The sequence below is a fragment of the Fluctibacter corallii genome (assembly GCF_025751585.1).
Lineage (GTDB): Bacteria > Pseudomonadota > Gammaproteobacteria > Enterobacterales > Alteromonadaceae > Fluctibacter_A > Fluctibacter_A corallii.
On the sequence record NZ_JAOWKX010000001.1, the window covers coordinates 230,944 to 461,629 of the forward strand.

Genomic DNA, 230,686 nt, shown 5'->3' on the forward strand with positions numbered 1-230,686 from the left:
CATACCATTGATGGCAAGGTCAAAGCGCATTCTCGGGCTATAACCGTAAATCGTAGATTGGCGAATGACCGTTACAACAAAGTTATCACCTGATAATGGCAAAACGGCATTTTCGGCCTCGTAGTTTGCCACTGCATAACGAGTTAGCGGATTGACACTGGCCGTTTCATCAACGATGCTGTCCTGAAAACCGTAAATACTGCAAGATGAAGGTAAAATATAGCGTTTAACACCATGGCTTTTGGCCAGTTCAGCGGTTCGTTTTCGGCTTTCAAAGTTGATTTCAGTGGTGGCTTGCGCAAAGGCATCGCCAGATGGATCATTAGAAATCGCTACCAAATCAATGACCGCATCAACCTCTTTAAACAATGCTGGATCAATACAGCGTGAATCCATTTGAATTTTGGTTAGGTGTGAAGACTCCAAAAGGCAATCACCGAAAAAGAAACGATCAATCGCAATCACTTCGTGAGACGCCTCTAGCAATAAAGGCACGAGAACGGAGCCAATGTATCCAGAGGCACCAGTAACGAGTACTTTCATACAGTAATATTCCTTTGAGTTATCAGACTCAACGCAAATAAAAATGGACTATTGCACAGTTATCTGTGCAATTTAAAAAAAGGGTGTAAATGATACACGAAATCAACGCTAAGCGCACTAAAACTGTCGCTTACGTCCTGACTTCATCGGTAATACGAGCACGTTCAACCTCAAATTTCTTTTTCCAGCGCATAATGGGCTTTTCAAAGAAATGGTAAGACAGTGGCACAATCACCATTAAGAGCAAAATGCCAACGACGGGATGAGGAGGCCATAACTGCCCTTCACCTCGTTCAGGTGTTGTTGATAATAACAACCCCTGATAAATATATACGCCATAAGACACCTTACCGATATAAGCAAGAGGCTGGAATTCGAGGCACCGAGTCAACATACTTGACTGACTAAGCACTATCCAGCCAACAAGCATGGCAATGCCTGCTCCGCGAATATAACTACTCTCTAGGGATAAGTTCTCTGGTATCACAATACTATTGGCAAAAAGTAAGATGCCTATCACGAGGCCCGTGTAAGAGCCTATAAACTGGTTAAACCGCGAAGGCGCATCTGAGTACATAAGCAATGCTAGCAAACATCCCCACGCAATATTACTGCCTGCAACCCATGTCCACCTGTCAACAAAATAGGCTTGATTTACTGACGTATAATGCATGAGGTAATTTGCACTGAGATAAGAGGCCGCAATAAAACCCACTACAAAAATAGGCAGGAAACGTCGCTTTACACCATATAACAACGAAAAGAAAAGAGGCCATACAAGGTAAAAATGTTCTTCTACCGCTAAAGACCATGTATGCCCCACTAAGTTGACATACTCATTTCGGGGAACAAAATTATACGCATACAACCACGCCCAGGTCATGCTACCTAAAGCTTGCTGATTCCCTGCCGCGATGAAGAGTAATGTGAGTAACACGAGCAACAAAAAGTACAATGGAAAAATACGTAATGCTCTACGCACAAAGAAATCTTTATAAGAAATACGCTGATTAATTTGCCACTCTTTACACAGTAGCATAGTAATTAGGAATCCAGAGAGTACAAAAAACAACTGTACCCCTGTTGTGCCTTTAACCATTTCAAACATGCCAAATGAAATCCATCCATCATTTAGCAAGTTTTTAAATATATGCAAATGTGTCAGTACGACTGAAATAACCGCAATGGCTCTCAGCCCATCTAACCCCTTAATCTTTGTCATGACTGTGGATATCCAAACTTCGCGCAATGCTCAGCAGTAATCTCGTTGATCATCGCCAAATTCTCTTCTTTGAAAAATGCATTCCATGTAAGAGAGTTATCTCCTTTTGGCTGCTTTTGAACGTTGACTTGTTGATCGATATTTTTCACTGTAGGCATACCCAACTCGTCAAGCAATGCGTAAATTGTTTGCGCCTTATTCTCGCGAAAATCCTCATAACGCACCAAGTGCATCTGCCCTTGGTGCTTTAAATACTGTTCATTTAAATAACACCATCTATGGGCAAGTGATTCAATCATGGTTTTCGTAGGCTGCCCTGTTAGCCAGTCAGAGTCTAAAATACGTTGCCATGCAGGCGCGTTCAACACAGCATTATCGGCAATATTTTTATCTCTTGAGTCTCCTGCTATCTTCACACGATTCAGTATGCTTCTTATATTGTCGCGTGGATCCCTTACAATATAGAGATAGTTAGCATCGGGAAATCGCGCCACCAGATCATCATTGAACATGGAGAGGGACGGTTCTTTGATGATGTCTTTACTAAATTCGTACCGATACGTATTCACCCATGTATCAAATGGCAGTTCTCTGTTACGTAACGCTAGCTGCCAATCTGGTTTGGCGATGCTACGGGTGATATCAAGGGTTAACGATTTATTGGCTGCATTTGCCAGTAGCCAACAAATAGCAGAAGTACCTGACTTTTGGTTTCCTAACACAAACAATGGCGTTTCATTAACGCGGTGACATTGATAATACACATCTCGCACTTTATGTTTTAAAGGGCGAAGTAACGATCTAAGCATGTGAACGACGAACTCTGTTAAAATGGCGCTTAACATACAGGGCAACGGCCCCAAATACCAGCCCCCATATAGCAATATGGGCAACCAATTGTTGCTCTGGCGGCAACGCAAGCAGCGCAACCCCAGTGTATATGCTGGCGCATAGTCCAGCAAACACAACCAGCAAAGCGAACTGAATAAACACAACACGGAAGGGGTTAAGTTTTGCTATCCCCCCTAGCATTAACCACGTGTGCGCAAATAAAATGGTACCTTGCAAAGCAAACATACTATACACCAGTTCAACAAGTGTATGTTGCGCGGCAACAATATAAACGATAGCGCTAATGGGCAATAACGTCAGGTTCCACCAAAAAGACGCTTTTACGGCGGCTCGGCTCATGATCACCTGCCCACCTACATTCACCAGCATCCGCAGAGCAAACACACCACAGAGTATTTGCAACAACATACTGGCTGAACGATAAGACTCACCAAAAAGTAACACACACACGAGTTCGGCATTAGAGCCGATAACAGCAAATAGGGGTAACACCAGCGCAGCCACGCTACATAGCATGATGATGTACAAACGCTGTAGTGGCTCGCGTTGCTTTTGTTTACTCAATAACGGCAAGCAAATACGCGATGTTAATCCAGATACAAATACCGATACCCGCATCATTAGCGCTTTTGCCGCGCCATATAGCGCCAGCGCTTCTGCCCCTAAAAAACGGCCAATAATAAAGACATCAAGGTGGCTGGCCAACTGATTAACAAACATAGCACCCGTACGAAACGCTCCAAAATAGGCCAAGTATTTAATAGTGCGAGGTGTAATATGCCAGCTTGGAAAAAGTATTGCGCCATGATAGTGGTAAACATATCGATACAGCACCCATAAACGTGCAGTATGCCCTACTGCCATGCCAATCAGCACACCTGTTAAGGAAGGCGAATACGCCAAGGCTACACCAATTGCACTAAAGGTAATACTGCTCCAAAGCAGTTCAGACACCGCGATGTCTTTCCACTTAAGGTCGCGTTGTAACTGTGAAAAGGGCACGTGGGCGAGTGTCATTAACAGTAACAATATAACAGAAAGCACGAAATGCACCCCCGAAAGCTGCGCCGAGAAATACCCAAACACAGATTGACCGACAAGTAGCAATAGCAGACCAATCAGCGTGGCCACAATCAATTGTAACGCCACTATATTACGCAGCAATGTGGCAGAGCGGCGTTGACGCACCACAATCAGCGTGCCTAACCCAAACTCGGTAGGGACAGAAGCAATAATAAAAAAAGACTGCAACACGACAAAGGCAGCGAATATCGTATTGTCGAGTAGCTGGGTTAACAGCATCAATTGAATTAGTTGTATAATGGCGCGAATTATAGAAACTGAGGCTGTCCAGCTAATACCACGGGTTAATCCAGCCCGCATGAATGTTCTCCTAACGTGAAAGCGTGGGGTCTATTTATAAAAAAAGCGAGCCAAACGGCTCGCTTTATATAATCACTATAAACTATTAATTAATAAATTATAGTTCAGTAGTTTGGATAACTGCACGGCTACCAGACGTTTTGTTAACGTACTGTGCAGAGATGTCGATTGCTTTAGCTGTACCTTCGAATACCAAGTCAAAGCCGAACGTTGCACCAGCATTGTTTGCTGCTGCTGCCGCAGCGATAGCAGAAGCAAAGTTCATGCTGCCGTTACCCGCTAGTGTACCGATGCTACCAACGTTAACTGCTGTACCATTTACATAAAGTACTAGCTCAACCTTAGCATCAATAGAGCTACGGTTGTTGGCTACTACTGCAGAAGCGTGCTTGCTGTCGAATACCATGAATGGTACGTGGAATGTAGTGCCATTGTTCACCCAAGAGCCAAGCTCACCAGAAAGGGCTGGTGCTTCAACTGTACCATCAAAACCAACCACTGTACCAGTGAACGATTGCTCAGGGATAACGTAATCAGCTGTACCATCTACAGTGAAAGTGAGGGTTACCTCAGAATCAAGCTCTGTATCTACAACTTGAGTTACTTTTACAGTGTTCTTCTCTACATCAACTGAAAGATTTAGAGTATCTGCGTTTACGCCTCCAGATACACTTCCAGACAACAAGTTTGGAACCTCTGCGCCAGAAATTTTACCATCAGAGTTTGCGTCAAACGCTAGAGCGAATGACAAGTCAGAGAACTGAACAGTGTGCTCAACTTTGTCAATAACCAGATCATAAATATCTGCAGTTGCATCACCAAGCTCCAATACCAACTTATCAGATGTAATGTTTGCATTACTCTCGATAAATTGAGTACGGCTAGTACCCACATCAATAACACCGTCTAGGCTTGAATCAGCTTTTACGTTTGCAGAAAAATCTTGAACAAATGTTGCTACAGTAACTGCAGGAGCTGCATCGTATTCGCCATCGTCATAAATGGCCTTAGACTGAATAGTGATTTTATGATCTTTTGCTGTTGAAGTAGGTAGAAGGTGAAGATCTGAAATCGTAATTGTTGCTGGACCAGACACAGGAAGATCTGCTGTTGCACGAACTACGATTTGATTGCCCGTCGCAGAAAGAAGCGATACACCGTTAGCCACAGAAGATTGAACATCAACCGCCTGAGTTGAATCAATTGTTGCACCACTGATAGTGAAAACGATTCTATCATTTTGAACGATTGTTGTTCCAACTGTTAAAACGATATCGTCAGCAGCATTAGTAGCGGTAGCAGTATCAACGATAATCTTTTGGTTTGCACTAGTTTGTGCAGCGTAACCTTGAGTAGATACATCCACATTGGTTACTGCGATAGAACCAGCAGATGCCGCGCCAGCAACACCAGCCATTGCAAGAGCAAGAAGTGTCTTCTTAAACATAGTTATTTTCCTTTAAGTTTCATGAAACTATGGAGCAAGAGGCAACGTTTGATTGTCTTGTTCCAGTAGTTGAGTTTATCTGTTTACGCACATTAAGGAATACTTAAACAGAAACATGCGCAAGTGTATTCCGTTCGCTTTACTGGTGTCAACCTTACAACCACACCAAAATCCTAACTGAGTCAGTATTTTAGCACAGATGTTTACATTTTCACCAAAAACGAAAACTCTTTATCAAGAAAAAGAATTCACTTGTCTAAAATATTACCCGATACAACATATATTCTTGTTCGTATGCTGGATATTATCCATTGTTGTTATCGGCTGCTTTTGCTATTTCAAAAGCCTGCATTATTTTTAAATGAAATTACTCATAATTTCAAGGTATAAAGTGTTAAAAAGTGTAGCTAAATAATACCTAATTACCTTAATTTATACCTGATTGCGCATTAAAACGACAATTGCTGCATCGAGTTTTTAAACTGGGATTTTATGTCTTCCCATTGTTCGCGTTCTTCAATAATTCGTGGGGTAACAATGACTACCAATTCAGTGCGATCTTTCACATCTGATTTACTCGAAAATAAATTCCCCAGTACAGGAATATCCCCCAGTACAGGCACCTTAGAATGGGTATTATTGACGTTTTCACTAATTAACCCGCCTAATACAATGGTTTGCCCCGAACTTGCCACCACTTCGGTGGTCATTGAACGCTCAAAAATGGAGGGCGTATCACCTACAGAAATACCATCAGACAAGGTATTACTGATTTTCTGGGATATTTCCATGATCACCACGCCTTGGCTATTCACTGTAGGCCTTACCTCAAGGGTTAGCCCTGTCTCGCGAAATTGTACGGTGTCAAGAATGGTGCCGCTATCTGGCACGATGGTCGCACTAGCGATAGGAATATCGGTTTTGATTTCCATGGTGGCGCTTACGCCATCTCGTACCACCAGCGAGGGGCGCGATACCACATTCACCAGGGTATCTTTGGCATTTAAGTTAGCATTTACGTCCCAATCATTGCTGCCAGTTAACACATAACTTAGCCCACCGATTTTATCCAGCCCCATCGTACCTTTGTTACCTAGGGTGTAATTGTTTTCCTTTAAAAAGAAATCTACACCAAACTTAAATTCATCACGTAATGATATTTCTGCAATAACCACTTCTAACATGACTTGACGCGGCAACACATCTAGGCGCTTCATAAGGGGTAAAAGTTGTTGGTATTTCTCACCTGAAGCAAACACGATCAATGCATTGCTGCGTTCGTCTACCACAATTTGCATGTCGCTGTTGCTGGCGCTTGTTACGGCAGGCGCATTATTATTGCGATTACCGCGACGATTATTACCTTGATCATTACTTTGCTGCGCGCTGGGTGTTGGGGCGCTGTTACCTGCGCTGCGACCGTTTTGCCCTGGATTAATTAATGGTGCAAGGCTAGCAATCAAGTCGGTTGCACGTGCAAGCTTTGGTTGATAAATAAAATATTGACTGCCGCCGCCCTTGGTGGGTTTGTCTAGTTGATTGATCCAATAATCTACGCGGTCTAGCACTGCCTGCGACGATGCAAATATTGCCACAGAGCCAATATGGTCAAGAGGGATTAGCACTACGCTTTTTCCAACTGCTTGCCCCTCTGATACGGAAATGCCTTCATTTTGCAACAGCTTTTGAATGTCTTGCATAAACTGCTCTGGCGACATAAATACCAATTCAGCCATACCCATATGCTTGCTTTGATAGAACGGCGTATCAATAATATTTAAAAACTCTAGCGCTTTCACCACGTCTTCACGTTTGCCACGGATGTAATAAATTCCCTGTTCAAAGTCGATGGTATATTTGGCGTTAGTTAAGTTTTGTAGTAAGGCGTTGTAATTATTTCTGACGCCATATTCAAGCGGTACAATTTGAAACACTTCCCGACTGGTTTGAGGCACGTTTTCTGGCGACTTGCCAAACCCATACATAACATCACGGCCGGCGTTGTCGCTTTGCTGTTGCGTAATGTAAAAAATATCATTATCAAAATGGATATGGTAGCCACGCTGACCAAGTAGCTCTTCGCTTAGTAAAAACAGGCGCTTTTTCGAAATATTGTCAGATATGGCGAGGGTAACCGGCTCGGCATCGCTTTTTGCTTTGGTATCGAGCACATAGTTAATTTGCAAAATGTCGCCCAAAACGTAGTGCAGCCAATCGTTTAAAGCAAGCGCTTCGGTCTGCAAACTCACCGTTTTCTCGTCGGGGAAGCGGTTGGCCAAATCGGTGCGCCTTGGCATGTTAAAGCCTTGGGCTTGCTCGTTGGTTAAACGCGTCAATTTCCCTCGTTGTTGCTCATTACTCTCTTTCTGTGTAGGTAACGCTTCAGCATTAACTACGTCAGCGTCTGATTCTAGGTATGACGGCGTAATATAACCGGCTTTTTGATCGCCAGACAATGACGCGCACCCCGACAAAACGAACGCACAACAAAATGATACTAACTGAATTCTTTTCATACTTTCTTTCTTATGCCTTATCGTGATTTTGACGCACGCAGCTGTAGCTGAATGGCTCTGTCTGCGTCAGAAACGCTTATTAAATTAATGAATCCGCGCTTTACGTCTGTTAGTACATATCCGAGAATTTCTTCATTGAGTTTTAGTGATACAACCTCGCCGGGTGTTATCGGCTCGCGCGAAGGTGTCTGTTTATTCACTTCGGCGTCAGTCACATTGACTCGCTCTATCAGCACGCGAGGCTCTGCACCTTGTTGCACCACAATGGCACGTAGGGTGAGAATTGACTCCCCTGCATAAATTTTATCAAGCTCGCCCCGTTGCTTACGCTGCTCGTCTTCGCTCATACCCAGCGTTTTTGGCGCAATTTGCGTGTCGCTGGTAATATCTGGAAATGTATCAAAACGCGCAATCACGGCGTTTGATTGGCGCGCAGATAGGCGATGCACACCCGCAGTATTTTGACTAACCTGCACAGTAGCATCTAGTGCTGCCTGACTGCCAGTGATAACAATGCGTTGAGTAAAATCATACGCTAGCAATCCGCATATCACTAAGGCAATATACCATTTACCCATTGTTGCTGACTCCTTGATTGCCCTGCTCACTCGCCTCGCCAGAGAGCTGAAATACCATCGCCTCTATTGTGCCTCTTGCGGTACCTAAACGCCCTGACGTTTGCTTTTGCACCATATAAGTAAAGCGACTCAGATCAATAATTTTTTCTCCAGATTCTAGAGCAAGGTGAAATTGCAACAAATCGTAGGTTTTTCCTGAAAACTGAAATGACATGACATGGCGACTGATGTTTGTATCTGGTACTTCTCCCGAATACCCCCACCCAAAATTACTCATTGTAATGTTATGCTCAGACGCAAGCTGCTCTACCGTTTTTTGAATCTTTAGCTTTAACGCTGCGTTGTCACCTGATGGGTAAAATTGCGCTTGCAAAGACGAAACGTCGTTTTGAAGCTTCTTTAATAACGATGCAGTTTGTGCCTGATTTGCAATGGCGGCTTCCCCTTTTGCAACCCGCTTTTGTTGATACACGATGCGTTCGGCATATTCTTGCTGCCAGGATAATATCGGCACAACCGCAAACTTTGCAAGAAGCAAAATACCTAACAACGGCATTAACACTGGATAGCGATGTATTACATCCATTACTGCAATGCCTCTTGATTCTGCTCAGAAGGGGTATCTGGCATAAGTTCGAACCCTAAAATGAAGTTATCTTTATTTCCACGCCGCGTGACAGTGCCTTCAAACCTTGCATCTTTTACGCCTGGCATTTTTACCACACTGGTTAGCAGGTCGGTGGCTTTTTGCGCTTTTCCGTAAATTACGTAACGCTGATTCTCACGTTTAATCTGCGTTACATCTGCCTGCTCGAATATACTGGCAAATATCAGCCACGCATGAGAGGTAACAGCATAGTCTGCCAATGCCACGCGTAATGCTTGCTTTTGCTGGCTAAGCGCACTCACTGCATCGAGCGTATCAAACGCATCACCCAACGTCGCTTTTTGCGCTTCGTATGCGTGCGAGACCTGACTGTGCTGATAATATAAATAACCCGATGACAATCCTAAGTACGCAAAGAACACCACCAAGCTAGTGCCAGCCAACTTCATTAAACTCGCTTTATCAATGCTATGGCTTTGCACACGAAAAAACGGTAGCCATTGAGCTAGTGGTAACGCCAACATGCCTTGTATTAGGCTATCTGCATCGGCATTACGGGTGTATTCAGCCGTATTGGGCGAGTAAGAGCCCGTAGAATCATTCGATACCGCGTTGTGGCTTGTCGCGTCTAACGCAAGACCTGTAGCCTGCACGAAACGAGAAAGTGAAGAAACAATTGAATTTTTCACCGCTGAGTGCAAACCAAGCTGGTTCTTTCCGATATATAACACGGCGCTACGATGGTCTTTCCATTGCCTTTGAATCGCCACCGCATTCGGTGGCATCATATCGGCAGACAGCACAACCGTTTCAGGAATACGCACCTTGGCTCTGGGTACATCATTTTTAAAAACCCAACTATTCACCCAAGACTCTGTTGCCGTTGTATGCGTGATTAACGCATGGTCAATCTGTTCAAGTTTGAGCAAACCTTTAAGTTCTTTTGGCGCAGCAACTGGGTAACGTCGACACGATTCGGCAACATATTCTTTTGCGACGATCATCACATCAATCACTGAATCTAACGAGGTTTCTGTCATCTGCCACGTATTTTCGCTACGCGCTATGCGAAACAAGCGACCATCGAAATAACCTATACGAAGCCGTTTTAGTGCCGCTTGTTTCACGTTATCCACTATCATCTTACTACCATTTTACTTCGAAGTAATTTAGAGGAGAATGACGACCGGTTGCATACGGATTTACATCCACAATCATCTCCTTACTCACATTCACTTTGTCTACATTAACATCTATTCGAATCGTCATCGTTGTACTCGGTGCGAATACGGTATCAATAGTTTCTTGCATGCCTGTTAAACTTTCAAAGCTCACTTTGTCTAACCCACCATTCGCTCTGGCACTTACCACCTCGCGTGCGATATTGTCTCCAACATAAGATGCCAGCACAAATTGAGGTGCAGTAGTCGGGTTAAAATGTTTCTTTGGATACACCGTTACAACGTTTGCTAGCAAATCGTAAACGCTATTATCAATACCCTGTACTAACGCTAATTCTTCGCGTAGGTAGATGTTGCCATTTCTCGGTCCGACAACGTAATCTTGCGCTTCAGCGCCCTGCAAGCGCGCGAGTGTATCAGTATCTTGCCAATCCAACAAACTCTGCTCAATCACAATTCCACGCTCATTCGAATACCCCAGTGCGCGTAATAGTGGTTGAAAATGGGAAGACGCCAACTCTTTTACATGCAACAGTCCCGCATGATCTTGAATGCGAATAGCGATATTTTCGTCAATATAAAAAGGTTGACCAAAAAAGTTCCAATTGCGTACATACACATTCGTATGCTCATGCACAACACGTTTTTCTTGTGTGAGCAACGCAAATAACAGCTCACTTTCAACCGACTTAAGTGTCAAAAACCCCTTGGCGTTATCTTGAGACAGCAAAGCAACGGAAACATCACTCTTCACTTTTGCTGTAACGTACATACCAAATATGCTCAAAACGGCAACAATTAATAGCACTTGAATTAACGCAATACCGTTATTAAGTCGGACCATTATCATTTAACCTTAACGCTAAAACACACTATCGTAGGTATCCAATAGCTTCTCCGTTTCTATCGGCAATGCCACATTAATGTTTACTTCTCCTTCGGGTGTTTGAATATGCAATAGCATCAGTTCGGGAAGAAGTTGAGATCGAACACTGTTATACGCATTAAACCACTGTTTCTGAGGCGAACGTGATGCCGTTGAGTCAAGACCATTTTTTGCTAGGAGACTTTCCCAACCGTAATACGAAAAAGCAACAGCGTCTAACGAGAGCTGAAATCGATGTACATTCTCAAACTCTATACTTTTTTGCTCAGCAAACAGAGGGCTTGCAGAAAATCGTACTTCTCTGTAAACAAGTTCTGCATTCTGACTCGTACGGTCAACAAATAGTTCAAAAATAACGGGTTCGTCGTCATGGAAAAGCCCATTTCGAGTAACGCTAATCAATCGCTCTTGTTGCCCTTCTAAATACAGACCAGAAATATCGTCGGAATAAAACCCTAAAGACACAATACCGCTCAACACCTGATGAATCCGACGTATTTCAAGTGCTTGATTTTGCACCATGTTGTCGCGCTGCGATTGACGTTCCCAACTAGAGGAAAACAATTTATAGGCGTAGCTACCGGTTAGCATTACCATCATCAAAATTGCGACAGTGATAAGCATTTCAACTAACGTAAATCCGTTAGACCTCATCAGTATGTTACCTCTTTGTAACGATACTCTTGCTCTACTCCCTGACTCTTTATACGCAACGTAACATCCCATAATGCAAAGCGTGCCGGATTAAATTCAACACCTTGGGTCAAATCTAGTCCAGATTCGGGCGCGGCAGCTCTGGCAATTTCCGTTGCCTGCCAGCTGGCCGTGACCCCCATTATTTTCTCTTCACCACGTAACAAAGATGCTGACTCGCTATGCTGGTGCCTTAACTTTATTTTGATGTTATCGATAAAAATAGGAAGATAAGCGTTTTGTTCAAACGTACTATTCGCTTTTTGTCCTGACAAGTATGCAGTCTTAAATATCAGCGAGGTCAAGGATATCGCTGCAAAAAGAATAACAGCGGCAACCATCACTTCGAGTAACGTAAAACCTTGTTGTCGCTTACACTCACCCATTATTATTTCTCAATGTGCCCTAATTGGAGTGAGTAATTCTTATTGCCAACCTGGTAATCAAGGGAAACGTTTGGCGTAAGCCCTTTACGGCTATAAGTGATATCAGCTGGCTTAAAAAAGAGATATGAAAATGACTTTTCAGATAATATTTGCGTACCTGTTTTGACTGCTACCTGTTTTCCATTAAACGACAACGATAAAGGCGAACCCAGCATAATAGCTTGTTTAGGAAGACCGGCTAGCCAACTGTTTAGCTCTAGCACTTCAACGCGAACACGCGTTTTTTCAACCTGATTTAAAACAAGGGGACCAACCAAAGACATTAACAGTGTCACAATAGACATGACAACCAGTAGCTCTATTAGTGAGAAACCTGTTGAATCAGTTCGGTTAAAACGCGACATCGTTAACAGATACCATGCTCAGCAGCATCGTGACAACCACACCGCCGATAAAGGTTGCCATAAACAAGATGAGTAACGGCTCAATGAGCGTTGTCATACGCTGGGTTAGGCTTTCAAATTCATCTCTGGAGCGCTCTGTGATTTCGTCAAATACACGCTCTAAATTACCCGACTGCTCACCGATCTCCATCAAAGACACATAAAAATCGGGAAACAATGACACTTGGCTTAGCGAGTTGGTTAACCCATCACCTTGCTTTACTTTACGGTTGGCAATCTCTACTTCTCTTTGCAGTACATGATTTTTAACATTGCCCACAGCCATACTTAACGCGTTGTCGACATTTACGCCCGATTTGATCATCATGGCTACGCTGCTACAAAAGCGAATTCTCTCAGCCAGAGACACCATCGTTTTGACACCAGGAATACGTAACGCAAGTTCTGACCACTTCCTCTTTACTTCTGGCCGCCTAAAAGAATAGGTTGTAAACCCAATCGCAATCGCAACCGCTGCAATAAGTAACCATTGATATTGAACCATCCAATTACTGGTTAAAATCATTGCGCGTGTGTACCAAGGCACAGCGTCTAGATCAGTAAACATGGATGACATTTGCGGAATAATAAAATTAAAAATAAAAAATATGCTGGCAACACAAACGAACAAAATGACCGCTGGATATACCATTGAACTTACGATTTTACGTTGCAACTCTTGCTTGAATTTCAAGTCTTTTGCCAATTCAGTAAATACTTCAGGTAGATTACCCGCTGCCTCACCGATTTGAACTAAGTTACAATAGAGAGGTTCAAACACCTTCGGATGAGATTTTAGTGCATCCGTTAAACTCGCGCCTTTTTTCAACTGATGACTTATATCAGTAATCAACATTGCAAGTGCGGGATTCGCTTTGGTTTTGGCAATGATGTCTAAGCCTTTATCGACTCGTACACCCGAGGTTAGCAAAAGTGCTAGCTCGGCGGTGAAAAACTCAATGTCTTTCATTGCAACTTTATTCTGGGCAAATAACCCAGTGCCTGCACTCGCTTTCACTTCGCTAATATCTGATGTAAGAAGGCCTTGCTTTTTCAAAGCGGCCAGTGCCTCAGTTTTGTTTACCGCCTCTAGCTGCCCTTCCAGTTTAGCGCCGGCACTGTCATAGGCTCGATATCGAAATAGCGCCATTAGCCAGCAACCCTCAATACTTCATCGATGGTCGTTTGTCCTAAAACAGCTTTGTATAACCCGTCTTCAATCAAGGTACGTCGGTTCAATTTAGCATTGTGTGCTTTGGCTCTATTTACGAACTCAGCATCTTTGGGCATTGCTTTGATGTCGTCATCGCAACGTAAGTATTCCGTAATCGCAAGACGCCCTTTGTAACCAGAATTTGCGCACTTTTCACACCCAGTTGACTGCTTAAGATTTATCTCAGTCATACCGAATCGATCGGCGAACGTACGTAAATGGTACTTTTCGATAAGCGCATCTTTCTCTGGGTGCGACACTGCACAGTGCGTGCAGACTTTTCGCGCCAAACGTTGTGCCACTACCGATACCAAGGCAGCATTGAGTAAAAATTCTTCCACACCAAGATCAAGCAAACGCGTATATGCGCCAGCTGCGTCGTTGGTGTGCACAGTTGAGAATACCAAGTGACCGGTTAACGCTGACTGAAGCGCGATTTGTGCAGTTTCATTATCACGAATTTCACCCAACATGATTATGTCTGGGTCTTGTCGAACAATACTTCTCAATCCTTTTGCAAAGGTAAAACCAATGTCACTGTTTACTTGCACCTGATTTACCCCTTCAAGCTGGTACTCAACGGGATCTTCAAGTGTAATGATTTTTACGCCGTCATTATTTAGCGCATTCAAAAATGTATATAAGGTTGTTGTTTTACCTGAACCGGTTGGGCCTGTAAGTAAAACCACCCCTGAGGTGCGTTTGATATCTTCTTCAATTAATCCTCGGATGTCATCTGACAACCCCAAAACAGACATGTCGTAGCGCACGCTGTCTTTGCGGAGAAAACGCATTACCATCGATTCGCCCTCGTTCAGAGGTAGTGACGAGACACGAATATCCAGCTCTTGATTAGCGATTCGCATTTCAATCTTGCCATCTTGTGGACGACGACGTTCCGCGATATCCATGCCCGACAGTATTTTTAGTCGCGTAACAATGGGAAGCTGCATCCTCGGCGCTAATACTTCGGCTTCATGCAGTACACCGTCAACACGAAAGCGCGCTCTGTAGCGTCCTTCAAATGGTTCTAAATGCATATCAGATGCGCCTTGGCGCAGCGCTCGCGTTATCAAGGAGTTAAGAAGGTTAACGGTTGGCGCTTCGGAGGCCATTTCTCGGAGCTTGTCTTCTTCTGCATCAAAATCAAAGGTATCATCATCAGTGGTATTTGCTTCAAACCTTGACGATAACGTGAGTATCTCAGATTCAGTACCAATAAAAATCTGCGTTTCAGAATCTTGTGATGCTAAAAATTCGTTAAAACTTAAATCAAGCGGGTCTTTGCAGACCACTGTCATTGAGCCATTATCGCTCGCTAAGGGAACCCAACCTTGATCCAACATCAACGTTAGCATATTGGAATTGATATCGGGTGCGGGCGTATCGGCCCACTCCCCCATATCTACACGAGGCAGGTTTAAATATTGAGAATAAATTTCTGGAATTTGATCATCGGGCAAGCTTCCCATATTTACAAGAATTTGCTCTAGACGACCACCAAACCGACGTTGATATTCCTCAGCTTTTTTCATGTCTGTTGCAGACACATGAAACTGCGTAACAAGAAGCTCTGATAGATTCATTAGAACGAATACACAATGTCTGCGTTGTCGTCTTCGCCGCCAGGCTTGCCATCCGCACCCAACGAAGCCAAATAATAAGGATTTCCGTCTTCTCCTGGCTTTTTGTACGAATAAGGGTTATCCCATGGGTCTAACGGTACAGATTTGGGTAGATAAGGGCCGTCCCAGCGAGACTTATCACTGCTGCGCAGCTCTTCTAAATTATCAGGATAGCTGCCGATATCCAGTCGATAAGTATCTAGCGCTGTACTAAACATCTCTAATTGCGCTGCGGCGGCTTTCTTCTGAGTGGTATTCACTTTGCCCATCATTTCTGGCGCAACGAGTGACACTAACAGCCCCATAATCGTAATAACGATTATTAGCTCGATCAGCGAGAAACCTTGTTGTTTTCTACGTTGTAATTGATTCATAACTTTCTCTAAACCTTTACACTAACTTACAAACTGCCGATTGCAGCAACAGCAACCGCCAACTGATAAACAATTTGCGTAGCATTTGCCCACAACGACATATTGTCTACGTTATCTGAGTCAAATGGCACGACGATTGTATCGCCAGGGCGTATTTCTCCCGCGGCACTATCGCCAGAAAACCAAAAGCCGCCATCTCTATCTGGAATATCAACTTGTCCATTGGCACGAATAATATAGGTGTTACCTTCATCGGCAAGCGATCTAAAACCGCCACTTCTGGCGATATAATCTTCATAATTTAAACCAGCGGTGTAAAGATGTGACGTAGGCACATACACTTCACCGATTACATTCACCGATTGCGTTTCTCCTGGTACGTATAGCACATCTCCGTTTTCAAGCGCCACATCTGCTGATTCGTTGCCCTTAATCACTGATTCAAAATCAATAACCAAACGACCTACCGCTTCTGTTTTGGTCAGATCATTCAAAAGCTTTTTGGCTTCATCATAACTCACCATGGCACCAGCACCCGACTTACGACGCAAGCTCTCTGACGCAATTTGCTTTCTTAGCTCTTCAGCCAAACTGCGTAGGTTCTTGCGCTCTTGCTCTTTTAACGACTCACGCGTAAATACCGCTGCATTTGGATTTCCATATGACGTTAATCCTCCTGCTCGTGCAACTAAGTCTGAAAGAGTTTCACCGCGGCGAATAGTGTATTCACCAGGAAATTCCACTTCCCCCATAATTTTGACTTTCAGCTCCTCTTGCCAAGAAGGCACGGAAAAAAGGTTTACGCGATCTTTGCTCTTTAGTTCAATAACTTGCTCGCCAGCAACCACTTTGCCGGGGCTAAAGCCAATATGTGCAACTTCGGCAACACCATCGTTTGAAATAACAGTACGAGTAATTTCCGATTTCAATGGATAGGTAGATTCTGTTAATCCGCCAGCGGCTTTAATCAATGCATTAACATCAGCATTCTCTGTTAATGGATATAAGCCAGGGTTTTTGACTTCTCCAGCCACCTCTACGATTTGTAATGGTTCGCCAAATCTAGCTTGCTCTTTCAACTTCGCAATAACAGGTGACAGCATACGCTTGCGTGAGAAATAGGTTGCATCTTTATATTGTAAAACACGGTTACGCTCATCTACCGAAAGTTCTACTGACGTCTTATCTTGCAGTTGAGTAAGCGTGCTGACTTCTTCTACTTCTGATATTTCTTTCGGGTTTAAACCCACGCTTTCCCAGAACTGTTTGTCTTCAATGTGTTTTTCCCACAGCTTTTTCTGACGCTCTTCGATCTCTTCTTCGATGTAAGCCAACTCTTGAAGGTTCACATCACCTAATAACTCGCTTTCCACACGTGAAAAGACCAAAATCGTGTCATTCATTTGAAGCGGCAAGTTAGCCTCTTCAACTCCTTCAACTACGTCAGTTAAATCGGTTTGAAGCGCACGAATGTCTCTATTTCGGTTATACTCACGCAAAATAAGCACATAAGACAAATCGGCATCTTCCAATACATCTCTATGCAGGTTACCCAATAGGTCACCAATTCGCAGGCCGTTTTTCCACTCATACTTGCCTGGGCGCGCCACCGCACCAATCAACGATACAGACTGGGATACATAAGGTGTTACTTTGGGCACGCGAATTTCATCCCCACTTCGCACTGTCGATGCAGAATCAGTCAAATCAGCCGTGACTTGAAGTTGTACACCATTAATGAAGCGCTTGATACTAATCGCTTCACCATAGCCTTCGGGTAACTTCCCTCCCGCCAATGCAATGGCTTCGTTAAGGGTTTTTTCACCCTTTAATTCGTATATTGCAGGACGACGCACCTGACCATCAATCGTTACCGTATCTTTCACCGGCGGAATAAATACCACGTCCCCTGCTTGCAGCTGAACATCGTCGCTAGAATCACCATGATTGAGTAGATCATATAAATCAAATGTGGTCACAAGTTTGCCATTACGCTTAAGCTGAATATTACGTAACGATGCAATCTCGCTAACACCGCCACTGGCGAACAGCGCATGGGTGATAGTCGACAACGAACTGACATTGTATGCGCCAGGCTTATACGCCTCGCCCATTACATATACACGCATTGTGCGTAAGTTCCCGAGAGAAACACTGACTTCAACACCAATAATTTGCTGTTGCATTTTGTTTTTGATTAGCGCTTGTACATCTTCAAACGTTTGTGATGCAACAGAGATGGGCCCTAACTTCGGAACAACAATTTTACCGTCACGGTTCACCACTAGCTCATATTCAGCATTTTCTTTACCAAATAATTGCACCATCAACTGATCTCCGGGACCAATACGATAATCGAGTGGTACGGGTAAATCGTCGATGGGTGTGAATGTCATCGGTTCGTGAGCAAAAAGGTCAATACCGTATAGCGATAACTCGCCTTCCTTTTCCTCTTTATTTAGCTCGTTTGGCTCTACTGGATTGCCAAACTCATCAAAACTGGTGCCACGAGGATACGTTATGCTCTCCTGAGTTAGCTGGGCGTCTTGCGACATTCCACCGAGGCTGTTGATGCTATCCAAATCAATACCAAACTGTCGAGCGATTTGCTGTTGCTGCGCTCTTGGAAGCTTTTTAAATTGCTCTATTTGCTGAGGTGTTGGAGTTTGTGCAAAACTGCTGGCACTGATAGTCATGAGTGTGACTGCAACAAACGAAATAAATCGACTCATAAAATTCGACATTTAGCATCCCTGAAGCGTTAACTAGCTTAAAAATACGGTGTTATAAAAATGGTCGCGTATATTAACGCATTTATCTGTCTGTGAAAACGGTTGAAAAGTTCCCATTTCTACGAAAAAAAGCCATTCATCGCAATGGGTTTTAACCCTATGTATTTGTTGATTTATTTACCTATTATTTGCATAAACACCCATCCTACCAGATTAACATCTTGACGCATTTCCTTGTTTTAAGGCGCTAGCTTTAGTATAAAATCGGCAAATTACGTCCGCACGCGGGTGAAATTAGCAACGCAACACTAAGGAAAAATGCGCAATTTTATGCGATTTTTGCAGTGTATTAACCACGATTTTGACGACAAACGCCTCCATATCCATTAGAGAGGCGCGAAAGGCTTAATAATGACAGAAGCAACAAAAACGAAAGATTTCCTCGGGCATCCGGGTGGACTCTCAACCCTATTTTTTACCGAAATGTGGGAGCGAATGAGCTACTACGGCATGCGTGCACTTCTTGTGCTGTTCATGACGGCGAGCATGCAAGAAGGCGGTATGGCAATTACTGTCGCCTCTGCTGCGGCGATTTATGGTTTATATACCGGAGCTGTATATTTCATGGGCTTGCCTGGAGGTTGGATTGCTGACCGTTTAATCGGTGGCCAACGTGCTGTTATGTATGGCGGTATAATCATCATGGCGGGTCATATTGTTTTGGCCATCCCAAGTGACGCGACCTTTTTTATCGGCTTAATTCTCGTCGTATTGGGAACGGGTTTATTGAAACCCAATATCGGCGCAATGGTTGGTCAGTTATATGCCAAAGAAGACCAGCGTCGTGACGCGGGTTACACCATTTATTATATGGGTATAAACATCGGCTCAATGATTGGCTACTTTGTATGCGGTTGGTTACAGGTTGAAAAAGGGTATCACTGGGCATTTGGAGCCGCTGCGATTGGTATGGGTTTAGGTTTAATTCAATATAAACTGACCTTGAACAAGCTTGAGGGTGCTGGCTCTGAGCCAACGGTAAAATTGTCTTCTGGCGCAACCAAAAAAGCGTGGACAGCAATCGCCGCGTTTTTGGTTGGCCTTGCTGCTATTACTACCATGATGATGACAGGTGTAATTACGATTGATCCGGTCACAGTGGCTAAATATGTCGCCGCTGCTATCACTGTTGTATTTCTAGCTTACTATGCTGGTATTTACTTTTTCGGTAATTTAACCCCAGATGAAAAGAAACAGTTGGGTGCACTCTTTTTGGTTTGTTTGGCATCGATTTTCTTCTGGGCGGGATTTGAACAAGCGGGCTCATCGCTAAACTTGTTTGGCCGCGATTATACAGACAGAATGATTGGCACATTTGAAATTCCAACAGCTTGGTTCCAATCAGCCAACTCGATTTTCATTATCATTTTGTCGCCATTTTTCGCTGCACTGTGGATGAATTTGGGCAAACGCATGATCACTCCGTCATACGGCATTAAGTGCGCTATCGGCTTAATCATCATGGCTTCAGGCTTCATCGTCATGTTCTTCGCTGCGCAAATTGCAGCAGCAGGCCTTAAAGCCGCGCCATTTTTCTTGGTTGCAACGTACTTCTTGCACACGGTGGGCGAGCTTTGTCTGAGCCCAGTAGCATTGAGTGCGGTAAGCAAGTTGTCTCCGAAGCGCTTTGCGGGTCAAATGATGGGCGTTTTCGTTCTCACTTATTCAATTGGTAACGTAGTCGCTGGCTTACTTGCTGGTAGTTTCGATCCAGAAAATGTTGAGCAAATGCCTGGCCTATACATGCAAATTGCATTGTTCAGTATCGCGATCGGTATCGTGATTGCGCTACTAACAGTCAAAACAAAAGTATGGGAAAAGCTAGCTGAGAAAAAAGACTGCAACCAGAATGTAGAGGGCGCAGCCGCGTAAAAACGGTTTAAACCCCAAACAATTTACTCTAATATTATGCCCAACGTTAGGCGAATAGCCCGTTGGGCATTTTTATATCTACATGAAATTTTATTTTACTACCCGTCATATTCCCGAACTTCAAGGGCTATCAATGGCAGAGCGAATGGAAAAGCTCAAACGCGCCGAAGGCAAACTAACACCACCTGAAAAGCTGCTATTAAATATATGCAAACTGCTTGTGATTGTGCCCGTGTTTGTGTTTATTCTTAAGTCTAGCGAAAACTGGCTTGCACTGCTTTGGGCTGGATTGTTTATTCTAGCGTACCCGTTTTTGTTGAAGCCGTTTCAATACAGTATGTGCGCAAAGTACCTCTCTTCTCCGTCCCCCCAAAATAAGAGTAGCGAAGAATGAAAACAGTCTTAGTCACAGGTGGTGCAGGGTATATTGGTAGTCACACAACGCTGCAATTGCTTGAAAATGGTTACAACGTCGTTGTGCTAGACAACCTGAGCAACGCATCAGAAGAATCACTTCGCAGAGTCGAGTCGTTAGCCAAAAGATCGTTATCTTTCATACAAGGCGATATTCGCGACAAGTCCACGCTAGAGCGGGTATTTACAGAACACAACATCAATGCGGTTATCCATTTTGCAGGGCTAAAAGCAGTAGGCGAGTCTGTAGAAAAGCCGATGTTATATTACCAAAACAATGTATCTGGTACGCTAACATTGTGTGAAGTAATGGCAGCACACAATGTTAAACATATCGTATTTAGTTCCTCAGCAACGGTGTATGGCGACCCAGTTTCACTTCCATTACGCGAAGATATGCCAACCGGCGTGCCTACTAACCCATATGGCCAATCTAAATTGATGGTTGAGCATATACTCAAAGATATCGCCAAGGCCGATGCTAATTGGAATATTGCCCTGTTACGTTATTTTAACCCAGTTGGCGCGCATATTTCTGGTGACTTGGGTGAAGATCCGCAAGGTATTCCAAATAATCTAATGCCGTTTATTGCTCAGGTTGCCACAGGAAGACGAGACTCTCTCGCAGTGTTTGGTGACGACTACGACACCGCAGATGGAACAGGCGTAAGAGACTACATCCATGTTGAAGACCTAGCTAACGGGCATCTTAAAGCACTTGAAAAACTTGAATCGGATGTTGGGTGCGTGACCTACAACTTGGGCACTGGGCAAGGCTACAGTGTTCTAGACATGGTCAATGCCTTTGAAAAGGCCAGCGGCAAACCCGTTAATTATCATATTGCTCCGCGCCGAAGTGGTGATGTAGCGGCCTGTTATGCAGATGCGAGTCTAGCTTGGAAAGAACTAAACTGGAAAGCGTCTAAAAGCCTTAAAGAGATGTGTGAAGACACGTGGCGCTGGCAATCTAAAAACCCGATGGGATATAAATAATGTAAAAATCCCGCATAAAAAGCGGGATTTCATATCGCGTTAGACAAGGTGAGTGAATGTTGTTGCCTGTCTCTATTGATGAGCCAAGGCACAAAATTCAACAGCGCTAAAGCTCATCAAGAAGCGCGTCTATCTCCTCAAGCTCTTCTTCACTTTCGTTTGGTGCCATCTCTGGCACTTCATCTTCGCCCGCTTGACCATCAGTCACTTTAAACGTCAAATTCTGAAAATACGCATTCTTTACAAAAGTATAAGGGTCGAGGGATTGTTCGAGCATCTGCTCCTGCTCTATGAGCGCGGCGCGTGTCTCAATGGCTTTAATCCCTGCTCGCATAAATGACAAATAGAAGTTCAAGTCTGCTAAAGGGAAGTATGCGCTGTCGACAATATCCCCAGCACCAGATCGCACATCGTTCGGTCCTAATGCTGGGATCATCAAATATGGTCCAGTCTCAACGCCATATACACCAAGTACTTCTCCAAAGTCTTCGTCTTTAACCTCAAGGCCAATTTCAGTCGCGACATCGAAAGCGCCTAGTATTCCCACCGTAGAGTTAAGCACAAAACGCCCTATACTCACCAATGAGTCATCGACTTTGCCTTGCAATAAGTTGTTTACCGTATTAGCAGGTTCCTCAAGGTTTTCGGCCATATTTAGCAGCCCTGTTCGAGCAAAACCTGGCATATAGTCAACGTAGGCGACAGTCACAGGGCGTAACACATGCTTGTCTAATACGTCGTAGTTAAAATCCCATAGCTCGCGGTTGACGCTTTCGAATGGGTCTTTCGGATCCGCGTGTTGCTCAGCCTGTTCCTGCACAGATGAGTTTGAGGCACACCCTGTTAATACCAACAAAAACATCAACGCCGTAATGCGCAATACTGATTTCAAAATAACTCCTTATCTATGATACGTTGCGCACTGAGTGCGATTTATGACTCTGTTCCGACAAAGCATGCTGAAACACCGACCAACATGCTTAAAACAATACAACAATCGGCAGAAAATTAGGTTAAGCGTTAGTAACCCGCACTCGTCGCATTGGGATTAACATGTTTAATCCCTTTCATTTTCTCTGCCAATTCAGCTGGCATATATTCTTCATCGTGCTTCGCTAACACTTCTTCTGCGACGATCACGTTGCTTCCTTCTAGTCTGCCTGTCGCAACGATTCCCTGCCCTTCACGGAATAAATCGGGTAGTAGCCCTTCATATACAACCGTGACTTTAGGGCCGGTATCGACCAAATCAAACCGCACAGCAAGTGAGTTTTCATCTCTTACTACGCTGCCGGGTACAACCATTCCCCCAATGCGCAAACGCTGACCTACAGCGGGTGTATGCCCTTCTTTACCTTCAATTATCTCTGATGGCGTATAAAAAAGATCAATATTCTGATTCAGTGCATACAACATGGTTGCAACAGCAGCACCGAAAATAAGAATAACTGCAGAAAATGATAGTAGACGCTTTTGACGACGTGTGATCATGTCGGACAATCCTTATAAATGTAAAATTCAGTGTGTCATGGCCAAGTTTCAACGGATTATGCTTCTTGCTCACTCCGTTGTTTGTCTTTCATTGCTGCAATGCGTGCTTTACGCTTAACTTCATCGTGAACGTAGTGCTTTAGCGATTTGCGCTGATATAGGCTTTCACCAATAATCATCAGCATGGCGACAATACTCACGCCGAATGCCAACCAGACAAAAAAACCATAACCGCCCATCGCGATGAAATCTGAAAAACTTGAAAAATGCACGGGCCTACTCCTTATCTTCACGCATTAACGCAATTACCCACGGGCGATGTGCCTCACGTCGAATAATTTCATTTTGAAGACGTAGCAACGTAACGTAACCAATGTACATTGCCATACCAAATAAACTGATTAGCAAAGGCCATAGCATCTCTGTTGCAATCGAAGGCTTTGCAAATTTACTGATTGTGGCACCTTGATGCAGGGTGTTCCACCACTCCACAGAAAAATGAATAATAGGTAAATTGACCACGCCAACGATAGCCATTACACCAGCAGCTTTACCCGCTTGTTGTTTATCATCGAAAGACTTATACAGCGCAATCACGCCTAAGTACAAGAACAATAAAATGAGTTCAGACGTTAAGCGGGCATCCCATACCCACCACGTCCCCCACATAGGCTTACCCCATGCAGCGCCAGTAAACAGCGCCACGAACGTGACCACCGCGCCGACGGGCGCAATAGCAATCATGGTCATAAATGCAGGGCGAATTTGCCAAACCAGACCAATAAACGCCGCGATAGCCATAGCGCTGTATGCGCCCATAGACATTAATGCACTGGGTACATGAATATAGATGATTCGAAATGAATCTCCTTGCTGGTAATCAGCAGGGGCAAACAAAAGCCCCCAAGCAAAACCTGCCACAAGTGCAATGAGAGCTGAAATTCCAAACCAAGGTAATAGTGTTTGACTTAACTTATACGCTTCTTCTGTTTTTGCGTAAGGATGTAACCACTTCCACATTTAATTTTGACTCACTCGTAAAGCAAAAGCTGTTGCCGCCGGCGACAGTGCCAACGCCAATAAAAACAACGCCGCTATAATACCCAGTTGACCATTGTAAGGTAAAGATAAAGCGGCAGCATCCACGGCTGATGTTGCGAATATTAATAATGGAATAAATATAGGCAACAAAAGCAATGATAACAGTACGCCGCCCCGCTGAAGCCCCACGGTTAAAGCAACGGCAATTGCGCCGATTAAGCTTAAAATGGGGGTGCCTAACAAAAGCGTCGCTATTAGAGAAACGTACATGGCTTCTGTAAGGTTCAAAAACAAGGCGAGAATAGGAGATAGAATAAGTAAAGGTAACGTTGTACTTAGCCAATGGGCAGCAACTTTTACCAACACAACCCACGATAACGATGCACCGCTTAACATCAACTGTTCGAGTGAGCCATCTTGAAAATCTTCTCTGAATAGCCGGTCCATTCCCAACAAAGACGATAACAACGCAGCCACCCATATTACTCCAGGCCCCACCTTTTGCAGGGTTTCTGGACCAGGACCGATACCCAATGGAAATAGCGTAATGACCAAAAGGAAAAACATGATCGGCTGCAACAACTCTGCGCGCTGCTTATAAGCCAGAGCCAAATCACGTTGAAACAATGAAATCAAAGGGTGTGTCATATGCGGTACTCCAGCGCTAATTCCCGTACCGGAATTGATAACGCTAAATCTTGGTGTGACGTCATTATCACTCCGCCACCTTTTGCAGTATGCTCGACTAAACGCGCTTTTAAAAGTGCTATGCCTTGCACATCAAGCGCCGTAAAAGGTTCATCAAGCACCCACATATCTGCATGATTTTTTAGCCACAGGCGTGCAAGTGCAACGCGGCGCTGCTGGCCGGCAGATAAACTTGAAACAGGCAAGGTTTCTAAGCCCACCAATCCCAGTTCGTCTAGCACGCTAACGATATGATCGTCTCTGACAGATATCTGATGTTGTTTGCACCAATGACGCAAATTCTCCAGCGGACTGAAATGCGTATTCAAGCCAAGCTTGTGACCAAAGTAAACCAAATGATGGTGAAATACATCGTAATGGCTACGAATACAGTTGTCTCGGTAGGTAACCGAACCAGTATCAGGTGTAGAGAGCCCCACTAAAATTCGGATAAGCGACGTCTTTCCCGCCCCGTTAGGACCTCGAATGTATAGAACATCAGACGGTTCAACAGCCAGCGAAATATCATCAAATAGTAGACGATCCCGTTTACTGCAACTTAAGTGATGGCCAGATAGTAAAGACAAACGACCTATTAACCCCGTAAATTAGGATGAAAAAACGGCGCGGATCTTAGCACATGAGTCAAACCCAGTCTTATAAAAAAGCGTGAAATATCATGCAAAAATATGTAAAAAAATATATTGCATTGATGTAGTTCAAACAGACGTAAAGGTTTATGCTAAGAAAATGCCATTAACATTATTTTATTTGTGGGTATAGCATGTCCACACCGACCCCCTCTATAACTCAGCAGTTGTCCCAGTCATTGAGCCAGCTCACTAAGGCTGCATCCACTACGCAGGCTGCAAAATCGGGTGTAGACGTGACTGTGCAACAAGGCGTAGGGAATCAGATTATTTTAACAGATACTCGTCGCCAGAACGTGACAATCCCAACCCCTCGGAGTCCCAGCGCGATAGGGTTAGCGGCAAATGGTCAATATCGAATTAACGTGACGCAACATCAAGGGCAACACGCACTTCTTTTTAAGCCACTAGATTCCGCCTCACCCTCCTCGTTTTCAACTTTACAACAGACGACCACAGCACTTGCTGGCAACGCGGTGAACACGCAAGACGTGTCCCGACTACTGCAAGGCATCACGACCGACAAAATGCTCAATATTGTGCGAAATCTGGCAGCACATCCGTTGCCTTCATCGCCAAATTCATCGTTTCAGATTATTAACGCTCGTGTGCTAGCAGCGGCAGGGCAACAGGTTACACTGCAACTCTCATCTAGCGGCGTCAATCATCCTGTAACAGTAACACTGCCAGAAGGACAAACGCCGCCCAAGGTTGGGCAACAAGTAAACGTAGCACTAACACTCAAAAATCAATCTGTAATTGCAAACATACTTGCGCCTTCACAGACCACAAAGGGTGAGAACAAACGAGAATTTAGTACGCTAGCAAACGGCCAACTACAAGGGAATCTGGCCAACATACTCCCAAAGTTGGGACAAGCCATTAGCTTAACCGTCGACAAGCAGCAATTAATTCGCGTTCTATTTGAGGTATCGCCGAGCCAAACAAAAGGGCAAATTTCAAATAGCTTGGCGACAATTCAAGGTGCTAGCGTTCCTATTTCGCTTAGCCAAACTGCTAAAGGCTTTTCGTTAGACATCTCTGGCATGGGTCAATCTGGAAAAGGCGAACACCCTTTCGCCAATGCAGCTAAACCTGCATCGTTGTCGCTGCCCATTGACAGCAAAACGTTGCAAACACTTCTCGATACCTTCCCCAAATTTAAAGGCAATATAAAAGAAGTAAGCGCAAACATACAAAACCCAATTCATTCACCAACGCCAGCAAGTTTAACGGCTCAAATACAGTCAGCAGTGCAGCAAATGGTGCGTCAGGCTATGCCACTCGCCGACAGTCCTTCAATTGGGTTAATGCAAATTACTCAAGCGTTGAGCGACACACAAAATAAAAGCCCCGAAACCAAAGCGCTATTGCAACAACTGCAACAGGCATTGAAGGTCGATAAGGTCGCAGGTGATTTACCTGACACACAGCAGCTAAAAACATTGTTAACTGCACCTTCGGCTCCCATTACGCCAGTAACCTTGACACAACCTATTAACCAACAGGGGATGATGGCTGGCTTAACAGCAATATTACAGGCGACATTATCATCAAGGCTTGCTAAAACACAGCGCGGCGCAGCGGATACTCTTATGACCAACGTGCTGACATTTCTGACTACAACGACGGGCAAGCGCCCCAATACGGTATCACCGCGAACACAGCAAGATTTGTCGCTTATCGACAGTAAACACAGTTTATTAAAAGGATTAGGTAAGATTTTCGCGACGCATCAACAAAGCAAAGCCCGTTCAGCTGAGCAAGCGATGCAAGGGCAAGATGTACTGTATTATGTACTGCCTCAACAGCAAGGTCAGCCACCAAAAGATATAGAGCTACTGATTCGTCGAGAGCAAGATGCTGAAAACGGAGAAAACAAGCAAACAGATAAACAGCAACGCTGGTTATTAACCATGAAGTTGTCGGCTGGCGCTTTAGGGGATGTACTGGCGAAAGCGGCGTTAACCAGTGAGTCAATAAATATCGACTTTTACACCTCTTCAGACTCCCTTACTGACTTGATACATCGCTATTTGCCCCTGCTTACAAAACGGCTGGAAGACGCAGGTATTCTTGTCGCGAAAAGTAGCTGCCAACGGGGTCACATCCCCGATACACTAAATAGCCGCCCTTACTCTATTGTAGAAACCCATGCCTGACAAACGTAACCGAAAACGCGCTGTAGGATTAAAATACACGCAAGGGGATAAGAAAGACGCGCCCAAAGTTGTCGCCAAAGGATTCGGTGATCTTGCAGATGAGATCATTGCTGCTGCGAAAGCCCACGGCATATTAATTCACGAGGACCCTCACCTCATTGATGTGCTGGCACGACTCGACTTAGGGCAAGAGATTCCTGAAAAGCTCTATACCGTTATTGCAGAACTTATAGCATTTTCGTATGTTCTTCAGGGTAAATTCCCTGATAGCTGGGCCAAAACCCACAATAAAGTGTCTAAAAAGGTGTAGCACCATTCACACTCCTACAATTTTAAGTTGCGATGCAATTTTGAACTGGTATATTTATTTACCTGAGAAAGATTGATGTATAAAGAGAACAACATGAGACCCAACTTCGATGACCTCAAATATTTTTTAGAGGTAGCGAATACAAGGAATTTGTCACGGGCAGCAGAGCGACAAGGAATTACCCAGCCCAGTATCAGCGCAGCCATGAAGCGTCTGGAAAGCAGCCTAAACACAACGATACTGCTACGTAACAGCAATGGTGTGCAATTAACAAAAGCAGGCGAAACGTTGCGACTGCAATGTCAGAAATTTTTGTCTGACTGGGAGAACATCAAATTACAGGTAAATCGCGCAGATACAGAACTAATGGGTAGCTTTACGTTAGGATGTCACCCATCTGTTGCGCTATACACATTGCCTAAATTGCTTCCGCATTTACGTGAGACCTTACCTCACATATCATTTAATTTTAAACATGATCTATCACGCAAGATTACTGAACAAATCGTAAGTTTTGAACTGGACTTTGGACTAGTTATTAATCCTACGCGTCATCCAGATCTGGTCATACGTCCTATTCTAAAAGATCGTGTTTGCTTATGGCGCAGCAAGCATACTAAAACAGACAAAGCCGAACGTGGTGAGTCACAGAATAGGCAAACGTTGATCTACGATCCTAATTTAAAGCAAAGCCAAGAAATCATTAGACAGCTAAAATCGCATTCATTTCATTTTATGCATTCAAACAATTTAGAAGTGATCGCGGCATTAATTGAATCAGGCGAGGGAATCGGCATTTTACCATCGCGCGTTGCACAATGTTACTCAGACACGTTGGTTGAAGTAACAGACTGTCATTATCAGCCTATTCGTGATGAATTATGTTTGGTGTATCGAGCTGATTTTCAAAACCTAACCATTTCAAGCCATTTAGGCAATGAAATCAAACACGTGTTAACTGAGACAGAGACTGAAGCTGAACTGTCGCAACATGTGGCGTGAGTTACCACTTAATAAACAATAGCGCTTAGCGAGCATGATGTTGTCATGCTCGCGTGAAGCTTACCTCTTACTCAAATTCATCACAATCAATTGCTGTCACAATAGCATGTGCGTCTTGAAAACGAGATAGAGAAGACAACACATCACCGAAGGTCTTTCCATTTTTTGCATTAATAAGCACGTTAGTGCCATAGTAAAGCTCATCAAAGTTAAATTTATACATAATTCCTTCGTGCGTGATTTTCTCAGGTGTCATCGGGTAATCTTTTCCTCTCACACTCACGTTTAACTCACTCGCAATGGTTGCATAGTTTGACGAGAAACTGTTGTTTCTATCAAGTGCAATTGCGACTCCGCAGTTACCCTCTCGAAGTTGAGGGTAAACGACGAATAGGTGCGCTTCAGACTTTGCGTCTTTTAGCGTTATAAAATCGGCGTCAGTTTTGAACCAGCTGGCTAAATCAGCTGATGCTGTAAAAGATAAACAAGACGCAAACAGTGTCAAAAGTGATAACTTAGCGATGGTGTTCGCTGGTTGTTTTCTTGGTGTCATGTGAATACTCCTCGTGGTTTAGGTTAAATATACGGTCAATTATTTAACCTAAACCAGTGTCGCAGACTTGAAAAAGTGAATGTGACTCTCGCTGTAATAGCCTAAACGCATTCACCACAGGACACTTGGGTGCGTTAACCGGCTATCGGTGAGGTTCGTCTTTTGACGTTGCCGGCATCAGCGATTAATATTTGAGCTGACATGAGAGGAGTTAACGGGCTATGACACAATTATCAGGCTCATGCTTATGCACAGCGATCAGCTACATCGCAAACGGTACGTTTGACGATTTTTATCTTTGCCATTGCAAGCACTGCCAAAAAGACACGGGATCGGCACACGCCGCCAATCTGTTTTCGTCTAATGCTACACTCCAATGGCAATCAGGCGAAGACATGATCAGAAGATTTCACCTTCCTGAAACCCAACACATTAAAAGTTTCTGTTCAAAATGCGGCTCTGCTATGCCCAGTTGGCAAATGGATAACCAGCTGCTCGTCATTCCAGCTGGAAGCCTAGACCATGTGATTTCAACACGCCCAACTGCACATATTTTTACGTCCAGTCAAACGTGGTGGGCAGAGAGCCTAGATGCGATTCCTCGGTATGACTCCCTTCCAACAACATGATCGAATTCCATCTGCAATGTGATAAGTGCAACGCAGACACTCGGTTTATCGACCTTCTTTGCCAATAGTTTGAAGCAAACTCACCTCAATGTTCTGATGCCACTACCCTTGCTTTCTTCGCAGCTGCGACCATGTGGCGCAAATTCACTTTAACTTCATCCCACCCCCGTGTTTTTAAACCGCAATCTGGATTCACCCATAATTGATCTGCTGGAATGCGCGAACAAGCGTGATTAAGCCTGTCGAGCATATCGTGCGTCTCTACCTTATTAGGAGAATGGATATCGTATACCCCAGGGCCTATGTCATTGGGGTAAGCATAAGTATCAAACACGTCAAGTAACGTCATATTTGAGCGTGCCGTTTCGATCGTAATGACATCGGCATCCATACGAGCAACATCTTCCATAATTTCACCGAAAGAGGAATAGCACATATGAGTATGAATTTGAGTTTCATCTTTTACCCCGCTGCTGGCAAGTAAGAAGCAGTCTACAGCCCACTGCATATAGTAACGCTGCTCATGCTTTTTTAACGGTAGTCTCTCTCGTAGCGCCGCCTCATCAATTTGAATAATTCTGATATTAGCCGCTTCTAAATCGTTAACTTCCTCTCGAATCGCCAAAGCGATTTGTTCACAAACCTTATTTCTCGGTAAGTCATCTCGCACGAAAGACCAATTCAAAATGGTAACCGGCCCAGTTAGCATGCCTTTAACAGGTTTGGCGGTGAGGGATTGTGCGTACTGGCTCCAAGCAACAGTGATAGGTTTTGGGCGGTGAACATCGGCATAGATAATCGGCGGCTTAACACACCGAGAACCATAAGACTGCACCCACGCAAACTGGCTCACGGCGATACCTTCTAAATGTTCCCCAAAATACTCCACCATGTCGTTGCGCTCAGGTTCACCATGTACCAACACATCAAGGCCAAGTTGCTCTTGCACATCAATGACATGTGCGATTTCATCTTGCATCCTTAAAATATATTCATGCTCACTTATTTCATTGCGTTTAAACTTTGCTCTTGTAAGGCGGATATCCGAGGTTTGTGGGTACGAGCCAATGGTGGTCGTAGGAAACAGGGGCAAGGATAACGCCGATGCCTGCGTCAATTTTCGTTGACTAAACGTAGACTGCCTCTTGAATAAACTGGAATGAAGCGATGAATCTCGCAATTGAGTTGCGTGGTTCGATTGCGCTTTTTCATAACCTTGAGAAGCACTGTTTTGGCCTAACTCGGTCGAAATACTGTCGCGCCCTTCATTTAATGCGTTTTTCAAGTAAACCAATTCTTGCAACTTTTGCTTAGCAAAAGACAGTCTGTCTTTTAATCCACTTGGAATATGGGTTTCAAGTTCAACGTCAATCGGTACATGCAACAACGAACACGACGGTGCCAGCCACAACCTATCTCCTAATTGCTGATGCAGCGGTATCAATTGTTCTAAACACTGATTCAGCCTTGCTTTCCAGATATTTCGACCATCAATTACACCAACAGACAGCACTTGGCTCGCCTTTAATGTACTTGCTATGGCGTTTACCTCATGCCAGCTATCTATAACAGGCACATGAATCCCCGCAACAGGAAGGGCTGATACGATAGAAAGGTTTGCACCATAGTCCGAAAAATAACTGGTTAGCAGTAGCTTGATGTTCGATGTCGAGAGATAATCGTAAGCATACTGCAACGCAGTTTGCCATTCGCGATTTAAATCTAACGCTAATACGGGCTCATCGACTTGAACCCACTCGACGCCATGCCTGTAAAAGTTAGCCAGCAGCTGAGCGTAAATAGGCAAAAGCTTAGGAAGTAAAGTCAACTTCGTGGTGTCGTCAGCCCCTTTTGCTAAATACAAATAGGTGACCGGCCCGAGGATCACCGGCTTTACTTCTGCTCCCACGCTTCTTGCCTCATTGATGTCTCGGTTTATGCGCGACGGGTTTAGCGCAAACGACGTATCAGCATCCACCTGAGGCACAATGTAATGATAGTTTGTGTCAAACCACTTCGTCATTTCACCCGCTTGTGTCTGGCATCCACATTCAGCATGCGCAGTTTGTCCTCTGGCCGCAAGAAAATACGCATCCAACGCCGTTAAGGCATATTCACTTGCCACTTTTTCCACTGACGTTGGGATATTTCCTAACATAAATGAGGTGTCCAACACATGGTCATAGAGAGAAAAGTCGCCAACAGGCACCCAATCCAGGGCAGACTGAATCTCTAGATTACCTTGGCGAATCTCTCGTGCCGTTGCGTGTAGATGTCGCTGAGACGTTTCACTGTCACCATGTTGCCAATAGTGTTCAAGCGCAAATTTTAGCTCGCGGTTAGCCCCGATACGCGGGAACCCTAAATTATGTATTTTAGCCATCTATCCGTCCATTTTGAGTGAATAGACGTAGGTTGCCTGATGCCTTTTATTAAATATATTGGTATATTTTCATAAAACCATGAATTTTAATCATATATGATTGAACGACACCATCTACGTATAATCAGCGCGGTACAGGAATTCGGCACGTTAACCGAAGCTGCGATGGCGCTTCATCTCACACAATCAGCACTTAGCCACGCCATTAGAAAATTGGAAAACCAGTTAGGCACGCCAATATGGCAAAAAGACGGCAGAAACTTAAGGCTCACCGCTTCAGGAGAGCTATTACTCAATCTCGGCCAAAGGGTGCTGCCTCAATTTGAACATGCAGAAGCGGTCGCGTCATTGATAGCAAATGGGCAACAAGGGTTACTGAGAATAGGCATGGAATGCCACCCGTGTTACAAATGGCTTCTTAAAGTCGTCGCGCCCTTTATCGAGCAGCACCCTCATGTTGAAGTAGACGTTAAACAGGCTTTTCAGTTTGGTGGAATGAAAGCATTGTTGGGGTACGAAATTGACGTACTTGTCACTCCCGATCCGTTGTACATGCCGTCTGTTGATTATTTACCCATTATGGATTATGAGCATGTGCTTGTCGTATCTCCCCAGCATTCTCTGGCCAAAGCTGCTTTTGTTACCCCAGAGCAATTAGCTCAAGAAACATTACTAACCTACCCAGTTGAACCATCACGACTTGATATTTTTTCACGATTTCTCACCCCCGCAGGAGTCAACGTTGGTAAGCATAAAATCATAGAGGCTACCGAGATTATGCTTGCACTTATTCATGCAAATCGAGGAATTAGCGCACTGCCGCGCTGGCTGGTAGAAGAGTATCAGTCAGATTATTCACTCAGCGCGATTCAACTTGGGCAAACAGCGATGAGAAAAACCATGTATTTAGGCACGCGAACAAATGAAGCCTCGCCTAATTACATTGAAGCATTCAAACACGTTGCGGTGAAAGTTGCAAAGCATGCATTTTCACAAACTGTTTCATAATAAAAACGCCAGCGTATTAGATACGCCTACATCAATACAAACTATTACAGAAATAGATAAATGCAATATCCAATCCCTCACGCCTAATTACCGCCTTACACAGTAAAAATATAATTTACCAAACTTCCAATTTTACCTGACACTTATCGTTCTGTTCTATAGACTATGCCCTTAGCAAAAGTATGTGATAACCGCCTACCTAAAGAAGGAAATATATAACGGCATACCTTCATTAGGTAACCCTCGTTCATGTTATTAAGGAAGTACACCAATGAACCTAACAACACCAATATCAGTGCTCTTTATTTGCTTCATACTCAACGCTAGTCAGGCCTTAGCCACCATTTCGGCAAAGTCTTACCTCTACGCAGATCAGGAAACCTGCCCAGCAGGCTATACTCTGGCCCCCGTGCCTAAAACTCAAGCGCAACGTGAAGCAATTTGTGATGTTCATATGAATGACTGGGATATCGCACGCCTGTCAGACAATCACTCAATCAGTGGCTCAGGATATCAGTGTGAAGTGGTAGAAAATGACTCACGCACATTAGGTCATGCGATTTGTGAACCAGCTCACGAAATCGCACTTGAGGGAGACATGTGTCCAAGTGGTTACGAGCACATAACTAAAGCAGAGGTCTCAGCTAACCCCAGTAAATATTGTGCAATGCTACCTGCCACAGGTCACGCGCTGTTAGCTGATGCGTTTTCACTGAGTGGTACGGCTGGTCATTGCGACATTAATCCTATTGATGACGGTGTTAACCAAGTTGTCGATGGCGAAACATATACCGCGCCCATGTCGTTATGTGCGCCAAGTAATAGAGTCAAGAAAGTAGCGGATTGCCCGGTAGGCACCGAGCTTTTAATTGGCAGTAACACAACAAATTTCTGTATCAATGAAGGCTCGAATACGGCGTTCGACCATTATGGTGTTGATATGTGCGCTGCTTCAGGCAAAGGTGATTTCTTAGCTATAAAACGCGTTTATACCGACCCGCTTCAAGCAGCACCTACCCCAACACTTATCTGTGAAGAGCGTACCCTACCGGTTTATTCTGCATTAGGCACGATTGAAGCTTGCCCGTTAGGTTCTGAGCGAGTAAAAGGCCAAAGCGCCCCCGACCATTGTGCTTATATATGGGGTGAACTTGGAAAAGACGTGATGGGCAATGACGTGTGTGACGGGTTTGGCGAATTTAAAGAATATATTCAGCGTATTCCACGTCGTCCTGGCCCACTGTCATTTAAAAGGGCTAAAGCGCCCGCTTCGGTGTCACCTGAAATCGAAGGCGCATACGTGTATTCTCGGGGTGAACGCGTTGCTCTGTGCACCAACGAACTGCAACCTAAGCGCAATGATTTAGGTGAAATCACTGAATGCCCACCTTACGCTGAGCTTATAGTAAGCCCAAGTGTAGGCAATCACTGCGCACTAAAAGGCGGGGATCCAGGGTTTGATATCGCTAACGATAAAGATGTGTGTGAAAAAGCCGGAGAAGGAAGGTTTGAACGTTACCTTACCCACGCATCAGGCGCAAAACTCCTCGTTTGTTCAGACGAAAAACAAGCTATTCCAGAGGCAACCAAGCTCGTTCAAACAAAATTATGCGGTACTAACGAAGAGTTTATTAAGTCTGCTTTATTCCAGCCCAGTGTGTACGACCACTGTGCACCGTTAAATGGTACACCAGGGTTTGACGTCAACGGCAAGGATGTATGTAAAGAGTCGGGACTATTAGGGTTCCAACACTATAGCTTTCCAGCCGGCGTTAAAACATTAATTTGTGAATGTCCGAGCGGCTCAAAAGGGTGTGATGATAGTGGAGAAGGTCCGCGAGCGGTTACATCGGGAGGCAATCAGCCCGCCAATTTAAAACTTAGAGCTGATTAAACAAGCACACAGGTAGTTCTTTTTTGCGCGCAGTGTTGCAAGTAATTTTACTTACAGTTTTAGCGGTCGCCAGCCTATTAATAAAGGTGACTGCTATGCCTGCACACCCGCACTTTAGCCGTGTCAGTGTGGCAAATGGGTTGTCTCAAAATACCATTAATGCGGTTATGCAAGACAAACAGGGATACCTTTGGATTGGCACAAATGACGGCCTTAACCGATTTAACGGCTACGACATTGAGCAGTTTCATCACCAACCCAAACAGCCTGACTCGTTGGCTAGTAATACGATTCACGCCTTATATGTAGATCATGACAACATGGTGTGGATTGGCACACAGACTGGGCTATCTTATTACGACTTTCATACGCAGCAGATACACACCTTGCTTGAAACCCGCCAATATAACGTTGTGTCATTGGCGCAATGGACACAGCAAACCGTATTGGTCACAACAAGAATGCAAGGTCTTTACCTCCTTAATTTGCGCGATAAAACGTTAGTCCCATTTTTATCGACGCAAGGCAACTCTCCCACACAGCCATTAAGCGATATTAGACGGGTAAGGAAAGACGCTATCGGTAATATTTGGCTTGCTACGTCCAAGGGGCTATTTAAGCTGAACGAACACACCCGCTCACTCAACCGCGTCTTCTATACGGTGCATGATTCTCTGTCTAATATTATTAACGACATCGCATACGTTGGCGACGATAAGTTGCTAATCGGAACAGCAAATGGGTTATATTTGCTTTCGCGCTCGGGGAAAATCATAAAAACCTATTTTCATCGCAATGGTGACCCATACAGCCTGCCATCTAATACGGTTAATGCGCTCCAGCTTGATAGCACTGGGAGATTGTGGATCGGAACAAGCCGAGGGCTCAGCCAGCTCGATTTGCAAACAGAGACCTTCACTACGTTTACCCACAGCAATTCCGCACCGAATTCATTAAGCAGTGATGACGTTACCACCGTGTTTGAAGACGATAACGACAACTTATGGATTGGCACATCGAATGAAGGAGTCAACACACTATCGCTTAATAGCTTGGCGTTTGGGCTTCGGTACGCCACCCCTGCAATGTCTCATTGCTTAAGCAATAATCAACTTTATAACGTGCTTGTTGCATCAACAGACACGCTGTGGATTGCCGCATATGGTGCTGGCTTACACGCGATATCAATGAATAGCCATAACTGCAAACAATTTACCCACGATCCTGACGATAGTAGCAGTATCAGCAGCCACTTAATTGCCCCAACGTCGTTATACGAGGACAGCCAAGGCTACATATGGTTTGGCACTGTTCGTGATGCATTGAATCGGCTGGATCCAACCACAGGCAAAACACAGCGATTCTACCCTGATCCCAACGGCATACAGCAAACAGGGGCGATTAGTACCAGTGCAACACGTGCCATGGTTGAAACACAAGACGGGAAGTTTTGGCTCGCGACAGATGGCGCAGGGCTCAGCTTTTACGATCCTGACACCGCATTATTTACAAACTACCTTCACACCCCAAATGATACCAACAGTGTTAGCAGTCAGTACGTTCTCGACTTAGCACTTGATAGCGAATATCTATGGATAGCCACCGAAACAGCAGGACTAGATCGCCTACATTTAGCCTCGTTGCAGTTCGAAAACTTTGGAACACGCTCTCGGGGTAACAAAGGCACACCAAACAAAATATTTTCAATTAAAGACGACAACAACGGCGTGTTATGGATGGGCACAAAGGGCGAAGGGCTCGTTAAATTTAACAAGGCCACCTACGCAGTCACCACGTTTACCACCGCCGATGGCTTACCCAACAATACTGTGTACGCGGTAGAAATTGATAAACGCGGCGACCTGTGGCTTGCCACCAATAGGGGACTTGCTCGCTTTAATCCTAATACGCTTGAAGTCGAGCGATATGCTGAAGAAGATGGCCTTCAAGCCAACGAATTTAACGTAGGAAGTGACTACTCATCTCATTCTGACACCCTATATTTTGTCGGCTCACATGGGTTCAATGCATTTTCGCCAAAAGATATTCAGCCCAATACCGTCAAGCCAGACATTGTGGTGGAGGAGTTCTTGCTGTTTAACCAGCCTGCGCCGTCCTTATATCACAGACAATCAAACGCAATTACGCTCCAACACGCACAAAATGTGATTGGTTTCGAATTTGCCGCGATGGATTTTAATGCCCCCGACAAACTCCAGTATCACTACATGATGCACGGATTTGACGATGATTGGCGCACTACCACGGCAAAACATCGCTTTGCCACCTACACCAACTTAGATGCAGGTGAATACCAGTTCAAAGTAAAAGCAAGCAATCGCCATGGTGTATGGAGCGACGAACAGACGATACATATTACGGTACATCCACCACTGTGGCTTACATGGTGGGCCATCACCCTCTACGCCGTTGTAATTATTACCCTTGGCTACGGGTGGTATGCACTTCGAATACGCAGCCTACGTGCACGCAATGTCCAGTTGGAGCAAAGCGTTGCCCAGCGCACACAAGAAGTGGTAGAACAAAAATTTCAAGTAGAGCAGCTGTTAAAAGACAAAACCAAAGAATTTGACAATATTTCTCACGAATTCAGAACGCCCTTGGCAGTCATACTTGGAAGAGCCAGAGATCGGTTAAATAAAAGCCAAACAGACAGAGATAAAGTCGCCTTTGAGGCGATAGAAAGCGTAGCCAAACGCCTTGCCATTATGGTTGACGATGTGATTGAAATGGGGCGCGCCGTCGGTGGGGTTCAAGCTGCCGAAAAATCAACTATCTGCTTTTCGCACCTGTGCAAAGACATTTGCGAAAATTTAAATGAATATGCCAAGCTGAAAAAACAAACCCTGAGCACGCAGATCACATCGGGGATGTACCTGCATTGCCTGCCAAAAGCAATTGAAAAAATGCTCACCAACCTGATCAACAATGCCATTAAATACACCCCTGAAAACGGGCAAATAGCAGTATCGCTGAGTCAGATTTCGCCTAGACAGTGTCAGCTTACAGTCACAGACAACGGCCCTGGTATTCATCCATCCCATCATGCAAAAATTTTTGAACGTTTTTATCGGGTAGACGACATGGCCGAGCAGCCGGGCTCAGGGATTGGATTGTCGTTAGTGAGCGACGTTGTCAAAGCCCACAACGGGACTGTAGACGTAAAAAGCGAACAAGGTAAAGGAACGTGTTTTACGGTTACATTTCCAATTGCCTGTGGATTTACCCCGATACACCAACCCGATACTGTGTCGCCACAGGCTTCAGATACAGCACACCCTAGCTTACTGGGCGAAGATGCGCAGGCAGATCAGTTGTCGTCTCAGCGACCTACTCGTTTACCGTCTATGGATAATCCAGCATCGTCAACAGCCCGTGATTTACCCGCAAATTCCTCCTCAGACAAGCCAACACTGCTTCTTGTGGAAGATAACGCCGAACTACAAGCTTTGCTGTTCGAGCAACTTTCGCCGTATTACCAAGTAAGCACCGCTGACAATGGGTTAATCGGTATGAAGCAAGCACAATTAGAGGTGCCAGCCATTATCGTGTCAGACATTAATATGCCGCATATGGATGGCTTTCAACTGCTCGATAGCATTAAAAACCATTCTGCCACCAGCCACATTCCCGTTATTTTGCTAACAGCTAAATCTGATGCAGCCTCGCGTATTCAAGGCTTTCACTATCAAGCAGATGGCTATATTGCTAAACCCTATCACCTTGAAGAGTTATTGGCGGTAATTGCAGCCTCATTAAATCACCAACAGCGTGTACGTTCGCATTACCAAGCGTTACCTAGCGCCGCGTCTTCTGAGCTATCCGAGCAACATGAAAGCGCAGACATATACTCGGTCAAAGCCATTGAAAATTGCCGTAATGCTCTAGAAAAGCGATATCAGGATCCGGAATTTGGCGTCCAAGATTTAGTGGAGGCTGCGCATCTAAGCGAACGCCAACTCGCCAGAAAATTTCAAGCTATTTTGGGCATATCCCCGTCGGAGTTTATTAACGAACACCGTTTAGCCAAAGGCAAAGCGTTGCTGCAACAAGGCCATCGCGTCAATCAAGTCGCCGATGACGTAGGATTTGGCTCTGCAAATTATTTTGCGCGCCAATACAAAAAGAAATATGGCATTACGCCATCTCAAGAAAAAAAGTCAGACACCCGTTAAGCACAGTATATTCATAGCAACGGCATCTCTCATGGTTAGTTAAGGCGACGAATAATAATCTGGCCCTCGGCGTAAAAACGTGGGCACATCCAGCTCTTTTTCGCTCAGTGATTCAAGTACCCGTGCTGTATCAGACATACTGTTGCTGGCGGGCGCAGACTCCGATGAATTCAGTGGGTTTGCGCGCTCGTCGCTATGTTCCAGCGTTGCGGTATCTGTTGGCGACAATGCTTGCGCCTGTACCGACGAAGACACCGAATCGGGTGTGCTTCGAACAATAGCAGGCGATACGTGCGTAAATTGTGCATCAAACCGATGCGCACCCCGTGTTTTGTCATCACCTAACCCAGTTGCCACTAAGGTCACGCGAATTTCATCTGACAAATTGGTATCAATTACCGTGCCGACCACAATCATGGCGGCATCAGAGGCAAACTGCTCAACGGCACTGCCAACATCAGAAAACTCCCCCAAACTAAAATCTAACCCCGCGGTAATGTTCACTAAAATACTCTTTGCACCATGAAAATCAGCGTCTTCCATCAGCGGGCTACGAATAGCGCGTTCGGTGGCCTCTTTCGCGCGATTTTCCCCTTGCGCACTGGCAGTGCCCATTATCGCGATACCGCGGTTGGCCATAACGGTGCGCACATCAGCAAAGTCTACGTTGATAATACCAGGGCATGTAATTAGATCGGCAATGCCTTTTACTGCGCCCAATAACACATCGTTCGCCGCTTTAAATGCATCTAATAACGAGGTTGATTTACCTAGTACCGCCAGCAGCTTGTCGTTGGGAATCACAATTAATGAGTCTACCTGCTTCTGCAAGGCTTGAATGCCCTGCTCTGCAATAGCCAACCGTTTGTGGCCTTCAAAGGGAAACGGACGTGTTACCACCGCAACGGTTAAAATTCCCATTTCGCGGGCTATTTCAGCCACCACTGGCGATGCGCCCGTTCCTGTACCGCCGCCCATGCCCGCCATAATAAACACCAAATCGGTGTCTACCAGCAAACTTCTTAGGGTTTCGCGATCTTCAATCGCGGCTTGGCGTCCAACCTCTGGGTTTGCCCCTGCACCTAGCCCTCGGGTGAGCTGGCCACCCAATTGAATCGTGTGATGTGCCAATACATCGGCCAATGCTTGGGCGTCGGTATTCAGGCCAATAAATTCAATACCATCAACATGATGATTTACCATATGGTTCACGGCGTTACCGCCACAACCGCCAATGCCAAAAACTTTTATGATGGCACCGTGTTTCGCGCGATCAGCCACCGCGTGACTGTGGGAGTCGGCGTCAAATTGCATAGTGGTTACCTTTTTCGTGTGTAATGGGTGTGTAATCCGATCTTGTCAGCGTTTTATTTTCTGTTGCAAAAACAGGCTACCAAGATGATTGCATAACGTGTTATTTCGTGGTGCGTGGTCGTGTGTATTGCCGCCGTCAAGCCAACCATTGCATATCTTTTTCAGGCTGGGGGTCGCGTATCGACACAAATTCTTTTTTCACCCAGCCCGTTTCTTGAACTTGCACTTTGTACCAGCCGGCTTCTTCTTCCAGCACAACCAGCTTTTGACCATGCTGTAAGGGGCCTCGGCGTTCTTTGCCATTTATGCTGTCACGTATATTAAGCTGTGAGGCAATCACTTCGCCGTCTTTTTCTTGCTCACAGGTGTCTTCGTGGTCAGCGGTGTGGCGGTCTATGTGTAGCACCTGACGTCGCAATGCATTGAGCGGAAACGCAGGGCCAGGATCGCACTTTCTGCCCGGTGAAATGTCATCGTGTCCCACAATTTGCTGTATCGGGTAATGGTTTTTCAGCAATAAAATCAGCCGTGTTAACGCGGTAATTTGTGCTTCGGTGTATGCACACCAATAGCCGGTTTCGCTGGCATGTTGATGCTTAGCCCGCACCACGCGGCTTTTGGGGTATGCCTTACCAAACCACGCACAGTATTGCTCGCCGACGCGCGTCAATTTGCCCGGATTAACCAATTCAATACCAATAGAAAAACGATTAAAATTGCTGCGACCTTGAAACTGGCTTTTTCCTGCATGCCAAGCAACATGGTTAAATGGCACTAATTGCACCAACTCACCCTGCTCACCAATTACAACGTGTGCTGAGGCACGCGCTTGGGGATCGCACAACCAATTGACCGTGCCGCTGAGCGACTCGTTGCCCGTATAATGAATCACCACCGCCGACGGGCTTGCTTGCATAACACCGCCTACATTAGGCGAGGCATGAAACGGAATATCTAGCAATTTATGGGCGCTGATCATCCCACTACCTCCGACGATTTTTTCCCTGTTACCAGCCGCGTCACTTTGTTGGTCGCGCCGATTTTTTCTGCCGAACGGCCAATGCACCATGTTGCCACAATGCCCGACCACCCCGCCCAAAACTCCATGGGTAGTGATGGTAGCGGCGTAGAACTAACATCCAGAAAACGCGATAAAATCGGAAAGACCATGTAGTTGGTAGCAATCATTAACAAACCAAAATACACCAACATTGGGCGAGCGCGCTTAGTAAATTTGTCATCTTGGTTTAGCTCAGCGCTGAGTATCGCTTGTTTCGCCCGTTGCTCAGACCGCAAGGTTTGTTCAATTTCCGACTCGCGCTTTTGAATAAGCGCAGCCATTTGAACCTTAAAAGCGTTTCGCTCTTCGTCGGTAGTAATAAATTGATCGGCCACTTTCGCCACGCTTGAAATCAAGCTAGACGTTCCGGTACTAAAAATATCAGTCAGTAATCCCATAATATGTTTGTCCTACATAAGTGTGCGTTGGGTTTGCACGGCTTAAACAAAACGGCGCATAACCACGAAAAAGTGAGTAAGTCATTGAGGGTGTAAATGGCGGTAGCAGTCGAGTATCCGTTAATGGATGGTGCTCAACCCCGCCGCCTAGGGTCATTACAGCGACAAGCCCCATTGCCAAAGAGCACCTGCAAAGGCACTTAATTCAGGCCAACGCGCAAAGGTTATGGCAGACAATGCCCCAGCAATGACGGCCCCCAACACGATGTTTCGGTATACCTGATATTTCGCCACGTACGGAAAGCTACCGCGATTGCCCTTCGCGTATTCTTCGTACGCGGTATAAAAGGCCGTTTGCAATTGTCGCTGTGCATCATCTTGAATTAGCTTGCCGTTTACGGGGTCAAAGCCGCCCATATATTCGCAGTACTGCTGCCACAGATATGCCTGATCGGCACCTTGGTATTGGGTTTTCTCCATCAACGCCACCAATTCACGAAATTGCGGCGGGGAAGTATGTCGGGCATGGTGCGACCAACGTCCCCACCAGCGATTCAAATAGCCCATGTGCAATTGGCGATTTTCAAGGCGGGTTTTATCGGGTTTATACCAATGTGCCATTAATGCTTTGGCTTCGTCGGGCGTTAATCGGTGGCGAATAAGGGCTTTTTCAAGTAACGTCCAGTAGGGCGCAATGCGTGTACCTACATCAAACGCCAATACCATCGCAGCCGCCGCTGGGTTATGGTATTCCAGCACGTCACTGTCGATGTAGATCACAATGCTTAACTGCTTTGCCCAGCCAGACATCAGCAGGGTACGCATGGCCTTGCGGTCTTGCTTCGCACCCAGCGCTAACCAAGGCGCTTGGCTATTTCCCGTGTCGGCACGCAACAACACTTGCACGTAAGGCGGCGATACGGTCTCTCCCTCTGAGTTATTATGCTCAGTACTTTGAGCCGCGCTGGTAGCCGTCGGCATACGTTGCGCTGGCGCATCGGGCGTGTGGCTATTGGGCGCAAGAGAATTTTCCGGTGCACCCGCTTCTAAATTTCGCCTATTTACCGCTTGCAAACGAATGGCTTGGTAAGGCAAGTCACAAATCCATCCTAGTGGGCGGCTATTGCGCATGGCCTGCATAAACTTTTGCAACACCAATTCGGTTTTTTTGGCGGTCACCTGTGCAAAGTAGGTTTGCAAATCATGAATTGGGGCATGCTCGGCACTCGAGCGTGCCGATGGGGTAAGCATTTCCATGCTATGAACGTCCTTGTTAGTATTATTGCGGCAAGCCTCGGCCTGCGCTGCTATTGGCTTAAGCCGATGGCTTTGTTTAGCGCCACTGAGCGTGTCAGCGCTGAAATTATCCATACTGGGCGTGTTTGCGTCACGCGCAGTCGTTAGTTCCCCGCGCGGGGAGCCGGGCGTACTAAGAGGTAAGTCTTTTGGCACTTTCCAGTCTTTTAACGCCGTGACAGAAGACAGCGCAGCAGGCTGCGCCGTTGTTGGGGTAGTTTTCGACATAATAAGATACCTTTAAAAAAGGGATTTACGTGTACGTAGGTCTCGGGGTTTTGCGGGCGTGTAATATCCCCACAGAGTCGCTACTACTCGTCGCACTGCCTTATTCGGGCCGCACATAATGAGCATGGAAACGTTTTTTTATGTTGTTTAAAATGCACCAACACTGGGCGCTAACACACCCAACGCTCCTTGCGTGCATCAGGCAATAAGTGTTGTATTATGCGTTGTTAATGGGTGTGTTAAACGCCGTATTGTGAGGGGTGCTACGTGCTGTGCAGATGGTGATTCTGCATGAAAGCGGTGTCATCTTCACGGGCTTGCGCCCTTATCGCCGCATTTAAATGCGCTAAGTGCCGACGAGATATCGACTTGCGTCGCAACCACCGCACACGGGTTAAGGTTGATAACGTTCGGTTTTTCATTGTTGACCTGTTCTAAAACCAAATTTAATCGGACTCACAGCCTGAAAGTATGCAACATATAATTGACGATTGTTATCTAACATGTTGGCTTTCAGCCAAAGCCGAAAGAGCTTCTAAACTATGGTAAGACAATTGACTCAGAACGTATGCCGTTAGCATACTTAAAAAAGAATCTTCATGTCTGTCAGCTTCGTCAACTGGCAACTCCTTAAGCGACTGCATAAACAGATCCCTCATTTTTTTAACCCGAGTATCAAGTACCAAAGATTTTTCCCTTTGTTCTTCCGTCTCTGGGAATTCATAAATTACCCCCCCCGCAGCGGGCTGATGGAATAAATTCCTCATAAATATTGAAGACAATGGTTCATTCTTACCTCTTATTAAAGTACCTATACTTTGCTGGACGGCCAATACCTTATCAGACGGCATGTTGAATTTATGTGCTAAATTATTTATTTCAGTATGACTAACCGACGCAGACTGTAAAGAAATAGAGCGAGCATCGACTAGATCTCCAAATCCTATTTGTAAATTAGTTGCGATAACAGAAGCCTGTTGCCCTCCTTTACTATGCCCAGTTGATAACCAGCTAATTTTTTTTCCACCACTTTCGTCAATGAGCGAGCCAAGCAGCGCTTCTGTATGGTTAGTAAGGTTATTGGTTTGATCGCCAACTTTTATATTAAACATACTAGGGATATTTACACTACCCCAATCCCATGCAGCGTCGCGACTGATTTCCGCTAAAGATCCTCTAACTGAGCTAATCACTTTAATACCGTCGGGCTCGTCTTTAACAAGAGCAAACCATCGCTCTCCTCTTGATCCATAAACTGCGCCTGTTTCAAAGTCGACTCTCTCGATGCCGGGTTCATTCGCGAGCTGCTTAAGCGCGTCTTCTGAAGGAGGATGATACCCTTCATCTCTAAGCTTCTTGTAGTCTTCAGACTTACTTAAATCACCGTCGATACTATAGGCTGCGTTAGAAGCAAATGTACTGAGGCGCTCTTCTGGCGTCATGTGCGTGCGACTTATAACTTCTGGCTGTTGAAATTCAGATATTTTAAAACGTTCATATTGGTCTTTTAACCCAACTCCTACTGCGCCTACTGCTAAGCCTCTACCAAATAGGCGCCGCGCTGTTCTCCATCCATTCCCCTTTTGATTTTCACCGGAGCCACCAGAACCTTCTCCGCCACCTGAGTTATGGTTACGATTACCATCATGGTTTTGAGAGTAACCCCCTTCTCCTTGATAGGGTCGCGACTCACTTATGCGTGCATCTAGTCCTAGGGGACGCCCTTCTTGTTGAATGTATGAAAATGGGGCGTGTGGCTTTCCTCTCATCAATCTACTTGTTGCACGTATTAATTGTTTTGGGTTAGACATAATGAAACTCCTGTTTGATATATTTAAGATGTATAAAGGATGTTATTTAGAAAGCTCTAAATTGGTCACTCGTGAGGACCGATTTCTATCGAATTGACCTGTTCTAATATTTGGTTCGTTAGGTTGATTACTTCGTGTTTGATTTTGCGATGTGACTTGCGTCAAACCCTGCTGTGTGCTTGATTCAGTGTCCTCTCCTACTCCGTTTAAGTTTGTCTGAGACGAATTCTCATTTAAGGTACTGTCTAGTAAAGAGCGACTATCCCCCTCACTGCCATTTTCCTCATTTGGCAACTGTTGTACCGGTTCTTGGGTTGGTTCGGGTGAAAGCTCGGGTGAAAGCTCGGGCGAAAGCTCGGCTGAAGGCTCGCTGTTTGTTTCAGGCGCGTCGGTATCGGCCTCTACCTGAGTTTCTGGTGCCTGTGCGTCTGGTGTTTGTGAATCTAATACTTGTTCACCAGATTGCGGCTTATTGCGGGCTGCCTCATGCTGTTTTTCAGCTTCGTCGATGGCGTCTTGCGTGTCGTTGTCTACTCTTTCACGATCTTCTTTGGCCTGCCGTTCAATTCTTTCTTTCTCAGCTTTTTCCCATTTATCGATATCTTCCTTTTCTTTTTTGGCCTGCTCGTTTAAGCGGTGCTTTTCTACTGCCAAGTCGTAAATGCCTTCAAGCTTTTTATTGGTATCGTCGTTAGCAGGAAATGCAGCGTCTACCGCCTTTAAGGTCACGAAATCGCCGCTGAGTCGCTCTGGTTCCGTTGCGTCGGTAAAGTCGGGAAGAAACGTGGTGTTACCTTGTTCATCGGTAACGGGATACAGAAACCGGCTGTTTTCTGCGTCAAACTCAGGGTCGGTGTCGCTATCAATGGTTTTATTATTCCCCTTCGAGTGAGTTGCCGCATACGCCTTTACTTCGCCCGGCCCCAATTCATTGTAGCCTTTGCCGTTGTATGGGTCTTTTGGGTTAAAACGTCCTTTGGCAAACATGCCACTTTCGAGAATGGCGCGGTCTTGTTCGTTACTTGGGTCAAGCTGATCCCGTGTGGGCAGATAACGCAGTTTGCCATCTACCAACACAGGCCCTCTAATTTCATTTTTGCCAAACAGGTTGAGCTTCAGTTTTTGACCGGGTTTAAGCCCTAGCTTTTTTTCTAGCCCAGTCGGTTTGCGTTCTTGTTCACGCTGGTTCTCGTTTTTACTGGCCTCGGCTGCGATACGGGCGGCTGCGCCGCCAAGTGCTGGAGCTGATGTTTCCGATGTGCCCGACTCGCTAGGCGATGTGTCAGACTGTGCCTCTGACGAGGCCGACGTAGGCTCTGCCGATTGCATGTTGTTGGTTTGTGCGTTTGCTTGTTGCCCACTGTTGCTCGCGTCACTGCCATTGTCGCTATTGCCATTGTCGCTATTGCCATTCGATTCTGCACTGTCGGTAATTGTAGTAGAGGCTGCTGGTGAGTTTTGTGTGTCAGTGTCATTGGTTTCTGATGCACGCGTGCTAGTTACGCCCGTAGTAGCGCTGCTGCTCGCTTGCGACGAGGCCGTTGTATTGTGGGTTGTGTCGTCAGTTGACGCTAAGGCATCAGATGGTGGGCGCTTGGCCTCTACCACACTGGCGCGTCGCTGCCGAGACTGGCCAGCAGACGACCCCATTGAACGGTGTCGAGTTTGTTGTCGTTGTTTGTTTTTCATGATGATACTTGCCATGTATAGATACAAAAAAAGCCCTGTTAACGGGGTGTGTTACCAGCACTCGCCCCAGCACATGCGACACTGAGGAAAAACGAGATAACACGCCCCACAGGGCTTGCTTACAAAGGAAAGGAAGATTTTGCCAAATTAAGTTTTGGCGTTATATAGCAATATCATTTCTACATTTTTCAGTTTTTGCTTGTCTCCTTTTGTTGTGAATGTCCATTGGCTGCCGTCTCTGGCAATTGTCATGTTGCTGATTTCTACAAATCGTTCGTTTGGCAGTTTGTGTTCATCATTAAGAATCAGGCTAACTCCTTGCTCGCCTTCCACTTCATAGCGGGTGTAAATCCCCTGAATTTGCCCGCCACTCATGTTCGGGAACAGGCTTCGTGGTACGGTCACCGTCATTGATTGGCTGTCGCTTTGCATAAATGCTTGCCATGCATCTGGGAAGCTATACGCCAAATCTAAAAATGCCGATGTGGTGTAGGGTTTGAGTGCCCCGCGCACAGCAGAGGCGAAAGCCTCGCCGCCCTGCTCTGCGGTGTAGCGCAGCTTAATGGTGACGTCGAGCAGTTCGTTCGGGTTGTAGCTTCCTGCTTTGCCATTGATGTCTAGCTTCCATAACGACACCGCGCCCGTTCCCTCGAACGGCAAGTAGCGTTCGTTGTCGTAACGCAGCTCAAACATGCCGTTGTTTTCTGTGTACTGATCAACATGCGACAAGGCAATTTGCTGGTTAGCGCGCCAGTCTGAGCGAATGCTCATAGGTGGCTGCCCCTTGCTTTCAAGCAAATGTTTCACGCCGTTAATGTCAGGCGACATAAGCACGCGGTTGTTTAACTGGGTTAACGTGGCGTTAATATGCTTGCCCTCACCAATATCAAAGGCCAGCGATATGGTTTTAACCTGACGGTTATAGTGCCCTGGGAAGTCGTGATCAAACAGTTCTTCACTTAAGCGGAATACACAGCTGCCTTTGGTTTTTAACTCCATGTAAGCCAACGGATCGTGGGCCAATAATGAAATACTCTTTGTGATCTCAAGGGCCCGTGAGTCTTGCTCCATATAGGCCTTTTCCATCATGGCAAGGTCGTGGCCCAACTTCGAGCCCGACATCAGCCCTTTACGACGGCTGTCCCAGTAACTGCCCCCAATATAGTTCACCTCTTTTTCAGGTGTGGCAGTTTCAAACTGGAAGGCTTTTTGGGCTTGCATGGCAATGTCGTGTGCCATTTTATAGCTTTGGTAATACAACCCAGACAATTGGCTACTCATCCACTGATACAAGTGTTGGTTGCTGAATTTGTTTTTCATGAAGGTCGCAATCGAGCGGTTATGTTTAATATCTTGCTCGTGAATCTGCTTTTCTCGCATTGCAATCGCATGTTGCATTTTCGCTGAAATCAGCTGTTGTTCGGTTTGTTCAACTTCATATTCAGCCAGTTCCTTTTCCAACTCCCAATCTTCTTTACTACGATTGAACTGCGCGTAAATGGCGGCTATTTCACCTCCAGTACTCAGTGCATCACCGCTGGTTTCCAGCGCATCTGAACTTTTATCAAGGAAGTCGCCAACATTACGCCCCCCCGTACTCACCCCAACAATGAACGGGCCTGCATACGCTTCTGGTAACGCATAAGCAACCGCACCAGATATTTTCATTAAGGCGCCAACGCCCATTAATGCGGTGCTGGCAATGTTCAAATCTACCTGCGTTTCTTCTTCACCAATCAGGCCCTTTTCAATACGTGTTTCGTAGGTAGTTACTTTATGCTTGGCACTTTGCAGGCTTTTTTCCAAATTACGGATGTTGGCCTCAGCGTCCGTGATCTGGTCATCTTTGATTTGGCGGTTAAGCTGCAAAATCGTGGCTTCTTGCTGGTTATGTAACATTTCCAGCTCTTCAGCTTCGTGTTTTTCAATGGTTCCCAGTAGTTCACCACCAAATTGCGATAGCTTATCGGTGTAAGCCTTGGCTTTATCGAGCATATAGCTAAAGCGGTAGTGGGGAACTTCGGTGTTCAGCATGGCAAGCGCCTCGCCAATACTGCCGCCCGCAGCCACTGCATTAACCAGCGCCATGGGATCAATTGGCGGTTGGAATAATGGCAGTGGCTGCTTCTTGCCCTCAATGTTGAGACTGTTACGTATTTTATGTAATCGGTCTTCAACGCGTGTCCAGTAGTCACTAAATAGGCGGTTTTCTGGCACGTAAAAATACGGGTTAGTAATAGAGTCATGCACCGTGCCGTCAGATTTTAAGCTGTCGTAGCGGCTGTTTATAGTTGACGAATTTTCTAAATCAATAAGAAAATCGTAGTCTTGTATTGTGTCGCTGGTAAAGTGATTAAGGTCATTAAAGGCCTTGTCGTCAGACAACACAACTTTGCCCATATTGTCTGGCTTTTTACCCAGTAAATCGTACGCCAGCACATACAGCATACGTGCTTCGTTAATGCTCTCTCGCGTGTACTGCCTAAACAGCATATCGCCCCAATCAAGCACGTTGTCGATGTAATTCATAACAATGGCTTTTTGGTAAGCAATAGGACGAAGCCCAGCAATGGCGTGCGGGTCAAACGGATCGTGCAGGTATTTGTCTAGCTGTTGCACGCTTGCACGTTGCAAGTCTGCGTTATCAAGATGCCCTTCAATCACCGCTAGCGCATCAATCACTGGGGTGATGGCACCAGAGAGCGCGTTGCCCGCTGACAAGGTTTTTGTTACCTCGCTGAACATGGCATTGTACTCGTCATTAAACCGATTGCGGAAGTTGGCAAAATCTTCCCCATTTAGCCCCAATACCGCAAAATTTGAGAGGTTCTGTGAATAATTCGATACCATTCCCATACTGCGAAGCGCATTAAGTGAACTTAACAAGATTGACGGGTTATACAGCCATTTAACCAATTGAAATAGCGCATGAAACTGGTTTGCTGCGGGAGTATCGATGCGCTGAACCACCACGTCTAATTTCGCCAGCGCATTCCCATCTAACGGCGCAATATCGGTGTTACCAGCGTAAGTTTGCTCGATGTAATGCTTTAAGCCAGCAAAGCTATCTCGATACTCTTTAGCGAGTTGGGGTTTAAACGTATCAAAGCGTGCTTGCATGGTATCTAGCACATTGTCGGAATTCAGTATGATGCCAAATTCTTCATTCAGATCAGCATGAAAAAGCCTCACAACTTCCTTATGAGGTTCTAACTTCAGCTGATCTTCGGCTGCTTTGGCAATGTCTCCCACGCGCTTATTCGCCGTCTCAAGCTCATGGCTGAGTTTTCGGTAACGTAAATGGTTTACAACAATCAATGCATCGTTACGCTTGCTGCCAGTGAATGTATTTGCCTCGGTTTGCAGCCCGGTAAGCACAGACAGAGACGATACAATCATTACACTGTCATCAGCGCTAGCGCCGCTGTCGCGAATTGCAACCAAGGCATCCTTCCACGCTTCCTCCGTTGTTCCGCCACTCGATAGATCTGGCCATGTTGCCTCTATTTTGGCTTTTATTTCTGCCCGCGTTACATTCACGTACACATGCTCAGGCGAGAGAGCGTTCAGTTGTGCTTGAAATTCGCTTGCGTCGTTGCTCAAGAAGTTTTCGATTGAGTTGCTACCAAACTGGGCGTTATATGCATTTACTGCGGCAGTAGCCTGACTCACCAAACCTTCGGTGTTGCCGTCAATGAACGGCAAAAACTTCCAATGTTTTGCGCCTCGGGTTGGATCATAAATGTGCTCATACCACTGTTTGGCCATTTCAAACTTTTGTTCTGCGTTCAAACGCTGGGCAATATAAAACGGAGCATGGAAGAAAATCTCCCAATAATACATGCCATTGGCACTGTCAAAGTCCAAATAGTTGTTTTCTGGCAGCACTTTTACGCTGTTGTTGACTTGGATATTGGTGGCACTTGACACCCCTCGACTAAACGATGGGGTTTCGTCAATTGACTGCGTGGCCAGTTGCAGCAGGCCTTTCATGCCTTTTGCGAACAACCGTTTATTCAGTTCTTTTGCGGTAGAACTGGTTAGCCGTACAATTTCGTAGTCGATATCCTCTTGGGTATAAGGCATGGCCGTATCGTCGCTGTAGCGAACATAATGCCCGTTCGTTTGCCCGTTCATCTGACTCAACAAATACAGCACGTCTTTTCCGTCCTCTTGGGTGTTAAGCGCAGCCGTAATGTTATTTTGGAACGTAGCCGGTATGTTACTAATGTTGCCCTTAATAGGCTTAGGGCTTTGTACTAAGTGCGGCGACAACCCAGATGGGTATCGATAATAATGATCGCCACACACAACATAAGCGGCACGCTCGCCGTTGGCATCTTTAAGGGTAAAGGCCGCACTCACCTTATGTCGCATTGCGCTGGGCAATGACTGAGGGTATCCCTCTTTCGGTGTTGTGCTAACTTTTCCATCTGCGATGGCAAAACAATGAACTTGGGTATCGTTGAGCAAATACAGCTGATTATCTAGCACGTAAGTGGCGCGAATCGCGTTAGCATCAAACTGACTTTCTGCTTTTTCTTTTAGCCATGTGGTGTTGATGTTTTTTTTGTTAGACCAGCGAGCCACTGCGTTAACTATTTCAGTCACGTTTGCAGGAGCAAATGCTATGTATTCCCCTTGGCTAAACAAGTACAACACACCATTAACATATAACGCCGCATGAATCGTTTTACTTATTCTCTTTCGTCCAACTTGGATATTTGAGTCTGTCTCAGGCTTCCAAAAAATTTCATTACGATCAAAACCTATTTTTCCATCTTTTACACCACTGAAAGACGTGTTGATTGCCGCATACCATCGCCCGTTCTGTTCTGGTATAAATTGATATGCTTCAACCTCTTTAGTGACAGTGTTCACTCTCACCGAGTGACTTTTTGAGTTTTCTCTATCAAGCAAATACGCCACAACACCGTCACGTTCTCCGTAAGCCGCCACTATTCGATACTCTGTCGGGTCTATTGACTCCTCATCAATCTTCAACGTCGCATTAGCGTTGTCAAATCCCAATAAACTTAACAACCCCGCCAGCGTATTTTCCCCTGACGCCTCGATTTTCAGCTTTTCATTTGCGTTACCAAAGTTGGCGTATTTCACACACACATCATCGTCGAGTAAAAAGACCTTGCCACCTAACTCGAAAGCCGCCTGTACACGATTAAAAAACGTGTCGCTGCCTGTTACGGCAAACCGTTGGGTAGACTGAGGCGCGCTAAGCGTCTCACCTGACTGGGTGTAGTAGTGACTCCCTGATATGTAGTAGGGTGTGTTATCTACGCTAAATGCTGCATCTACGTTTATATTACTTGGCAGATTGTGAGCATTGTTTTCGATTACCAGAGGGCTATTTGCATCGCCTAACGCCTTGGTTCTAGGCTTACATAAAAAACCGCCGCCTTTGTGGTCATAACAGATCCAAGGGGCGTCGGTTGTACCCGCGCCGGTGTTCAGCGACACAACATTTTTCTCTTCAATGTCGCCTTCATCAAATAAGCGCCTAAACAACGCTTTACCATTTTGATTAGAGATAGCCGAAGGCGTTAATTCCGTCTCTTCAACACTGTACAACTCAGGCGTTAAGCCAAAGGCTTTCACGAACGGAGTGGCATCCCGTCTGTTCGACGTAAACTGCGCATCATCCAAATATTGGCACACTACACGAATATGCTCGTGCTCTTTGTTATTCAGCAGCGATGCCAGTTCAACCGACAGTTTGACGTCGTTAATTCCCTTATTCGATAGCAACACGTCGGTGAGCGCGCCACCCCAGTCGTCTCGTTCAAAAACAGTTATTAGCTTTTGTGGCTGAATCCACTCTTTATTAAGATTGTAATAGGAGTAATAAATACTCACAGTTTGGGTTACGCTATTACTTTCATTTTCATAGGTTTTTTTGCCGTCCTCTTCGCTTTCAGAAAACGTAGCTCGATTGGAGTTAGGTGGAACCACATCCACCTTGGCCCAAAATACAAACACGCGATTAAACGCATAGACTGGATAAACACGCTCGGCTTCAATGGGAATATTTACCGGAAGCCAGGATTCCCAACTGTCATTTTGGGTCTCGCCAGCCAAAAAGTTACCAAAGCGGTAGTAGTAACGAACCGGATCTGACTTGGTATGCCCAAATAAGACCAACTTTTTATTCACGGCTTGGCTTTCAAGCGCGTCTTCTTCGTACAAATAGCCGCCACCGATTTTTAACCGTGACACTTCGGTATATTCATCAAGGTAGGTTTTAAACACCTTCTGCATGTTGTCATCGTTGATTTCACCTTGGTTAACGTCTTGTTCGAGCGTCACAAAGGGCGGTGTTTTGGTATCGCGAAGCTCTGGGCGAATGTAGTTTTCTGGGTACAAGAACACCTTACGATTCGCTTCCCACACACGATAATTTTGCATCCATTCCCATTTATCTTTCAGGCTGTCAACTCGCTCTGCTTTGTTGGCTGGCGTTTCACCTGACAGCGAGACAGACTCCAGCTGCATAAAGTAACGATGGAAAAACAATTGCAATGCCATTGTTGCTTCTTTTATACGAGACGTGCTGGCTTCGTTTTCCATTTGCACATCAATCAACAATGCTTCGTACAAATCTCGTGCATCGTCGATGCCGTCTAATTGACTAATCGCATAAGGCACTAACGCATCGCGCTTGATGGTATTAAGCTCTCGCACGAGCTGATCTTTTAGCGCAGCGAAGTTGTCGTCACAGCCTTGTCCAAACAACCACTGGTTGAACACCTTAGCCACCTTCCGACGCGTCGCATAGCTCGGCTGAGCATTCCCCCCATAGAGTGGATACCAAGCATCTGAGTAAGCGCGTTGTGCCCCCACATCAATAGATTGCAAGGTAGATAGAATGTGATAAATACGAATAATCAATTCAACATCAAAGCGTCGTTCAACATCATTCGTGGGTGACTGTAAAAAGGCATGTTTTTCCTTGAGCCAGCGAATATCCTCTTTCTCAAAACCGAACATATCGCTCAGTGCCCAATAAGGTTCGTCGTGCTGGTGATGGCGCGACACCAATTGCGCTAAGCTGACATCTCCCCCGCTGTATTGTTTATTCAATTTTGCAAATTGACTGATGAGTTTAATGTCACGCAGTAAATAATCAGACGCGCGGGCAAAGCGTTCGGTAAACAGCAATGGCGTGTTGAACCGATGACAGTCGTGGCTTCCCAGAGGGTTGTGCACATACTGTTTATCTCGAACAAAGAAGATACGATTTTCAAATCTGAATACACTGCTAAGGCCATCTGTTGGGGTAATAGGTGGTGTTTCAGTATTAACGTCTGAGCTCTCGCCGTCTTCGTTATTGACGCTTTGCATATACAGCCCGCGGGGAACATGCGCCTCGTGCTCGTCTATCGACTTAGGATAGCCATCGTCAAAATAGCGCGGCGCATCATCGTCGTCAGTAAACAGTGTTGCGGTATCGGTATATCGCACATATTGGTCGTGTTTGAACACGTATAGCCTGCCGTAGCCGTCGGTATATGCGCCATCAATTGAATGGTCCGCTATTTCGCCTGCGTTTCGCGCCTCTTTAAAGCGATTTTTGACTTTGCCCCACGCAATCTGCTGCCTACCAGATACAGTTCCCCAGCTTTCACCCTGTTTGTATAACCATAACTCGTCGCGATACACAAACGCGGCTTCAATGTCGTCGTGGAATTGTTCTGGCAGAGCTTGCAGTACGCCTTCTGTATCCGAAAACTCACTGATAGATTTAGGGTAACCCGCATCTACATAGTTGTAATGCCCCTCGCTATAGCGCACGTATTGGTCGCCAGAAAACAAATAGGTTGTTCCTTTATCTGACGGCGACATAGCAGGCAGGGTTACCGCTGCATCCACCATACCCGTTTGAGAAAAGTGGTTGTCTGTTTCGCCAATAGCGGCCACAGCCAAGCTATACGTATGCGCGTTGGCACCAACGAACAGCTGATCATTCACTAGCACATAGGTATTACGGGGATTGGTGTGGGCTGCGCGAATACGCACGTTGCCATGAGACGCTGCCAGCGTATCCAGTGCATATTGAAACGCCTTACCCATCCCTTTAAACGGTATTTCTTTGGTTAAATCAATATGGATACGTTTTGGGTAGCCTTCATCGACCGTGCGATAGTCTGCGCTGGAGTAACGCACATAGTGATCTTTCGAAAATAAATACGTAACGCCTTCATGCACCAAGGTGGCATCTACACCGTCACTAAGTGGGTTGTCAAGCAATCCCCAGTACTGATTTACAGGGTAAATCTCAGCGTCGCCTGTGTTGGTTTTTTCCCATTTTTGGAAGCAGGCATGCGAGATAAAATACATCTCGCTTTCAGGCCCTTGAATGATGTTGCTCACGCCTTTGAACGTCGTTTTGTTAAACGTTAGCGTCGGGAACAGCAAGGTCAAATCTTTCGGGTAAGACCAATTATTCTCGTCTATATGATAACGAACAAACTGTTTATCTTTGACGAAAATGGCGTTTTCGCCCTGAATAAACATGCAGTCATAATCAGCGAATCCGAGTTGTTTCTGGGCATCGCCCATTTCCCACAAGCAAGGGTGTTGGCTATGTTTTAACTGCGGCGTTTCATGTTGATAATCATCTGTTTCAAACACCAAATAACGGGCATGTCCAAAGGCATCCGCATGCTCGAACAAATAGGTTTTTTTCTCCCATACAAATGCCGCAGCGACACTTCGCAGTGGCCCCCAGAATTCGGCTATCGGCATAGGAGGTTCATCTAGCTTCGCTTGCATCTCCATCAGCCCATTCAACGACGAATAGGCATAGCACATGTCGTCGGCAAACACATACGTAACCCCATCTCTGCCAACAAAACCCGTATCAAGATGCCCCGTGGATTTAATCGGGTTGTTAGCGCGCCCCCATTCTTTGTCAATGTCGTAATGGGTGTTCAGCAAATGGTTGTAGCATGTTGTTTTATCAAAGAAATACGTATTGCCGTCAGTCCCTTGAAGCACCGCAGACAAGGTGTTCAATGCCGTTTTGGGCATAGTGTCAGGCGCATCGTCGAAAATATCAGGCGTGGCTGGTATAGCGACTACCTCTTTACCTTCTACCGCAGATAAGGCGTGCCACCCATTGCCTGCTGCTTGCTCGTCTGATTTATAGTTAACGTACACACGTCCGTTTTCAAGTAGCGATGCAGTAATGTGCTTAAATGCCTCTTTGTTATAGTCAGCTTCACTCTCTTCTGAGACGATATGGCATAGCTTATCTTTGAACAGATAAACGTTACGTTCATCGGCGAACACCGCATCTATGCCTTGCTCCATACCAGAACCAAGGTACATAAATCGCGGCTCATCGTTGAGCATCGTTAACGGTTTTGGATAACCAGATTCAACCTGCGCGTAAGACTTTCCTTCATAGCGGAAAATTTGCCCTCCAGACAGTAAATACGTATGGCGCGTGGGTGTTTCTTCTTGATCAACACTAGCGTCTTCGTCAATTTCACGCGAGGTAAGAATAAAGGCAGCATCAATTTTGTGCCCTTGCGCAATAGCATTGTCAGTGTTTTTCCAGAACGCGGAAATCGGAGACGGTGCGCTATCAACTAAATGGCAAAGTTCAGGATCGGCAAAGCATACAAATTTGTCGCCGCTGATAAGGTAGGTTTTGCCATCTTTACCCGCAAATGCTGCATCAACGTGGTTAAACGGAAGATCTGGCCAACGGCTAGACAAAGTGTATGGCTCTGACCACCAGCGCGACATTTGCTCCTGATCAAACTCAACGACGCGATCATCTTTAAACAGCAGGGTTTTGCCTGACAAAGTATTAAGCACAGCATCGACGCTATCGAAGCCTTGTGCGGTCAAACTGTCTGGTAAACTCCAGAACTGATCATCTTGCTCACGCGGAAACGTATCTACCTCGACGACATCAAAGATATTGCCGACCGGTTTAACGAGGGAGTCATTGTTGTCATCAATGTGGTCTACCTGGGTGTAATCAGACGTAGAGTAGCGCAAATAAACCGCCTGTTCGTCGCCTTCACCGCTATCTTTCATACCAAATAAGTAGGTTTTTCCATCTAATGCAAATGCAGCGTCAATACTGACTAACCCATGCCAGTCGTCACTGATTTTTCTTGGATAACCGCTGTCTGGCTTCGTGTAGTCTCCCTTTGAATATCGGAAATAATGATCGCTGGCAAACACATAGGTTGCCCCATCTAACGCAGTTAATGCCGCAGTAATGCCCTTACCATTGCGCCCTTTATTCGACATGTGCTGCGGTAGCTTACCCCAAACGTCTGACGTGCGAGAGCGCGTCACTTTCTCACCTATTATCTCAACGCAATATTCATCCTTAAACAGGTGAAGTGCCCCGTCATCGTCTTTAAACGCTGCGTCTATGCCGTCATTAAAGTCGTCCGGTAAATCGGCAATGTGATCTGCAATCGTTTTGGGAAACCCATCAAGAATGCGAATGCCTTGATGCTCCAGACAGTCCATGTAAGCATAGACTTTGTTGCCCGAAAACAAGATGTTGCGACCTTCATCAGAATACGCGGCGTCAATATTGCCTATTTGAGATAAGTCGTGCTCTACCCGTCCCCAATGGCGGCTGATGTCTTTCACTACTGTGTCTTGTGAACTAATAAACGCGTGATCTTTAAAGAAATACGCGTGACCATCAACCCCATGAAAAGCCGCATCTAAGGTGTGACCGAAGGCCTCTGGCCAAGCCACATCGACACCTTCGTTATGCCAGTGCGATGCAATTGATTTTGGATAGCCTTTATCAACGTATTGATAGGCAGCTGGGTTGCCCTCTCCCTGCTCCTGCTCCGCCGACATTGCGCCGTATCTGACGTATCGCCCTTGTGAAAATAAGAAAAGCTGGCCTTTTTCATCGGTATAGGCCGCATCGATTGGCGGCAAATCGTCAAATTCGTTGCGCCCGTGACCGAATCCATTTTCGCGCTGTAACCAAGTATCAGATCCACTCATCAGCACATAATAATGGTTACCACTCACAAGGTAATGGTTATCGAATCGGTCTGCAAACGCGGCATCTACTTTTAGATTATGAACAGTATTATTTCCACTACCGTGCTGTTTGAACAAGGCCCGAATTGGATCGTCACGTAACACCGCGCGCAAGGCATTGCCATTTTCGGGATCAAGCTGTGCCAATTCTACCGTCTTGGCGTCGTTAGCACTCAAATTGCTGCCGTCAACCAGCGCGTAATCGGGGTATTGGTAAATCCAGTAATTGCCACCAGAAAATAAGTACAGAAACTGTTGAGTCTCAAGCACTGCGTCAATGGTACTTACCTGTTCAGGCAGTACCAAATTTTCTGGAAATTTAGCCACCAAATCCTGGTCATGAAAGGCAATATCGACTTCTTCATGCGACAGCTGAAGCTTGTCTGCTAACATGCCAAATTGTGAAATGCGTTTCATGGCACTGATAAACGCGGGGTCGTCAGGTAATTCAGTAATGGCATCGAAGATATCTGCTGTGGCAAACAGCGGTAGCATCCACGCTTTCACCACGGCTAATTGCTCACCAAACATCGCTTTGGTGATTGTTGTCATACTTGTGCTGTCTAAGCCAAATATGCCTTTAAGGTGATTAAACAACGTTTGGTGCTGTTTATTTGCAAGTGCTTTTTCAATCGAAATAATCTCATCAATTGTTGATTTAGTTCGCTTTGCAATGCCTTGCAACAAGAAGAATATGTCTTTGTTAAAGTCTTCAAAACCTGCAATGTTAAAGCCAACCACATTGTTAGAATCTAACAGGTATTCAAGTTTGTTTACCGGAATATGGCGTGTTTCTGTGAGTAGGTTTTTCTCTATTAAGCGAGACATCAACTCAGCAACTTCGTCAGCAAAAAACTTTTTCTCAAGCAGTGGGCGATCAGTAAGCTGGTATGCTTGTGCGTGTTTCACAATCTGCTTCATGCGCATGAAAACAGCACGCGTCGCCTGTGGATCAAAGTAATAACCCAACACCAAATTGGTGTGATTTTCCTCTTTCTCGAAAAACGTCACGGCATCGACGGTCAAGTAGTGGTTATCTAAAAACTGATGCTGCAAATCTTCAAAGGCCCAATGCGCCACCAGCCTCTCAGCCAGCAATGACATATCGTTGTTATCTACAGTAAGATATTGGCGCTGATGACCCACTACTTTGTGCTGCAAAATGGCATGGATACGCGCTTGGTGTGCAAAAAACGGTAGCGCGAGTTTAAACTCATCTGCCGTTGTATTCAGTAATGCCACCTTATTGATCAGCCGCTGAGATGCGTCTAAATACCCGTTAAACTGAAGATTCTCAATCAGATCATCAAGATCCTTTTCGTTTAATTGCAACTCATCGAATACGCTTTTTGCGACAGGAAGCGCGGCCAACTCAAACTTCAACACCTGCTGATGCAACATCGTAAACACATCATACGTTAGCGCATTGATGTGTGTGTTGGTATCGAAGTTTTGGTAATTGTCATGCAGACTGAAAAACGCACTGTCTTTTATTTGCCCATCTTCACTGATGTAATGGTTAAACATCAGATTGTCATACAGTTCCTCATACTCGGCATCGGTCAGTGGTGCAGACAACTCAAGCTGGCGCAAGTCTGATGGGTATACATGAATAATGACGTTTTCAACGTCTTCTGCCTGGCTTGCTCCTTCTTGATAAAGTGCATGTATTTTTTGGAACAGCGGATAAGCCAACGCGCTGAAATCGGTTTCTAGATAAAATTCATCTTCTTTTTCAGGCAAATTTTGAATCAATATGCTGCCGTTACCGTCAACAAGGCCTCTAAAAACCAAATTACGATGAATTTTGTCTTTGACACTTTGCTCAACACCCAATCCCATGAAATCTTCATATTCAACATGGGCCATCGCGTGAATCGCGCGCTGCGCTAAAGCGGTTGATTGGGCCTTATCATCATCCGCCAAATACAATAAATGGGGGTGAGCAGTATTACGCTGGTGCACAAGGTTTCGAAAAATCACGCCTGCGGCGCGAGCATCGAATTCACCTTTTTGAAACGTTTTCTCATCAATACGAAGGGGTTTGAAAGCTGCGTGTAGCGCATGTAATTGGCTAATCAGTTGTTTATCTGCATCTTCAGATTCCGCCGAATGATGATGGTCACCTGAGGCGATTTTCCATAACTCTTGCGCAGAAAAATCATGAGCGCGCATCCACGTTGTTAACGCAATAAGCGTTTGTAAAAGCCATATTTTATCGTTCAGGTTGTCACCTTGAAATAGTGTCAACGCGTGATTTGATGAGGGCTTAAATGTGACAAAACAGTCATGCTGAACAAACGTATCTAAACTATAGTCTTGCTCGATTAGATCAAACAGGATGAATAAATCGTCGTAGCTGATATCTAACGCTGAAGACAAGCGTGTAAAGCGGTATAAAAGGTTTAATAGCGCAACTTTATTGCCGGTATTCTCCCAAAGGGCTTCATCTTGATCTCTTGCTTTCAGTGCTTGCAAAATAGTGGCTACGCCATTTTTGGGGAGTTTTAGTGCATGCTCAACCCGTTTGCGGAACGCTTCACTCGATTGTGTTAAAATGCCACTGGAATAGGTAAGTTCTTCATACTCGGCTGACAGATACTGATGCGGAACAACATGGTTACCTTTAATATAGCTCCCTTCTTGTTTTACGCAGCGATTGTTAAACGTGGTGTTAAATAAATCTTGCGGAAGTTCACTGTCGCCATGTCCGACTTCATTCATGTTCGTAAGTAACGCCATGACCTCTTCAAACGTCACGCTGAGCTTCTGCTTAAGTTCTTTTATCGCAGCAAAGATGCGGAAGGATTGCGTTGTTTTAACCTCTTCGGATTCGCCATTCAGTTTACCCAATGGCGCTTTATATGCTAAATGGCGCAGCACCCTATCTACGTCTGTGAACGTTGTACCGATTTTTTTGGCTAAACGAACACTTCGATGCACTCGCGCTAACCATTTTTCTGTGAGTGATGTTTGAGTTGTATTTTTTAAAAGCAACGTGGTTTCGGTATTATTTAATCCCACGTACGTATCTATGTTTCCCGAATGCTGGTTAATATAGAACAAAGCTCTGGCATGCGCTTCAGACTCATGCGTATTCTGATCTAACAACTCTCTGAGCTCGGCGGGCGTCAATCCGGTTTTACTTAAAAATGTTGGCACATTGGCAATTTTCTGCGAAAAATCATTGTTATCTAAACCTTCATCAAATCCATACCGAGGTTTTATTTCATTGATATCGAAATCTTGGGCAAGCTCTGTCCACTCTGAGTCAGATAACCCCAACGACTCTCTCACTATCACATCTTCATTCCATTCGGTTGCGAATAGTTTATGGAATTGTTCTGCTGATACGCCCAGATACTTAAGGTGTAGCTTAAGCTCCTCATTGGATAAATCGAATGGGGTATGCGTTGGATAATTCGCGTTTAATAGCTGATGTGAAAATACCCCTTCTTTAATCGTTTCACCGCCTTCATTGGTGGTTTCTTTGTCAAGTTTTGTTTCAAGCACTTCATTAACAATGGTTAAGTACGGCACTAAGGTATAGGTATTTTCTTCGTTGAGTAAGCGCGCTCGAATGTCTTGCCTACGATTATCGATAATCGCCATACTCTTAGAGTCTGGACTATCTTCAGCAGTAGAGTCTGTTTCCTTTACTGTGGCGAATTCATCATCCATAAGTTGCAGAAGGTCGGCCATATAGGCCGCGGGAGAATAGACAGACCGAGAGTCATCCCCCTCTTTAAAATCGAGATCACCAAAAATATCCTGATAGTCATAAAGATTGTCGTTGCGCATAACATTGTTCACTTAGTAGTTTACTTCTTTGCCCTATTCTTAAAAAAGGCTAAAAATTTAATAATTCGCTTGAATAGCCAAAACGTTTTAATATTTAATTTAATGTACTTTCAGCTGCTTAATATGAAGTTCATTCTTTTGAATTGAATTAATATAGTTTAAAAGGATCTGACTTCTTATCGCCTTTGCTTTTTTAAACACCTTAAGTGCGTAACCGTCATCCTTATTTTTAAAAGCAGACTTACACTTCTCTAGAAAAACGTCTTTTGACATAGCCGCCACTTGAATAGATGAATGAACATTGACTAACAGTAAGGATTTAGCTACCTCTAAATCTTCTTCACCTAACATTCTTACAATACGTTGATAGGCCTTTACTAACTTAATAGCCTCATTAGAATCGATTTCGCCAAAATCAACCAATTCACGCGTGGATTTTTTTCCTAGATCAATCGTCGACCAATCCACACTTGGGTTACTCTCTATAATAGATTCAAGACCAGCTACATTAATATTCTCTTCAATACCCATAAGACACCCATAAAAAAACCCAGCGAATGCTGGGTTAAAGATAAAAAAGCAGCCAGTAAAAGTGATTATTTGTAATTTTAAAATGTTAATATGAAGTAAATTAACAGGAGAAAATAAAATTACCTGGCTGCTTGAAACCAATTATTTCTTATTACGCAAATGCTCTATTATCACTGTCACTGCCTTCAGATAGTCGACGCAATAGGTCGTCAGGCAATGTTTTCCCTATTGTGGTTAGCATTTGGTTCTCACTAAAACCCGCACCCTGAGGGACCTCTTGGCTAGCTTCGTAGTGAGGCTGCGCCTCTACAACGTCGTCGTCGCTTTCAATAAACTCAACAGGTCTTTCTTCATCGATCATCATGTTACTTTTTTCAGTTTGAAGCTGTTCGTTAATCTTCCCAACTAGCTCGAAAACATCTACAAATGGGCGTTTAATAATGGCAGAAAGTGCTTTTTCTGATTGTTCCTTCGTTAATTTAACAGTAAAGAAATCAATAGCATCGCTTTGTTCAACCTGCTTCTTCAATTTATCAATTGTAAAATAAACATCTTTATAAACCATTTCAGACATTGCAGAAATAAGCAGTTCAGCTTCTCTACCGTTTATTTTCACATTTAAATCAATTTCACTCATAAATACATCCTTAAATTTTAATTTTATTTCGACACACAATTCTTAGCATGGGTTTATTTAATTAAATTTTGACTCAGGAAACAAACGATTCTGGAAATTAAATAATTTTTTTTCAAAAAATTATGGATATTTTACACACCAATCAAAAAAAGAAATAGGTAGAGATAGGGATACTGGTAAAGATAGAAATAAATTACGTGTAGGGATAGTAAGAAGACATCTGCCTCGCAACATAATGATGCGAGGCGGGAACATCAGTTAAATTGACGTTTAAGGTGGGTGTGAAGCTGATCTTCTAATTCATAGATGTGTTGCAATAAAAAGTCTAGGCGAGATTTCCAATGCCGCTCCCAACTACTTGGAGATATTTCAGCGATTGACGCACGTTGACGACCACTCAATACCATCGCGCCAGTCCCTCTGCACCTGCCGCATTCTTCAGTGGAAAAAGCATAGTTACGTGAGGTAATCACACTGCCTACACCTTTGCACTTTTTACAGGTAACGCCGTACACTCCCTCCAGCATCATGAGTTGCGCCAGACCGTTGGCACTCTTTAGGCCTTGCGACCAATTTTCTCGGCTTGCGCAATGCTCAATATAGCTTTCAAGATATTCAGTGAGCTTTGATGCTGCCGCATTATCATCACAGTACTTTGCCAAACCGAAGTACGACGCAGGTTTTGATAACCCTTTGAATCCTAATGCAGCAGCGACATCACTTCGCGTAATCTGTTGTCTTCCTGCACCGACAGAGTCTAAACTGACTCCGTGTGGAACCAGTTTGTTAAGTAGTGACGTACTCATGCGGCACCTACAATTTTTCGCACCATATCAGGCAGTAAGAAAAATTGCTCAGCGAGCATTTTGTGATTGATACCTCTCACTTTATTTAATTTTTTGATTGTAGAAATTTCAGCATCAGTTAACAGAGCTTCATTTCTATTCAAAAAAACCTTAATGTACGTTGAGCGGTTGGGCTCATTGTTCTCTTCTTTTCTGTAGCGATATCGCTCGCCGTACTCTACATAGTTAAAAAATCGTGTGCAGGCCAACTTTTCCTGCTTGCACTTTTTTTCAAAGGCACACGTTTCACAGGGACTAGGCTCTGAGTTAAACGCACTTGCTAGCCAGTCAAAACGTCTTTTTGCATTCTCTTGAAGTCGTTGAGCTAATACATTCATTGTCTTCCCTCTATACATATTCTAGTTTTGTTCGAGTCGATATCTGTTAGTCGAGCCTTAAGAGTGGAAGATATTTTTACCAATTAAAACAAAGGGATAGATAGTTGTCTGATATGTGCTAGTTAGTGTCTGATATGTACTATCACGACGATGGGGTGTCTGATATGTGCTATTTGAAAATCATCACTTCGTAGGGGGAAGGAGAGATACATGGACGGCGGTACTTTTACAATTTTAGGGGTTAAAACAGGCTAATATCGTCGACCAGAAGAGCCGTATTTCAACTCCCCATCTACATGGCTTAAGTGGGTTAAACCATGTAAAAAATAACGTTTCGAACATGCGAAAGTGTATAGGACTACCCACTTTTCAGTAATTCTTAGTGGCTTTATGGGATTGTTAACGCAACAAAAGTTGACCTAAATAGTATAATTAACCTTCTAGACAGCGATTGGCGTTTAACCACTTTTTCGCTTTTCGGCTCACCTGCTTGGTATAGTTATTATTCAAACTCCTCAAATTGGCGCGTAATAACAAAGCTTCAGCTCGAAAGCAAAGCACCTTTGCCTAACACCGCCTTATATAATCTAAACCTTGAAGACTATTTATCAATTACGGATTACAAACTTATACTAATCGTTTCAACGCACTTTAATTTAATGATGCCACAAGCATGTCATCCTGAAACTGTTAGCTCACAGACAGTTGAATACACATAATGCAAAGATCGACAATAACGCTTTTCCTGACTACCTTACCAAAAAGTGCAAGCATCACTTGCACCTATTATCGTTACACATACAAAGAGCGCCCTGATAGGGCGCTCTCATTTGAGTTTTCATGATGAGTTAAATCAAGACGTCAAGCCACCGCTTATTCGCTTGGTGCTTCTTCTAGCACACCATCTTCCGGTTGAACCGTTTTAGATAGCAGCAATTCTGCACGTAATTTAGTTTCGATATCAGCGGCCATTTCAGGGTTCTCTTTAAGATAGCGAACAACATTCGCTTTACCCTGACCAATTCGGTTACCGTTGTAGCTGTACCACGCACCGGCTTTTTCCACCAGTTTTTGTTTCACGCCCAAATCAATAAGCTCCGCTTCTTTAGAGATGCCTTCGCCATACATAATCTGGAACTCGGCTTGCTTAAATGGTGGTGCAACTTTGTTTTTCACCACCTTCACGCGGGTTTCGTTACCTACGACTTCATCACCTTCTTTAATAGCACCAATACGACGAATATCTAAACGTACAGACGCATAGAACTTAAGTGCATTACCGCCAGTAGTGGTTTCAGGGTTACCAAACATAACACCAATCTTCATACGAATTTGGTTGATGAATATACACAGCGTATTTGAACGCTTAATATTCGCAGTCAATTTACGCAAGGCTTGCGACATTAGACGTGCTTGTAAACCCACGTGCGAGTCACCCATTTCACCTTCAATTTCAGCTTTAGGTGTAAGAGCCGCCACCGAGTCAACAATAACAACATCAACAGCACCAGAGCGAACCAACATGTCGCAGATTTCTAGCGCTTGCTCACCAGTGTCAGGCTGCGAAACCAATAGCTCATCAATGTTCACGCCAAGTTTTTCTGCATAAACAGGATCAAGAGCATGCTCAGCATCTACGAACGCACACGTTTTACCTTGCTTTTGAGCTTGTGCGATGACTTGTAACGTTAACGTCGTTTTACCCGATGATTCCGGACCGTAAATTTCAACAATACGCCCCGTTGGTAAACCACCTATACCTAGCGCAATATCAATGCTCAGCGAGCCGGTAGAAATAGCTTCAATATCCATTGCTTGGTTATCACCAAGGCGCATAATTGAACCTTTACCAAATTGCTTTTCAATTTGACCTAATGCGGCAGATAACGCACGTGATTTATTATCATCCATCGGTGTACCTTCAAATAAAACGAGTTAAAACGTATGAATATGACATTCACTAACCAGTGGTTCATTAATACTCATGTAGAAATACAACATGTGAAACACTGGGTACTTAAGAATATGTAGTGTCATTCATTTAATGTGGAAGAGTATACTGTATAACCATACAGTTACAAGTACTGTTTCGATCTTTTTCTAACGATCGTGCTAGTCAGGCATATTATCTAAGATCTCTATCAAGCTCGTCAAAGCAAATTCTACCGCCTGATTACGAACAGCTTGTCGATTTCCAGAAAAAACCCTGTGTGATGCACTAAGCTGACCATTTACGTAAAAACCGAACCACACTGTGCCGACGGGTTTTCCTGATGTTGCCCCTCCTGGGCCAGCTATTCCGCTCACAGAAACGGCACACTTTGCTTTTGCACTACATGCAGCACCTTTTGCCATTTCTAATACCGTTTGTTCCGACACGGCCCCGTGTTCCGATAGGGTGTTATCAGACACGCCAAGTGCCTGTATTTTTGCCTCATTACTGTATGTAATAAACCCTTGTTCAAACCACGCAGAACTTCCAGCAGTATCAGTAATGGCAGCGCCGATGCCACCTCCCGTGCAGGATTCGGCAGTAGTGACTGTCCATTCTCTCGTAAGCAAAACCTGCCCTAGGCGTTCAGAAAGCATTTCAAGCTGCGTCATTCTCTCTCGTCCTTACTCAGTTGTGGAAAACGGAAAAACCAATCATCTGCGATGAATTAACGGCCTCTAGGTTACCTTGGCTTAGGAAAAAATGGCAGTCGAGTTTTCTCGGTATCTTTTCCCGATCGTTTATTTATTTTTCCCTATTCGCTCACATTAAAATTTACGTTAAAATCGCTGGCTTTCGTGTAGCGCCTCCAGAAATATGCGTTGTGTCTGGGGTAATAGCGCGCTCACCCCTCTTCCATTTAACGAAATAAGAGAAAGTAACGTTAACATGAGTACCCTACCGACTGATGTCCAAAACCACACGCCTATGATGCAGCAATACCTTAAAATCAAGGCAGAGCACCCAGACATTCTCTTGTTTTATCGTATGGGAGATTTCTACGAATTATTCTTTGATGACGCCAAAAAAGCCGCTTCATTACTTGATATCTCACTCACGGCACGAGGAAAATCTGGCGGGAATGCCATTCCCATGGCGGGCGTACCCTATCATGCCGTAGAGGGATATTTAGCACGTCTGGTTAAAATGGGAGAATCAGTTGCCATTTGCGAGCAAGTTGGCGATCCCGCCACCAGCAAAGGCCCCGTTGAACGAGCCGTTCAGCGAATTGTTACTCCCGGCACGGTTACCGATGAAGCGCTACTTGAAGATAAACGCGATAATTTACTGGCCGCAGTTTATTCACAAGATGAAAAGTTTGGGTTTGCAACCATCGACATTAGTAGCGGCCGTTTCGCTATTTGCGAGCTAGCCGATCACGCAGCCTTAAACGCCGAACTACAACGCACTCGTCCCGCAGAATTACTCTACCCAGAAGATTTTGCGGCGATGCAGGTTATTGAACCATACAAGGGGTTACGCCGCCGCCCTATTTGGGAGTTCGATTTTCAAACGGCCACACAGCAACTCAACCAGCAATTTGGTACAAAAGAATTGAATGGATTTGGTGTGCAAGATGCTCACCTTGGGTTATGTGCAGCAGGCTGCGTTATTCAGTATGTTAAAGACACGCAACGTGGTGCCCTTCCCCACATTCGCAGTATTCAGTTAGAAAATAACCAAGATAGTGTGTTAATGGACGCCGCAACGCGCAAAAACCTTGAGCTCACGCAAAATTTGTCAGGCGGCCACGAGCACACGTTAAGTGCCGTATTAGACAATACCTCTACCGCCATGGGCAGCCGTTTATTACAACGTTGGATTCATCGGCCACTCACAAACACCGCGATGCTAATAGGACGACAAGATACGATTGAATGCATTCAAGAACAAGACTATACAGCGCTTCAATCTTTATTAAAGCACGTCGGCGATATAGAGCGTGTGCTTGCCAGGCTGGCATTAAGAAGTGCAAGACCTAGGGATTTCTCACGGTTGCGCCAGGCTTTTCAACAATTGCCCGATATTCAGTCGTTTATTTCTGAGACATTGAGCGTAGTAAACTCATCGGACTCACATCCGCTAACAATGCTTAGCCAAGATATCTCCGACTTTCCTGCTTTGCGTGAATTACTCGAAAAAGCGATTATTGAAAATCCTCCCGTATTAATCCGAGACGGCGGCGTTATCGCCTCAGGTTATGACGCAGAACTTGATGAATTACGGGCGCTGTCGAAAGGCGCAACCGATTACCTTGAAGCGCTGGAGCTGCGAGAAAAAGAACGCACAGGTATTCCTACTTTGAAAGTCGCCTATAACAAAGTGCATGGCTATTACATTGAGGTAAGCCGCAGTTATTCTGATCAGGTTCCCGCCGATTATGTCAGGCGTCAAACCCTTAAAAATAATGAGCGCTACATTATTCCCGAACTGAAAGAACACGAAGATAATGTGCTTACGAGCCAAAGTCGCGCGCTGGCACTTGAAAAGCGCCTATACGATGCACTGTTTGACGAAATACTCCCACATTTGTCAGCACTGATGCAAAGCGCCCATGCCTTGGCGGAGCTTGACGTGTTAACTAACTTAGCCGAACGGGCTGAAACCCTAAATTACTCCCGCCCTGAGTTAACCCAGTCTGTCGGTATTCAATACGAACATGGCAGACACCCTGTGGTAGAAGTCGTGTCTGATTCGCCGTTTATTGCCAACCCCCTAACGATGGACCAACATCGCCGCATGCTTATCATTACTGGTCCCAATATGGGCGGTAAATCGACTTATATGCGACAAACCGCACTGATCGTATTGATGGCTTGCATTGGCAGCTTTGTACCTGCCGACCATGCTCAAATTGGTCCTATAGACAGAATATTTACGCGTATTGGTGCGTCAGACGATCTTGCCTCAGGCCGCTCCACGTTTATGGTAGAAATGACAGAAACGGCCAATATATTAAACAATGCAACGGCAAACAGTTTAGTACTGATGGATGAAATCGGTCGTGGAACCAGTACCTACGATGGCTTGTCTCTAGCGTGGGCAAGCGCGGAATACCTAACCACTAAACTCAGTGCCTTCACCTTGTTTGCAACCCACTATTTCGAACTGACTCAACTCACCGAGCAGTACCCTCAACTTGCCAATGTGCATTTAGACGCCGTTGAGCATAATGACAGCATTCGCTTTATGCATGCCGTTCAAGAGGGTGCAGCTGACCGAAGTTATGGACTGCAAGTCGCACAACTCGCGGGCGTGCCTAAGCCTGTTATCAATGCAGCAAAACGCAAGCTAATGGAATTAGAGGCCCACAATATTGTGAATGCATCCGATTCAGCAACTCAAAACAATCAAGCCGCGGAAAACGTACAACCCTCTTTACTTCCCATAGAGTCGGAAGTAGAGCACACATTGGCAAACATCGACCCAGACTCTCTATCTCCCAGAGAGGCTCTCGATGCACTGTATCAACTGAAAGCATTACTTAACTGACGCGATTACAACCTGCCATGAAGCTAAATACCCGTGGCAGGTTACTTCAATTAACGTCCATACTCTCAGCACACCTGCACATTCTCAACACGTAAAGTGATCCGAAACGCCGTTTAATTGCCTACTATATTTAGGAGCTCAATGTCATCTGTTTACGACATATAAAACACCAATAAGCCGCTCCGAGAATGCACTAAACTCGCTATAAAGGTTATCAGCTAAAGTGCAAACAAAAGCGATAGGGTAATGTTAAGAACAACATTATGGTAAAACAATATCAGTCTTATCTGTGTAAGAGGTTTCTTCGCTCAACATATTCACGACGGATGGCGAGCCGTTTATTATTGGTGTGTTCATTGACGTTCATTGCTGGCGTATTTGCATTCTATTCTTTATTTGAGATTCGTAAAGAAACCTTGTCCAACCAAGTACAGCGCGCCGCTAACGAATTTACCGCCGATTTAAACCGACAGATTGGCGCGAATACGGATTTTACTCAGCAACTTTACTCAGAAATATCCTACTACAACCTAATTCGAAAAGGAGAGCAGTTTGATGGCGAAGAGCTGGCTAACGTCTTTGCAAATCATCTGGCACGCAATCCCACCCTTTACCAACTTAGATGGCTTGATGAAGCGGGCAACGAAAAGTTAAAAGTTATCAAGGAAACCTCTGGAAAAATTACCCGTTTAGCAAACGATGCACTTGTCAATAAAGGGCACAGAGATTACATGCAAGCAGCAAAAAAACTGAACGAGGGAGAAGTCTATCACTCTGCGATTGACTTGAATGTGGAATACGGAAAAATTGAACGTCCACATAGGGTGACTATGCGAGGGGTCATTTATACTGGTCACCACGGCTTACTTCCTGGCTACTTAGTGGCTAATTTCCAACTCAACAATATAATGCGAAAAGCCTACAGTACGAGCGCATTACTTTATTTAACGGCCCGTGATGGTTATTGGCTAAAGCACCCTGATAAGTCAAAAGAATGGGGGAGTCAACTCAGCGAAACAGATGCTAACGCTATCCGAGACGTGCCTGACCTGTGGCAGTTTGTCAACACAAAACACTCTGGAAGTATCGTCCAAGCATATGGAAAACTCTGGCAAATATTGTCTCTTAAAACCGAACTCAACAATATCAATGGCGAGCTTGAACAAAATTTGTTTGTACTTTCTTCAACCACAGAAGAACAATTAGCCTCACTCTTTAAAAATACGTTTTTATTGGTTGCCTTTCCAACCATGCTTGTATTGGTTTATGGCATCTGGTCACAACATAAGTTGGTGAAAGAAGAAATTCGGCAATTGGCGCTAAATGAAGAACTACGCGATGAAAAACGCCAATTGGTAAAAAGTAACCGTGAACTAGAGAAAACCCTCAAGCATCAACGCTCTCTTCAAGATGAATTGGTAGAAACTCGTAAGCTGTCCTCGTTAGGAATGATGGTGGCTGGCATTGCGCATGAATTAAATACGCCAATTGGAAGCGCTATGATGAGCGTGTCTACATTGCAGGACAGGTATGACAGCTTAGCTGAACGTCTAAAAAAAGGTGTTACCAAAAGCGCACTGGACGATTTCCTCTCGCTCAGTGAAGATGCACTAGACTCAACCATGCGTAATCTATACAAAAGCGCAGATATGATTCAAAGTTTTAAACGTTTGGCACTTGATCGTACCTCCATGACGTTGGAGGACATTCACATCCATACTATTATCAATGACTTGATCGTTATGATGTATCCTCATTTTGAATTAAATAGCGTAAAAATAGCAATTCAATGCGATGAAGCCACCACTCTGAAAACGTACCCAGGCATTTTATCTCAGATACTACAGAACTTAGTAGAAAATGCGCTGCATCACGCTTTCCCAGATGGCCAAAAAGGCAAGCTCCAGATAGCGGCTAAAAAAGAGCGGGGGCTTGTACATATTACCGTGTCTGACGATGGTGTAGGTATCTCACAAGACATAAAAGAAAACATCTTTGACCCCTTCGTTACCACAAAGCGTGGCGAAGGAAACACGGGACTTGGCATGCATCTGGTACACCAATGGACCACACAAATTCTTAAAGGCCGTATTTATGTTGAACCCATGATTCAAGGCGCGCGTTTCGTGTTAATACTGCCCTCATTAAAAGAGGAAGACGTAAACGGTACCACCGCTTAGCCACATTTTTTACATTCTTTATGAGTGACATTGGCGACGCTTTCACTTATACTGATCTCCCATCTTGATATCATAAAACGCATTTCAAAACGCGTTTTTTCCGACAACTTCTACGCCTTAGGTTACGCATGACAAATTATATTTTCGTCACAGGTGGTGTTGTTTCATCACTTGGAAAAGGTATTGCTGCGGCCTCTCTCGCTGCCATTTTGGAAGCACGAGGTCTTAACGTTACCATGTTGAAGCTCGACCCTTACATTAACGTTGATCCGGGAACGATGAGCCCGATTCAACACGGGGAAGTATTTGTAACAGACGACGGCGCTGAAACCGATCTTGACTTAGGTCACTACGAGCGATTTATTCGCACTCGTATGACAAAGCGCAATAACTTCACAACCGGACGCGTATACGAAGAAGTATTACGACGTGAACGCCGAGGAGATTACCTTGGTGCAACCATTCAGGTGATCCCGCATATCACCAACGAAATCAAGCGTCGTGTTATTGATGGTGCAGAAGGGGCTGATGTCGCCATAGTAGAAATTGGTGGAACCGTAGGTGACATTGAGTCGCAACCGTTCTTAGAAGCCATTCGACAACTGGGCACAGAGCTAGGTCGTGACCGCTCCATGTTTATGCACCTTACCTTAGTGCCTTACATGGCGGCATCTGGCGAAGTTAAAACCAAGCCCACTCAGCACTCAGTAAAAGAGCTGCGTTCTATCGGCATTCAGCCAGACATTCTGGTCTGCCGTTCAGAAAGTGCATTGCCGTCGAATGAGCGTTCGAAAATTGCATTGTTTACTAATGTTCCAGACAAAGCGGTTATTGGTCTAAAAGATGTAGATAGCATTTATCGCATTCCTGCCGCCTTAAAAGCACAAGGCCTTGATGAGCTGGTAGTCAACCGATTCAGACTAGAATGTCCTGAAGCTGACTTAACCGAGTGGGAACAAGTGCTTTACGCAGAATCGAACCCAACGGGCGAAGTCACTATTGGGATGGTGGGCAAATACGTTGAATTGCCTGACGCGTACAAATCGGTTAATGAAGCCCTCAAACATGCGGGACTGAAAAATCGCTTAACCGTAAATATTCGCTATGTTGACTCACAAGACATCGAAAGCAAGGGAGAAACCGTACTTCACGGGCTTGACGCCATTCTTGTTCCGGGTGGATTTGGCGAGCGTGGCGTAGAAGGTAAAGTAGCAGCAGCAAAATACGCGCGTGAAAATAACGTGCCTTATCTTGGCATTTGCTTAGGCATGCAAGTAGCGTTGATTGAGTTTGCGCGAAATGTTGCCGGTATGGAAAATGCTAACAGCACAGAATTTGATGCAGATACCCCCTACCCCGTTGTTGGCTTAATCACAGAATGGCTAGACGCGGCAGGCTCTACAGAGGTCAGAGATGAAAGCTCTGATTTAGGTGGTACTATGCGCTTAGGCAGCCAGCTTTGTCACCTTATTCCGGGAAGTAAAGTGCATGCGCTTTATGGCTCTGACGAAATTTATGAACGTCATCGCCACCGTTACGAAGTGAACAACAACCTGCGAGAACAAATCGAAAATGCAGGATTGATTGTGTCTGGCTTGTCTACAGATAAACGACTAGTTGAAGTGATTGAGCTGAAAGATCACCCTTGGTTTATTGCCGGGCAATTTCACCCTGAATTTAACTCTACACCACGCGATGGTCACCCATTATTTGAAGGCTTTGTTAAAGCTGCGGGTGATTATCACAAAGAAAATAATTAATTGGAATGTTGGCTCATTCGCGGGCCAACTTTACGGAAGAACGATTTACTTTTAAGGCAACAAATATGGCAAAAATCAGCAAGATCATTGGCCGTGAGGTCATGGATTCGCGTGGGAACCCCACGGTAGAAGCAGACGTATATTTAGAGTCAGGTGCATGGGGACGTGCATGTGCGCCTTCAGGTGCGTCAACCGGTTCTCGTGAAGCCTTGGAACTGCGCGATGGTGACAAAGCACGTTATCTTGGTAAAGGCGTTTTAAAAGCGGTGTCTGCAGTCAATCAAGACATTCAGCAAGCGCTAAAAGGGCAAGATGCCACTAACCAGCAAGCAATCGATAGCATTATGCTAGAACTTGATGGAACAGAAAACAAAGAAAAACTGGGGGCTAACGCGATTTTGGCTGTGTCTTTGGCAACAGCAAAAGCGGCCGCAATGGAAAAAGGCATTCCGCTTTACAAGCACATTGCTGAGCTGAATGGCACTGCAGGTGAATTCTCTATGCCGCTGCCCATGATGAACATCCTTAACGGGGGTGAACACGCTGACAACAACGTTGATATTCAAGAGTTTATGATTCAACCCGTAGGCGCACCAAGCTTCAAAGAAGCGCTGCGCATGGGCGCTGAAATCTTCCACCAGCTTAAAAAAGTGCTAAGTGCCAAAGGCCTAAACACCGCAGTGGGTGACGAAGGCGGATTTGCGCCGAATCTGAGTTCTAACGAAGAAGCGCTTACCGTGATTGTCGAAGCGGTTGAAAAAGCAGGCTACGAAATGAATAAAGACATCACACTGGCGCTTGATTGTGCGGCATCTGAATTTTATGAAGACGGACAATACAATCTGAAAGGCGAAGGCAAAGTCTTCAATTCAGAGGGCTTCAGTGACTACCTAAAAACGCTGTCTGAAAAATACCCGATTATTTCTATCGAAGATGGATTAGATGAAAGTGACTGGGAAGGTTGGTCTTATCTTACAAAGATTGCTGGCGACAAAGTTCAATTAGTAGGTGACGATTTGTTTGTCACCAACACTAAAATATTAAAGCGCGGGATTGAGCAAGGCGTTGGAAACTCCATTCTTATCAAGTTCAACCAAATCGGTTCACTAACTGAAACGTTGGACGCGATAAAAATGGCAAAAGATGCAGGCTACACGGCCGTTATTTCTCACCGTAGTGGTGAAACGGAAGATGCGACTATTGCTGATTTAGCAGTGGGTACAGCCGCAGGCCAAATTAAAACGGGTTCACTTTGTCGCTCTGATCGCGTTGCTAAGTACAACCAGTTACTTCGTATCGAAGAAGAACTACAACAAGTTGCATTTAATGGCCGCAAGGAAGTAAAAGGTCAGTAATCTGGCTTAAAAACGCTAAAATAACGGGAGACAGCATTGGTGATCCTTGGTTACCATAGTGTTTCCCGTTTTTATTTGGTGGGCCATCAACGTGGCAAAGAGCAGTGATTCAAAACAAATTGATATCTTCTCTCAAGACAAGCAACAGCTGGCGTATTCACAGTTGTGTAACGCTCTGTATGAACGAGAGTTGCTTGCCCTTGCACACCTTTCTGAATCGCAAGTACCTACACTTCAACACAAACTGACAAACTTGTCTAAGCATGTAAAACGCACCGCAGATCATCTTCTCAACGCAAACGCCCCCATTAACGTTGATATTCACAATGCCAGCTGGCAAGCCAAACAAGTAGCTAAATGCCCCGCCTCTGATTGGGATGCCGCTAAAACAGAGAGCTGGTTTATTAAACACGCCAGTATGGGTATCGCTGTGCCGGTGTATGTTAATAACAATGGCGTAGAGCACATTGAGTTAGACTCTATAGACAGAATTGATCAGCATCAAAGCCGCTTGCATTGCAATAAATTTCGCTGGTTCCATTTCAATGGGCAACCTGCAAATGAATCCGCGTCTACACTCAAGCGTGTGTTGCACCCAACTAAATCTACTATGGTCGCTGCATGTTGTGGTCATGTATGGAATCACAAAGGGCGTGCACAACCTCGTCCCCTCACACTGCGTGAATTGTTATTGTCTAGCACCATCAATTGGAAGACATTTCGTTGACGATTTTAGGACATAAGTAATGATTGCCTTGTACTTTTGCTTGTGCTGTAATCATGAAAATTAAAACAGTTAAAACAAATAGTTAATTTGCATTGTTAGAATAAAAATATCTAAAAACACCACATGCAAACAGGAGGTCGTATGCGTTATGTGAACCTGCTTATTTTGGGTTTAATATCTGCTGTAACGCTTTATGGATGCGGAAGTGGCAATTCAACCGATTCCTCTCGTTCTCAGCAAACTTCGCCTACTACACCGCCTTCAGACAACATTGCTTCCGCAGAACCAATAGACAAAGATGTGGCATTATTAATGATTGGAAATAGCCACACTACCGCAAATGGATTGCCTTTGATGGTAGGGAAGCTGATGAAACAAGCACTCCCAGACAAACGCATCTTAGTTGACTACGCGCCTACCATTGCATTTCTCTATCAACATTTAGATGAATCTACGACGCTTCGAAAATTTGAGTCTCGCCAATGGACTCACGTTACGCTGCAAGCACAGCGCTACTCTCAAAGTCAATCAGTTGATTACCCGACAGACGCTGCCAAAGCATGGGTGGACAAAATCACCGAACAAGGTGGAATGGCGGTATTCTTTCCAGAATGGCGACAATGGGGACGCGGATGGGAAGGCGAATATTTACATCAACTCTACAGTAGTATTGCGGATCAAGCTCCGGCTTGTGTTTCACCTGTTGGCATGGCATGGGATATCGCCTCATCTATACGCCCTGATTTAACGCTTCATGCGCCTGATGGCAACCATGCAAATCTTACGGGATCTTTGCTCGCAGCATTGGTTATCACTGAAACTATCAGTCAATATCCAGCAGACCTGCTAACGCCAGATGAAACCATAGATGTGAGTCCAGACGTTCAAGATTTTTTAGGCCAGGTAGCATCACAAGCGCTAAAAGAATACCCCGCTTGTGAAAGGCTAAACAACTAACGTCTGGTGCTAGGTGCATTGCTGATTAGCAATTGAATATAAAAAAGATAAGCGTAAATCAAACGTGTCACTTGAGTAAAAAAAGTATAAGCATATACCGATTAACTATTAAAAAACTTGTTAACTTTTATTGACGTTTAAAAGTAAATCGCGCTTTAATGAATGCAGAAGAACATTTTATGCACTGAATGAGTTACCAAGCGCGACAAACTAAAAGCAGCAAACACAGATACGTTATATTGATATGAACATGAAGTCGTTACTCCTTATTACCCTACTCCTCATGGCAGCAAGACTGCACGGGTAGGTTGTAAATAAAAAACGACCACATTCAGCAAAAACCCGTGCAAAAGCACGGGTTTTTTCGTTTTAGGCCAACGGCAACGTCACATTGAAGGACAACACTATGAGCAATCAGGTTAAGATTTTCGACACCACATTACGTGATGGTGAGCAGGCACTCCCTGCCAGTTTAACAGCGAAAGAAAAACTCCAGATTGCTTTAGCGCTGGAACGGTTAGGGGTAGACATTATCGAAGCCGGTTTTCCGGTCTCATCGCCTGGTGATTTCCAATCAGTCCAGAGTATCGCCCAAAACGTAAAAACGGCCACCGTAGCAGGTCTCGCAAGAGCTTTACCCCAAGACATTGACGCCTGCGGAGAAGCGCTAAAGGTAGCCGAACGATTTCGAATCCATACATTCATTGCCACGTCCGATATCCACGTTGATGCAAAATTACGTAAATCTCATGACGAAGTGGTTGAAATGGCTGTTAAGGCAGTAAAGCACGCGCGGAGGTACACTGATGATGTTGAGTTTTCATGTGAAGACGCAGGCAGAACACACATAGATTATTTATGCCGAATGGTAGAAGCCGCGATTCGCGCTGGCGCAACAACCGTCAATATTCCTGATACGGTGGGTTACACCACCCCCACAGAGTTCGGAGGCATCATTCAGCAGTTATTCAACCGCGTCCCAAATATTGATAATGCGGTGATTTCAGTTCATTGCCACAATGATTTAGGACTCGCTGTAGCCAATTCACTGGCCGCTGTAGAACAGGGAGCACGTCAGGTAGAGTGTACCATTAACGGTATTGGTGAGCGCGCAGGCAACTGCTCATTAGAAGAAATCGCGATGATATTACAAACCCGTCAACACATGTTGGGTTTACAAACCCGCATTCGCTCGCAAGAAATTCATCGCACGTCTAAATTGGTTAGCCAACTTTGCAATATGCCTGTGCAGGCCAACAAAGCCATTGTCGGCGCCAATGCATTTAGCCACTCATCAGGTATTCATCAGGATGGCGTTTTAAAAGCCCAGAACACATACGAAATCATGACACCTGAAAGTGTCGGCATCAACAAAAACAACCTGAACCTCACCTCACGTTCAGGCCGCCATGTCATTAAGCATCGTTTACACGAACTAGGTTATCAGGAGCATGATTTTGATTTAGAAGCCGTTTACGATGCATTTTTAAAACTGGCGGACAAAAAAGGGCAAGTATTCGATTATGATTTAGAAGCCTTGTTATTTTTTGACCAACAGAAACATCAACAAGCACACTACCAACTCATGTACCTGCACGCCAATTCAGGACGCGAGATCATTCCCAGCGCTACCGTAAAAATGCGCGTAGGTGAACACGAAGTTACGGAATCTTCTGTCGGTAACGGCCCAGTAGATGCCGCCTTCAACGCCATTATCAAAGTGCTAGGGCACGATGATCTACAGATCGTCGATTTTAAATTAGATTCAAAAGGTGAAGGTGCAGATGCACTCGCTCAAGTGAGTGTCGTCGCAGAGTACAAAACACGTCGATTCAACGGAATCGGCTTGGCCACCGACATTGTTGAGGCTGGCGTGAAAGCGCTTGTTTACGTACTTAACAATACATATACCGCCGATCAGATCGATCAACAAAAACGTCAACAGCAGCATGTTGCTGGTGTGTAAAAAATAAAAAGGAAGGAATAACCATTATGCGCCAACACGCTATCGCTGTATTAGCCGGAGACGGCATCGGCCCAGAAGTTATGCATGAAGCCCTAAACGTGTTAGAGGCAATCAGTCAAAAATCAGGTTTTTCAATTACCCTCAATCAATTTGATGTCGGCGGGTGCGCGATAGACAAACACGGTCATGCGCTTCCGCAAGCGACGCTCAAAGGGTGCGAACAAGCCGATGCCATTTTATTTGGCTCCATAGGCGGGCCCAAATGGGACTCTTTGCCGTTGGAGCAACGCCCTGAAAGAGCGGCATTACTTGCATTACGAAGCCACTTTGACTTGTTCAATAACCTTCGCCCAGCCAAGATTTATCCGGGGCTTGAGCATCTGTCTCCTCTTCGCGCTGACATCGCCGCATCAGGCTTTGATGTTTTGGTTATGCGTGAACTCACCAGCGGGATCTACTTTGGTCAACCCAAAGGTATCGATGGCGAAGGCGAATCGCAGGTTGCCTATGACACCATGCGATACAGCTATGGCGAGATTGAGCGAATCGCAACCCAAGCGTTTGAAGCTGCAAGACTACGAGACAAAAAAGTGACGTCAGTCGATAAAGCCAACGTACTGATGTGCAGCCGATTATGGCGAGAGGTCGTAGAAAAAGTCGCACTGCGCTACCCCGACGTTACGCTAGAGCATATGTATATCGACAACGCCACAATGCAACTATTGAAAGTACCACAGGCATTCGATGTCATGCTTTGCTCAAATATGTTTGGTGACATCATCTCCGACGAGTGCGCCATGATCACAGGCTCTATGGGGCTCCTACCTTCAGCCAGTTTGAACGCAGCAGGGTTTGGTCTTTACGAGCCCGCAGGGGGGTCGGCCCCCGACATCGCGGGCAAAGGTATTGCTAACCCTATCGCACAAATATTATCGGCAAGCATGATGCTTCGATATAGCCTTCAAGAACATGAAGCAGCAGATGCCATTGACGATGCCGTAAGTGCGGCACTGAACGAAGGCATATTGACCGCCGAACTACTGCCATTTGAACAGCGCCATCTTGCTCACTCTACTCAAGATGTAGGTAACTTTATCGTAAACGCCATTATGAGTAAGGAATAACCACCATGGCTCAAACCTTATATGACAAAATCTGGGCATCGCATATTGTCGATCAAATCGGTGAAGACAGCCTTTTGTATATTGATCGTCACTTAATACATGAAGTGACTTCCCCCCAAGCCTTTGCAGGATTAGACGACAAACAGCGTAATGTAAGGCGTCCCGACAAAACCTTTGCCACCATGGATCACAGTATTTCGACGCGATCTTTGGCGATTGACGCATGCGGACCAGATAATAAACGACAACTGCAAACCCTGATGAATAACTGTGAAAAACATGGCATTGCTTTGTTTCCCGTTGGTCACAGTAAACAAGGCATTGTTCACGTCATCGGTCCTGAACTTGGCCTAATTTTACCTGGCATGACGGTTGTATGCGGCGACTCTCATACAGCAACCCATGGTGCGTTTGGGGCCTTGGCGTTCGGCATCGGTACCTCTCAGGTAGAACATGTATTTGCGACACAAACACTGAAGCAAACTAAAGCAAAAAGTATGCGCGTAACCATAGACGGTACACTTGCTGCTGGAATAACCGCCAAAGACATTGTGCTTGCAATTATCGGCAAAATCGGCCACGCGGGCGCAACAGGGCACGTTATCGAGTATGCCGGTGAAGCCATTCGTGCTCTGTCGATGGAAGCGCGCATGACCATTTGCAATATGAGCATCGAGGCGGGTGCAAAAGCTGGATTAATCGCACCAGATAATATCACCTTTGACTATATTCAAGGTCGTGATTATGCCCCTAAAGGCGAGAGTTGGGATGCGGCGCTTGCCTACTGGCATACATTGCATTCTGACGCCGATGCTACATTTGATGTTGAAGTGACGTTGCCAGCGGAAGAGATTGGCCCACAAGTGACTTGGGGAACCAATCCCGGTCAGGTGATTGATATTAATACCCCCATTCCCGCTCCTGCCGACTTTGTAGATCATGTTGAAAAAGAAGCCGCACAAAAAGCGCTAACCTACATGGGATTAACCGCAGGCCAACGTTTATCTGACATTGCCGTAAGCCATGTATTTATTGGTTCATGCACCAATAGTCGCATTGAGGATTTACGTGCTGCAGCAGATGTAGTAAAGCGAGGTAAAGTAGCCCCCTCGGTAAAAGCTATTGTCGTGCCTGGCTCAGTCAGCGTAAAACAGCAAGCTGAAGCAGAAAAGCTTGATGAAGTCTTTAAGCAAGCAGGGTTTGAATGGCGTTTGCCAGGTTGTTCAATGTGCCTAGGTATGAACGACGATTTACTAAAAGCAGGTGATCGTTGCGCTTCCACTAGCAACCGCAACTTCGAAGGACGACAAGGCCGCGGCGCGCGCACGCACTTGGTCAGCCCCGCTATGGCGGCGGCCGCAGCTTTGCATGGTCACTTTGTCGATATTCGTAATTTACCTCAACAATAAGGAGACGCTATGACAGGTATATCTTCACATTCAGGTACGGCGGTTCCTCTAGACCAAGCAAACGTCGACACCGATCAAATCATTCCAAAACAGTTCCTAACTGCCGTCAGTCGAGTGGGGTTTGGGAAACACTTATTTCATGATTGGCGTTATTTGGACTTGTACGAGAAAGAACCCAACCCTGACTTTGTGCTTAATAAACCGGAGCATCAACAGGCAAGTATTTTATTAAGCAGAGAAAACTTTGGCTGTGGTTCAAGCCGTGAGCATGCCCCTTGGGCACTAGGTGATTATGGTTTTAAAGTTATTATTGCTACCAGCTTTGCTGATATTTTTTACGGGAATTGCATTAATAACCAACTACTACCTATTCAATTAAACGAACAAGACATAGATAGCCTATTTTCACTCGTGTCAGACGATCCATTGATATCTATAACGGTAGACCTACCAACACAAACCGTTGTGTGTAACGGAAATACCTATGATTTTGAGATTGAAGCCCATCATAAGCACAACTTAATAAATGGGTTAGATGCGATTGGATTAACGCTAGAAAAACTTGAAAAAATAGAACAATTTGAAGATTGTCAACCGTCTTGGCTACAGCAACAAAACTAGGGCTTCACGTCCGATGAAAGTCTATTTACACCGCCTCTTCAATGTATGTTTTCAAAGAGGCGGACGCATATTGAGTTGTTGATGTGAGCTCGCTTTCTGTTCTCACACCATTTAAAACGATGCTGAATAATTTGACCGATACATTACTCGATTTTTAAGCGTTCTTGATAAGGCGGCCACCCTAAAGGTTTGCCAGCCAAAACATGCAAATGAATATGATAAACCGTTTGTCCACCAAATTCGTTGCAGTTCATCACAGCACGATAGCCCTGCTCTGCAAACCCTAACTCGTTTGCGATTTTTGCCGCCACCCAATATAGGTGCCCGACGATTTCACGGTCATTTTCTTGAATATCATTAATCGTCGCTATCGGTTTTTTAGGTATCACCAAAAAATGCGTGGGTGCTTGTGGATTAATGTCATTAAACGCCAGCGCGATATCATCTTCATAGATAATTTCTGCGGGGATTTCCTTTGCAATAATCTTACTAAAAATCGTGTCACTCATACGTTATTCCCTCGTGTAAAACGCCCAATTAATCAATTGGGCTTCCAAGCGTATTTACGCTGACTCACCAATAGATAATGCCCAAAATTATCGCGCCAAGTAACAGTCTGTAAATCACAAACGGCAACATGCCAATACGCGAAATCCAATTGAGGAACAAATAAATACACAAATATGCACTAAAAAAACTTAAGACCGCACCGTAAATAAGCACATTCCAATCGACGTCTGTGGGAGATTGCACGAGGTCATAGGTAATCAGCACCCCCGCCCCTAAAATAACAGGAATCGACAATAAAAATGAAAATCGCGCTGCACTCTCACGGTTTAACCCTAACATCAATCCAGCAGTCATGGTAATGCCACTTCTTGATGTACCCGGAATCATCGCTAGTACTTGGGCTAAACCAATAATTAAGGCAGACTTCCACGTAATTTCATATACATTCTTACGTAGTTTTGCTGTTGCATCGGCATACCAAAGCAATAAACCAAACCCGATGGTAGTGCAGGCAATAACCAGTGCCGAGCGTGCATAAACCTCAATATAAGACTTAAACAAAAACCCCATAACAATAGCAGGGATTGTCGCCAATATGACCCACCAGGCTAATTTGCTGTCATCAGTTTGCTGTTTAGTAAAACCGTGCGACAGCCAGGCAACTAACATGCGCCCAATATCTTCACGAAAGTAAATCACCACAGCCAATAAACTGCCTACGTGTACAGCGACATCAAAGGCCAAACCTTGATTTGTCCAACCAAGCAACACAGACGGCAAAATAAGGTGAGCAGAACTGGATATTGGTAGAAACTCTGACAACCCTTGAATTAGGGCAAGAATAATGATTTCAACAATACTCATGGCAGTGTGTCACTCCAGTTAAAATCAATCGCCCATAACTTTTGCTTCGGATTGTGATAGTGCTTCCACATATCACTTAAGCGGGTATCGGTAACAGGATGAATCATTTCTGGTGCTAATTCGCTAAGGGGTAATAGCACAAACGCATTGGTGCAAATCTCATCACGCGGCAATTGAACAGGCGCATCGCATACGACACGGTCGTAGAATAAAAGATCTAAATCGAGTGTACGAGGAGCAAACTTTTTCTCGCCTCGCTGACGCCCATTCTCAGACTCAATCCCTTTCAAGGTCGCTTCTACCTCTTCTAAAGATTTGTCAGTCGCCGCCTTTACCACCAAATTGTAAAATGGATTGCCGTTGAATCCGACCGCTTCGCTTTCGTAAACAGTTGACACTTCAACGTTTTCAAATTCGGACAATAGCGCCCTCACGCCATTTCGGGTGTTAGTTTCCCTATCAACATTACTGCCAACACTAATATATATTTGATGCATCAGACTCAGGCTTCTCGGGTCATTTGAACCGCCACTTTTTGGGCGTTATCCAGAATATTGGGCTTGGTTAATGTAAGGGTGACATTTAACAGTGGATAGGTTGCCATAAGCGTATCGATAAGCTTTCCTGCAAGAGCTTCCAATAGTTGAAAATCGCTATCAAGTGCTACCTTCTCTAACAACTCGGCCGCCTTGGCGTAATCAACGGTATCGTTGACATCATCCGATTGGGCCGCTTTAGATAAATCGAGCTGCATAACAATGTCGACTAACAGTGGCTGTTTAGACTCCCGCTCCCAATCGTACACGCCGATTAAGGCATTAATTTTTAGCCCCTGTATTATTATTTTATCCATTTTTTAGCCCGCGAATTAACAAAGCCTGTATTGTCGCTAATTTTTCAGCAGGTGGCTAGAGCAACACAAAAACCAATTTAGCAAAACGACGTAATAGAAATAGAGGTAGTACCTTTTTTGCACATAAAACAACTGGTTCGGGTTGTTGTTTTCTCATCAACCGATTAGGATATCTTCATTTAATTGAGGCGATACGTCTTTTCTGTTCTTAAGGCAACGCTATGACTGCACTGACAATTTTGCTGCTCGTCAGCGCTTATCTCATTGGGTCGATTTCCAGTGCCATTCTGATCTGTCGTCTATTCAAACTTCCAGACCCAAGAGAACATGGCTCATCAAATCCTGGCGCGACCAACGTGTACAGGCTAGGGGGAAAAATTCCCGCAATCATGGTACTGGTGTTTGATATCCTCAAAGGCACCATTCCTGTCTGGGGCAGTTACTTTCTGGGTATTGAAGCGTTTTACTTAGGCCTTATTGCCGTTGCGGCGTGCTTAGGGCATATTTTCCCCTTATTTTTTGGCTTCAAAGGAGGAAAAGCCGTTGCTACCGCCTTTGGTGCCATGCTTCCTATAGGCTTAGGATTAGCAGGACTGCTCATTGTGTCTTGGGGATTTGTCGTCTACTTAACTGGCTATTCATCATTGGGCGCCATTGTTGCAGTGTCACTGGCCCCCCTGTTTACATTCTGGATTAAACCTGCATATACCATTCCTGTAGCGATGCTATCTGCTCTGATTATCTTGCGACATAAAGATAACATTGTGCGTTTAATCAAAGGACAGGAAGGCAAAGTCGCTAAAAAGCGCCGCCTTCCGAAACCTGAATAGTTCGCGTACGAAAACCAGTTCTCTGTTTACAGAGGCGGCAGTTCGTCTAAAGGCCAACGTGGTTTAGCCTGCGCTGACAAGGGCGATGTTTGACCTGCTTTTAAGCGCTGAAGGCCAGCATAGGCAATCATTGCGCCGTTATCCGTGCAAAATGCAAGCTGAGGATAAAACACTTCCCCGCCAATTTTGTCCATTAAAACAGCGAGCTGTTCTCTCAGCATTCTGTTGGCGCTCACTCCGCCAGCAATAACTAATCGCTTCAAGCCCGTTTCTTTGAGCGCGCGACGACACTTTATCGACAGCGTATCTACAACGGCTTCCTGAAACGCATACGCAATGTTTGCTCGCGCCGCGTCATCATCACCGGCGTCACGAATAGTATTGGCAGCAAAGGTTTTAAGCCCACTGAAACTAAAATCTAAACCAGGGCGATCTGTCATAGGTCGCGGAAAAGAATAGTGCCCTGGTTCGCCCGAATCAGCCAACTTTGCCAATAACGGCCCACCCGGATAGTCCAATCCGAGTAATTTGGCGGTTTTATCGAAGGCTTCACCAGCGGCATCGTCAACCGACTCGCCTAGCACCTCGTATTCACCAATACCTTCTACCTTAACCATCATTGAATGACCACCAGACACCAAAAGCGCCACAAAGGGAAAAGCGGGTTTAGGATCGTCTAGCATTGGTGCAAGCAAGTGCCCCTCCATGTGATGTACGCCAATAGCAGGTTTGTTCCACGCGAATGCCAAACTGCGAGCCACCGAAGATCCCACAAGAAGCGCGCCGACTAAACCGGGGCCTTGTGTAAACGCGATACCGTCAATATCATCCTTTGTACAATTCGCGTCTTTCATTGCCTTTTGAATCAGCGGCACTAATTTTCTTACATGATCACGTGATGCTAGCTCTGGGACTACGCCGCCATAATCCGCATGCAACTTTACCTGACTGTATAATTCATGAGATAGTAGCCCTAACTCATCATCAATAATCGCTACACCTGTTTCATCACAGGACGTTTCGATACCTAATACACGCATTGATGTGCCTTCTTGACCTTAGAAAATTGACGGGAAGTTTACCGTTTCAATCAGGATTTCGCCAATTATTCGTAGTCTGGGCTTTACTTTGCTGTCAGATATGATTAAAATTCCGCACCATTTTTAACCGCACCGGTTATTTTTTGAGCTGGTAGAAAACAAATTTATTTTGAGGTGAGATTTTAATGCCAATCGTTAAAGTAAGAGAAAACGAACCATTTGACGTAGCTCTACGTCGCTTCAAGCGTTCATGTGAAAAAGCAGGTATCCTTTCTGAAGTTCGTCGTCGTGAGTTCTTCGAAAAGCCTACTTGGGAACGTAAGCGCAAGAAAGCGGCTGCTAAAAAGCGTCACTTGAAGAAGTTGGCTCGCGAAAACGCTCGTCGCATCAAATTGTACTAATCTCGCCCTGTAGCACCGTCATGCGGTGCTACTTGGTTTAGGCCTGGCTTTCCAAAGAGTTTATTTCATGTCATTGCTTGAAAATCTTAAGAACGCGCAAAAAGACGCAATGCGTGCCAAAGACAAACTACGTTTAGGCACAATTCGCATGGCGCTTGCGGCGGTTAAGCAGAAAGAAATCGACGAAAAAGTCGAAGTCACTGACGAAGACGTTGTTGCTCTTCTCACCAAAATGGTTAAACAGCGTAAAGACGCCGCTAGCCAGTTTGAAGCAGCAAATCGTCAAGATCTCGCAGATAATGAAATCGCTGAAATTGCCGTGCTGCAGGACTTTTTGCCTCAGCCCTTAACCGAGAGCGAGCTAAATGCCCTCATTGACGAAGCTATGTCTGCAACAGGTGCCAATGGCATGCAGGATATGGGTAAAGTGATGGGTTGGCTAAAGCCAAAAGTACAAGGGCGCACTGACATGGGTAAGCTAAGTGGCCAGATTAAAGGAAAGCTAACGGCATAAGCTGCAATTAGCATTCTGCCTGAGCCGCGATATCTGTTTCTCAGTATTCGCACAAAATAAAAATAAACAAGCCGCACATCTTAGATGTTGCGGCTTGTTTGTTTGCACTGCTAAAGTAACGACTCCACGTTTTTTATAAAGCATTATGGCCGGAAGAATACCACGCGACTTCATTGATGATATCATCGCCCGAACAGACATCGTCGACATTGTCGATAACCGCGTTCGGTTAAAAAAAGCAGGTAAGAATTATCAGGCCTGTTGCCCTTTTCACAACGAAAAAACGCCATCATTTACCGTCAGTCAGGATAAACAGTTTTATCACTGCTTTGGGTGTGGTGCTCACGGCAATGCGATTTCCTTTATTATGGAATTTGATCGCCTAGAATTTCCTGAGGCCATCGAAGAGCTCGCCTCTTTTCACGGTATAGATGTTCCAAGAGAAAAAGGGCAAGGTCAGCCGGATCCTAATAAACGCGCTCAGCTCGAAGATGATTTTGCGCTTATGGAGCAGGTGTCACGTTTCTTTCAACAGCAGCTCCGGCAACATCCAGAAAAAGATAAAGCCGTTGAATACCTCAAAAGTCGTGGTCTCAGTGGTGAAATTGTTAAACAGTTCGATATCGGATTTGCCCCACCAGAATGGGATGGCGCACTTACGGTTTTTGGCAGTACCCCCGAAAAACAGCAACAGTTACTTGATTTAAAGTTAATTACAGAAAACGATAAACGTCGACGATACGACTTTTTCCGTGATCGCATTATGTTTCCCATCAGAGACAAACGTGGCAGAGTGATTGGCTTTGGTGGGCGCGTGCTGGAAGAGGGCGGCCCAAAGTACCTGAACTCACCAGAAACGCGCATATTCCACAAAGGACAAGAGTTATACGGCTTCTATCAAGCCAAGCAAGCTAACCGAAAATTAACACGACTTATGGTTGTGGAAGGCTACATGGATGTAGTGGCCCTTGCACAGTTTGGTATTCAGTATGCAGTTGCAGCATTAGGCACCTCAACAACGCCCGAGCATGTACAAATGTTATTTAGGGCAGTGCCTGAAGTCATTTGCTGTTATGACGGTGACCGAGCAGGCCGAGAGGCTGCTTGGCGTGCACTTGAAAACGCCCTCCCCTACTTAAAAGATGGCGTACAAATGCGCTTTCTGTTCTTACCCGATGGAGAAGATCCAGACAGTTTAATCAGAAAAATAGGAAGAGAGGCATTCGAGCAAACGCTCGATAACGCCGTACCGCTATCTGAATTTTTCTTTGAAAACCTTACCCAGCGTCACCATATAGGTACACAAGAAGGGAAAGCTGCACTAAGACAAGAAGCCCTTGGTTATATTGAGCAGATAAAGGCAGATAATTTGTCGGCTCTGCTTCAGGAAGAACTCGATATAAAAACCCGCGGGCACCTTGCGTCTGCACAGGCAGTTAATCGGGATATGGGCTCGGTTAAGAAGTTCGACAGTAGCCGTCCAGTGCGTACCGCAATATCACCGGTTCGCAAATTGATACGACTATTACTATTGAGACCACAACTGGCAACCAGTAATCCAGAAGTGAATCCTCAGCCATTAGACGAACAACTTAGCCAGGGTCTAAAAATATTAAAGAAGCTGCATCACTTCTGTATGCAAAATGCATCAGCACATACTGGCCTCGTGCTGGAATATTTTCGAGATGATCCAGATGGAAAACACTTAAATAAGTTGCTTCATGCTGATCACGATGCTGATGAGACAAACCCAGACAAATTATACAAAGACAGCTTTAGTCGATTGATTGAACAACAATTGCACGCAAGGTTTGAACAACTTCGCGTAAAAAACAGTCTAACTGAGGATGAAAAAAGAGAGTTTATGCTGTTAAGTCAGACCAAAATGACCTATACAACAGAGTAGACTGTCAGATGCAAATGAAGGTGTACAGGAAAACACCAATAAAGGCTAGCCGAAAGAGGGGCGTTTCTGCTATACTGGTTAATTCGCTAACGCCTCACAGCAAGCATAGAATTTAGCCGTTAAAACGTGACTTTGAGCGCCAAAATATTGGGGTATAAACACGGTTTAACGCATTTTTAACTGATTTAACACATGTAGGTTATATGGTGCAAAGCAAGCAGTCTCAGATAAAACTTCTCATAGCGAAAGGCAAAGAGCAAGGCTACTTAACATTTGCCGAAGTTAACGATCACCTTCCTCAGGATATCGTTGACTCCGATCAGATTGAAGACATCATTCGTATGATTAACGACATGGGTATTCAGGTGTTTGAATCAGCACCTGATTCCGATGAATTGTTGATGGCAGAAACAACGGCAGATGAAGAAGTTGCAGAGGCTGCGGCCCAAGCTTTGGCTACCGTTGAGAGTGAAATCGGTCGTACAACTGATCCTGTGCGCATGTACATGCGTGAAATGGGTACAGTAGAACTATTGACGCGAGAAGGCGAGATCGAAATTGCCAAGCGCATCGAAGAAGGGATTAATCAGGTTCAGTGTAGTGTTGCTGAGTATCCTGAGGCAATCACATACCTACTTGATCAATGGGACTTGTATGAAGCAGAAGAAATTCGCCTGAGCGATATTATTCTTGGCTTTGTTGATCCTAACGACGAGCAAGATCTTGCGCCTACTGCGACTCACATCGGTTCTGAATTGTCAGAAGAAGAACTGGAAGATGAAGACGACGACGATAGCGATGATGACGATGATTCAGAAGACGATGACAACAGCATCGATCCTGAATTAGCACGCGAAAAGTTTGCAGAACTTCGCGTTCAGTACGACAAAACTCGTGATGTTATCAATGCTAAAGGTCGCGCGCACAAAGACGCAAAAGCGCAAATTGAGCAGCTTAGTGAAGTCTTCAAAGAGTTCCGTTTAGTACCTAAGCAATTTGATCGCATGGTGAAAAACATGCGTGAAATGATGGATAAAGTACGTGTTCAAGAGCGTATTGTCATGAAGCATTGTGTGATGCACGCGAAAATGCCGAAGAAAGAATTCATCAAAATTTTTGCAGGAAATGAAACCAGTTCTGACTGGTTAAACGCCGCTCTGACGTCTGGCGCAGCCTATGCGGCAGAACTGAAAAACCATCAAGAAGATATTGAGCGTGCTATTTCGAAGATGAATCAGGTAGAAGAAGAAACTGGCCTGAACATTGAAGATATCAAAGACATCAACCGTCGTATGTCAATCGGTGAAGCGAAAGCGCGTCGAGCGAAAAAGGAAATGGTTGAAGCTAACCTGCGTCTTGTTATCTCAATCGCGAAGAAATACACCAACCGTGGTCTTCAATTCTTGGATCTGATTCAAGAAGGGAATATTGGTCTAATGAAAGCGGTTGATAAGTTCGAATATCGTCGTGGTTACAAATTCTCGACATACGCTACATGGTGGATTCGTCAGGCTATTACGCGTTCAATCGCAGATCAGGCAAGAACAATTCGTATTCCAGTGCATATGATTGAAACGATCAATAAATTGAATCGTATTTCACGCCAAATGCTTCAAGAAATGGGCCGCGAGCCAACGCCTGAAGAATTGTCGGAGCGTATGCTAATGCCTGAAGACAAGATCCGCAAAGTATTGAAGATTGCAAAAGAGCCAATCTCAATGGAGACACCAATCGGTGATGATGAAGATTCACATCTTGGTGACTTTATTGAGGACAGCACGATTGTGCAGCCTCTTGATTCAGCGACCGGCGGTAGCTTGAAAAACGCAACACAAGAAGTCCTTGCGGGTCTAACCGCCCGTGAAGCGAAAGTATTGCGTATGCGTTTTGGTATCGATATGAACACTGACCACACGTTAGAAGAAGTGGGCAAACAGTTCGACGTAACCCGAGAGCGTATTCGTCAGATAGAGGCCAAAGCTTTGCGTAAACTTCGTCACCCGAGCCGCTCTGAGCAACTACGTAGCTTCTTGGACGAGTAAACGTCTTGTATTCGATAGATTTTAAAAAAGCAGCCTGAGGCTGCTTTTTTTGTGTGTCACAGTGTATCTCTTTGATCATGCGGCATCATTCCCGTCAACCATTGCTATTAATACGAAAATATTCGACTAAGCTGAATAGAAACGGAATTTAATGAGACAACAGGAGTATCTCGTGCGCGAAAGCAATAAAAAAAGTAGGAAATTCAAAATAGGTTTGAGTGCCGCTTTCGGCGTTAGCGTAGCTATTGCCACAAAAAGCCTGGCCACCGGCATATCTGTTGGATTTATGTCGGGCCTAGTGTTGTTGCTATGGCACTATCTAGAGATTATCCGAACACGCAAAAAATAGAAAGAGGCAGGTACACAAATTTGTTACAGGGCCTAATCAAGGCCTGACCAGACAAACAAAATCCTATTCACTCGTCTTTCGGCTCACCACTTATAGTTGGATTGTATTCATAACAAGAAATGGCTAAAAACGATAGCAGGTTTTGTGTAACCTTTATTCATTCTATCGTTAAATCGTATTTAGTTCGGCCACATGAGGCTAATGTGGCCGACAGATGGATTTATTGAATCCCTATGTTTTTAAAGCCAAGCTCTTTATTGCTAGCTTCAAATCCTAGTTTAAGAATATGGCCGTAATGCAGATCAACGCCATAAAAAACGACTTTCACTCTCGCTTCAACTCCTTGAGGTAAGTCTAGGTTTCGACCATAACGCTCAACTTTTTGGCCACCACGGTACATGTCGTAATCATTGAATATTGCCCCATCTTTCATGACGAGTCGCCAGCTGTCAGCATCAACTCGGCGTTGGCCGCGGCGATTCTTCACTACAACATAACAAGAAATAGTATCGGCTTCTCGTTGACACGCTCTGTGGGCGAACTCCACCCCCTTATGATACAAACTCCCATGTTGTGCGGTAACCCTTGGAAGCCCCTCAGTAAAGTCGGGGCTGTTATATTCCATACCAATCAAAAAGAAGGTAAAACACGAGGCGATGAATACGAGAGGAGAAGTAATAAAAAATGTTATTTTATTTTTTAGATACGAGGACACCAAAATGGCAATAGCAAAAAAGAAAACCAGTGCCCCTATTAACACCAATACATATTCAGGTCGAATAACACCATACAAATAGGTAAGCGGATCAGGAAATACATACTGCACCACTGCCCACAACACGCCAAGTATTCCGACTACAAACGAAAGTATCACTTTCAATGCACTTGAGGATTTCACCTCTTCAGCTACGACACTATTTTCCATATACAGCCTATTTTTATTATTAAGTGGGCTGCATTCTAGTCAAAAAACGAGGGTGCTTCGAGCATTTTTTTACTCCATTGTAAGCCTACCAGTTCTGTTACCCAAAATACCGTCGTGGCGTATTACGTCATGAATGGCGTTGCGCTTGCAACGGGACTCTACTAAACCCGATGCTAACTCGCCTCATTTAGGTTCGCCTAACTCGCCAAGGCGGGTTAACACGATTATCGCCCGCCCAATACAGTTTAATTAGATTACCTGCGGGATCTCTGACTATCGCCTCACGCCACAAGTAAGGCTGATGGTGAGGGAGTTGTTCAAATTCAATGCCTTTTTGTTGCAACCTGTTACATAGCATATCTAATGCTTCATGTTCAAAATACACGACGGTTGGATTCGGGGTGCGCTGATCTGTCAGGCTCAATGAGAATGTTGCACCACCGTCTTCACAATAAAATCGAACATAATGGTCAGTATCAACAATTAGCTCAAAGCCGAGAGTGACATAAAATGCTTTAGACGCTGCCATATCTGTAGCCGGTATGGTCACTTGGTTCATGTTCATAGGGTTACTCCTTGTTTTACGACTCTTTAGGTCATGCAGTAGTTATCACACATCCACTCAGCAAAGTCTTATTGGAAAGAACGAACAGGGTAATCGTAAATTTTCATTGTCTTCTTTACTGCTCGTCGACTATTTTTGAAGCTATGCGGTTGAAATTAAAACAAACGCCATCAGATGTATGAATAACAGGGTTGTTTTTCGCAACCTGAATTTATAGCAATTTGAGATACCTTGGATTGTTTTTGCAAACGAAAGGAGAGCAATGTGACAGAGATCGATATTGGAATTAACAAAGCAAATCGTGAAAAAATCGCGGAGGGCCTCACCAAGCTTCTGGCAGACTCATACACCCTATATTTGCAAACCCACAATTTCCACTGGAACGTAACTGGCCCGCAGTTTCGCGAGCTACACCTTATGTTTGAAGAGCATTATACAGAACTGGCAACGGCAGTAGACGACATTGCTGAACGTATTCGTACGCTCGACTTTCCGGCTCCTGGCACGTACAAGGAGTTCGTTCGATTAAGCTCGATAGAAGAAGTTGACGGTGTGCCAGAAGCGTCCGACATGGTACGAATTCTGACAAAGTCTCACGAGCAAGTGGTTAAAACGGCACGTGAAGTATTGGCACTGGCACAAGATGCAGATGATGAATCATCGGCTGCTTTGGTGGGCGACAGAATGAGTATTCACGAAAAAACCGCGTGGATGCTGCGAGCAATGAGTAAATAGTATCGCTCGCGCTTCGTATTCACTTAAAATGCGAATATGAATCGCAATGCAAAGGGGCAGACCGTAATGTCGCGTTCTGCCCTTTTCAATTCTACTCGGTTAAATCGTCGTACAGAGTTTTCGATTCCACAGATTCTGGTTATTGCGAAACGAAAAATAGTCGTATGGTTGCCAGCACCGAGGAATCAATTCTGCCGCTCCACGCTGCTCAAAGTCATGGTAAAGCTTACTGAGTATTTCCTTAAGACGTTCAGGGCTGACACGCTGTAATTTTTTACGCGTATTGGGAAAATACAAATTTCGCTCAACAGAAATACGGGCATCGTTGCCAAACGCAATGTATTCTAAATTTCGCGTCACAAGACGGCATTGCGGGACTTTGGGGTTTTGCGGATTTAGCCCAGTTACAATTGCATATTCATAACGATCTAAATCTCTATCCTGATCATCTTTTGGTATGTACGCAATACCGTAACCTTGAGGGAAATACCCCACAATTTCCACCAGCTTTTCAGCTGCCGCAACATCAACGGCACCTTTTTTTGCAACTTGCTCAAGCAATAATGCAGCTTTTGGAAGCTCTCTGACGTCGTAGCCGGCTTTCGTTGATAAAATCACCGAGGTGTATATTTGAGGTACCTTAATAAGATTGCCAAGACCTTGTTTTGGCTTTATCGCATCGTTTAACATGGTGCGAATAAACACCAGCTTGGCTTTTTCTCTTTCTTTAAAGGCTTTACGTTCGGTTTTGTCATCGCCACGATAAGGCAGCGCGCCCAACCCATGACTCATGTAATCAAGAGAGTGCTTATGGTTGAGCTTCAACATTTGGATACGATCATCGCCTTCGAGTAACCGAAATTCGTCTAGATCGCCCTTCGGCCCTTTTAACAGCTTCACAGCATCTAAATGCAGCATCCCCACATCCTGATAAATTGACGCCATCATAACTGGGATGACCACTTCTCTTTGAAACTCGGTTAAATCATCCTCAGGGTTTTCAGGATATCGTCTATCGGCTTCGTAATGCTGCAAAATATACTTGTTAGTTATCATGCCTGCGGTAAGCAATTTATCAAGCAAGCGAACAGCCAATACCGCTTTATACATCGGTTTAAAGCGTTGATGCGCTACTTGTAAACGTGGACCATCACCTGGCGATAACAGCAAAATTGTGCCTAATAATTTCGCTGAATTTTGAGCCGTTTCAGCGCCATTTGTGCCCTCTGAAAGCCGTATAAGACGGGTACAAATGTCGATGCACTTGTCTAAGCGTTTGACACGGTCGTTTTCAATCGACTGTTTCAAGCTGGCTAATTTTGCTTCAGCCGCCTCAAGCTGTTGTTTAGCCGCTTTAGACTTTGTCCAACTGGCGGTTTCCACTTCCTTTTTTGCTTCGTCAACCTTCGCGACTTGAAGTGCAACTCGTGCTTTGTCATCGTCTTGAATGCCAAAAAAAATAGACGCTTGTTCATACAGGGAATCCTTTACCTGTGTATCTGAGTAGATAAGGTTTTTAATATCGATCACACTTTGTGTAAAGGTCGATGCTCCTGCAGGTCCAAACATAACTGCTAATTTTTCTCCATATAAACAAATATTTAAGGAAAGATAACGACGCTCGCCTACGCTCAAAGAATAGTATATTAAGTGACGAATTAAGTGTAGCGTAGTCACCAAGCAAATGAAATTAATGCAAAAAATAACCAAATGTTACCCTTTAAAAACCCGTGTTTAGGTATGTTTTTTCCCTAATAGGTAGTATTTGCTTGATCTTTACATCCCTTTTGAGGGTAAAATAAAGTAACACATACGAAATGTTTTAACGTTTTTCACACCAACCACGACGACCTTCTCTCAGATGATGTTCGGTGAACCCATTGCGAGACGGTACATTAAAACAATAACAAACATTCAGTAAGTGTGATTTTATGATCGGCCAAAAGACTATTATTGAGCCCAAACAAGCAAGGAGTAAGCGCACGCAACAAAAGCTCCTTGACGCATTGCATAGTTGTTTGGAAGAGAAGTTTTTCGAGAATATCAGTATTCAAGAAATTGCTCAGCGTGCAGACGTCTCCGTCGGTTCTTACTATCGACGGTTTAGGAATAAAGAGTCTTTGCTGCCCATGTTATATGACGATTTCAGCAATGACCTTGAGGCATGGATCGCTTCATTAGAAGTTAAACACTATGGCAATCTTCACGATGCTATTTATTCAGTGAATAAGGAAATTTGGGCATTTTTAGACAGTAAACGCAGCGTACTGCGAACACTGCATATTAATGCTCGTATCTATCCTGATTTTGTTGATAATGGGCGTTTACAACGCCGCCGTGAAGAGTACGAACGAATTGCTCAGGTTATATTGCGCTATCGCGATGAAATGACCACAACATCCGCTAAATCAGCGGTTTCTATGGTGATTCATACGTGCGTAAATGGCATTTTAGATAAAGTGCTATACCCTGATTTAACCCCTGCAATTGCGTCAGGACATAGCATAGAAGAATACGTGCAAACGCTATCTGAAATGCAATACAAATACCTGACCTAGGTATTCAAGTCAGTTCCGCATTACCTTATACACATTATAAGGTAATGCGCCTTATCGCTTATTATTCAGCTGTATATTGCTCACACAGCCATCATACTCGTCTAAATTATCCATTCTTTGATCTAGTTCAATAAAATTGTCACAAACAAGGTTTATTTTATCAGCCAATTCGTATTCGTCCTTTTCACTTCATTTTGGGGGCGTATTCAACACGAATTTTTCGGGGTGACACTGTCACCCCTTTTTTAGGCCATTTGCATGCCTAATCACCTTTCATAACGCCCAGAATCTCTGCATACTAGCGTTAAACCTATATTCAAATCAGATTCTTATGAGCAACGAAATCACACAAAAGCAAGCCTTGCGGTACAACCGTCAAATTGTATTACCCCAAGTGGATCTCGCTGGGCAAGAAGCCATATTAAATGCACATGTGGGTATTGTTGGATTAGGTGGATTGGGTTGTGCGTGCGCGCAAGTACTGGCAGCGAGTGGCATAGGTACATTGACTCTTATTGATGATGACCATGTTGAAATCACTAATATCTCTCGTCAAGTGCTGCATCTAGAAGCAGACGTAGGCAAAGCCAAAGTACAATCTGCGGCAGAAAAACTGGTGCAAATCAATCACGACATCTCACTGAAACAGTATGAATCTCGACTTGAAAACAGCAACATTGAGCAATGCCTCAAAGGGTGCGATATCATCATTGATTGCAGCGATAACATGGCAACACGCCAATTAATAAATACCTATTGTGTTAGGCAACAGCGGCCCCTTATCGTCGGTGCAGCCATTCGTTTTGAAGGACAAATTAGTAGTTTTTTGCCCGATGCAAAATCTCCTTGCTATCATTGTATGACACACAATATTGACGCACAGATGTTATCTTGCACCGAAACGGGCGTGCTGTCTCCTCTAGTGGCCATTATTGGCGCGATGCAAGCACACGAGGCACTCCGCATGCTGGCAAATATTGGTCAGGCGCTCAATGGGAGGTTGCTCTGCTTCGACGGGTTATATATGGAATGGCGGGAGATGCACATCGCGCCATTAAAAGGCTGCCCGGTTTGCCAGCTCAAACAAGCAGACTCGCGCTAATTTACAATAGGTTAGAATATGATTAAGTTCCCTGCTCACGGGCATGTGGATTTTACCGTGTCTCCTCCACTGTTAATTATTGACGTAACAGGCCCTATCAACCAAGAGGGGGCTCTGATTTATATTGAAAACGTCGCGCACTATCGAGCCCAATTATCGAGCGGCCCTTGGGCAAGCTTGGTGTATGCAAAACATTTCGAGCTAATGTCAGCAGATACCCGAGAAATTATGATTGGCGCCATCCACAAAGCAAAACAAGTAGGGCTGGTTGCAACAGCAGTGATATTTAACGATGAACGCGTTTCACATGCGGCAAAGGCATTTTGGGCAACTATTTACAATAAAACAGATTTACGCCATGCCTTTTTTGAAAACGAGACGGAAGCAAAAACGTGGCTGATTGCGCAGGTGAACCACTCTCTCACCTGCGTTAATGCCCGTGAATAAATTTAATAATAGGTAGGGCAATCTGTGTGCAACTGCGGATCTTCATGTAACTCATTACAATTCGCCGTAAAATGGCGGTCGTCTGAGCAACGCTTTACCTGCACTGTATTCTGAAATGTATTGACATCAATAACTTCTACCGCATCCTGATGGTATTCCACCACCATTCCCGGTTTTAAATGTGACTTGTCCATAGCGCGAACCTCATGTTAAGCCCGCCTAACAATATGCCCGCCCTTTGATATAACTGCCAATGCTTTGTTTGCCTAAATGCGCGCATTTATAGAACCCAAAAGAATATAAATAAACCAAATGTAAATTTGGTTTTATTCCTAAGATAGACATTAAACACTGACACACAAGCTAGGTAAGCCGCTCGTACTCAGTAAAGCACTTATACAATTGAGTGCCACTGAGCACTGAAGCCGATGGAAAATGTAAAATCGTAATCAGATCACATGGCGCTGCAATCTCGTATGTGGCACGCGCATTTTCTAACTCATCGACATTGAGCACACGTGCGAGAGGCTGGCCTTTTTTCACTTCTTCACCTGGCGCAACCAAATATTCCACAATCCCTCCTTGTTGCGTATAAAGAATCTTATAATTCGCCAGCTTCACAGACACACGACGCATGTCAGCAGGTTGGTAATCAGCATCAATCAGTGCACCTTTATTATTTAAGTAAGACATGACACTGACCGCATCAAACTTACCGTCTTCAAAACTGATGACTTCCTGACTCCCCATTTCCAAGGTAAAGGCTTCAACGTTAAACTGAATATCTCGTTGAAACTTCTCTGACAATAAGTTTTGCAGCGTCCACCACGGACAAAATGTCGCTTCATCCAAAGCACCTGCGAATTGATTGGGAATAAAAATGACATGAGGAATGTTAAACAAAGTCGCAGATGCTTTGGCATACTCGGGCACGTAAATATGACGAGTAGATACTGGCCCATTGTGAATATCGATGACGTAATCCGCATCAAATGCCAACTGCTGTAACTTTAAGTTCAGGCGATGTGCAAGCCCCAATCCCCAAGTTTGAGACAGCTTTTCGTCTAGGCGTTGCTTTACCTCATCTCTGAAGCGAGACTTCACTTCATCAAGGGAGTCGCCCTCTTTAACACCCTGTGCAAACGCCTGTACCAAGGATTCGTCGTAGTAATAACCTCGATTCCAATTGGTACCATTCACTGGGTCAAATCGCCCAAGAGTATATTCACCTGCTTTAATATTGGTTCCAACTGGGTTGCAGTTTGGCACAAGAATAATTTCGCCACGTATTGCGGTGTGTTTAAGCAGTTGAATCAAATGGTAAATGACAACATTGCCCTGCACCTCAGCACCATGAATCGAGCTTTGAATATAGACCTTGGGTCCAGATTCGCGGCCCTTAAAACGGTACAAAGGAACATTCATATTTCGGCCAGACGCGTTTTGCGCCACAACGAGGTAGTCCTTACTAAATTGGTTCATAGCTGCTCTTATGGTGGCTTAATGTGACACGGGAAATAGGGGTATTATAGTGCTGGGGTTCAATCTACCGCTACTGTTTTATCTTCGGCAGCGTCTCTCCCAACCGTTTAATAGTAAGGCTCATGGTGCATTTTCTAGTATGTAAGCGATCCAAAACCGTCAGCATCAGTAATACTGAGCATAGAACGAATAATTTTGAGACATGATGTGACGGTAAAAACAACTCTGATGTGGTTTCGTCAAGATTTGCGCCGACGAGACAATCCCGCGCTACGCGATGCTTATGAACAAGGCAAAATTCTACCTATTTATATTTTTGACGACACACAAACAGGCAAAACAGCCATGGGGGCAGCCAGCAAGTGGTGGCTTCATCACTCGCTCAATGCGCTAAATGAGTCACTCAATGGCCATTTACATATTTTTAAGGGAGATCCCGAAACGATTATTCCTGAGATTTTAGAAAAGACGGGAATTCAACGTGTCGTGTGGAACCGCTGCTACGAACCTTGGCAAATCAAGCGCGACAAAGCCATTAAAACGCATTTAAAAGAAAACGATATTGAAGCCCTCAGTTTCAACGGCAGTTTGTTATGGGAGCCATGGCAGGTACTTAAAAAAGACCAAACGCCATATAAAGTGTTTACTCCTTATTACAGAAAAGGCTGTTTGCAACAACCCGAACCTCGTATGCCCCAATCTGCGCCAGATCGCATTACTTATGCGAAGGATTATGATGATTGCCTAACACTTGACGAGTTATCGTTACTGCCTGATATTCATTGGTACAAAACCATGGAACAATGCTGGAAGCCTGGGGAAGAGGGCGCGGCTGACAATCTGTCTGTTTTTTTAAAGGATGCGTTAGAAGGATACAAAGACGAACGTAATATTCCGAGTGTGGTAGGCACATCACGGTTATCTCCTCACTTACATTTTGGTGAAATATCTCCCAATCAAATTTGGTACGCGGCATTAGACGCAAAACAAGGCAATACAGATAACGAGCATCTCGATACCTTTTTAAGTGAATTGGGATGGCGTGAATTTAGCCACTATCTGCTGTTTCATTGGCCGCGCCTACAAACACACAATTTTAACGACAAATATAATGATTTTCCGTGGCAGCAAAGTAAGGCGAATCTACGTGCATGGCAGCAAGGCCAAACTGGTATTCCAATCGTTGATGCGGGCATGCGGGAATTGTGGCAAACCGGTTATATGCATAATCGGGTACGCATGATTGTCGGCTCGTTTTTAGTTAAAAACCTATTGATAGACTGGCGAGAAGGCGAACGCTGGTTTTGGGATTGTTTAGTGGATGCAGACATGGCTGCAAATAGTGCAAGTTGGCAATGGGTAGCTGGCTGTGGGGCTGATGCCGCACCGTATTTTCGCATTTTCAATCCAGTATTACAGGGAGAAAAGTTTGATACTGAGGGCGAGTATGTCAGCCGCTACTGCCCTGAACTGAAACACATGCCCAAGAAATATATTCACAAGCCTTGGGAGGCACCCAAAGAGGTACGCCAAAAAGCGCAAGTTGTGATAGGCAATACTTACCCAGCCCCCATTGTAGACCTAAAAGCCAGCCGCCAGAGGGCGTTGGATGCGTATGACAAAATTAAGTAACGGCATACACGTATTTATTTAGTACAAAAGGCACCGTGATGAAGACCCTTCGCCTTATTCTAGGAGATCAACTCTCCACCGATATCTCGAGCTTGCAGGATATCGATAAGCATAGCGACATTGTATTGATGGCCGAAGTGAGAGAGGAAGCTACTTATGTCAAACATCATAAGAAGAAGATCGCGTTTTTGTTTTCTGCTATGCGTCACTTTGCCAAGCAACTAAACAGCGACGGCATCAATGTTCTTTATATCGATTATGAACATCCTGAGAATCAGGGTAGCCTATTTGAGCAAATTAAATATTTCTGTCAGTCGGAGAATGTGGCACGAATTGTTGTGACTAAACCCGGAGAATATCGGTTGCTTGACGACATGCAGCAATGGCAGGCAAGGCTAAATATCGACGTTGAGCTACGTGAAGACAATCGCTTTTTGAGTACGCCTGAGGATTTTGCATTGTGGGCGAAAGGGCGTAAGCAGCTGCGTATGGAATACTTCTATAGAGAAATGCGGCAACGTTGGCATATTCTTATGGACGGCAAAGATCCTGTCGGCGGTAAATGGAACTACGATGCGGCAAATCGCCAGAGTTTGCCAGATAACATCACCATTCCATCACCGACTCGGTTCGATCCTGATGCACTGACAAAAAACGTTATTACACTGGTTGAAACACACTTCAGTGATCATTTTGGTTCATTACAAGATTTTCATTTTGCCGTCACGCGTAAACAGGCATTGACCGTATTGGCAGCCTTTATTGACGAACGACTCGCGCAGTTCGGCGATTATCAAGATGCCATGGCAAACAACAAACCGTGGCTATTTCATTCTCATATTAGCTTCTACTTAAATTGCGGTTTACTGACACCCAAAGAGGTGATCAACAAAGCACAAGAGGCTTACGATAACCATCAGGCTCCGCTTAATGCCGTAGAAGGCTTTATTCGCCAAGTGCTTGGCTGGCGAGAATACGTAAGAGGGCTGTATTGGTATAAAATGCCTGAGTACAAAACCCAAAACTATCTGAACGCCACGCGCTCGCTTCCTGATTTTTTTTGGGATACCAATACGAAGATGCAATGTCTAAAACAGTGCTTGTCTGATACATACAACAATGCATACGCTCATCATATTCAGCGGCTAATGGTCATCGGCAATTTTGCACTTTTAGCAGGCTTGGCACCTGATGAGGTTAACAACTGGTATTTATTGGTGTACGCAGATGCATATGAATGGGTAGAGCTACCAAATGTAACTGGGATGATTTTGTTTGCCGACGGTGGCGTACTCGCCAGCAAGCCTTATGCGGCCAGCGGAAATTATATTCATAAAATGTCAGACTACTGTCAGCATTGCCATTACAACGTAAAAGAAAAAAATGGATCACAAGCCTGCCCTTTTAACTATCTTTATTGGGACTTCTTAATACGCAATCAGGACAAGCTCGGTCGAAACCCTCGGTTGGGCATGCCGTATAAAACACTCACTAAAATGACAGCCGATAAACAGCGTCTCATCCAAGAAGATGCCGAAGCGTTTTTTACCAAGCTACACAACCATGAAGAAGTCTGACTTACCTCAAAAAATATGCCCTGTCTGCCATCGCCCGTTCACTTGGCGGAAAAAATGGGAAAGAGACTGGGAAGACGTAAAATACTGCTCAAAACGTTGTGCGGGTAATAAACGCAAAACACCTCATTGATTACGCCTCAACTTCACTCAATGTGAGCAAAGTAACTGCTGTCACTGCCTCTATTATACGATGGAGACACCCACTTTTAATTAGATGAATACGGAACAACAGAACACGCAAAATGACTATCTATCCCCCAACCTAAGCCCACTTTTTACTCTTCCCTACTATGCTGTCATATTTACTAACACGCGTACCAAAGACAACAATGGACACAGTGCTATGGCAAACCAAAATATTTTTAGAACTTTATCTACAACAGAAAGAATTACTTAGGCACAGACCTCTTATTTTCGGCCAAATCTCAGGTGCTGAACCGAGCAATTGCCACTACACTTGATACTGTTGTTATTCATTGTTTTTAACCCTTAAGGAGAACAGTATGAGTGATGACCGCAAAGTCCAACGAGATATCCCTCAGGACAAGTTAAGTGAAACCCGTGAGCAGTATGAAAAAGACGGCTACGATGTAGATGTAGAAGTGCAACGTGATGGTTATTACACCATTAACGCTCGCCGCCGCTACGACTATCGTGACGACGAATATAGTCGCTAAGAACCCAATCCATTCTCGCCAGCAAGCGCACTGCTTGCTGGTTTTTCTTTATCGTTGAGGTGTTCGGTTAGGTAATGTGTGGCGCGCTAAAATGCGTCTCGCATCTTGCTGAACCGCCTCCTCTTCGCGAAATGCCCACAGTTTATCTCGGGCTTGACGATATCCTTGTTCAGTATCAATGATTGGTAAGGGATAGTCTTTCCCCAACACCACGCCGTACATACTTTGCTCCATCGACGTCATCGTCCAAGGCGAATGTATCAACGCATCGGGCAGTGCACATAATTCTGGTAGCCACTTACGCAAAAAAATGCCTTCAGAGTCCTTATCTCTAGACTGTTTCACAGGGTTGTACAATCGAATAGTATGAATGCCTGTCACCGCGGCTTGCATTTGAAATTGTGGATAGTGAATGCCAGGCTCAAAATCTAAAAACTGTTTGGCTAAATGGGTCACGCCTCGACGCCAATCAATGTCTAACTGGTGAGACAAAAAACTCACTAGCAAAGCGCGCATGCGAAAATTCAAGTAACCTGTTTGTATTACACAGCGCATGCATGCATCCACTAACGGTATGCCCGTTTTGCCCTCCTTCCATGCTGCTAACCGTCTATCTGATTCTTCGCCAGTCAAATATGGGTAGGCTGCGTAGCCATGGTTAATATGTCTCACCTGCATGTCGGTTTCACTTTCAAACTTTTGCACAAAATGATTGTGCCAGTGCAATCGAGACAACAACGCAGTTAATGCTCGGCTGCCGTTGAAAACGCCTTGAGACTTCTGCGCCTGCACGTATTGGTACATTTGTCGCAGGCTCATATTTCCCCACGCGAGATAGGGTGACATCCGCGAACAGGCAAAGCGGCTGTTATAGGGCTTTGAAATCTCTGCCGCATAATGTCGTCCTCGCCCTTTAAAAAAGTCTTTGAGAGTATACCAAGCGCGCCGCTCGCCGCCGGGTTGAAACTGTACATGAGGTTGTGTCCAAGTAGCTGGCGGTTGCCACTGCAAAGACATTAGCGCGGTGTGCAATGCGTTGTCTGTATGACTCAACCAGCGAATATCGGTTAGATTCGGATCGTCACACTTCGACTGCATCACGCTATACCAATGCTGCTGCCACGTTTGACGATGTGTTAGCCCTCGAATAACCGCGCCGTAGCTAAACTCTTTCCACTCTACTTGTTGTTGTTTGGACCATCGACGAACGGCTTTATCACGTTCAAAGGTATTCAACAGACCCACTTCTTCGAAACTCAACAGCCGCATCTTCTTATTGTGATGCAACATACGTTGTCTCAACTGCTCTAGGACGTCAGTCGCCTCGCCGTGGAGTACCAATACCCTAGGCGATTGGGCAAATTCTTGGTGTTGGATAGGTGGGTGTGTCTGATGACTATGTGAGCGCGCTCCTATGCTGAGCAACTGGGTGTTTAAGTCAGAAACCGACTCCCAAACAAAACGCCAATGGCGCAGATCATAATGGGGATCCGCTTCAAGCATGGGCTCAATAATAGTGATCAATAATGTTGGGTTGCCTGATCGTTCAGCTTCGCATAAGGGGGCATGATCTCGCAGCCGAAAATCGCGCTTCAACCAGATGATGTCTATTCTTTCAGGAGTGTCGGCCATTTATTCACATACAGTCTAACCCATAGTTCAAATATGGTAATGTGACGCAAAAAGATCACTTTGAAACCAGACGCCAAATAGCGTTGTTTGGCATATTAAGACTGACAGTATGGCGATATGCTACATTCGATGCTTGCAATAAAAAAGCGGGAATCACTTCCCGCTCTAAGCACATTATTTACGGCGTTTTTTCGGCTTGCCTGCACCACCCGCTTTATTATGGGGTTGATTATCACTAAAACGCGTTAGCCCTTGCTGAACAGGACGATTATTTTTAGAGCGCCCTTTTGCTACCGACTTGTTAACAGAGCGTTTCGCATATTCACGCTGATCACGCCCCGTTAGCTCTCCTTTGCGCTCAGGCGGAATTAAATGCTTCTCACCATTGCCGATAAGGTGTGCTTTACCCATTTCTTTTAAGGCTTTACGCAACATAGGCCAGTTTGCTGGATCGTGGTAGCGTAAGAATGCGCGGTGTAAACGGCGCTGGCGCTCCCCCTTCGCCACAGGTACGTCTTCACTTTTACGCGTAACTTTGTGAATCGGGTTTTTACCTGTGTGATACATGGTGGTTGCATTAGCCATCGGCGACGGATAAAAATTCTGTACCTGATCTAATCTAAAGTTGTTTTCCTTTAACCATAACGCCAGATTCAACATGTCGATATCACGCGTACCAGGATGAGCAGAAATAAAGTACGGAATGAGATACTGCTCTTTGCCCGCTTCTTTTGAGTATTTGTCGAATAACGCTTTAAACCGATGATACGTTCCCATGCCCGGCTTCATCATCTTACTCAGCGGGCTTTCTTCGGTGTGCTCGGGTGCAATTTTAAGATACCCCCCCACATGATGAGACACCAATTCTTTTACGTATTCAGGATCTTCAATAGCCAAATCGTAACGCACGCCTGAGGCAATCAAGATCTTTTTGATCCCTTTTACTTGGCGAGCTTGCCTGTATAAGTTAGTAGTCGGAGACTGGTCGGTATCCATGTGACCGCAAATATCTGGCCATACGCACGATAAACGGCGACAGGTTTGCTCCGCTTTTGCACTTTTACAACGTAACTTATACATGTTGGCAGTTGGGCCGCCGAGATCGGAGATGACACCAGTAAATCCCGGCACCTTATCGCGAATCTGTTCAATTTCACGAAGAATCGAGTCTTCTGAACGACTCTGAATAATTCGTCCTTCATGCTCTGTAATGGAACAAAACGTACAGCCGCCAAAGCATCCGCGCATAATATTGACAGAGGTTTTGATCATGTCATACGCTGGGATCTTCGCTTTACCATAACTTGGGTGCGGAACACGTGCGTAAGGCAAGTCAAACACCGAGTCCATCTCTTCGGTCTCTAATGGATAAGCAGGCGGATTGATCCACACAAGGCGATCACCATGACGTTGTGCCAGCGCACGTGCACAGCCAGGATTGGTCTCTTGATGAAGAATACGCGATGCATGCGCATAATGAGCGCGCTCTGCACTGACAACATCAAAAGCGGGTAGCTTCACATAGGTTTTGTCCCATGGCTTACGTCGCTCAGCTTTCGGATTGTAAGGTTGCACCACCACAGGTACTGCCGCATTCTTATCTTCTGTTGCTGTATCTGACTCTTTCGTTGCACAGGTTTCTTGAACATCTTGATACGGGCTTGGGATCGGATCGATCTTGCCAATTTTATCAATACTGGTAGAGTCGACACCTAACCACCCCGGTAACGGCTCTTTACGAATAACAGCCGTACCACGGATATCTTGCATCGTGTCAACGGTTTCACCTTGCGCAAAACGGTGAGCTACTTCCAATAGCGGCCGCTCAGCGTTACCGTAAATTAGCAGGTCCGCTTTCGCATCAAACAAAACAGAACGGCGCACTTTATCTGACCAATAATCGTAATGCGCAATTCGCCTGAGGCTGGCTTCAATTCCGCCAATCACCACCGGCTTTTTGAAGGCTTCTTTACAGCGCTGGGTGTACACGGTAACCGCGCGATCGGGCCGCTTTCCGCCTTCATTGTTTGGCGTGTAAGCATCGTCATGACGAATTTTACGATCCGCTGTATAGCGATTAATCATCGAGTCCATGTTACCTGCCGTTACCCCGAAAAACAGATTAGGCTCACCAAGCTTCATGAAGTCTTTTTTACTTGTCCAATCAGGCTGAGAAATAATGCCAACACGGAATCCTTGCGACTCTAATACACGGCCGATCACCGCCATACCAAAGCTTGGATGATCAACGTAAGCGTCGCCTGTCACAATAATAATATCGCAGCTATCCCAGCCAAGTTCATCCATCTCTTTACGTGACATAGGCAAGAACGGCGCAGTGCCGTAACACTCCGCCCAATATTTAGGATAAGAAAACAGGCCTCGCTCAGCTTTCATTCGCTGAGCCTGTTGACGTACTGCTGTCATGACGCTCCGAATACAAGTGTTCAAAAAATGGGCGCAGAGTATAGCAGGTTTCGTGGAAAGGATCAGCGAATACTGATGCTGAAAAAAAGGAAAACGCGGTCTATCAATAAATCAAAGGGTTAGTGCGTCGCTTCAGAGGTGGTAAGGCGCAAGTCTTGACGATCAAAGACAACGTTAACCACTACAGCCAGCGAGGCACGCGCCTCATGTAACTATGGTAAGTACTGCCAAAGTGCTGTTGTAAGTGTTTTTCTTCGAATATGACTTGTCGATGAATGCATATCCACCCCACGACTAAACATACCAAAGTAAACACACTAGGTAAGGCCAGAAAAAACCCCAATTGCGCCACCATTACGCCTAAAAAGTTCGGGTTACGGCTCACTCCATATAGCGCAGACGTAAGTAATACATCAGGGCCAGAATCGTCAATACCCGAACGCCACGAGGCCTTCATTAATAAGCTGGCACTAATCGCAAACAAAAAGCCCAACGTGAGGATTGCACATCCAAGCAGATGTATCCAAACGGCCCCCATCGACTCGAATTCTCCAATCCATTCTCGCGACTGCGGATCAAAGGCTATGGCCATGCACACAAACCAAATGGCATAGCGAAACACATTGAATGTCATGTGATTAAACCAATGTGCTGAGTAAGTTGGGCCACGATGAATCAACGTCACTTTACCCAATCGTTTTTTCTGAATTTTAGCGAGCAACAAGTAAAACACCGCAACAAAGGTGAAAAAACCCGCTAAATAGATGGCGATATAGGTATCGACGCTTGATTCCATGTCACTCCCTCAAACCTAAAATACATGCTATTTACGATCAGTATGTAACACATGTCATGTTGTAACACGCTCTGTTAGTGAGGGCAATTTCTAAAATTAAAAGACTCTGATAGAAAATATTGATAAATATCAGACAAATATGTTCGTAGGAGAAGTAAGTGAATACCACTATATTGGTAAAAAAAAGCCCGCTTTTCGCGGGCACATCAAGGGGAGGGATGTCCAACTGTGAGTCATTTATACTGAGAACTGAAAATTTTGGTTCACAATATTTTACTTGTTTATTCGTTTTCCTGTTTCACGCTAATAACAAAATCATCGTGTTCTGTGGCTTCAACACGCACTTCAATGGGCTGACAACAGATTTGACAATCCACCAGCATCACCTGACCAATATCATTTAACGGATCAATATCCAGATCGTTAGGCTCCATACAATAGGGGCATTGAAACGATGCTGCGTGACCTAAACTCATCATAAACACATCACCACATTAATTTGATTAATAGTGTCTCTACGGAATATCAGTTGCACTTAGATCACCCTTTGCTGAGATCTAAGTAACGTAAATCGTGGCATCTTTAGTGCTTTGAACAGAGAAACAGAGCGCTTTAGTCACCAAGCAACTAAATAATGACACATGTATTTTTATACAGTATAGTTTAAACAGGCTTTTACGGTAACGCATGAGAATAATCGGCAATGTCGACAACGTAGGAATATGAAAACACTTCCAGAAAAATACTACTTAGCACACTTCCACGAGTTTCTGACTTTTGTAAAAGGCACGTGCCAACACTTACTCTGTGATGGAGACAGGCATTTTATCGCTGAAATAGAACGGCTAAGTGAAGATGCCAAGTGTGTATTGATCAGAGCCATGAACCGCAAGTCACCGTTCATTCTCAAAACCTCGCTCGACTACAATGAAATCGCCCATTACGATATACAGATTCAAACCTTGCTTTCTAAAGGGTTCTTCTCACGTGTAACCGACAGACATTTACCCAGCCTATTCGAACACTTGACCAAACCTCAACTCAGTGAGTGCTTACGCGTCGCTGAGACGGCGTTTAAAATATCAGATAAAAAACCCCATCTTATTGAGCTAGCCACGCATACGGTGGCGATGTCACACTTTGTTGATACGTCACTCTATCAACAACTCATCGTTCGAGAAACAGATAGCCAAATGGCCTATCTACTGTTTTTATTTTTTGGAGACATAAGTAGCGGTTTAAATAAGTTTTCAATGCGAGATTTAGGCATTATGCGCACCCGAAAAGGTGAACAAGGACTAACCGCGCGCTATGACACCCAAGAAGAAGCCCTTAGTGCATTTGATTATGCGTTGGCATTACGTTCACTGGCGACACTGCCTGACGATCAAGTGATTGATACTTTCTCGGATATTTCAACATTGCCACTCGCAAAGGGAGAGCACGCGATTGCAAAGCGTGATCGGTTTTTACTGAAGCTGGGTAAACGTGTGCTGCCTAACGATCCTGATCTGGCATTGACCTGCTGGCAAGCCTCAAGCGCCCCAGAAGCGCAAGAAAAAGCCATCCGAGAAGAATACAAACGCGGCAACCAAGCGCAGGTATTAGCGCAACTCAATGACATTATTGATAATCCTGACAGCGAAGAAATCGCCCTTTTTGCTGAGGATTTTTTAGCTCGTAAATTTAATAAGAAACGCACCAGTTACCTTACCGACATGTTGCGCGAGGACAACGCGCCTTTATTTATTGACGAAATATATATTAACCGCGTCGAAACAGGCGTGAAAAAGTATTACCAACAGCGGGGCAGTGAAGCCTATAAAACAGAGAATAGACTATGGCGAACGTTATTCGGGCTCACCTTTTGGCAAGAGCTATTTGAGCTTGATGAAACCGCGCTGGCAAATGAGTTTGACAGACGTCCGCGCGCACTCGTACAGCGCTATTTTTATGATCGCTATCAGCAAGAAATTGAACGTAAACTGGCGCTTTTGCATAACATTGAAGCATTCCGATTTCATCTCACCAAAACAGCCTCTACCCATTATGGAAAAAGCAATGGCATATTTAACTGGCATCCCAAAGGCTTAGAGATCGCGCTTACCCTCGTAAAATACGCATCTGCAGATAATCTCATCTCAGTTTTAAGAGCCATGACCAAACAGTTTTATAGCTATAATGATGGCTTTCCCGATCTCATGATCATTACCGATCACTCTCTTCGATTTGAAGAAATCAAAGCGCCGGGCGATCAGCTCAGAAAAAACCAGTTGATCACGATACGCATGCTCCGAGATGCAGGCTTTAATGTAGGCATCAAGCAGGTTAATTGGCATATAGATCCCCATCAAGCCTATGCCGTTGTAGATATTGAAACCACTGGCGGACGTGCAGCACAACATAGAATTACAGAAATAGGCATTGTGCATGTTGTAAATGGAAAGAAGGTCTCTGAATGGCAAACACTGATTAACCCACAACGCCATATTCCAAAACATATCACCGAGCTAACAGGTATTGACAACGCGATGGTAGCTAATGCCCCGCGCTTTGCCGATATAGCCGATACCCTACAAGCACAGTTGAAAGACTGCGTATTTGTTGCCCACAACGTAAACTTTGATTTTGGTTTTATTAAGCAAGAGTATGAGCGACTCAACCTGCCATTTAGAATGCCCAAACTGTGCACAGTAAAGGAAATGCGCAGTGCCTATCCTGGTCTATCATCTTATTCTCTGGCGAACCTAACCGCTCACTTTGACATTGATATGAAGCGACACCACCGTGCACTCTCTGATGCCCACGCAGCCGCAGACTTACTATTGCTAGTAAACGAATACCGTTTGCAACATTACAAGCAAAACCGGCATACCGCAGTCAATGAATAAATTTCATCGAGACAGTTGACTCTAGAGTACACTCTAAGGTTTATACTTACCCTATCGATAAAATAATGGGTCTAAATAGATAGGGGAAGACGTTGAAAATAGGTGATCTTGCCAGAAAAACCGGACTAAGTGTTCACACGCTTCGGTATTATGAAAAAGCAGGCTTGTTGCAAGCCAGCGGGCGCACTGGCGCAAACTATCGCATCTATACAGAAGATGACGCAACCACCGCCAGTTTTATCAAACGCTGCAAAGAGTGCGGTTTCACATTAGATGAAACCCGCGCCTTGATTACAATTCGAGATGACAAGCGCCAGCATGTCTGCGCGGAAGCAAAAGACATTGCACAGAATAAAATGCAAGATCTCAAAACCCAAATTACTTCTCTACAAGCCATGCTCATTACGTTGGATAAACTACAAGCACTATGCTGCGGGGGCGAAGAAAGTGCCGAATTTTGCAGTATTATCGCGAATTTAGAAGGAGCGCCATCATGATCTTTATTGAACACTTTATCGCACTTTTTATTGAGTCAGCACCTTTTCTCTTATTAGGCATGTTGATCGCAGGATTGATACACCAGTGCGTGCCTCAATCTATGGTAAAACGTATTCTCGGCAAAGACGCCTCGGTCGTAACCGCGTCTTTGGTGGGCGCACCGTTACCTTTATGCTCCTGTTCAGTAATTCCAGTCGCCATGGGCATACGCCGCCAAGGTGCCAGCAAAGCCAGCACCGCGAGCTTTTTAGTAGCAACCCCTGAAACCGGCGTAGACTCTATCGGTATTACCTATGCACTTATGGGACCAGTGATGGCTATTGCACGCCCTGTAGCCGCTATCACATCGGCAATTGTTGCTGGGGTTAGCGTAAAATTTTTCGACAAAGAGACCCCACCGATAGACACCACGGCGGTGTCGTCATGCTGTAAATCATCATGTAAAAGCGATACTAAAGAAGAAAAAGTGTCTTTCAACTTATTAGGCGCCGTGGAATATGGTTTTGGTAAGTTACTCAGAGACTTTATGGGCTGGCTACTTATCGGACTCATCTTTGCCGCACTGATTCAAACCTTTATACCAGCCGAAACGTTTGCCCAGTACGGCAGTGGCGTCGTTGCCATGACAATCATGGTGGTAGTCTCTATTCCGATGTACATCTGCGCAACAGCATCTACTCCCATTGCAGTCGGATTACTGATGTCGGGAATATCACCGGGCGCAGCATTGGTGTTTATGCTGACCGGACCAGCCACTAACATCGCCACCCTAATGGTGGTGAAGAAAGAATTGGGTAGCCGCTCCTTATGGCTTTATCTAACCTCGGTGATTGTCAGCGCGGTGTTATGCGGATTAGCCCTAGACGCAATAATGGCCTACATGGGATGGGAACTGTCTCTGACTCACGGAGCGCACGACGATATGACCTCTCTACTCTACAGCGCAAGCGGCGTCATACTGGCGTTACTTATCAGCTATCAATACAGCAAAAAATTCCGCAGCTGGCTGCAAAATCGCCACCATGCTATATCAGTTCAGGAATGATCCTTACTGGCTGAAATTGACAACATTTACGCTTCCGTGCCCTATTCAAAAAAGAAAAAGGCGCGGGAGTCCGTAAGTGGGCCCAAACCCATCCTTTAAAAAAGCGTTTCCAGCCACAATCGGCGACCCGACAACAACAACCGCGTTATGAAACTACTCACAACAAGCAAGAGAAAAAGCCAAACACAACTTCAGGCCCAGACAACACGCCTTATCTCTCCTCGCCTGCAAAAAACGCCGGATGTAAAAAACGCCCCATCGCCATAGTCAGTGCTTGCGTGTAAGCCGAAGTGCGCGTTTGTACCCCATTGGTCAGCAAACCAATCGCCCCGCCTTGTTGTTTCACATTGTGCGTACCAAACGCTTCATCCATTAGTGTGCCCAGCTCTTTCCCTTCATCTAACCGATTAAACACATGCTCAGGAATCGGCAAATTTGCACTTCGTCCTACCGTTGTAACGTCACCATCGCTAATCACAACATAAGCAAACGTCGAGGAGCCATAGTCAAAACGGTCAACACCGCCTTCCATTGCCGTATAAAAATCGGCGTCGTGGTGCTTTACCAAATACGACACTCGATTCTGCGCACCAAGCAACGTATCGTGACTGTTCATAGGTTGATCTGGCACACCAGAAGGAGATTTAACCCCCTCACATATTACCTCTCTTTCAGGATAGACACTGGAGAACGCCTCTTTGGCAGCGTTGATTTTTACTGGATTTGTCGAGCCGACAATAATACGAAGGGGGTTCATAACGATCCTTATTTACTACTCATTCGCGCCTATCCTACCAACTTACTCTTTGCATTGTCACGACGACAGATTGTCGACCTCTTTCGGTGATACAAAAAGGGCGTCAACGAATGGTCTAAACGTATAATTTATATTCACTATTCACGATGAAGCGAGTTTGTCATTGCATTTAATCGAATAACATGGGTACTATCAGTGGGTTGCATTAATAATAGGAGATGCGTCAGTGGTGGTTCATACTGATGATTCCAAACGTCAATTTCATTTTCGTACTCGCCACGGTGAGATTTCAATGGAAGTTCATGGGAATATTGTAGTTGGTCGCTTTTCAGGCGCGATTAGCAGCAACCTTACCTCCAAACTGGCCAGCGCAATTACAGACTTGCTTGCTCCATTGCAGGGAACGCCTTGGGGCTACCTGAGTATATCGAACTTAGCTGAGGGAGCGACACCTGATGCAGAACAAGGGTTGATTGATGCGCTAATGGTCGGCTTTAAAATGGGCGTGGTATGTTCCGCATACATCATTCACTCTCCAGTTGCAGTGGCACAAATGGATCGCGTGCGCAAAGCATGTGGAGCAACAGACGATATCCGTGATCACCTGTTTAGTGATGAAAAAAGCGCGCGTGAATATTTAAACGAAAAAATACGTGCATATGAAAATGCGCAGCGTCAGACGGGATAATTACAGGCAAAACTGAGTATGAATTGTCGAAAATGGGGCAATGGGGTGGTTGCCAATATCATAATTTTCATCGTGTCTCTTATCGGCTCGACTATTCAGGTTCACGCGCAAATAACGCCAGGCACTGATATTTGGCTTGCGGATATCAATGACGGCTTCGCTTTAACAAATCATCGCAACCTAACGAACCGAGAAGGCTACGACAATCAACCCTTTTTCCTCCCCAATGGCGATATGTTGTTTACCCGCGAGCTTACAACTAAAAACCAACCACAAACCGATATTTTCCACGCTGCTCTCTCTGCACATGCGCTGTCTGCAATAACAAACACGCAAGAAAGTGAATACTCCCCGACCCTCACGCCCGATAAAAACCGTATATCACTGATTCGCGTCAATAATGAAGGCAAGCAGCACCTTTGGCGCTACAGTTTTCCTTACGATAAGCACGCATCGGTGTCATTGCTCCCAGATATAGAGCCTGTTGGCTACCATGCTTGGATAAACGAACACGCAGTGCTTTTGTTTGTGTTGGGAGAACCCCATACTTTGCAGCGTGCTAATTTGTTAACAAAAGAAAGCGAAATACTTGATCGTGATATTGGCCCGAGTTTATATCGTATTCCTGAAGAATTACGTATGAGCTACACACGCCGAGTAAGAAACACGTCGTCGGTTAACCAAAGCGAAGACAGTGAAACTTGGCAATTAATGGCGTTAAATATTAAAAATAATCAAATTGAGCCCCTCACAGAACTTCCGAAAGGAGCGTATTATTACGCGTGGACGCCCGACCAAAAAGTGTTAGCGGCCGCAGGCTCGACGATATGGATGTGGAACTTGAAAGTCCCATCACAACCATGGTCAGCACAAGCGTCATTATCTAAACACTGCCCCGCAGGCATAACGCGTTTAGCGGTAAATGCATCCATGACAACACTTGCTTATGTATGCAATCGTACGTGAGTACAGCATCGCAAGATATCTTTAAGAACAGGACTTTTTCGTGACGGTTTTTTCAGGCAACATTCGTAAAATGCATGTGAGTACCGATGCCAATCATCAGGCTCAATATGTATTACCCATTGGCGATAAACACATTGATATCAACTCACTGATTGATTCACACGTGTCAGTCACCTTTGATAGCACCATCAATTGTGTACATTGTAGTGTAAAAACCAAAAAGAGCTTTAATCAAGGCTATTGTTATCGTTGCCTGACCAAGCTAGCGCAATGTGATAGTTGCATCATCAAGCCCGAAACCTGTCATTATCATGAAGGCACCTGCCGAGAGCCAGAGTGGGGCGAAACACATTGTTTGAACGACCATTTTGTGTACCTTGCCAATACAGGTACATTAAAAGTGGGGATCACCCGCCATGTCACAGACGGGGTGTCATCAAGGTGGATTGACCAGGGTGCTACTCAAGCCCTTCCGATTCTGCGTGTAGGCAATAGAAGAATCAGCGGACTCGTAGAAACGGCTTGTAAAGGCTTCATCGGAGATAAAACCAATTGGCGAACCATGCTAAAAGGGCAACCTGAAGCCGCTGATTTAGTCCAGACTCGCGATGCATTATTACGTGATATTTCTCCCGCCGTTACCGAGTTGAAATCACGGTTTGGATTGCAAAGCATACATGAAGTCGAAGCCTCGCCCCTCACTATTCATTATCCTGTTCTACACTATCCAGACAAAATAAAGTCTATTAACTTGGATAAAACGCCCCACTTTGAGGGCACCTTAACGGGTATAAAAGGACAATATTGGCTACTAGACGGTGACAGAGTCATTAATATGCGTAAATATGCCGGTTACGCGTTAACGATAGAAATAGAATAAGAATCAAACGTTTTTGGGGACAGCGATGACTAAAGTTCAGGCCATATTCGCTACATTGCTCATAGTGCTTATCTCTGGCGTATTTAGCGGGTTGGTTGCCAGCGAGAGCAATACATTTTTCAACGTTCCCCTGTTTGCGATAATTGCTGCGTCAATTTTTATCATCCAATGGATTGCGTTTATTCCCGCTTACAAATATCAAACCGAAGTATTCTACGACTTAACTGGAAGTGTTAGCTTTTTATTTGCTATTACTCTCGCTCTGGGCCTGTCGGAGTCAGTGTCTATTTACAGCCTGATTTTAGCGGTATTGATTGGCATGTGGGCGGTAAGGCTGGGTAGCTTTCTTTTTAATCGTGTTATTCAAGATGGCAAAGATAGCCGATTTGACAACATTAAACCGCACTTTTTTACCTTCTTGTTTGCTTGGACCATGCAAGGCTTTTGGGTTTTGATTACGCTGAGTGCCGCATTGGCAGCAATGACATCGCAACGCGATACCTCTTTGGGTTATATGTTCTTTTCTGGACTCACCATCTGGTGTATCGGTATGCTGATCGAAATTACCGCCGATAATCAAAAGCAGGCGTTTCGAAACGATCCTGAAAATAAAGGCAGCTTTGTTGACGTAGGATTGTGGGCGCATAGTCGGCACCCGAACTATTTTGGCGAAATACTTATTTGGACGGGTATTGCCATCATTGCCTTTCCAGCGCTATCAGGTTGGCTGTATTTGACACTGATTTCGCCCATTTTTGTCACTATTTTACTGACAAAAGTTAGCGGAATCCCTATGCTTGAAGAAAAAGCCAATGAACGCTGGGGAGATGACCCTAACTATCAGGAGTACAAGGCTAAAACGCCGCTGCTCGTGCCCTCTTTTACTGCCTATGACAAAAAATAGCAAAGCGAGAACATCATCGCCTTTCCACCTTGCATGTTGAGAGAAATAAAGAACGATGTGGGATGCTAAGAAGAGACTTCCCATCCACCCATATTAGCGGCAAGATCATCTAATTCTGCAAGGGTACTGTCAAAACCTTGAGTTTGGTATTGATAAGCAACAGCAACTTTACAATTACCATCAAAGAAACGCGCGTCAACGTCTGCTACAGACCAGTTTTTTAGCGTATTTAAAAAACGGTTTGCCGTTTGCGCTGAATGGAATTCAAAAATGACTTTCGACTCCATATTGCTTAATCTCCAAAATAGAACAGAATAAAAAGTGCCGCGCATAATGCATGCTCTGAAGCGTGATCTCAAGCCGAATCAAAAGAATCATGGCAATTTCGTTTCGTAGAAATCCCGCATTGACCAACACGAACATTGAAATATTGCTCTATACTTCTTGTTATATTTTAGCTCATTAGCACCACCTAACTCATGGTAAAACAACACGTTTTCAGCTGGCAAACCGATTTTGCAGGAGCACTTGCCGCCAGCCATGACTTAGGGTTTCTTATACTGTCTTGGATCGTCGCGTCAATATCTGGCTTTTGCGCGCTGAATCTCATGCATTTCCTTAAGTCGGAGCAACACAAAGCCCATTCCTCTTTCAAGTGGCTAGGTGGCGTGGTTCTGGGCATTGGGATTTGGGCAACCCACTTTATTGGTATGCTGGCATATTCTCTTCCTATTCCGGCTGGATTTAATTTACTCCTCACATTGCTTTCGGCAATGCCAACAGCCATGGGCGCGTGGTTTGCACTTTATCTGTGTCATGGTTTGGCATCTACATATTTTACATCAGGAAAGTATAGCCATATCTACACCCCCATGATTTCTGCGTTAAGTCTCACTGTTGGCATGGGAGTCATGCACATCATCGGTATGTATGGCTACTCAGTAGCCGCAGTGATTTACACACATTTAGGGGGACTAATTATTGCGTTTTCGGTAAGTATGTTTTTCGCATTTTTGGCGTTCTATACGGTGTTTAACCGTTCACATACACTTTTATCGCTCCCCTCTGCATGGCGAGAAGGTATATCCGCTTTACTCTTTGGCCTGTCTATCGTGAGTTTGCACTACATTGCCATGCACAGTGTCACTATTGTGCCTTCAAATCTGTTTACTTCAGAAGGCATGACTAGCGATTCATTGCTGCACATATTAGTTGTTGTCACGTGTCTACTCCTTGTGGTATTTACGTTAGTCGTGTTTTTTAGCCGTAGAACCTTAATGTTATCGTCAATGGCTAACGACACACTTGCACTGATTGTCGATACAATGGAGAACATGTCTGATCCCATTGTGCTATGTGATAAAAACGGGCAAGTTCGCCTTTTAAATCAAGCATATCTTACCCACATTCTTGACCAAGCTGATGCAAGCAATCATATCGGGGCTTCAATAGAAACGTTGAATGCGTACATACTGCCGAAAATTGCGCTACCAGAAGAAACAACAGATTACGGTGGGTTTTTAGCACAGCTCAAAAAGGGGGAGCGTTGCCAAGTTAAGACGGGTGATAGTCGCTGGTGGCTGCTCCGTCAACGTGCTACACCGAGTGGCTTTATCGTGCAAATTTGGACGAACATCACCGAACAAATCGACACTCAGGTGATGCTAATTAATGCAAGAAACTCCATGTATGAATCTGTCAGTCGGCTGGAAGAGGTTGAAGCAGAATTATTGGAAACAAAAAAGCTTGCTTCTATCGGCACCTTGGTAACCAGTGTAGCTCATGAGCTCAATACACCAATTGGCGTGGCGATTACGTCATTGTCCGCTATTGATGGGCAAATTGATGAAATGAAAAATCTGGTAAACAATGGTTCGGTTAATCGGCAAGAACTGGTATCTATTTTTATCAGCCTGAAAGAGTTCGAGCAAATGGCTCTTAGAAATGTTCGTCGTGCCGCTGAAATGATAGATCAGTTCAAATACATCACAGCTGAGAAACACACAGCGCAAGCCCATGCATTCAACCTAAGCGCAATGCTTAAAGACAAAATGCCTCTTTTTATTAATCTAATTGGTCATGCGGGTATTCAGTTTAAAGTAGATATTGATAACGACATTATTCTCGTAAATTACGAAGAGGTGCTGTTTCAAGTAATCAAAATATTACTCACAAACTCTATTGAGCATGGCTTAAAGTATCAACCAGTCGGCAATATTACGCTATCTTGTTTAGAGGAAGGGCAATATGTCACACTGGTTTATCAAGATGATGGGAAAGGGCTAGATCCCGCCATTGCGGACAACATTTTTGATGCGTTTACCACCACCAAACGAGCGGAAGGCAAAGTAGGGCTTGGACTACACATTGCTCACAACTTTGTCCGCAATAAATTAAACGGCACCATTTCTCTCGACAAATCGTGTAACACCGGCACACGTTTTTATATCCGACTACCCAAAGATATCCGCCATGGGTGAAATAGCACGCGACTACAAACACCCACGCCACCGCACTTGTTTCCTTTAAAACACTTCAACGCCTTTATGCGCTAAATGTTTTCTTGCCCTATGACAAAATCAATAGCACCTCGGATTGCGGCAACTTGGGCGTCGATACACATATCTGGTGTGGCGCTTTCGCTATCTGGATATACTTCTGTCGTTGTCACGTAGCTTGCGTTCGTCATACCGCCGCATAATCCGAGTGCTTTTTTGTCGTAATTGATCACGCCTTTTAAGTCTATGGGGACACCAATTATCTTGCCATCATTATCAGGAGGCGCTATGTGCGTCACTTGCTCTACAGCGTCGATTACCGCATTTTGAAATGCAGGTTGAAGATTATGTGTATCTCCCACTAAATAAAAGCCATCCGGAATATTCCAATTGTGGTTCACTTTTCCATCGCGCGCGGCAAGAGCGGGCCTGAATTCAGAATTATCAGTGTCAGTGGTCTCATGTAAGTCAACATGGCAGATAATTTCATCGAGATAGGGTGCCAACGCATTCATTAACAATGCAGACTCCCGCGCTGGGCTCGGCGAAAAGAAGGAGCGGTTGGGATCGATAGCATGAGGGTTCCATCGATTAATAGTTTCATAGGCCCATGGACTCACGCAAGGTGCCACCAAGATGTTCACCTTATCTATATAATCTTGCGCATCATAAAGCAGAAAGTGAATCGCACCTTGTACCCCACTGGTTTCATATCCATGCACACCTCCCGTGACCAGAAAGATAGGCGCACCGTCTATCCATTGACGATTTTTTACCAAATACAATGGATACACGTTATTCACGTAATCAAGTTGCCCATATTCACTTTTATCAAGGCAATCTGGAAGCACAGCTAATTTGCTCAAGACTTCCTCTAAATAAGAGCGCTGAATCGATTGATTGGACAACCATTGGGTTTTATGTGATTCATCCCAAGGTTGACCAGGGTTGCCTATTGGGTACGTCGTTGAATGATTCATCTTTTCCCTTATTTAACTACTATTGACTAACGTTACTTCCTATTTTATGTGGCGTTATAAGTGCAGAAATTCAACACCTTACCGTATGAAAATACGGCACTTTGTCCTTCATTACCGCTGATTTGCTATTTTAATACCCATGACAAGACATTAATGCGTATAACCATCTATTTACTAATGAAATTCATGCAGTTCTTCTCGAATTTTTTTATACTACCCCGCCCACCCCTAGAGCACGAAAGTAAAAGGAGATCATTATCGTGTCGATTCGCTTTTTACGATTGCTTCTTTGCCTTTTATTTTTTATCAGCAGTAGCAGTTACCATGCAAACGCACAAAAGCACGCTTATTTTTCTGCTGTTTCTCCTGAGTTCCCCAATGGCCTACATGCAAAATATGTTCAGTATATTGCTTCAGAGTTGAAAGTACCTATTCATATCCAGTTGATCCCCTTCGCTCGCCGATTACGTGAATTGGACAACGGATCATTGGATATTCTAGTGGGGGTATCGAGTTTAAGAAAGATAGGCCCAAATACTATATTGATTCATCCAGAATACGAATCTCTCGGAATGAGCTTGTTCGTTAATAAGGGGAATCCAGCGAACATTCATTCTCCTGACGATATCAAAAACAAAGCAATAGCGATTACTAGAGGTTCAAAGATCAGTGACGTATTTCCTACTTTACGTGAAGCAGATGTGATTGAAGTCGATACACTGGAACAAAAAATTGCCATGGTTGAGAAAGGTCGGATTGACGGCTTTTTCCATTTAAAACAGGCGACACTCAAAGTATTGAGCGACACCAATAAAACACGCTCAATTATTTTGTCGCCGATTGAGGAAACCCACCACTATACATTGCATGTGGCGCTAAATCGTCATTCCTCGCTATTTGAACATCGCCATACTCTATCCCAAATCATAAAAACGGGCGTTCAGCGAGGAGACTTCGAGGCGATTAGAAAGCAGCACTATGACGCGATAGAGGAAAATGAGTAAACCTTGATCTTTTATCTTTTTGTGATGCCCTTGTGATACTTTTGAGATACTTTTTATTCATGCTTCACCTTAACGTTTAACGTCTCGCCTGTACGGCGAGAAATAAAAAGGTGACCTCATGAACAGAACTCTAATCGCATCTAGTCTTGCAACCGCGCTTGTCGTCTCAACCAACGCTCAAAGTGCAGAGCTATCCATCAGCGTAACTAACCTCACACAGGGAATTTATTTTACGCCCCTAATTATCGGCGCTCACACCGACAGTGCTTCACTGTTTGAAGTAGGAGAAGCAGCCTCATCCGAGTTACAGATGGTGGCAGAAGGCGGAGACATCTCAGGTATTGCCACCGTACTGTCGTCAGTGAATGCCAATACGGTAGAAAACCCAGCGGTAGGTTTACTCGCGCCTGGCGCAAATGTGCAAGCGGAACTAACAACGACAGAAGGCAACAACGTGTTATCCCTCCTATCCATGTTATTGCCCACGAATGACGGATTCATTGGCCTTGATAATTGGACAATTCCTAACACGCCGGGCACATACACGGTTTACTTAAATGCCTATGATGCAGGTACTGAAGCCAATGATGAAATCATTAACGGTGGCGGTGCGCCAGGCATAGCAGGAATTCCAGCCGATCCTACGTCGATGGGTGGCACTGGCGCATCAGGTATCACAAATTCAGAAACCAACGATACCATCCATATTCATCGTGGCAATCTTGGCGATGACGATAACGCAGCAGGCAAAAGTGACCTGAATAATACCGTTCATCGTTGGCTCAATCCGGTCGCCCGCGTCACAGTCACCGTACAATAAGGAGAGGGAAAATGAAACGAATCACCATGCAAATGGGCTTAGTGACATTACTCACCACCACCGCGTTAATAGGCTGCTCTGACAATGATAATGACACCATGACGCCCGTAACTCCACCCCCACCGCCTCCGGCAACAATGAAACGCTTTGACATCGAGGTCGTAAACTTAACTGCGGCTCAACCTCTGTCACCTATTGCCGTTGTGGCTCACGAACAGAATACCTTGTTTGCTGTTGGTCAACCCGCCTCTGAAGCGTTAGAAATCATGGCTGAAGGGGGTGATAACAGTGAAATCGTCTCGGCTGATTTTATTGATGCTTATGTATCAGGCTCTGCACCACTTCCTCCTGGCGAGTCGCAAACATTAAATTTGGCTTTTTCTGCGTCACTTTCAGCAAAAATATCAATTGTGTCGATGTTGGTGAATACAAATGACGGCTTTTCAGGTCTTAATGGAGTAGACGTGTCAACGCTTGACGTAGGCGACAACATGACATTACGAACGGTGACCTATGATGCAGGAACGGAAAAAAACACGGAGGCAGCAGGTACGATACCTGGGCCAGCCGACAATGGAGAAGGATTCAACGCAGCACGAGACGATGTTAACTTTGTTGCCATGCATCCGGGGGTTGTTAGCCAGGATGATGGGCTTCGTTCTTCAGTCCTTACACAGACGCATCGATTCGACAATCCCACAATGGCTATCACGATTACCAGAACGGAGTAATTGCCATGAATGATAAGGTGCTCATCGCGGAAGATGACGCAGATATTGCTCAGTTAATATCAGTTAATCTACGAGAGATAGGCATCGAGAGTGAGCACATTGCCGATGGGCAGTGTGCGCTTGATCGTGCCCTTGTGGGAAACTATGCATTATTGTTACTGGATGTCATGCTGCCCAGTATGAACGGGTTTGATATATGCCAACAAATTCGAATTCAAAAACCTGCGCAAGCGATATTGATGCTCACGGCGAAAAGCTCTGAAACCGATCGCGTATTGGGGTTGGAATTAGGCGCAGATGACTACATGACCAAGCCTTTCAGTATACGAGAATTGCAGGCACGGGTTCGCTCTCAAATCCGAAAAGTGCACTTGCTAAGAAACTCGTCTTCGCCACATGCCACTCTCCACAAAGACACACTGATTATCGGTTCTCTGGAAATTAATGACGTTAATCATCAAGTGAGAATTGCTGACGTTGACCTCGACCTCACAGCGACAGAATATGACTTACTCCGCTTTTTGGCGAATCACAAAGATCAGGTTTTTAGCCGCGCCCAATTGCTCGAATCGGTATGGGGATACAACCATTGTGGCTACGAACATACCGTAAATTCTCATATCAATCGTCTTCGCGCCAAAGTCGAACGAAACGCAACACAGCCTGAAATTATTCAAACTGTTTGGGGCGTCGGCTACAAGCTGAACCCCAAAGCGTTAACAGAAGTAACAGCGCGTTAACGTAAGCAAAAGGAATCACCAGCATGTCGCTCTATCAGCGCCTCGCATTGTCATTAAGCATTGTATTTATTCTCATTATTAGCGTGGTTGTTTGCTGGACAGGCAGCATTCATCAACAAAGTAAACAACACGCAGAACAAGAGCTCCACCTTGATTTAGCGACACACCTTGTTAATGACAACCCACTGCTCGCTGAAGGCGTTTATGATTATGAGGGGCTAGCCAACCTGTTTCATACATTAATGGTTTTGGGTCCTGCCTTTGAGTTTTATTACTTGGACCCCGAGGGGCACATTCTGACGTATTCAGCAGATCCCGACAAAATTAAGCGAGAAAAAATTGCAGTCGACCCGATTAGAACATTAATCGATAAGCGTGGCCCTTTGCCCATTTTAGGCGAAGATCCTAGGCACCCAACCAATAAAAAGATATTTTCAGCAGCGCCCGTTTACAAAGATCAACAACTTCAAGGCTACCTTTACATGATTATTGGTGGAGAAAATGCAGACACCGCATTCTCTCGGGTGTCGCAACATGAAAGATTGCTAAATATGGCGTCAGTTGCCATTGCTTCCGTGTTATTTCTCCTGTTTGTCTTGCTGTTACTATTTCGTGCCTTTACCCACCCTTTAAAAGCGCTGTGTCGTGCCGTGGAAAAAGTGAATCACGACAACCTCGCCCACGTTCAACTCTCCTTACCCACATATGAAAGCAGTGGCCACAATGAAGTCAGCAGCTTAAGTCGGGCATTCGAAAAAATGCTAGACAAAATACAGACACAATATCAGCAACTTCAACTTATCGATCAGCATCGCCGAGTGCTTTTAGCAGATTTATCCCATGATTTAAGAACGCCACTGGCCAATCTTCAAGGCTACGTAGAAACACTCTCATTACGAAGAGATAATCTTACCAATGATGAGCATCAAGCCTTTTTAGATATCTGCTTGAAAAATGCCAATAACCTAAAAAAGCTGATTGACCAGATATTCGAACTGGCATATTTAGAAGGCGATCACGTTACCATTCAAAAAGAAGTTTTTCCATTGGGTGAATTACTTCAAGATGTGATGGCTAAATTTACCTTACACGCCAATAGCCGAGATGTGTCATTACACATCGAGCCACTTGCCAAAGACTACCTTGTTCAAACCGATATAGGAAAAGTAGAGCGAGTGCTCACCAACCTTATCGATAATGCAATACGGCACACTCCGAAAAATGGTAAGGTGACCGTCAGCGTAAGTGTAGCGCCATCAAACTCCCAGAGTATTCGTGTGAATATTACAGACAACGGAGTCGGTATCAGTCAGCAAGAAATTGCTTACATCTTCGATGCGCGTTATCGCGCGACTAACACGCTTGAAGATAAACAGTCTCATGCAGGTTTAGGGTTGGCGATTTGTAAAAAGTTGATTCAACTTTTGAACTCTGATCTGACAGTAAAGAGCGAACTGGGTAAAGGCACGTGTTTTAGCTTTGAACTTAATGTGGCTAAAGACACGTCGCCTGCATAACAGTCTCCAGATGCTCTAACATAGATATAATGCAATGCTTTTCGCTAGCTCAGAATCAACTTCATCATTTCTGAAAATAAAAGCGGAGAAAACACGCCGCTTTTAGTCTCAATTACATCTTCACTCTCTTATTCTCTGCGCCAATTAATGCAGCTTTAATTTAGGGGCAAATGCGTGGCCAACTTTTCGAATCAATAGCGTTAACAAGCCTTTCATTCGTCCATGAATAGCCAAAATATGCATGTTATACAAAGAGATATAAACGAGTCTGGCAAGCTTGCCCTCAATAAACATACTGCCGCTGGACAGTTTGCCCATTAAACTTCCCACGGTACTGTATTTGCTTAGATGTACTAACGAGCCATAATCCACGTATTTGAAACGGTGAAGGGGTTTATTTTCAAACAGCGCATTGAGGTTTTTCGCAACAATATCAGCCATTTGGTGAGCCGATTGTGCCCTCGGAGGCACCCAACTTCCATCGCGTTGCTCAAATCCACAACAATCTCCCAGCACAAATACTGAATCATCTACACTTGACTGCAAATACGCATTAACACAAATTTGTTGTGCGCGGTTTAAAGCAAAGTCGCCGGTTTCAGCCAAAAAGTCTGGCGCTTTAACGCCCGCAGCCCAAACCATTAAATCGGCTTTCATCATCACATCATCGGCTGTCACAAACCCATCAGATTTCGCGGCTTTCACTTTGGTGTCTTCCCACACCTTCACCCCTAACTTCTGCAACGCACCTCTTGCTGAATTAGCAATTCGCTCAGGTAAAGCGGGCAAAATTCGGTTGCCTGCTTCAATCACTGAAATATGCATTCTTTCGGCAGAAATATCTGGCATGCCATATGTACTCGCCAACTCGGCGACATGATTTAAGGTTGCGGCCAACTCAATGCCGGTCGCGCCTCCTCCCACAATGGCAATAGACAATCGCGATGATTTATCACTTTGTTGGTTCAACTTAAACATATGGTTAAGCAACGCCTTATGAAAACGCTCTGCTTGCTTAATAGAATCCAGAAAGTAACAATGCTCAGCCACACCTTGCGTGCCAAAATCGTTACTGACACTGCCAATCGCCAATACCAAATAGTCATAGTCAATATCACGTTCGGGCAATAATTCATCACCCTGCTCATCATTCAGCGCAGCCAGGCGAATCGTTTTGTTGTCACGATCAATCCCTTGTAGCGTTCCGTGTATGAATTGGTAATGATGCCTCGACGCATGAATGGCATAATCAACGCCATCGGAGCTTTTATCAATTACGCCAGCAGCCACTTCATGTAACAACGGTTTCCAGATATGGGTACGACTCCGATCAACCAATATAATTTCTGCAAGTTCACGTTTTCCCAACGTTTTACTTAAACGGGTTACCAGTTCAAAACCGCCTGCACCTCCGCCTACGACAATAATTTTTTTCATTTTGATTCCTAAAGCGTATAAAAAATGCGGTAGCAAGATGGGTGATGAAAAGATCGGTGCTGCGCAAGGTTTGCATAAGAAAAGATAACAATGTCACCGAGATAAAAGCCCTACTTATTGCTGTAGTATTATAGTGCCTTAACCAGAAATTCAAGTCTAATAAGAACGTTGCTTACGCGGCGCTAATTTGTATCAGAATTTTTCTGGCGCGTTAAACAATCACATAGTTAGACGATGACTTTCACGTACACACAAACATGCACTAAACTAAATCACACTCACCCACGTATACAATTGAATTATAACGTTAAACAAGGACAGTCCATGTTTGCACCATACAATTACACGCTACTCGGCTTACTCGCAATTTTAACGCTCTTGATTGTTCAGTTTTTTGTCTCGGTTCGCGCGCATCGAAAGCAAGACCATTATATTCCGGGTAAAATAGGCGACGAATTGGGGCATGAGTCTTTCGTCTTTCGCAGCCATCGAACCTACAAAAATACATTAGAAAATAGCCTACCCTTTTTTGCGCTTGCATTACTCGCAGTGTTTATAGGTGTGAACCCGACATTGCTTGCGTGGACAGTATGGATTTTCTTCTTCGCTCGCTTGATTCACGGCATACTGTATTGGGTTATTGCTACAGAGAAGAATCCAAGCCCTCGGTCTTACTTCTGGCTAGTCGGGTTTATCTGCACTGTTGTGGTGTTAGGCGCAAATTACTGGGCCTTTTTCGCTTAAGCACATTATCAAACGCATTTATAGATTCTATTCATGTTTGAAATTATTGTGGCGAAATGCTTGCTCAATGGGTATTTCGTCGCAAAATACATGCATTTTATCGTACATTTTTCATCCAATAAACACGATTTATATTGACAATCCTCTACGGTTACTGGTTATATGCCGCCGAATTCGTGTGTTTTATAGCGCCGTTTACGCTTAAAAATCAATAAGGTGAGATCGGAACTCAAAACACACCACGTGTATTAAGTTGTTACATGAGGATGTACATGAAAAAAGCACTTAGTGTAATGGCAATGGCATTGAGCCTGTCATTACCCGCTTTGGCTGACATTGCCATCGTGGTTAACCCTGCCAACAGTTCAGACATTTCTGACGACAATATTAAGCGTATCTTTTTAGGTAAAGAAAAGCGCTTTTCAGATGGCTCTGAAACACAACCTGTCAATCTAAAAGAAGGTGCATCGCGAGATCAATTCAATGAAATGATCTTGGGTCGCAGTTCTTCGCAGGTAAGCGCCTACTGGTCAAAACTTATCTTCACGGGCAAAGGAACCCCGCCCAAAGAGTTCACCACTGATGCGGATATTTTGTCTCACATAGCCAGCAATAAAAACGCGATTGGCTACGTTGACGCCGCTTCTGTTAACGATTCAGTAAAAGTTATCAAAACGCTGTAAGGTTTTTTCATGAAAAAGCATATTCTTGCACTGGCCATTGCCAGTTCTTTAAGTGTGCCAGCAATGGCAGACGTACGTATAAATGGTTTTGCTAATCTGGTAGGTGGCATGACATCGTCTGATGACAGAGTAAAAGGCTACGATGATGACCTGACTTTCTCAGAAGACAGTAGCTTTGCCCTTCAATTTTCTGGCGACGTGAATGACAAAGTCAGTGCGACGGCTCAGTTTATCGCACGTGGCAATAACGATTATGAAGTAGACATGGAATGGGCGTACATGACCTATGAAGTCTCTGATGCGTTGAGTGTATCAGCAGGTCGTTTACGCGTTCCTCTTTTTGCCTATTCAGCGTCGCTTGATGTGGGGTACTCTTATCATTGGATCACGCCACCAGAAAGTGTTTACGCAGTATCTTTCAGTAACGTCGATGGAATGCGCGTAAATTATGGTGGTTTCTCTGGCGATGTAGAGTACAACTTCCAGTTCGCTACTGGTAATACGTCTAACGACTTTGAGCTAGGTGGCCAAACAGCCCATCTAGAAGGCAAGAATGCCTTAGTATTCACGGCAGAAGCAATTTACGGCGGCTTTAAAGTTCGCGGTGTTGCAGCGCAAGCGGAAATCACTATCGATTCACCACTGCTGACGCCTGCATTTGCACAATTGTCGCAAATCAGTCCGTCGCTCAGCGATCTACTTGCCGTGCGCGAAGACCGAGGCGCTTTCTACGGTATTGGTCTAGAGTATGACGCACATGACTGGTTTGTTATGGGCGAGTACACACGTGTCACGTTGACAGACAGCTTTTACCCCGGCGAAAAGAACTTTTATGTTACAGGTGGTCTTCGTTTAGGCCAATGGACTCCTTTCGCAACAGTTGAAAGCAGTGACATGAACACAGACTTAAAGTTTTTAGAAAAAACGGCTGCATTCCCTGCTGAATTGCAACCCGCCGCATTACAAGCTCTAGCAGGTACTCAGCTTGCCGTAAGAAGTGAGTCATACCGTTATTCGTTAGGCGTGCGTTACGACGTTGAAGCAAACCTTGCCCTTAAAGCGCAAGTGACGCGTATTGACGATCGCGTCAACGAACTAGACGATGCAGGATTGTTCCGCGTAGGCGTTAACTACGTCTTTTAATTCTGAATGCCTTTACCGAACTCGGTAAAGGCATCATTCCCCTCGCCGTTGAACACGTTAACCGGCTAAGAAATATACCAACTACCGCAAAAAATTCTCTATTCAGCCAATTTCCATTGAGTCTGTACTTGTCTGTACATAGAGTCTTTTCATAACGCTTTGTTTCGGAATGATTTACATGCTTCGTGTCGCTTTAATTTTGCTTGTTGCACTCACCTTTACAGCGCAGGCCAGCTCCCCGTCATCGCCTACCGTGCGTTCAGTATTAGATCAGATTCAAGCAGCCTATGGCGGAGAAAGCATAAATTCACTTCAGTCACTTTCATTGGATGAAAGATACAAAACGTTTAACTACACACAAAGTTATTCTCCGCAGGAGTATGACATGAAAACGTTTCGTGCCTTAGTAGACATCGACTTTGCGAAGCAGAAAAAAGCATTTCGATGGATCCGTGGTGATGCTGACGATTTCTCTACACAGCATCAATATTTTTCAGGCCAATTTGGCTATCGGATTTATCATGAAAAACAAGCGATATCTGAGCGAACAACTATCAGCTTTCACAATGTTGACTGGCGACTCAGCCTCTTATCTGACACCTATATTGTAAAAATGCTATTAGACAACAGAGATGCGGCCTCGTTAACAGGCGAGAGAAAAATAAAAGGCGTTCCCCATTATTTACTTACTTTTGATCTGGAGGGCGCAGACTCATTGTCTCTTTTGTTTGATCAAAAAAGCGGGCTGCTCTCGCAAGCGAGCCGAAAAGACTGGCAACCCGACAGCGAATTCAGTTATCACTATTCTGAATACAATAAAGAGAAAGGCATCACCTATGCGGAACGCACGTATGCGGTGCGAGCGGGTAAACCGTATCTGCTTAACATAAAGCGAGATCTCACCTTTAACAGCGTATCAGAAGGAGCATTTGGCCTGCCAAAGCATTATGGAAAACTTCCTGATATGCTCAACTTTGAAGACATGCAAGCGAAAACTCTCGATACGAATCTGTACCAATCTGGCCGTTATTGGGGCTTCAGTTTATTTTATGATGCAGGAGAGTATTTGATCGGCATAGGTGGATACAGAGATTTGCAAAAGCGTTATGAAGCTGCATTAAACCAAATAGGCAAAATCAAACCACTAAAATATCAAATCGTCACTCACCACCATGCTGATCATTTAGGTGGCATGCAAGACGCCTATCAGCTTGGTGCCGTCTTCGTTGCTCACCCTTCAAATCGAGCACGTATTGAGGAAGCCATCGGCGTACCCATTGACGACAACCGCTTTCTATTTGTCGATAGTGAGATTAATTTAGCCGAGGGTAAAGTTAAAATATTCGATTTCCCAAATCCCCATGCGCAACACCAATTGGTGACATTTTTTGCAGAGCCAAGTGTCCTCTTTACCGCTGATACCTATTTTTCGAGGGAGCACACAGGGTCTCCGAAGGGCTATCCAGAATTAACAGAGCTCGCCAGCAAACTGCAATCCTTTAATCTAGAACCGGAACGTTACGCGGCAGCCCATAGTGCAAGAGTATTAACCAAAGAAGATATGGCCTATTCCCTAACTCACATGGCCCCACATTCGCAATGCCCACCGAAATGGACAATTTGCCCTTAAGGCACAGAAATTTTTGAGATCGCGTCAATTGAATGCTGGCAAGCTAATCGGATTCCGTGCGCCAGCTCTTGTGGGCTACAGTGTGCCTTATCGGCTTCCGTGACGGGTAAGGTGTCGGGTGTCTGAAATTTACAGCTTCCGCATACTCCTCCGCCACCACATATGGATGGTAAATGAATATTCACGTTTCGTAGACTGTGTAAAATCACCTCCCCTTTAGGCACGAGTGCGTGCACACCAGACGAGCCATTATTTTGAAGCAATTCAATGGGCTTTTTGCCTGAAGAAAATACCGCATGAACCATCATCGGTAGCTTTTTAATCAGCCATAAAACACCACTACCAACAAATATAAGATTTAAAACAGCAAACACGGTTATCAGCGTATGATTAAAGCCGCCTGTTTTGGCGTAATCCATAAAATGTAGCATAAACATTATGTTATGAAGGCGGCGGGCGTTATTGACGTGTGCAATCACCTTTCCTGTAATCGGACTGACGTAGATATGGGTTTGTGCGCTGTCGTTAACAACGACTCGCCACAACGGATTCTCCTCACCAGCAAGATCAGTATGTGGTGGATACATCAACTCGATATCAGATATTTCAGCTTCTGCCGAATAGGAATTGCTCGCGATGTTCTTAACGGTATTTTGAGTCAGCGAGAAAGGCAGCCCTGTTTCGGCATGAAAGGTTTTCACATCTTGTTTTTGGTTATTGTGTGCAGGCAGTGAATAGTAAAGTTGGTACACAGGTGTTTCAGCAAGATGTGTTAGCTCGACACGTTTTACTCCAATAAAATGCTTTTCATCTAAATCTATTATGTCGATTGGGAAGGGTTTAACCGTATGCGAAGAAGATTGCCTTAACTCATTCCCTTTTGCGATGCGATGATCTACCCAATTAAAATAAATCCCTGTGAGAATCCATATCAGCAACTGAAGGCCTACCACTAAGCCAAGCCATTTATGAATAAAGGCAAGCGGCTGTTTCATATCACCTCTCCTTTTTGCGTGGCTTGCGGCGCTCTCAAGCGTTGCACTAACAAAGTAGCCCCTGCGACTCCCCCGAACAAGCTAATCACAGAAAAGAACATGAGTAACGGGTTGTTAATGTTCTCACCGTCATCGTAATCCATGATGTGAAATCGCCACATCCAATCAAAGAGCCGCCACATATCATGCCTTTTAGACACGATTTCTCCAGTATTCGCCTGAATATATAAGGTGGGTGAAAGCGGCGCATCAAATTCAACTCGCCAAAATGGTAACCATCTGGGCGACACGTCTGAAGGTGGCGAATCTGTCTCACTATAATAATGAATAGATTTTATCTTATCCGCGTATCTGCTATCGGCAAACGATTGCTGGGCAATAGCCAGTGCCTTTGATGTAGATATAGGTGCAAGCACCTTCCCTGTCTTCGCATCAATTACATGCGTAGCAGCATCTTCAAACTCAACTTTATAAACGGTGCTTTTTGCTATGGTTAGCAGCGTGACGCTGTCTGCTCGAGGGTAGGCTTTTGCCAGTTCAGAAAACGGGACAGTTGGAGAGGAAATTGGCGTAGCTGGCTTAAGTAGAGATTCTCCATGAATAAAGTGAATATCGGTCAGCACCATATAGACACCTGATGCCGCCCAAATCAAACATTGCAGCCCTGCAAAAGCCATTATCCACCGATGATAACGGCGCAGATAGTTTATTCCCTTCATCTACATCAATCACAATACGTCTAACATCTATACCCTTATACTATCAAGGGTTACTTTTTTGCACCAGATAAATGTCTTTGTGACGCCTCACATCAATACATCATTTTTCACTATGGCTACAATAGCCAGTTTTAACCATTCATTTTTTGAACGCACCGATATCATAGAATGCCCTTCACATCATTTAGGACTAACTATGACAATTTTCAGAACATGGCTGCTTTTTGTAGTAGTCAACATAATTTCGCTCAACGCATTTGCAGACTCTCCTAGTTGGAATTACGCAGAAGTAGGTTACGGAAAGATGGAAATCGACGATACCGATATTGACCTTGATGGGATAGTAGCCGAAGGGTCCTACGCATTTTCGCCCCATATTTTTGTCCGTGGGGAGTTAGGTGCATTTACTGAGAATTTATTGTTTGATGACCTTGATGTCGATACGCTTTCTGCGGGAATAGGTTGGAAAAGCGCGACATCGAATCAAACGGACGTATACGGAATTGTGAGCTACGAGCGCATTGAGTCTGGAGATAGTGATGAGAGCATTGACGGCAAAGGATATAGCGGTATTGTTGGTGTAAAATCACGATTCAGCACAACATTTGAAGGTTATGCAGAAGCGGGATACATTGACGTAAACGATGTTGATATTTCTGGTTTCACGGGCAGAATCGGCATTAACGCATTCTTCTCAGATATGTTTTCTGTCGGTGTTCGTTATAAATTTGTGGACGACTTTGATGTAGCGAGTGCTGTAGTGAGTGTACACTTTTAACTCTTTTTCTAAATGGGTTGTCAAAACTTGACGGTGTTAACATCAAGTTTTGACCTCTCAACACACCCTATTATTTGATAACGTAAAAGGAATTAGCAATGTCTAAAAAACCATTATGTCTTCCATTCATGCTCTTAGCTTGGTTCACTAGCTCAGCGAGTGCAGCCTCACCTAGCTGGCAACACTTAGAAGCTGGATACGCACGCATGAGCATCGACAATACAAATATTGATCTTGACGGTTACGTCGCTCGAGGATCTATACGCCTTGGTGACCATTTTTTTGTTCGCGGGGAAGTGGGTCAATTCTCTGAAGATTTACCGCTCGATACCCTTGATATCGACACAATATCAGTCGGACTGGGCTTCTTTTCTTCATTAAACCAAACCACTGATCTGTATACTGTCGCCAATCTTGAAAGAATAGACACCCAAGACTCGGACGAAAATAACGATGAAACCGGCTTTAGTGCTTACTTAGGTATTCGGTCGCGGTTCAACCAGTACTTAGAGGCGTATACTGAAGCAGGTTACATCAATTTAGATGGCGCTGACATTACCGGTACTGGCGGCAATATCGGCGTGAATGCCTATATTAATGATCATTTTTCCATTGGCGTTCACTATAAAAAAGTCAGTGAATATGATCAATTGGGCGCAACGCTGCAACTCCACTTCTAAACGTCGTGAGTGGTGTCATAAAGCCTCAAAGTGGTGTTTAATGCCGCTATTCTGAGCGCAAATTTCTTTTTCCACAAGGGGCATTATGCTGCCCCTTATACAAGAAAAACGTCGTGAGCAACTGAAGAGCAAGACAAACACCGCTATTCTGAGCGCAAATTTCTTTTTTCCACAAGGGGCATCGAGCAGCCCCTTATACAAGAGAAACGTCGTGAGCGACTGAAGAGCAAGGCAAACACCACTGAAACACCGGAGTTTACTCTGTGTAAATGAGGATGTTGAAGTGGTGTTTAACGCCGCTATTCTGAGCGCAACAGTTTCTCTTCGGGATACAGAAGAAGATACACTGCCGGAATCACTATCAACCCCAACACCAACGCACTCAACATCCCTCCGACCATCGGCGCGGCAATGCGACTCATGACTTCTGAGCCTGTACCTGTTCCAAATACGACGGGTAGTAAGCCAATAACAATTGTGGCGACGGTCATAACGACAGGCCTGACTCGCTGGGTAGCGCCGTGCAGTAACGCCTGCTTATAACCATTTTCAGACACAACGTGTTGAGCGCTTGACGCGAGATAGCGTGACACTGACTGATGAAGGTAAACAATCATGAGTACCCCTATTTCAACCGCGACACCAAGTAGTGCGATAATTCCAACCCCGACTGCAATGGATAGGTGGAAGTCGAGGGCATAGAGTATCCAAAATGCACCAATGGCGGCGAAGGGTAACGTACCAAGAATGATCGCCACATCGGTTATGCGCCTGAAATTCAGGTAGAGTAAAAAAAGAATAATTAACAGTGTTGCAGGCACGACATACATGAGCTTGGCTTTCGCGCGCTCAGCATATTCGTATTGCCCTGCCCATCGAAGCGAATAGCCAGGAGGTAACTTTAGCTCTGATTGAATGAGAGCATTTGCCTGCGCAACGTAGCTTCCTACATCGATATCGGCAATATCAATATACACCCAGCCGTTTAGGCGTGCATTTTCACTTTTTATTACGCCGGGGCCACTTTCGACGTACACGTGCGCAATATCACCAAGCGTCAGTTGCATATTGGATGACGTGACAATCGGCAAAGCGTGTAACGCTTCTGGTGAGTCGCGAAAAGACTGTGGGTAGCGAATGTTAATAGGATAACGTGCTTGCCCTTCTGTTGTCAGCGATGCCTGTTTCCCGCCTACAGCACTACCAATAACTTGGTGTATATCTTGAATCGTTAATCCGTAACGTGCAGCTTGAGCACGGTTTATATCTATTTTTATATAACGCCCCCCGACTACGCGCTCAGAATATACGGAGGCGGTTCCATCAAGGGGTTTGAGTAGGTCTTCGATGCGCCGACCTATATCTTCGATAACAGTAAGATTGTCACCGGCAATCTTAAGTCCAACTGGCGTTTTCATGCCTGTTGCAAGCATATCGATACGGGTTTTAATTGGCATTACCCATGCGTTACTTAAACCGGGAAATGATACCAGTTGCTCTAGCTCTTGTTTTAGGGAAGCGAGTGTGACGCCTTCACGCCACTCACTTTTAGGTTTGAGCTGAATAATGGTTTCGATCATGGTTAATGGTGCAGGATCGGTAGCCGTCTCAGCACGCCCAACTTTACCGAAAACCGTATCCACTTCAGGAAGCGTGGCAATCAGGCGATCTGTTTGTTGCAATAGTTGTCTGGCTGTACCTATTGATACACTAGGATAAGTCGTAGGCATATAGAGTAAATCGCCTTCGTCCAATTCCGGCATAAACTCCGAGCCAAGTTTAGTCAGTGGGTACATACTACCTACTAAAACCAAAGCAGCCATTAGCAATGTCAACTTAGGATAAGCAAGAGCGCTGCGCAGCAATGGCCGATACAACGCGACTAAACCTCGATTAAAAATGTTGTCTGATTCTTTAGGAATGTGCCCTTTTATTAAATATCCCATTAACACAGGAACAAGCGTAATAGACAGGCCTGCCGCTGCCGCCATCGCATACGTTTTGGTATAAGCAAGTGGCGCAAACAACCTGCCCTCTTGTGCCTCTAATATAAAAACAGGTAAAAAACTCACGGTAATGATGAGCAGACTGAAAAACAGTGCGGGGCCAACTTCAGCTGCCGCCTGAGCCACAACCTCCCAACGGGGTGTTTGGTCATCATCCTGTTTGTTTGCCAGATGTTTGTGTAAATTTTCAATCATTACAATGGCGCCGTCGGTCATTGCACCAATGGCAATGGCAATGCCTCCTAAAGACATTATATTGGCATTGATGCCTTGCCAGTACATTACAATAAAGGAAACAAGGATCCCCATTGGCAGTGCCACAACAGCCACAATGGAAGAGCGCAGGTGAAATAAAAACAGCAAACATACAAGGGCAACAAGCAATAACTCTTCACCGAGTTTTTGCCATAAATGGTTCACCGCGCCTTGAATTACCTTTGACCGATCGTACACGGTCACGACCTCCACGCCATCGGGTAAACTTGACGACAACAGCGCTAATTTCTGTTTCACAGCCTCAATAACAGCAGATGCATTTTCACCGTAACGCATGACCACAATGCCGCCAACCACCTCGCCTTCACCATTTAACTCAGCAACGCCGCGGCGCATCTCTGGGCCTAAATTGACATCCGCCACATCTTCGATAAACAGAGGAATACCGTTGGCATTGGTGCCGATGGCGGTGCGCTTAATGTCTTCAATATTCTGAATATACCCATTCACGGTAACCATATACTCAGCTTCAGCCATTTCAATCACAGAGGCACTGCTTTCCTGATTACCTTGTTGCAACGCTTGCTGAATATTCTCAATGGGAATGCCAAACGCACGTAATTTAAACGGGTCGACGTGAATCTGATATTGTTTAACCATTCCTCCCACCGTGGCCACTTCCGACACGCCCGGAACCGTTTGCAACTCCAGTTTCAAAAACCAGTCTTGTAAACTGCGTAATTCACTCAGATCGTGTGATTGCGTGCGATCCACCAGCGCATACTGATACACCCAACCCACACCCGATGCATCAGGGCCCAAACTAAATTTGACCGACGCGGGAAGAGACGATGATGCTTGTGTGAGGTACTCCTGAACACGGCTTCGCGCCCAATACAGGTCAGTGTCTTCGTCAAAAATGACATAAATGAAAGCGTCACCAAGATAAGAGAATGCGCGCACATCTTTGGCTCCAGGCACAGACAACATAGCCGTTGTTAACGGGTAGGTAACTTGCTCTTGCACCACAGTGGGCGATTGACCGGGATAGGTGGCTTTCACAATCACTTGCACATCAGATAAATCAGGAATCGCATCCACAGGCGTATTCTTAATTGCGAATACGCCCGACACTGCCAACAAAAGCGCGAGTATCAATACCAATCCGCGATTGTATATTGACCAATAAATCACCTTAGTGATCATGGCTATCTCCTTTATCAGCTTCGATGTTTGTATCGTGCATCCTATGCTCGGTCATTTCATGCATGGCCACGATCACAAAATCACCGTCACGAATGTCGAAGGTGAACATCACGCTTTGCCCGACACGAAAGTCAGACATCAACACATCTCGGTCCACCGTAAAATCCATCGTTGCCGCTGGGCGATTCCATTTTTCTATTTCACTACGAGAGATATTCATGATGCGCGCACCGCTATCAATGCGATTAATTGTGCCGGTCACGGTTGCAGATTGCACCTCAACCACCTCTTCAAAACGTTTAAAGTCGGAACTTAGGCTGGATTCAGAGTCAATCAAGAATTGGCCAGAGACAACAATTTCATCACCTTCATACAACCCATCAATAATCTCAATGCCATGGCGTGTGTTTTTTCCAAGTGACACCGCGACCGATTTAAACGATCCATCTTCCAATCGCACAACCACACGGTTTTGCTTGCCAGTGCGTATAATGGCATTGAACGGCGCAATCAGGCCGGTTCTAATTTTATTGCCATGAATAGTAAGGCGAGCGAACATATTTGGCTTGAGCATGTCTTCTTCATTGGTTAAAGAAACGCGAACCTTCAGCGTACGGGTATCGGGATCAAGCGCAGGATAAACATAGTCTACCTGTCCTTGCCATCGACGTGTCGGAAATGCATCTACTGCAATACTAACGGGCATGCCCTCTTGAACATTGGCGATTTCATTTTCATAGATATCTGCCTCTACCCAGATATTGTCTAACTGCCCAATGCTCATCATTGTTGTGTCTGGTTTTACGTAAAATCCTTCTCTTATCTGAAGCGAATTTACGACACCACTTTGTGGCGCATAGAAGGTAACAAACTGTTGTACATCTCCCGTTTTTGCAAGTTTATCAATATCGCGTTCGCGCATTTGTAACGCTGATAATCGCGCCCGAGACGCGCGCAACAAGGCGGCATTTTGGCGTCGATTGGCAATTAAGAACTCTTCTTGTGCATTTACTAATTGTGGTGAATACAGGGTGTAAAGCGCCTCGCCTTGGGTAACCGGATCACCTTCTGCCTTAATAAAGAGTTTTTCAATCCAGCCTTCTAACCGCGGATGAATATGCACCAAACTGTCTTCATCAAAGCCGATGTAACCAATGGTGTCGACCGTGGTATACATGGGCATGGTTTTAACGATTTCGGTCTTTACACCTAGGTTTTGTTGCACCTGAGAAGAGACGACAACACTGCCAACGGCCGATGATACCTGCCCTTGCTCTTCATAAACAGGCACTAAATCCATCCCCATTGGTGACTTACCGGGCCCATCACGGCGATAGGAAGGATCCATCGGCGCGACCCAATATAACGGTTGGTTTGCATCCGTTTCGCTACTTTCTTCTTGTGTTGGCAATGAAAAAAGCGAAAGCGTCCACGCTAGAATGAAAGCACTCACTAAGCCAAACAGGCCCCCAACAATGAAACGTGTATCAAACAATGCCGACCAAGCGCGACGACTACGTGTTTCCATTTTCGCTACTCACTTTTCGAAGATGTCTCTGCGTGAGACAAAAAATAATTTAGATTTACCAATGCTTTTGCTTGTTCGATGCGCAGCATAAGTAAGGTAATTTGTGTATTCAGTTCAGCCACGTTCGCTCTCACTACTTCTTTAAATTCACCGTCGTCGCTGGTATATGCAGTCATGGTAGAGTCTGCTTGCTCTGTAACTTGCTTAAGTAAACGCGTCTCATATAACGCAATTCGCTGAGAGTACTTAAGGTAATTTTGACGAGCGGATTCCGCCTCACTTAATAATTGCCGCATAGCCAAATGCACATCAGTTTTAACGGCTTCTGCATTCGCAACGCTGGCAGCACGAAGTGCACTTTGTTTGTCTCCGCCAAAGGGAAAGTCCACCGACACGCCTACAGAAAAGAAGTCGGAACGCGATGCCATATCGTTGTCATTACGTAACGCATAACTCCCTCTCAAGGTCCACTGGGGCTTGAACGCTTGGTCGGCTAACGCCACTCTTTGTTCGGCAATATCCACGCGTTTATCTATCACACGCACTTTAGGGTGGCGGCGTAAAACGTCAAATACCACTTCTTGGTGCAACCCTGTATCAATCCACTGATGGGGAAAAAGGGCTTCAACCGTATCAAGTTGAAAGGCTATTTGATGGGCGTTAACCTCTGTCACCCATTCCTGTAACCGGGATTGGGTACGCGCTAACGCGGTACTTTCCATTAGCAAGCGGTCTTCTAACTGAAGTAATTCAACTTGCGTGCGAATTAAGTCATCCTGCTTGGTGGCGCCAAATCCAGAGGTATAGTTTGCATTCGCAATATCAGACAACTGCTCAAACAATTGTTGGTTTTTTTCAACAATTTCGATGGTTTGTTGCGCTAGCACACCATCAAGCCAAATCAAACTAACAATTCGTTGAATTTCAGCCTGTCTCAACCATCTTAAGCGCTGCTGTTCATCGCTTTGCTGCGTGTAAATACGCGACTGAATCGCCAAACTATCACCGCGTGGCAACGGTTGCGCCACGCCAACCTTCAACTGCGTCATGGCTTCTTGATTAAGTGAGCCCGTTTCTACTGGCACATTCATAACATCAAGGGACAACGTTGGATCATTAAAATACGTCGCCGCATCAGCCTGATGGCGATAGCCTTGATGCTTATTATCAAGTTGTTGTAAAACCGGATCTTGCGCAATAGCCTGCTCGATAAAATCATCCAACGACATCGCCGATACAGGTGTTGAATCCATCAACGTATTGAACGAGCTGCACAATATCCCAATTAAGAGGGTATTCTTTCGTAAAAAACCCATAAAGTACTCCCGAAAGCCAAGGGGAAAAGAGTGTCACCAATCACTGGTGCCAAATTTCAGATAGATCGATAGTGGGTTAGGCTGAAATGGGAGGACGTTTTAATGCTGCGACGTCAGCAGAAGGTAAAAAGGTTTGATATGAGTTGGCTTTTTGACTTGAAGTGACAACATCGTTCGACAGATAAACGGCCGCTATTGCTAAACTCGAACATGCATTTTCAGGGCATTGGCAAGATAGGCTGCAACAGTCCGGCGTGTCTTGAGCTTTATCGATATCGGTTAAATCTACGCTAGATTCATGACAGGACGATACGGATTGTGAGTGATTCTGTACCGTTAACTCATGATGTTGAGATGTATGACTAGTTGCTTCATGTGAATGGGATTCACAGGTCAACAATGCGCGCGCGACACTTTGCCCTGCTATAGATATTAGCAAGAGAACAATGAGTCCACGTAGTGTTAAAGATTTGAATGCGCGCATGAGCCGAATAAGTTCATAAAATCACGAAGAGGATAATATGTAATCGAAATGAAGTAAAGTGATGCCAACGACAGAGGTAGGGGGAAGTAAGCGAGCACCTATGCGCTCGCTTGAGCCGTCTTAGAACTCTTCACCTTTATTAATATGAACAGAGTACGACATTTCGTAACCATTGTTGTGGCGATACACTCGACCATGAGAAATTAAGGCATCACGCACATTTGAATCTTGAGTCCACTCTACTCTTCCATAGCCTTGGAAGTTTCCGTATTCCGTGACATGCAGTGTAACTGTTGCATTGGGTTCAATCGTCATTTGAGCTGAACCCGAACCGCTCTCTGAATAAACAGTAGAGAAATAAGCTCTTAATACGCCTGCTGAAGCTGAGTCACTGCTTTCCGTAATTAACTGCCCTGCATTGTTGTAAAGGGAAACGGTTACATCAATAGGTGCGTCAGATACATTGGTAAAATAAAAGTATGACTGCATATTTGACTTATCGTCAGACATAACATGAGGAATGAGAGCACTATCACCAGCTGCAAAGCTTGATGCACTTGCCAACAATCCCAACCCCGCTAATGATACTTTAATGATATTTTTCATAGTTTTTCCTTTTAACTACTTTTATTAATGAGCGCTGGCACTGTAGCGAACATTTCTACCACAATCTACATGTAGAAAGTATGCACTAGCATACTTATGTATATAGGTACATTTTCTAACTACCTTACTTAATTAATCTATTGAGCAACTACGCATGCCGATTCAATTTAACAGAAGAGCAGGGGCAGTCATACGAAACGGCTTTTTATCATAGTATTTCAAATACTTATTTGCTAACGTCTCGACAAGCGTTATAAGTAATAACTGATTTCACACAAAGACGTAATCGCACCCGCTAATCTTGCCACCACATTTAAGAGACGCACGAATGGATCCATTAGAATTTAGGCAAAAACGAAAATTCATCGTAAAGTTAGGTAAAATGTTGCATAAATATGGTACGCCCGCATTCCGTTTAGAGGCTTACCTTACTGATGTATCTACCTATTTTGGCTTACATGCGTCTTATATCTCTACACCCACCACATTAACGTTCGTCATTTGGAGCGACGAACACGAAGATGAATACAATCATTCTGCTAGACTGCTACCCGGCGATTTGGACATGAACGCGTTGTCACGTACCGATGAGCTTGCAAGTCGCTTGTTGGCGGGAGACATTTCCTTGGCCGATGCTGACATTGAATTGGATGTCATAGATCAGTTGCCCAGTCCCTATGGAAAGTGGTTGACCGGGTTTGCCTTTAGTTTGTCTACCGGGGCTTTCGCCATGTTGATGGGAGCCAGCTGGCCTGAAATTCTATGGTCTGGGCTATTGGGGATTGTTGCCTATATTTGGACGCTATGGGCAGAGCGCTCCAGGCGTGTCACCCTTATGCTTGAACCAGTAACCGCCTTTGTATCAGGCTTTTTGGCGTGTGCCATCAGCCGTTTTTTCGACCCAGGCATCAATATTCCGCTCATTGTGCTGTCTTCCGTTATTGTGTTTGTACCAGGATTAGCATTAACCATGGGGCTTGCCGAGCTATCATCGCGGAATATGGTATCTGGCACAGCGCGGGTCATGGATGCCATGATGCAGTTGTTTAAACTCTACTTTGGCGCATTTTTAGGTATTGCAGCAGGCTTCGCGTTGTTTGGTCAAAACCAATTCATCCCCGCTTCATCCCTCCCCTATTGGGCCACTTGGCTCGCAGTTTTCTTACTGTGCTTAGCACTTGTTGTTATCTTTCGCACGCGTGCCAAACATATTATTTGGGCATTAATCGCGGCCTTTATTGCGTATGGTGCCACCGTATATGCATCGGAACACATGCAGCAGGGGCTAGGCACGTTTGTGGGGGCGTTTGCTTTGGGTGTTTACGCCAATCTTTTTACACGTGTTGCCAATCAACCCGCTACCATCGTGGCGATGCATGGCCTAATTGTATTAGTTCCCGGCTCAAAAACGTACATTGGCCTCAACTCGTTCGTGTCAGGGCAAGATTTTGTTAAAGCCGATCATATCGGCCAAGAAGTGTTTATTATTTTCATGTCATTGGTGGCCGGACTCATTTTTGCGAACGTCGTTGCGCCCACAAAAAAAGCCTTGTAGCTGTAACAATCCCCCTATTCATCACATAGGGGGTGTTTAGTTCACACAACCTGTCGTAGAGTGAACCTATTCTCTATTGCCGTAGTTATCGGTAAACGTCGAAGTAAAATATCATGCACAACACGCAACTAAATGCGCTGGGTGAAAACATTTGGATCGTAGAGGGGAAAACCGTCTCCTTTTATTCCATGCCATACACAACACGTATGACCATTGTTAAGCTTCCCGATAACAAATTATGGATTCATAGTCCGATTGCGCTTACCCCCACACTCCAGCAAGAAGTTAACGCATTGGGTTTTGTCGCACATCTTGTCGCGCCCAATTCACTCCATCATTTATTTTTAGCACAATGGCAATCAGCATTTCCTGATGCCGTATTGTGGGGCACGCCAGAAGTTATCAAAAAGCGTAACGAACTATGCTTCACGGGAGAATTAGGCTCAACAGCGCCCACTCAATGGAATAGCGTACTCGAACAAACGCTATTCAGTGGTTCTCCCATCATGGCAGAGTGTGTCTTTTTTCATAAACCCAGCGCAACACTGATTCTGACCGATTTAATAGAAAACTTTTCACAACATCATTTTTCTGGATGGCAAAAGTGGGTCGCGAAAATCGTTGGCATTCTTGCCCCTAACGGAAAAATGCCGCTAGACTGGCGTTTAAGTTTCTTGCTTAATAGGCGTGAGGCCAAACAACATCTAAGTAAAATAATCTCATGGCAGCCCAAACAAATAGTCATGGCGCATGGAGAGATAGTAACAAGCGATGCGATGGCATTTTTAAATCGTTCTTTTGACTGGCTGCGATAGCCACCTACTCGTCGCGATCAGCGGCTATCGCTTCCACAAATGCCATCATCAATCCTATAAATTCCGCTGTCCACTCCATCGCCTTTTTGTTGTCATCTGACGTATAAGCAGCATGTAAGCTGCTCAATAGCACAATTAACTCTTCCCCCTTTACCAATGCGTGGGTGTAGGCGTCTAGCGCTTGTTCTCGGAGATCATTTTGAATTGCCGCAGTACGCAATAAGGGCTCTATACCTGCGCGCGCAGAGTGATAAAACTCCACATACTCCGCTTGCATTTGGCCTGAATGTAAGTCTAAGAAGCGATGTATATGTTGCGTTACGATTCTGGCGCACTCAGCGAGGGTTGTCATATCTTGTCTCCTTTTCGTCTTGTCAGAGTCAGCCCCTTTGACTAATCAGCTGACGTCATTGAACGTGAAAATGTATCTAGATTATCACCCAACGCCTTATACACTCGAGATAAGGTTTTAAATGTCGTCGACAGACTTATTTTGTCGTTCTCTTTCAATGTTTGATAGGCCATTTCATTTGTATATGCCGCTTCGCTCATCGTAAGCTGAAGACCTTCGAGCAACAGTACAAAGTCGATAGTGGCGTTAATTAGCCCATCATGTTTTGTGACTAACAGATCACGCTCAAGCAAGGTAATGGATTGTGCATCCCTTAAGGTGCGTTGAATTCTACCCGTAATATCGTCCGTCGCTGGTACGGCTGTGATCAACGCGTGGTTCGCAAAGGTACTGTAGTATTTAATGCTTTGGCAGTCTGACACCCATTGAGATTGCGCTTGCGTGCCAGACGTTAGCGGTAAACTTGACTCGGCACACTGCCTGCGTAAAGCATCAATTTCACAGTGTTCAATATGAGCATTAGATAGCTGCGGTTGATCGAGCGAGAGTCGCGCTTCATTTCGTTTTCTACATGCGGCCTCTCCGGCCATCAATCTAGGAAGCCAACGATATTGTTCCATCAGCGCTATGAGTTTTTTTCGTTTTTCAGCATTCACTTTCTCGTCGTTGACAGCGGCAATCGAAGACGCAAACACAGTCATCGCAGCCTCAAAAAAACGGGGTCCACCAAAAAACGAAACAACCTTATCCAACTTTTTCGCTGCATCAAGTGCAGGTGCCATTGCCTCTTCGGTTTGCTTTTTTCCATCTGCATTAGCGATAGCCTCTAACGCTTTATAGTACGCAGACATCGCCAATGATGCCCGTTGCAAATAATAGGCATTGGCGATATCAGCGTATTGCACAGTAAAAGGGCTGGGAATGGTTAGCACGATGCGTGAGTCCGTATCAAACGCTGTTACTAAACTGCTCAATGCCTCTCGCGCACGCACAATTCGGCTTTGCTGAGGCTTGGATTCTTCATCGCCATGCTTAATGATTTCTTGATCTAGCACCGCCTCATTTCCACGTTGCGCCACGGCATCAATGTCAGATTGCGACGGAAGAGTGGGCACGTTGATTGTGCTGTCATTAGACGAAGAGCTGGATGAGGGGGCATCAACACAGGTTACATTATCAGCGCGGCAATCAAATATACGCGCAAGGTGGTCCGTTTCACTAAGCAAGTCCATATAGGTTGCCGTCACAGACTCGGCATTTCCCTGAATGGTTTCATATTGCGTGATAAACTCTGTGTCAGGTTTGCTGCTGCATCCAATCAACATCCAACACACGATGTAACCGAAAACATATCGCACAGTCCTCTCCCTTTGAACAGTTTTTGTAAGCATTATATGTTCAAAGTGTAGACGATATTTATACGAACGGCGGCAAGGGAAGTATAAAAGCCTGTCTAATCATTTTTAGGGAATTTATATTGCCTCGCACCATGAATTTCGCTACCCTCTCGCGCTTTATCTCGTATTTTTTTAAACATTTACCACGTATTGGCTAAATGGGATTCAACTAAAAGGATGTTCACTATGCGCATATTGGCTGCACTGGCTAGTCTTTCTCTTTCATTTTCTGCTCTTTCAGCAGGCTCATTAACCACATTAGATGTACAAGAAAACGTGGTGTTTTTTGAAACCAGTGAAACAAAAGCTACGTCACTGTCTTGCGTGTCTGCTGACAATGCCGCGTTATACAGCCTTTCGTTAACCAGTGACTCTGGCAAAGCGATGTATGCCATGCTAATGACAGCCATGGCATCAGGAAAAGCCATCGAGGTAACCAGCGCTGGCGATTGCGGGGTAGTTGATAAAGTGGAGCGCGCAGCCAGTATAAAATTCTCTGAAGCGAGCATGGCGACAACCAGTAAAGCGCGCTTCAAAGGGACGATATTGGAGAGTGCTGTATATACAAATGGGGCACTATATAATTTATCCGAAAACATGTCTTCAAGTCCTAACTTTTTTTTACAAGCCCCACATTCATCACTGAATAGAGGTATCTCAGGCCTTAATGCATTAAACAGAAAAAATCACATTGGAAGTGTAAATGCTACAGGATGGCTAACTGCGGTCATTTTGCCCGAATTTGTTAGAGGCACGAACTATACGCTTTTTGTAGAAATTGATGGCGTAACCTATAGCTTTACCGGTGAATACAGTGGAGGCGCACGAAATGGCAGACCTGTATGGGGCGCATTTTCAACTCCCCATGTTGTCAGCCGAGATAATCTTCAAAACATGTACTATCCTGTTCTAAAAACCCCAGAAGAAGTTATCAGCCTTGGTAAAGGCGTTCCATTTTATCGAAGCTTAAGAGTATTTTACCAGTTTGATACAGCCACCGCTTATTTAGACCGCGGTATCAAGCAGTACGCAAGTATTGATTTTATGTATGGCAATCCGCAATAGGTGGGCGGAATGAATCTTTCAAGCCTTAAATCCATACTGGGTATGGCGCTCCTATGGGCTAGTACATGCCCAATGGCACTTGCTGACAGCTTTATTTCAAGCGTTGAAATCAAAGACCAGTTTTTACTGTTTACGACTGGCACGCCTAAGTCCCATTCACTGCCTCAATGTGTTACCCCCGACAACGAGCAAGCCTGGGCCATTGCGATTAATACGAATACAGGAAAAAATATCTATGCGTTAGTGGTAATGGCAGCCAATACCGGAAAAAAAGTACGTGTAGAGTCAGCATTAGATTGTGCTGATGTAGAAGGTGTTGAACGCCCACTTCGCGTGCGCCTTAGCATGTAACATTATGAGAAAAGGATAGTCTCAACATGAAAATGGTATATTTCCTCTTAGCATGCCTGACATCGTCTATATCGGTAAGCACATTCGCTTCGGCTAGCTCATTATCGCAGAACGATGCGGGTCAGTGGGTGTCTCCTGTATTGAGCTACATTATTGATGCCCATTCTCCCCATATTACCAAACCGACAGACATAACGGTAAATCAACAGAACGATCAGACCGTCATACAATGGGGACAAACCGAAAATCACTGGTATAAAGTTGAAAAAGCAGTGAATGGTGGTGCTTATCAACGACTTACTGACTCTACCGACGCGTCTTTCATTGTGCCCGAGTCTCACAATGAGCGTTCAAAATATCGAATCGCAGCCTGCCTCAAAGACAGTGAAAATTGCTCAGACTGGGTAGCACTTACCCAGACATTTGGGCCGCTTCCAATCCCTGAATCACACACGCTTGAAGTCACGCAAACTAATGCGACACTCACGCTCACAAGTAATCATCAAGACTTTCATCCCGTACAGTACAAAGTTGAATTTCAACGCAATCAAACCGATTGGCAAACGTTTATAGTCACGGCCGAAAAAGAAATTGTATTTTCACCTGAGTTAACGGGTGAATATAAACTGCGTGCGTTTCTTTGTGTAGCTGAATCTGAGTTGACGTGCTCTACCGAAGCAATTGAAACAAATTCGTTCCAGCAAGTGGTTAGGCCGCCCGCTCCCGTTCTTGGTTTAAATCACGGTCAGTACAATGCGATCAGGGTGTTTTGGGAGCCTACACGTAATGCTACGAATTACCGAATCGATGTATACTCTGTGCACTCCCGATTAAAATTAGAATCATCTCTATATACATCGGAAACAGAATACACCTTCAACGATGCGTTACCGAGAGGCAACTTGTTGTATTTTATGGTGTATGCATGCACCGATACCCCCAATTTTTGTTCAGCTGCGAGTAATCAACAAACTACAACACCGTTACCATGGGGAGCACCATTGATTCCAAGGGTAGGGTTAAATCACAGGCAGCACAACCACATTCACATTCAGTGGCAAGCCGTACCGAATGCAAGATATTATCGCTATCGAGTGTCTGACAACGGCACAGTAGTATACGAACACTTCACCTACAAACTAGAACACACGTTTCCTGGCACATTGCCTGTGGGCAACCTGTTGGATTTTCAGGTTCAATCGTGTAGTGATGAGCACGACTGCTCAGCGTTTAGTAAGCCCGTATCCACATTTATCTTGCGTTATCACGATTCTCCCCCCCCGAGACCATTAACGATAGAAACAGATCTGCGAAGAATGGTGCAAGGGCAAGCGCAATCGTTTTCTTGGACAATGCCAGATTATTACGAAGCACCTGTTACATTCTCATTCTATGAAACAGACGACAAAGGAAATCGAAAGTTAATAAAGTCAGGTATTCAAAATACAGAAATTGAATACAACATTATTAATTACGGCGCGGTCACGTTTAGCGTAGAAGCCTGTCACGCAGAGTGGGGATGCGGAGAAGCGAAACCGTTAACGCGAGGTGTAGACAAAGCGCCAGTATTCGAGTTTAACTTTAGTCGACTTGTTGCCTATGTAAACGAGGAAATAACATTGCGATACTCAGTTCCAGAAAGGTACACATGCTTTACTGACAGCTTAGTACATGCATTTTCTGGAGCAGGGGAAAAACAGGTTATTTTCAAGGAACCTATCGAGTCTGAAATGCTTTGGCGATGCCGAGATAACCACCTCAGAGAAATTGACGTTATCAAGTCATTCCGTGTTTTACAAAGGCCGCTAGAATTGCCTCCGGGAAGCATCACATTAGCCTTCAGCAAGGCCACGGTTACGCTCTATCAACCAGTGGAGCTTCAATGGGACATTATTGATGGGGTTAGCTGTAAAAGTGCTCAGGTTGAAGGAGTTTTGACAGGTAAGGGTAAGCGACAAGTGACGTTCGAGCAACGTATAGAGCAAACAGTGGCATTTACTTGCGAAGACGCACAAAAGCGGGGACTAAAGATTCAGGTTCCCTTGTCAGTCTCTAAACTTAAAGCCCCTATTTTAAGACGTGGTAATTAAGTCATTCTTAAACTAATATAACTCCTCCCCACTAGCGTGAATGCATGTGGGGAGATGGCCTCTTAAATCGCCACATTGGCTTACCATTTTTCCGCCTCTAGCTAGAGCATTCTTTGATTGATTTTATCCTTCGTTTTGGTTAATCTCGCGTGCTTTTATTGTCATAACATTTACCACGTATTGGCTAAATGGGATTCAACTAAAAGGATGTTCACTATGCGCATATTGGCTGCACTGGCTAGTCTTTCTCTTTCATTTTCTGCTCTTTCGGCAGGCTCATTAACCACACTAGATGTACAAGAAAACGTGGTGTTTTTTGAAACCAGTGAAACAAAAGCTACATCACTGTCTTGCGTGTCTTCTGACAATGCCGCGTTATACAGCCTTTCGTTAAACAGTGACTCTGGTAAAGCGATGTATGCCATGCTAATGACGGCTATGTCCTCTGGAAAAGCCATTGAGGTAATCAGCGCTGGCGATTGCGGGATAGTTGATAAAGTGGAGCGCGCAGCCAGTATTAAATTCTCTGAAGCGAGCATGACCGCAACCAATAAATCACAATTTAATGGCACTATTTTAGAGAATATAAAAGAGCCAAATTTACCGCTTTACAACTCAAGCGGCTTTCTATCTCACGATAAAAGGTACTTTACGCATTCCAAAGATTCACCGAGCTATCGTGGCATGATCAATAACACTAATGCTCTCAATAGGGAAGTTTTTCTATCTGGAACGCCTGGTTCTGGTTGGCTTACGGCCATCATTTTACCTGAGTTGAAAAGAGACACAAATTACGCAATTATCGTCGAAATTGACGGTGTAGCGCATAGATTTGAAGGTAAATTTACACAGAATAGGCATAATGCAAGGCCAGTAATGGGATTATTTAAAGACACTCATATCTACACTCACAGTGTTGGTTCGGAAACGCTAGCATACGTTCTTGCTTCTCCGGCAGAGGTAGTCAGTCGCGGTTATGGTGTCCCATTTTATGAAAGCGTTAACGTCAAATTTCAAATAGATACGGCCCCTACGAATCTTGAATATAACGTAGAACATCATGGGAAAATAGAAGTGTTATTCGGCCAACCTACCCCCTAACTTGGCGTTAAAACGATGCATTATTTCTCTGTTACTATTGCGCTGTTGCTCACTTTTTTCAGTCACTCTTTTGCTTATGCGGGAGGGTATATTTCTGAATTTGAAGTCACCGACCAATTTTTGCACTTTTCCATTACCACGCCCAAAGCGCACTCTCTACCACAATGCGTTGCTTCAGATAAAGCTCAAAAATGGGCAGTTGCTATTAATACGCAGTCAGGAAAAAACCTCTATGCCGTTGTGATACTGGCTGCAAACTCCGGCAAAAGAATCAGCGTCACATCAGCGCACGACTGTGCTGATGTAGAGGGTATTGAGCGCCCGCTACGCATTAGGCTCAGTCAGTAATATCGCTGAAAAAGGATAGATACACATGAAATTGTGGAAATTTACATTAAGCCTATGGACGGTCTTAGTGTTAGGTTCAACGCCAGCACTCGCCGCATCGGCAAATAAAGCGAGTGATTGGCTACCACCTGTATTACTTTATATATTAGATGCTCAATCAATAGACGTCACCAAACCCAAGGATATTCTTGTTGAACAGCACGGTGAGGTAACAACGATTCAGTGGGACGCTACCAGCCATCATTGGTATAAAGTTCAAAAAGCAGTAAATGGCGGTGCTTATGGGTCAACCATGACAATGCCCGATTCCGAATTCACTTTATCTAATACCGATGAGGGCAGAGTAAAATACCGTATTGCAGCGTGCCTAAACAATAGTGATTCGTGTTCTGACTGGGTACAGGTTGAGAAAACGTTTGGCCGTATTCCTGCTCCGGAATCTCAAACCATTGAGGCTCAAATTCAAAATGCCACGATTAATATTACTAGCTCACATCATGATTTTTATCCCATTCAATACAAAGTGGAATTTAAAAGGAATCAAGATGATTGGCAGACCTACTCTCTTTCTCCCAATAAGCAAATAGCGTTTACTCCAGCACTGTCGGGGGAATATACTGTTCGTACATCTATCTGTGTAATGGAGTCAGAATTGGTGTGTTCATCGCCGGCCTCAGATTCTCTACCATTTCCAATTACCATTATGCCAACGGCTCCCTTTGTCACGCTCACTGCCGAGCCTGTTAACAAATATACCTTAACATGGGATCCTGTGGTTAACGCCACCAACTACCGTGTTGATATTTATCAGGCAGATTCAGGTCTAAAACATCTACGTAGAGATATTATTACCGAGACGCAGTTTAGCGTTAACGATACATTGCCACGCGGATCTATTATTTATTTTGCAATATATGCGTGTACAGATATTGCGTTCTTTTGTTCTGATATCAGTAATGAGCTCAGAGTCGAAACGATTAAACACAGTAAGCCGCAGCCGCCAACCATAACTAAATTTCATCATCAGGCACATAACCACATCTTGATCGAGTGGTCAGCGGTCGAGGGGGCAGCTTACTATCGCTACAATGTTCAAGACCATGGCACAGAAGTCATCGACTACTTTACCTATAATACAACGGTTACGTTCCCTGGTAATTTACCAGTTGGGAACTTACTCGACTTCAAGATTCAATCTTGCAATGAAGACCATATCTGCTCTGAATACAGCGAAACCAAGTCTACAACCATTTTGCCATACGCAGACTCACTTCCACCGCGTCCTGTATCTTTAGAAACAGAAGATATCAGATTAGTGGAAGGCCAAAGACAACGATTCGGCTGGAGAATGCAAGAAGGCTATAGTAAGCCTGTCACATTTTCATTTTACGAAACCAAACAGGGCCAAGAAAGCAAACTGATTCAGGCAGGTATTAAAGAATATTTGTTTGAACATGTCATTGAAAACAGCGGCGAGGTCACTTTCGAGGTACAAGCTTGCCACGCAGAACTTGGGTGTGGCCCGAAAAAGCCTTTGACTAAGCAGGTTGATGTAGCGCCAAATTTTGTTATTACATTAAATCGCTTAGCGGTTTATGTGGGTGAAGAGATTACTGTTTCCTATTCTATTCCTTCGCCCTACGCTTGCTCGGCGCACGGTGCATCAGAAACCTTGTCTCAAACAGGCAATAAGACCGTTACATTTATTGAACCTAACGAAGGCACTTTAACCTGGAATTGCACTGATGGATTTGGTCGCAACATCGTGGTTAAACAAACCCTTCATGTTCGCTTTAAACCACTAACCGTGCCTGAGGGTAGTATTGAGTTTGCGTTATCGACAACAAAAACAACGGTCGCTCAGCCTGTTACGCTTGATTGGCGCATTATCGCAGGCATTACATGCAAAAGTAACTTGCTGAATCGCGAATTTTCTAACAGCGGCTCTATGCAGCTGATGTACGTTACGCCAGAAGAAATGAATATCTTAATTCACTGCCAAAATGCAAATAACGAGGGGATGCAAATCACTCTACCGCTATCAATACAAAAATTACCCGCTCCAATTCTAAGGCGAGACACCGCAACATAATAGAAGAAAAGCAACGCCCCACTCTAGGATGGATTGGGGCGGACTTTTACTACCAAGGCAATGTTTCACCTAAATGGTAAAATGCTCCTGTTGCGCCATTTTCGTCTAACAATGCCAACTCAACCAAAGTTTTAGCGCCGTCTTCTACATGCATCGGCGCGGCATCTGTTCCTAAGTCAGTTTTGACCCAACCAGGATGGGCACTGTTCACTTTAACCGGCGTATCTAGCAAGCTTTGGCTTAATGCAATCGTGAACATATTTAATGCCGCTTTCGATGCGTTATACGCAAATGGTTTTACGGCTTCCCATCCTGAGCTCAGGTCAGCATTCACACTCACAGATCCCAAAATGCTGCTAACATTCACAATGCGACCTGCTTGGCTCTTTTTAATCAAAGGCAGCAATGCCTGCGTTAACGCGATCTGGCTAAACAGGTTAATGTTGAACGTGTCGGCCAATTCCGATTGTGAGATGGTTTGTGCATTATTTTGCACCCATTCACCTTCAACAATCACACCTGCATTGTTAACAAGAATATCTAAACGCCCAAAAGAAGCCTCAATGTGCTTGGCTGTAGCTTGAATATCTTCTTCACGTGTAATGTCTAGTTGGATTAAACCTGCAACAGGTGTTTTGCCCTGCCAGTCAGCTTTAATGCTTTCGAGCTTTGCCATATCTCGGCCCGATAAGATCACGCTCACGCCGTGATCCGAAAGCTGTTTCGCTGTCTCTAGACCAATGCCACGATTTGCGCCCGTTACAAGGGCAATTTTTGAATTCAACATACTCGTCATCTCTTCTTAAATATAAGGTAATTAATCACAGATTTGGGTGAGCGAAGATGCTACTTGAGCATCTTCAACATTTCTTCTGCTACCCCAATGGCAGACGCAGGGTTCTGGCCCGTTACCAATTCACGGTCTACAACGACATTGGCCTGCCAATCTTGTTCACTTTGCTTGTACTTGCCGCCTGCGTTAATCAAGGCATTTTGTGGCCAGTAAAATAACTCGCCCCCATTCAAGTAATACTGCTGAGCTTGTGCTTCTTCTGAATTACTGAATACCGTCATTTTGTATCCTGCATAGATCCAGTTTTTATCTCCTTTCGCTTTTTTACCCTTCTTCATTTCAGCTTCAAACTGTTCGCTATTAGGTAGCGCAGACAGCAGCGCAACGGGGCCATGGCAGACAAGACCTGTCGGCTTAGCTTCACCGTTAAAATATGCCAAGAATTCACCTAATTGGTCGTTTGCGACCAGATCCGCCATTGGCGCATGGCCCCCCGGCACAAATACCGCATCGAAGTTGTCTATTCCCATTTGCTCAATGCGAGAAAAGCTTACAACTGGGCTATGTTCAGCATCAGTAAGCATTAACTTATTGAGTAGCGATTTGTGAGCATTATATTGCGCTTGATCATTTTGAAAATGCGCAGGAGTATCAGAATTAACATCAAGTGTTGGGGCTAACCCGTTAGGCGTCGCGAACGTCAGTGTATGACCCGCTTCTATAAACAATTTAACCGGCTCCATCAACTCATTTAGATAGAATCCCGTTCTATACTGCTGACCGCCTTTCAGTGTCATTTCAGAGACGTCTGACATAACAATCAGAATGTCATCTGCCATCGACAAAGGGCTAAACAGCAATGCCGCTAAAGAAAGTGTCGTTTTAAGTTTCATAACGTGTCCTCTAAATAAGGTTTGTGTAAAGACGAGGCACATTCTAAAATCAAACAAAATTGAAACAATCACCTAAAATGAAAATGAATGTTCGTAATTTGGAAACAGTAAACTTACGCGGGCTAATGATCTTTGCGACGTCTTGCCAAACCTTAAACCTCACTCAATGTGCGGAAATGCTTGGCATACCCAAATCTACCGTCAGCAAGGAGATCACTAAACTAGAACAGCATTTCAACACCAAGTTACTCGAACGTTCAACGCGAAATGTGTACATCACAGAGTCAGGCAAAATTGTGTATCAACACGCGATGCAAATGATGGATAGCGTAAAAACGTTGCATGATGATGTACGCACGATGGAGGAACAGGTACAAGGACTGATTCAAATCAGCGCACCTCCGGTATTGGGAGAAGTAATATCAACCTCACTGATCCCTGAGTTTTTATCGCGCTGGCCGAAAACATCTATTCGTCTGAATTTGTCTTACAGTTTCGAAAACCTCTTCAGTGAAGGGTTAGATCTGGCCCTGCGCGTGGGAAAAGTGCACGACGACAGATTGGTGAGCAAGCAAATTGGTATGTCTGCTCGCTATTTAGTAGCAAGCCCTGGTTATATTAAAGTACATGGTCAACCTGAAACGCCTGCGGCTTTGTCGCAACATAATTGTCTGCGCTTTACCTTTCATCATGGCGAAAGTGAGTGGAGTCTAACGTCAAATAGCGACACACAAGTGGTGCTGGTCAATGGCAACTTCTTCTGTCCCAGTATTCCTGCTCTTAGACAGGTCACATTGCAGGGCAGTGGCATCGCGCAATTGCCAATTAGTGCTATTCGGGAAGATCTACAAACTGGCAACTTAATTCGAGTTCTCCCCGAATGGCGCGTACCTCCTAACCCCATATATGCCATGTACCGAAGTGGTTTAAATAAACCTAAGAAACTACAGGCCATGCTGAACTTTTTAGAAGAAAAGAAAGACATATTTTCACTTAGTCTTTAGCACAACCATTAAAGGAGTAGGAAAAGCTCAACATATTTCATTTGTTTCAATTTTACGAACAGTTGATTTCCAAAATGGCCATTGTTTCACTGATGAATCCCTTTTAGGCTGTCGGTATTCGATTTTTACTGATTTGGGAGTCACGATGGCTGACGCTACGTTTACCACTACTGATTTACATACCGGCATTCAACTTGGCAATGTACAACTGAACAATCGCATTATTATGGCGCCACTTACCCGCACACGTGCTGATGGCGACATGCCAACCCCATTAATGGCGCAATACTATGCACAACGCGCCAGTGCAGGGCTGATTATTGCGGAAGCGACCGCAGTCGTGCCAAACGCCGCCGCTTTTCTTAATGGCCCAGCTATTTATTCGCAAGCTCACATTGATGCGTGGAAGCAGGTCACCGCTGCAGTTCATGATGAAGGAGGAAAGATCTTTCTTCAACTTTGGCATGGCGGACGAGCCTGTCACCCTGACTTAAACAACGGTATTGCACCAGTGGCAGCAAGCGCTTTGGCCATCACCAATGATATGGCAACCACTGCCAATGGCAAGCAACCCTACACCCTACCTCGAGAATTAACCCAACCTGAGATCGCCGACATTGTCGAAGGGTTCAGACAAGGTGCAGAGAATGCCAAGTTGGCTGGGTTTGATGGCGTTGAGATTCATGCCGCAAACGGCTATTTACTGGATAATTTTTTAAGAGATGGCAGTAATCTTAGAACAGATAAATACGGTGGCAGCATCGCTAATCGGGCTCGACTGCTACGTGAAGTCATAGACGCGGTCTTCACCGTATGGGACGCCGGTAGTGTAGGCGTAAGAACGTCGCCGTTGAATGGCTTTAACAGTATGAAAGATAGCAATCCAATTGCACTTACTCAGTGGTTAGCTGAGTATTTTAACCCGCTAGGATTAGCCTATTGGCACCTGATGCGACACGACTTTTTACAACAACAAAAAGGCGATGTATTAACTGTCGCAAGACAATCCTTTCATGGCAATCTGGTCGCGAATATGGGCTACAGCGCGCAGGAAGCGAACGAAGCCATCAACCAATCAAACGTTGATGCTGTCGCATTTGGCGTACCATTTATTTCTAATCCTGATCTAGTCGACCGATTTGCAGTCGATGCTGAATTAACAGAAGCCGATCCTTCAACGTTTTATATCGGTGGGCGTACTGGCTATGTTGACTATCCACGATTAGTTGATGCAACGCTCTAGCCTAAAGCAGGTAACCTCTTTTTCTCTCCGGCGTCACTTGTAACAGGGTGGCGCTTCCCCATGGGTTAATATCAGCGATAGCTAACATTACGCCCAGCATCTATGACTTCTCAGTTCGTGACGTTTGAAATTATGCTATAGTGCCGAGAGTATCTTGTTGCGTAAATTAGTTATGGCTGAAAAAGACTCTCTACAACTCGTCACCCATCACAATCACTGTGGTATTGCAGAAGCGCTTCAGTTTTTTGGCGATCGCTGGAGTTTATTAATCATCCGAAATGTATTGATGGGCATAGACCGATTCGACGCGTTACAAGAGGATTTGCAAATATCACGCAACATTTTAACCAAGCGCCTGAACGCATTAGAAAGTGATGGCTTTTTACTAAAAACGCCCGTAAAAGAAGGCTCAAAGCGGCACCGTTATGCACCAACAGAGAAAAGCCTTGCACTCGCGCCAGTGTTAATTGCGATGATAGAATGGAGCCAACACTGGGGTGATACGTCAAAATCATGGTCCAGTGTTGTAGATGCCAAAACCGGCCAGGCCGTCAAGACGAAAATAGTCAATCAAGACGGCGAAGAAGTAACAACATCACAAATGAAAATTAACCTGTAAATACAACATTCTATCCGTATCGTTGATAGTAAGACTCAAGCCACGCCGCTTCTTCTCCTGGCTCAGGCATGATTGCCCCTCCTTCAATCACGCAGTTTGCTGGTACATCTAGCAATTCCGTTTGAACCAAGTCTGCATTAATCGACATTGCCTCTGCAATGTGTTTGGCAAATGCTGTTTTTAAGCGTGCTTTGACATCATCAGAACGTCCGCTGCGAATTGAGCCTAAAACATGGGCTTTGCAGCCCTTTCTTAACTCAATACCAAATGAAAAAATCACCTGAACAAACATTGCTGGCGCAAGCGTGACCGCACAATGTGTATCGGTTATCCCGTTCACTATACGTTGCTTACTCGGCGCATCAAGCGCTTGCTTGGTTGTCACTGTATACAAAGGCACTACTTCACCTCAATTAAGTAATTAATCATACGTTTACGCTATTTTCGAAACGCCCAGTTTTGAACTTTGCTCGCAGCACACGCAATAGTACTCGTGCTATATAGCGAATTTTACCTACTCCTGACGTACGGTTAACGCTTGCTTTCATAAACGTATCCAGTAAAGACACATCTGTTGCGCTAATCACCACTTTATGCCGTTCAACATTCGCATGTTTCACCCATATCGCTAGCATGTCGTGTAAAAATTGCTGCCGTAGGGTGTTTGTTGTTCCGTCAGGAACCGGTGCTGCTACAGTCGGCACAGAAGACGACTCACGCGCCACGTACGCCTGCCCTCTCGGGATCAGCATCCACACTGTTTTAATCGAAATGGCTTTACCAAAATGCTCTGCGTAGAGGCGCGAAAATTCGGCTTCCAGCTGATTTTTCTGAGTATCCTCTAAGCTGTTTTCTTCAAGGTATATCACGACCTTTAAACTCATAACGTATGTCAACACCCAATAAGTTCCAAATGAGAACCCTTAACATACTATCAATTAGTTCTCTTTTGCAACTACTGTTAATGTGATTAAACTAGGATATAAGAAGAGCGTATTAAAATATTAAGCAACTACAATGGCTTACGAAGTGTAGAGGCTTTCTCCGTTAATTTTAATTAATCTTGCCTATGCCGTTGATATTTTTTGACTGTACGAGGCGGCTATATTCGTGTATAAAACCCGCAAATATTTGGAGCCATCAAGGGAATGGGATTCTTCAGATCCTTTCATTTGAGACACAAGCAGTAACCCACTGTCCAAAATATCACTACTAAATATAACAAGTCGTAAGGATAGACTTTATGAAAAAAAATATAACACTGAGCTTAGTTGGGCTACTCGTTGCAGGTGCGCTTTCAGGTTGTGCATCGACGACATCAAAAGTAGTAGAAACCCCCACTGTTGAAAGTTACAACACACACTATACCGGCGTAAAAAGTAAGCTTGCGGTAGGTCAATTTGTCAATCGCTCAAGCTTTCAAAACGGTATCTTTTCGTCTGGCATTGACCGCTTAGGTAGCCAAGCTAAAACGACGTTAATGAGCCATTTGCAGCAAACTAACCGTTTTAGCATTCTTGATAGAGACAACATGGATATGTTGGCGCAAGAAGCGGCGAGAACAGGCGCTAACCAAAATATTGCTGGGGCACGATTCGTCGTCACAGGCGATGTCACTGAATTTGGTCGCAAAGCCATTGGTGACAAGCAGCTGTTTGGCATTCTTGGGAAAGGTAAATCTCAAATTGCATATGCGAAGGTCACGTTAAACATTGTCGATGTAACGACATCCGAAGTGGTTTACTCAGTACAGGGTGCGGGAGAGTACAGCCTTTCTGAACGTGAAGTCATTGGTTTTGGTAGCACAGCAAGCTATGACGCAACGTTAAATGGAAAGGTATTAGATCTGGCCATACGTGAAGTGGTTAACAAACTAGTAAAAGGCATTGAAACAGGAGCTTGGAAAGTATAATGCTTAAGTCAACAAAACATCTATTATGCGCTGCGGCAGCAGTGTTTGTAGTTAGTGGGTGTAAGGTAACTGAGCCGACTTATTACCACGGTAATTTCAACAGTGCAGTCTACAGCTATTTTAAAGCTGAAGATGTCAGCATTGAAGAGCAGATTTTGCAAGTACAGGAAATTATCCAAACTGCAGAAGTAAAAAGTAAACCCGTAGCACCTGGTGTACATGCGCATTTAGGTATGCTGTTTTTTGAAGCTGGCAACGCTGTGCAAGGATTAGAGCATTTCCAAATGGAAAAAACCTTGTTCCCAGAATCAGCTCAATACATCGACTTTTTGCTGAAGTCGCTCAAGGAGGTGTAATATGCGCTCAATTCAACTTCTACTTATAGCGATTACGGCTTTAGTGCTTACAGGCTGTATGACAACCCCAGGTTACGATTACACTGCGTTTAGAAACGCCGATCCACACTCTATTGTGGTGCTTCCACCGATTAACAACACACCAGAAGTGATAGCCCCATATAGTTTGATGTCTCAGGTTAGCGCTCCTATTGCAGAGTCAGGTTACTATACATTTCCTGTTGCACTAGTAGACCAAACATTTAAGAACAACGGCCTTACTGTTGCCAATGATATTCATGCCGTACCAACACCAAAGTTACATGAAATTTTTGGTGCAGATGCTGCACTTTACATCACGATTGAAGAATACGGCACAAGCTATGTTGTCATTTCAAGCGAAACGATCGTAACTGCAAATGCTACCCTCGTTGACTTGCGCACTGGTACTGTGCTTTGGCAGCACAATGCAACCGCATCATCTGCGGAAACACGCAATAGCAATGGTGGAGGATTAGTCGGTATTTTGGTAGAAGCTGCGCTTAATCAAATTCTAGAAACAGTGATGGACCACGGATTTAACATCGCAGGTCTAACATCAAACCGCTTACTATCTTCAGAATCCCACAATGGATTGCTGTATGGTCCTCGTTCACCTAAATACGGGCAACCGGCAGTAAGTGAAAAGAAATAACCTAGGTATGCACTAGCATTTCCTATCAACAAAAGCGGGCTCGTGAAGTGACCCGCTTTTTTTTCAGTGAAATCTACTACCCTACACTTTTCGTGCAAGATATTGACGTTCGCTACGATATTAATTTTGCTCTCACTCAGTGCCTTAAAAAAATATCAAACCAAATCAACTCATTATCATATTAACTCTGCTTACATTTGCTAAACGCAATATTTTCACCTTTACTACGTAATAGTCTTTCTCTGCCTTACTGACTGCCCAGCGTCTTTTTAATCAACTGATTTTTAAGACAATTTTATAACGATGCAACCAAACCAACCTATCTAGTTCTTTAGGGGTAATCACCACAAGGAGATAGATGTGACAAATTCAAATGAAGGTAAAGGAAAAGGCCGCAAAGCTTCGCCCAAACAAACAACATCTCGAACTAAACGACAAACAACCACAACAAAAACGACCGCGAGCAAGAGTAAAGCAAGTAAGTCAACGACTAAAAATCAAACTGACGATAGCTACAACGCCTTACTCATCGCATTGTCTGATGCTGCGACCGACTATTTACAAGCTCATCCTTCTGCCTCAACGGATGCCTTCAAAAAAGATCCGTATTCATTCGTAGATAAAGCCATTGCGGGTGGGATAAAAAAAGAGGAGTTAGTAGGGATATTCCTCTCTATGTTGAACAGTATTCAGTCTATCAACACGATGAATACTCAAATATTGGAGAAAGCAAATATGGAAAACGAAGAATCAAACCCTGAGTCTTCAATGGGAGGGAGTACTGCGGGTACGGCTGGCACCGGAGGGTGTCTGGGGTCAGTCTGTGGTACAGCAGGTAGTGCGTTCACCGTGGGCACGGCTGGAAGTGCAGGTGCAGCCTCGTCAACACGACTCACTGGTGCCACACTTGGAACCGTAGGTTCGATTGCTACCTTAGGCGCTGGCTCAAGCCAGTCAACGGTGGGAGGCGGAACCGCCGCAACGATTGGTTGTGTTGGCAGTGTCGGCTCAGTGTGTGGCACCGCAGCATCCTTTGCAACAGCGGGTACGGCTGGGTCTGCGGGGGCAGCCACATCAACACCACTTCGCGCTGGATCTTACAGTGCATCAATGGGCCCTGTTGGCGGCTCAACATGGGGGTCAGCAGCCTCAGCAGGCAGTGTCGGTACGTTTTGCGGTACGGCTGGCTCAGTAGGCACGGCGGGTACAGCAGGTTCAGGCGGCGCAGCATCAACACCGCTTGGCGGTTCAACCGTTGGTACTGCTGGCAGCGTAGGCTCTGTTGGCTGCTTCTGTGGATGCGCAGGCACCTTTGCGTGTTCTGGCACGGCAGGCTCTAAATAACCTAACTCAACAGGCCTGCATTGAGTGACAAGTGCAGGCCTTTTTTAAGTGAAATGGACGCATGATCTCAATACCAAAATTCAAAGCGAAATACCACATTGAGCACGTAGAAGGTGATGGTATTTTTCTCCTGTCTGAAAACGAACATCATGTTCTTGAAGGCGAAAGTTTGCAGTTTATAGTGCCACTTATTAACGGTAAAAATTCATGGGATGATATTTCAAACCAAGTATCCCATGTGCTAAGCAAAGAAAGTATTCAGCATGGTTTTGACACCCTGCTAAACAACGGCCATGTCGTTGAGCACGACGAATACATGCCAGATGAGTTTGCCCCGTTTTGGAATGAACTCGGAAAAAATTCGGTTCAAGTTCAAGAAATGGTGAACAATACCAATATTCATCTTAAAACTGTCGGACAAGTGAATCCATCTCACTTTGTAGACACCTTAGGCGGCTTTGGTTTTCAGCTCAACAAAGACACCGCGCCGACCTTTATGCTCGTGATTGCCGACGATTATCAATACGACGAACTGGCCCCCATTAATCAATATTGTTTGGATCATGGCATTCCTTGGCTCTGCGTTAAGCCTTCGGGGTTGAATCCACTTATTGGCCCATTATTTGTGCCTGGACGCACCGCTTGCTGGCGCTGCATGGAAAACCGTATCAAGCACAATCGCGAAGTGGAAAGTTATATTCAAGCCAAAACCAATGCGCAAACCCCGTTGCCCTTAACCCGCTCAAGAATCAACATGACCGAGATGCAGGTCGCTTCAATGGCTACCATGCAGCTTGTCAAATGGCTTGCTCACGGCTACAACCCAGAGTTGGAGTCCAGAATCGTGAGCTTGGACATTTTCTCATTGCAGCAACATGGGCACTATCTGGTGCGCCGACCTCAGTGCAGCGCGTGTGGCGATCCACGTTCCGCACATGTTGCGGGAAAACCCTTTTATTTAGAAAGTCAGATTACACTGCCTGAATCTGACAATGGTAGCCGACTTGAATCACCTGAAGCCACATTTAACCGATATGCACATCATATCAGCGAGTTGACAGGCATTGTTAAAGGTATTTTTCCTGCTCATGGCATTGGAGAGGGCATTCTTCATGTGTACTCTGCGGGCCATAACTTTGCATTGAAAAACGACAGTTTGTTCTTTCTAAAAGATGGGTTGAGATCAAACAGTTCAGGTAAAGGACGCTCACCGGAACAGGCGCGTACCAGTGCACTGTGTGAAGCAATTGAGCGTTTTTCAGGATTGTTTCGTGGCGAGGAGGAGGTGATAACCAGCTCGTTTGAAGCGCTAAAAGACAACGCCGTTGATCCCCGCACCTTTATGTTGTTTAGCGAATCTCAATACAAGGAAAGGGAACAGTGGCTCAGCAAAGGAAGCCGTTTTCAAATTGTACCGCTGCCTTTCGATGAAAAAGCAGAAATCAGCTGGTCACCCGTATGGTCTTGGACGGACCAAACGGTTAAATATATGCCAACTTGCAACCTCTACTATGGTTATCAAGACTCAGACGCTACCTTTTTTGGCTGGGGAGACTCTAACGGTAATGCCGCTGGCAGCAGCAAACAAGACGCGCTGCTTCAAGGATTCTTAGAATTGGTAGAACGAGATGCCGTGGCGATTTGGTGGTACAACCGCTTGACGCGCCCGCAAGTAGACTTAGATGCGCTGAACGACCCCTATTACGCGCAATTAAACACATTTTATCAGGCTCAAAACCGTGAGTTTTGGGTGTTAGATCTCACTACCGACCTCGGTATTCCCGCCTACGCAGCCATAAACCGCCGAATCAATCATAACACCGAAGACATTATTATGGGGTTTGGTGCCCATTTAAATCCCAAGATAGCGATTAACCGCGCGATTACAGAAATGAATCAGTTCATGCCTGCGGTATTGAATACCCACGAAGATGGCACTACCCAGTATACTTTCTACGACAGAGACGCTATCGAATGGTGGACCACTGCCACCCTTGAAAACCAACCCTATTTAAAACCTGCTGCCAAAAAAGCACCGCTGCCGAAAGCGCTTATTGATGACTCCCTCGACATCAAACTTAAGCTTGAAGCCTGTTTTGATATTGTTGAGAAGCTAGGACATGAAGTGTTAATTCTCGACCAAACTCGACCCGATGTCGGCTTGCCTGTGGTCAAGGTGATCGTGCCGGGATTACGCCATTTTTGGGCGCGCTTTGCCCCAGGCCGCTTATACGATGTCCCTGTAAAAATGAAGTGGCGTAAGTCAGCAACTGACGAAAAAGATCTCAATCCGATCCCCATGTTTTTATAAAAGGAACACCGCAAATGGACACCGACATTAAAGCCGTATTCCGACACCATGTCGATGAACAGGCCGCTCGGCATTTTATTCAGTCGACGGCATTATTGGCCCCCAACAAGATCGAGCATCTTGTGGGTAAACTCACCAACGGTGGTGCGCCGATTGAACCGAGCAAACCGAATGACACCCACATTGACACAGAAAGCCGCGTTCTGAGTCAGTTGTCACAAAATGGGTTTATAGAGCTAAAAATTGCCGCGGATTCTCCGCCGCTAACATTATGCCCGTCGAGCGAAGCGTTTTCTTTGCACGACAACATCGATCTGTCAGCAAAAACATGGAGCGTGTCTCGGTTTACCTATATGCATCAGCAGGAAGGTAAAATGATTCTGCGTAGCGCACAGGCCCATTGCTACCTTGAAGTAAACTCGCCAGAACTCATGGCACTGTTGTTTCAGTTTACTCAACCCATAGACAAAACTAAGCTAAATTACCCTGATGCGCTTAAAGCCTACCAATCAGACATATTTTTCATGTTAGTCAAAGCCAAGGTGATTCACCCTCACACCGATGATGATTCGCACGCAACACCAGAAAATACGGTTGAACAGCAATGGGACTTTCATGATCTGGTCTTTCATACGTCAAGCCGAGTCGGACGCTCGGATAAACCCATAGGCGGCACATATCGATTCAAAGGAAAACTCGCCCCTCAACCACCGGTTAAGTCGCACACATGGACAGACGACGTCGTGCATTTACCTTGGGCTGATGTGGCTTCGCTTTGTTACACAGATATGCCCTTAACGCAGGCATTAGAAACCCGCAAATCCACGCGTACCCATAGCATTATTCCCCTTACTCTTCAGCAACTGGGGGAGTTTTTATTTCGCACAGCCAGAAATCGTCACTATTACGACAGCGATGGCTTTGGTCAGTTTACCAGCCGTCCATACCCCAGTGGCGGAGCCAGTTATGAGCTTGAAATTTACGTGACCATCAACGCCTGCACGGGCATAAAGCGTGGATTTTATTATTACGACCCACACCATCATGCCTTGTGTTTGGTGAAGTCCCCATGTAACGAAATGGAAATGCTATTGCACGATGCTTACGTTGCCACCGCATTGCAATGCCGGCCGCAAATTTTATTCACATTCGCTAGCCGTTTTAATCGCGTGAACTGGAAATATCAAGGTATGGCTTACGCCACCCAGCTTAAAAATGTGGGGGTGTTATATCAAACCATGTATCTGGTAGCGACGGCCATGAACATCGGCGCATGTGGATTAGGTACAGGCAACGCTGAGCGTTTCAGGCAGTTAACGCAACTCGACTATATGGAAGAAGGCTCGATCGGCGAATTCATGCTGGGTAGACCCCTGTAAAACGCACGGTGCAAAATTCTTTTTAGGTAAAACTATGAACGTGAACGACCAAGACAACACAGACTACTATGCCATCGGGCCGTATCTGTCGACCATTCGAGGCCTCGACCTTCCTACGACTGCCGAGCATCGACAGTACATCATCAATCAATTGCTCATTGCCATTAAAGACTATTACGTTCATTTACCGATAAAGCGCGCAGCATTTACTATCGATCCGGTGCAAGAACTGACGTTACTGCTGAACAAGCAAGACAGCGATTATGAGGGGCTGTCCTTTTTTCAGCAATTGCTCAGCATTATCAATCGTCTTCGGGATCGCCACACAGTGATCACGCTGCCATTACCTTGGAAAAATCTGGTAGCTTACATTCCTATCTTGATTGAGCATTACATGGACGGAGCCTCTCCCAAGTACATCATTTCGAAAAAGCTATACGGCTATAAAAACGATGCACTTGAACCTGGCACAACGCTCACCCATTGGAATGGTGTTCCAATAGATAGTTATCTGGCTCGTAATCTAGCATCGACCTCGCAAGGCAGTAATATATTTGCAGCCAAAGAATTAGCGCTTGCTAACCTCACGATTCGCCCGCTCGCATACAGCATTCCACCCGATGAAGATTGGGTTACGCTGTCTTGCATCACGCCCTCTGGCAAACCACAAACATGGGTCTTTCCTTGGAAATACTTTGCTCAGCCCATTCAAACTGATACCAGCAACCAAAGCACAAAAGGGCAAGCACATGCGCTAACCAACGGTTTAGATTCACGCATGCTGCACGTGAATAAGTGCAAACGAAACTTCTTTCAACGTAAAGACAGCCCCCTTAAAAAAGCGGATCTTTACCAAGATCTCACACCTGTAGATGACTACTTACTTTACGGCACCCTTACAACGGCATCTGGCAAGGTGGGTTACCTGCGCTTCTATTCGTTTGAAGTGGGTAACTTGTCGGCCTTTATCAGAAAAATAGTCAGTGTTTTAAAACAACTCCCCCAAGATCGCCTGATCGTAGATATTCGTGGCAATCCTGGCGGGCTCATTCCAGCCGGAGAAAGCCTTGCGCAATTGCTTTGCCAACACCCAATCAGCACTTCGCCCGTGGCATTTCGCAATACATCGTCTACCGCCAAATTAGGCAAGTTAAACGGGTTTACATTATGGGAACGCTCTTTGGATTTAGCCAATGTCACTGGCGAGGTGTTTTCACAGCACTTTTCACTCACCGATGTAGCCTCTCTCACCGACTACCGTTATCCCGGTAAAACGGCACTGATCATTGATGCCCTTTGCTATAGTACCTGCGATTTTTTGTCGGCAGATTTCAAAGACAACAAGATTGGCCCGATTGTCGGTACTAGTGGTAGAACAGGTGCAGGCGGAGCAAACGTTTGGCCTTTCGACACCTTAGTGCAGTTTGCCATGCAAGCTGGCGATTCTCGGCTTGCTCCCTTACCGTTTGGCATGGGACTCAACATTGCGATGCGCCGCTCCATTCGTACCGAACAAAGTGCAGGCCTGCCCGTAGAAGATTTAGGGGTTGAACCAGATTACATACATCATCTTACCTATGATGATCTGCTTTATCGCAACGTAGATTTATTAAACTTTACGGCAGATTTATTGAAGCAGTCTTCGCCGTAAGCACAGCGAGGCTTAAAGTTAGTGCGATAGGTCAAACCAAATCTAAACCTATCGCTCATTTTCCTAACGGATTACCTTATGAAGCAGAATGCGGCTGGGAGTCTTCAAACAAATAATGCTTAAGCGTAAATTGCGTCTGAAAACCTAGCTTTGAATACACAGGCAGTCCAGCCTCAGACGCTTGTAGTACCATGTACTCAGCCCCCGAGGATTTAGCCTTCGATAGCAAAAAATGCATGGCGACTTGTGCCAATCCTCGCCCTTGAAATTTCTGACTGACCGCCATTTGATGCAGCCCTATGACATTATCGGTGCGGTACAACAACGCACTCAATGCAGGTTGATTCTCTATCACACCTAAAAAGATTGTGACATCATCCTCTGTGAGTAGCGGCAGCAACGCGTTGGCATCAATCTCGTAACCGAAGGCGTCGCTGCATACCGTCAACCAATCCCGCAACAGGCATTCATCTTTAACCACCTGCATGTGGAGGTGGTTCGTGGGCGATACAGCAGTCGCTTGATAATGATGCAGAGGCAAGTACATCGCCGTTTGCGCAAATTCAAATTGCCATTGCTCACTGACGTGCTCAACATCGCACGAGGCATAAGGCCAGCGAGACAGCCTATGGGTTTTCGGAGTATTGAGTAATTGCAATGCCAAATCCGATTTGCCTTCCACCCACGCGCGATAGGGCCAAGTATCCGATGCCATCAACTGCGATCCACCTTGCTGCATGACGCAATGTGCACCGTACTTTTTCCACAATCCAGTCAAGTTATGAATGTTAGCGTGATCAATATCCATGTTTCGTTCCTCCATTAATTAATACAATGCCCAACGTCATTGCCACTATACCCAACATGACACGCAGCGAAATGGGTTTAATAGGCTGTTCAAACCAACCAAAGTGCCCTGCAATCACCGCCAGAACCAGCTGCCCCGTTAACGCAAAAGACATCATGCTGCCTACCCCCATCTTTGGAATCAGGTAGTAATAACTCCCCACGCCAAATGCGCTCAACATGCCACCGAACCATAAGTAACCTGGTATCGATTTTACATCCTCTATTACTGGCAACTGACGCTGAGAGAGCAACATAAATGACACGGTAAATACGCAAGCCAATAGAAACGCGATGACCGTCGCCAAAAGTGGATTTTTAAGCAGCACACCCAACCGCGCATTCATCGCTGCCTGAAAAGCAATGGCCGCTCCAGCAACAATTGCCAGCAATGGAAATGTCCACATGTTACATCTCCATCACCAAATGCGATTGTGCAAACCGCACTTTTCGTCGTTGGCTGTAAGGATCCTCGTTATGCCGATAACCAATCGGACACAGCACTGTTGATGCGAGTTGTTTGTCGTTCAGGCCGAGTAGCGCGTCAACCGCGGTAGAATCAAACCCGCCAATCGGACTGGTGTCGATGCCCATCATCGCCGCACTCGTTAATACATTTCCCAGCGCGATATACACCTGTTGATGCGCCCATTGTTGGCGTTGTAGCGTATTCATTGACGTTATCGACGACTCAATCATATCAACATATCGCGCTAGCGATGCTTCGGGTACATCTTTATTTTGCGTTGCCAATTGCGCATATTCTTGTGCCATATGTAAATCGACATCGGTTCGTGCAGCAAAGAGTAAGAGATGAGAGCTCGTTACCACCTGTGTTTGATTGTAGGCCAGCGGCAATATTTGCTGACGCAATACCGCTGACTCAATGACGATAATCCGATAAGGCTGAAGGCCATACGATGAAGGACTTAGCCGTGCAGCTTCGATAAGGCCATTCACCTGTTCGCGGGATAATAATTTGTCGGCGAAGCGTTTTACCGAGTAGCGCCAATTTAGTGCATCAATGACATTCATACATAATCTCCTATAACGATGTGTTTCGTGTATGGAAGACAGCGTAACGAGAAGCCGACAAGGCGTCCTTTACATAGGTTGATTTTGAAATATTATTTTTGAGGCACTGCTTTTTTACGAATTCGACTCAACTGCGTAGGCGTTATCCCCAAATGGGACGCAATGTGATACAGAGGCAATCGGTCTACCAGATTGGGATAGTCTTGAATAAATTGAGCGTAACGTAATGACGCCTCGTTTTGAACCAACTCAATTTCGCGGGCATCCTTGTGCAATAACCAATTCTTCTCAAGATAAAGAATGTGATAACGCATGAGATCAAGGTGAGAGAACAACAATGTTCGAAAGCCCTTAAAGTCGATTTCAACCAACACACTTTCTTCGACGGTTTCAAACCCCAAGCGCGAGGGTTGCGATGTCAGCAACGCTGTCATCGACCCCGGAAATTGTCCTTCTGCAAAAAAATTTTTATTGTACTCATGGCCTTGCTCATTGATGGTAAAGCTCCTTACCAAGCCATTTACCACAAAGCCAAACCGCGTGGGTACGCTACCCGCTTCATACAGCATCGTGCCTTTAGGTAACGTGCGCACAGCGCAATGTTCACATAGCGCTTCCCATGTGGTCGCTGACAATGGCGCATACCCCTCCATCGCCGCTTTTAACGCCTGTAAACATGCCTCTTTCATCCTTGGTTCCCTTTTATTTCTCGGTTTGAACCTCGTTAACCGCAGAAGTTTACGGAGAAACAAAAAGAAACGCTACTTAACGGCTAAATGGTAGGGTGAATTGATGATACATACTCAATCAGTAACGACCAAACGTTCCTCGCCGTATCAGTTCTTGCCCATCATCACCAATGATCAACATGCGGTGCGCTTCGTTAAACCAAGGTAAATGAGGGGTGCGAGGGTATTTAATTCTCATGTTGTAACTCCATATCTATTAAATTAAACACTAAGCGATTACTTAGCTGTTAGTGAAATAGGCACAGCTAGCCCCCCCATATCTTCATAAGTTGTGAGATTGCCAATATGCTGTGCTTTGATGGAATTACATCGTTCTACCCTCTAGTCAGTTCTTTGGCTTTAGATTGCCGCTATTCCTAAATAGCCGCCAACCGATTGCTTGATAATTTCAATTAATTCTTCATCCATGTACTGGTACTCGTCTGGAATATCGAGTACATGAATATCTTTGTAATCTAAAAGTCGAGTAAACTGAGCTTTTAAGCGACTTTTATGTTTTTCTTCCATAACAAAAATGACGTCAGCCCATTGCATATCTTTGGCTGTTGCAGTCCTACGCGCCTTAGGGCTCGTACCCGCTGACCTTACAGATACTTCGGGATGGTTTCTCCAGACTTGTTCTCCCGTTGGACTACGCCATTGGTTTCTGCTGCATATAAAAAGTACGTTTGTCATATCTAATCCTTGTTGATTTTGCCCTAGCGGCTTTTTCTCGCCACAGGAGCAAACTTTTCTCCTTTAAACGTCTTTACCGGGTTGCCTCGTTCGAGTTCCCAGTGTTGTTGCCATCGCGCTTTTTCTTGAGAAGTCATTTGCTCTTGCTTCAGCATTTCTAACTTCTGAAAGAGCAAAGCTCTGGCTAAACGTTTGTTTGCATGTTGACTACGTTCACTTTCAACACGCACTGAAATACCACTTTCACTATGTGTTGCACGCACAGCCGAATCGGTTGTATTCACATGCTGGCCACCTGCTCCCGATGCCCTACACGCTTGGAACGTCACACCGCTATCAAGATTTGACTCATCAACGTCGAACATTTGCCCACTGAAAAACCAATTCTTACGTCTATGTTTAGGTCGAAAGCTACTTTGACAAACCCATAACATAGCTCCTTGCCAAGAGAGAGCCAATTGCTTGGCTTTCTCCTCATACTTTGAATCCAGCTTTAAGAGTACTGACTTGAAACACCCCTTTTCATCGGCTTCAACTGTATCGACAACATCAAACTCTATATTTTCAGCTCGACATTCCTTTTCAATCACTTTTAGCGCTAAACCAATGGCCTTACAGCATTCGATAGGGCCTTGCCCTGATGATAATTGCAGTAATATCATGACGAACAATCACCATTGGTTTTAAACGTTAACACTGGTCGTAATCTAGCCACGACCTCGATTAACCCTGCTCCAACCATATCGCTAATTACGGTTTCGCACTTTTTATAGGCTTGCGGCGCTTCGTCATATAGTAGCTCCTTGTTACCACACACCACACGACTGCCCAGAGCAGTACGATACAAGTCCTCGCGCTTATATTTATGACCTAATCGTCCATGACATTCACCGCGTTTCCATTTTCTGCCAGCGCCATGTGCCAGTGAATAGAGGCTAGTCACCATACTTTGATCTACACTTTCAATTGGCTTGACTAAATAGCTGTAATCACCACGCGAACCTGGAATAACGACATACCCTTTATCGCTTGGCGTAGCACCTTTTCGATGTAACCAACCTTGCTGACCTTCTATTTCTTTCGGTGAAACTAGATTGTGATTTACATCTAGAGCACACTCTCCGTTAGCTCGAATAGCTTCAAGAAATCGTTTAGCAATGAACTCTCGATTTAGCTCTGCCCAACGCACCGCTTCATCATGCTTTTCCATGTAACCTTCGAAGTCATCAATTTCGCCGCTCGATTCTCCAATTTCGATTCCTTCATGATTATGTGTCGTCACATGATTAACTAAAATCGATTGCCCTAACCCTCTTGAACCAGAATGCACAAGAAGTTGAAGGTGCTTTTTGTTTAGCCCAAGTTCGTCCAAAGCCCCTTGGTCGTATATTTCATCAATTGCCTGAAATTCAGCAAAATGATTACCGCCACCAATTGTGCCTAGTGCATGGTCATAAGTATTCGTTGTAATTCCTTTTTCCGACTTTCTGGCTTCAACATACTCGGTCCAGCTGTCATCCAGTGGCTGTTCTACATGCTCAAACTTTTTCGCTAACTTATCTAAGTTAACCTTGGTTACTTTTGCTGAGGTTTGCCAAAGCGACATACCGCAGCCAATATCGTTTCCCACTAACGCAGGATAAATTTTGTTAGTTGTAAAAAATGCTGCGCCAATTGGATACCCTCTTCCTGGGTGTAAGTCAGGCATGCCAGCTACTCGCTGCATCCCTTGTAATTCTGATGTTTTAATCAGTTGTTGCACTGCTAGCCCTTCAATCCACGTATCAGTAGACGCAATAAGGCTAACGCTTTCAGTAATCTTTTGGACGGATTTGCCCATAGTACCAATTCCTTAAAATAGGATTTAAAACGAAAAACGTATTGGCAGGCCTTATTACACTTGTAAGTGACCGGGGCGTAGCTTTATCAGCAAGCTAGAGAGTTATTGGATAGCTTCCTGCTACTTATCGGACAAGACCTGCAAAGGGTAATGATGTATTTGTCATGATTTTTACTCCTTCACAGTTAGTTGATGTAGTGGATGATTTTGATTCGCCTAAATATTAGGCGGGCGCATATTAATCAAACACATGCCATAAAGCAATAAAGAATTGATAAACATTTATACTTCTGCGTTAATAACCACTATGAAATGGACTAAGTTAAACCATCTTGTAGAACAAAGGATTGCTTCATCTATCCGCCCTAGATTCGCTAATAACAGTACCGCATATGATGCCTGTTCATGCGGCCATGCATGGCTCATTCTTGACCCAAAAGTTGTTGCCAATTTATACACCAGAGCATCTTGGAACATTCCTAGAAAGTTTGATGAGTCCAACAAAAATTGGGTATCCAAAGATCCTGATCTAATCAATGGAATAGCTACTGCGAATAGTGACGAACTAAGCAATTACGGAGAACTGAGTCGTCAAGATGCATATCAAGCTTGTTGGGGGTTTGTTCATGACTTGAGTATTGAGCATGCCTTGGTCTAAGAAGGCCCGCTCATTCAAACATTGGCAGTTATTGATAAGAGAATAGGTAAGAGAGGGCTAAAAGAGATAGAAGCTGAAAACCTGCACCCTCTCGCTTAAAAGCTTCTATTAGAATGATCTATTGCAGAAAACATAGAAACAAAGTTAAAAGAAAAACATGAATGAACTAATTAAATGCTCCTGTTGCGACAAAATGCTGCCTGCAAACCAAATGGAACTGACCTTTGGTTTACCGGACGAAATTTTTGCGTTACCTGAACAAGAAAAGGAGGTCAGAGCCGAGGGAAGCACTGATCTTTACGTATTAGATGGTAATCGATTTTTCGTGAGAGGCTTAATCCCTTTACCCGTTGAAAATCGAGAAGACTATTGTTTAGGCGCTTGGGCTGAAGTCTCTGAAAAAGACTTCGACAGAATTGAAGAATTATGGGACGTAGATGTTCGAGCAGAAGAGCCCCGCATTAACGCGACCCTCGCCAACGCATTTCCATACACATTATCTGACGGAGTGATTGAATTAGAGATTCAACTTCAAGACAGCAAATCTCGTCCCATGTTTTATATAACATCACATGGCTGTACTCTATTTGACGAGCAATCAAATGGAATTTCTGCTCATAGAGCATTTGAATACACTAGCTATACCAATAAAAATAGGTTTTCAGTCATAGAAGAAGATGAGCTTGAGTCTACGTCATGTAGCTGTTGTGAGAGTGAAATTAAGCTTTTCTGCGGACGAGTTGAGAACCAACTTGGCGATATAGAAGCAGATTATTGGATTCGTATACCAACAGGGCACCGTAACAAATTCACCGTCGCCATTTCCATAGATAAAAATGATTACCCCCGTGTCGCTGTTTTATATGGAGAGAATGGTGATGATGGTCTTACCTATTGGATACAAGAAATTAAAAACTCCCCTTGGGAGGACTTTGGTGATTATGGAAAGGTTATTGGTAGAGAAGGTGTGCTAGCAGACCAATATAAAGCTTTTTTCTTCGATGTGGTCGACCAAATTGCGGCACAAGACACAAGATTGAAAGCTCAAATTGGTCGAGATAGTGAGAGTTTAAATTAGATGCCATTCACGCCATTTCACATGGGACCGGGGATATTGATAAAATCACTGTTACAAGGCAGCTTCAGTTTAATGGTATTTGGCTGGACTCAAATTGTAATGGATATACAACCGTTAATAGTGTTGATAACGGGTGAAGGTCATTTGCATGGATTTACCCACACTTACGTGGGGGCAACGTTAATTGCGATCTTCTCAGGATTAACAGGAAAATATCTTTCAGAAGTTGGCTTAAAAGTACTACATATTACCGAGCATGGTACGCCTATAACCATCCCTTGGTGGGTAGTATACCTAAGTGCATTTTTAGGCAGTTTCAGCCATGTTTTACTCGACAGTATTATGCATGCTGATGTAGAGCCTTTCTTTCCTTTTAGTTTACAGAATACGTTTTTGGGTTTCATTCCTGTTTCGATGTTGCACAAGATTTGCTTGTACAGTGGGTTAGCTGGCGCAGCCCTTTATTTCACTATTCATTGGAAGCTTAAAAGAAAAAGATGGATCTCATGAAGTCTATACTGCTGCTATTGGGCCTTGTTTCGTTTACTCCCTTAGCAGAAGAAAGCGTCTGCTATGGAACAACCTCAAACGGCAGATTGGAAGATGGTGTAATGTTGCCCGCTTAAATGATTGGAGCGAAAAACAGAGTATAGCGTTGGTATGTATCTAACCAGGCAAACCTTAGCAAAACGGCTTTGTCGAGAGATTTAATGCTTCATTCCGAAGAGAAATCTTGGATGTATATCTGTTTGAGAGCATCACCCAAGTCAGGGAAATGTCTTGGTTCTGGCGGCTAGATTATAACGAAGAAAGCACGCATGAAAGCTTAGGTAATCTACCACCGGCAGCTTACCGAGAGAAACTGGAAAACTCTAATTTAGAACTGTGTCATTAATGGGGAAGTGGACAATCCCCATTTCAACAGATAAATCGATGCAAAGCTCTAAATCATACAGTGGATACTGCTCATAAAAGCTGACCGTTTCTGGCTGCGCTTCCCGAACCAGCCCTAATCGTTTTTCACCATCGCTTAAAAAGTGATGACGGCGTTCAGTTTTTATACCTGAAAAGAAATGTCTACGTGTGCCTTTTGGCCCTGACCATGCTTTAATCAGCGGCTCATATTGGCCTTTTGCTAAAGTGTTTAGCCAAGTTTCAATAATTGATGTTGCTTTGTTTAACCTGATTCTCATTCGCTAACTCTAAAATTCATTTATATTTTAGAAATAGCAATAATTAGCCAGATTTTCAATTTACAGAATCTAATATAAATTATTGTTTTATATAAATAATTAACCTTATATTAAATGATAGGAATGAAAAAACACTGCATCACTTGAAAATTACTTTTAATATTTTCAAGTGTTTAAAATCAACTATTTATTATAACTAATAATACATATAAACTCCTTAGTATAGCGCCATTAGTTATATAAAAAGTATTCATTGGGACAATTTAGTCTATAAAATTAAAATTTTTCTACCGAATTTTGTTTACGTGAAATAATACCGAAGATATTTTCTTAATTTAGAAAGCAATTCTTAAAGCCCTGCCTTCGACTTCCGTATTGCTCTCAGTTTCCAACCTCAAATATCAAAACAGTTGTGTTGTATTGCCTCATCTTCCATCTTTGATAAATCGACAATTGGAGAGCAGGCAACGAAGCTACCTTTATTATCCAAAATAAGGCTTTCCGTGTTTGTAACCATAACAGTTAACTCTTTATTTTTATGTATTACCTTGCCTACTAATTGCTTGTTAGTGTTGGTTACTAAAATAGAGCAGCCAGCAAACCTTCCTTTCTTTTCATCACTCAGTTCAAGTGAAATACAAACTTCATTGCCTATATCCATTTTTCCACGTTGCAAGCCGTATTCATAAGACATCGAGAAACCCCATGCCAAGTACATGAGAAAAGTTACCAGAAAAAGTACAAGCCCATAAAAGCCAAGAGCAAACATTGCAGGATAAGCGATAATCTTCTTAAACCATTGCTTAGCCTTGTTTGAAGGGTTGCTTTCTGCAACATCTAATTTTGGGGCAGCTTCAGGTCGCTCCTTTTTGGCTTTTGGAAATATTATTGCAAGCCATATTCCACCTAAAATTATGAATACTAAGGTAGGCCAGAGTCCCATAGTAAAAAGCGATTCGGTATCTTCTAACGTTTTTTGATGGAGATCTCTTAAAAACAAAGTCGTCTGAAATGTAATCTCTTGCTGAGAAATTTCAATTTCTCTCAACCCAAGGCCCATTCCTTCAAACCTTCCCTTTAAATAGCTGTATCCAGCGAAATGATTAAATGTAACAAGCATACCGCCAATAAAGGCCAATACTGAACCAATTTTTGCAAATGGTAAAAGCTGCGTTAACGTACTTTGTTTTTCTGACATCTATTCTCCTACATATTTTCTTCCAAGTGTCTTTTTACGGAACTTTACTGGTGCTTCTTTCTTTGGTATTGGTGTAAAATTATTAGTTAAGTGTTCTCGATACCATCTTCGCTTTATTAGCCTGCGCATAGGTTTTAAACGAAAACGAAGTGAGCAGCGACCTAAACGTAACCCACAATTGCACGGGCATCTCAATTTATTTGCATCGCGATATCTGAATCCAAGTGCCTTTAGAGTGAGCATAACTGGTTCTTTACCTTTTACTCCAAACAACTTTTCATAGTCATCTATCAGTCCGTCTTCACCATGCTCCAACTCACCAAACGGTGCGCTACCAAATTTGACCTTGTATGCGATGCTAAAGAGGCAAGGCTCTACAATTGAAGCAAAAAAGCCTTCAAATTTAGAATTGTCAAAACAAGCCATTCTCAAACGAACTTCAGAGGTCAAGCATAGAGAGCCATCTTTATATGTATGAAAGTCAGGCGTTCTGGGAAATTTGTTTGAGGTCTCATAAACAGTAGGTACATCGTTCGGATACCTGCTTGGTATTACTATCTTTAGGTCAATGACATCATCAATTATTTGACCGTTTTCAAACTGTGCATACAGCTCATAAGTTCCTTCTAACTCAACAAAATCATCACTCAATTGAATAATTCTGAGGGTACTGTGGTGAGCGAGAAAATCTCGCACACCTAATTCTTCTAGCCATGTCATCTATAATTTGCACCAAGGGCGTGATGAGGACTGAGGAACAGCTTTGGGTTTCGGAGGAGCAACCGCTGGAGCTAACCCTAATGTTTTAGAAACAAAGGTGCTATCTAGACTTTGGTTAAATCCTCTTTTAGCCGCTTCAAGAATGTTTTTGACATTTTCTTTACTGCGCAAAGCCTCAAAGTCTGCTTGTGCCTGAAATAACCAGCGATTGAAGTTGTTTTCTAGATTTAAATGCCTGTGCTCGTCGGAGTACCACTTATCAGCAAAATCCTCCACCGGGTTTACGGGATTTGGAACGCGAGGAATAGATGGTGATATCAATGCTCCCATTCTATTCAAGATATTTTCCATTGCAGATACTAGATCCGACTCACCTGAATAAGCCTTTGCAGCTAGTGTTGTGATAATAATTGAGATTGGCTTTGAATCATCGTCGTTTTCAAACATAGTATCGCGATGGCGCTTTAACAGTTTAATAACCATCTGAAGCGGTGTCTTCCATCGATAATTAGGCAATTCTTCTATACTGGCTTTAGCTTCAAGCATTCTTTGATTAAGAACTGCTTCGGCTAAGCGCATTCTTGATTCAAACCATTGGGCATATCCTTCGGGATTACTGATACGCCAATCATTGGTATATAGGCTGTATTGTGGGTCACTATTATCCGTTATTGATACAGCTAGTTCTGATACCTCTTCTGCTAAAGTACTGTTGAAACTAGAGGATTCAATCATTCGCATTTCCAGAATAGATTTCTGATCCAAATCCTCCGGGATGCATGGAACAATATCCATATGAAAGCTGATATCATCAGCATAATCTAAACGCCAACAGCGACGTTTCTCATCTAATGCAGCTTGTATGCCTCTAGCTTTTCGATATTGTTCAAGCTCATCGCCAACAAGGTTTTTCAAATGCTCTTGAGTAGCAACGTCTTTAGTAATGCCTTCTTGTAAATTACAACTCATATCAAGATCATATTGCTCACCTTTAAGTGGACGGTTCGCTGTTCCTAGCCTAAATGACCCTTGTGGGCTAATTTTCGGTTCAAACCTTAAGCACGTTGATTCCTCGCGATGAAGCCATTCGCCAAGATCTATATATCGACCTTCTGCTCTTTCATACGCGCTATCAGGTAGTTCAATAGCCGATAAAATATTCTCTAAAATTGCATTGCTTGAGTTATCAGCCATTGCTGCCTCCTGATATTATTAACGATTTGATAAACTTCTGTTTTAAAGGGTTATGGTCGTAAACTACCCAGTCCATATCTGCCTTCGGCATTCTTGCTCTTCCAAGCTCAATACTGCAACTGACGGGCATAACTGGAAATAAATGCAATGGCGAAGCGCTACCGTGGTACTTTTTAATATCCACCATAAGCTTTCGTATAGTTTGTCTAAACAAGACGAGTTGAAGTTTTGATTGAAGAAAGTCGTTGTGTGGCGCTTCAACAGTTACTTCCCACAGCGAGATGTTCTCACCTAATACGGTGCGTACTCTTTCATGGTCAACGTTGTCGCTCAATGATAATAACAATACTGCTGGTGCAGTCTTATCTAGGGGTTCTTTTACGATGAATTTAAAGTCGTCATCGAAAGCTTGCCATCGCCAACCTTTAGGTTCTCGATGAGGCTGAAAAGTTTCAACATCTACTTTATCAGTAAGTAATACGCCGAGTTTAATCAAAAGGGGTTGGGGAGCTAATGCAAAAACTGAAAAATGCTTACAATCTTCATGCTTAATATATCGTGCAATTGTGTTTTTAAATTCTTCATCTAAGTGAGCGTTTTCAGCCTGCCAATATTCGTCACTACCATCGCGAAGTGATGAATGCATTGACAATAAAATGGGTTTTTCATTTGCAGGATAGTAATCAGGAAACATTGCCGAAACACAATCATGAAATACCAATGGTGATGACTCTTGTCCTATATTTGCCCCATACATGACTACATGCGACTTTTTATCACTAGCTATGCCAGTAACAACTTCTACCCTGTCTTCATGCTTACTTTTCCAGCCAATGAGCATATCCGCAGGATAACGCTCTGGCGCTCTATCAATTTTCAAATGACATTCATGGCAAGCTAACATCAAATTGCTAATATCATTTAACTTATCAAGACCCATTTTAAATGGTCCCCAGCCTCGCGGCCCGTTTTCAGAAAACGAATATATATGTGCTTTTTGCGCAGTATGCACCGATTCATTGGTTACCGAAGATCGAAATAATATTTTATTACAACCGTCAAACTGGCAACGACCAGCAGATCTTGCCCATAGCTCTCTTTCAATAGTTGGTTTTATATGACGAGTAACTTCAGTAGCCATAGCGCCTCCTACAACTTACCAACCAAGGGATGGCTTCTGGGTGTAATCGCATCTAAGGCCAAATGGCTTAAGTATCCAGCACCAGCACATAGCAAAATGCCGCGAATCACTTTTTCAAACCTATCTTCAGGTTGCCAGTCATAAGCTTTCTTTACCCCATATCCAACAGCAGCCAGTAGTGCAATGCTATGGAAGAACTGTCTATGGTTTGGATTCTTAAATGCTGGTTCAATAATATCTGGCAGCTTGCCAAAAAAATTCCCAACAAGAGGCCCTGCTACTAAAAGCTCAGGGGTTTCTTTAATTGTATCTTTGTCCATCAGTGGCACTGCCAACCCAACGGCAGTGCCTGCAAAGCTATGTGCGTAACCATTTGCCAAATTTATTTTTCCTTCCGCACGCCTTTAAATGGCGTTTTATCTGATGTTTTTACATCCATAAATCTCCCCGTTACCGCATCACGCTTAACATAGTGACCAGAGGGGGTTTTAGTTTGAGAACGACTTCTGACAGCGCCATGTCGTCTGTTGTCGCCTGCTTTTCCATTTGTAGCCGTAACTCACCTCATTAACTTCAGTTTATTTATTAACAACTGTTAATATCGTAATCCATCTAGCGAATTAGATCAACAACTGTTAATATTTAAATTGACGGAGGGATATATTATGGCTGACAAACATCAGCAAGCTTCGCTTATTAGTAAAAACATCAAGCATATGAGAGAAGTGCTTGGTTGGACACAGGCGAAGCTTGCAAGTGAAGCTGGAGTTACGGCAGCAGCATTAAGTAAAATTGAAAAAGGTGATGGTCGCATACCGACAATCGTAGTGTTGCGGAAAATAGCCTCAGCACTAAATGTAAAACCGTATGAAATTACTGGTGAAGATGCACCAGAAGATACCGGAGATAAAAAGGTAGAGTTTTTTCGCAAATGGGGAGAGCTTGATAAATTACCAGAAGCAGATCAGCAAATACTACGAGATATGATGGAGCGCTTCACTAAGAAGTAAAGGAGTACAAGTGGAAGAACAAAAAGGAGCAATGGAAGCGGAGTCGCTATTAGAAGATTTAGGCTTTGACCAGTTACCTATAAAAGTAAGTCAATTTATTGATGCCGTTTCAGATGGCAGTTTCCCTATAACGATGGAATTTCACGCATTTTCATCTGATCAGTTTTTGGGAAAAGCGGTGGGTAATAGTGAAGGTGCTGGCATTATAATAAATAGCAACATTCCTGATTCACGAAGATTAAACTTTACTGCTGCTCACGAAGCTGGACATGTCTGTATGCATGTCATGACGGGAACATCTCAAAACTTTTCATGCGGTAATAAAGAATTAGGGGACTATTTTCGTGATCCACTTGAACGTCAGGCAAATGGTTTTGCAGCAGGCTTATTAATGCCTAAGCGACTAGTGAAAAAGCTTACCGGCGGTGACGTAAACTGGCAAAACATTAAACACATATCGGATAAATGTGATACTTCGCTAGAGGCCGTTTTTCGCAGATTATCATGGTTAGAAAAAGCGCCAGTTGCAATGGTGATTCACCAAAACAAGCAATTTAAGCGATTCGTTCCTACGAGTCACTTTGACTTTTACATACAACAAACCAACTTAACTTCTGAACAGTTAGAAGCATGTACAAATGTCAGCCAAGAACCGTTTCCTAGTGATTTTGATGTTGTTGACCCTATTGATTGGATTACACCTGAGAAAAAGGGATTACGTTTAACTGAGTTATATATAAGCTCAATAATGTTAAACGATGGCTATATTTACACACTACTTAGCTATGACGACGATTGCTTAGAAGAGATTGAAGACTAAATAGAAAAACGCTGAGTCAATTAAACATTCATAAAAATAAGGCGATAAATATTATATCGCCTTATTCCAATATTATAAATTAACCAACTTAATTAAGATAACCATCTAAATTAAATCGTTAACCAACTTAATTACATGACCGCAGTATCCCACTACTCTTCCCTATACGTCTCTATGCTTGGGCAGGAGCAGATGAGGTTGCGGTCGCCGTATACGTCATCGATGCGGTTTACGCTTGGCCAGAATTTGTTGCGTTTCACTGCGTCTACTGGGTAGGCGGCGAGTTGTCTGTCGTAGCTGCGTGTCCATTCTGCGTCGCATATATCATCAAGCGTGTGCGGTGCGTTATGAAGTGGGTTGTCTGTTGCATCCCATTCGCCGCTGTCGACTTTGGCGATTTCTTCACGAATGCAGATCATGGCCTCAATGAAGCGATCCATTTCGGCTTTGGCCTCTGATTCAGTGGGTTCAATCATGAGTGTGCCAGCAACGGGGAAGCTCATGGTAGGTGCGTGGAAGCCATAATCGTTTAGGCGCTTTGCCACGTCCATCTCAGATACACCGCTCGACTCTTTAAGTGGGCGCAGGTCAATAATACATTCGTGTGCCACACGGCCATTTCTGCCACGGTATAACACGTCAAAGTGGCCCTCTAAGCGCTTCGCGACATAGTTTGCATTAAGCATTGCTACTTCGGTCGCTTTTTTCAATCCTTCGCTACCCATCATTTTGATGTACATGTAGCTGATGGGCAGAATCGACGCACTGCCAAATGGCGCAGCCGATACCGCGCCGTTGCCGCGCTCGGTATTGTCGATGTTAATCACACTGTGGTTAGGTAAAAATGGCGCAAGGTGCGATTTCACCCCGATAGGTCCCATGCCTGGGCCGCCGCCACCGTGCGGAATACAGAAGGTTTTGTGCAGGTTAAAGTGTGAAACGTCAGAGCCAATGTGGCCTGGCGACGTAATACCAACCTGTGCATTCATGTTGGCCCCGTCCATGTAAACTTGCCCACCGTGCGCGTGGACTACGTCGCAAATTTCAGTGATGGTTTCTTCATATACACCGTGGGTTGACGGGTACGTGATCATAATACACGACAAGTTCTCAGAAACTTCTTCTGCTTTGCGACGAAGATCGTCCATGTCTACGTTGCCGTGCTTGTCACAATCTACCACAACAACTTTCAGGCTCACCATCTGCGCTGAAGCAGGGTTAGTGCCGTGTGCAGAGCTCGGAATCAAGCATACGTTACGGTGGCTTTCTCCACGACTCGCGTGGTAACGCTGAATCGCCAGCAAACCTGCATATTCACCCTGTGCACCAGAGTTAGGCTGCATCGACATTTCATCGTAGCCCGTCATGTTCAACATCCACTGATTCAGCTCGTTGATCATCTCTTGGTAGCCTTGCGTTTGATTCATCGGAGCAAACGGATGCATTCTGCCAAATTCAGGCCAAGTGACGGGGATCATTTCTGCGGTTGCATTCAATTTCATGGTGCATGAACCAAGAGAGATCATAGAATGATTCAAGGCAAGATCTTTGTCTTCAAGCGATTTAATGTAACGCAGCATCTCGGTTTCTGAGTGATACGAATTAAACACTTCGTGAGTTAAAATTGGCGTTGTACGAACTAGCGCTTCAGGAATCGACTCAGAACCAATGCTAACAATTTGGCTGTCTAGCGCGTCGATATCTACCGCGTGACTGTCGCCACCAAAAATAGCAAATAAGGTCGTCAAATCCGCGCGAGAGGCGGTTTCGTCGAACGATATACCTACCGCATTATCTAAGTCTGAACGCAGGTTAATGCCTTTCGCATACGCCCGCTCAAGAATGGTGTCTTTCTTGTCGCCCACATTAACGGTTAAGGTGTCAAACCATGTGGTGTTTTCTAGCTCGTAACCTAACTGTTTTAGGCCATCAGCCATAATATCCGTCATACGGTGAATGCGGCTAGCGATGGTTTTTAAGCCTTCAGGGCCATGATAAACAGCATAGAATGATGCCATGTTCGCCAGCAATACCTGTGCAGTACAGATGTTTGAGTTGGCTTTTTCACGACGAATATGTTGCTCACGGGTTTGTAGCGCCATACGCAAGGCAGGACGACCACGTGTATCTTTTGAGACGCCGATAATACGTCCTGGCAATGAACGCTTGTAGGCATCACGCGTAGCGAAAAATGCCGCATGTGGGCCGCCGTATCCCATCGGTACGCCGAACCGCTGCGCCGAGCCGAATACAACGTCTGCGCCCATTTCACCCGGTGATTTAATCAACACCAAACTCATAATATCGGCGGCCACCGACACGACAGCTTTGCTTTCTTTTACCGCCGCAATCAAATCAGTAAGATCTGTCAGCTCGCCTGTAGTACCCGGGCACTGGAATAATGCCCCAAATACATCGTGATTGACTGCGTCTTCGGCTTTACCCACCAGCACTTCAAAACCAAACATTTCAGCGCGAGTGCGCACCACGTCAATAGTTTGAGGGTGTACGTTGTCAGCAATAAAATACAGCTCAGACTTTTTATTTTTTGACACACGCTTAGACAAGGCCATCGCCTCTGCCGCTGCGGTCGCTTCATCAAGTAACGACGCCGACGCCAGCTCAAGCCCCGTCAAATCAATCGACAACTGCTGGAAGTTCAACAACGCCTGTAATCGGCCTTGTGCAATTTCAGGTTGATATGGCGTGTACGCCGTATACCAGCCGGGATTTTCCAGCACGTTACGCAAAATAACGTTAGGCGTCAGTGTGTCGCTGTAGCCCATGCCAATAAATGAACGGTTGATGGTGTTCTTAGCAGCTACGGCTTTTAATTCTGTCAACGCGTCGTATTCTGTTTGCGCGTCGCCAATATTAATTGATTCAGCCAGACGAATGCCTTCAGGCACGGTTTGCTGCATCAATTCATCTAATGAAGATGCGCCAACTACGTCTAACATGTCTGCCATTTCAGCCTCACTCGGGCCAATATGACGGCGAATAAAATCCTGTTTTTGCTCTAACTGAGCCAGTGAAAAATTTGCGTGTGACATAAACAATCGTCTGAGGGTAAGGGTTAAGGTAAAACCGTTGAACAATCAAAAAGGGGCGAGTTTGTTGTCTCGCCCCTGTTTGGGATAATTAGTCTTCGTCGATGCTAGACTCATAACCTTCGGCATCTAGCAGACCTTCGACTTCGCTTACGTCGTCTGCTTTAATGCGGAACATCCAGCCGTCGCCGAATGCGTCTGAGTTAACCAGCTCTGGTGAATCTTCCAGATCCTCGTTAACCGCCACAACTTCGCCACCGATTGGCGCGTATACATCAGAAGCCGCTTTTACCGATTCTGCTACGGCAACGTCGTCGCCAGCACTTACTGTACTACCCACTTCTGGTAGTTCTACAAACACCATGTCGCCAAGTAATTCTTGTGCGTGCTCAGTGATACCAACAGTGTAAGTGCCATCACCTTCGTTGCGCACCCATTCGTGAGTAGATGCATAACGTAATTCAGAAGGTACGTTGCTCATTTGTTTTTCCTTTCATGTTTATCGTTATCCGGAAAGACAGCGGATTCCGGTGAATCAAAATAAGTAATACGTGCCGTTGTATTGAGATAACAGCACGTTTATGCGCTAAGTCTGATTGTTACAGTACGCTTTTGCCATTTCTGACAAAGCTGGGTTTTACCACATTTACTGTAACCCACTTTTTACGCATTTCCACCTCTGCGGTGTCAGATTTTGTTGCGGGCAAACGCGCCATCGCAATGCTGTGTCCGAGAGTGGGAGAAAACGTTCCCGAGGTAATCACACCTTCGCCTTCTGGCACTTTGACTTTCAGGCCTGCACGAAGAACACCTTTGTCGGTCATCACTAAGCCCACCAGCTTATCTGTGCCTTTTTCGTTCTGCTTTTCGAGTGCTTCACGCCCAACGAAATCACGCTCGGCTGGCTCCCATGAAATTGTCCATCCCATGTTTGCTGCCAATGGCGAGGTATTTTCGTCCATGTCTTGGCCATATAGGTTCATGCCCGCTTCTAAACGAAGCGTGTCACGTGCGCCCAAGCCACATGGCTTCACGCCCGCATCAAGAAGTTGTTGCCACAACTCGGCTGCGCGATCAGCAGGAACCATAATTTCGTAACCCGCTTCGCCAGTGTAACCGGTCGTTGCAATGAATAAGTCTTCAGCTTGCACGCCAAAGAACGGCTTCATGCCGTCTACCGCTTCGTTTTGCGCGCCAGTAAATACTGTTGCCGCTTTCGCTTTGGCTTTTGGGCCTTGCACCGCAATCATGGCAAAGTCAGGCTTTTCAGTGATTTCAACATTGAAGCCTTCGGCTTTGCTACGTAGCCAGTTCATGTCTTTTTCACGCGTAGCCGAATTCACAACCAAACGGTAATTGGTTGCATCAAAGTGGTATACAATCAAGTCATCAACCACACCACCCGCTTCGTTAAGCATACCGCTGTACAAGGCTTTGCCTTTTTGTACCAGTTTAGCCACGTCGTTGGCCAACAAATAACGCAAGTAATCTTTGGCCTGCGCACCTGTTACATCAACAATGGTCATATGGGATACATCAAACATGCCCGCATCCTGACGCACAGCGTGGTGCTCTTCAATTTGCGAACCATAGTTAATCGGCATATCCCAACCGAAGAAATCAACCATCTTTGCGCCAGCTTCTAGATGCTTAGCATGTAGGGCAGTTTTATTGGTCATAGGTAAGACTCTTATTCATTTAATGAAGCAAATTATAGTGATCCCTCGCCCGCTCAAACAAATTTAAACTACTAATGCTTACATTTACTTTTTAAATGTATTAGATTGTTCACATTATAATAGTTAATGAACTTAATTTTCATCTAACCGCAAACACTGACATGAAACAGCTTTCACTCGATAACCTACGTACCTTTGTGACCATTATTGACGCAGGTGGTTTTGCCAAGGCAGGCGAACAGTTGGGCCGCTCTCAGCCGGCAATCAGTTTGCAGGTAAAAAAACTTGAAGAGCAATTAGGTAAACGGCTATTCGAAAAAGTGGGACAGCGCCAGGTAGCAAACCACGATGGCCAAACGTTATATCAATACGCCCGCGATATGTTAGCCATTAACGACGACATATTCCGGCAATTTGAACAAACCCACTTAACGGGCCGACTACGGTTAGGCATTCCCAGTGAATTTGCCAATACCCTGTTGCCCGGTGTGATTGGCGAATTTAGCAAGCTCTATCCCGACGTGACCCTTGAAGTTACGTCGTCGCTAAGCCGTCATTTACTCAGTGAAAGTTACCGTTCGCAGTTTGATTTAATATTGGCGCTCGTACACCCTGAAGAAGAAACCCGCGGCGAAGTGGTACTTGAAGACGAACTGGTTTGGGTGGGCGATCGTACTCGCCCACAAACGCAACACATGCTTTCACTGGTGTTGGCGCCTGAAGGCTGCGTATACCGTAGTCGCGTTATTGAACGCCTGAAACAGCAAACAACCGCATGGCGCATCGCCTATACCAATGCCGATTTGTATGGCCTCATTGCCGCTATTCGCCAAGGGTTAGGCATCACCGCGCTGGCTCGAAGCAGCCGTCCTTCAGAATTAACCATTATTAAACACCGCCACCTTCCCCATTTGGGCACCATTAAAATTTGTTTATTCAATCAAGACACGCAGCATCCGCAAGTTAGTAAAACGCTGTCAGAATTTATTAAAGCACGGCTTGGTCAAGCCGCCACGATGTAGTAGTGTTAACGGCTGCCTATAAAAAACACGGATGACACAATGACAACACACGGCGCAATGCCCACATTTGAAACGGATACGTTTATTCTACGTCCACTCACACTTGATGATGCCGCCGCGCTAAACGCGGTAAATCAAAACCCGTTGGTAATGAAATACATCAAAGAGCCAGAATCAACGGTAGAAGAAACACGAGAGTATTTGCGTAACGGCCCTCTCGCCGATTACGAAACCTACGGATACGGGCGTCACGCTTGTATCGATAAAGCATCAGGCAAGTTAATAGGTTTTAGTGGCATTAAGTATCTACCAGAATTTGGTCATGCCGATGTCGGCTATCGTTTTTTGCCTGAATATTGGGGGAAAGGATTGGCAACCCAAACCGCCTCTATTACCCTACAATACGGCCTCGAACAATGCGGATTGACCAATATGTTGGGGATAGCTATTCCAGAAAACCACGCATCTATTCGTGTACTGGAAAAACTCGGCATGCGATTTCGTCAATACGTAGATTACTTCGACACCAAATGCAGTTTATTGAGTTTACAGCCGCTGTAGTATTTTTTAATCTCTTTTGCCATGCGCCAGCATGCTTGTTAAAGCTCACATAACCTCGCCTGGTCAGAGAGGTTCTGGCGCAGCATTTCGCCTTTCATCCATTGAGTGAATGCTTCGATACGTTTGGTACGGGGAGAGGTGTCGTCATACACCAGTGAATAACTTACACCGGGGCAAAGCGCCACGTCAAACAAGCGAACCAATGCCCCTCGCCTTTCCAACTCAGAAGCAATGCTATTGGCCGCCAAGCAAATGCCCTGCCCGCCCAATACCGCATTGATACTCATTTCCCATGTGGTAATTTCAACAGTGTCTTTGTTAATTCCTTGGGTATTAACGCCTGCGCGATTTAACCAAGCCGTCCAACAATAGGGCGTTGGTTCTGGTGGCTGAACCAGCCAACATGACAAAACATCTTCTGGCTGATTAATTGCCACTTTATTAAGAAGTTCAGGTGAGCAAAAGGCGAACACAGGATCAGAGTATAAGTGCTCGCAATGTAACTTAGTTGTTGCCTGAAAATCCTGACGAATTGCGACATCAATATCGGAATGCAATAAATCTTCGTACTGGGTAGAGGAAACAATACGAATAGCGATATCAGGGCGCAACTGTGAAAACTGCCATAGTCGCGGCACCAACCAATAGGAAGAAAAAGACGGCGGCGCAGTGACCGTGAGTACACCCGCTTCTTCTTCTTCACTCACCAAATTTAAGCCACGAGATATGGTTTCAATTCCGTCGGTCACATGCTCGGCCAACACTCGCCCTGCGCGCGTAAGCTGCATACCCCGCCCCACGCGCTCAAAGAGTTTAACCCCCAATTGAGATTCCAGATTGCGCATTTGCTGGCTAATGGCAGCTTGTGTCACCGAGAGTTCTGACGCTGCTTTGCTATAGCTCTGATGCCGTGCTGACGCTTCAAATGCACGCAGAAAGGGAAGGAATCGCAAACGATTATTCATAAGTTAATCTTATATTACTGGTTAAAAAGGATTGTTCGTATTGTGATCATATCTACACCACAATATCAACTCAAAACAAAGACAAGGAGGCAATCATGGACATACTAAAAAGCAAATATAATAATGGATTTAAAGAAGAGAAATCTCTATTCCTTTCAATTAACCTTGTGCTTTTTATAGCCGTATTCTGGTTAGTCAAACAGTGGGACAGCGTAGATACAGAATCGCTATCTACGTATAAGTAAAATTTGTCGTGCTAAGGTAAACATGAATAAATCGCTATCGTCTTGTCATTCCTGTGCTAGTGTTAATTCACGCCCCTGAGTAAACTTGATGTGGAGACAGCAGATGCGATTATTCGTCTGTGGCCTATTCGCGTTAGCTTTCTTTAGCGTGTCGGCTGATAGCCGAACCATCGTTAAGTTTGTAGATAAAACCGAAGCGGTAGATCCTCAAAAAGACTATTACATTGAAGTTCTGCGATTAGCATTGGAAAAAAGCCGTGACAGCCATGGCGACTATGTATTGCAGCCTGTTGCGGTGCCCATGCTGCAAAATCGACAACTGCAAAGCCTGCATTTGGGTATGATCGATGTTGTGTGGACCATGACCTCACAAGATCGTGAAGACCGGTTTACTGCCGTGAAAATCCCTTTGCTTCGCGGGCTAATGGGATACCGCGTTTCAATGATACTCAAAGAGTCTCAACCGATTTTCGATAAAATCACCACCACTGAGGGGTTTAAACGGCGGCTGGCACTCCAAGGGCACGATTGGCCCGACATGGAAATTTTAACCCATAACGGCTATCGGGTAAGGGGGTCATCGACCCATGAAAACTTCTTTGCCATGTTACTTCGACCAGATATTCAGCATATTCCTCGCAATATCTTAGAAGGATATTATGAGTGCGAAAACCTTAATCGCAACGTTTTTTCCTTAGAAGCAAAGCACTTGCTCGTCTATCCCACCGCCATTTACTTTTTCACCTCACCACGTTCACCCGAATTAGCGGAACGGTTGTACGTCGGACTTAAAAACGCCCAACGCGATGGCAGTTTTGATGCGCTATTTTTGAATTACCCTATGCACAAACCTGTTTTTGACAGTGATCCAATCAAAGGACGTTTGGTGCACTGCTTAGAAAATCCATTATTACCTGAAGATTTTCCCATTGATGACAGGCAACTATGGATGGATGCCGTTGATAAACGCTACGCTGTGTGTGATTTTCATAAAAAACGGCAGTAACAGTTGTAACGTTGTCAGCATGAAAAACGTCCCGATAGGCACTTACACATCGGGACGTACCACTAGCCAGTTTTTGACCGTCGAATTAACACCTACTCACATTAATAGAACTCATAACTTACGCTAAATGTGGCAGTTCTTGGCATAATGAAACGCCCATTGGGTGCAGTAGGGTTACGTGGATCACCCTCGGTTAACCCTTCTTCATCCGTCACGTTTTGCATGGCCACTTCAAACTTTAAGCCCTGATCAGACATTAGCGTTAATCCCAAATCAATTTGCTCATACCCTTCAAGAATTTGGTTAGGGTTGTTGTCGTTAGATGCAAAGCGATCATCAACCGCAATGAGGGTTCCGTACAGATTCGCAGTAAAGCCTTGCAGATCAAATTCATAGCTCGGTGTCGCGCGAAGCTGCCACCCAGGTTGACGCTCTAACTCATTTCCTTCGTTGTTTGCACTTTTGGTGATTTCAGTGTCTTGAAGCGTGGCATTTACGCTAATAGAAAAACCGCTATCGTGATAATAAGCGGCATCTAGCTCAATACCATACGCTTCAGAGGTGAAGGTTTCAGCAGGCGCACCCGGACGGCGCACGAAAATATCGCCCTCGACTTCATTGAAAAAGCCTGTCGCATAGAAGCTCAGGTTTTTCTCTGCCAACTTATAACCGATTTCGTATTGAGTGATGTCGCGCATAAGATCTTCGCCATCTAAATATGCGCCATAGTTATCGCGAAAATCATCAAAATAAGGCATCTTGCTGCCCTCACTCGCTCTAAAGAACACCCCAGTGTTAGATGCAAGTTGATAATTGACGCCCGCAGTCCATCCTGTTGCACTTTCATCATATTGCACAGCCTTGGTGATCACACCATCTAGTCCCTCATCAACGGTGTATTCAATTTCGTGATTTTCACGACGAAGGCCAATATCTGCCGACAATGCCTCGGTAAAGCGATATTCAAATGCACCATACACGGCGGTAGTTTGCCCATCACCAACACTGTTGATATCGTAATCCCACGTACAGGTGTCTTCATTATCATTACAGTCGATGCCGGTGAGGTTTTCACCGCCTGGCGCAATTACGTGATACGCCTGATTCCCCAGTGCCCACCAATCTTTGGCAGAAAAGTCTGAGCTATATAGACCTACGGTGAATTGATAGGCCTCTGCATCTTTTGTCACAGCTAAGTCGTTAGTGAAAGCTTCAATGTCTTTTAACACAACCCAGCGACCAATTTGCTGAACCAAGGTGTCGCCTTCATACACATTGCCCGTGGTTGCACCTACTGCGCTTGCACCATTGTCAGCAACCGAGCTTAGTTGTACAGGGCTCCCTTCAGGCACTAAGCCATACGTGTCAGCTTTACCACTTGTGTAGGCAAAACGGTCAACAAACGTCCAACCGTTACCCAATTCAAGGTTGATTGAACCGCCAGAAATTGAGCCGTCCCACCCTCGGCCATTGCCAAAATCGAACGCTTGCTTCGTACCATCAGGCCCGTATGCAATGGTCGCCTGACGATTTAGCGTGCCGATTTGCGTATATTCATTGTCAACGCCTTCTACTAACGGCGTGGGTAAATACCACGTACCGTGATCATCTGTGATGCGAGTGAAAAGGTTAATTTTCCCGTTATCCAGCTCTTTGGTGATGTTAACCGTAAACTGATGCCCTTTTTCAGAGTTAAAACCCGCATCTCGAATGCCGCTGCTTTGCTGAACGTAGCCACCCATCATAAAGTAAAGGTCGTCAGAGATGGCACCGCTTACTACACCATCAATACGCTGTAGGTCATAGCTAGATGTCGTGTACTTTACTAACCCTTCCGTCGTATCGCCGCCTTCTTTAAGAATAAAGTTGGTTGTTAGGCCGGGTTGACCATTCGACACCACGGAATTCGGGCCACCACGGAGTCCATCCATGAAGGAAATGGTTTCATCAAAACGAAACAGGGTCGAGTTTTCTAAAAAAGACAGTGTGGGAGGCTGGAAAACCGGTACACCTTGGAGTTGCACGGTTAAAAACGGCGCGTCGCCTGTACTGGGAAACCCTCGCACATAAACATTCGCACCAGAGACACCGCCTGAACTCTCGGCCCACACGCCAGGCACGGCTTTAAAAATATCAGCCGTGCTCTTGGGTGCCAGCTTTTTGATGTTGTCAGCATTCAACGAGGTAATCGCAAAACTCGTATCTACCTTTCGCATCGATTTACCGCTGGCGGTTCCTGTTACGATAATTTGCTCAACCATATTTTCCTGCTGCGTAGCTTCAGACGACGTCTCGGATGAAATCTCGGATGAAATCTCGGATGTCGCTTGTGCATAAGCAACACCAGACATCCCACTGGCAAGTCCTAATGACACTGCAAGAGATAAAGCACGTACAGAAAAACGTGTGTGTGTTTGGGTGTATAACGTAGATTGAGTTGTTAACTTCGTAGCAAGTTGTGATGAAAGCCTTGTGTTCATAACCTGTGCCTCTGGTTTCGAATTGTTAATTTTTTGTTTACTATATGAACGAATGCAATCGATTGCAATATTTTTTTTAACAGGTAAACTCAATATGACTAAATGAACAGTGTCGCATTCCTCACATGAGAGGCACTTGAGTTTGGTGCGTATTAGGGTATCTATGAGGAATACACATTCATGCACGCTTCACATATAGCGAGTTCTGACATACACGCCTTTTTAACTAGCGAATTATTTGCAGATATTCAAATGGCGGAACTATTCAGCGACAGCAAATTATTTGCCGACGCCACACTTAAAGCACCATTTAGCGATATTAACAGCGCGTATCAGGCAGAAAAACTCAGTGAAACATTCGACTTAGCACAATTTATTCTTCGCTTTTTTACCCTGCCTGCGCCGTTGATTGATGCCCTGAACACAGATTATGATGCGCCACCCCACCTCTTGTCCCATATTCAAACGATGTGGCAGCAGCTTCGAAGATCGCCAGATAAGAACGAGGCTAATAGCTTGCTTCCCTTACCCAACGCGTATTTGGTTCCAGGTGGTCGGTTTCGTGAAATTTATTACTGGGACAGCTACTTTTCGGCACTAGGACTAGCACAAGATGGTCATGAATCCCTTGTATTATCTATGACCAAGAACTTTCTCCACCTGCAAAATAGTCAACTGTGCATCCCAAACGGCAATCGATTGTATTATGTGAGCCGTTCTCAGCCGCCGGTGCTGGCTTTGATGGTTTCTTTGATATGTGAGAACAAATGGACCAACGATGATCATACATTTTTAGAACAAGCACTTCCGATGCTCGAAAAAGAGCATGCCTTTTGGATGCGCGGCGAAAGTACCCTAAAATCTGGAGCAGCTACCAGTGAAAAGCGTGTAGTAAAAATGCCTGATGGCAGCATACTAAATCGCTATTGGGACGAGCTAGCAACCCCAAGGCCTGAATCTTATGAGGAAGACATCGCACTCGCTGCGGGTAAAACGCCTGCTGATGCCGCAGCGTTTTACCGCCACATTCGTGCGGCTTGTGAATCTGGTTGGGACTTTAGCACCCGCTGGTTGACGTCGCCTGATGCGCTTGATTCAATCAACACCACAAACATCGTGCCGATAGATTTAAACTGCTTATTGTGGAATCTGGAAAACACGTTACATAAGCTGTATACGGGCAAAGATAGCATTAAGGCAAATCACTTCAAAACCCGCGCCGACAACAGAGCAGATGCAATCAATCGGTTCTGCTGGAATAGTCAAAGCGCCTTTTACTTTGATTACAATATTCAAACCCATACGCAATCAACGGTTGCCTCCCTCGCGGCCACCTTACCCCTGTTTTTTAAACTGGCTAGCCGCGCACAAGCCAAGTCAGTATTAGCCACACTCAAGCGCGATTTTTTAGAAACCGGAGGATTAGTCACCACCACCCAGCTCAGTCATCAACAATGGGATAGCCCCAATGGTTGGGCTCCCCTTCAATGGTTTGCCGTTATTGGGGCAGAGCAATACGATGATCGCAGTTTCGCCAAAGAAGTCATGTCTCGTTGGGTGCACACAGTAGATGCATTTTTTCAGCAACATCACACCATCATGGAAAAATACAATGTCGTCACGCCTGATATTGCAGCCAGTGGCGGTGAATACGAGGTGCAATCAGGTTTTGGCTGGACGAATGGAGTCACTCGCATGTTTATCGCCAAGCTTCAAGACTACGAATAAGTCTGCACCGCAGACCGATTCCGTGATATAACTTCTGATCTAATAAGAAGTACAATAGTTGTAATGAGTAATAAAGCGCACACACTTACCGATGTAGCCAAAGCGGCGGGTGTTTCAGAATCAACCGTGTCGCGGGCCCTTAATAACAGTCACTTGGTGAACGACAAAACCAAGCAGCGCATTCAAGCCATTGCCAGTGAGATGAATTTTCAAATCAATACACTGGCACGAAATTTACGCACCCAAAAATCGAATACCATTGCGGTTATTTTGGTAAAGCAGTCAGAGGAAGATCAATCAGCCTCAGAGCCTTTTGTATTAAGCTTAGTCGGTGCGATTGCAGATGAGTTGAGTCGCAGAAATTACGATCTTCTGGTCACGACAGTCACAACGCAGTCCCTTCACAAAATTAAGCAATTTGTTGATGAGAAAAAAGCCGATGGCCTGATTCTGTTTGGTCAGGGTGACGATATTCATACATTTAAGCAACACGTTGACCCGTCGTTACCCGTTGTGATTTGGGGCGAACTGGCCGACGAGCTGCAATATATCACAGTTGGCACTGACAACTTTCTGGGCGGCCAATTAGCGACGGAGCATCTATTAGCGCAAAACCGCAATAACATCTGTTTTGCAGGCCACCTTTCTTTTGAGACCGAGAAACGTTTTGCAGGGTATAAGCAAGCACTCCGTAATGCTGGCTTTCACTATACTCACCACCTAGAAACGCACTTTACCCATGAAGATGCATATCAAGTCGCCAAATCGTTAATTGCCTCTGGACACTTTATTTACGATGCGGTCGTCGCTGCCAGTGATTCTATCGCACTTGGATTTCTTAAAGCGCTAAATGAAGCCAACATTCCTATTCCTGAGCAAGTGGCCGTTGTGGGATATGACGATGTTGCGGTATCGGCCTACGTGACTCCGGCTTTATCGAGTATTCGTCAAGACACACAATTGGGCGGGCAATACTTGGTCGAGCAGCTTTTCAAAAAAATGTCAGGCGCGCCCTGCGAGTCTGTTGTGTTAGCGACGAACCTGATTATTCGTGGAAGCTCCGAGGCAAATTAATCGCCTTATTGTCGAATGAATACGCGGCAATCATGTCGCGTTCAGCCAAGTGGTGTATCTTCGACGGTGCACATCACCGTCTGCTCACTTTGACGACTGCATAGCTAATGCTTGCTAATTTTTGTTACGCGTAACAAATCATTGCAATCGTTTGCAATCCACCCAACAATGAGTAAAATGCAATAAAGAATTAAACATTTTGTTTACATGAGTGCAGTAATGGTAAAACCCTCTACAACATCATCAGCATTAACCTCAATGGGATCACTTCAAGTCTTGATCTGCCTGATCGTGACCTATTTTATTTTTGCGATATTGCTGAACAGTGTTGGCACCGTCATCCTACAGTCTATTGAAACCTTCAAGATCTCAAAAACGGCCGCAAGTGCCCTCGAAGGATTTAAAGACTTACCGATCGCCCTTGTTTCCTTTTTTGTTGCCTCTTACTTGCCACGCTTTGGTTTCAAGCCTGCCATGCTGTTGGGTATGGGGTGCGTCGCCATTACTTGCGCGTTAATGCCGCTGTTCTCGTCATTTTTTATGACGAAAATGTTGTTCATGAGTGTGGGCATTAGCTTCGCGCTTATCAAAGTTTCGGTGTATGCATTGCTGGGGCTTATTTCTGCTACACAAAAGCACCACGCCTCGAACATGAACATTGTAGAGGGCTGTTTTATGGTGGGCGTGTTAAGTGGATATTGGTTATTCGCTCATTTCATCGACCCTCAAAACCCCGCCTCGAATTCGTGGTTAAATGTCTATTGGTTGCTTGCCCTGGGGTGTTTATTAAATATGGTGCTTATTGGTTTGACACAATTTCCCAAGCTTGCCTCACCTGAAAATACAACAGTGACAGTTGCAGGCAACGAAGCTAGCGAAGCAACAGGGATAACATCAATGTTAAGCTTACTGGCCTTACCTTTTGTTTTAATGTTTATCTTATGTGCATTTTTCTACGTACTTATTGAACAAGGTATTGGTACTTGGCTTCCTACATTTAATAAAGATGTGATTGGCCTTGCAAATAACCTTAGTGTGCAAATTACCAGTATCTTCGCGGCGTGCCTTGCAATCGGTCGCTTGGGCGCAGGCGTAATACTTAGGCGCATGCATTGGTTTACCTTTCTTGCCTTTTGCATCACTGCGATGGCCATCTTAATGTTGAGTATTATTCCACTAACGTGGGGAATCGATGCCTCTTTACAGATTACTCAATGGCACGATATTCCTGCGGCGGCCTTTGCATTGCCTCTCATCGGATTGTTTATGGCTCCGATATATCCAGCTATCAATTCGGTGGTACTCACAGCGTTGCCTAAACACAAGCATGCTTCCATGACGGGGCTGATTATCATTTTCTCTGCGCTAGGAGGCACCCTTGGCAGCTTGATTACAGGCACAATTTTCGATTACTTTAACGGTCAGACCGCGTTTTACTTCATGCTAATTCCCATGAGCATCTTGCTCTTTAGCTTATTTATGTACCGTCTGAAACTCGAAAAAACATCACCTGACGTACAATAGTATGAACACTAAAACCATGAAATAAGGCACGTTTTCAGGTAGGGTTGAAGAAAACTGTTCAAAAGGGAATTCGCCATGTTGTCTACATGTTCACCTCTTATCATGCGCATGTTTTCTGTTGCGATGATTATGCTGTCGCTTTCAGCCTCTGCCAAACCGGGAGCGCCCGCACCCGACAGAAAAGCAAACGAGGGGCAAGGTCCTTTTGAGCGCGTTATTTTACGTGGTGGGACGTTAATTAATGGTGAAGGCGCGCCTCCCAGAGGACCGGTGGATATTGTTATCGAAGGCAATCGAATTACTGATATTATCAGTGTCGGTCATCCTGGCGTTCCAGTATTAGACAGTAGCCGTCCCAACGCACAAACTGGCGATAAAGAAATCGACCTGACAGGAAAATATGTCATGCCTGGGTTTATTGATATGCATGGTCATATTGGTGGCTCGGCAGACAATATTCCAGCCGAGTATGTGCTTAAGCTGTGGCTCGGTCACGGCATTACCACAGTCAGAGAGCCAGGTAGCTTCAATGGTATGGACTGGGTCATGGATCACGTTCGAAGAAGTGACAATAACACCATTGTTGCACCGCGCATTGTCCCCTACAAAGGATTTGTCGGCAAAGAGGTAAGACAATTCACGCGTCCAGAACAAGCAAGAGAGTTTGTAAAACAAGCACAGGCGCAAGGTGCAAAAGGTATTAAGTTCTTTGGTGCAGCACCTGACATCATGGAAGCCGCGCTCGATGAATTAGAAAAACGGGATATGGGCTCAGCCATGCACCACGCCCAGCTCAACGTGATGGGCATGAACGCCCTTGACTCTGCACGCTTAGGATTGACCACCATGGAACACTGGTATGGATTACCTGAAGCACTGTTTGAAAACCAGGTTATCCAAGACTACCCCGCCACGTATAATTACAACGACGAGCAGCACCGTTTCGAAGAGGCCGGAAACTTATGGCTGCAAGCCGCAGCCCCAGGAAGCGACAAATGGGTAGACGTGCGTGACGAGCTCATTGAGCTAGACTTTACTCTCAATCCCACGATGACAATTTATGAAGCTAGCAGAGATCTGATGCGCGAGCGCCGTGCGATCTGGCATGATGAATATACCCTTCCTACGCTTTGGGCGTTCTTTACACCCTCTCGGTATGCCCATGGATCGTATTGGTTTGACTGGACGACAGCCAACGAAATTGCGTGGAAAAAGAACTACCAACGCTGGATGGCCTTTCTAAATGATTACAAAAACCACGGTGGACGCGTAACAACCGGTTCAGACTCAGGCTATATCTATAAGATTTATGGGTTTGGCTACATTCGTGAACTTGAGCTTTTGCAAGAGGCAGGATTCTCGCCACTTGAGGTGATTCAAGCCGCGACGCTTAATGGCGCACAAGCATTGGGAATGCAAGATAGCATTGGATCTATCAGCGTAGGCAAACTGGCAGACCTAGTGATTACGGATCACAATCCTCTTCAAAATTTCAAAGTGCTATACGGAACCGGACACTACCGTCTTAACGACGACAACCAACCGGTTCGCGTGGGCGGCGTGGTTTACACAATGAAAGACGGCATTTTATATGACGCTAAAGCGTTGCTCAGGGATGTCAGAAACATCGTAAAACAAGCAAAAGCAGATGCGGGGAACTAGCAAGCTCGCAGGCTCTTTTGGCCTAAAGCCATTCGTATGGCAGTCGTGCAAATCCAATTTTCAAGGTTGTACGTATTTGAATGCACGTACAACCAAATCTATAGGGCAACGTGATGGCTAGCGATTACCATACTAACGAAAAGGTAAAGTGGCGATGGGGAAAGGGCTTTGGTGAAGGGTATATACGAGACAAGTATACCGATTCAGTCACCCTCACCTTGCAAGGCGAAGATGTAACACGGGACGCAAGCCCCAACAATCCAGCCTATTTGATTGAGCAACAAGACGGGGCAGAAGTGTTAAAGCTTGCCTCAGAAATCAGCAAAGCCAGCTAAAGCTATTTAGCAAGCTTTGCCATTTGAGGTAAATCGCCCGTTAAACCCATTGCTTGCTGTACGATATGCTCTTTAGCAAAAGGCATCGCATCAACCACGGTCAGGCCAATATCTCGAACGAGCTTTTTAAGGGGGTTAGCGCCATCAAACAAACGCTTGAAACCTTCCATTGCCGCAATCATTTTTGCGGCTTCAGCCTTGCGCCAGCGTTCATAAGATCGCAATAACGCTTCGTCACCAATATCTTTGCCCTGCTCATGTAATGCCACGACGGTTTCAGCCAGCGCAGCAGCATCCATAAACCCAAGGTTCACGCCCTGTCCAGCAAGAGGATGAATCGTATGCGCGGCATCTCCCACCAACGCAACACGTTGAGACAGCCAACGTCTTGCATAGCGCATTTTCAATGGAAACATCTGCCTTGATGTTTGGTCAACACTGTGCACTTCACACAGCCCCAGCTTGGCATCAAAAGCGGCAGTGAGGGCTTTGCTGAAGTCATTGTCGCTCAGCGCCATCAACGTTTTGGCTTGCTCTGTGCGCTGAGACCACACAATAGAGCACAGGTTGTCTTCATACAAAGGTAAAAACGCCAATGGACCATTAGGCGTAAACACCTGACGAGCACAATTTTGATGGGGTAAGGCCGTTTTCACCGTCGCCACGATACTTGATTGCTCATAATCCCAGAAGGTAATTGGTAACTTTGCTTGTTGGCGCACGAACGAGTTGGCACCATCAGCTCCAACAACAAGCCTAGCGCTTAGCATCGTCTGATCATCCAGCGCAATGAAGGTTTCTTGTTGTCCCTGCATAAACTGGTTGATTTTAGCGTTAGTAAACACCTGAATGTGATCGGTACGGCGCACTTTGGCCCAAAGTGCCTGCGTGATAACCTGGTTCTCAATGATATATCCCAACTGAGGCTGGCCTGCCGTGTGCTGATCAAATTCAATATGGGCGAAACTGTCTTGTTCCCAAACATACATTGATTGATAAGGCTGTAATCGGCTTTGCTCAATCTCTTCCCACACCCCCAAATTTTGCAACAGAGTACGAGAAGCGAGATTTAGCGCGCTGACACGCAAACCAGGAGAATCTGACAGTTGATTTGGCGCATCATTCGACTCAATGACGGCAATGTTTAGTTGGCTGTCTTTCATTGCCAGCGCACATGCAAGACCAACCATGCCTCCGCCAACTACGACCACATCAAACCCTTTCATCATGTGCGTTCCTTAATACTCTGCGCCAGTTGATTACGTGTCCCCTTGCCCATCGCTACGTCGGCAAATTGCTTTTTAAGCGGAGACAATTGATGAAGTGCGTACAACCCTGCATTTCGGGCAAACGTGAGGGGAAAGTAGTCATTAGAAAATAGCCTCACTAACGAGTCCGTCATTGAAATTGTGCGAGCCTGATCGCGTTTTTGAAGCCTTTGATATTGGTGTAACACAGAATATGCGCCAATATCCTGATGCAGTGATACCGCTTCTCGAAGGACACTAAGCAAACTGTACACATCTCGCAAGCCAAGGTTCAAACCTTGACCGGCAATAGGATGTAATGATTGCGCACAATTTGCAATCACCACCGCGCGATGACGTATGTGCTCTGAGGCATGAATCAATTTCAATGGATAGCTGCCTCTTTGTCCAACATGCTGGATAATGCCAGCTCGATAGCCAAATGCCGATTGCAGTTGGTGTGCAAACTGTGCTTCAGAGCAATTGAGTAAAGATGCTGCATCGCTCGGGTTTACACTCCATACCAACGACCACCTTCCCGCAGACCGCTCATGAGAATGCGACGTTAGCGGAAGCAACGCGACCGGCCCCGTATTGGTAAATCGCTCAAATGCCCGACCTGCATGAGGCTGATTTGTCGTAACATTCGCAATCACCGCCGTTTGTTGATAATCCGTCTCGTTAACTTCAAACCCCAATAAAGCGCGTGTTGGCGATTGGGCACCTTCTGCCACCACCAGTAATTTTGCATGTAGTTGTAATCCAGATTGCAGTGCTACCTGAATGCCATCATCTTGCTGCTCAAGCGCTGCTATACTGTCTGGGCAAAAAAGCTGTAGCTGCTTATTCACATACGGTGTGAGTGCTTGGTGCAATGCCTGACCTAACTCATGCAATTCAATCACACGGCCAAGCTCGTTTACACCAAATTGTTCAGCCTGCATAGAGCACGTGCCGAGCCGCCCTTTGTCTGACACATGTATGTGTTTAATTGCACTACCGAGTGTCGCCGCGTTACCAAGGCCATTGTCAGTTAAACGTTCAATACTATAGCGCGCTAAGGCAACGCTTCGCGCGTCAAAGCCGGGGTGATGTTGGTCTGCATCAAAGGGCTTGGCTTCTATCACGGCCACACTCAAGGTGGTGCTGTGGCAAAGCCCCAAAGCAAGCGACAAACCCGCAGCGCCGCCTCCTGCGATAACAATATCAACATCATGAGCAGGGTGTACTTTCATAATACGGTTCGATTGGCTCTCTTATTTAGATGACTGCATTAATGCTTCAATCTCGTCGGCTGATTTAACCACCGACGATGTTAAATTTTCATGCCCGGTTTCAGTGATCAAAATATTGTCTTCAATTCGAATACCGATGCCCCGCCATTGTTCGTCGACATCGGCATCTGGCGCAATGTATAAGCCGGGCTCTACGGTGAGTACCATGCCTGCTTTCAGCGGACGATCTTGACCATCAATTTTATAATCACCCACATCGTGTACGTCTAAGCCTAACCAATGTCCCAAACCATGCATGAAAAACGCACGGTACGCCTGACTGCTAACATTCTCTTCTACCGTACCACTAAGTAACCCCAACGCAATCAAGCCTTCACACAACACATCAATTGTGCGGTCAGTGGCTTGTTTCAAGGTTGCTCCAGGCTTCAGAATACTCAACGCCTCTTCCTGCGCGCGTAGAACAAGGTCATATAACGCGCGCTGCGGCGCAGAAAAACGACCAGACACAGGAAAGGTGCGGGTAATATCAGCGGCATAACCGTGAAGCTCAGCACCAGCATCAATCAAAACAAGATCGCCATCTTGCATGGCGTCAGTATTCTCGGTGTAATGCAAAATACACGCATTCTCTCCGCTACCAACAATCGTGCCATACGCGGGCGAACGAGCACCATTAAAGACAAACTCATGATGAAGCTCTGCCTCAAGTTGGTATTCTTTCATACCTGCTGTAGCGCACTTCATTGCACGTGTATGGGCATTGGCACTAATACGCGCCGCTTCACGCATTACCGCTTGCTCAGCCTCACTTTTTATCAAGCGCATCTCGTGAATAATTCGGCGTACATCACACAGCGATGCCGGTGGCGTTTTTGATTGCTTAGGGGCATCTCGTAACGTGGCTAACGCTTCAAAAATGGCATTGTCTGCGTCGGCGTCATGGCCTTGGGCAAAATACAAATAGTCATGCCCGTCCATCAAACTTACCAAAGCATCTTCTACGTGTTCTAGGGCATAAGCCTCATCAAATCCATATTGCCTCGCCGCCTCAGTAGGACCCACTCTGCGTCCTTGCCAAATTTCTGCCTGTTTATCTTTCGGTAAACAAAATAATATAGATAATGCGCCATCATTATCTGCGTGGTTACTCATTAGCAGTACGGCATCTGGCTCGGGGAATCCAGTCAGATAATAAAAGTCACTGTCTTGGCGAAACGGAAATTCCGTGTCGCGGCTACGCGTCTGCAAACGAGCAGCAGGCACAACACAGAAACTATTTGGTGGCAGCGCACCCAATAGCGCCTGTCGGCGCTGCAAAAATTCAGCTTGAGAAATATGCATTAGTGTACCGTTGGGGTTTCTTTGTCTTCTTCTGCGGGTTTACCCAGCTCGTTAAAGCACAACATGCTGGATACGCGCACGTATTCAACCACTTCAAACAACGCGCGCTCAGACTCTTCGTCTGGCGTCATTTCTTCATCCATTTTGGCAATTTCTGAGAAATCCTGAAGCGCCTCTTTTACATCATCTGAGCACTTCGTTAAATCTGCCTGAAACAACCCGAACCCCAACATAAAACCATGCACCCAATCGATCAACGCGTGTCCACGCTCATTGATGGGAGCCGCATCGTCGGGTAAACATAAGGTTAAACTAAATTCTGTTTCTACCAATTGCTGGCACGTATCGTTAAATACAGCCAATAAATGCTGTTTAACCTCATCTGAAAGCGCCTCGCCTTCATTGATAAAATCGGCCAGTGGCTCTAACCAATCACGGTTATCTAGTGACATTCCACCAGACAACATTCCCACCATCATCCCGTGGATTTCTGATGCACTGGTTAAGATCTTGTGTTGTTCAAGAATAATCGCGCTTTTTTCATACGCATTCTGAGATTCGTTAGACATGATTTTCCTCTGATATAACGCTGTAATGCTATCACTGTATGAGAGTATTGCCCAGTTTATCAGGCAATTGCCTTGATTTAGCGCAGGTGGAAATTGATTCCAACAGTTGACCTTGAAAGCCTAGCATTTCGTTCGTATATTATTTACTCAGCGGTTAATTTTTTGGGACGTTATGGCATCGACGTTGGTTTCCATTACATTGCTAGGAAAGCGTTACAAAGTCCGATGCCCAGAAGGAAAAGAGCAAGAATTAAACGCGGTTGCACAACGATTGAGCGAACGGTTAGAAGAAACCAAACGTAGTTCTGGCCTTACTGCGCGAGAAGATATTATAATGATGACTGCGTTGAATATGTGTCATGCAGAGCATCAGTCAAAGGACTAATCTGTAACACTCAATCATTCAACCATACAATATAATTTTCAGTTTCTATGCTGCCTGGGATGTTTGCCAGTTTAATCATGTCCCTGGCCGATGCTTTTATCTTAGGAAGTTGATTGCATTGCTTTTGTGCAGGCTCGGCGCGTATCGAGAAGCCTACGGCAATGATGATGCTTCCGCCCTGAACTTTTCGGTTCAAGGGCGAACGTTAAACAGCGGCATTCTGGGTGGCGCCCTTCTCTTTCAAAAACACACTAAAACTCCATTGCCCGTCAGGCGTTCAAAACACGGCTTTATCATGACGTAATTGAATTTGCAGTCTTCCAAAATTAAATCGAAAAAGTGGGTGTCTTAAACGCTAACTAAACGCTGATTTCGAAGAACACATTCAACACACCAAAAATAAAAAAGGCCGGTAAAAACCGGCCTCAGTCACGCAATTTTATCTCCCATTAGGGAGTATCAATATGTGAATACAGTTACCATCCACACTGACGATTCTGATTTTGCTTATCTAACCACGTTTTCAATGGCGCAAAATAATCCATAATCGCAGTTGCATCCATTTGCTCTTTTCCAGTCAGCGTTGCAAGTGCTTCCTGCCATGGCTTGCTCTTACCCATTTCAAGCATTTCATTCAACGCTTTACCGGCTTTTTCGCTACCGTAAATAGAACAACGGTGAATTGGCCCTTTGTCGCCTGCGATTTTACAAAGCTCTCTATGGAACTGGAATTGCAAGATATGTGCAAGGAAGTAGCGGGTATAAGGCGTATTACCTGGCACGTGATATTTAGCACCTGGATCAAACGCATCAGAAGGACGCGCAACTGGCGCCATTACGCCCTGATACTTTTCGCGTAATTCCCACCATGCAGTATTGTAATTTTCTGGCGTAATTTCGCCAGAAAATACACGCCAGCGCCATTGGTCAACAAGTAAACCAAATGGTACGAAAGCAATCTTATCTAACGCCATTTTTAACAGCATACCTACGTCGTTAGACTCGTCAGGGATAGTGTCAGTCAAGCCAATTTGCTTGAGATATTTCGGCGTAATAGACAATGCAATGGTATCACCAATGGCTTCATGGAATCCGTCGTTAGCAGAACCACGATAAAGCAAAGGTTGATCTTTATATGCACGCTGATAATAGTTGTGACCTAGCTCGTGGTGAATTACACCGAACTCTTCACCCGTTTTCTGGATACACATTTTGATACGTAAATCGTCTTTATCGTCTAAGTCCCACGCCGACGCATGACACACAACATCGCGATCAGCTGGCTGTTTAAACTGTGAACGCTCCCAGAACGTCTCAGGTAGAGGGGCGAAACCTAGCGAAGAGAAAAATGATTCGGCTTGCTTCACCATTTTAATTTCATCGTACCCATGAGTTTCTAGCGCTTTGGTCACATCAATAACGTCAAGCTTCTCTTCTGGTTTAACGATGTCGTAGATATTGCCCCAGCTTTGCGCCCACATGTTACCCAAAAGGTGTGCAGGAATCGGCTTATCTTGTGGTACAACGTCAGTGCCGTACTGTTCGCCTAGCTCAGCACGTACATGACAGTGCAATGCGTTATAAAGCGGCTTAACTTGTCCCCACAGGCGATCAAGTTCATTCGCAAAATCATCTGCTGGCATGTCGTATCCGCCACGCCAAATTTGGCTAACGTCGTCAAAACCCAGCTCCTTGGCACCCGAATTAGCAATCTTAACTTGCTCGGTATATAACGACTTCATCGGCGGCGCTACGTCTCGCCAGCCTTTCCATATTTCTAATAGCAACTCATGATCACGCTCATTTGCCATCATGTTGCTCATATTTGTAAGACGGAAACACTCGTCTTCGCTGCGGCAATACTTACCTGAGCCATACATACCTTGAAGCTCTGCGCCAATCGCCGAAAGGCGCTCAGACGCTTTGGCGTCGGCAGGTGCTGGCATGGTTAAACCGTATCGCATCAGATCCAGTTTGCGGCGCGTGTCGGCATCGACTTCTACATCATTAAATTTTGCAGATTCTTTCGCAATTTCTGCAGCACGACTCATTAAACGCTCTTCAAGATATGCAGCAACAGCAGCAGAATCTTGATTGATGTATGTGCTGTAAACCCAAGCAGCTTGCGCAGCCGGATACTGCAATTTTTCAATTTCTTGTTGGGCATTATCAACGAAGTTTTTGGCATCTTGAGCTGTCAATGTTTGCTCAGCGTGAGCGACTGCATTTACGCCCAAAGCCGCACTAATCAGCATGGCACTGATACGACGTTTAAGTTGCATAGTTGTTCCTTGTTAGGGTGCTTTATAATCATTATTGCGCATTCAGACTGCGCGAAAACATTAGAGTATATCAGGCAAACGCTGCCACCAATAGATTTGCGTTAATTTACATTTTTTGTCACAACAGCATTCGCTAGGTATTGGCTTTAATAACTATCCAATGATCCTCATACCGAAAATCCATTTTGACTGAGTAAACTGTCACCACCATGTTGAAAAATTGTCTGTATTAACGGTTACTCTAGGTGCGTTATCTGGTTGCACACCCTCTCACTAGAAAGTAAAAAACAAAAGTGAGTGCCTACAAACCTACCAGTAAGACGTTAGGTGCAGATGGGAGAAAGAACTATGTTTGCTCGTGTTATAACACCGCCGACATCAATCACACTGCGCGTATTGGGTATGACGTCATTCGCGCTCATGTCTTTATGGGGACAAGCCGCCCATGCAGGCGTTGCCACGATCGACTTCGATCGCAATGACATTCATCACGGCTCCGTGATCGCCAACCAATACCAAGACGACTACGGCGTCACGATACAGGCAAATAACTATGCCAGACATCACAATCTTGCTGTGGCCTACGACACTCGCCCTGACAACCCTTTGAACGCGGGCAAGCCAAACTGGGCATACGACCGCGATCTAGAAGGGCCATCTTGGGGCAATTCAAACTTATCCCAGTTTGGTATTGATGCGAGTCAACATCAAACGGGAAATGCCCTGGTTATTCAAGAGAATAATTGGGGATGCTCTGACGGTATTTGCGACTATCCAGACGACGAAGGGCATTACTATGGCGGCACTTTGAGCTTCAGTTTTAATGACTTTTCTATCAGTGATTTCGGCTTTGATTTAGTGGATATTCAATGCGATGAAATATTCCACTCCAGCGTTACGTTCGCGAATGCGATGGAATCTATCACATACAATTTCGCCTCTTTCGCTTATTCACCAGTGCACAACGCGGTATTCGGTGACAACTCACTCAATCGCATTTTACTGTCGTCTATTGGCATTGACGCAGACAAAGTCATATTTCGCATTGCTGGCTCTGGCGCTATCGACAATATTCGCTTTACCACAGATTCTTCTCCCGCCACAGCAGTACCAGAGCCTGCTACACTCGGGCTGAGCTTACTTGCGTTAGGACTATTCGGGTTACGCCAGAAAAAAGTGGGAGCACGTTATGGTAGATAGCCCTGCGACGCGCAACCTTATTAATGAAGAGTCTTTTCTTGTTCGCCAAGCACTGGGTGAGCAGTTCGAATGGCGCTGGGACAATCATCATAATGCGCTACTGACCGAATTTTCAGTAGACCATGAGCACCATGTATTGGAAACCCTCAAGCAATACTTTCCTAACATGTTTAACCGTAAAACCATCAAGCGTGCTCAACTGGAAATCAAACATAAAGCGGGAAATTTCGCTAAGTTAAACCACAAGCAACAACTGCTTATTCAAGATGATACAGCATCAAACAACATTATGGTCGCGTGGTGGCCTTGGGGACATGGAGCAACGGTGTCTGTCAGAATTTTTAGAACGAATACTGCGCCCTGCCCAGACAAAAAATCATTTTGGTCGAGGCTCTTTAATTAATTTTTTTGACCAATTAGTCAAAAAATTACGGAGTTTGATTTTCATTTCCTCTCAGTTGTGATAAAAATTCTCGTTTGGTTCGCAAATACCGTTTACTTCTCGCTTCAATTTAGCCATTGAAGAGGGTGCCTCGCATTTTATTGGTTGAGGACTTATGCTTTGAGCACACATTTTATACGCTCGCTAGATGCAGGTGTCATTAAAATGTAGATTGGTATTCGGTTACAATGCGCTACATACTTATTGAATTAAAGGATTCGGAAGCTTCATTATGGCAGTCATCAATTTTGGCTCTATCAATATCGATCATGTCTATCAAGTCGACCATTTCGTTCAACCTGGTGAAACGCTTGCGTCCTCACACTACCAACAGTTGTTGGGCGGTAAGGGTGCAAACCAGTCAATCGCGCTTGCTAAAGCAGGTGTCGAAGTCAAGCATGTTGGACGCATTCATGAATCCGACGCCAGCTTTAAACAAACCATGATTAAAGCTGGAATCGACTGTAAATATGTCGCGTGCACCCAAACACCTACAGGGCATGCCATTATTCAAGTAACGCCCGAAGGCGAAAACAGCATTGTTTTGTTTGGTGGTGCCAACCAAGAATTAACTGATCAGGATATTTTGCGTGCGTTAGACAGTGCCAGCGATAACGACTGGGTACTTACACAAAATGAAACCAGTGGCATTGAGCAAGTATTACGTCAGGCAAAAGACAAAGGCTTAAAGGTGGCTTTCAATCCAGCGCCAATGACTGAATCTGTGAAATCGCTTCCTCACAATTGTATCGATCTATTGATTGTGAACGAAGTTGAAGCAGCAGAAATTGCAGGCTGTGAAGCGCTAGACGAAATGGAAAGCTATTTTAGAACCCACTGGCCACACGCTGAGATTTTAATTACGCTGGGCAAAGCTGGCGTGCGCATGTTGCGTAAAGATGAATCTATTGATGTGCCAGCATTCTTAGTAGACGCTGTCGACACAACCGCTGCGGGTGACACCTTTATCGGCTTTTTCCTATCGTCTTACACCAAAGAACACGACGCAAAAACCGCACTCACACGTGCATGTGCAGCCTCGGCGTTAGCCGTGACCCGTGTGGGCGCTGCGCAGTCTATTCCTGAAATTGCTGAAGTAAACGATTTTTTGAAAAAGCAAATGTAACTAATTTCGCCATGGCGGGTGGCTCTCGCATTGGCTTACAAACTAAAGAGAACAAATATGGCACATAAAATCATACTTGATACGGATCCGGGCATCGATGATGCAATGGCAATCTTTTTCGCATTTCAATCTCCTGATATTGAAGTGCTAGGCCTAACGACTGTTTTTGGCAATGTTCCTGTCGATATGTCTGCGCGCAACGCACTCACTCTTTGTGAGCTTGCTGACCAAGATATCCCGGTTACCAAAGGTGTCGGCATGCCTTGGGTTGGCCCTGAGTCTACGTATGCACATTTCGTTCACGGTGACGATGGGTTTGGTAACATCAACGTTGAGTCATCAAAGCGCGAACTAGACCCACGTAGCTCTGCTCAATTCATCGTCGATATGGCGCGTAAGTATCCTGGCGAAATTACACTGGTTGCAATTGGTCCTTTGGGTAACCTTGCTCTGGCCCTTCGTCTTGAACCAGAACTGCCGAAGCTAGTTAAAGGTGTTGCGATTATGGGCGGCGCTGCATTCGTACCGGGTAACGTTACACCTGTCGCTGAAGCAAATATTTGGAATGACGCGCATGCCGCTGAAATCGTATTCGCGGCAGATTGGGAACTCACCATGTTTGGCTTAGATGTCACCAATGCCGTGCCGTTCACACCTGATTTCTTAAAAGAACTAGAAAACAAAAACGAAAAGCTGGGTGGATTTGTGAATAAATCTGCGCAGTTTTATGTGGAGTTCTATTCTCAGAACCGTGACGACCGCGTGTGTTTCTTCCACGATGCCATGCCGCTTGCTTATCTAATTGACCCAAGCCTATTTAAAATTCAATCTGGCCATGCTCGCGTATCGACTGATCCGCTGAATAAAGGCCAAACCACCGTGGCACCGGCTGGCACAACAGCAAGCCCATTGTGGTTAGAAGCGGCAACCATCAACGTTGCAGTCGATGTTGATCACGACCGTCTTCGCCAATTGTACCTAGACACGTACGCCAAATAAGCGACAATAAGCCCTGTTAATGCAGGGCTTTTTTATTACGCGTAGTGGATGTTATGACTCACAATCGAAACTACTATCGACAACATTTTCGCCAATTACGTAAATCGCTAACTCAATCTGAGCAGCATCGCGCCAGCCAAGATCTTCATCAACAACTTGTACAAGCTGCATTACTCAACAAAGCGCGCGTTGTCGCCTGCTACCTAGCTAATGATGGGGAAATTGATCTCACCCCTACCATCGAATATTGTTGGCAGCAAAACATTCAGATTGCACTGCCTGTGCTTCATCCGTTTAGCCAAGGTCATCTATTGTTCCTTAACTATCACCACAATACGCTGATGAAGGCCAATCATTATGGAATTGCTGAACCTAAATTAGCGTGTACCGATGTTATCCCACTAGCTAATATCGACCTGATTCTTGCGCCTTTAGTCGCCTTTGACGCCGAAGGTAACCGCCTTGGCATGGGCGGTGGATTTTACGACCGCACACTCGCTCCGATTAACCGTAATAGTTTAAATACGCAAGTGGTAGGTGTCGCCCACAAGTGTCAACAAGCCGATCATCTTCCCAGTGAGCACTGGGACATTCCTTTAGCAAAAATCATTACACCAAAGCAGGTTTTTTCTACGCGCTAATCCGCTATACTGCCGTACCATCTTTTGACCTCAAATAAGTGATCCTCTCATGACCCAAGATGATAAGAAAAAAGCGGCTGCGCAAGCTGCAATAGAATACGTAAAAGATGACAGTATAATTGGCGTAGGCACTGGTTCGACAGTCAACCATTTTATCGATGCTCTGGCTCCCATTAAACACAAAATAGCTGGGGCCGTTTCAAGTTCAGAAGCCTCCAGCATCAAATTAAAAGCATTGGGTATTGAGGTATTAGATCTCAACAGTGTGGGTAATTTTGATATTTATGTTGATGGTGCAGATGAAATCACTGAGCACAAGCATATGATTAAAGGCGGCGGTGCAGCCCTAACCCGAGAAAAAATTGTCGCAGCCGTTGCAGACAAGTTCATTTGTATCATAGATGACACCAAACAGGTTCCCGTGCTAGGGCACTTCCCGCTTCCTGTAGAGGTGATTCCTATGGCGCGTTCTTACGTCGCTAGAGAACTGGTCAAATTAGGCGGTGACCCGGTTTACCGTCAAGGCGTGGTTACCGATAATGGCAATGTCATTTTAGACGTTCATAACCTGTCTATTACCAACCCTGTCGAGCTAGAAGAAAAGATTAACAATATTGTTGGCGTTGTCACCAATGGAATTTTTGCACAGCGAGGCGCAGATATCGTATTAGTGGGTCAAGAAAGCGGTGTAGAAAAAATAGCATAATTTTTCTTCCACCTTCCCACGCATTTTGCTATTTTCGAGGACGTCTACTAGACGTCCAGATGGCTTATTTACATCTTGTTTACTTTTCATTTTTATATCCTATTAAAATGAAGAGTGATCAGTGTGAACACGCTATCGTCTGCAATTCAAATAAAACGTGATAACAAAAAGTAACAAGTGTGGGTTTAGCAATGAGTAAGGTTTCTCTACCAAAAGATAAAATAAAAATATTGTTACTGGAGGGTGTGCACCAAAGCGCACTAGAAACATTGCAGGCCAATGGTTACAGTAATATTGATTACATTAAAACATCGCTTCCAGAAGACGAGTTAATAGAAAAAGCGAAAGATGCCCACTTTATTGGTATTCGATCGCGCACACAGATTACGGAAAAAGTCGTCAACGCCGCTGAAAAGCTCGTCGCAATTGGCTGCTTTTGTATTGGCACAAATCAAGTCGATCTCAAGGCAACTCAGGCGCGAGGCATTCCCGTATTTAATGCACCATTTTCAAACACACGCTCTGTCGCAGAACTTGTGCTTGGACAGCTGATTTTGTTGCTTCGTGGTATCCCTGAAAAAAATGCCAAAGCTCACCGTGGAGAATGGTTGAAGAGTGCCGCGGGTTCATACGAAGCCCGAGGAAAGGTTTTGGGTATTATCGGTTATGGTCACATTGGCACCCAGCTAAGTATTCTTGCTGAACACTTGGGAATGCGAGTGCAATTTTATGATATCGAAGACAAATTAGTATTAGGTAACTCTACGCAAGTCAGAACCCTTGATGAGCTTCTACGCACGTCAGATGTCATTAGTTTGCATGTGCCAGAAACACCACAAACACAAAACATGATTGGTATAGAGCAATTGGCTTTAATGAAAGACGGGGCCATTCTTATGAATGCTGCTCGGGGCACGGTAATAGACATCGATGCGCTAACAGATGCATTACGAAACAAAAAACTCAGCGGCGCGGCCATTGATGTATTCCCTGTAGAGCCAAAATCTAACAGTGAAGAGTTTGTGTCGCCATTAAGGGAGTTTGATAACGTTATCTTAACGCCCCATGTGGGTGGTAGCACCCAAGAAGCTCAACAAAACATCGGTATTGAAGTAGCAGGCAAGCTGGCTAAATACAGTGACAACGGGTCTACGCTATCGGCGGTTAACTTCCCAGAAGTGTCGCTACCAGAGCATACTGGGCGCTCTAGATTACTTCACATTCACAACAATGAACCTGGCGTATTAACGCAAATTAACCGAGCGTTCGCTGAGCAAAACATCAACATTGCAGCGCAGTATTTGCAAACGAATGAAAATATTGGTTACGTGGTGATTGATGTGGATTCAGATGACGCTGAGGCTGCATTTAGTGAGCTTAAACAGATAAGTGCAACCATAAAAACACGTATTCTACACTAATTTCGACGAATCGAAATATAACACCACAGGGAGGCTACCGTCTCCCTCTGAATGTAAACCTGTTGGTGAGGACAGGCTTCGCTAAATCATCTCTAGAAAAAATTGTAAACCACAGTGACTGCTGTTTGCGTGTCTAGGTGCTCTTTATCTTCATCGACGTCTGAGTTATGGTCCATTGTCAACGACACTTTCATTGCCAATCCACCATTAATTTGAGCCGACACAGAGGTTTCAGACTTTGACTTAGTGTTATCTGCACCGACTTCCGTACTGAACTGCTGCCTGAATGTTGCTGTTTCAGAAATCTTCCAACGATAATCTAATGCCCCCCTGGCAATAATACTATTCGCGCTTTCCCCCTCATTGGTTTCGGCTATGGAATAACCGGGCCCGATGCTGTATTCAAACTTTCCGTACTCATCGTCCCACACTTTGTGAGACCAACCACTCGCAATCGTAGCTTGGTATTTAAAGCTGCTAAAACGGTCATCTTCATAAGAGGAGAAGCCGAATAATCGGTACTCTGGATTGTCTAACTTGTAGTTACCTTGCGCCGACAAGAATATCTTCTGCGCTGATGTTTGGCTTTCTTCTTCACCATCGTCGTTTTCAATATTTTCTTGCTTATATAACGCTTCAGCGATGTAATCGTTACTCCAACTCTCTAATTCATGATGAGACGATAGCTTAGTTTTAAATGAGGTCGTTTCAGTGTTCCCTGTTGTCACGATTAAACCAAACTCTCCATCCAACGTAAGGGGCTTTGACTCTTCACTAGACTGAGCTAGTACATGTGGCACGAAGACTAACGGCAATAACGAGAACAGCGCAAACTTCATAGACTGTTTTAAACCTTTCTGAGTATGTGTAAATGTAAACTAACTATTGTATAGAAGTGATAATTAAAATACAGACCAATGAGGATATTTTGCGCTCATGTCACCTTTAATGAACACCATCATGCTAGGCGGCGACTTTGGGCTTCATGATAGAAAGCATTTTAGATGCTTCCATTCTGGCAAAGCGCATTGCGTCTTGTATCGCGCTATCATCCAAATCCAGTTGCTTGGTGACATCATTGTCTAGAGCACGCGTTAGAGGAAATTCTTTCTCGGCTACCATCGACGCTGAAATACGAAGCGCGGAATACAATACTGCAATCTCTTTGTTACTCAATGCTTTAGGCTGATCATGAATATGCTCTACCATATAGCATAACTGCTCTGGTAGTAACCAGTCTCGCATAATCGCGGCACTACAATCAGTAAAATGAAACTTGAGGGTATTTTTCTGCTTTTGCCAAGGCGAAATATCGTCTGAAAACTCACCACATTCTTCCGCTAAGTTGGGTGTTTTCGCAGAGACCACCAGCTCGCCTAAATTATGCATTAACCCCAGTAAAAAAAACTTTTCGCTTCCCCTAATCCGCAACAATTTTGCGAGATCCTTAGCCACCAAAGCACAATAAAGGCTCTGATTCCAAAAGCGCACTAAGTCAAAGTCTTTTGAGGCCAATTGACTAAACGCTGAACTCGCAGTTTCAGCCATAACCAAATTATACAGCGCTTCTCCCCCAATGACGTTGATAGCTTTGGAAATACTATCTACTTGAGAGCGAAACCGAAAAAGAGGACTATTTGCCAATTTCAGTAACTTGGAGGTTAAAGAAGGATCGACACCGACCAACGCTGCGATGTCATCGATATTAGAGCTATCGTCATCGAGCATTTTTCGAATGCGCACGCATATTTCAGGAAGCGTAAAAGATTGCGATGCGTAACGGGTGTAATCGGTAATCTGCATTAATTCTGGCATCCTTAACAAACAGGCTAAAGAGAGTATAAACAACGAAACACAAGTTTTCGGTGATATTTTGCCATACCTTACACTGACTTAGATACGTTTTATAACAAATTGTAGTAACAAAATTTTCTGCGATAACCTGTACCATTAGACAGTCGTTGGTATGCTATTCTTTCAACAAAGCGTTAGTTGAAACCCAATTACAATCCTCAGACAAAGCGGCTGCGTCTTATTTTATACACAGCGTAATTCAGGGAAAGGAGCGAACAAAATGGAAAAACGAATCATTGCCAGCCATGCGTGCGATATCATTCCGTTATTTAGCAAGCGACTTCACGGCGGTGAAAGCCTTGTTAATGTCAATGGTTTACAACTTGCCTACGAGACATTTGGAAGCCCTAAAGACCCTGCGATATTACTTATCATGGGTCTTGCAATGCAGTCCGTGCACTGGGATGAACGTTTTTGTCGTCAATTAGCCGCTAAAGGATACTACGTTATTCGGTTTGATAACCGTGACATTGGCCACAGTTCGTTTTTAAATCATTTACGCACGCCTTCGTTGTGGGAGTTATTTTCTTATCGGTATTTGTTTAAGAAATCAGGCGTACAATATACGTTAAACGACATGGCAGCCGACGCATTCGGCTTATTAAATGTGTTGGGTGTTAAACATGTACATTTAGTCGGAGCTTCAATGGGAGGCATGATAGCGCAATGTATGACGATTAAAGCGCCTCATCGCGTATTGAGTCTGGCCAATATTATGTCGAGTAGTGGTAATTTAGATATTGTACGCCCTAAACTCAAATTGCTTCGCCATTGCACGCGCCCAATTCCATTAGAAGAAGAGCGTTACAAAACCAAGGCATTAAAAATCTGGCGAGTATTGAGTGGCAACCACTATCTCGAAGACGAAAAAAGAATCACAAATACGTTGATGGAAGCCCGTACGAGGGGTCACAACCATGCGGGAATACTCCGTCAATTAGCTGCAGTGCTAAGCGCACCTGAAAGGCGTCCCAAACTTCTCCAAATCCACGCACCCACATTGGTGATTCATGGAAGTGACGATCCTGTTATTCCTGTAAAATGCGCCGACGAGTTATCTTCATTCATACCAGGCTCTAAAAAAGTAATCATTGACGGGATGGGGCATACATTGCCAGAAGCTCTCTGGCCTACGTTTATAGCTGAAATTGAAGAGAACATTCAGAAGGCACCATCATCACCCCACAGTGATTTTTGAATTTGAGGAGAGGCGACTGCTTTTTTTCGAGTTGCCGCCTCAGCGCGTTTGCGCCTTCTATGGCACGCCTGAATAACGATTCGCTTAGTGTCATCGTTTAATTGATGCCAGTAAAGGCGCTCTTCTCTACTTCTGTAACAACCAATACAATACCCTTTAGGGCCAGATTCACACACGCCAATACAAGGGCTAGGTATATCAAAAAACTCTAGCTGATTCATATTTCCTCCCTTGCATCATTTTTTTACATGAAAGGCATCTAAGTAAGAGTTTTAGATGAATATTAACGTAAATTCATTTGATTTAACGCAAACTATGTAATACTTCCAACGGCTTACTCTAGCTTACATTCACATTGTAGCGAGTAAATGAGAAAATAAACGTACTATTACATATCAAACGAATCAAGGCACCCTCTCAATATTGATATGATTGGGCTTCCTGATAGGTCAACTAGGAAATGGAATTCAAATCTTTGAAAAAGTTAATTGTAGCAGGCACCTTTTTATTCGGTTTCGTTGTCTCGAACGCTTATTCGCAAAGCACACCTTCAGAATTCGCACAACTCAGCTTAGAGGATTTGCTACACGTTGAATTTTCGGAGCTATACCCCCAATCTAAATGGGCAATAAGTTATCAATTTAAGTCTGTAAGTTATGACGACTATCTTATTGGAAGTCGATCGCTCTTAAATGATGAGTTGTTATGGTCGGGCGTAGCCGAGGAAAGAACCTCGGGCAATTTTCCGGTCGTTCCCACGTCTATTAGACAAACCGCACATGTACTGAGCGCTAAATACGCTCTGTCATCTCGTTCTAACTTAAGTTTCACATTGCCAGTACTTAGTCAATCTACTGAACATATCAGCATCATCTCTGGATATGATCAATTTACCCTCGAGTCGGATGGAATAGGTGACGTATCGTTATTGGTAGATTACAGAGTAAATGAAGGCGACAACCCGCTGCGTCTTTCAGCTGGTGTGCTTTTGCCCACAGGTTCAATTGACAAAGAAGGCGATACACCGCGTTCACCAGGTAAACAGCCGCTTCCCTACACAATGCAAATGGGCTCTGGCACACTTGACATCACGGCCTTAATTGAAAAAACCTGGGGTTCGAAAACCCATATAACAACAGGTCTTAAAGGTGTCATACGAACAGGGAAAAATAAGCGAGATTACAGGTTGGGAAATACGGTTTCAGTTTATATGCACCTTAATACGTCAATGAATGCATCTACAACATTCTCATTTTCTGTAGAAGCTGAGCACTCTGGCCCAATCCGAGGCAGTGATAGCAGGCTTCTAGTTCATTCTCGATTTCCTTATCCCGCCAGCATTACCAACCCCAACTTTTATGGCGGAGAAAAAGTCAGATTAGGTATCGACGTCGTTAAGACTTTCAGTACATCTATGCAGTTTAACGTTGGCATTACGATTCCTGTATATCAACACCTCAATGGCCCACAGCCTAAAGAAAACTCCTCTTTCTCGTTGACGCTGGAAAAGGCATTCTAGCGCAATGAATTGGGTTCACCGTTGCATCACGTGTCTCTATTTTGTCATTTTTAGCATGGCATCAATGACCTTAAACGCACAGGCACAACCAGCGCAACAAAGTGATCCCTCGCCCTCAAAAGAAATGAAAATATACGCGGCCTATATAAGTCACTTTATTCAATTAATAGACTGGCCCAGAAAAACTAACCATTCAAATACAATCATTTTCTGTACCGATGCAGCCACTTCATTTATCGACTTTTTTCAACAGCTCCAATTAAGTAAAAACGCACATTCACATGAAATAACCATTTCAAATTCCATTGCTTATCCAGACTGCAACCTCGTATTTCTCACCCGTCCAACAATTCAAATGCTTCCTCCTTCGCGCACTCGCATAATTATTTCGATTAACTATCAACAAGTTCATCCGAATACGTTAATAACATTCTCCAAGAAGGCCAACACCATCCAATATGAAATCAACATCACTGAACTACAAAAACTAGATATTTCACTTCCCGCTGAGATTTTGCGACTGGCTGGCTCAATTAAGCGCTGAGTGTCTGTTCGTTTTACACCCGTCTACCTAACATTTCACTCTGTCACGTTAACTTATTGAAAATAAAACAGTAAAACAAAAAGGCGCAATATTTGCTTAATTTAAGTATTCTTAGCCATTAGTCTCAATGCTAACATCGCGGGTAATCGAAGTATGAATACGCCTACATTGTTGAAGTTTATCGTCGCTACATTTATTTTCGCCACGGCAAGCACATCTGCCAGCCTATTGAAAATCGATCAGGCTAGCCTATATGGCGACGCTATTGTCACTGATTTTGAATCATTTAACCTAGGTTCAGTTTCATCAGATATATTTAATGCAGGCGGCATTTCCAACATCGATCTGTTGGGATCGCTTATGCCAAGCCAAGGTACAGAAAAGATCCAAGTAGGCGATAACGGCAACGCACTGAGTAGCGTAAACGGTGAACTTTCAATTGTTAACCGCTCACATGGTATCGATTATTTCTTGAACAACGCGGGTTTTACTATTTCTCTCGTTAATGAAGCTGCACAATTTGGCTTTCAGATTGTAGACGAGTTTAACGTTGACTTTTTAGTCCGCACCTTTTCTTCAGATACATTGCTAGACACCACCGTTTACCGTAGACGCGCCACCGATCCGGCCGTTGTCTATTTCGAATCTAATACGACGTTTGATCGGGTTGAAATTACCTTGTCTTCATTATTCGCTGGTTTCGCGATTGATAATATTACGTTTGCTGATATTTCATCAACAAACACAACACCAACAGATATTCCAGAACCAATAACTGCGGTGTTACTACTGATTGGATTGTTGAGTTTAGGCTTAACTCGACAAAAGGAAATGCCAATAAAGCCTTAACCATTCTCCAAGATCAATGCCCCGATCAGCGGGGCGTTTTATTCATGACATGCAAAGACCTTTGATTTGAACTTGCATCATCTCAATATTGGTTTACCCAATCTCCGTAATCTAAATATCTTTCAAAATTAATCAGATATAAAAAATCCTATTTATAAATGGGAGAGATGTCTGTCGTAACGCACTCTTATTCTGAGACAGGATGTCGTACCGCAATTACGATAGGGATTTTCTAGCGCGTATTCATTCTTTCGCTTTCACTTCCTACTGTCTCTTCACTGCTAAAACACAGAATGTGGGTTTTAGTTTTTTCGCTCCTTTCCTATCTCGGGGGATCTGAGCAATCTTTAAGCCGAGCGTTTTCATTGGAGAAATATTATGTTTAAACCAAACCGTCTAACGTTTGATCAGGGCCTTGAGCGCATCAAAAAAGCATACGAAAAACGTGGTTATTCTTATCCAACCAAAATCGTGAGCTCTCAAGACAAAGCGATGAAGCAACTCACAGCCGACCTCGAAGTAGACAATGTACCAGAAGGCTTCAAAAAGGTGCAGTTTCCCGTCTTTATGGAAAAGCCATCACAGCTTTTCTATTCCGTCGGAGCCCCTGACACAAAGGTGAAACGACACAGCCATGATGAAGGTGACGGCTTCAGATTGATTGTAGGTGGCTCTATCATTTACAAAGATCAAGAGCTCAAAGAGGGAGATTGGATGTTTATACCAGCTGGCGAACCGTATGAATTTGACGTGGGCCCTTCAGGTGCGATGATTTGCTACTGTTACTGCTGCTGCTGTGCATAGAGGTAAGGACCTTAGCCCAAATCAGCTACTTTCAACCATAAAATAACCTATCTACAGCTCTCTCTACGGGAGCTGTATTTACTTTTCGCCCCATAAAAAAGGGGCATCTCGTGCCCCTTATATTATTTTGTTAGCAATAGATCTTACGACTTACTCGCTTGGTAGATAGATTCGATTGCATCATTCAGCATTGCTTCAAATTCTGCTTCTGATTGCTGTGCACTCACGCCTTCTGTTAACGCACGTGAGAAGCTCGCGATCATGCCATGGTTTTTCGATAGTTTGTCGTTGGCATCTTGGCGATTGTATCCGCCTGATAGCGCAACTACTTTAAGTACATTTTTGTGATCAACACACACTTTGTAAAAATCATCTTCATTTGGCAACGTCAATTTAAGCATCACCAACTGCTCTGAATCTAACCCATCTAAATGTGCTAATAGTTCATCACGCAATAATGCTTCAGCTTCTGCTTTCTCAGGGCTATTGATATCAACCTCAGGCTCAATAATAGGCACCAAGCCCGCAGCAAGAATCTGTTTTGCTACCTCGAATTGTTGTCCTACAACATCCTTAATTCCTTGAGGGTTAGCCAATTTGATCACTGAACGCATTTTTGTCCCAAATACGTCCTGACCATTGGCTTTTTCTAGCAACGTATCTAGGCCTGGCATAGGTTTCATTAATTGTACGCCGTTAACATCTTCAGCTAAGCCTTTATCGACTTTTAAGAAAGGCACAACCTGCTTTTCTTGCCATAAATAGTGAGCAGAGGACTTACCGTTGATTTCTCTATCCAGTGTATTTTCAAATAAAATAGCACCAAGGATACGGTCACCATTGAATGCATTGCTAGTAATGATTCGAGTACGCATCTCATGTACCTTTGCAAACATTTCATCATCGTTTGCGTACTCACTTTCAGATACACCATACAGTTTCAGTGCTTTAGGCGTACTGCCACCACTTTGATCAAGTGCAGCAATAAAGCCAGGCTTTGTTTTCACTTTTTCCAGCATATCTTTTTGTGCTTGTGATGCCATTAGCAACACTCCTTTTCAGTTCTGTTTTTGCCACATCTGTGGCGGGGTTACAAAGGTTGGAGCGTGGTTCGCTCTCTTATTATTTAAGGTATTTTATTCTGCGGCTCGCGCTTCTAGCATCGCCACAGCAGGAAGGGTTTTGCCTTCTAAGAATTCAAGAAAAGCACCGCCTCCAGTTGAAATATACGAAACGTGCTCAGCAATATTATATTTATCAACTGCGGCCAGTGTATCGCCGCCACCAGCAATAGAGAAAGCATCACTTTCTGCAATTGCATTCGCCAACGCCTGCGTACCATGACCAAACTGGTCAAATTCAAATACGCCTACCGGCCCATTCCATACGATGGTGCCCGCATTTTTAATTAACGTCGCGAGCTGCTCTGACGTTTCAGGACCGACATCGAATATCATATCGTCTTCAGCAACGTCAGATACGGGTTTTAAGGTCGCTTCTGCGGTCTCAGAAAATGCTTTGCCCGTCACAACATCGACCGGAACGGGAATGTCACCGCCATTTTTGCGTGCATTGTCTAACAAACGGTTAGCTTCAGACATCAAGTCTTCTTCGTACAAAGACTTGCCTACAGCATGCCCTTGCGCGGCAATAAAGGTATTTGCAATACCGCCACCCACAATAAGCTGATCGACCTTTGTTGACAGAGACTCCAATACCGTGAGTTTCGTTGATACTTTCGAGCCACCAACAATGGCAAGTAACGGTCTAGCTGGGTTATCAAGGGCTTTACCTAGTGCATCTAACTCTGCCGCCAGAAGTGGACCTGCAACAGCCACTGGTGCATATTTTCCAGCACCATGCGTAGATGCTTGAGCACGATGTGCAGTGCCAAATGCATCCATCACATAAATGTCACAAAGCGCAGCATATTGCTTTGACAATGCTTCGTCATCTTTCTTTTCGCCAACGTTAAAACGCACGTTTTCAAGCACGACAACTTCGCCTGAACTTACGTCTACGCCCTGCAAATAGTCGCGTTCAAGCCTAACTGAACAAGGTAAAGCCTGCTTTAAATAATCAACCACAGGCTGCAAAGAATAAGCGTCATCATATTCACCTTCAACGGGTCTGCCAAGGTGAGACATTACCATGACTTTTGCCCCAGCTTTGACAGCATGCTCTATGGTGGGTAAAGAAGCTTTTATTCGCGCATCAGATGTGACTTTGCCGTCTTTAATTGGCACGTTCAGGTCTTCGCGAATCAATACGCGCTTGCCACTCAAGTCTATATCTGTCATTTTTAAAATAGACATAATACCCCTTTACTTATCTTAAAAATTTTCCATTTAATTTACGCTATTTGCACGTAAACATTGCCATTGCTGTGTCTAGCATACGATTAGCGAAGCCCCACTCGTTGTCACACCACACCAACGTTTTGACGAGCTGCTTATGGCTCACTCGGGTTTGCGTGCCATCGACGATGCAAGAATGTGGATCGTGGTTAAAATCTACCGATACCAATGGCTCTTCGGTGTACCCTAAAATGCCACTTAAGCGACCTTCACGGGCGTGCTTTAAAGCCTCATTCACATCTTGAATGGTTACGTTTGATGCTAACGTCACACTTAAATCCATCGCCGTGACATTAATCGTAGGCACCCTCACTGCGATCGCCTCAAATTTACCCGCAAACTTGGGCAAAATGCGCTCGATGCCTCTCGCCAGTTTGGTATCAACAGGTATGATCGACTGACTTGCAGCGCGCGTTCGTCGTAAATCTGTGTGGTAAGCGTCGATCACTTGCTGATCATGCATAGATGAATGAATTGTCGTTATTGTGCCACTTTCAACGGTAAAGGCATTATCAAGCACTTGTATAACGGGCACGATACAATTCGTCGTACAAGAACCGTTCGATACGATACGGTCGCTAGACGTTAACGCATCGTCGTTGATGCCATATATCACGGTTGCGTCTAAATCAGATTGGCAAGGCTGAGAAAATAACACTTTCTTCGCGCCTTGACGAATATGTGCTTCGCCAGCTTCTCTATCGCCAAATACCCCCGTACATTCAAGCACTAAATCGACATCAAACTCACTCCAAGGAAGTTCAGAGATATCGGTATGCCGAAATAGGCGAATGGGATCGCCAGCGACCGACAGGGTGTCGCCTTCTAGGCGCGTGTCAAATGCAAAACGACCATGGGATGTATCGTATTTAAGTAAGTGCGCAATACCTTCTGGTTCGGCAATTTCATTAATGGCCACAACACGGAAGTGACTATTGCGCCCCGTTTCATAAATCGCGCGCAACACATTACGCCCAATTCGTCCAAACCCATTTATAGCAATTCGCAACATGCTAAACGTCTGTTCCTTTTATCACAAAAAAAGGCGCCATCGGACGCCTTTTAATATTTATTACAGCAATGATTTTGCCGCGTCTACAACCGCACGGGTTGTAATATCAAAGTGCTTGAAGAGCTCGGCTGCTGGTGCAGATTCACCGAAGGTATCCATACCTATAATTTTGCCATTCAAGCCGACATATTTGTACCAGTAATCACGTATACCCGCTTCTACTGCAACACGCTTGGTCACAGAAGAAGGCAGAACAGATTCTTTATATGCTGCATCTTGGCGCTCAAACACATCCGTGCTTGGAATAGACACCACACGCACCTTGTGACCAGCTGAAGCGAGCTCGTTCGAAGCTTCCACGGCCAACTGCACTTCAGAACCTGTTGCTATTAAGATAATCTCAGGCGTACCGTCACAATCTTTCAGAATATAGCCACCTTTTGCCACGTCAGCTAATTGCTGTGCGTCTCGAGGTTGCTGCGGCAATCCTTGACGCGTGAAAATCAGCGTACTTGGTCCATCTTGGCGTTCAATTGCGGCTTTCCACGCAATGGCAGATTCAACTTGGTCACATGGACGCCAGTTATCTAAATTCGGCGTCATGCGCAGCGCTGCAACTTGCTCCACAGGTTGATGGGTAGGGCCATCTTCACCCAGACCAATCGAATCATGCGTGTAAACAAAGATCGCAGGCTGCTTCATTAGTGCAGCCATGCGCACTGCATTTCGCGCGTATTCCATAAACATTAAGAATGTTGCGCCGTAAGCTTTGAATCCACCGTGAAGAGTAATTCCGTTCATGATGGCAGACATACCAAATTCACGTACGCCGTAATAGAGGTAGTTACCGCTTGCATCTTCGGCCTCAACACCTTTACTGCCAGACCACAGAGTTAGGTTAGAACCCGCAAGGTCAGCAGACCCCCCCAACAATTCTGGTAGCAACGGTCCGAATGCATTTAGTGCATTTTGCGAGGCTTTACGCGTAGCAACACCCTCTGGGTTGGCTTGTAGCTTTTCTATATAAGCTTGTGCATCGGCTTGCCAGTTCTCAGGTAGCTCACCACTAAGACGGCGCTTCAATTCACTCGCCAGCTCAGGATGCGCGGCTGTATACTCTTCGAACGCCGCATTCCAACGTTGCTCTGCTTCATTTCCTGCGCTTTTCGCATCCCACTTAGCGTAGATATCAGCAGGCACGTCGAAGCGCTCGTGTGGCCAATTCAATTCTTTACGCGCCAGCGCAATCTCATCATCACCAAGAGGTGCACCGTGGCAATCTTCTTTGCCTTGCTTATTTGGCGAACCGAAACCGATTATCGTTTTGCAACAAATTAATGTTGGCTTATTTGTTTCTTGGCGAGCTTGCTCAATTGCAGCTTTAATTTGCTCGGCATCATGCCCGTCAACACTTTCAATTACATGCCAACCATAAGAGCGGAAGCGAGCTGGTGTATCATCTGTGAACCACCCCTCTACTTCACCGTCAATAGAGATACCATTGTCATCCCAAAACACAATTAGCTTGCCTAGGCCTAATGTGCCAGCAAGTGAACAGGTTTCATGAGAAATACCTTCCATTAAACACCCATCGCCCATAAACGCATAAGTGTAATGATCGATGATATCGTGGCCTTCACGGTTAAATTGGGCTGCCAGTACTTTTTCAGCAATAGCCATACCGACAGCGTTGCTGATACCCTGACCTAAAGGACCCGTTGTGGTTTCGATACCAGGTGCATAACCGTATTCAGGGTGTCCCGGCGTTTTTGAATGCAATTGACGGAAGTTTTTGATCTCATCAATAGACAATTCGTAACCTGTTAAATGCAGGAGTGAATAAATCAGCATCGAGCCGTGGCCGTTTGACAACACAAATCTATCGCGATTTGCCCAATCAGGGTTCGTTGGATTGTGTTGTAGATAATCGCCCCATAAGACCTGAGCAATATCTGCCATACCCATAGGTGCACCTGGGTGACCTGACTTAGCTTGTTGAACGGCGTCCATGCTCAATGCGCGAATGGCATTAGCAAGTTCTCGACGTGAAGGCATAGATTCTCCTGCATTTTATTAAGATACAGTGCTGATGTACTGCAATTGTGTCCGTACAAGAAGCATGTAAAGGGCCGCTATGTGGGCTATATACACATCAACTTGCGGGCACAGTGCGCTTTTAACATTAAATAGCGCGTGTAAAGGGAGGCTCATTTTCCCAGAGCAACACCGCAACTGCAATAATTAAAAGCGGATAATATATCAGCTTTGATGCTAGTTACAGTGGCAAACACGCAAGGCATGTAAATATCTCATTCGAATACCCCTAAAATTTGATGGAAAGATATTTTAACGCTAGCCATTTGGACGTCTAGATGGAAAAACTAGATTTTTTTAAAATGACTGTTAAACTATTTGCCAATAATCCGATAGCTAAGAATGCTAGAAAGAAATGAGGAATTAAAATGACAAGACACTTGTTCACGTCTGAGTCAGTATCTGAAGGGCATCCGGATAAAATCGCCGATCAGATTTCAGATGCGGTACTTGACGCCATATTAGCTCAAGACCCTAAAGCACGCGTGGCGTGTGAAACCTATGTGAAAACAGGTATGGTTATTGTGGGTGGAGAAGTCACTACATCAGCATGGGTAGATATTGAAGATCTGACCCGCAAAACCGTTCGTGATATTGGCTATACCCACTCAGATATGGGGTTTGATGCCGACTCATGTGCCGTTTTAAATGCGATTGGGAAGCAGTCTCCAGACATTAATCAAGGTGTTGATCGCACCTCGCCAGAAGAACAAGGTGCGGGCGATCAGGGATTAATGTTTGGTTATGCGTCTAACGAAACTGACGTACTCATGCCTGCCCCAGTGACCTTTTCTCATCGTTTAGTTAAACGCCAGTCAGATGTGCGAAAAGATGGAACACTAGCGTGGCTACGTCCGGATGCTAAAAGCCAGGTTACGTTTGTCTACGAAGACAATAAACCTGTTGCCATTGATGCTGTTGTCTTGTCAACGCAGCATGCTGAAGAGATTGGTCAAAAAGAACTACAAGAAGCAGTAATGGATGAAATCATAAAGCCAGTACTGCCTGCAGACATGCTGACAGCCAAAACCAAATATTTCATCAACCCCACAGGCCGCTTCGTGATTGGTGGTCCCATGGGGGATTGTGGTCTGACGGGTCGTAAGATCATTGTTGACACTTACGGTGGTATGGCTCGTCATGGCGGCGGTGCATTCTCAGGTAAAGATCCTTCTAAGGTTGATCGTTCAGCAGCTTATGCTGGTCGCTATGTGGCGAAAAATATCGTAGCCGCAGGACTAGCGGACCGTTGTGAAATTCAAGTCTCTTATGCCATTGGTGTAGCAGAGCCTACTTCTATTAACATAGAAACTTTTGGCACGGGTAAGCTAGATGACAGCCGCTTAACGGAGTTAGTACGTGAGCATTTCGATCTGCGACCATATGGTCTGATTAAGATGCTGGATCTAGAGCGTCCGATTTATCAGCCTACGGCGGCATACGGTCACTTCGGCCGAGACGAGTTTCCGTGGGAAGCGACAGATAAAGCCGATATTTTACGCGCCGCGCTGTAACAGAGCCCATTGATTAAAACATATATTAAGGCTACCCCATTAGGTAGCCTTTTTTATATCGAGAAACTTAATTCAATACGGCTTAATTAATACCTGACTCATCGCCAAACTCTCAAAAAGCCAATATATCTGACTACTTTTGGCTGTTAACGCTCTCTTCGATATCGCAGGTAAGAAAATCCAATTGAAAAAGCACTGGTATTTGTTTTTTCTTTAAACAACAATATCACTCTACGTTGAAATACGAATAGGGATGTACAATGAAATTAAAATCTATCACCAAGATTGCTTTGATTAGCGCGTGTATTAGCGCTTTACTTAGTTGTGCACAATCTCCTACTGGCCGAAATCAATTAAAGCTGTTTTCTAGCGCGCAACTTGCCAATATGGGAACGCAAGCCTTTGATAGCATGAAAGCTGAACAAGATGTGTCAAAGAAGCCCGTCCAGAATCAATTTGTCTCTTGTGTTGCACAATATATTACTGCACAGGTTCCAAAAACCGTATACGACGGCGAATGGGAAGTGGTGGTCTTTGATGACGACCAAGTCAATGCATTTGCTCTGCCCGGTGGCAAAATTGGCGTATACACTGGTTTGCTGAAAGTAGCTGAAAACCAACACCAACTTGCCGCTGTCATGGGGCATGAAGTTGCTCATGTGATTGCTGAACATGGCAATGAACGTATGTCTAACAGTGCCCTTATTGGCATTGGCATGGATGTAGCCAATTCAGTGATGGAATCAAATCAAGTGGCTAATAATCAAATGTTAATGGCAGCAATTGGACTAGGCGTTCAAGTAGGCGTACAACTTCCCTTTAGCCGTACTCACGAAACCGAAGCTGATATCATCGGTCTTGAACTGATGGCTAAAGCAGGCTTCAAGCCTGAAGAATCTGTGAAACTTTGGCAAAACATGGATAAAGCTAGCGGTGGAAATCGCCAACCAGAATTTTTGTCAACACACCCATTACCGCAGAACCGTATTCAAAAACTACGCAGTCATATGGGGGTTGCCAATCAGTTTGCCCGCCAATCTTCTGCCAAGCCCAATTGTTCTTAAGTGACGAAAGATGATCAGCATAGCAAAGGAACTGCCACCACGATTCATTAAAGCCATCGTCTTACTCACGGCGTTAATGGGCGCGACAACATCCATTGCCGCTACTCTGCCAACCGATAAATTTGACGGAAAGGTCAGTGTTGTTACTGAACATTGGCCTCCCTACAACTTCTTGGATGAGGACGATAATTTAAGGGGGAGCGCAACAGAAAAATTAAGGTATATTCTAGACAATGCCGATCTGGATTACACAATTGAAGTCATGCCGTGGGTAAGGGCTTATGCACTTGCTAAAAACCAACCCAATACCCTCATTTATTCTATTTATCGCACGGAAGAGCGTGAAAATCTATTCCATTGGTTTTGCCCACTCGCGAAATCTGTGCCGCAATATATCTTTAAATTACGCAATCGACACGATATTGCGTTAAGTAATATCAAGGAATTGAAAGATCTTCGTATTGGCGTAAACAGAGATGCATACGCTCACCAGCTGTTGATAAAACATGGATTAAAAGAACATGAACATTTCAGCACCACAACCGATGTGTCTCACTTTTTGCCGTTACTGTTAAAAGGACGAGTCGATTTAATCGTCGATACGAAGTCAGGGTTACAACAAAAATTAGACAAGCTATCATTGCCCTACGATACCGTTGAAACTGTGCTGACCTTAGTAGATGATATGGTATGCGTGGCTGCGAATCGGCAATCCGATCCGCAGTTACTTGAAGCATTATCAAAACAATTTGAGTCTAACGCGGCCAATTAGCGTAATACGAAGAACGCGCCATTTTTACGCTTTCACCTCTTCCTGATCAGCATTTTTCTCTGGTTCATCCTCTTTGTGAAGATACACATCCATTTGTGGATAAGGAATGACGATTCCAGCTTCATCAAACCGAAGTTTTACTTTTTCGGTTAAATCAAACTTAACCGCCCAGTAATCGCTGGCATTCACCCACGGACGCACGACAAAATTCACACTACTATCCGCCAATTCCGACACGGCCACAACAGGAGCAGGCTCTTCTAGAATACGCTCATCCTCTTTTACCATTGTTTCTAGCAGTGCCTTTGCTTCTCGAAGATCGCTGTCGTAACTAATTCCAAATACCATATCTACCCGACGCGTCGGTTTAGCCGAAAAGTTAGTGATATTATTGCCATAGATCTTCCCATTTGGCACGATGATTTCTTTGTTATCAGGTGTCGTCATCATTGTAGTGAAAACCGTGATACTTCTTACCGTACCTGACACACCACCTGCTTCAACAAAATCCCCTTGCTTGAAAGGCCTAAAAATAAACAACATCACTCCCGAGGCAAAATTCTTCAATGAATCTTGCAATGACAACCCAATCGCTAAGCCTGCGGCCCCAACCAATGCCACTATAGATGTAGTATCAACTCCCAACTGATCGAGTGAAGCAACAATAACAACCAGTAGAAGAATCGCACTAACAATAGAACAAATAAAACTGATTAACATCTCATCGTACTTTGATTTTGATAGCACACGCCCCAAAATATTGACGAGAATAGAAGCGACAATTCGACCTAGAACAAAGATCGCCAAGGCCATCAATAGGTCGATTCCAAAGGGAATAATGTATGTTTCAACCAGCTCGGTAATATTTATTTCTTCGATCATCTTTGATTCCTTCAACTTTTTGCTAGACTTATTGGTTAAGGATGGTGTCGCCCATTACAGACGGGCGGTGAAAATGCAGGACTGGCATCCCCGCACTCACAGTACTTTCCAACATTCACATGATTTGTTCGTGGTTGCGTTTGTTAAAAAATCATGCATGATTCATCTGAATGTAAGAATTAAACACTATCATACAAACCTGCATGGAACAGCTAGAGTATAGGTTTGTTATAAAAAGGATTTTGCTTTTTTAATTAATAAATGATTGTCATTTTTTGACAACACCGTGTCCTGATAGCAAGGGTTTAACTGAAATTTTTAAAGGAATTGAAAATGTTAATTCTTTCGCTATTATTTTTTGCAGTATTAATGCTGTTGGTCTTTTCACTAACCAAAGATACTGGAAGAAATACAAAGCATGCACGCAGAAGTAAAGAGCAGTACTTAACCACGACCAAACCGCAGGAGGGTGCTCAGAGGATCCACGCAGCTAAAGTGGTAAAAGTTAGCTAGTCATTCTGTTGTCCGGTGGACAGTGTCCACCGGAGTCCTCCCGCTCGCTTAACGCCAATCATACAGACAAAAGAAGCGATTAAACTGCATTTCCTTGCAAGCCTTGATACTATAAAAATAAAGATTTTCCAGAGTTTACAATGCGAATTCCAAGAATTTACCACCCAGACCTATTACCCACTGATGAAGAGGTCGTATTAACTGCTGATGCCAGCAACCATTTGTCGAATGTGCTGCGCCTAAAAGAAAACCACCCTCTGATTTTATTTAACGGTGACAACAACGAATACAGTGCAACGTTAATTCGTGCAGATAAGCGAAAAGCCGTAGCAAGAGTCGATGCAAAGCTATCTTTGAGTGTTGAATCACCTCTTACTATCCATCTGGGACAAGGGGTTTCTCGCGGAGATAGAATGGATCTTGTGATGCAAAAAGCGGTAGAGCTAGGTGTGTCAGAAATCACACCACTTTTAACAGAGCGATGTGGCGTAAAACTCTCTGAAGATCGCTGGCAAAAGAAACATCAACAATGGCAGAAAATGATTATTTCTGCATGCGAACAATGCGGAAGAAACACGCTGCCAGTGCTCAATATGCCCACACCTTTCTCGTCGTGGATTGGTCAATCAACCTCACAAATGAGGCTTACGTTACAACCCAAAAGTGAACACGGAATTCGACACCTATCTATTCCCCAAGAAGGCGTTCGACTGCTTATTGGCCCTGAAGGTGGGTTCTCTGAAAATGAGGTTTATGCCACCACTGAGGCAGGCTTTCAAACAGTTAAAATGGGACCACGCGTGCTAAGAACTGAAACCGCAGCGATTGCTGCCATTTCAGCCCTTCAAGCCATGTATGGTGACGTGTAGCTACCCTCACTCAGTAAAAAATCGACCAATGGCTTGAATAAAATGCGTATCATTATTTACAAAGCAAGTGAGTTTGGTACATTGAGCCTCGTCGTTACCTAATTAAACTAAGCGCGTTATGAGCACAGGGAAACTTAATCAACATTCAACGGAGTCGGAACGCGAACTATCCTATCATCAGTTCTTGTTAGAGTCGGGGCGGGGTGATGCGTTAGAGCTGATTTTTGAGGGAAAAAGTAAGCAAACGGTGCTCGATAAGTTGATTCAAAGTATTGAGTCCATTTTTACAAGTTGGCACTTTTGCGTCATGGCGATCGCGCCAGATAAGCAGTCACTCGTGCCACTTTCAGCCCCGCATGTTGCTGAAGACTACTTACGCACTGCCTCAAATATTGATATATCTGCGAATGCGGGTGCGTGCGGAGAAGCCGCATTTCATCGTAACCCTGTGTATATTGCGAACCTTTCAGCGCATGCAGCATGGGCAAATGTGAATACCCCGTTGCCCTATGAAACCCATTGGGCCTATCCCATTATTTCACCAGACAATACGCTGGTTGGCACTCTCGCGATTTTAAACAATGAGCAAAGAGAGCCTACGCCTCAAGAGCATGCCTTGTTCACCTACGAAACACGCACCATTGCGATGATCATCGAACGCTTTAACAATGTACATCGGCTAAAAAAACTGAACGCGGAATTAGAACAACGGGTTAATGAACGCACTGCCGAACTTCTTGAGTCAAATCAGCTGTTAGAAAAAGCACTTTTGCAACGCAACACAGCTCAAACCCAACTCATTGAAAAAGAGTTTGAAGTATCTCTTCATTCCATGCTCACAAGTCTTA

General features: G+C 44.7%; 201 protein-coding genes, 1 other RNA gene and 2 pseudogenes (2 of these 204 running past the window's edge). 104 read left to right on the forward strand and 100 right to left on the reverse strand.

The window, feature by feature from the left end; genetic code table 11:
* The 17 genes from OE749_RS01055 to OE749_RS01135 all read right to left on the reverse strand — a co-directional run.
* Positions 1 to 543, reverse strand: the 5' portion of a protein-coding gene (locus tag OE749_RS01055; RefSeq protein ID WP_263710481.1) for an NAD-dependent epimerase/dehydratase family protein. It extends 486 nt beyond the left edge of the window; 543 of the gene's 1,029 nt are visible here — the first part of the coding sequence; its start codon is at positions 541 to 543; its stop codon lies off the left edge, out of view.
* A gap of 130 nt (positions 544 to 673) precedes the next feature.
* Entirely contained in the window at positions 674 to 1,765 is a 1,092-nt protein-coding gene (locus OE749_RS01060) for an acyltransferase family protein (RefSeq protein ID WP_263710482.1), read from the reverse strand.
* Entirely contained in the window at positions 1,762 to 2,574 is an 813-nt protein-coding gene (locus OE749_RS01065; RefSeq protein WP_263710483.1) for a sulfotransferase, read from the reverse strand. The genes OE749_RS01060 and OE749_RS01065 overlap by 4 nt, the downstream gene beginning before the upstream one ends.
* Positions 2,567 to 4,000: an oligosaccharide flippase family protein gene (locus tag OE749_RS01070; protein ID WP_263710484.1), complete on the reverse strand. Its 1,434-nt coding sequence runs from the start codon at positions 3,998 to 4,000 to the stop codon at positions 2,567 to 2,569. The genes OE749_RS01065 and OE749_RS01070 overlap by 8 nt, the downstream gene beginning before the upstream one ends.
* A gap of 97 nt (positions 4,001 to 4,097) precedes the next feature.
* Positions 4,098 to 5,447 carry a hypothetical protein gene (locus OE749_RS01075; RefSeq protein ID WP_263710485.1) on the reverse strand — a complete coding sequence of 450 codons (1,350 nt, stop codon included), beginning with the start codon at positions 5,445 to 5,447 and terminating at the stop codon, positions 4,098 to 4,100.
* Between the two features lie 449 nt (positions 5,448 to 5,896).
* Positions 5,897 to 7,963, reverse strand: a complete 2,067-nt coding sequence (locus tag OE749_RS01080) for a secretin N-terminal domain-containing protein (RefSeq protein ID WP_263710486.1) — start codon at positions 7,961 to 7,963, stop codon at positions 5,897 to 5,899.
* A gap of 17 nt (positions 7,964 to 7,980) precedes the next feature.
* Positions 7,981 to 8,541, reverse strand: a complete 561-nt coding sequence (locus OE749_RS01085; RefSeq protein WP_263710487.1) for a hypothetical protein — start codon at positions 8,539 to 8,541, stop codon at positions 7,981 to 7,983.
* The gene (locus tag OE749_RS01090) at positions 8,534 to 9,127 is read right to left on the reverse strand and encodes a hypothetical protein (protein ID WP_263710488.1); all 594 of its coding nucleotides are present in this window, start codon (positions 9,125 to 9,127) and stop codon (positions 8,534 to 8,536) included. The genes OE749_RS01085 and OE749_RS01090 overlap by 8 nt, the downstream gene beginning before the upstream one ends.
* Positions 9,127 to 10,290 carry a hypothetical protein gene (locus tag OE749_RS01095; RefSeq protein WP_263710489.1) on the reverse strand — a complete coding sequence of 388 codons (1,164 nt, stop codon included), beginning with the start codon at positions 10,288 to 10,290 and terminating at the stop codon, positions 9,127 to 9,129. The genes OE749_RS01090 and OE749_RS01095 overlap by 1 nt, the downstream gene beginning before the upstream one ends.
* A gap of 4 nt (positions 10,291 to 10,294) precedes the next feature.
* Positions 10,295 to 11,173: a type II secretion system minor pseudopilin gene (locus OE749_RS01100; protein ID WP_263710490.1), complete on the reverse strand. Its 879-nt coding sequence runs from the start codon at positions 11,171 to 11,173 to the stop codon at positions 10,295 to 10,297.
* A gap of 18 nt (positions 11,174 to 11,191) precedes the next feature.
* Positions 11,192 to 11,869 carry a PulJ/GspJ family protein gene (locus OE749_RS01105; protein ID WP_263710491.1) on the reverse strand — a complete coding sequence of 226 codons (678 nt, stop codon included), beginning with the start codon at positions 11,867 to 11,869 and terminating at the stop codon, positions 11,192 to 11,194.
* Positions 11,869 to 12,294: a prepilin-type N-terminal cleavage/methylation domain-containing protein gene (locus tag OE749_RS01110; protein ID WP_263710492.1), complete on the reverse strand. Its 426-nt coding sequence runs from the start codon at positions 12,292 to 12,294 to the stop codon at positions 11,869 to 11,871. Before OE749_RS01110 ends, OE749_RS01105 begins: the two co-directional genes overlap by 1 nt.
* Positions 12,295 to 12,296: 2 nt before the next feature.
* Positions 12,297 to 12,698 carry a pilus assembly FimT family protein gene (locus OE749_RS01115; RefSeq protein ID WP_263710493.1) on the reverse strand — a complete coding sequence of 134 codons (402 nt, stop codon included), beginning with the start codon at positions 12,696 to 12,698 and terminating at the stop codon, positions 12,297 to 12,299.
* Positions 12,685 to 13,887 (reverse strand): type II secretion system F family protein, encoded by a 1,203-nt coding sequence (locus OE749_RS01120; RefSeq protein WP_263710494.1) that lies wholly within the window; start codon positions 13,885 to 13,887, stop codon positions 12,685 to 12,687. Before OE749_RS01120 ends, OE749_RS01115 begins: the two co-directional genes overlap by 14 nt.
* Positions 13,887 to 15,536: a GspE/PulE family protein gene (locus OE749_RS01125; RefSeq protein ID WP_263710495.1), complete on the reverse strand. Its 1,650-nt coding sequence runs from the start codon at positions 15,534 to 15,536 to the stop codon at positions 13,887 to 13,889. Before OE749_RS01125 ends, OE749_RS01120 begins: the two co-directional genes overlap by 1 nt.
* The gene (gene gspG, locus OE749_RS01130) at positions 15,536 to 15,949 is read right to left on the reverse strand and encodes a type II secretion system major pseudopilin GspG (protein ID WP_263710497.1); all 414 of its coding nucleotides are present in this window, start codon (positions 15,947 to 15,949) and stop codon (positions 15,536 to 15,538) included. The genes OE749_RS01125 and gspG overlap by 1 nt, the downstream gene beginning before the upstream one ends.
* A 26-nt stretch (positions 15,950 to 15,975) precedes the next feature.
* Complete coding sequence (locus tag OE749_RS01135) at positions 15,976 to 18,693, reverse strand: SLBB domain-containing protein (protein ID WP_263710498.1); 2,718 nt, start codon at positions 18,691 to 18,693, stop codon at positions 15,976 to 15,978.
* A 399-nt stretch (positions 18,694 to 19,092) separates the two neighbouring features.
* On the opposite strand from OE749_RS01135, the gene OE749_RS01140 reads away from it, so the two are divergent.
* The 3 genes from OE749_RS01140 to galE all read left to right on the forward strand — a co-directional run bounded on the left by OE749_RS01140 (position 19,093) and on the right by galE (position 22,020).
* Entirely contained in the window at positions 19,093 to 20,613 is a 1,521-nt protein-coding gene (locus OE749_RS01140) for a peptide MFS transporter (protein WP_263710499.1), read from the forward strand.
* 82 nt (positions 20,614 to 20,695) lie between these two features.
* A complete protein-coding gene (locus OE749_RS01145) occupies positions 20,696 to 21,007 on the forward strand; it encodes a DUF6170 family protein (protein ID WP_263710500.1) in 312 nt (103 codons plus the stop codon).
* The gene (gene galE, locus OE749_RS01150) at positions 21,004 to 22,020 is read left to right on the forward strand and encodes a UDP-glucose 4-epimerase GalE (RefSeq protein WP_263710501.1); all 1,017 of its coding nucleotides are present in this window, start codon (positions 21,004 to 21,006) and stop codon (positions 22,018 to 22,020) included. Before OE749_RS01145 ends, galE begins: the two co-directional genes overlap by 4 nt.
* A gap of 106 nt (positions 22,021 to 22,126) precedes the next feature.
* On the opposite strand, the gene OE749_RS01155 is transcribed toward galE, so the two are convergent.
* The 6 genes from OE749_RS01155 to ccmA all read right to left on the reverse strand — a co-directional run bounded on the left by OE749_RS01155 (position 22,127) and on the right by ccmA (position 25,826).
* Entirely contained in the window at positions 22,127 to 22,882 is a 756-nt protein-coding gene (locus OE749_RS01155; protein WP_263710970.1) for an MlaA family lipoprotein, read from the reverse strand.
* A 158-nt stretch (positions 22,883 to 23,040) separates the two neighbouring features.
* Positions 23,041 to 23,511: a cytochrome c maturation protein CcmE gene (gene ccmE, locus OE749_RS01160; protein WP_263710502.1), complete on the reverse strand. Its 471-nt coding sequence runs from the start codon at positions 23,509 to 23,511 to the stop codon at positions 23,041 to 23,043.
* Between the two features lie 56 nt (positions 23,512 to 23,567).
* Positions 23,568 to 23,783 carry a heme exporter protein CcmD gene (gene ccmD / locus OE749_RS01165; RefSeq protein WP_263710503.1) on the reverse strand — a complete coding sequence of 72 codons (216 nt, stop codon included), beginning with the start codon at positions 23,781 to 23,783 and terminating at the stop codon, positions 23,568 to 23,570.
* A gap of 4 nt (positions 23,784 to 23,787) precedes the next feature.
* Positions 23,788 to 24,531: a heme ABC transporter permease gene (locus OE749_RS01170; RefSeq protein WP_263710504.1), complete on the reverse strand. Its 744-nt coding sequence runs from the start codon at positions 24,529 to 24,531 to the stop codon at positions 23,788 to 23,790.
* Entirely contained in the window at positions 24,532 to 25,200 is a 669-nt protein-coding gene (gene ccmB, locus OE749_RS01175; RefSeq protein WP_263710505.1) for a heme exporter protein CcmB, read from the reverse strand.
* Positions 25,197 to 25,826, reverse strand: a complete 630-nt coding sequence (ccmA, locus tag OE749_RS01180) for a cytochrome c biogenesis heme-transporting ATPase CcmA (protein ID WP_263710506.1) — start codon at positions 25,824 to 25,826, stop codon at positions 25,197 to 25,199. The genes ccmB and ccmA overlap by 4 nt, the downstream gene beginning before the upstream one ends.
* 197 nt (positions 25,827 to 26,023) lie before the next feature.
* Here ccmA and OE749_RS01185 point away from each other — a divergent pair, with 197 nt between their 5' ends.
* The 3 genes from OE749_RS01185 (at position 26,024) to OE749_RS01195 (ending at position 29,363) form a co-directional block, all read left to right on the forward strand.
* Complete coding sequence (locus OE749_RS01185; RefSeq protein WP_263710507.1) at positions 26,024 to 28,051, forward strand: flagellar hook-length control protein FliK; 2,028 nt, start codon at positions 26,024 to 26,026, stop codon at positions 28,049 to 28,051.
* Positions 28,044 to 28,361, forward strand: a complete 318-nt coding sequence (locus OE749_RS01190; protein WP_263710509.1) for an EscU/YscU/HrcU family type III secretion system export apparatus switch protein — start codon at positions 28,044 to 28,046, stop codon at positions 28,359 to 28,361. Before OE749_RS01185 ends, OE749_RS01190 begins: the two co-directional genes overlap by 8 nt.
* Positions 28,362 to 28,454: 93 nt before the next feature.
* Positions 28,455 to 29,363 carry a LysR family transcriptional regulator gene (locus OE749_RS01195; protein WP_263710510.1) on the forward strand — a complete coding sequence of 303 codons (909 nt, stop codon included), beginning with the start codon at positions 28,455 to 28,457 and terminating at the stop codon, positions 29,361 to 29,363.
* 67 nt (positions 29,364 to 29,430) lie between these two features.
* On the opposite strand, the gene OE749_RS01200 is transcribed toward OE749_RS01195, so the two are convergent.
* Entirely contained in the window at positions 29,431 to 29,916 is a 486-nt protein-coding gene (locus OE749_RS01200) for a hypothetical protein (protein WP_263710511.1), read from the reverse strand.
* A 221-nt stretch (positions 29,917 to 30,137) separates the two neighbouring features.
* Here OE749_RS01200 and OE749_RS01205 point away from each other — a divergent pair, with 221 nt between their 5' ends.
* A complete protein-coding gene (locus tag OE749_RS01205) occupies positions 30,138 to 30,545 on the forward strand; it encodes a GFA family protein (RefSeq protein ID WP_263710512.1) in 408 nt (135 codons plus the stop codon).
* A gap of 85 nt (positions 30,546 to 30,630) precedes the next feature.
* Here OE749_RS01205 and metE read toward each other — a convergent pair whose 3' ends face one another.
* Positions 30,631 to 32,928, reverse strand: coding sequence for a 5-methyltetrahydropteroyltriglutamate--homocysteine S-methyltransferase (gene metE, locus OE749_RS01210; protein ID WP_263710513.1), 2,298 nt, complete (start codon positions 32,926 to 32,928; stop codon positions 30,631 to 30,633).
* Between the two features lie 96 nt (positions 32,929 to 33,024).
* On the opposite strand from metE, the gene OE749_RS01215 reads away from it, so the two are divergent.
* The 3 genes from OE749_RS01215 (at position 33,025) to OE749_RS01225 (ending at position 40,026) form a co-directional block, all read left to right on the forward strand.
* Positions 33,025 to 33,936 (forward strand): LysR family transcriptional regulator, encoded by a 912-nt coding sequence (locus OE749_RS01215; RefSeq protein ID WP_263710514.1) that lies wholly within the window; start codon positions 33,025 to 33,027, stop codon positions 33,934 to 33,936.
* Positions 33,937 to 34,207: 271 nt separating this feature from the next.
* Positions 34,208 to 35,830: a hypothetical protein gene (locus tag OE749_RS01220; protein WP_263710515.1), complete on the forward strand. Its 1,623-nt coding sequence runs from the start codon at positions 34,208 to 34,210 to the stop codon at positions 35,828 to 35,830.
* A 95-nt stretch (positions 35,831 to 35,925) separates the two neighbouring features.
* The gene (locus OE749_RS01225; protein ID WP_263710516.1) at positions 35,926 to 40,026 is read left to right on the forward strand and encodes a hybrid sensor histidine kinase/response regulator transcription factor; all 4,101 of its coding nucleotides are present in this window, start codon (positions 35,926 to 35,928) and stop codon (positions 40,024 to 40,026) included.
* 39 nt (positions 40,027 to 40,065) lie between these two features.
* Here the strand turns inward: OE749_RS01225 and ftsZ are convergent, their stop codons facing one another.
* The 13 genes from ftsZ to OE749_RS01290 all read right to left on the reverse strand — a co-directional run bounded on the left by ftsZ (position 40,066) and on the right by OE749_RS01290 (position 67,630).
* Positions 40,066 to 41,340 carry a cell division protein FtsZ gene (gene ftsZ, locus OE749_RS01230; RefSeq protein WP_263710517.1) on the reverse strand — a complete coding sequence of 425 codons (1,275 nt, stop codon included), beginning with the start codon at positions 41,338 to 41,340 and terminating at the stop codon, positions 40,066 to 40,068.
* A 136-nt stretch (positions 41,341 to 41,476) separates the two neighbouring features.
* Complete coding sequence (locus OE749_RS01235; protein WP_263710518.1) at positions 41,477 to 42,319, reverse strand: N-acetylmuramoyl-L-alanine amidase; 843 nt, start codon at positions 42,317 to 42,319, stop codon at positions 41,477 to 41,479.
* Complete coding sequence (locus OE749_RS01240) at positions 42,316 to 42,798, reverse strand: holin family protein (protein ID WP_263710519.1); 483 nt, start codon at positions 42,796 to 42,798, stop codon at positions 42,316 to 42,318. The genes OE749_RS01235 and OE749_RS01240 overlap by 4 nt, the downstream gene beginning before the upstream one ends.
* A gap of 156 nt (positions 42,799 to 42,954) precedes the next feature.
* Positions 42,955 to 44,322 (reverse strand): hypothetical protein, encoded by a 1,368-nt coding sequence (locus OE749_RS01245; RefSeq protein ID WP_263710520.1) that lies wholly within the window; start codon positions 44,320 to 44,322, stop codon positions 42,955 to 42,957.
* 494 nt (positions 44,323 to 44,816) lie between these two features.
* Entirely contained in the window at positions 44,817 to 46,133 is a 1,317-nt protein-coding gene (locus OE749_RS01250) for a hypothetical protein (RefSeq protein WP_263710521.1), read from the reverse strand.
* Between the two features lie 42 nt (positions 46,134 to 46,175).
* Positions 46,176 to 47,822, reverse strand: coding sequence for a hypothetical protein (locus tag OE749_RS01255; protein ID WP_263710522.1), 1,647 nt, complete (start codon positions 47,820 to 47,822; stop codon positions 46,176 to 46,178).
* Positions 47,823 to 47,969: 147 nt separating this feature from the next.
* Entirely contained in the window at positions 47,970 to 62,675 is a 14,706-nt protein-coding gene (locus OE749_RS01260) for a Tc toxin subunit A-related protein (RefSeq protein ID WP_263710523.1), read from the reverse strand.
* Between the two features lie 99 nt (positions 62,676 to 62,774).
* A complete protein-coding gene (locus OE749_RS01265) occupies positions 62,775 to 63,206 on the reverse strand; it encodes a hypothetical protein (protein WP_263710524.1) in 432 nt (143 codons plus the stop codon).
* Between the two features lie 151 nt (positions 63,207 to 63,357).
* Positions 63,358 to 63,843, reverse strand: coding sequence for a hypothetical protein (locus tag OE749_RS01270; RefSeq protein ID WP_263710525.1), 486 nt, complete (start codon positions 63,841 to 63,843; stop codon positions 63,358 to 63,360).
* Positions 63,844 to 64,097: 254 nt separating this feature from the next.
* Positions 64,098 to 64,649 (reverse strand): hypothetical protein, encoded by a 552-nt coding sequence (locus tag OE749_RS01275; protein ID WP_263710526.1) that lies wholly within the window; start codon positions 64,647 to 64,649, stop codon positions 64,098 to 64,100.
* On the reverse strand, positions 64,646 to 65,026 hold the full coding sequence (locus OE749_RS01280) for a hypothetical protein (protein WP_263710527.1): 381 nt from the start codon (positions 65,024 to 65,026) through the stop codon (positions 64,646 to 64,648). Before OE749_RS01280 ends, OE749_RS01275 begins: the two co-directional genes overlap by 4 nt.
* A gap of 873 nt (positions 65,027 to 65,899) precedes the next feature.
* Positions 65,900 to 66,937: a recombinase RecA gene (gene recA / locus OE749_RS01285; protein WP_263710528.1), complete on the reverse strand. Its 1,038-nt coding sequence runs from the start codon at positions 66,935 to 66,937 to the stop codon at positions 65,900 to 65,902.
* A gap of 201 nt (positions 66,938 to 67,138) precedes the next feature.
* Positions 67,139 to 67,630, reverse strand: a complete 492-nt coding sequence (locus tag OE749_RS01290; RefSeq protein ID WP_263710529.1) for a CinA family protein — start codon at positions 67,628 to 67,630, stop codon at positions 67,139 to 67,141.
* 277 nt (positions 67,631 to 67,907) lie between these two features.
* On the opposite strand from OE749_RS01290, the gene mutS reads away from it, so the two are divergent.
* From mutS to leuD, 10 genes are all read left to right on the forward strand, one after another.
* Entirely contained in the window at positions 67,908 to 70,511 is a 2,604-nt protein-coding gene (gene mutS / locus OE749_RS01295; RefSeq protein WP_263710530.1) for a DNA mismatch repair protein MutS, read from the forward strand.
* A 263-nt stretch (positions 70,512 to 70,774) separates the two neighbouring features.
* The gene (locus OE749_RS01300) at positions 70,775 to 72,691 is read left to right on the forward strand and encodes a sensor histidine kinase (RefSeq protein ID WP_263710531.1); all 1,917 of its coding nucleotides are present in this window, start codon (positions 70,775 to 70,777) and stop codon (positions 72,689 to 72,691) included.
* A 128-nt stretch (positions 72,692 to 72,819) separates the two neighbouring features.
* A complete protein-coding gene (locus tag OE749_RS01305) occupies positions 72,820 to 74,451 on the forward strand; it encodes a CTP synthase (RefSeq protein WP_263710532.1) in 1,632 nt (543 codons plus the stop codon).
* Positions 74,452 to 74,516: 65 nt separating this feature from the next.
* Complete coding sequence (gene eno / locus OE749_RS01310; RefSeq protein WP_263710533.1) at positions 74,517 to 75,806, forward strand: phosphopyruvate hydratase; 1,290 nt, start codon at positions 74,517 to 74,519, stop codon at positions 75,804 to 75,806.
* Between the two features lie 91 nt (positions 75,807 to 75,897).
* Positions 75,898 to 76,533 (forward strand): hypothetical protein, encoded by a 636-nt coding sequence (locus tag OE749_RS01315; RefSeq protein WP_263710534.1) that lies wholly within the window; start codon positions 75,898 to 75,900, stop codon positions 76,531 to 76,533.
* 141 nt (positions 76,534 to 76,674) lie between these two features.
* Positions 76,675 to 77,490, forward strand: coding sequence for a hypothetical protein (locus OE749_RS01320; RefSeq protein WP_263710535.1), 816 nt, complete (start codon positions 76,675 to 76,677; stop codon positions 77,488 to 77,490).
* 406 nt (positions 77,491 to 77,896) lie between these two features.
* Positions 77,897 to 79,456 (forward strand): 2-isopropylmalate synthase, encoded by a 1,560-nt coding sequence (gene leuA, locus OE749_RS01325; protein WP_263710537.1) that lies wholly within the window; start codon positions 77,897 to 77,899, stop codon positions 79,454 to 79,456.
* Between the two features lie 26 nt (positions 79,457 to 79,482).
* Positions 79,483 to 80,580 carry a 3-isopropylmalate dehydrogenase gene (leuB, locus tag OE749_RS01330; protein ID WP_263710538.1) on the forward strand — a complete coding sequence of 366 codons (1,098 nt, stop codon included), beginning with the start codon at positions 79,483 to 79,485 and terminating at the stop codon, positions 80,578 to 80,580.
* 5 nt (positions 80,581 to 80,585) lie between these two features.
* On the forward strand, positions 80,586 to 81,989 hold the full coding sequence (leuC, locus tag OE749_RS01335; RefSeq protein WP_263710539.1) for a 3-isopropylmalate dehydratase large subunit: 1,404 nt from the start codon (positions 80,586 to 80,588) through the stop codon (positions 81,987 to 81,989).
* Positions 81,990 to 81,998: 9 nt separating this feature from the next.
* Positions 81,999 to 82,610, forward strand: coding sequence for a 3-isopropylmalate dehydratase small subunit (leuD, locus tag OE749_RS01340; RefSeq protein ID WP_263710540.1), 612 nt, complete (start codon positions 81,999 to 82,001; stop codon positions 82,608 to 82,610).
* 143 nt (positions 82,611 to 82,753) lie between these two features.
* Here the strand turns inward: leuD and OE749_RS01345 are convergent, their stop codons facing one another.
* From OE749_RS01345 to folB, 4 genes are all read right to left on the reverse strand, one after another.
* On the reverse strand, positions 82,754 to 83,119 hold the full coding sequence (locus OE749_RS01345) for a histidine triad nucleotide-binding protein (RefSeq protein ID WP_263710541.1): 366 nt from the start codon (positions 83,117 to 83,119) through the stop codon (positions 82,754 to 82,756).
* 64 nt (positions 83,120 to 83,183) lie between these two features.
* Complete coding sequence (locus tag OE749_RS01350) at positions 83,184 to 83,984, reverse strand: undecaprenyl-diphosphate phosphatase (RefSeq protein WP_263710542.1); 801 nt, start codon at positions 83,982 to 83,984, stop codon at positions 83,184 to 83,186.
* A complete protein-coding gene (gene folK, locus OE749_RS01355) occupies positions 83,981 to 84,481 on the reverse strand; it encodes a 2-amino-4-hydroxy-6-hydroxymethyldihydropteridine diphosphokinase (RefSeq protein ID WP_263710543.1) in 501 nt (166 codons plus the stop codon). The genes OE749_RS01350 and folK overlap by 4 nt, the downstream gene beginning before the upstream one ends.
* 5 nt (positions 84,482 to 84,486) lie before the next feature.
* Positions 84,487 to 84,837, reverse strand: a complete 351-nt coding sequence (gene folB / locus OE749_RS01360; protein WP_263710544.1) for a dihydroneopterin aldolase — start codon at positions 84,835 to 84,837, stop codon at positions 84,487 to 84,489.
* A gap of 221 nt (positions 84,838 to 85,058) precedes the next feature.
* On the opposite strand from folB, the gene plsY reads away from it, so the two are divergent.
* Positions 85,059 to 85,667 carry a glycerol-3-phosphate 1-O-acyltransferase PlsY gene (plsY, locus tag OE749_RS01365; RefSeq protein ID WP_263710545.1) on the forward strand — a complete coding sequence of 203 codons (609 nt, stop codon included), beginning with the start codon at positions 85,059 to 85,061 and terminating at the stop codon, positions 85,665 to 85,667.
* Between the two features lie 26 nt (positions 85,668 to 85,693).
* Here the strand turns inward: plsY and tsaD are convergent, their stop codons facing one another.
* The gene (tsaD, locus tag OE749_RS01370; protein ID WP_263710546.1) at positions 85,694 to 86,707 is read right to left on the reverse strand and encodes a tRNA (adenosine(37)-N6)-threonylcarbamoyltransferase complex transferase subunit TsaD; all 1,014 of its coding nucleotides are present in this window, start codon (positions 86,705 to 86,707) and stop codon (positions 85,694 to 85,696) included.
* Between the two features lie 185 nt (positions 86,708 to 86,892).
* On the opposite strand from tsaD, the gene rpsU reads away from it, so the two are divergent.
* The 4 genes from rpsU to rpoD all read left to right on the forward strand — a co-directional run bounded on the left by rpsU (position 86,893) and on the right by rpoD (position 91,570).
* Positions 86,893 to 87,108 (forward strand): 30S ribosomal protein S21, encoded by a 216-nt coding sequence (rpsU, locus tag OE749_RS01375; protein ID WP_263710547.1) that lies wholly within the window; start codon positions 86,893 to 86,895, stop codon positions 87,106 to 87,108.
* Between the two features lie 67 nt (positions 87,109 to 87,175).
* Complete coding sequence (locus OE749_RS01380) at positions 87,176 to 87,622, forward strand: GatB/YqeY domain-containing protein (RefSeq protein ID WP_263710548.1); 447 nt, start codon at positions 87,176 to 87,178, stop codon at positions 87,620 to 87,622.
* A gap of 145 nt (positions 87,623 to 87,767) precedes the next feature.
* Entirely contained in the window at positions 87,768 to 89,528 is a 1,761-nt protein-coding gene (gene dnaG, locus OE749_RS01385; protein ID WP_263710549.1) for a DNA primase, read from the forward strand.
* Positions 89,529 to 89,731: 203 nt separating this feature from the next.
* Positions 89,732 to 91,570 carry an RNA polymerase sigma factor RpoD gene (rpoD, locus tag OE749_RS01390; RefSeq protein WP_263710550.1) on the forward strand — a complete coding sequence of 613 codons (1,839 nt, stop codon included), beginning with the start codon at positions 89,732 to 89,734 and terminating at the stop codon, positions 91,568 to 91,570.
* Positions 91,571 to 92,139: 569 nt separating this feature from the next.
* On the opposite strand, the gene OE749_RS01395 is transcribed toward rpoD, so the two are convergent.
* Positions 92,140 to 92,844, reverse strand: coding sequence for a hypothetical protein (locus OE749_RS01395; protein WP_263710551.1), 705 nt, complete (start codon positions 92,842 to 92,844; stop codon positions 92,140 to 92,142).
* A gap of 187 nt (positions 92,845 to 93,031) precedes the next feature.
* A complete protein-coding gene (locus OE749_RS01400; RefSeq protein WP_263710552.1) occupies positions 93,032 to 93,409 on the reverse strand; it encodes a VOC family protein in 378 nt (125 codons plus the stop codon).
* 264 nt (positions 93,410 to 93,673) lie between these two features.
* On the opposite strand from OE749_RS01400, the gene OE749_RS01405 reads away from it, so the two are divergent.
* The gene (locus OE749_RS01405; protein WP_263710553.1) at positions 93,674 to 94,144 is read left to right on the forward strand and encodes a Dps family protein; all 471 of its coding nucleotides are present in this window, start codon (positions 93,674 to 93,676) and stop codon (positions 94,142 to 94,144) included.
* Between the two features lie 99 nt (positions 94,145 to 94,243).
* Here OE749_RS01405 and OE749_RS01410 read toward each other — a convergent pair whose 3' ends face one another.
* Positions 94,244 to 95,713 carry a hypothetical protein gene (locus OE749_RS01410; protein ID WP_263710554.1) on the reverse strand — a complete coding sequence of 490 codons (1,470 nt, stop codon included), beginning with the start codon at positions 95,711 to 95,713 and terminating at the stop codon, positions 94,244 to 94,246.
* 362 nt (positions 95,714 to 96,075) lie between these two features.
* Between OE749_RS01410 and OE749_RS01415 the strand changes: the two genes are divergently transcribed.
* From OE749_RS01415 to OE749_RS01425, 3 genes are all read left to right on the forward strand, one after another.
* Positions 96,076 to 96,702, forward strand: a complete 627-nt coding sequence (locus OE749_RS01415; protein WP_263710555.1) for a TetR/AcrR family transcriptional regulator — start codon at positions 96,076 to 96,078, stop codon at positions 96,700 to 96,702.
* A gap of 331 nt (positions 96,703 to 97,033) precedes the next feature.
* Positions 97,034 to 97,804 carry a HesA/MoeB/ThiF family protein gene (locus OE749_RS01420; RefSeq protein WP_263710556.1) on the forward strand — a complete coding sequence of 257 codons (771 nt, stop codon included), beginning with the start codon at positions 97,034 to 97,036 and terminating at the stop codon, positions 97,802 to 97,804.
* Between the two features lie 18 nt (positions 97,805 to 97,822).
* Positions 97,823 to 98,251 carry a hypothetical protein gene (locus OE749_RS01425; RefSeq protein WP_263710557.1) on the forward strand — a complete coding sequence of 143 codons (429 nt, stop codon included), beginning with the start codon at positions 97,823 to 97,825 and terminating at the stop codon, positions 98,249 to 98,251.
* Between the two features lie 2 nt (positions 98,252 to 98,253).
* Here OE749_RS01425 and OE749_RS01430 read toward each other — a convergent pair whose 3' ends face one another.
* Entirely contained in the window at positions 98,254 to 98,445 is a 192-nt protein-coding gene (locus tag OE749_RS01430; protein WP_263710558.1) for a hypothetical protein, read from the reverse strand.
* A 169-nt stretch (positions 98,446 to 98,614) separates the two neighbouring features.
* A complete protein-coding gene (locus OE749_RS01435; RefSeq protein ID WP_263710559.1) occupies positions 98,615 to 99,733 on the reverse strand; it encodes a succinylglutamate desuccinylase/aspartoacylase domain-containing protein in 1,119 nt (372 codons plus the stop codon).
* Between the two features lie 207 nt (positions 99,734 to 99,940).
* Here OE749_RS01435 and OE749_RS01440 point away from each other — a divergent pair, with 207 nt between their 5' ends.
* The 4 genes from OE749_RS01440 to OE749_RS01455 all read left to right on the forward strand — a co-directional run bounded on the left by OE749_RS01440 (position 99,941) and on the right by OE749_RS01455 (position 103,619).
* Positions 99,941 to 101,365 carry a cryptochrome/photolyase family protein gene (locus tag OE749_RS01440; protein ID WP_263710560.1) on the forward strand — a complete coding sequence of 475 codons (1,425 nt, stop codon included), beginning with the start codon at positions 99,941 to 99,943 and terminating at the stop codon, positions 101,363 to 101,365.
* A 38-nt stretch (positions 101,366 to 101,403) separates the two neighbouring features.
* Positions 101,404 to 102,942 carry a cryptochrome/photolyase family protein gene (locus tag OE749_RS01445; RefSeq protein WP_263710561.1) on the forward strand — a complete coding sequence of 513 codons (1,539 nt, stop codon included), beginning with the start codon at positions 101,404 to 101,406 and terminating at the stop codon, positions 102,940 to 102,942.
* Positions 102,929 to 103,072 (forward strand): DUF2256 domain-containing protein, encoded by a 144-nt coding sequence (locus tag OE749_RS01450; RefSeq protein WP_263710562.1) that lies wholly within the window; start codon positions 102,929 to 102,931, stop codon positions 103,070 to 103,072. The genes OE749_RS01445 and OE749_RS01450 overlap by 14 nt, the downstream gene beginning before the upstream one ends.
* 373 nt (positions 103,073 to 103,445) lie before the next feature.
* A complete protein-coding gene (locus OE749_RS01455; RefSeq protein WP_263710563.1) occupies positions 103,446 to 103,619 on the forward strand; it encodes a hypothetical protein in 174 nt (57 codons plus the stop codon).
* 48 nt (positions 103,620 to 103,667) lie between these two features.
* Here the strand turns inward: OE749_RS01455 and OE749_RS01460 are convergent, their stop codons facing one another.
* The 4 genes from OE749_RS01460 to OE749_RS01475 form a co-directional block, all read right to left on the reverse strand.
* Positions 103,668 to 105,251 (reverse strand): cryptochrome/deoxyribodipyrimidine photo-lyase family protein, encoded by a 1,584-nt coding sequence (locus OE749_RS01460; RefSeq protein WP_263710564.1) that lies wholly within the window; start codon positions 105,249 to 105,251, stop codon positions 103,668 to 103,670.
* A 174-nt stretch (positions 105,252 to 105,425) separates the two neighbouring features.
* Positions 105,426 to 107,678 (reverse strand): YgiQ family radical SAM protein, encoded by a 2,253-nt coding sequence (locus OE749_RS01465; RefSeq protein WP_263710565.1) that lies wholly within the window; start codon positions 107,676 to 107,678, stop codon positions 105,426 to 105,428.
* Positions 107,679 to 107,859: 181 nt separating this feature from the next.
* Positions 107,860 to 108,474: a methyltransferase family protein gene (locus OE749_RS01470; RefSeq protein WP_263710566.1), complete on the reverse strand. Its 615-nt coding sequence runs from the start codon at positions 108,472 to 108,474 to the stop codon at positions 107,860 to 107,862.
* 281 nt (positions 108,475 to 108,755) lie between these two features.
* On the reverse strand, positions 108,756 to 108,950 hold the full coding sequence (locus tag OE749_RS01475) for a CPXCG motif-containing cysteine-rich protein (RefSeq protein WP_263710971.1): 195 nt from the start codon (positions 108,948 to 108,950) through the stop codon (positions 108,756 to 108,758).
* A 246-nt stretch (positions 108,951 to 109,196) separates the two neighbouring features.
* On the opposite strand from OE749_RS01475, the gene OE749_RS01480 reads away from it, so the two are divergent.
* From OE749_RS01480 to OE749_RS01490, 3 genes are all read left to right on the forward strand, one after another.
* Positions 109,197 to 111,365 (forward strand): exonuclease domain-containing protein, encoded by a 2,169-nt coding sequence (locus OE749_RS01480; RefSeq protein WP_263710567.1) that lies wholly within the window; start codon positions 109,197 to 109,199, stop codon positions 111,363 to 111,365.
* A gap of 92 nt (positions 111,366 to 111,457) precedes the next feature.
* Positions 111,458 to 111,862, forward strand: coding sequence for a heavy metal-responsive transcriptional regulator (locus tag OE749_RS01485; RefSeq protein ID WP_263710568.1), 405 nt, complete (start codon positions 111,458 to 111,460; stop codon positions 111,860 to 111,862).
* On the forward strand, positions 111,859 to 112,908 hold the full coding sequence (locus tag OE749_RS01490) for an SO_0444 family Cu/Zn efflux transporter (RefSeq protein ID WP_263710569.1): 1,050 nt from the start codon (positions 111,859 to 111,861) through the stop codon (positions 112,906 to 112,908). The genes OE749_RS01485 and OE749_RS01490 overlap by 4 nt, the downstream gene beginning before the upstream one ends.
* Before the next feature lie 211 nt (positions 112,909 to 113,119).
* Here OE749_RS01490 and yjjX read toward each other — a convergent pair whose 3' ends face one another.
* A complete protein-coding gene (yjjX, locus tag OE749_RS01495) occupies positions 113,120 to 113,665 on the reverse strand; it encodes an inosine/xanthosine triphosphatase (protein WP_263710570.1) in 546 nt (181 codons plus the stop codon).
* A 226-nt stretch (positions 113,666 to 113,891) separates the two neighbouring features.
* Between yjjX and OE749_RS01500 the strand changes: the two genes are divergently transcribed.
* From OE749_RS01500 to OE749_RS01515, 4 genes are read left to right on the forward strand one after another with little or no spacing between them, the layout of a single operon-like run.
* The gene (locus OE749_RS01500; RefSeq protein WP_263710571.1) at positions 113,892 to 114,353 is read left to right on the forward strand and encodes a hypothetical protein; all 462 of its coding nucleotides are present in this window, start codon (positions 113,892 to 113,894) and stop codon (positions 114,351 to 114,353) included.
* Between the two features lie 18 nt (positions 114,354 to 114,371).
* Positions 114,372 to 115,319: a TolB family protein gene (locus OE749_RS01505; protein WP_263710572.1), complete on the forward strand. Its 948-nt coding sequence runs from the start codon at positions 114,372 to 114,374 to the stop codon at positions 115,317 to 115,319.
* 40 nt (positions 115,320 to 115,359) lie between these two features.
* Positions 115,360 to 116,199 (forward strand): DUF2797 domain-containing protein, encoded by an 840-nt coding sequence (locus tag OE749_RS01510; protein WP_263710573.1) that lies wholly within the window; start codon positions 115,360 to 115,362, stop codon positions 116,197 to 116,199.
* 25 nt (positions 116,200 to 116,224) lie between these two features.
* A complete protein-coding gene (locus OE749_RS01515) occupies positions 116,225 to 117,103 on the forward strand; it encodes a DUF1295 domain-containing protein (RefSeq protein WP_263710574.1) in 879 nt (292 codons plus the stop codon).
* A gap of 65 nt (positions 117,104 to 117,168) precedes the next feature.
* Here OE749_RS01515 and OE749_RS01520 read toward each other — a convergent pair whose 3' ends face one another.
* Positions 117,169 to 117,390 carry a hypothetical protein gene (locus OE749_RS01520; protein WP_263710575.1) on the reverse strand — a complete coding sequence of 74 codons (222 nt, stop codon included), beginning with the start codon at positions 117,388 to 117,390 and terminating at the stop codon, positions 117,169 to 117,171.
* 192 nt (positions 117,391 to 117,582) lie between these two features.
* Between OE749_RS01520 and OE749_RS01525 the strand changes: the two genes are divergently transcribed.
* Positions 117,583 to 119,583: an MHYT domain-containing protein gene (locus tag OE749_RS01525; RefSeq protein ID WP_263710576.1), complete on the forward strand. Its 2,001-nt coding sequence runs from the start codon at positions 117,583 to 117,585 to the stop codon at positions 119,581 to 119,583.
* Positions 119,584 to 119,654: 71 nt separating this feature from the next.
* Here OE749_RS01525 and OE749_RS01530 read toward each other — a convergent pair whose 3' ends face one another.
* The gene (locus tag OE749_RS01530; RefSeq protein ID WP_263710577.1) at positions 119,655 to 120,581 is read right to left on the reverse strand and encodes a M14 family metallopeptidase; all 927 of its coding nucleotides are present in this window, start codon (positions 120,579 to 120,581) and stop codon (positions 119,655 to 119,657) included.
* A 260-nt stretch (positions 120,582 to 120,841) separates the two neighbouring features.
* Between OE749_RS01530 and OE749_RS01535 the strand changes: the two genes are divergently transcribed.
* The 5 genes from OE749_RS01535 to OE749_RS01555 all read left to right on the forward strand — a co-directional run bounded on the left by OE749_RS01535 (position 120,842) and on the right by OE749_RS01555 (position 125,393).
* On the forward strand, positions 120,842 to 121,585 hold the full coding sequence (locus tag OE749_RS01535) for a substrate-binding periplasmic protein (RefSeq protein WP_263710578.1): 744 nt from the start codon (positions 120,842 to 120,844) through the stop codon (positions 121,583 to 121,585).
* A gap of 118 nt (positions 121,586 to 121,703) precedes the next feature.
* Positions 121,704 to 122,405 carry a spondin domain-containing protein gene (locus OE749_RS01540; protein WP_263710579.1) on the forward strand — a complete coding sequence of 234 codons (702 nt, stop codon included), beginning with the start codon at positions 121,704 to 121,706 and terminating at the stop codon, positions 122,403 to 122,405.
* Positions 122,406 to 122,416: 11 nt separating this feature from the next.
* On the forward strand, positions 122,417 to 123,136 hold the full coding sequence (locus tag OE749_RS01545) for a spondin domain-containing protein (protein WP_263710580.1): 720 nt from the start codon (positions 122,417 to 122,419) through the stop codon (positions 123,134 to 123,136).
* A gap of 5 nt (positions 123,137 to 123,141) precedes the next feature.
* Positions 123,142 to 123,876 carry a response regulator transcription factor gene (locus OE749_RS01550; RefSeq protein ID WP_263710581.1) on the forward strand — a complete coding sequence of 245 codons (735 nt, stop codon included), beginning with the start codon at positions 123,142 to 123,144 and terminating at the stop codon, positions 123,874 to 123,876.
* A gap of 23 nt (positions 123,877 to 123,899) precedes the next feature.
* A complete protein-coding gene (locus tag OE749_RS01555) occupies positions 123,900 to 125,393 on the forward strand; it encodes a sensor histidine kinase (protein ID WP_263710582.1) in 1,494 nt (497 codons plus the stop codon).
* 144 nt (positions 125,394 to 125,537) lie between these two features.
* Here OE749_RS01555 and OE749_RS01560 read toward each other — a convergent pair whose 3' ends face one another.
* On the reverse strand, positions 125,538 to 126,830 hold the full coding sequence (locus tag OE749_RS01560; RefSeq protein WP_263710583.1) for an NAD(P)/FAD-dependent oxidoreductase: 1,293 nt from the start codon (positions 126,828 to 126,830) through the stop codon (positions 125,538 to 125,540).
* A 324-nt stretch (positions 126,831 to 127,154) separates the two neighbouring features.
* Between OE749_RS01560 and OE749_RS01565 the strand changes: the two genes are divergently transcribed.
* The 4 genes from OE749_RS01565 to OE749_RS01580 all read left to right on the forward strand — a co-directional run bounded on the left by OE749_RS01565 (position 127,155) and on the right by OE749_RS01580 (position 131,030).
* Positions 127,155 to 127,574, forward strand: a complete 420-nt coding sequence (locus OE749_RS01565) for an MAPEG family protein (protein ID WP_263710584.1) — start codon at positions 127,155 to 127,157, stop codon at positions 127,572 to 127,574.
* Between the two features lie 272 nt (positions 127,575 to 127,846).
* A complete protein-coding gene (locus tag OE749_RS01570; RefSeq protein ID WP_263710585.1) occupies positions 127,847 to 128,257 on the forward strand; it encodes a type 2 periplasmic-binding domain-containing protein in 411 nt (136 codons plus the stop codon).
* A 9-nt stretch (positions 128,258 to 128,266) separates the two neighbouring features.
* Positions 128,267 to 129,400 carry a porin gene (locus OE749_RS01575; RefSeq protein WP_263710586.1) on the forward strand — a complete coding sequence of 378 codons (1,134 nt, stop codon included), beginning with the start codon at positions 128,267 to 128,269 and terminating at the stop codon, positions 129,398 to 129,400.
* A 178-nt stretch (positions 129,401 to 129,578) separates the two neighbouring features.
* The gene (locus tag OE749_RS01580; protein WP_263710587.1) at positions 129,579 to 131,030 is read left to right on the forward strand and encodes an MBL fold metallo-hydrolase; all 1,452 of its coding nucleotides are present in this window, start codon (positions 129,579 to 129,581) and stop codon (positions 131,028 to 131,030) included.
* Here the strand turns inward: OE749_RS01580 and OE749_RS01585 are convergent.
* Complete coding sequence (locus OE749_RS01585; protein WP_263710588.1) at positions 131,027 to 132,025, reverse strand: 2Fe-2S iron-sulfur cluster-binding protein; 999 nt, start codon at positions 132,023 to 132,025, stop codon at positions 131,027 to 131,029. The two genes, OE749_RS01580 and OE749_RS01585, sit on opposite strands and share 4 nt — an antisense overlap.
* Complete coding sequence (locus OE749_RS01590) at positions 132,022 to 132,744, reverse strand: PepSY domain-containing protein (RefSeq protein ID WP_263710589.1); 723 nt, start codon at positions 132,742 to 132,744, stop codon at positions 132,022 to 132,024. The genes OE749_RS01585 and OE749_RS01590 overlap by 4 nt, the downstream gene beginning before the upstream one ends.
* Before the next feature lie 196 nt (positions 132,745 to 132,940).
* Here OE749_RS01590 and OE749_RS01595 point away from each other — a divergent pair, with 196 nt between their 5' ends.
* Positions 132,941 to 133,522, forward strand: coding sequence for a porin family protein (locus tag OE749_RS01595; RefSeq protein ID WP_263710590.1), 582 nt, complete (start codon positions 132,941 to 132,943; stop codon positions 133,520 to 133,522).
* Positions 133,523 to 133,620: 98 nt separating this feature from the next.
* Positions 133,621 to 134,202 (forward strand): porin family protein, encoded by a 582-nt coding sequence (locus OE749_RS01600; RefSeq protein ID WP_263710591.1) that lies wholly within the window; start codon positions 133,621 to 133,623, stop codon positions 134,200 to 134,202.
* 299 nt (positions 134,203 to 134,501) lie between these two features.
* Here OE749_RS01600 and OE749_RS01605 read toward each other — a convergent pair whose 3' ends face one another.
* From OE749_RS01605 to OE749_RS01625, 5 genes are all read right to left on the reverse strand, one after another.
* On the reverse strand, positions 134,502 to 137,630 hold the full coding sequence (locus OE749_RS01605; protein WP_263710592.1) for an efflux RND transporter permease subunit: 3,129 nt from the start codon (positions 137,628 to 137,630) through the stop codon (positions 134,502 to 134,504).
* On the reverse strand, positions 137,620 to 139,158 hold the full coding sequence (locus tag OE749_RS01610) for an efflux RND transporter periplasmic adaptor subunit (protein WP_263710593.1): 1,539 nt from the start codon (positions 139,156 to 139,158) through the stop codon (positions 137,620 to 137,622). The genes OE749_RS01605 and OE749_RS01610 overlap by 11 nt, the downstream gene beginning before the upstream one ends.
* A 5-nt stretch (positions 139,159 to 139,163) precedes the next feature.
* Positions 139,164 to 140,474, reverse strand: a complete 1,311-nt coding sequence (locus tag OE749_RS01615; protein ID WP_263710594.1) for a TolC family protein — start codon at positions 140,472 to 140,474, stop codon at positions 139,164 to 139,166.
* Positions 140,475 to 140,550: 76 nt separating this feature from the next.
* Positions 140,551 to 140,913: a hypothetical protein gene (locus tag OE749_RS01620; protein ID WP_263710595.1), complete on the reverse strand. Its 363-nt coding sequence runs from the start codon at positions 140,911 to 140,913 to the stop codon at positions 140,551 to 140,553.
* A 165-nt stretch (positions 140,914 to 141,078) separates the two neighbouring features.
* The gene (locus OE749_RS01625; RefSeq protein WP_263710596.1) at positions 141,079 to 141,564 is read right to left on the reverse strand and encodes a hypothetical protein; all 486 of its coding nucleotides are present in this window, start codon (positions 141,562 to 141,564) and stop codon (positions 141,079 to 141,081) included.
* Positions 141,565 to 141,892: 328 nt separating this feature from the next.
* On the opposite strand from OE749_RS01625, the gene OE749_RS01630 reads away from it, so the two are divergent.
* Positions 141,893 to 143,119 carry a threonine/serine exporter family protein gene (locus OE749_RS01630; RefSeq protein ID WP_263710597.1) on the forward strand — a complete coding sequence of 409 codons (1,227 nt, stop codon included), beginning with the start codon at positions 141,893 to 141,895 and terminating at the stop codon, positions 143,117 to 143,119.
* Between the two features lie 113 nt (positions 143,120 to 143,232).
* On the forward strand, positions 143,233 to 143,934 hold the full coding sequence (locus tag OE749_RS01635; protein ID WP_263710598.1) for a DUF4336 domain-containing protein: 702 nt from the start codon (positions 143,233 to 143,235) through the stop codon (positions 143,932 to 143,934).
* 4 nt (positions 143,935 to 143,938) lie between these two features.
* Here OE749_RS01635 and OE749_RS01640 read toward each other — a convergent pair whose 3' ends face one another.
* Positions 143,939 to 144,286 (reverse strand): hypothetical protein, encoded by a 348-nt coding sequence (locus OE749_RS01640; RefSeq protein WP_263710599.1) that lies wholly within the window; start codon positions 144,284 to 144,286, stop codon positions 143,939 to 143,941.
* Between the two features lie 41 nt (positions 144,287 to 144,327).
* The gene (locus OE749_RS01645) at positions 144,328 to 145,644 is read right to left on the reverse strand and encodes a hypothetical protein (RefSeq protein ID WP_263710600.1); all 1,317 of its coding nucleotides are present in this window, start codon (positions 145,642 to 145,644) and stop codon (positions 144,328 to 144,330) included.
* A gap of 225 nt (positions 145,645 to 145,869) precedes the next feature.
* On the opposite strand from OE749_RS01645, the gene OE749_RS01650 reads away from it, so the two are divergent.
* The 6 genes from OE749_RS01650 (at position 145,870) to OE749_RS01675 (ending at position 152,730) form a co-directional block, all read left to right on the forward strand.
* A complete protein-coding gene (locus tag OE749_RS01650; RefSeq protein ID WP_263710601.1) occupies positions 145,870 to 146,748 on the forward strand; it encodes a hypothetical protein in 879 nt (292 codons plus the stop codon).
* A gap of 9 nt (positions 146,749 to 146,757) precedes the next feature.
* On the forward strand, positions 146,758 to 147,099 hold the full coding sequence (locus OE749_RS01655; RefSeq protein WP_263710602.1) for a hypothetical protein: 342 nt from the start codon (positions 146,758 to 146,760) through the stop codon (positions 147,097 to 147,099).
* Positions 147,100 to 147,125: 26 nt separating this feature from the next.
* The gene (locus OE749_RS01660; protein ID WP_263710603.1) at positions 147,126 to 149,189 is read left to right on the forward strand and encodes a hypothetical protein; all 2,064 of its coding nucleotides are present in this window, start codon (positions 147,126 to 147,128) and stop codon (positions 149,187 to 149,189) included.
* Positions 149,190 to 149,405: 216 nt separating this feature from the next.
* The gene (locus OE749_RS01665; RefSeq protein ID WP_263710604.1) at positions 149,406 to 150,290 is read left to right on the forward strand and encodes a hypothetical protein; all 885 of its coding nucleotides are present in this window, start codon (positions 149,406 to 149,408) and stop codon (positions 150,288 to 150,290) included.
* A 15-nt stretch (positions 150,291 to 150,305) separates the two neighbouring features.
* The gene (locus tag OE749_RS01670; protein WP_263710605.1) at positions 150,306 to 150,638 is read left to right on the forward strand and encodes a hypothetical protein; all 333 of its coding nucleotides are present in this window, start codon (positions 150,306 to 150,308) and stop codon (positions 150,636 to 150,638) included.
* Between the two features lie 25 nt (positions 150,639 to 150,663).
* Positions 150,664 to 152,730, forward strand: coding sequence for a hypothetical protein (locus OE749_RS01675; RefSeq protein WP_263710606.1), 2,067 nt, complete (start codon positions 150,664 to 150,666; stop codon positions 152,728 to 152,730).
* A gap of 49 nt (positions 152,731 to 152,779) precedes the next feature.
* Here the strand turns inward: OE749_RS01675 and OE749_RS01680 are convergent, their stop codons facing one another.
* Positions 152,780 to 153,517 (reverse strand): SDR family oxidoreductase, encoded by a 738-nt coding sequence (locus OE749_RS01680; RefSeq protein ID WP_263710607.1) that lies wholly within the window; start codon positions 153,515 to 153,517, stop codon positions 152,780 to 152,782.
* Positions 153,518 to 153,576: 59 nt separating this feature from the next.
* On the reverse strand, positions 153,577 to 154,416 hold the full coding sequence (locus OE749_RS01685; RefSeq protein WP_263710608.1) for a type 1 glutamine amidotransferase domain-containing protein: 840 nt from the start codon (positions 154,414 to 154,416) through the stop codon (positions 153,577 to 153,579).
* Between the two features lie 77 nt (positions 154,417 to 154,493).
* Between OE749_RS01685 and OE749_RS01690 the strand changes: the two genes are divergently transcribed.
* The 3 genes from OE749_RS01690 (at position 154,494) to OE749_RS01700 (ending at position 157,282) form a co-directional block, all read left to right on the forward strand.
* A complete protein-coding gene (locus OE749_RS01690; RefSeq protein WP_263710609.1) occupies positions 154,494 to 155,420 on the forward strand; it encodes a LysR family transcriptional regulator in 927 nt (308 codons plus the stop codon).
* Positions 155,421 to 155,565: 145 nt separating this feature from the next.
* Positions 155,566 to 156,663, forward strand: coding sequence for an alkene reductase (locus OE749_RS01695; protein ID WP_263710610.1), 1,098 nt, complete (start codon positions 155,566 to 155,568; stop codon positions 156,661 to 156,663).
* Positions 156,664 to 156,820: 157 nt separating this feature from the next.
* Positions 156,821 to 157,282, forward strand: coding sequence for a winged helix-turn-helix transcriptional regulator (locus OE749_RS01700; protein ID WP_263710611.1), 462 nt, complete (start codon positions 156,821 to 156,823; stop codon positions 157,280 to 157,282).
* A gap of 10 nt (positions 157,283 to 157,292) precedes the next feature.
* Here the strand turns inward: OE749_RS01700 and OE749_RS01705 are convergent, their stop codons facing one another.
* Together OE749_RS01705 and OE749_RS01710 are read right to left on the reverse strand one after the other, a co-directional pair.
* A complete protein-coding gene (locus OE749_RS01705; RefSeq protein ID WP_263710612.1) occupies positions 157,293 to 157,682 on the reverse strand; it encodes a hypothetical protein in 390 nt (129 codons plus the stop codon).
* A 25-nt stretch (positions 157,683 to 157,707) separates the two neighbouring features.
* Positions 157,708 to 158,166 (reverse strand): hypothetical protein, encoded by a 459-nt coding sequence (locus tag OE749_RS01710; protein WP_263710613.1) that lies wholly within the window; start codon positions 158,164 to 158,166, stop codon positions 157,708 to 157,710.
* Between the two features lie 359 nt (positions 158,167 to 158,525).
* On the opposite strand from OE749_RS01710, the gene OE749_RS01715 reads away from it, so the two are divergent.
* The 7 genes from OE749_RS01715 to OE749_RS01745 all read left to right on the forward strand — a co-directional run bounded on the left by OE749_RS01715 (position 158,526) and on the right by OE749_RS01745 (position 166,908).
* Positions 158,526 to 159,194 carry a CsgG/HfaB family protein gene (locus tag OE749_RS01715; RefSeq protein WP_263710614.1) on the forward strand — a complete coding sequence of 223 codons (669 nt, stop codon included), beginning with the start codon at positions 158,526 to 158,528 and terminating at the stop codon, positions 159,192 to 159,194.
* Positions 159,194 to 159,550: a DUF4810 domain-containing protein gene (locus OE749_RS01720; RefSeq protein WP_263710615.1), complete on the forward strand. Its 357-nt coding sequence runs from the start codon at positions 159,194 to 159,196 to the stop codon at positions 159,548 to 159,550. Before OE749_RS01715 ends, OE749_RS01720 begins: the two co-directional genes overlap by 1 nt.
* Position 159,551: 1 nt before the next feature.
* Positions 159,552 to 160,223, forward strand: a complete 672-nt coding sequence (locus OE749_RS01725; protein ID WP_263710616.1) for a DUF799 domain-containing protein — start codon at positions 159,552 to 159,554, stop codon at positions 160,221 to 160,223.
* A gap of 360 nt (positions 160,224 to 160,583) precedes the next feature.
* A complete protein-coding gene (locus OE749_RS01730; RefSeq protein WP_263710617.1) occupies positions 160,584 to 161,567 on the forward strand; it encodes a hypothetical protein in 984 nt (327 codons plus the stop codon).
* Between the two features lie 61 nt (positions 161,568 to 161,628).
* Positions 161,629 to 163,878 (forward strand): TOMM precursor leader peptide-binding protein, encoded by a 2,250-nt coding sequence (locus OE749_RS01735; RefSeq protein ID WP_263710618.1) that lies wholly within the window; start codon positions 161,629 to 161,631, stop codon positions 163,876 to 163,878.
* 14 nt (positions 163,879 to 163,892) lie between these two features.
* A complete protein-coding gene (locus tag OE749_RS01740) occupies positions 163,893 to 165,257 on the forward strand; it encodes a SagB/ThcOx family dehydrogenase (RefSeq protein ID WP_263710619.1) in 1,365 nt (454 codons plus the stop codon).
* A 34-nt stretch (positions 165,258 to 165,291) separates the two neighbouring features.
* Positions 165,292 to 166,908: a S41 family peptidase gene (locus OE749_RS01745; RefSeq protein ID WP_263710620.1), complete on the forward strand. Its 1,617-nt coding sequence runs from the start codon at positions 165,292 to 165,294 to the stop codon at positions 166,906 to 166,908.
* 76 nt (positions 166,909 to 166,984) lie between these two features.
* Here OE749_RS01745 and OE749_RS01750 read toward each other — a convergent pair whose 3' ends face one another.
* The 7 genes from OE749_RS01750 to OE749_RS01780 form a co-directional block, all read right to left on the reverse strand.
* Positions 166,985 to 167,716: a GNAT family N-acetyltransferase gene (locus tag OE749_RS01750; RefSeq protein WP_263710621.1), complete on the reverse strand. Its 732-nt coding sequence runs from the start codon at positions 167,714 to 167,716 to the stop codon at positions 166,985 to 166,987.
* Complete coding sequence (locus tag OE749_RS01755) at positions 167,706 to 168,161, reverse strand: DMT family transporter (RefSeq protein WP_263710622.1); 456 nt, start codon at positions 168,159 to 168,161, stop codon at positions 167,706 to 167,708. The genes OE749_RS01750 and OE749_RS01755 overlap by 11 nt, the downstream gene beginning before the upstream one ends.
* A 1-nt stretch (position 168,162) precedes the next feature.
* Positions 168,163 to 168,789, reverse strand: a complete 627-nt coding sequence (locus tag OE749_RS01760) for an NAD(P)H-dependent oxidoreductase (protein WP_263710623.1) — start codon at positions 168,787 to 168,789, stop codon at positions 168,163 to 168,165.
* A 92-nt stretch (positions 168,790 to 168,881) separates the two neighbouring features.
* Positions 168,882 to 169,478, reverse strand: a complete 597-nt coding sequence (locus OE749_RS01765) for a Crp/Fnr family transcriptional regulator (protein ID WP_263710624.1) — start codon at positions 169,476 to 169,478, stop codon at positions 168,882 to 168,884.
* 399 nt (positions 169,479 to 169,877) lie between these two features.
* Entirely contained in the window at positions 169,878 to 170,213 is a 336-nt protein-coding gene (locus OE749_RS01770; RefSeq protein ID WP_263710625.1) for a low molecular weight protein tyrosine phosphatase family protein, read from the reverse strand.
* 23 nt (positions 170,214 to 170,236) lie between these two features.
* Positions 170,237 to 170,875 carry a peptide chain release factor H gene (gene prfH, locus OE749_RS01775; RefSeq protein WP_263710626.1) on the reverse strand — a complete coding sequence of 213 codons (639 nt, stop codon included), beginning with the start codon at positions 170,873 to 170,875 and terminating at the stop codon, positions 170,237 to 170,239.
* Positions 170,872 to 172,053, reverse strand: coding sequence for an RNA ligase RtcB family protein (locus tag OE749_RS01780; RefSeq protein WP_263710627.1), 1,182 nt, complete (start codon positions 172,051 to 172,053; stop codon positions 170,872 to 170,874). The genes prfH and OE749_RS01780 overlap by 4 nt, the downstream gene beginning before the upstream one ends.
* Positions 172,054 to 172,360: 307 nt before the next feature.
* Here OE749_RS01780 and OE749_RS01785 point away from each other — a divergent pair.
* The 4 genes and pseudogenes from OE749_RS01785 to OE749_RS01800 form a co-directional block, all read left to right on the forward strand.
* Positions 172,361 to 172,810 (forward strand): annotated as a pseudogene (locus OE749_RS01785) (SF0329 family protein).
* Between the two features lie 58 nt (positions 172,811 to 172,868).
* Positions 172,869 to 173,789 carry a DUF2199 domain-containing protein gene (locus OE749_RS01790; RefSeq protein ID WP_263710629.1) on the forward strand — a complete coding sequence of 307 codons (921 nt, stop codon included), beginning with the start codon at positions 172,869 to 172,871 and terminating at the stop codon, positions 173,787 to 173,789.
* The gene (locus OE749_RS01795; RefSeq protein ID WP_263710630.1) at positions 173,790 to 174,299 is read left to right on the forward strand and encodes a metal-dependent hydrolase; all 510 of its coding nucleotides are present in this window, start codon (positions 173,790 to 173,792) and stop codon (positions 174,297 to 174,299) included.
* A 145-nt stretch (positions 174,300 to 174,444) separates the two neighbouring features.
* Positions 174,445 to 174,684 (forward strand): annotated as a pseudogene (locus OE749_RS01800) (integrase core domain-containing protein); the annotation flags it as partial.
* Here the strand turns inward: OE749_RS01800 and OE749_RS01805 are convergent.
* The 6 genes from OE749_RS01805 to OE749_RS01830 all read right to left on the reverse strand — a co-directional run bounded on the left by OE749_RS01805 (position 174,662) and on the right by OE749_RS01830 (position 179,615).
* On the reverse strand, positions 174,662 to 174,982 hold the full coding sequence (locus OE749_RS01805) for a PDDEXK family nuclease (RefSeq protein ID WP_263710631.1): 321 nt from the start codon (positions 174,980 to 174,982) through the stop codon (positions 174,662 to 174,664). The pseudogene OE749_RS01800 and the gene OE749_RS01805 overlap by 23 nt on opposite strands.
* A 394-nt stretch (positions 174,983 to 175,376) precedes the next feature.
* Positions 175,377 to 176,180 carry a hypothetical protein gene (locus OE749_RS01810; RefSeq protein ID WP_263710632.1) on the reverse strand — a complete coding sequence of 268 codons (804 nt, stop codon included), beginning with the start codon at positions 176,178 to 176,180 and terminating at the stop codon, positions 175,377 to 175,379.
* The gene (locus tag OE749_RS01815; RefSeq protein ID WP_263710633.1) at positions 176,181 to 176,900 is read right to left on the reverse strand and encodes a hypothetical protein; all 720 of its coding nucleotides are present in this window, start codon (positions 176,898 to 176,900) and stop codon (positions 176,181 to 176,183) included.
* A complete protein-coding gene (locus OE749_RS01820) occupies positions 176,901 to 178,094 on the reverse strand; it encodes a nucleotidyltransferase domain-containing protein (protein WP_263710634.1) in 1,194 nt (397 codons plus the stop codon). It lies immediately after the preceding gene.
* Positions 178,087 to 179,235 carry an HNH endonuclease gene (locus OE749_RS01825; protein ID WP_263710635.1) on the reverse strand — a complete coding sequence of 383 codons (1,149 nt, stop codon included), beginning with the start codon at positions 179,233 to 179,235 and terminating at the stop codon, positions 178,087 to 178,089. Before OE749_RS01825 ends, OE749_RS01820 begins: the two co-directional genes overlap by 8 nt.
* 8 nt (positions 179,236 to 179,243) lie before the next feature.
* Entirely contained in the window at positions 179,244 to 179,615 is a 372-nt protein-coding gene (locus tag OE749_RS01830) for a metal-dependent hydrolase (protein ID WP_263710636.1), read from the reverse strand.
* Positions 179,616 to 179,900: 285 nt separating this feature from the next.
* Between OE749_RS01830 and OE749_RS01835 the strand changes: the two genes are divergently transcribed.
* Positions 179,901 to 180,245: a helix-turn-helix domain-containing protein gene (locus OE749_RS01835; RefSeq protein ID WP_263710637.1), complete on the forward strand. Its 345-nt coding sequence runs from the start codon at positions 179,901 to 179,903 to the stop codon at positions 180,243 to 180,245.
* Between the two features lie 10 nt (positions 180,246 to 180,255).
* A complete protein-coding gene (locus tag OE749_RS01840) occupies positions 180,256 to 181,065 on the forward strand; it encodes an ImmA/IrrE family metallo-endopeptidase (protein ID WP_263710638.1) in 810 nt (269 codons plus the stop codon).
* Positions 181,066 to 181,217: 152 nt separating this feature from the next.
* On the opposite strand, the gene gcvP is transcribed toward OE749_RS01840, so the two are convergent.
* The 3 genes from gcvP to gcvT form a co-directional block, all read right to left on the reverse strand.
* Entirely contained in the window at positions 181,218 to 184,118 is a 2,901-nt protein-coding gene (gene gcvP, locus OE749_RS01845; RefSeq protein ID WP_263710639.1) for an aminomethyl-transferring glycine dehydrogenase, read from the reverse strand.
* An 88-nt stretch (positions 184,119 to 184,206) separates the two neighbouring features.
* Positions 184,207 to 184,596: a glycine cleavage system protein GcvH gene (gcvH, locus tag OE749_RS01850; RefSeq protein WP_263710640.1), complete on the reverse strand. Its 390-nt coding sequence runs from the start codon at positions 184,594 to 184,596 to the stop codon at positions 184,207 to 184,209.
* A gap of 118 nt (positions 184,597 to 184,714) precedes the next feature.
* Positions 184,715 to 185,794 carry a glycine cleavage system aminomethyltransferase GcvT gene (gene gcvT, locus OE749_RS01855; RefSeq protein WP_263710641.1) on the reverse strand — a complete coding sequence of 360 codons (1,080 nt, stop codon included), beginning with the start codon at positions 185,792 to 185,794 and terminating at the stop codon, positions 184,715 to 184,717.
* 161 nt (positions 185,795 to 185,955) lie between these two features.
* Here gcvT and OE749_RS01860 point away from each other — a divergent pair, with 161 nt between their 5' ends.
* Together OE749_RS01860 and OE749_RS01865 are read left to right on the forward strand one after the other, a co-directional pair.
* A complete protein-coding gene (locus tag OE749_RS01860) occupies positions 185,956 to 186,816 on the forward strand; it encodes a LysR family transcriptional regulator (protein WP_263710642.1) in 861 nt (286 codons plus the stop codon).
* Positions 186,817 to 186,855: 39 nt separating this feature from the next.
* The gene (locus tag OE749_RS01865) at positions 186,856 to 187,377 is read left to right on the forward strand and encodes a GNAT family N-acetyltransferase (RefSeq protein ID WP_263710643.1); all 522 of its coding nucleotides are present in this window, start codon (positions 186,856 to 186,858) and stop codon (positions 187,375 to 187,377) included.
* A 38-nt stretch (positions 187,378 to 187,415) separates the two neighbouring features.
* Here OE749_RS01865 and OE749_RS01870 read toward each other — a convergent pair whose 3' ends face one another.
* Positions 187,416 to 188,342 carry a LysR substrate-binding domain-containing protein gene (locus tag OE749_RS01870; protein WP_263710644.1) on the reverse strand — a complete coding sequence of 309 codons (927 nt, stop codon included), beginning with the start codon at positions 188,340 to 188,342 and terminating at the stop codon, positions 187,416 to 187,418.
* A gap of 95 nt (positions 188,343 to 188,437) precedes the next feature.
* Between OE749_RS01870 and OE749_RS01875 the strand changes: the two genes are divergently transcribed.
* Both OE749_RS01875 and OE749_RS01880 read left to right on the forward strand, forming a co-directional pair.
* On the forward strand, positions 188,438 to 188,587 hold the full coding sequence (locus tag OE749_RS01875; protein ID WP_263710645.1) for a hypothetical protein: 150 nt from the start codon (positions 188,438 to 188,440) through the stop codon (positions 188,585 to 188,587).
* 103 nt (positions 188,588 to 188,690) lie between these two features.
* Positions 188,691 to 189,593: a hypothetical protein gene (locus OE749_RS01880; RefSeq protein WP_263710646.1), complete on the forward strand. Its 903-nt coding sequence runs from the start codon at positions 188,691 to 188,693 to the stop codon at positions 189,591 to 189,593.
* A 101-nt stretch (positions 189,594 to 189,694) separates the two neighbouring features.
* Here the strand turns inward: OE749_RS01880 and OE749_RS01885 are convergent, their stop codons facing one another.
* Positions 189,695 to 191,944 carry a TonB-dependent receptor gene (locus tag OE749_RS01885; protein ID WP_263710972.1) on the reverse strand — a complete coding sequence of 750 codons (2,250 nt, stop codon included), beginning with the start codon at positions 191,942 to 191,944 and terminating at the stop codon, positions 189,695 to 189,697.
* 309 nt (positions 191,945 to 192,253) lie between these two features.
* On the opposite strand from OE749_RS01885, the gene OE749_RS01890 reads away from it, so the two are divergent.
* The 5 genes from OE749_RS01890 to OE749_RS01910 all read left to right on the forward strand — a co-directional run bounded on the left by OE749_RS01890 (position 192,254) and on the right by OE749_RS01910 (position 198,396).
* A complete protein-coding gene (locus OE749_RS01890) occupies positions 192,254 to 193,801 on the forward strand; it encodes a trehalase family glycosidase (RefSeq protein ID WP_263710647.1) in 1,548 nt (515 codons plus the stop codon).
* Positions 193,802 to 193,864: 63 nt separating this feature from the next.
* Positions 193,865 to 194,875 carry a LacI family DNA-binding transcriptional regulator gene (locus OE749_RS01895; RefSeq protein ID WP_263710648.1) on the forward strand — a complete coding sequence of 337 codons (1,011 nt, stop codon included), beginning with the start codon at positions 193,865 to 193,867 and terminating at the stop codon, positions 194,873 to 194,875.
* Between the two features lie 219 nt (positions 194,876 to 195,094).
* On the forward strand, positions 195,095 to 196,399 hold the full coding sequence (locus OE749_RS01900; protein ID WP_263710649.1) for an MFS transporter: 1,305 nt from the start codon (positions 195,095 to 195,097) through the stop codon (positions 196,397 to 196,399).
* Between the two features lie 108 nt (positions 196,400 to 196,507).
* Positions 196,508 to 198,061 (forward strand): amidohydrolase family protein, encoded by a 1,554-nt coding sequence (locus OE749_RS01905; protein WP_404828114.1) that lies wholly within the window; start codon positions 196,508 to 196,510, stop codon positions 198,059 to 198,061.
* A 113-nt stretch (positions 198,062 to 198,174) separates the two neighbouring features.
* Positions 198,175 to 198,396, forward strand: coding sequence for a hypervirulence associated TUDOR domain-containing protein (locus OE749_RS01910; RefSeq protein ID WP_263710651.1), 222 nt, complete (start codon positions 198,175 to 198,177; stop codon positions 198,394 to 198,396).
* A 2-nt stretch (positions 198,397 to 198,398) separates the two neighbouring features.
* Here the strand turns inward: OE749_RS01910 and OE749_RS01915 are convergent, their stop codons facing one another.
* From OE749_RS01915 to OE749_RS01930, 4 genes are read right to left on the reverse strand one after another with little or no spacing between them, the layout of a single operon-like run.
* Positions 198,399 to 199,622 carry an FAD-dependent monooxygenase gene (locus OE749_RS01915; RefSeq protein WP_263710973.1) on the reverse strand — a complete coding sequence of 408 codons (1,224 nt, stop codon included), beginning with the start codon at positions 199,620 to 199,622 and terminating at the stop codon, positions 198,399 to 198,401.
* Entirely contained in the window at positions 199,622 to 200,878 is a 1,257-nt protein-coding gene (ubiH, locus tag OE749_RS01920) for a 2-octaprenyl-6-methoxyphenyl hydroxylase (RefSeq protein WP_263710652.1), read from the reverse strand. Before ubiH ends, OE749_RS01915 begins: the two co-directional genes overlap by 1 nt.
* 21 nt (positions 200,879 to 200,899) lie before the next feature.
* Complete coding sequence (gene pepP / locus OE749_RS01925) at positions 200,900 to 202,222, reverse strand: Xaa-Pro aminopeptidase (protein WP_263710653.1); 1,323 nt, start codon at positions 202,220 to 202,222, stop codon at positions 200,900 to 200,902.
* Complete coding sequence (locus OE749_RS01930) at positions 202,222 to 202,791, reverse strand: UPF0149 family protein (protein WP_263710654.1); 570 nt, start codon at positions 202,789 to 202,791, stop codon at positions 202,222 to 202,224. Before OE749_RS01930 ends, pepP begins: the two co-directional genes overlap by 1 nt.
* Positions 202,792 to 202,963: 172 nt before the next feature.
* Here OE749_RS01930 and OE749_RS01935 point away from each other — a divergent pair, with 172 nt between their 5' ends.
* Both OE749_RS01935 and ssrS read left to right on the forward strand, forming a co-directional pair.
* On the forward strand, positions 202,964 to 203,176 hold the full coding sequence (locus OE749_RS01935; RefSeq protein WP_263710655.1) for a cell division protein ZapA: 213 nt from the start codon (positions 202,964 to 202,966) through the stop codon (positions 203,174 to 203,176).
* Between the two features lie 48 nt (positions 203,177 to 203,224).
* Positions 203,225 to 203,407, forward strand: a non-coding RNA gene (gene ssrS, locus OE749_RS01940) — 6S RNA.
* Positions 203,408 to 203,652: 245 nt separating this feature from the next.
* On the opposite strand, the gene OE749_RS01945 is transcribed toward ssrS, so the two are convergent.
* Complete coding sequence (locus tag OE749_RS01945; protein ID WP_263710656.1) at positions 203,653 to 205,458, reverse strand: M2 family metallopeptidase; 1,806 nt, start codon at positions 205,456 to 205,458, stop codon at positions 203,653 to 203,655.
* Between the two features lie 348 nt (positions 205,459 to 205,806).
* On the opposite strand from OE749_RS01945, the gene OE749_RS01950 reads away from it, so the two are divergent.
* The 7 genes from OE749_RS01950 to serA all read left to right on the forward strand — a co-directional run bounded on the left by OE749_RS01950 (position 205,807) and on the right by serA (position 211,993).
* Complete coding sequence (locus tag OE749_RS01950) at positions 205,807 to 206,658, forward strand: PEP-CTERM sorting domain-containing protein (RefSeq protein ID WP_263710657.1); 852 nt, start codon at positions 205,807 to 205,809, stop codon at positions 206,656 to 206,658.
* Positions 206,648 to 207,061 (forward strand): hypothetical protein, encoded by a 414-nt coding sequence (locus OE749_RS01955; protein WP_263710658.1) that lies wholly within the window; start codon positions 206,648 to 206,650, stop codon positions 207,059 to 207,061. Before OE749_RS01950 ends, OE749_RS01955 begins: the two co-directional genes overlap by 11 nt.
* 271 nt (positions 207,062 to 207,332) lie before the next feature.
* Entirely contained in the window at positions 207,333 to 208,226 is an 894-nt protein-coding gene (locus OE749_RS01960) for a ribokinase (protein ID WP_263710659.1), read from the forward strand.
* Positions 208,227 to 208,283: 57 nt separating this feature from the next.
* Positions 208,284 to 209,225, forward strand: a complete 942-nt coding sequence (locus OE749_RS01965) for a nucleoside hydrolase (protein WP_263710660.1) — start codon at positions 208,284 to 208,286, stop codon at positions 209,223 to 209,225.
* A 53-nt stretch (positions 209,226 to 209,278) separates the two neighbouring features.
* The gene (locus tag OE749_RS01970; RefSeq protein WP_263710661.1) at positions 209,279 to 209,866 is read left to right on the forward strand and encodes a 5-formyltetrahydrofolate cyclo-ligase; all 588 of its coding nucleotides are present in this window, start codon (positions 209,279 to 209,281) and stop codon (positions 209,864 to 209,866) included.
* Between the two features lie 49 nt (positions 209,867 to 209,915).
* On the forward strand, positions 209,916 to 210,572 hold the full coding sequence (gene rpiA / locus OE749_RS01975; protein WP_263710662.1) for a ribose-5-phosphate isomerase RpiA: 657 nt from the start codon (positions 209,916 to 209,918) through the stop codon (positions 210,570 to 210,572).
* A gap of 191 nt (positions 210,573 to 210,763) precedes the next feature.
* The gene (serA, locus tag OE749_RS01980) at positions 210,764 to 211,993 is read left to right on the forward strand and encodes a phosphoglycerate dehydrogenase (protein ID WP_263710663.1); all 1,230 of its coding nucleotides are present in this window, start codon (positions 210,764 to 210,766) and stop codon (positions 211,991 to 211,993) included.
* 92 nt (positions 211,994 to 212,085) lie between these two features.
* On the opposite strand, the gene OE749_RS01985 is transcribed toward serA, so the two are convergent.
* Positions 212,086 to 212,832: a DUF481 domain-containing protein gene (locus OE749_RS01985; protein ID WP_263710664.1), complete on the reverse strand. Its 747-nt coding sequence runs from the start codon at positions 212,830 to 212,832 to the stop codon at positions 212,086 to 212,088.
* Positions 212,833 to 212,956: 124 nt separating this feature from the next.
* Positions 212,957 to 213,796, reverse strand: coding sequence for an HDOD domain-containing protein (locus OE749_RS01990; protein WP_263710665.1), 840 nt, complete (start codon positions 213,794 to 213,796; stop codon positions 212,957 to 212,959).
* Positions 213,797 to 214,067: 271 nt separating this feature from the next.
* Between OE749_RS01990 and OE749_RS01995 the strand changes: the two genes are divergently transcribed.
* Positions 214,068 to 215,045: an alpha/beta fold hydrolase gene (locus OE749_RS01995; protein ID WP_263710666.1), complete on the forward strand. Its 978-nt coding sequence runs from the start codon at positions 214,068 to 214,070 to the stop codon at positions 215,043 to 215,045.
* Here the strand turns inward: OE749_RS01995 and OE749_RS02000 are convergent.
* The gene (locus OE749_RS02000) at positions 215,009 to 215,266 is read right to left on the reverse strand and encodes a DUF1289 domain-containing protein (RefSeq protein ID WP_263710667.1); all 258 of its coding nucleotides are present in this window, start codon (positions 215,264 to 215,266) and stop codon (positions 215,009 to 215,011) included. The genes OE749_RS01995 and OE749_RS02000 overlap by 37 nt on opposite strands.
* Before the next feature lie 254 nt (positions 215,267 to 215,520).
* Between OE749_RS02000 and OE749_RS02005 the strand changes: the two genes are divergently transcribed.
* The 4 genes from OE749_RS02005 (at position 215,521) to OE749_RS02020 (ending at position 218,761) form a co-directional block, all read left to right on the forward strand.
* Complete coding sequence (locus OE749_RS02005) at positions 215,521 to 216,564, forward strand: hypothetical protein (protein WP_263710668.1); 1,044 nt, start codon at positions 215,521 to 215,523, stop codon at positions 216,562 to 216,564.
* Between the two features lie 64 nt (positions 216,565 to 216,628).
* Positions 216,629 to 217,108, forward strand: a complete 480-nt coding sequence (locus OE749_RS02010) for a YfiR family protein (RefSeq protein ID WP_263710669.1) — start codon at positions 216,629 to 216,631, stop codon at positions 217,106 to 217,108.
* 153 nt (positions 217,109 to 217,261) lie between these two features.
* Positions 217,262 to 217,957, forward strand: a complete 696-nt coding sequence (locus OE749_RS02015; RefSeq protein WP_263710670.1) for a hypothetical protein — start codon at positions 217,262 to 217,264, stop codon at positions 217,955 to 217,957.
* 378 nt (positions 217,958 to 218,335) lie between these two features.
* The gene (locus OE749_RS02020) at positions 218,336 to 218,761 is read left to right on the forward strand and encodes a cupin domain-containing protein (RefSeq protein WP_263710671.1); all 426 of its coding nucleotides are present in this window, start codon (positions 218,336 to 218,338) and stop codon (positions 218,759 to 218,761) included.
* Between the two features lie 143 nt (positions 218,762 to 218,904).
* Here OE749_RS02020 and OE749_RS02025 read toward each other — a convergent pair whose 3' ends face one another.
* The 4 genes from OE749_RS02025 to tkt form a co-directional block, all read right to left on the reverse strand.
* On the reverse strand, positions 218,905 to 219,804 hold the full coding sequence (locus OE749_RS02025) for a fructose bisphosphate aldolase (RefSeq protein ID WP_263710672.1): 900 nt from the start codon (positions 219,802 to 219,804) through the stop codon (positions 218,905 to 218,907).
* Positions 219,805 to 219,897: 93 nt separating this feature from the next.
* A complete protein-coding gene (locus tag OE749_RS02030; protein ID WP_263710673.1) occupies positions 219,898 to 221,076 on the reverse strand; it encodes a phosphoglycerate kinase in 1,179 nt (392 codons plus the stop codon).
* Between the two features lie 43 nt (positions 221,077 to 221,119).
* Positions 221,120 to 222,130, reverse strand: a complete 1,011-nt coding sequence (gene epd / locus OE749_RS02035) for an erythrose-4-phosphate dehydrogenase (RefSeq protein ID WP_263710674.1) — start codon at positions 222,128 to 222,130, stop codon at positions 221,120 to 221,122.
* A gap of 60 nt (positions 222,131 to 222,190) precedes the next feature.
* The gene (gene tkt, locus OE749_RS02040; protein ID WP_263710675.1) at positions 222,191 to 224,185 is read right to left on the reverse strand and encodes a transketolase; all 1,995 of its coding nucleotides are present in this window, start codon (positions 224,183 to 224,185) and stop codon (positions 222,191 to 222,193) included.
* 407 nt (positions 224,186 to 224,592) lie between these two features.
* Here tkt and metK point away from each other — a divergent pair, with 407 nt between their 5' ends.
* The 3 genes from metK (at position 224,593) to OE749_RS02055 (ending at position 227,574) form a co-directional block, all read left to right on the forward strand.
* Positions 224,593 to 225,738 carry a methionine adenosyltransferase gene (gene metK / locus OE749_RS02045; RefSeq protein ID WP_263710676.1) on the forward strand — a complete coding sequence of 382 codons (1,146 nt, stop codon included), beginning with the start codon at positions 224,593 to 224,595 and terminating at the stop codon, positions 225,736 to 225,738.
* 260 nt (positions 225,739 to 225,998) lie between these two features.
* Positions 225,999 to 226,802 (forward strand): M48 family metallopeptidase, encoded by an 804-nt coding sequence (locus tag OE749_RS02050; RefSeq protein ID WP_263710677.1) that lies wholly within the window; start codon positions 225,999 to 226,001, stop codon positions 226,800 to 226,802.
* 10 nt (positions 226,803 to 226,812) lie between these two features.
* Entirely contained in the window at positions 226,813 to 227,574 is a 762-nt protein-coding gene (locus tag OE749_RS02055) for a substrate-binding periplasmic protein (RefSeq protein ID WP_263710678.1), read from the forward strand.
* Between the two features lie 24 nt (positions 227,575 to 227,598).
* Here OE749_RS02055 and OE749_RS02060 read toward each other — a convergent pair whose 3' ends face one another.
* Positions 227,599 to 228,456, reverse strand: coding sequence for a mechanosensitive ion channel family protein (locus OE749_RS02060; RefSeq protein WP_263710679.1), 858 nt, complete (start codon positions 228,454 to 228,456; stop codon positions 227,599 to 227,601).
* Between the two features lie 653 nt (positions 228,457 to 229,109).
* Here OE749_RS02060 and OE749_RS02065 point away from each other — a divergent pair.
* Both OE749_RS02065 and OE749_RS02070 read left to right on the forward strand, forming a co-directional pair.
* A complete protein-coding gene (locus OE749_RS02065; RefSeq protein WP_263710680.1) occupies positions 229,110 to 229,838 on the forward strand; it encodes a 16S rRNA (uracil(1498)-N(3))-methyltransferase in 729 nt (242 codons plus the stop codon).
* Positions 229,839 to 229,956: 118 nt separating this feature from the next.
* Positions 229,957 to 230,686, forward strand: the 5' portion of a protein-coding gene (locus OE749_RS02070) for a sensor histidine kinase (RefSeq protein WP_263710681.1). It continues 713 nt past the right edge of the window; only the first 730 of its 1,443 coding nucleotides appear in the window; its start codon is at positions 229,957 to 229,959; the stop codon falls past the right edge of the window.

Excerpts from the sequence above, each read along its gene's own strand:
- OE749_RS02015 (WP_263710670.1), top strand. The coding sequence starts at position 217,262 with ATGAATACGCCTACATTGTTGAAGTTTATCGTCGCTACATTTATTTTC.
- OE749_RS01450 (WP_263710562.1), top strand. The coding sequence starts at position 102,929 with ATGAAGAAGTCTGACTTACCTCAAAAAATATGCCCTGTCTGCCATCGC.
- OE749_RS01265 (WP_263710524.1), bottom strand. The coding sequence starts at position 63,206 with ATGGGTATTGAAGAGAATATTAATGTAGCTGGTCTTGAATCTATTATA.
- OE749_RS01880 (WP_263710646.1), top strand. The coding sequence starts at position 188,691 with ATGCGATTATTCGTCTGTGGCCTATTCGCGTTAGCTTTCTTTAGCGTG.
- OE749_RS01610 (WP_263710593.1), bottom strand. The coding sequence starts at position 139,158 with ATGGAAACACGTAGTCGTCGCGCTTGGTCGGCATTGTTTGATACACGT.
- OE749_RS01560 (WP_263710583.1), bottom strand. The coding sequence starts at position 126,830 with ATGAAAAAAATTATTGTCGTAGGCGGAGGTGCAGGCGGTTTTGAACTG.
- metE (WP_263710513.1), bottom strand. The coding sequence starts at position 32,928 with ATGGCTAAAATACATAATTTAGGGTTCCCGCGTATCGGGGCTAACCGC.
- OE749_RS01275 (WP_263710526.1), bottom strand. The coding sequence starts at position 64,649 with ATGAGTACGTCACTACTTAACAAACTGGTTCCACACGGAGTCAGTTTA.
- OE749_RS01755 (WP_263710622.1), bottom strand. The coding sequence starts at position 168,161 with ATGTGGACATTTCCATTGCTGGCAATTGTTGCTGGAGCGGCCATTGCT.
- OE749_RS01760 (WP_263710623.1), bottom strand. The coding sequence starts at position 168,789 with ATGAATGTCATTGATGCACTAAATTGGCGCTACTCGGTAAAACGCTTC.
- OE749_RS01420 (WP_263710556.1), top strand. The coding sequence starts at position 97,034 with ATGAGCAACGAAATCACACAAAAGCAAGCCTTGCGGTACAACCGTCAA.
- OE749_RS01630 (WP_263710597.1), top strand. The coding sequence starts at position 141,893 with ATGGATCCATTAGAATTTAGGCAAAAACGAAAATTCATCGTAAAGTTA.
- OE749_RS01240 (WP_263710519.1), bottom strand. The coding sequence starts at position 42,798 with ATGGGATTACTGACTGATATTTTTAGTACCGGAACGTCTAGCTTGATT.
- OE749_RS02050 (WP_263710677.1), top strand. The coding sequence starts at position 225,999 with ATGAAATTAAAATCTATCACCAAGATTGCTTTGATTAGCGCGTGTATT.
- OE749_RS01670 (WP_263710605.1), top strand. The coding sequence starts at position 150,306 with ATGCATTATTTCTCTGTTACTATTGCGCTGTTGCTCACTTTTTTCAGT.
- OE749_RS01195 (WP_263710510.1), top strand. The coding sequence starts at position 28,455 with ATGAGACCCAACTTCGATGACCTCAAATATTTTTTAGAGGTAGCGAAT.
- OE749_RS01080 (WP_263710486.1), bottom strand. The coding sequence starts at position 7,963 with ATGAAAAGAATTCAGTTAGTATCATTTTGTTGTGCGTTCGTTTTGTCG.
- metK (WP_263710676.1), top strand. The coding sequence starts at position 224,593 with ATGACAAGACACTTGTTCACGTCTGAGTCAGTATCTGAAGGGCATCCG.
- OE749_RS01205 (WP_263710512.1), top strand. The coding sequence starts at position 30,138 with ATGACACAATTATCAGGCTCATGCTTATGCACAGCGATCAGCTACATC.
- mutS (WP_263710530.1), top strand. The coding sequence starts at position 67,908 with ATGAGTACCCTACCGACTGATGTCCAAAACCACACGCCTATGATGCAG.
- OE749_RS01490 (WP_263710569.1), top strand. The coding sequence starts at position 111,859 with ATGATCTTTATTGAACACTTTATCGCACTTTTTATTGAGTCAGCACCT.
- OE749_RS01400 (WP_263710552.1), bottom strand. The coding sequence starts at position 93,409 with ATGAACATGAACCAAGTGACCATACCGGCTACAGATATGGCAGCGTCT.
- OE749_RS01460 (WP_263710564.1), bottom strand. The coding sequence starts at position 105,251 with ATGGCCGACACTCCTGAAAGAATAGACATCATCTGGTTGAAGCGCGAT.
- OE749_RS01140 (WP_263710499.1), top strand. The coding sequence starts at position 19,093 with ATGACAGAAGCAACAAAAACGAAAGATTTCCTCGGGCATCCGGGTGGA.
- OE749_RS01060 (WP_263710482.1), bottom strand. The coding sequence starts at position 1,765 with ATGACAAAGATTAAGGGGTTAGATGGGCTGAGAGCCATTGCGGTTATT.
- OE749_RS01280 (WP_263710527.1), bottom strand. The coding sequence starts at position 65,026 with ATGAATGTATTAGCTCAACGACTTCAAGAGAATGCAAAAAGACGTTTT.
- OE749_RS01465 (WP_263710565.1), bottom strand. The coding sequence starts at position 107,678 with ATGACAGCAGTACGTCAACAGGCTCAGCGAATGAAAGCTGAGCGAGGC.
- OE749_RS01445 (WP_263710561.1), top strand. The coding sequence starts at position 101,404 with ATGAAGACCCTTCGCCTTATTCTAGGAGATCAACTCTCCACCGATATC.
- OE749_RS02030 (WP_263710673.1), bottom strand. The coding sequence starts at position 221,076 with ATGTCTATTTTAAAAATGACAGATATAGACTTGAGTGGCAAGCGCGTA.
- OE749_RS01145 (WP_263710500.1), top strand. The coding sequence starts at position 20,696 with ATGAAATTTTATTTTACTACCCGTCATATTCCCGAACTTCAAGGGCTA.
- OE749_RS01220 (WP_263710515.1), top strand. The coding sequence starts at position 34,208 with ATGAACCTAACAACACCAATATCAGTGCTCTTTATTTGCTTCATACTC.
- eno (WP_263710533.1), top strand. The coding sequence starts at position 74,517 with ATGGCAAAAATCAGCAAGATCATTGGCCGTGAGGTCATGGATTCGCGT.
- OE749_RS01765 (WP_263710624.1), bottom strand. The coding sequence starts at position 169,478 with ATGAAAGAGGCATGTTTACAGGCGTTAAAAGCGGCGATGGAGGGGTAT.
- gspG (WP_263710497.1), bottom strand. The coding sequence starts at position 15,949 with ATGAATCAATTACAACGTAGAAAACAACAAGGTTTCTCGCTGATCGAG.
- OE749_RS01200 (WP_263710511.1), bottom strand. The coding sequence starts at position 29,916 with ATGACACCAAGAAAACAACCAGCGAACACCATCGCTAAGTTATCACTT.
- gcvH (WP_263710640.1), bottom strand. The coding sequence starts at position 184,596 with ATGAGCAACGTACCTTCTGAATTACGTTATGCATCTACTCACGAATGG.
- OE749_RS01550 (WP_263710581.1), top strand. The coding sequence starts at position 123,142 with ATGAATGATAAGGTGCTCATCGCGGAAGATGACGCAGATATTGCTCAG.
- OE749_RS01575 (WP_263710586.1), top strand. The coding sequence starts at position 128,267 with ATGAAAAAGCATATTCTTGCACTGGCCATTGCCAGTTCTTTAAGTGTG.
- OE749_RS01870 (WP_263710644.1), bottom strand. The coding sequence starts at position 188,342 with ATGAATAATCGTTTGCGATTCCTTCCCTTTCTGCGTGCATTTGAAGCG.
- OE749_RS01585 (WP_263710588.1), bottom strand. The coding sequence starts at position 132,025 with ATGAAACAGCCGCTTGCCTTTATTCATAAATGGCTTGGCTTAGTGGTA.
- ccmE (WP_263710502.1), bottom strand. The coding sequence starts at position 23,511 with ATGATCACACGTCGTCAAAAGCGTCTACTATCATTTTCTGCAGTTATT.
- OE749_RS01825 (WP_263710635.1), bottom strand. The coding sequence starts at position 179,235 with ATGGCTACTGAAGTTACTCGTCATATAAAACCAACTATTGAAAGAGAG.
- OE749_RS01300 (WP_263710531.1), top strand. The coding sequence starts at position 70,775 with ATGGTAAAACAATATCAGTCTTATCTGTGTAAGAGGTTTCTTCGCTCA.
- OE749_RS01745 (WP_263710620.1), top strand. The coding sequence starts at position 165,292 with ATGAACGTGAACGACCAAGACAACACAGACTACTATGCCATCGGGCCG.
- OE749_RS01930 (WP_263710654.1), bottom strand. The coding sequence starts at position 202,791 with ATGTCTAACGAATCTCAGAATGCGTATGAAAAAAGCGCGATTATTCTT.
- OE749_RS01395 (WP_263710551.1), bottom strand. The coding sequence starts at position 92,844 with ATGGAAAATAGTGTCGTAGCTGAAGAGGTGAAATCCTCAAGTGCATTG.
- OE749_RS01625 (WP_263710596.1), bottom strand. The coding sequence starts at position 141,564 with ATGAAAAATATCATTAAAGTATCATTAGCGGGGTTGGGATTGTTGGCA.
- OE749_RS01350 (WP_263710542.1), bottom strand. The coding sequence starts at position 83,984 with ATGAGTATTGTTGAAATCATTATTCTTGCCCTAATTCAAGGGTTGTCA.
- OE749_RS01995 (WP_263710666.1), top strand. The coding sequence starts at position 214,068 with ATGGAAAAACGAATCATTGCCAGCCATGCGTGCGATATCATTCCGTTA.
- OE749_RS01945 (WP_263710656.1), bottom strand. The coding sequence starts at position 205,458 with ATGCAACTTAAACGTCGTATCAGTGCCATGCTGATTAGTGCGGCTTTG.
- rpsU (WP_263710547.1), top strand. The coding sequence starts at position 86,893 with ATGCCAATCGTTAAAGTAAGAGAAAACGAACCATTTGACGTAGCTCTA.
- OE749_RS01710 (WP_263710613.1), bottom strand. The coding sequence starts at position 158,166 with ATGAGTTTAAAGGTCGTGATATACCTTGAAGAAAACAGCTTAGAGGAT.
- leuA (WP_263710537.1), top strand. The coding sequence starts at position 77,897 with ATGAGCAATCAGGTTAAGATTTTCGACACCACATTACGTGATGGTGAG.
- OE749_RS01890 (WP_263710647.1), top strand. The coding sequence starts at position 192,254 with ATGCACGCTTCACATATAGCGAGTTCTGACATACACGCCTTTTTAACT.
- OE749_RS01305 (WP_263710532.1), top strand. The coding sequence starts at position 72,820 with ATGACAAATTATATTTTCGTCACAGGTGGTGTTGTTTCATCACTTGGA.
- OE749_RS01810 (WP_263710632.1), bottom strand. The coding sequence starts at position 176,180 with ATGTCAGAAAAACAAAGTACGTTAACGCAGCTTTTACCATTTGCAAAA.
- OE749_RS01170 (WP_263710504.1), bottom strand. The coding sequence starts at position 24,531 with ATGTGGAAGTGGTTACATCCTTACGCAAAAACAGAAGAAGCGTATAAG.
- OE749_RS01235 (WP_263710518.1), bottom strand. The coding sequence starts at position 42,319 with ATGATCAGCGCCCATAAATTGCTAGATATTCCGTTTCATGCCTCGCCT.
- OE749_RS01905 (WP_404828114.1), top strand. The coding sequence starts at position 196,508 with ATGTTTTCTGTTGCGATGATTATGCTGTCGCTTTCAGCCTCTGCCAAA.
- OE749_RS01860 (WP_263710642.1), top strand. The coding sequence starts at position 185,956 with ATGAAACAGCTTTCACTCGATAACCTACGTACCTTTGTGACCATTATT.
- OE749_RS02025 (WP_263710672.1), bottom strand. The coding sequence starts at position 219,804 with ATGGCATCACAAGCACAAAAAGATATGCTGGAAAAAGTGAAAACAAAG.
- OE749_RS01990 (WP_263710665.1), bottom strand. The coding sequence starts at position 213,796 with ATGCAGATTACCGATTACACCCGTTACGCATCGCAATCTTTTACGCTT.
- OE749_RS01865 (WP_263710643.1), top strand. The coding sequence starts at position 186,856 with ATGACAACACACGGCGCAATGCCCACATTTGAAACGGATACGTTTATT.
- folK (WP_263710543.1), bottom strand. The coding sequence starts at position 84,481 with ATGCATCAAATATATATTAGTGTTGGCAGTAATGTTGATAGGGAAACT.
- OE749_RS01320 (WP_263710535.1), top strand. The coding sequence starts at position 76,675 with ATGCGTTATGTGAACCTGCTTATTTTGGGTTTAATATCTGCTGTAACG.
- OE749_RS02020 (WP_263710671.1), top strand. The coding sequence starts at position 218,336 with ATGTTTAAACCAAACCGTCTAACGTTTGATCAGGGCCTTGAGCGCATC.
- OE749_RS01655 (WP_263710602.1), top strand. The coding sequence starts at position 146,758 with ATGAATCTTTCAAGCCTTAAATCCATACTGGGTATGGCGCTCCTATGG.
- OE749_RS01260 (WP_263710523.1), bottom strand. The coding sequence starts at position 62,675 with ATGCGCAACGACAATCTTTATGACTATCAGGATATTTTTGGTGATCTC.
- OE749_RS01915 (WP_263710973.1), bottom strand. The coding sequence starts at position 199,622 with ATGAAAGGGTTTGATGTGGTCGTAGTTGGCGGAGGCATGGTTGGTCTT.
- OE749_RS01085 (WP_263710487.1), bottom strand. The coding sequence starts at position 8,541 with ATGGGTAAATGGTATATTGCCTTAGTGATATGCGGATTGCTAGCGTAT.
- OE749_RS01695 (WP_263710610.1), top strand. The coding sequence starts at position 155,566 with ATGGCTGACGCTACGTTTACCACTACTGATTTACATACCGGCATTCAA.
- ubiH (WP_263710652.1), bottom strand. The coding sequence starts at position 200,878 with ATGAAAGTACACCCTGCTCATGATGTTGATATTGTTATCGCAGGAGGC.
- prfH (WP_263710626.1), bottom strand. The coding sequence starts at position 170,875 with ATGATATTACTGCAATTATCATCAGGGCAAGGCCCTATCGAATGCTGT.
- OE749_RS01115 (WP_263710493.1), bottom strand. The coding sequence starts at position 12,698 with ATGTCGCGTTTTAACCGAACTGATTCAACAGGTTTCTCACTAATAGAG.
- OE749_RS01900 (WP_263710649.1), top strand. The coding sequence starts at position 195,095 with ATGGTAAAACCCTCTACAACATCATCAGCATTAACCTCAATGGGATCA.
- OE749_RS01270 (WP_263710525.1), bottom strand. The coding sequence starts at position 63,843 with ATGAGTGAAATTGATTTAAATGTGAAAATAAACGGTAGAGAAGCTGAA.
- OE749_RS01675 (WP_263710606.1), top strand. The coding sequence starts at position 150,664 with ATGAAATTGTGGAAATTTACATTAAGCCTATGGACGGTCTTAGTGTTA.
- OE749_RS01910 (WP_263710651.1), top strand. The coding sequence starts at position 198,175 with ATGGCTAGCGATTACCATACTAACGAAAAGGTAAAGTGGCGATGGGGA.
- OE749_RS01545 (WP_263710580.1), top strand. The coding sequence starts at position 122,417 with ATGAAACGAATCACCATGCAAATGGGCTTAGTGACATTACTCACCACC.
- OE749_RS01590 (WP_263710589.1), bottom strand. The coding sequence starts at position 132,744 with ATGAAGGGAATAAACTATCTGCGCCGTTATCATCGGTGGATAATGGCT.
- yjjX (WP_263710570.1), bottom strand. The coding sequence starts at position 113,665 with ATGAACCCCCTTCGTATTATTGTCGGCTCGACAAATCCAGTAAAAATC.
- OE749_RS01985 (WP_263710664.1), bottom strand. The coding sequence starts at position 212,832 with ATGAAGTTTGCGCTGTTCTCGTTATTGCCGTTAGTCTTCGTGCCACAT.
- OE749_RS01720 (WP_263710615.1), top strand. The coding sequence starts at position 159,194 with ATGCTTAAGTCAACAAAACATCTATTATGCGCTGCGGCAGCAGTGTTT.
- OE749_RS01960 (WP_263710659.1), top strand. The coding sequence starts at position 207,333 with ATGGCAGTCATCAATTTTGGCTCTATCAATATCGATCATGTCTATCAA.
- OE749_RS01650 (WP_263710601.1), top strand. The coding sequence starts at position 145,870 with ATGCGCATATTGGCTGCACTGGCTAGTCTTTCTCTTTCATTTTCTGCT.
- OE749_RS02060 (WP_263710679.1), bottom strand. The coding sequence starts at position 228,456 with ATGATCGAAGAAATAAATATTACCGAGCTGGTTGAAACATACATTATT.
- OE749_RS01455 (WP_263710563.1), top strand. The coding sequence starts at position 103,446 with ATGAGTGATGACCGCAAAGTCCAACGAGATATCCCTCAGGACAAGTTA.
- ccmB (WP_263710505.1), bottom strand. The coding sequence starts at position 25,200 with ATGACACACCCTTTGATTTCATTGTTTCAACGTGATTTGGCTCTGGCT.
- OE749_RS01750 (WP_263710621.1), bottom strand. The coding sequence starts at position 167,716 with ATGGATATTGATCACGCTAACATTCATAACTTGACTGGATTGTGGAAA.
- OE749_RS02010 (WP_263710669.1), top strand. The coding sequence starts at position 216,629 with ATGACCTTAAACGCACAGGCACAACCAGCGCAACAAAGTGATCCCTCG.
- recA (WP_263710528.1), bottom strand. The coding sequence starts at position 66,937 with ATGGATGATAATAAATCACGTGCGTTATCTGCCGCATTAGGTCAAATT.
- OE749_RS01255 (WP_263710522.1), bottom strand. The coding sequence starts at position 47,822 with ATGAAAAACAAACAACGACAACAAACTCGACACCGTTCAATGGGGTCG.
- OE749_RS01290 (WP_263710529.1), bottom strand. The coding sequence starts at position 67,630 with ATGACGCAGCTTGAAATGCTTTCTGAACGCCTAGGGCAGGTTTTGCTT.
- OE749_RS01580 (WP_263710587.1), top strand. The coding sequence starts at position 129,579 with ATGCTTCGTGTCGCTTTAATTTTGCTTGTTGCACTCACCTTTACAGCG.
- OE749_RS01895 (WP_263710648.1), top strand. The coding sequence starts at position 193,865 with ATGAGTAATAAAGCGCACACACTTACCGATGTAGCCAAAGCGGCGGGT.
- OE749_RS01950 (WP_263710657.1), top strand. The coding sequence starts at position 205,807 with ATGTTTGCTCGTGTTATAACACCGCCGACATCAATCACACTGCGCGTA.
- leuD (WP_263710540.1), top strand. The coding sequence starts at position 81,999 with ATGACAGGTATATCTTCACATTCAGGTACGGCGGTTCCTCTAGACCAA.
- OE749_RS01885 (WP_263710972.1), bottom strand. The coding sequence starts at position 191,944 with ATGTCTGGTGTTGCTTATGCACAAGCGACATCCGAGATTTCATCCGAG.
- OE749_RS01570 (WP_263710585.1), top strand. The coding sequence starts at position 127,847 with ATGAAAAAAGCACTTAGTGTAATGGCAATGGCATTGAGCCTGTCATTA.
- OE749_RS01725 (WP_263710616.1), top strand. The coding sequence starts at position 159,552 with ATGCGCTCAATTCAACTTCTACTTATAGCGATTACGGCTTTAGTGCTT.
- OE749_RS01600 (WP_263710591.1), top strand. The coding sequence starts at position 133,621 with ATGTCTAAAAAACCATTATGTCTTCCATTCATGCTCTTAGCTTGGTTC.
- OE749_RS01215 (WP_263710514.1), top strand. The coding sequence starts at position 33,025 with ATGATTGAACGACACCATCTACGTATAATCAGCGCGGTACAGGAATTC.
- gcvT (WP_263710641.1), bottom strand. The coding sequence starts at position 185,794 with ATGACCAATAAAACTGCCCTACATGCTAAGCATCTAGAAGCTGGCGCA.
- OE749_RS01790 (WP_263710629.1), top strand. The coding sequence starts at position 172,869 with ATGAATGAACTAATTAAATGCTCCTGTTGCGACAAAATGCTGCCTGCA.
- OE749_RS01530 (WP_263710577.1), bottom strand. The coding sequence starts at position 120,581 with ATGAATCATTCAACGACGTACCCAATAGGCAACCCTGGTCAACCTTGG.
- OE749_RS01190 (WP_263710509.1), top strand. The coding sequence starts at position 28,044 with ATGCCTGACAAACGTAACCGAAAACGCGCTGTAGGATTAAAATACACG.
- OE749_RS01965 (WP_263710660.1), top strand. The coding sequence starts at position 208,284 with ATGGCACATAAAATCATACTTGATACGGATCCGGGCATCGATGATGCA.
- OE749_RS01435 (WP_263710559.1), bottom strand. The coding sequence starts at position 99,733 with ATGAACCAATTTAGTAAGGACTACCTCGTTGTGGCGCAAAACGCGTCT.
- rpoD (WP_263710550.1), top strand. The coding sequence starts at position 89,732 with ATGGTGCAAAGCAAGCAGTCTCAGATAAAACTTCTCATAGCGAAAGGC.
- OE749_RS01090 (WP_263710488.1), bottom strand. The coding sequence starts at position 9,127 with ATGGATGTAATACATCGCTATCCAGTGTTAATGCCGTTGTTAGGTATT.
- folB (WP_263710544.1), bottom strand. The coding sequence starts at position 84,837 with ATGGATAAAATAATAATACAGGGGCTAAAAATTAATGCCTTAATCGGC.
- OE749_RS01100 (WP_263710490.1), bottom strand. The coding sequence starts at position 11,173 with ATGGTCCGACTTAATAACGGTATTGCGTTAATTCAAGTGCTATTAATT.
- plsY (WP_263710545.1), top strand. The coding sequence starts at position 85,059 with ATGACTGCACTGACAATTTTGCTGCTCGTCAGCGCTTATCTCATTGGG.
- OE749_RS02055 (WP_263710678.1), top strand. The coding sequence starts at position 226,813 with ATGATCAGCATAGCAAAGGAACTGCCACCACGATTCATTAAAGCCATC.
- OE749_RS01075 (WP_263710485.1), bottom strand. The coding sequence starts at position 5,447 with ATGTTTAAGAAGACACTTCTTGCTCTTGCAATGGCTGGTGTTGCTGGC.
- ftsZ (WP_263710517.1), bottom strand. The coding sequence starts at position 41,340 with ATGCAATTTGACGCCGACTCCCACAGTCACGCGGTGGCTGATCGCGCG.
- OE749_RS01505 (WP_263710572.1), top strand. The coding sequence starts at position 114,372 with ATGAATTGTCGAAAATGGGGCAATGGGGTGGTTGCCAATATCATAATT.
- OE749_RS01595 (WP_263710590.1), top strand. The coding sequence starts at position 132,941 with ATGACAATTTTCAGAACATGGCTGCTTTTTGTAGTAGTCAACATAATT.
- OE749_RS01715 (WP_263710614.1), top strand. The coding sequence starts at position 158,526 with ATGAAAAAAAATATAACACTGAGCTTAGTTGGGCTACTCGTTGCAGGT.
- OE749_RS01470 (WP_263710566.1), bottom strand. The coding sequence starts at position 108,474 with ATGGAATCAAGCGTCGATACCTATATCGCCATCTATTTAGCGGGTTTT.
- rpiA (WP_263710662.1), top strand. The coding sequence starts at position 209,916 with ATGACCCAAGATGATAAGAAAAAAGCGGCTGCGCAAGCTGCAATAGAA.
- OE749_RS01540 (WP_263710579.1), top strand. The coding sequence starts at position 121,704 with ATGAACAGAACTCTAATCGCATCTAGTCTTGCAACCGCGCTTGTCGTC.
- OE749_RS01135 (WP_263710498.1), bottom strand. The coding sequence starts at position 18,693 with ATGTCGAATTTTATGAGTCGATTTATTTCGTTTGTTGCAGTCACACTC.
- OE749_RS01105 (WP_263710491.1), bottom strand. The coding sequence starts at position 11,869 with ATGAGGTCTAACGGATTTACGTTAGTTGAAATGCTTATCACTGTCGCA.
- OE749_RS01415 (WP_263710555.1), top strand. The coding sequence starts at position 96,076 with ATGATCGGCCAAAAGACTATTATTGAGCCCAAACAAGCAAGGAGTAAG.
- OE749_RS01110 (WP_263710492.1), bottom strand. The coding sequence starts at position 12,294 with ATGGGTGAGTGTAAGCGACAACAAGGTTTTACGTTACTCGAAGTGATG.
- epd (WP_263710674.1), bottom strand. The coding sequence starts at position 222,130 with ATGTTGCGAATTGCTATAAATGGGTTTGGACGAATTGGGCGTAATGTG.
- OE749_RS01565 (WP_263710584.1), top strand. The coding sequence starts at position 127,155 with ATGTTTGCACCATACAATTACACGCTACTCGGCTTACTCGCAATTTTA.
- OE749_RS01425 (WP_263710557.1), top strand. The coding sequence starts at position 97,823 with ATGATTAAGTTCCCTGCTCACGGGCATGTGGATTTTACCGTGTCTCCT.
- OE749_RS01245 (WP_263710520.1), bottom strand. The coding sequence starts at position 44,322 with ATGTCGAAAACTACCCCAACAACGGCGCAGCCTGCTGCGCTGTCTTCT.
- OE749_RS01970 (WP_263710661.1), top strand. The coding sequence starts at position 209,279 with ATGACTCACAATCGAAACTACTATCGACAACATTTTCGCCAATTACGT.
- gcvP (WP_263710639.1), bottom strand. The coding sequence starts at position 184,118 with ATGTCACACGCAAATTTTTCACTGGCTCAGTTAGAGCAAAAACAGGAT.
- OE749_RS01820 (WP_263710634.1), bottom strand. The coding sequence starts at position 178,094 with ATGGCTGATAACTCAAGCAATGCAATTTTAGAGAATATTTTATCGGCT.
- OE749_RS01685 (WP_263710608.1), bottom strand. The coding sequence starts at position 154,416 with ATGAAACTTAAAACGACACTTTCTTTAGCGGCATTGCTGTTTAGCCCT.
- tkt (WP_263710675.1), bottom strand. The coding sequence starts at position 224,185 with ATGCCTTCACGTCGAGAACTTGCTAATGCCATTCGCGCATTGAGCATG.
- OE749_RS01770 (WP_263710625.1), bottom strand. The coding sequence starts at position 170,213 with ATGACAAACGTACTTTTTATATGCAGCAGAAACCAATGGCGTAGTCCA.
- OE749_RS01815 (WP_263710633.1), bottom strand. The coding sequence starts at position 176,900 with ATGACATGGCTAGAAGAATTAGGTGTGCGAGATTTTCTCGCTCACCAC.
- galE (WP_263710501.1), top strand. The coding sequence starts at position 21,004 with ATGAAAACAGTCTTAGTCACAGGTGGTGCAGGGTATATTGGTAGTCAC.
- OE749_RS01605 (WP_263710592.1), bottom strand. The coding sequence starts at position 137,630 with ATGATCACTAAGGTGATTTATTGGTCAATATACAATCGCGGATTGGTA.
- OE749_RS01380 (WP_263710548.1), top strand. The coding sequence starts at position 87,176 with ATGTCATTGCTTGAAAATCTTAAGAACGCGCAAAAAGACGCAATGCGT.
- OE749_RS01095 (WP_263710489.1), bottom strand. The coding sequence starts at position 10,290 with ATGATAGTGGATAACGTGAAACAAGCGGCACTAAAACGGCTTCGTATA.
- OE749_RS01660 (WP_263710603.1), top strand. The coding sequence starts at position 147,126 with ATGAAAATGGTATATTTCCTCTTAGCATGCCTGACATCGTCTATATCG.
- OE749_RS01475 (WP_263710971.1), bottom strand. The coding sequence starts at position 108,950 with ATGAGTTTAGGTCACGCAGCATCGTTTCAATGCCCCTATTGTATGGAG.
- OE749_RS01805 (WP_263710631.1), bottom strand. The coding sequence starts at position 174,982 with ATGAGAATCAGGTTAAACAAAGCAACATCAATTATTGAAACTTGGCTA.
- OE749_RS01735 (WP_263710618.1), top strand. The coding sequence starts at position 161,629 with ATGATCTCAATACCAAAATTCAAAGCGAAATACCACATTGAGCACGTA.
- OE749_RS01740 (WP_263710619.1), top strand. The coding sequence starts at position 163,893 with ATGGACACCGACATTAAAGCCGTATTCCGACACCATGTCGATGAACAG.
- OE749_RS01515 (WP_263710574.1), top strand. The coding sequence starts at position 116,225 with ATGACTAAAGTTCAGGCCATATTCGCTACATTGCTCATAGTGCTTATC.
- OE749_RS01070 (WP_263710484.1), bottom strand. The coding sequence starts at position 4,000 with ATGCGGGCTGGATTAACCCGTGGTATTAGCTGGACAGCCTCAGTTTCT.
- OE749_RS01430 (WP_263710558.1), bottom strand. The coding sequence starts at position 98,445 with ATGGACAAGTCACATTTAAAACCGGGAATGGTGGTGGAATACCATCAG.
- OE749_RS01555 (WP_263710582.1), top strand. The coding sequence starts at position 123,900 with ATGTCGCTCTATCAGCGCCTCGCATTGTCATTAAGCATTGTATTTATT.
- OE749_RS01155 (WP_263710970.1), bottom strand. The coding sequence starts at position 22,882 with ATGTTTTTGTTGGTATTAACAGGGTGTGCCTCAAACTCATCTGTGCAG.
- leuB (WP_263710538.1), top strand. The coding sequence starts at position 79,483 with ATGCGCCAACACGCTATCGCTGTATTAGCCGGAGACGGCATCGGCCCA.
- OE749_RS01185 (WP_263710507.1), top strand. The coding sequence starts at position 26,024 with ATGTCCACACCGACCCCCTCTATAACTCAGCAGTTGTCCCAGTCATTG.
- OE749_RS01835 (WP_263710637.1), top strand. The coding sequence starts at position 179,901 with ATGGCTGACAAACATCAGCAAGCTTCGCTTATTAGTAAAAACATCAAG.
- OE749_RS02065 (WP_263710680.1), top strand. The coding sequence starts at position 229,110 with ATGCGAATTCCAAGAATTTACCACCCAGACCTATTACCCACTGATGAA.
- serA (WP_263710663.1), top strand. The coding sequence starts at position 210,764 with ATGAGTAAGGTTTCTCTACCAAAAGATAAAATAAAAATATTGTTACTG.
- OE749_RS01615 (WP_263710594.1), bottom strand. The coding sequence starts at position 140,474 with ATGGGTTTTTTACGAAAGAATACCCTCTTAATTGGGATATTGTGCAGC.
- leuC (WP_263710539.1), top strand. The coding sequence starts at position 80,586 with ATGGCTCAAACCTTATATGACAAAATCTGGGCATCGCATATTGTCGAT.
- OE749_RS01935 (WP_263710655.1), top strand. The coding sequence starts at position 202,964 with ATGGCATCGACGTTGGTTTCCATTACATTGCTAGGAAAGCGTTACAAA.
- OE749_RS01875 (WP_263710645.1), top strand. The coding sequence starts at position 188,438 with ATGGACATACTAAAAAGCAAATATAATAATGGATTTAAAGAAGAGAAA.
- OE749_RS01795 (WP_263710630.1), top strand. The coding sequence starts at position 173,790 with ATGCCATTCACGCCATTTCACATGGGACCGGGGATATTGATAAAATCA.
- OE749_RS01225 (WP_263710516.1), top strand. The coding sequence starts at position 35,926 with ATGCCTGCACACCCGCACTTTAGCCGTGTCAGTGTGGCAAATGGGTTG.
- OE749_RS01410 (WP_263710554.1), bottom strand. The coding sequence starts at position 95,713 with ATGTTTGGACCTGCAGGAGCATCGACCTTTACACAAAGTGTGATCGAT.
- OE749_RS01345 (WP_263710541.1), bottom strand. The coding sequence starts at position 83,119 with ATGAGTGACACGATTTTTAGTAAGATTATTGCAAAGGAAATCCCCGCA.
- OE749_RS01690 (WP_263710609.1), top strand. The coding sequence starts at position 154,494 with ATGAAAATGAATGTTCGTAATTTGGAAACAGTAAACTTACGCGGGCTA.
- OE749_RS01665 (WP_263710604.1), top strand. The coding sequence starts at position 149,406 with ATGCGCATATTGGCTGCACTGGCTAGTCTTTCTCTTTCATTTTCTGCT.
- OE749_RS01780 (WP_263710627.1), bottom strand. The coding sequence starts at position 172,053 with ATGGGCAAATCCGTCCAAAAGATTACTGAAAGCGTTAGCCTTATTGCG.
- OE749_RS01480 (WP_263710567.1), top strand. The coding sequence starts at position 109,197 with ATGAAAACACTTCCAGAAAAATACTACTTAGCACACTTCCACGAGTTT.
- dnaG (WP_263710549.1), top strand. The coding sequence starts at position 87,768 with ATGGCCGGAAGAATACCACGCGACTTCATTGATGATATCATCGCCCGA.
- OE749_RS01525 (WP_263710576.1), top strand. The coding sequence starts at position 117,583 with ATGGTAAAACAACACGTTTTCAGCTGGCAAACCGATTTTGCAGGAGCA.
- OE749_RS01955 (WP_263710658.1), top strand. The coding sequence starts at position 206,648 with ATGGTAGATAGCCCTGCGACGCGCAACCTTATTAATGAAGAGTCTTTT.
- OE749_RS01680 (WP_263710607.1), bottom strand. The coding sequence starts at position 153,517 with ATGTTGAATTCAAAAATTGCCCTTGTAACGGGCGCAAATCGTGGCATT.
- OE749_RS01640 (WP_263710599.1), bottom strand. The coding sequence starts at position 144,286 with ATGACAACCCTCGCTGAGTGCGCCAGAATCGTAACGCAACATATACAT.
- OE749_RS01125 (WP_263710495.1), bottom strand. The coding sequence starts at position 15,536 with ATGAATCTATCAGAGCTTCTTGTTACGCAGTTTCATGTGTCTGCAACA.
- pepP (WP_263710653.1), bottom strand. The coding sequence starts at position 202,222 with ATGCATATTTCTCAAGCTGAATTTTTGCAGCGCCGACAGGCGCTATTG.
- OE749_RS01250 (WP_263710521.1), bottom strand. The coding sequence starts at position 46,133 with ATGTCTAACCCAAAACAATTAATACGTGCAACAAGTAGATTGATGAGA.
- OE749_RS01120 (WP_263710494.1), bottom strand. The coding sequence starts at position 13,887 with ATGGCGCTATTTCGATATCGAGCCTATGACAGTGCCGGCGCTAAACTG.
- OE749_RS01635 (WP_263710598.1), top strand. The coding sequence starts at position 143,233 with ATGCACAACACGCAACTAAATGCGCTGGGTGAAAACATTTGGATCGTA.
- OE749_RS01520 (WP_263710575.1), bottom strand. The coding sequence starts at position 117,390 with ATGGAGTCGAAAGTCATTTTTGAATTCCATTCAGCGCAAACGGCAAAC.
- tsaD (WP_263710546.1), bottom strand. The coding sequence starts at position 86,707 with ATGCGTGTATTAGGTATCGAAACGTCCTGTGATGAAACAGGTGTAGCG.
- OE749_RS01065 (WP_263710483.1), bottom strand. The coding sequence starts at position 2,574 with ATGCTTAGATCGTTACTTCGCCCTTTAAAACATAAAGTGCGAGATGTG.
- OE749_RS02000 (WP_263710667.1), bottom strand. The coding sequence starts at position 215,266 with ATGAATCAGCTAGAGTTTTTTGATATACCTAGCCCTTGTATTGGCGTG.